At 52.5% G+C, this 230,686-nt stretch carries 208 protein-coding genes, 1 tRNA gene and 1 pseudogene (2 of these 210 only partly in view); 119 read left to right on the forward strand and 91 right to left on the reverse strand.

Annotated features, from left to right (window positions below):
- Window positions 1–1,473 carry the 5' portion of a nitrogen fixation negative regulator NifL gene (gene nifL / locus ACH5Y9_RS01780; RefSeq protein ID WP_445368299.1) on the reverse strand. Its footprint begins 165 nt before the window's first position, so only the first 1,473 of its 1,638 coding nucleotides appear in the window; the start codon lies at window positions 1,471–1,473; the stop codon falls past the left edge of the window.
- Between the two features lie 275 nt (window positions 1,474–1,748).
- On the opposite strand from nifL, the gene rsxA reads away from it, so the two are divergent.
- From rsxA to ACH5Y9_RS01835, 11 genes are all read left to right on the forward strand, one after another.
- Window positions 1,749–2,330: an electron transport complex subunit RsxA gene (rsxA, locus tag ACH5Y9_RS01785; protein WP_026147191.1), complete on the forward strand. Its 582-nt coding sequence runs from the start codon at window positions 1,749–1,751 to the stop codon at window positions 2,328–2,330.
- 10 nt (window positions 2,331–2,340) lie between these two features.
- Complete coding sequence (gene rsxB / locus ACH5Y9_RS01790; RefSeq protein ID WP_033155651.1) at window positions 2,341–2,874, forward strand: electron transport complex subunit RsxB; 534 nt, start codon at window positions 2,341–2,343, stop codon at window positions 2,872–2,874.
- Between the two features lie 13 nt (window positions 2,875–2,887).
- Window positions 2,888–4,390 (forward strand): electron transport complex subunit RsxC, encoded by a 1,503-nt coding sequence (rsxC, locus tag ACH5Y9_RS01795; RefSeq protein ID WP_445368300.1) that lies wholly within the window; start codon window positions 2,888–2,890, stop codon window positions 4,388–4,390.
- Complete coding sequence (locus tag ACH5Y9_RS01800) at window positions 4,387–5,448, forward strand: RnfABCDGE type electron transport complex subunit D (protein WP_033155649.1); 1,062 nt, start codon at window positions 4,387–4,389, stop codon at window positions 5,446–5,448. The genes rsxC and ACH5Y9_RS01800 overlap by 4 nt, the downstream gene beginning before the upstream one ends.
- An 8-nt stretch (window positions 5,449–5,456) precedes the next feature.
- Window positions 5,457–6,194 carry an electron transport complex subunit RsxG gene (gene rsxG, locus ACH5Y9_RS01805; protein WP_445368301.1) on the forward strand — a complete coding sequence of 246 codons (738 nt, stop codon included), beginning with the start codon at window positions 5,457–5,459 and terminating at the stop codon, window positions 6,192–6,194.
- 325 nt (window positions 6,195–6,519) lie between these two features.
- Window positions 6,520–7,230 (forward strand): electron transport complex subunit E, encoded by a 711-nt coding sequence (locus ACH5Y9_RS01810; RefSeq protein WP_033155646.1) that lies wholly within the window; start codon window positions 6,520–6,522, stop codon window positions 7,228–7,230.
- Window positions 7,231–7,233: 3 nt separating this feature from the next.
- Complete coding sequence (locus ACH5Y9_RS01815) at window positions 7,234–7,497, forward strand: RnfH family protein (RefSeq protein ID WP_033155645.1); 264 nt, start codon at window positions 7,234–7,236, stop codon at window positions 7,495–7,497.
- Window positions 7,498–7,500: 3 nt separating this feature from the next.
- Window positions 7,501–7,722 carry a (2Fe-2S)-binding protein gene (locus ACH5Y9_RS01820; protein WP_033155644.1) on the forward strand — a complete coding sequence of 74 codons (222 nt, stop codon included), beginning with the start codon at window positions 7,501–7,503 and terminating at the stop codon, window positions 7,720–7,722.
- 1 nt (window position 7,723) lies between these two features.
- Window positions 7,724–8,188: a bacterioferritin gene (gene bfr, locus ACH5Y9_RS01825; protein ID WP_033155643.1), complete on the forward strand. Its 465-nt coding sequence runs from the start codon at window positions 7,724–7,726 to the stop codon at window positions 8,186–8,188.
- A 468-nt stretch (window positions 8,189–8,656) separates the two neighbouring features.
- The gene (locus tag ACH5Y9_RS01830) at window positions 8,657–9,961 is read left to right on the forward strand and encodes a sigma-54 interaction domain-containing protein (protein WP_445368302.1); all 1,305 of its coding nucleotides are present in this window, start codon (window positions 8,657–8,659) and stop codon (window positions 9,959–9,961) included.
- Between the two features lie 11 nt (window positions 9,962–9,972).
- Window positions 9,973–10,902, forward strand: a complete 930-nt coding sequence (locus ACH5Y9_RS01835) for an HDOD domain-containing protein (protein ID WP_084153217.1) — start codon at window positions 9,973–9,975, stop codon at window positions 10,900–10,902.
- A 68-nt stretch (window positions 10,903–10,970) separates the two neighbouring features.
- On the opposite strand, the gene ACH5Y9_RS01840 is transcribed toward ACH5Y9_RS01835, so the two are convergent.
- The 5 genes from ACH5Y9_RS01840 to ACH5Y9_RS01860 form a co-directional block, all read right to left on the reverse strand.
- The gene (locus ACH5Y9_RS01840; RefSeq protein ID WP_445368303.1) at window positions 10,971–11,762 is read right to left on the reverse strand and encodes an elongation factor-1 alpha; all 792 of its coding nucleotides are present in this window, start codon (window positions 11,760–11,762) and stop codon (window positions 10,971–10,973) included.
- A gap of 90 nt (window positions 11,763–11,852) precedes the next feature.
- Window positions 11,853–12,500 (reverse strand): c-type cytochrome, encoded by a 648-nt coding sequence (locus ACH5Y9_RS01845; protein WP_445368304.1) that lies wholly within the window; start codon window positions 12,498–12,500, stop codon window positions 11,853–11,855.
- A gap of 2 nt (window positions 12,501–12,502) precedes the next feature.
- Window positions 12,503–14,122 carry a b(o/a)3-type cytochrome-c oxidase subunit 1 gene (locus ACH5Y9_RS01850; protein ID WP_445368305.1) on the reverse strand — a complete coding sequence of 540 codons (1,620 nt, stop codon included), beginning with the start codon at window positions 14,120–14,122 and terminating at the stop codon, window positions 12,503–12,505.
- Window positions 14,115–14,639 carry a cytochrome c oxidase subunit II gene (locus ACH5Y9_RS01855; RefSeq protein WP_033155639.1) on the reverse strand — a complete coding sequence of 175 codons (525 nt, stop codon included), beginning with the start codon at window positions 14,637–14,639 and terminating at the stop codon, window positions 14,115–14,117. The genes ACH5Y9_RS01850 and ACH5Y9_RS01855 overlap by 8 nt, the downstream gene beginning before the upstream one ends.
- A gap of 9 nt (window positions 14,640–14,648) precedes the next feature.
- Window positions 14,649–14,801: a hypothetical protein gene (locus ACH5Y9_RS01860; protein ID WP_051669688.1), complete on the reverse strand. Its 153-nt coding sequence runs from the start codon at window positions 14,799–14,801 to the stop codon at window positions 14,649–14,651.
- 440 nt (window positions 14,802–15,241) lie between these two features.
- On the opposite strand from ACH5Y9_RS01860, the gene ACH5Y9_RS01865 reads away from it, so the two are divergent.
- Both ACH5Y9_RS01865 and ACH5Y9_RS01870 read left to right on the forward strand, forming a co-directional pair.
- Entirely contained in the window at window positions 15,242–15,574 is a 333-nt protein-coding gene (locus ACH5Y9_RS01865) for a hypothetical protein (protein WP_445368306.1), read from the forward strand.
- 214 nt (window positions 15,575–15,788) lie between these two features.
- A complete protein-coding gene (locus tag ACH5Y9_RS01870) occupies window positions 15,789–16,343 on the forward strand; it encodes a copper resistance protein NlpE (protein WP_240348051.1) in 555 nt (184 codons plus the stop codon).
- 63 nt (window positions 16,344–16,406) lie between these two features.
- Here the strand turns inward: ACH5Y9_RS01870 and ACH5Y9_RS01875 are convergent, their stop codons facing one another.
- On the reverse strand, window positions 16,407–17,339 hold the full coding sequence (locus tag ACH5Y9_RS01875; protein WP_205451119.1) for a hypothetical protein: 933 nt from the start codon (window positions 17,337–17,339) through the stop codon (window positions 16,407–16,409).
- A 473-nt stretch (window positions 17,340–17,812) separates the two neighbouring features.
- Between ACH5Y9_RS01875 and ACH5Y9_RS01880 the strand changes: the two genes are divergently transcribed.
- The 3 genes from ACH5Y9_RS01880 to ACH5Y9_RS01890 all read left to right on the forward strand — a co-directional run bounded on the left by ACH5Y9_RS01880 (window position 17,813) and on the right by ACH5Y9_RS01890 (window position 21,742).
- Window positions 17,813–18,397, forward strand: coding sequence for a PAS domain-containing protein (locus tag ACH5Y9_RS01880; protein ID WP_205451118.1), 585 nt, complete (start codon window positions 17,813–17,815; stop codon window positions 18,395–18,397).
- A gap of 80 nt (window positions 18,398–18,477) precedes the next feature.
- Complete coding sequence (locus ACH5Y9_RS01885) at window positions 18,478–21,513, forward strand: chemotaxis protein CheB (RefSeq protein ID WP_445368307.1); 3,036 nt, start codon at window positions 18,478–18,480, stop codon at window positions 21,511–21,513.
- Entirely contained in the window at window positions 21,485–21,742 is a 258-nt protein-coding gene (locus ACH5Y9_RS01890; protein ID WP_445368308.1) for a PAS domain-containing protein, read from the forward strand. Before ACH5Y9_RS01885 ends, ACH5Y9_RS01890 begins: the two co-directional genes overlap by 29 nt.
- 18 nt (window positions 21,743–21,760) lie before the next feature.
- On the opposite strand, the gene mobA is transcribed toward ACH5Y9_RS01890, so the two are convergent.
- Window positions 21,761–22,369: a molybdenum cofactor guanylyltransferase MobA gene (mobA, locus tag ACH5Y9_RS01895; protein ID WP_445368309.1), complete on the reverse strand. Its 609-nt coding sequence runs from the start codon at window positions 22,367–22,369 to the stop codon at window positions 21,761–21,763.
- Window positions 22,370–22,386: 17 nt separating this feature from the next.
- Here mobA and ACH5Y9_RS01900 point away from each other — a divergent pair, with 17 nt between their 5' ends.
- From ACH5Y9_RS01900 to ACH5Y9_RS01915, 4 genes are all read left to right on the forward strand, one after another.
- Entirely contained in the window at window positions 22,387–22,845 is a 459-nt protein-coding gene (locus tag ACH5Y9_RS01900) for a DUF302 domain-containing protein (RefSeq protein ID WP_445368310.1), read from the forward strand.
- A gap of 32 nt (window positions 22,846–22,877) precedes the next feature.
- Window positions 22,878–23,273 (forward strand): hypothetical protein, encoded by a 396-nt coding sequence (locus tag ACH5Y9_RS01905; protein WP_445368311.1) that lies wholly within the window; start codon window positions 22,878–22,880, stop codon window positions 23,271–23,273.
- A 69-nt stretch (window positions 23,274–23,342) separates the two neighbouring features.
- Window positions 23,343–23,909, forward strand: a complete 567-nt coding sequence (locus ACH5Y9_RS01910; protein ID WP_445368312.1) for a hypothetical protein — start codon at window positions 23,343–23,345, stop codon at window positions 23,907–23,909.
- A 25-nt stretch (window positions 23,910–23,934) separates the two neighbouring features.
- Window positions 23,935–25,692 (forward strand): LTA synthase family protein, encoded by a 1,758-nt coding sequence (locus ACH5Y9_RS01915; RefSeq protein ID WP_445368313.1) that lies wholly within the window; start codon window positions 23,935–23,937, stop codon window positions 25,690–25,692.
- Here ACH5Y9_RS01915 and ACH5Y9_RS01920 read toward each other — a convergent pair.
- Complete coding sequence (locus ACH5Y9_RS01920; protein ID WP_445368314.1) at window positions 25,628–26,263, reverse strand: alpha-ketoglutarate-dependent dioxygenase AlkB family protein; 636 nt, start codon at window positions 26,261–26,263, stop codon at window positions 25,628–25,630. The genes ACH5Y9_RS01915 and ACH5Y9_RS01920 overlap by 65 nt on opposite strands.
- Window positions 26,264–26,332: 69 nt before the next feature.
- Window positions 26,333–27,994 (reverse strand): putative transporter, encoded by a 1,662-nt coding sequence (locus tag ACH5Y9_RS01925; protein ID WP_445368315.1) that lies wholly within the window; start codon window positions 27,992–27,994, stop codon window positions 26,333–26,335.
- A gap of 134 nt (window positions 27,995–28,128) precedes the next feature.
- Between ACH5Y9_RS01925 and ACH5Y9_RS01930 the strand changes: the two genes are divergently transcribed.
- Both ACH5Y9_RS01930 and ACH5Y9_RS01935 read left to right on the forward strand, forming a co-directional pair.
- Window positions 28,129–28,695: a c-type cytochrome gene (locus ACH5Y9_RS01930; RefSeq protein WP_033155627.1), complete on the forward strand. Its 567-nt coding sequence runs from the start codon at window positions 28,129–28,131 to the stop codon at window positions 28,693–28,695.
- A 124-nt stretch (window positions 28,696–28,819) separates the two neighbouring features.
- Window positions 28,820–31,588, forward strand: coding sequence for an autotransporter domain-containing protein (locus ACH5Y9_RS01935; protein WP_445368316.1), 2,769 nt, complete (start codon window positions 28,820–28,822; stop codon window positions 31,586–31,588).
- Window positions 31,589–31,610: 22 nt separating this feature from the next.
- Here ACH5Y9_RS01935 and ACH5Y9_RS01940 read toward each other — a convergent pair whose 3' ends face one another.
- From ACH5Y9_RS01940 to ACH5Y9_RS01955, 4 genes are read right to left on the reverse strand one after another with little or no spacing between them, the layout of a single operon-like run.
- Window positions 31,611–32,126: a hypothetical protein gene (locus tag ACH5Y9_RS01940; RefSeq protein WP_445368317.1), complete on the reverse strand. Its 516-nt coding sequence runs from the start codon at window positions 32,124–32,126 to the stop codon at window positions 31,611–31,613.
- 15 nt (window positions 32,127–32,141) lie between these two features.
- The gene (locus tag ACH5Y9_RS01945; protein WP_026603830.1) at window positions 32,142–32,537 is read right to left on the reverse strand and encodes a hypothetical protein; all 396 of its coding nucleotides are present in this window, start codon (window positions 32,535–32,537) and stop codon (window positions 32,142–32,144) included.
- 2 nt (window positions 32,538–32,539) lie between these two features.
- Entirely contained in the window at window positions 32,540–34,018 is a 1,479-nt protein-coding gene (locus tag ACH5Y9_RS01950) for an ATP-binding protein (RefSeq protein ID WP_445368318.1), read from the reverse strand.
- 1 nt (window position 34,019) lies between these two features.
- Window positions 34,020–34,703 carry a response regulator gene (locus ACH5Y9_RS01955; RefSeq protein WP_445368319.1) on the reverse strand — a complete coding sequence of 228 codons (684 nt, stop codon included), beginning with the start codon at window positions 34,701–34,703 and terminating at the stop codon, window positions 34,020–34,022.
- Between the two features lie 178 nt (window positions 34,704–34,881).
- Between ACH5Y9_RS01955 and ACH5Y9_RS01960 the strand changes: the two genes are divergently transcribed.
- The 4 genes from ACH5Y9_RS01960 to greA all read left to right on the forward strand — a co-directional run bounded on the left by ACH5Y9_RS01960 (window position 34,882) and on the right by greA (window position 40,443).
- Window positions 34,882–35,322, forward strand: coding sequence for a Spy/CpxP family protein refolding chaperone (locus ACH5Y9_RS01960; protein ID WP_033155621.1), 441 nt, complete (start codon window positions 34,882–34,884; stop codon window positions 35,320–35,322).
- Between the two features lie 244 nt (window positions 35,323–35,566).
- A complete protein-coding gene (gene carA, locus ACH5Y9_RS01965; RefSeq protein ID WP_445368320.1) occupies window positions 35,567–36,700 on the forward strand; it encodes a glutamine-hydrolyzing carbamoyl-phosphate synthase small subunit in 1,134 nt (377 codons plus the stop codon).
- 17 nt (window positions 36,701–36,717) lie between these two features.
- The gene (carB, locus tag ACH5Y9_RS01970) at window positions 36,718–39,933 is read left to right on the forward strand and encodes a carbamoyl-phosphate synthase large subunit (RefSeq protein ID WP_445368321.1); all 3,216 of its coding nucleotides are present in this window, start codon (window positions 36,718–36,720) and stop codon (window positions 39,931–39,933) included.
- A 33-nt stretch (window positions 39,934–39,966) separates the two neighbouring features.
- Window positions 39,967–40,443, forward strand: coding sequence for a transcription elongation factor GreA (gene greA, locus ACH5Y9_RS01975; protein ID WP_020485125.1), 477 nt, complete (start codon window positions 39,967–39,969; stop codon window positions 40,441–40,443).
- Window positions 40,444–40,484: 41 nt separating this feature from the next.
- Here greA and ACH5Y9_RS01980 read toward each other — a convergent pair whose 3' ends face one another.
- Window positions 40,485–40,622, reverse strand: a complete 138-nt coding sequence (locus ACH5Y9_RS01980; protein WP_445369867.1) for a YhbY family RNA-binding protein — start codon at window positions 40,620–40,622, stop codon at window positions 40,485–40,487.
- Window positions 40,573–40,752, reverse strand: coding sequence for a YhbY family RNA-binding protein (locus ACH5Y9_RS01985; RefSeq protein WP_445368322.1), 180 nt, complete (start codon window positions 40,750–40,752; stop codon window positions 40,573–40,575). The genes ACH5Y9_RS01980 and ACH5Y9_RS01985 overlap by 50 nt, the downstream gene beginning before the upstream one ends.
- 50 nt (window positions 40,753–40,802) lie before the next feature.
- On the opposite strand from ACH5Y9_RS01985, the gene rlmE reads away from it, so the two are divergent.
- From rlmE to ACH5Y9_RS02035, 10 genes and pseudogenes are all read left to right on the forward strand, one after another.
- The gene (gene rlmE, locus ACH5Y9_RS01990) at window positions 40,803–41,420 is read left to right on the forward strand and encodes a 23S rRNA (uridine(2552)-2'-O)-methyltransferase RlmE (RefSeq protein WP_319962871.1); all 618 of its coding nucleotides are present in this window, start codon (window positions 40,803–40,805) and stop codon (window positions 41,418–41,420) included.
- 120 nt (window positions 41,421–41,540) lie between these two features.
- Complete coding sequence (gene ftsH, locus ACH5Y9_RS01995; RefSeq protein WP_205451079.1) at window positions 41,541–43,460, forward strand: ATP-dependent zinc metalloprotease FtsH; 1,920 nt, start codon at window positions 41,541–41,543, stop codon at window positions 43,458–43,460.
- Between the two features lie 71 nt (window positions 43,461–43,531).
- On the forward strand, window positions 43,532–44,872 hold the full coding sequence (gene glmM, locus ACH5Y9_RS02000) for a phosphoglucosamine mutase (RefSeq protein ID WP_445368323.1): 1,341 nt from the start codon (window positions 43,532–43,534) through the stop codon (window positions 44,870–44,872).
- A gap of 54 nt (window positions 44,873–44,926) precedes the next feature.
- Window positions 44,927–45,673, forward strand: a complete 747-nt coding sequence (tpiA, locus tag ACH5Y9_RS02005; RefSeq protein ID WP_445368324.1) for a triose-phosphate isomerase — start codon at window positions 44,927–44,929, stop codon at window positions 45,671–45,673.
- A gap of 87 nt (window positions 45,674–45,760) precedes the next feature.
- Entirely contained in the window at window positions 45,761–46,096 is a 336-nt protein-coding gene (gene secG, locus ACH5Y9_RS02010; RefSeq protein ID WP_445368325.1) for a preprotein translocase subunit SecG, read from the forward strand.
- A 16-nt stretch (window positions 46,097–46,112) separates the two neighbouring features.
- A tRNA-Leu gene (locus ACH5Y9_RS02015) sits at window positions 46,113–46,197 on the forward strand.
- A 371-nt stretch (window positions 46,198–46,568) separates the two neighbouring features.
- Window positions 46,569–48,932, forward strand: a complete 2,364-nt coding sequence (gene hsdR, locus ACH5Y9_RS02020) for an EcoAI/FtnUII family type I restriction enzme subunit R (RefSeq protein ID WP_445368326.1) — start codon at window positions 46,569–46,571, stop codon at window positions 48,930–48,932.
- A 101-nt stretch (window positions 48,933–49,033) separates the two neighbouring features.
- On the forward strand, window positions 49,034–50,623 hold the full coding sequence (locus ACH5Y9_RS02025) for an N-6 DNA methylase (protein ID WP_445368327.1): 1,590 nt from the start codon (window positions 49,034–49,036) through the stop codon (window positions 50,621–50,623).
- A 60-nt stretch (window positions 50,624–50,683) separates the two neighbouring features.
- Window positions 50,684–51,159: pseudogene (locus tag ACH5Y9_RS02030) on the forward strand (endonuclease domain-containing protein).
- On the forward strand, window positions 51,156–51,656 hold the full coding sequence (locus tag ACH5Y9_RS02035; RefSeq protein ID WP_445368328.1) for a hypothetical protein: 501 nt from the start codon (window positions 51,156–51,158) through the stop codon (window positions 51,654–51,656). The pseudogene ACH5Y9_RS02030 and the gene ACH5Y9_RS02035 overlap by 4 nt, the downstream one beginning before the upstream one ends.
- Window positions 51,657–51,670: 14 nt before the next feature.
- Here the strand turns inward: ACH5Y9_RS02035 and ACH5Y9_RS02040 are convergent, their stop codons facing one another.
- A complete protein-coding gene (locus ACH5Y9_RS02040; protein ID WP_445366335.1) occupies window positions 51,671–52,420 on the reverse strand; it encodes an IS5 family transposase in 750 nt (249 codons plus the stop codon).
- A gap of 189 nt (window positions 52,421–52,609) precedes the next feature.
- Between ACH5Y9_RS02040 and ACH5Y9_RS02045 the strand changes: the two genes are divergently transcribed.
- The 3 genes from ACH5Y9_RS02045 to ACH5Y9_RS02055 all read left to right on the forward strand — a co-directional run bounded on the left by ACH5Y9_RS02045 (window position 52,610) and on the right by ACH5Y9_RS02055 (window position 55,924).
- The gene (locus tag ACH5Y9_RS02045) at window positions 52,610–53,848 is read left to right on the forward strand and encodes a restriction endonuclease subunit S (protein WP_445368329.1); all 1,239 of its coding nucleotides are present in this window, start codon (window positions 52,610–52,612) and stop codon (window positions 53,846–53,848) included.
- Window positions 53,849–53,928: 80 nt separating this feature from the next.
- Window positions 53,929–54,969 carry an IS481 family transposase gene (locus ACH5Y9_RS02050; protein WP_445367679.1) on the forward strand — a complete coding sequence of 347 codons (1,041 nt, stop codon included), beginning with the start codon at window positions 53,929–53,931 and terminating at the stop codon, window positions 54,967–54,969.
- A gap of 736 nt (window positions 54,970–55,705) precedes the next feature.
- Window positions 55,706–55,924: a ComC/BlpC family leader-containing pheromone/bacteriocin gene (locus tag ACH5Y9_RS02055; protein ID WP_445368330.1), complete on the forward strand. Its 219-nt coding sequence runs from the start codon at window positions 55,706–55,708 to the stop codon at window positions 55,922–55,924.
- A 154-nt stretch (window positions 55,925–56,078) separates the two neighbouring features.
- Here ACH5Y9_RS02055 and ACH5Y9_RS02060 read toward each other — a convergent pair whose 3' ends face one another.
- Window positions 56,079–56,921, reverse strand: a complete 843-nt coding sequence (locus ACH5Y9_RS02060) for a PEP-CTERM sorting domain-containing protein (RefSeq protein ID WP_445368331.1) — start codon at window positions 56,919–56,921, stop codon at window positions 56,079–56,081.
- Window positions 56,922–57,354: 433 nt separating this feature from the next.
- On the opposite strand from ACH5Y9_RS02060, the gene ACH5Y9_RS02065 reads away from it, so the two are divergent.
- The 10 genes from ACH5Y9_RS02065 (at window position 57,355) to ACH5Y9_RS02110 (ending at window position 69,185) form a co-directional block, all read left to right on the forward strand.
- The gene (locus ACH5Y9_RS02065; protein WP_445368332.1) at window positions 57,355–58,320 is read left to right on the forward strand and encodes a cytochrome-c peroxidase; all 966 of its coding nucleotides are present in this window, start codon (window positions 57,355–57,357) and stop codon (window positions 58,318–58,320) included.
- Window positions 58,317–60,386 (forward strand): DAHL domain-containing protein, encoded by a 2,070-nt coding sequence (locus ACH5Y9_RS02070; protein WP_445368333.1) that lies wholly within the window; start codon window positions 58,317–58,319, stop codon window positions 60,384–60,386. Before ACH5Y9_RS02065 ends, ACH5Y9_RS02070 begins: the two co-directional genes overlap by 4 nt.
- Window positions 60,376–61,800 (forward strand): sigma-54-dependent transcriptional regulator, encoded by a 1,425-nt coding sequence (locus tag ACH5Y9_RS02075; protein ID WP_445368334.1) that lies wholly within the window; start codon window positions 60,376–60,378, stop codon window positions 61,798–61,800. The genes ACH5Y9_RS02070 and ACH5Y9_RS02075 overlap by 11 nt, the downstream gene beginning before the upstream one ends.
- Window positions 61,801–61,874: 74 nt before the next feature.
- Window positions 61,875–62,885, forward strand: coding sequence for a class II fructose-bisphosphate aldolase (gene fba / locus ACH5Y9_RS02080; RefSeq protein ID WP_445368335.1), 1,011 nt, complete (start codon window positions 61,875–61,877; stop codon window positions 62,883–62,885).
- A 293-nt stretch (window positions 62,886–63,178) separates the two neighbouring features.
- Entirely contained in the window at window positions 63,179–63,613 is a 435-nt protein-coding gene (locus ACH5Y9_RS02085) for a hypothetical protein (RefSeq protein ID WP_445368336.1), read from the forward strand.
- A gap of 11 nt (window positions 63,614–63,624) precedes the next feature.
- Window positions 63,625–64,290: a response regulator transcription factor gene (locus ACH5Y9_RS02090; RefSeq protein ID WP_445368337.1), complete on the forward strand. Its 666-nt coding sequence runs from the start codon at window positions 63,625–63,627 to the stop codon at window positions 64,288–64,290.
- Window positions 64,290–65,612 carry a sensor histidine kinase gene (locus ACH5Y9_RS02095; RefSeq protein ID WP_445368338.1) on the forward strand — a complete coding sequence of 441 codons (1,323 nt, stop codon included), beginning with the start codon at window positions 64,290–64,292 and terminating at the stop codon, window positions 65,610–65,612. Before ACH5Y9_RS02090 ends, ACH5Y9_RS02095 begins: the two co-directional genes overlap by 1 nt.
- 131 nt (window positions 65,613–65,743) lie before the next feature.
- Complete coding sequence (locus ACH5Y9_RS02100) at window positions 65,744–68,023, forward strand: TonB-dependent receptor family protein (protein WP_445368339.1); 2,280 nt, start codon at window positions 65,744–65,746, stop codon at window positions 68,021–68,023.
- Between the two features lie 118 nt (window positions 68,024–68,141).
- The gene (locus ACH5Y9_RS02105; RefSeq protein WP_445368340.1) at window positions 68,142–68,693 is read left to right on the forward strand and encodes a HupE/UreJ family protein; all 552 of its coding nucleotides are present in this window, start codon (window positions 68,142–68,144) and stop codon (window positions 68,691–68,693) included.
- 123 nt (window positions 68,694–68,816) lie between these two features.
- Complete coding sequence (locus ACH5Y9_RS02110; RefSeq protein ID WP_445368341.1) at window positions 68,817–69,185, forward strand: hypothetical protein; 369 nt, start codon at window positions 68,817–68,819, stop codon at window positions 69,183–69,185.
- Between the two features lie 268 nt (window positions 69,186–69,453).
- On the opposite strand, the gene ACH5Y9_RS02115 is transcribed toward ACH5Y9_RS02110, so the two are convergent.
- The 5 genes from ACH5Y9_RS02115 to ACH5Y9_RS02135 form a co-directional block, all read right to left on the reverse strand.
- Window positions 69,454–69,933 carry a hypothetical protein gene (locus ACH5Y9_RS02115; protein ID WP_445368342.1) on the reverse strand — a complete coding sequence of 160 codons (480 nt, stop codon included), beginning with the start codon at window positions 69,931–69,933 and terminating at the stop codon, window positions 69,454–69,456.
- Window positions 69,934–70,077: 144 nt separating this feature from the next.
- On the reverse strand, window positions 70,078–70,704 hold the full coding sequence (locus ACH5Y9_RS02120) for a hypothetical protein (protein ID WP_445368343.1): 627 nt from the start codon (window positions 70,702–70,704) through the stop codon (window positions 70,078–70,080).
- Entirely contained in the window at window positions 70,701–71,090 is a 390-nt protein-coding gene (locus ACH5Y9_RS02125; RefSeq protein ID WP_445368344.1) for a copper resistance CopC family protein, read from the reverse strand. The genes ACH5Y9_RS02120 and ACH5Y9_RS02125 overlap by 4 nt, the downstream gene beginning before the upstream one ends.
- A gap of 9 nt (window positions 71,091–71,099) precedes the next feature.
- The gene (locus tag ACH5Y9_RS02130) at window positions 71,100–71,519 is read right to left on the reverse strand and encodes a hypothetical protein (protein WP_033155796.1); all 420 of its coding nucleotides are present in this window, start codon (window positions 71,517–71,519) and stop codon (window positions 71,100–71,102) included.
- A gap of 11 nt (window positions 71,520–71,530) precedes the next feature.
- Window positions 71,531–72,109 carry a hypothetical protein gene (locus ACH5Y9_RS02135; RefSeq protein ID WP_205451035.1) on the reverse strand — a complete coding sequence of 193 codons (579 nt, stop codon included), beginning with the start codon at window positions 72,107–72,109 and terminating at the stop codon, window positions 71,531–71,533.
- Between the two features lie 128 nt (window positions 72,110–72,237).
- Between ACH5Y9_RS02135 and nikR the strand changes: the two genes are divergently transcribed.
- The 19 genes from nikR to dapB all read left to right on the forward strand — a co-directional run bounded on the left by nikR (window position 72,238) and on the right by dapB (window position 94,053).
- Complete coding sequence (gene nikR, locus ACH5Y9_RS02140; RefSeq protein WP_171696129.1) at window positions 72,238–72,705, forward strand: nickel-responsive transcriptional regulator NikR; 468 nt, start codon at window positions 72,238–72,240, stop codon at window positions 72,703–72,705.
- A 165-nt stretch (window positions 72,706–72,870) separates the two neighbouring features.
- Entirely contained in the window at window positions 72,871–74,307 is a 1,437-nt protein-coding gene (locus ACH5Y9_RS02145) for a HupE/UreJ family protein (protein ID WP_445368345.1), read from the forward strand.
- Window position 74,308: 1 nt separating this feature from the next.
- Complete coding sequence (locus ACH5Y9_RS02150; RefSeq protein WP_445368346.1) at window positions 74,309–76,513, forward strand: TonB-dependent receptor; 2,205 nt, start codon at window positions 74,309–74,311, stop codon at window positions 76,511–76,513.
- Between the two features lie 10 nt (window positions 76,514–76,523).
- Window positions 76,524–77,633 (forward strand): HupE/UreJ family protein, encoded by a 1,110-nt coding sequence (locus tag ACH5Y9_RS02155; protein ID WP_445368347.1) that lies wholly within the window; start codon window positions 76,524–76,526, stop codon window positions 77,631–77,633.
- Window positions 77,634–77,648: 15 nt separating this feature from the next.
- Window positions 77,649–78,188, forward strand: coding sequence for a hypothetical protein (locus ACH5Y9_RS02160; protein ID WP_415880231.1), 540 nt, complete (start codon window positions 77,649–77,651; stop codon window positions 78,186–78,188).
- 213 nt (window positions 78,189–78,401) lie between these two features.
- Window positions 78,402–78,848, forward strand: a complete 447-nt coding sequence (locus ACH5Y9_RS02165) for a MotA/TolQ/ExbB proton channel family protein (RefSeq protein ID WP_205800433.1) — start codon at window positions 78,402–78,404, stop codon at window positions 78,846–78,848.
- Window positions 78,826–79,161, forward strand: coding sequence for a DUF2149 domain-containing protein (locus tag ACH5Y9_RS02170; RefSeq protein ID WP_026147208.1), 336 nt, complete (start codon window positions 78,826–78,828; stop codon window positions 79,159–79,161). Before ACH5Y9_RS02165 ends, ACH5Y9_RS02170 begins: the two co-directional genes overlap by 23 nt.
- Window positions 79,148–83,101 (forward strand): cobaltochelatase subunit CobN, encoded by a 3,954-nt coding sequence (locus ACH5Y9_RS02175; protein WP_445368348.1) that lies wholly within the window; start codon window positions 79,148–79,150, stop codon window positions 83,099–83,101. The genes ACH5Y9_RS02170 and ACH5Y9_RS02175 overlap by 14 nt, the downstream gene beginning before the upstream one ends.
- Window positions 83,102–83,363: 262 nt before the next feature.
- Window positions 83,364–85,823 (forward strand): TonB-dependent receptor, encoded by a 2,460-nt coding sequence (locus tag ACH5Y9_RS02180; protein WP_445368349.1) that lies wholly within the window; start codon window positions 83,364–83,366, stop codon window positions 85,821–85,823.
- Between the two features lie 235 nt (window positions 85,824–86,058).
- On the forward strand, window positions 86,059–86,388 hold the full coding sequence (locus ACH5Y9_RS02185) for a glycine zipper 2TM domain-containing protein (RefSeq protein ID WP_205451014.1): 330 nt from the start codon (window positions 86,059–86,061) through the stop codon (window positions 86,386–86,388).
- Between the two features lie 556 nt (window positions 86,389–86,944).
- Complete coding sequence (gene hrcA, locus ACH5Y9_RS02190) at window positions 86,945–87,985, forward strand: heat-inducible transcriptional repressor HrcA (protein ID WP_445368350.1); 1,041 nt, start codon at window positions 86,945–86,947, stop codon at window positions 87,983–87,985.
- A gap of 50 nt (window positions 87,986–88,035) precedes the next feature.
- Complete coding sequence (gene grpE / locus ACH5Y9_RS02195) at window positions 88,036–88,674, forward strand: nucleotide exchange factor GrpE (RefSeq protein WP_445368351.1); 639 nt, start codon at window positions 88,036–88,038, stop codon at window positions 88,672–88,674.
- Window positions 88,675–88,745: 71 nt separating this feature from the next.
- On the forward strand, window positions 88,746–90,680 hold the full coding sequence (dnaK, locus tag ACH5Y9_RS02200) for a molecular chaperone DnaK (protein WP_445368352.1): 1,935 nt from the start codon (window positions 88,746–88,748) through the stop codon (window positions 90,678–90,680).
- Window positions 90,681–90,837: 157 nt separating this feature from the next.
- A complete protein-coding gene (locus tag ACH5Y9_RS02205; RefSeq protein WP_445368353.1) occupies window positions 90,838–91,044 on the forward strand; it encodes a YodC family protein in 207 nt (68 codons plus the stop codon).
- A gap of 250 nt (window positions 91,045–91,294) precedes the next feature.
- The gene (locus tag ACH5Y9_RS02210; protein WP_064007603.1) at window positions 91,295–91,600 is read left to right on the forward strand and encodes a DUF4160 domain-containing protein; all 306 of its coding nucleotides are present in this window, start codon (window positions 91,295–91,297) and stop codon (window positions 91,598–91,600) included.
- Window positions 91,597–91,875, forward strand: a complete 279-nt coding sequence (locus tag ACH5Y9_RS02215) for a DUF2442 domain-containing protein (protein ID WP_319963104.1) — start codon at window positions 91,597–91,599, stop codon at window positions 91,873–91,875. The genes ACH5Y9_RS02210 and ACH5Y9_RS02215 overlap by 4 nt, the downstream gene beginning before the upstream one ends.
- A gap of 4 nt (window positions 91,876–91,879) precedes the next feature.
- Window positions 91,880–92,062: a hypothetical protein gene (locus ACH5Y9_RS02220; RefSeq protein ID WP_205451009.1), complete on the forward strand. Its 183-nt coding sequence runs from the start codon at window positions 91,880–91,882 to the stop codon at window positions 92,060–92,062.
- Window positions 92,063–92,103: 41 nt separating this feature from the next.
- Complete coding sequence (gene dnaJ, locus ACH5Y9_RS02225; protein ID WP_033155573.1) at window positions 92,104–93,243, forward strand: molecular chaperone DnaJ; 1,140 nt, start codon at window positions 92,104–92,106, stop codon at window positions 93,241–93,243.
- A 3-nt stretch (window positions 93,244–93,246) separates the two neighbouring features.
- On the forward strand, window positions 93,247–94,053 hold the full coding sequence (dapB, locus tag ACH5Y9_RS02230) for a 4-hydroxy-tetrahydrodipicolinate reductase (RefSeq protein ID WP_445368354.1): 807 nt from the start codon (window positions 93,247–93,249) through the stop codon (window positions 94,051–94,053).
- Window positions 94,054–94,097: 44 nt separating this feature from the next.
- Here dapB and ACH5Y9_RS02235 read toward each other — a convergent pair whose 3' ends face one another.
- Complete coding sequence (locus ACH5Y9_RS02235; protein ID WP_319963106.1) at window positions 94,098–94,535, reverse strand: NUDIX hydrolase; 438 nt, start codon at window positions 94,533–94,535, stop codon at window positions 94,098–94,100.
- Between the two features lie 198 nt (window positions 94,536–94,733).
- Between ACH5Y9_RS02235 and rapA the strand changes: the two genes are divergently transcribed.
- Window positions 94,734–97,496: an RNA polymerase-associated protein RapA gene (gene rapA, locus ACH5Y9_RS02240; RefSeq protein WP_445368355.1), complete on the forward strand. Its 2,763-nt coding sequence runs from the start codon at window positions 94,734–94,736 to the stop codon at window positions 97,494–97,496.
- 53 nt (window positions 97,497–97,549) lie between these two features.
- Here the strand turns inward: rapA and ACH5Y9_RS02245 are convergent, their stop codons facing one another.
- Window positions 97,550–97,912 (reverse strand): PilZ domain-containing protein, encoded by a 363-nt coding sequence (locus ACH5Y9_RS02245; protein ID WP_033155569.1) that lies wholly within the window; start codon window positions 97,910–97,912, stop codon window positions 97,550–97,552.
- Between the two features lie 150 nt (window positions 97,913–98,062).
- Between ACH5Y9_RS02245 and ACH5Y9_RS02250 the strand changes: the two genes are divergently transcribed.
- Window positions 98,063–99,349: a DEAD/DEAH box helicase gene (locus ACH5Y9_RS02250; protein ID WP_445368356.1), complete on the forward strand. Its 1,287-nt coding sequence runs from the start codon at window positions 98,063–98,065 to the stop codon at window positions 99,347–99,349.
- A gap of 60 nt (window positions 99,350–99,409) precedes the next feature.
- Here ACH5Y9_RS02250 and ACH5Y9_RS02255 read toward each other — a convergent pair whose 3' ends face one another.
- Entirely contained in the window at window positions 99,410–99,754 is a 345-nt protein-coding gene (locus tag ACH5Y9_RS02255) for a cupin domain-containing protein (RefSeq protein WP_445368357.1), read from the reverse strand.
- A 42-nt stretch (window positions 99,755–99,796) separates the two neighbouring features.
- Between ACH5Y9_RS02255 and ACH5Y9_RS02260 the strand changes: the two genes are divergently transcribed.
- Window positions 99,797–100,456, forward strand: a complete 660-nt coding sequence (locus tag ACH5Y9_RS02260) for an HvfX family Cu-binding RiPP maturation protein (protein ID WP_445368358.1) — start codon at window positions 99,797–99,799, stop codon at window positions 100,454–100,456.
- On the opposite strand, the gene ACH5Y9_RS02265 is transcribed toward ACH5Y9_RS02260, so the two are convergent.
- Complete coding sequence (locus ACH5Y9_RS02265; protein WP_445368359.1) at window positions 100,398–100,724, reverse strand: DUF2288 domain-containing protein; 327 nt, start codon at window positions 100,722–100,724, stop codon at window positions 100,398–100,400. The genes ACH5Y9_RS02260 and ACH5Y9_RS02265 overlap by 59 nt on opposite strands.
- An 83-nt stretch (window positions 100,725–100,807) precedes the next feature.
- On the opposite strand from ACH5Y9_RS02265, the gene ACH5Y9_RS02270 reads away from it, so the two are divergent.
- Window positions 100,808–101,509: a TPR end-of-group domain-containing protein gene (locus tag ACH5Y9_RS02270; RefSeq protein ID WP_205451005.1), complete on the forward strand. Its 702-nt coding sequence runs from the start codon at window positions 100,808–100,810 to the stop codon at window positions 101,507–101,509.
- 223 nt (window positions 101,510–101,732) lie between these two features.
- On the opposite strand, the gene ACH5Y9_RS02275 is transcribed toward ACH5Y9_RS02270, so the two are convergent.
- The 3 genes from ACH5Y9_RS02275 to ACH5Y9_RS02285 all read right to left on the reverse strand — a co-directional run bounded on the left by ACH5Y9_RS02275 (window position 101,733) and on the right by ACH5Y9_RS02285 (window position 107,752).
- Window positions 101,733–102,896 (reverse strand): response regulator, encoded by a 1,164-nt coding sequence (locus tag ACH5Y9_RS02275; protein ID WP_101054884.1) that lies wholly within the window; start codon window positions 102,894–102,896, stop codon window positions 101,733–101,735.
- Complete coding sequence (locus ACH5Y9_RS02280; protein WP_445368360.1) at window positions 102,889–106,962, reverse strand: response regulator; 4,074 nt, start codon at window positions 106,960–106,962, stop codon at window positions 102,889–102,891. The genes ACH5Y9_RS02275 and ACH5Y9_RS02280 overlap by 8 nt, the downstream gene beginning before the upstream one ends.
- Window positions 106,963–107,206: 244 nt before the next feature.
- Window positions 107,207–107,752, reverse strand: coding sequence for a DUF1415 domain-containing protein (locus tag ACH5Y9_RS02285; RefSeq protein ID WP_445368361.1), 546 nt, complete (start codon window positions 107,750–107,752; stop codon window positions 107,207–107,209).
- A gap of 14 nt (window positions 107,753–107,766) precedes the next feature.
- Between ACH5Y9_RS02285 and ACH5Y9_RS02290 the strand changes: the two genes are divergently transcribed.
- Window positions 107,767–108,588 carry a thermonuclease family protein gene (locus ACH5Y9_RS02290; protein WP_445368362.1) on the forward strand — a complete coding sequence of 274 codons (822 nt, stop codon included), beginning with the start codon at window positions 107,767–107,769 and terminating at the stop codon, window positions 108,586–108,588.
- A 16-nt stretch (window positions 108,589–108,604) separates the two neighbouring features.
- Here ACH5Y9_RS02290 and ACH5Y9_RS02295 read toward each other — a convergent pair whose 3' ends face one another.
- The 3 genes from ACH5Y9_RS02295 to ACH5Y9_RS02305 all read right to left on the reverse strand — a co-directional run bounded on the left by ACH5Y9_RS02295 (window position 108,605) and on the right by ACH5Y9_RS02305 (window position 113,878).
- Window positions 108,605–108,916 (reverse strand): hypothetical protein, encoded by a 312-nt coding sequence (locus ACH5Y9_RS02295; RefSeq protein WP_020485256.1) that lies wholly within the window; start codon window positions 108,914–108,916, stop codon window positions 108,605–108,607.
- 745 nt (window positions 108,917–109,661) lie between these two features.
- Entirely contained in the window at window positions 109,662–110,270 is a 609-nt protein-coding gene (locus ACH5Y9_RS02300; protein ID WP_445368363.1) for a response regulator transcription factor, read from the reverse strand.
- A complete protein-coding gene (locus ACH5Y9_RS02305; protein WP_445368364.1) occupies window positions 110,267–113,878 on the reverse strand; it encodes a PAS domain S-box protein in 3,612 nt (1,203 codons plus the stop codon). Before ACH5Y9_RS02305 ends, ACH5Y9_RS02300 begins: the two co-directional genes overlap by 4 nt.
- A gap of 389 nt (window positions 113,879–114,267) precedes the next feature.
- Between ACH5Y9_RS02305 and ACH5Y9_RS02310 the strand changes: the two genes are divergently transcribed.
- The 3 genes from ACH5Y9_RS02310 to ACH5Y9_RS02320 all read left to right on the forward strand — a co-directional run bounded on the left by ACH5Y9_RS02310 (window position 114,268) and on the right by ACH5Y9_RS02320 (window position 117,757).
- A complete protein-coding gene (locus ACH5Y9_RS02310; protein WP_033155560.1) occupies window positions 114,268–115,077 on the forward strand; it encodes a Crp/Fnr family transcriptional regulator in 810 nt (269 codons plus the stop codon).
- An 88-nt stretch (window positions 115,078–115,165) separates the two neighbouring features.
- Complete coding sequence (locus ACH5Y9_RS02315; RefSeq protein ID WP_445368365.1) at window positions 115,166–117,034, forward strand: diguanylate cyclase domain-containing protein; 1,869 nt, start codon at window positions 115,166–115,168, stop codon at window positions 117,032–117,034.
- A gap of 213 nt (window positions 117,035–117,247) precedes the next feature.
- Entirely contained in the window at window positions 117,248–117,757 is a 510-nt protein-coding gene (locus tag ACH5Y9_RS02320; RefSeq protein ID WP_445368366.1) for an aspartate carbamoyltransferase, read from the forward strand.
- A 189-nt stretch (window positions 117,758–117,946) separates the two neighbouring features.
- On the opposite strand, the gene ACH5Y9_RS02325 is transcribed toward ACH5Y9_RS02320, so the two are convergent.
- Window positions 117,947–118,450, reverse strand: a complete 504-nt coding sequence (locus ACH5Y9_RS02325) for a YkgJ family cysteine cluster protein (RefSeq protein WP_445368367.1) — start codon at window positions 118,448–118,450, stop codon at window positions 117,947–117,949.
- Between the two features lie 171 nt (window positions 118,451–118,621).
- Here ACH5Y9_RS02325 and ACH5Y9_RS02330 point away from each other — a divergent pair, with 171 nt between their 5' ends.
- From ACH5Y9_RS02330 to ACH5Y9_RS02340, 3 genes are all read left to right on the forward strand, one after another.
- Window positions 118,622–118,807: a hypothetical protein gene (locus tag ACH5Y9_RS02330; RefSeq protein ID WP_445368368.1), complete on the forward strand. Its 186-nt coding sequence runs from the start codon at window positions 118,622–118,624 to the stop codon at window positions 118,805–118,807.
- Window positions 118,808–118,907: 100 nt separating this feature from the next.
- On the forward strand, window positions 118,908–119,297 hold the full coding sequence (locus tag ACH5Y9_RS02335) for a glycine zipper family protein (protein ID WP_445368369.1): 390 nt from the start codon (window positions 118,908–118,910) through the stop codon (window positions 119,295–119,297).
- 151 nt (window positions 119,298–119,448) lie between these two features.
- Entirely contained in the window at window positions 119,449–120,003 is a 555-nt protein-coding gene (locus tag ACH5Y9_RS02340) for a hypothetical protein (protein ID WP_445368370.1), read from the forward strand.
- An 88-nt stretch (window positions 120,004–120,091) separates the two neighbouring features.
- Here ACH5Y9_RS02340 and tpx read toward each other — a convergent pair whose 3' ends face one another.
- The 13 genes from tpx to queF form a co-directional block, all read right to left on the reverse strand.
- Window positions 120,092–120,589 carry a thiol peroxidase gene (gene tpx, locus ACH5Y9_RS02345; RefSeq protein WP_445368371.1) on the reverse strand — a complete coding sequence of 166 codons (498 nt, stop codon included), beginning with the start codon at window positions 120,587–120,589 and terminating at the stop codon, window positions 120,092–120,094.
- A 20-nt stretch (window positions 120,590–120,609) separates the two neighbouring features.
- A complete protein-coding gene (gene der, locus ACH5Y9_RS02350) occupies window positions 120,610–122,001 on the reverse strand; it encodes a ribosome biogenesis GTPase Der (protein ID WP_445368372.1) in 1,392 nt (463 codons plus the stop codon).
- A 4-nt stretch (window positions 122,002–122,005) separates the two neighbouring features.
- Window positions 122,006–123,217, reverse strand: coding sequence for an outer membrane protein assembly factor BamB (gene bamB / locus ACH5Y9_RS02355; protein WP_033155552.1), 1,212 nt, complete (start codon window positions 123,215–123,217; stop codon window positions 122,006–122,008).
- Between the two features lie 28 nt (window positions 123,218–123,245).
- Window positions 123,246–123,902 carry a YfgM family protein gene (locus tag ACH5Y9_RS02360; RefSeq protein ID WP_445368373.1) on the reverse strand — a complete coding sequence of 219 codons (657 nt, stop codon included), beginning with the start codon at window positions 123,900–123,902 and terminating at the stop codon, window positions 123,246–123,248.
- Window positions 123,903–123,935: 33 nt separating this feature from the next.
- A complete protein-coding gene (hisS, locus tag ACH5Y9_RS02365; RefSeq protein ID WP_445368374.1) occupies window positions 123,936–125,222 on the reverse strand; it encodes a histidine--tRNA ligase in 1,287 nt (428 codons plus the stop codon).
- Window positions 125,223–125,241: 19 nt separating this feature from the next.
- Window positions 125,242–126,003, reverse strand: coding sequence for a type IV pilus biogenesis/stability protein PilW (pilW, locus tag ACH5Y9_RS02370; protein WP_445368375.1), 762 nt, complete (start codon window positions 126,001–126,003; stop codon window positions 125,242–125,244).
- Window positions 125,993–127,105 carry a 23S rRNA (adenine(2503)-C(2))-methyltransferase RlmN gene (gene rlmN, locus ACH5Y9_RS02375; RefSeq protein ID WP_445368376.1) on the reverse strand — a complete coding sequence of 371 codons (1,113 nt, stop codon included), beginning with the start codon at window positions 127,103–127,105 and terminating at the stop codon, window positions 125,993–125,995. Before rlmN ends, pilW begins: the two co-directional genes overlap by 11 nt.
- Window positions 127,080–127,511, reverse strand: coding sequence for a nucleoside-diphosphate kinase (gene ndk, locus ACH5Y9_RS02380; RefSeq protein ID WP_033155547.1), 432 nt, complete (start codon window positions 127,509–127,511; stop codon window positions 127,080–127,082). The genes rlmN and ndk overlap by 26 nt, the downstream gene beginning before the upstream one ends.
- A gap of 148 nt (window positions 127,512–127,659) precedes the next feature.
- A complete protein-coding gene (secD, locus tag ACH5Y9_RS02385) occupies window positions 127,660–129,507 on the reverse strand; it encodes a protein translocase subunit SecD (RefSeq protein ID WP_415880263.1) in 1,848 nt (615 codons plus the stop codon).
- A gap of 75 nt (window positions 129,508–129,582) precedes the next feature.
- Complete coding sequence (gene yajC, locus ACH5Y9_RS02390; RefSeq protein WP_084153212.1) at window positions 129,583–129,933, reverse strand: preprotein translocase subunit YajC; 351 nt, start codon at window positions 129,931–129,933, stop codon at window positions 129,583–129,585.
- 108 nt (window positions 129,934–130,041) lie between these two features.
- Window positions 130,042–130,902 (reverse strand): archaetidylserine decarboxylase, encoded by an 861-nt coding sequence (gene asd / locus ACH5Y9_RS02395; RefSeq protein ID WP_445368377.1) that lies wholly within the window; start codon window positions 130,900–130,902, stop codon window positions 130,042–130,044.
- The gene (locus tag ACH5Y9_RS02400; RefSeq protein WP_026603899.1) at window positions 130,899–131,183 is read right to left on the reverse strand and encodes an EscU/YscU/HrcU family type III secretion system export apparatus switch protein; all 285 of its coding nucleotides are present in this window, start codon (window positions 131,181–131,183) and stop codon (window positions 130,899–130,901) included. Before ACH5Y9_RS02400 ends, asd begins: the two co-directional genes overlap by 4 nt.
- 6 nt (window positions 131,184–131,189) lie before the next feature.
- The gene (gene queF / locus ACH5Y9_RS02405; RefSeq protein ID WP_171696088.1) at window positions 131,190–131,579 is read right to left on the reverse strand and encodes a preQ(1) synthase; all 390 of its coding nucleotides are present in this window, start codon (window positions 131,577–131,579) and stop codon (window positions 131,190–131,192) included.
- A gap of 295 nt (window positions 131,580–131,874) precedes the next feature.
- Between queF and ACH5Y9_RS02410 the strand changes: the two genes are divergently transcribed.
- A complete protein-coding gene (locus tag ACH5Y9_RS02410) occupies window positions 131,875–132,234 on the forward strand; it encodes a hypothetical protein (protein ID WP_445368378.1) in 360 nt (119 codons plus the stop codon).
- Between the two features lie 256 nt (window positions 132,235–132,490).
- Here the strand turns inward: ACH5Y9_RS02410 and ACH5Y9_RS02415 are convergent, their stop codons facing one another.
- The 3 genes from ACH5Y9_RS02415 to nhaD are packed head-to-tail and all read right to left on the reverse strand — an operon-like array spanning window position 132,491 to window position 136,209.
- Window positions 132,491–133,189, reverse strand: a complete 699-nt coding sequence (locus ACH5Y9_RS02415) for a response regulator (RefSeq protein ID WP_445368379.1) — start codon at window positions 133,187–133,189, stop codon at window positions 132,491–132,493.
- On the reverse strand, window positions 133,186–134,712 hold the full coding sequence (locus ACH5Y9_RS02420; protein WP_445368380.1) for a DUF4118 domain-containing protein: 1,527 nt from the start codon (window positions 134,710–134,712) through the stop codon (window positions 133,186–133,188). Before ACH5Y9_RS02420 ends, ACH5Y9_RS02415 begins: the two co-directional genes overlap by 4 nt.
- Before the next feature lie 48 nt (window positions 134,713–134,760).
- On the reverse strand, window positions 134,761–136,209 hold the full coding sequence (nhaD, locus tag ACH5Y9_RS02425) for a sodium:proton antiporter NhaD (protein ID WP_445368381.1): 1,449 nt from the start codon (window positions 136,207–136,209) through the stop codon (window positions 134,761–134,763).
- A gap of 380 nt (window positions 136,210–136,589) precedes the next feature.
- Between nhaD and smc the strand changes: the two genes are divergently transcribed.
- From smc to ACH5Y9_RS02475, 10 genes are all read left to right on the forward strand, one after another.
- Window positions 136,590–140,090, forward strand: a complete 3,501-nt coding sequence (gene smc, locus ACH5Y9_RS02430; RefSeq protein ID WP_445368382.1) for a chromosome segregation protein SMC — start codon at window positions 136,590–136,592, stop codon at window positions 140,088–140,090.
- On the forward strand, window positions 140,090–140,827 hold the full coding sequence (locus tag ACH5Y9_RS02435; RefSeq protein ID WP_445368383.1) for a cell division protein ZipA C-terminal FtsZ-binding domain-containing protein: 738 nt from the start codon (window positions 140,090–140,092) through the stop codon (window positions 140,825–140,827). The genes smc and ACH5Y9_RS02435 overlap by 1 nt, the downstream gene beginning before the upstream one ends.
- Window positions 140,828–140,898: 71 nt before the next feature.
- The gene (gene lepA, locus ACH5Y9_RS02440) at window positions 140,899–142,698 is read left to right on the forward strand and encodes a translation elongation factor 4 (RefSeq protein ID WP_445368384.1); all 1,800 of its coding nucleotides are present in this window, start codon (window positions 140,899–140,901) and stop codon (window positions 142,696–142,698) included.
- Window positions 142,699–142,710: 12 nt separating this feature from the next.
- On the forward strand, window positions 142,711–143,487 hold the full coding sequence (lepB, locus tag ACH5Y9_RS02445) for a signal peptidase I (RefSeq protein ID WP_033155536.1): 777 nt from the start codon (window positions 142,711–142,713) through the stop codon (window positions 143,485–143,487).
- Between the two features lie 96 nt (window positions 143,488–143,583).
- Window positions 143,584–143,961 (forward strand): DUF4845 domain-containing protein, encoded by a 378-nt coding sequence (locus tag ACH5Y9_RS02450; protein WP_033155535.1) that lies wholly within the window; start codon window positions 143,584–143,586, stop codon window positions 143,959–143,961.
- Window positions 143,958–144,641 (forward strand): ribonuclease III, encoded by a 684-nt coding sequence (gene rnc, locus ACH5Y9_RS02455; RefSeq protein ID WP_205450973.1) that lies wholly within the window; start codon window positions 143,958–143,960, stop codon window positions 144,639–144,641. Before ACH5Y9_RS02450 ends, rnc begins: the two co-directional genes overlap by 4 nt.
- Window positions 144,638–145,528 carry a GTPase Era gene (gene era, locus ACH5Y9_RS02460; protein WP_445368385.1) on the forward strand — a complete coding sequence of 297 codons (891 nt, stop codon included), beginning with the start codon at window positions 144,638–144,640 and terminating at the stop codon, window positions 145,526–145,528. Before rnc ends, era begins: the two co-directional genes overlap by 4 nt.
- Window positions 145,528–146,229, forward strand: a complete 702-nt coding sequence (recO, locus tag ACH5Y9_RS02465; protein WP_445368386.1) for a DNA repair protein RecO — start codon at window positions 145,528–145,530, stop codon at window positions 146,227–146,229. The genes era and recO overlap by 1 nt, the downstream gene beginning before the upstream one ends.
- A 73-nt stretch (window positions 146,230–146,302) precedes the next feature.
- A complete protein-coding gene (gene pdxJ / locus ACH5Y9_RS02470; protein ID WP_445368387.1) occupies window positions 146,303–147,046 on the forward strand; it encodes a pyridoxine 5'-phosphate synthase in 744 nt (247 codons plus the stop codon).
- A gap of 4 nt (window positions 147,047–147,050) precedes the next feature.
- Window positions 147,051–147,797, forward strand: coding sequence for a PP2C family protein-serine/threonine phosphatase (locus tag ACH5Y9_RS02475; RefSeq protein WP_445368388.1), 747 nt, complete (start codon window positions 147,051–147,053; stop codon window positions 147,795–147,797).
- 54 nt (window positions 147,798–147,851) lie between these two features.
- Here ACH5Y9_RS02475 and ACH5Y9_RS02480 read toward each other — a convergent pair whose 3' ends face one another.
- The 5 genes from ACH5Y9_RS02480 to epmB all read right to left on the reverse strand — a co-directional run bounded on the left by ACH5Y9_RS02480 (window position 147,852) and on the right by epmB (window position 155,644).
- A complete protein-coding gene (locus tag ACH5Y9_RS02480) occupies window positions 147,852–148,805 on the reverse strand; it encodes a sigma-54 interaction domain-containing protein (RefSeq protein ID WP_033155529.1) in 954 nt (317 codons plus the stop codon).
- Between the two features lie 11 nt (window positions 148,806–148,816).
- A complete protein-coding gene (locus tag ACH5Y9_RS02485; RefSeq protein WP_445368389.1) occupies window positions 148,817–149,542 on the reverse strand; it encodes a sulfite exporter TauE/SafE family protein in 726 nt (241 codons plus the stop codon).
- A gap of 89 nt (window positions 149,543–149,631) precedes the next feature.
- Window positions 149,632–150,555 (reverse strand): diguanylate cyclase domain-containing protein, encoded by a 924-nt coding sequence (locus ACH5Y9_RS02490; RefSeq protein WP_205450969.1) that lies wholly within the window; start codon window positions 150,553–150,555, stop codon window positions 149,632–149,634.
- A gap of 4 nt (window positions 150,556–150,559) precedes the next feature.
- Window positions 150,560–154,558, reverse strand: a complete 3,999-nt coding sequence (locus tag ACH5Y9_RS02495; protein WP_445368390.1) for a PAS domain-containing protein — start codon at window positions 154,556–154,558, stop codon at window positions 150,560–150,562.
- A 99-nt stretch (window positions 154,559–154,657) separates the two neighbouring features.
- Window positions 154,658–155,644 (reverse strand): EF-P beta-lysylation protein EpmB, encoded by a 987-nt coding sequence (gene epmB / locus ACH5Y9_RS02500; RefSeq protein ID WP_445368391.1) that lies wholly within the window; start codon window positions 155,642–155,644, stop codon window positions 154,658–154,660.
- Window positions 155,645–155,717: 73 nt separating this feature from the next.
- Here epmB and efp point away from each other — a divergent pair, with 73 nt between their 5' ends.
- On the forward strand, window positions 155,718–156,287 hold the full coding sequence (efp, locus tag ACH5Y9_RS02505) for an elongation factor P (protein WP_033155525.1): 570 nt from the start codon (window positions 155,718–155,720) through the stop codon (window positions 156,285–156,287).
- On the forward strand, window positions 156,284–157,261 hold the full coding sequence (gene epmA, locus ACH5Y9_RS02510) for an EF-P lysine aminoacylase EpmA (RefSeq protein WP_033155524.1): 978 nt from the start codon (window positions 156,284–156,286) through the stop codon (window positions 157,259–157,261). Before efp ends, epmA begins: the two co-directional genes overlap by 4 nt.
- Window positions 157,262–157,328: 67 nt before the next feature.
- Here the strand turns inward: epmA and ACH5Y9_RS02515 are convergent, their stop codons facing one another.
- From ACH5Y9_RS02515 to ACH5Y9_RS02525, 3 genes are all read right to left on the reverse strand, one after another.
- Window positions 157,329–157,628 carry a hypothetical protein gene (locus ACH5Y9_RS02515; RefSeq protein WP_445368392.1) on the reverse strand — a complete coding sequence of 100 codons (300 nt, stop codon included), beginning with the start codon at window positions 157,626–157,628 and terminating at the stop codon, window positions 157,329–157,331.
- Between the two features lie 247 nt (window positions 157,629–157,875).
- Window positions 157,876–159,666 carry an aspartate--tRNA ligase gene (aspS, locus tag ACH5Y9_RS02520; protein WP_445368393.1) on the reverse strand — a complete coding sequence of 597 codons (1,791 nt, stop codon included), beginning with the start codon at window positions 159,664–159,666 and terminating at the stop codon, window positions 157,876–157,878.
- Window positions 159,667–159,755: 89 nt separating this feature from the next.
- Window positions 159,756–160,019: an FmdB family zinc ribbon protein gene (locus ACH5Y9_RS02525; RefSeq protein WP_445368394.1), complete on the reverse strand. Its 264-nt coding sequence runs from the start codon at window positions 160,017–160,019 to the stop codon at window positions 159,756–159,758.
- Window positions 160,020–160,132: 113 nt separating this feature from the next.
- Here ACH5Y9_RS02525 and pyrC point away from each other — a divergent pair, with 113 nt between their 5' ends.
- The 6 genes from pyrC (at window position 160,133) to hemJ (ending at window position 165,195) form a co-directional block, all read left to right on the forward strand.
- Window positions 160,133–161,170 carry a dihydroorotase gene (pyrC, locus tag ACH5Y9_RS02530; RefSeq protein WP_445368395.1) on the forward strand — a complete coding sequence of 346 codons (1,038 nt, stop codon included), beginning with the start codon at window positions 160,133–160,135 and terminating at the stop codon, window positions 161,168–161,170.
- A gap of 203 nt (window positions 161,171–161,373) precedes the next feature.
- Window positions 161,374–162,951, forward strand: coding sequence for an ArnT family glycosyltransferase (locus tag ACH5Y9_RS02535; RefSeq protein WP_445368396.1), 1,578 nt, complete (start codon window positions 161,374–161,376; stop codon window positions 162,949–162,951).
- Window positions 162,952–163,027: 76 nt separating this feature from the next.
- On the forward strand, window positions 163,028–163,753 hold the full coding sequence (locus ACH5Y9_RS02540) for a glycosyltransferase family 2 protein (protein ID WP_033155519.1): 726 nt from the start codon (window positions 163,028–163,030) through the stop codon (window positions 163,751–163,753).
- Window positions 163,754–163,800: 47 nt separating this feature from the next.
- Window positions 163,801–164,172: a lipid-A-disaccharide synthase N-terminal domain-containing protein gene (locus ACH5Y9_RS02545; protein ID WP_445368397.1), complete on the forward strand. Its 372-nt coding sequence runs from the start codon at window positions 163,801–163,803 to the stop codon at window positions 164,170–164,172.
- 127 nt (window positions 164,173–164,299) lie between these two features.
- Window positions 164,300–164,752 carry a DUF4124 domain-containing protein gene (locus ACH5Y9_RS02550; RefSeq protein ID WP_205450955.1) on the forward strand — a complete coding sequence of 151 codons (453 nt, stop codon included), beginning with the start codon at window positions 164,300–164,302 and terminating at the stop codon, window positions 164,750–164,752.
- Between the two features lie 17 nt (window positions 164,753–164,769).
- Window positions 164,770–165,195, forward strand: coding sequence for a protoporphyrinogen oxidase HemJ (gene hemJ / locus ACH5Y9_RS02555; RefSeq protein WP_445368398.1), 426 nt, complete (start codon window positions 164,770–164,772; stop codon window positions 165,193–165,195).
- Here hemJ and murU read toward each other — a convergent pair.
- Both murU and ACH5Y9_RS02565 read right to left on the reverse strand, forming a co-directional pair.
- Complete coding sequence (murU, locus tag ACH5Y9_RS02560) at window positions 165,192–165,890, reverse strand: N-acetylmuramate alpha-1-phosphate uridylyltransferase MurU (protein ID WP_445368399.1); 699 nt, start codon at window positions 165,888–165,890, stop codon at window positions 165,192–165,194. The genes hemJ and murU overlap by 4 nt on opposite strands.
- Window positions 165,887–166,888, reverse strand: a complete 1,002-nt coding sequence (locus tag ACH5Y9_RS02565; RefSeq protein WP_445368400.1) for an aminoglycoside phosphotransferase family protein — start codon at window positions 166,886–166,888, stop codon at window positions 165,887–165,889. The genes murU and ACH5Y9_RS02565 overlap by 4 nt, the downstream gene beginning before the upstream one ends.
- Before the next feature lie 95 nt (window positions 166,889–166,983).
- Here ACH5Y9_RS02565 and lptD point away from each other — a divergent pair, with 95 nt between their 5' ends.
- Genes lptD through ACH5Y9_RS02580 form a run of 3 tightly spaced genes read left to right on the forward strand, consistent with a single transcriptional unit; the run spans window position 166,984 to window position 171,661 of the window.
- Window positions 166,984–169,809: an LPS assembly protein LptD gene (gene lptD, locus ACH5Y9_RS02570; protein ID WP_445368401.1), complete on the forward strand. Its 2,826-nt coding sequence runs from the start codon at window positions 166,984–166,986 to the stop codon at window positions 169,807–169,809.
- A gap of 7 nt (window positions 169,810–169,816) precedes the next feature.
- Window positions 169,817–171,103 (forward strand): peptidylprolyl isomerase, encoded by a 1,287-nt coding sequence (locus tag ACH5Y9_RS02575; RefSeq protein WP_319962199.1) that lies wholly within the window; start codon window positions 169,817–169,819, stop codon window positions 171,101–171,103.
- A gap of 6 nt (window positions 171,104–171,109) precedes the next feature.
- Window positions 171,110–171,661 carry a DbpA RNA binding domain-containing protein gene (locus ACH5Y9_RS02580; RefSeq protein WP_319962200.1) on the forward strand — a complete coding sequence of 184 codons (552 nt, stop codon included), beginning with the start codon at window positions 171,110–171,112 and terminating at the stop codon, window positions 171,659–171,661.
- A 31-nt stretch (window positions 171,662–171,692) separates the two neighbouring features.
- On the opposite strand, the gene ACH5Y9_RS02585 is transcribed toward ACH5Y9_RS02580, so the two are convergent.
- On the reverse strand, window positions 171,693–174,023 hold the full coding sequence (locus ACH5Y9_RS02585) for a TonB-dependent receptor (protein ID WP_445368402.1): 2,331 nt from the start codon (window positions 174,021–174,023) through the stop codon (window positions 171,693–171,695).
- Window positions 174,024–174,224: 201 nt separating this feature from the next.
- Between ACH5Y9_RS02585 and rnd the strand changes: the two genes are divergently transcribed.
- Window positions 174,225–175,373, forward strand: coding sequence for a ribonuclease D (gene rnd, locus ACH5Y9_RS02590; RefSeq protein WP_205450934.1), 1,149 nt, complete (start codon window positions 174,225–174,227; stop codon window positions 175,371–175,373).
- Window positions 175,374–175,559: 186 nt separating this feature from the next.
- Here rnd and ACH5Y9_RS02595 read toward each other — a convergent pair whose 3' ends face one another.
- The 3 genes from ACH5Y9_RS02595 to ACH5Y9_RS02605 all read right to left on the reverse strand — a co-directional run bounded on the left by ACH5Y9_RS02595 (window position 175,560) and on the right by ACH5Y9_RS02605 (window position 181,351).
- On the reverse strand, window positions 175,560–179,657 hold the full coding sequence (locus ACH5Y9_RS02595; protein ID WP_445368403.1) for an EAL domain-containing protein: 4,098 nt from the start codon (window positions 179,655–179,657) through the stop codon (window positions 175,560–175,562).
- 25 nt (window positions 179,658–179,682) lie between these two features.
- Window positions 179,683–180,339, reverse strand: coding sequence for a TMEM165/GDT1 family protein (locus tag ACH5Y9_RS02600; RefSeq protein WP_445368404.1), 657 nt, complete (start codon window positions 180,337–180,339; stop codon window positions 179,683–179,685).
- An 82-nt stretch (window positions 180,340–180,421) separates the two neighbouring features.
- Window positions 180,422–181,351 (reverse strand): ZIP family metal transporter, encoded by a 930-nt coding sequence (locus ACH5Y9_RS02605; RefSeq protein ID WP_033155506.1) that lies wholly within the window; start codon window positions 181,349–181,351, stop codon window positions 180,422–180,424.
- A 264-nt stretch (window positions 181,352–181,615) separates the two neighbouring features.
- On the opposite strand from ACH5Y9_RS02605, the gene ACH5Y9_RS02610 reads away from it, so the two are divergent.
- The 3 genes from ACH5Y9_RS02610 (at window position 181,616) to nadA (ending at window position 183,883) form a co-directional block, all read left to right on the forward strand.
- Complete coding sequence (locus ACH5Y9_RS02610; RefSeq protein ID WP_445368405.1) at window positions 181,616–182,164, forward strand: DUF2780 domain-containing protein; 549 nt, start codon at window positions 181,616–181,618, stop codon at window positions 182,162–182,164.
- Between the two features lie 157 nt (window positions 182,165–182,321).
- Window positions 182,322–182,717 (forward strand): hypothetical protein, encoded by a 396-nt coding sequence (locus ACH5Y9_RS02615; RefSeq protein WP_445368406.1) that lies wholly within the window; start codon window positions 182,322–182,324, stop codon window positions 182,715–182,717.
- 71 nt (window positions 182,718–182,788) lie between these two features.
- Window positions 182,789–183,883 carry a quinolinate synthase NadA gene (gene nadA, locus ACH5Y9_RS02620; protein ID WP_445368407.1) on the forward strand — a complete coding sequence of 365 codons (1,095 nt, stop codon included), beginning with the start codon at window positions 182,789–182,791 and terminating at the stop codon, window positions 183,881–183,883.
- Window positions 183,884–183,931: 48 nt separating this feature from the next.
- On the opposite strand, the gene ACH5Y9_RS02625 is transcribed toward nadA, so the two are convergent.
- The gene (locus ACH5Y9_RS02625; RefSeq protein ID WP_445368408.1) at window positions 183,932–184,954 is read right to left on the reverse strand and encodes an MDR/zinc-dependent alcohol dehydrogenase-like family protein; all 1,023 of its coding nucleotides are present in this window, start codon (window positions 184,952–184,954) and stop codon (window positions 183,932–183,934) included.
- A 54-nt stretch (window positions 184,955–185,008) separates the two neighbouring features.
- Here ACH5Y9_RS02625 and ACH5Y9_RS02630 point away from each other — a divergent pair, with 54 nt between their 5' ends.
- Window positions 185,009–186,514, forward strand: a complete 1,506-nt coding sequence (locus ACH5Y9_RS02630; protein ID WP_445368409.1) for a phenylacetate--CoA ligase family protein — start codon at window positions 185,009–185,011, stop codon at window positions 186,512–186,514.
- 94 nt (window positions 186,515–186,608) lie between these two features.
- Here the strand turns inward: ACH5Y9_RS02630 and ACH5Y9_RS02635 are convergent, their stop codons facing one another.
- The 14 genes from ACH5Y9_RS02635 to ACH5Y9_RS02700 all read right to left on the reverse strand — a co-directional run bounded on the left by ACH5Y9_RS02635 (window position 186,609) and on the right by ACH5Y9_RS02700 (window position 199,873).
- Window positions 186,609–187,340, reverse strand: coding sequence for a hypothetical protein (locus ACH5Y9_RS02635; RefSeq protein ID WP_445368410.1), 732 nt, complete (start codon window positions 187,338–187,340; stop codon window positions 186,609–186,611).
- Window positions 187,315–188,418 (reverse strand): hypothetical protein, encoded by a 1,104-nt coding sequence (locus ACH5Y9_RS02640; RefSeq protein WP_445368411.1) that lies wholly within the window; start codon window positions 188,416–188,418, stop codon window positions 187,315–187,317. The genes ACH5Y9_RS02635 and ACH5Y9_RS02640 overlap by 26 nt, the downstream gene beginning before the upstream one ends.
- Before the next feature lie 550 nt (window positions 188,419–188,968).
- Window positions 188,969–189,481: a PepSY domain-containing protein gene (locus ACH5Y9_RS02645; protein WP_445368412.1), complete on the reverse strand. Its 513-nt coding sequence runs from the start codon at window positions 189,479–189,481 to the stop codon at window positions 188,969–188,971.
- 55 nt (window positions 189,482–189,536) lie between these two features.
- Complete coding sequence (locus ACH5Y9_RS02650) at window positions 189,537–190,169, reverse strand: LuxR C-terminal-related transcriptional regulator (RefSeq protein ID WP_445368413.1); 633 nt, start codon at window positions 190,167–190,169, stop codon at window positions 189,537–189,539.
- A gap of 131 nt (window positions 190,170–190,300) precedes the next feature.
- On the reverse strand, window positions 190,301–191,050 hold the full coding sequence (locus tag ACH5Y9_RS02655; protein ID WP_445368414.1) for a flagellar brake protein: 750 nt from the start codon (window positions 191,048–191,050) through the stop codon (window positions 190,301–190,303).
- Window positions 191,051–191,391: 341 nt separating this feature from the next.
- Complete coding sequence (locus ACH5Y9_RS02660; protein WP_033155499.1) at window positions 191,392–191,754, reverse strand: roadblock/LC7 domain-containing protein; 363 nt, start codon at window positions 191,752–191,754, stop codon at window positions 191,392–191,394.
- A gap of 10 nt (window positions 191,755–191,764) precedes the next feature.
- Window positions 191,765–192,328 carry a protoglobin domain-containing protein gene (locus ACH5Y9_RS02665; RefSeq protein ID WP_205450894.1) on the reverse strand — a complete coding sequence of 188 codons (564 nt, stop codon included), beginning with the start codon at window positions 192,326–192,328 and terminating at the stop codon, window positions 191,765–191,767.
- 139 nt (window positions 192,329–192,467) lie between these two features.
- Window positions 192,468–192,689 carry a flagellar regulator YcgR PilZN domain-containing protein gene (locus tag ACH5Y9_RS02670; protein WP_445368415.1) on the reverse strand — a complete coding sequence of 74 codons (222 nt, stop codon included), beginning with the start codon at window positions 192,687–192,689 and terminating at the stop codon, window positions 192,468–192,470.
- A 270-nt stretch (window positions 192,690–192,959) separates the two neighbouring features.
- Window positions 192,960–194,876, reverse strand: coding sequence for a pentapeptide repeat-containing protein (locus tag ACH5Y9_RS02675; RefSeq protein WP_445368416.1), 1,917 nt, complete (start codon window positions 194,874–194,876; stop codon window positions 192,960–192,962).
- 118 nt (window positions 194,877–194,994) lie between these two features.
- On the reverse strand, window positions 194,995–196,425 hold the full coding sequence (creC, locus tag ACH5Y9_RS02680) for a two-component system sensor histidine kinase CreC (protein ID WP_445368417.1): 1,431 nt from the start codon (window positions 196,423–196,425) through the stop codon (window positions 194,995–194,997).
- Entirely contained in the window at window positions 196,422–197,114 is a 693-nt protein-coding gene (gene creB, locus ACH5Y9_RS02685) for a two-component system response regulator CreB (RefSeq protein WP_445368418.1), read from the reverse strand. Before creB ends, creC begins: the two co-directional genes overlap by 4 nt.
- A 4-nt stretch (window positions 197,115–197,118) precedes the next feature.
- Window positions 197,119–197,535: a DUF350 domain-containing protein gene (locus tag ACH5Y9_RS02690; protein WP_445368419.1), complete on the reverse strand. Its 417-nt coding sequence runs from the start codon at window positions 197,533–197,535 to the stop codon at window positions 197,119–197,121.
- 2 nt (window positions 197,536–197,537) lie between these two features.
- Window positions 197,538–198,668 carry a glutathionylspermidine synthase family protein gene (locus ACH5Y9_RS02695; protein ID WP_445368420.1) on the reverse strand — a complete coding sequence of 377 codons (1,131 nt, stop codon included), beginning with the start codon at window positions 198,666–198,668 and terminating at the stop codon, window positions 197,538–197,540.
- Window positions 198,669–198,670: 2 nt separating this feature from the next.
- Window positions 198,671–199,873 (reverse strand): hypothetical protein, encoded by a 1,203-nt coding sequence (locus tag ACH5Y9_RS02700; RefSeq protein ID WP_445368421.1) that lies wholly within the window; start codon window positions 199,871–199,873, stop codon window positions 198,671–198,673.
- A gap of 534 nt (window positions 199,874–200,407) precedes the next feature.
- On the opposite strand from ACH5Y9_RS02700, the gene ACH5Y9_RS02705 reads away from it, so the two are divergent.
- The 6 genes from ACH5Y9_RS02705 (at window position 200,408) to ACH5Y9_RS02730 (ending at window position 211,379) form a co-directional block, all read left to right on the forward strand.
- Window positions 200,408–201,220, forward strand: coding sequence for a formate/nitrite transporter family protein (locus tag ACH5Y9_RS02705; protein WP_445368422.1), 813 nt, complete (start codon window positions 200,408–200,410; stop codon window positions 201,218–201,220).
- A 76-nt stretch (window positions 201,221–201,296) separates the two neighbouring features.
- Complete coding sequence (gene cynS / locus ACH5Y9_RS02710; RefSeq protein ID WP_101054970.1) at window positions 201,297–201,740, forward strand: cyanase; 444 nt, start codon at window positions 201,297–201,299, stop codon at window positions 201,738–201,740.
- A 19-nt stretch (window positions 201,741–201,759) separates the two neighbouring features.
- Complete coding sequence (locus ACH5Y9_RS02715) at window positions 201,760–203,598, forward strand: protein kinase domain-containing protein (protein WP_445368423.1); 1,839 nt, start codon at window positions 201,760–201,762, stop codon at window positions 203,596–203,598.
- 205 nt (window positions 203,599–203,803) lie between these two features.
- The gene (locus ACH5Y9_RS02720) at window positions 203,804–205,954 is read left to right on the forward strand and encodes a TonB-dependent receptor plug domain-containing protein (protein WP_445368424.1); all 2,151 of its coding nucleotides are present in this window, start codon (window positions 203,804–203,806) and stop codon (window positions 205,952–205,954) included.
- 50 nt (window positions 205,955–206,004) lie between these two features.
- Window positions 206,005–206,949, forward strand: coding sequence for an ABC transporter substrate-binding protein (locus ACH5Y9_RS02725; RefSeq protein ID WP_033155487.1), 945 nt, complete (start codon window positions 206,005–206,007; stop codon window positions 206,947–206,949).
- A gap of 62 nt (window positions 206,950–207,011) precedes the next feature.
- Window positions 207,012–211,379 (forward strand): EAL domain-containing protein, encoded by a 4,368-nt coding sequence (locus ACH5Y9_RS02730; RefSeq protein ID WP_445368425.1) that lies wholly within the window; start codon window positions 207,012–207,014, stop codon window positions 211,377–211,379.
- A 52-nt stretch (window positions 211,380–211,431) separates the two neighbouring features.
- Here the strand turns inward: ACH5Y9_RS02730 and ACH5Y9_RS02735 are convergent, their stop codons facing one another.
- Window positions 211,432–212,685 carry a hypothetical protein gene (locus ACH5Y9_RS02735; RefSeq protein ID WP_445368426.1) on the reverse strand — a complete coding sequence of 418 codons (1,254 nt, stop codon included), beginning with the start codon at window positions 212,683–212,685 and terminating at the stop codon, window positions 211,432–211,434.
- Between the two features lie 74 nt (window positions 212,686–212,759).
- Entirely contained in the window at window positions 212,760–213,044 is a 285-nt protein-coding gene (locus tag ACH5Y9_RS02740; protein WP_445368427.1) for a type II toxin-antitoxin system HicA family toxin, read from the reverse strand.
- A 206-nt stretch (window positions 213,045–213,250) separates the two neighbouring features.
- On the opposite strand from ACH5Y9_RS02740, the gene ACH5Y9_RS02745 reads away from it, so the two are divergent.
- Entirely contained in the window at window positions 213,251–213,412 is a 162-nt protein-coding gene (locus ACH5Y9_RS02745) for a hypothetical protein (RefSeq protein ID WP_445368428.1), read from the forward strand.
- Window positions 213,413–213,509: 97 nt separating this feature from the next.
- On the opposite strand, the gene ACH5Y9_RS02750 is transcribed toward ACH5Y9_RS02745, so the two are convergent.
- Window positions 213,510–213,812 (reverse strand): hypothetical protein, encoded by a 303-nt coding sequence (locus ACH5Y9_RS02750; RefSeq protein ID WP_445368429.1) that lies wholly within the window; start codon window positions 213,810–213,812, stop codon window positions 213,510–213,512.
- Between the two features lie 9 nt (window positions 213,813–213,821).
- A complete protein-coding gene (locus tag ACH5Y9_RS02755) occupies window positions 213,822–214,511 on the reverse strand; it encodes a glutathione S-transferase (RefSeq protein WP_445368430.1) in 690 nt (229 codons plus the stop codon).
- 145 nt (window positions 214,512–214,656) lie between these two features.
- Between ACH5Y9_RS02755 and ACH5Y9_RS02760 the strand changes: the two genes are divergently transcribed.
- A complete protein-coding gene (locus ACH5Y9_RS02760) occupies window positions 214,657–216,249 on the forward strand; it encodes an ABC-F family ATPase (RefSeq protein WP_445368431.1) in 1,593 nt (530 codons plus the stop codon).
- Window positions 216,250–216,287: 38 nt separating this feature from the next.
- Here ACH5Y9_RS02760 and ACH5Y9_RS02765 read toward each other — a convergent pair whose 3' ends face one another.
- Window positions 216,288–217,127, reverse strand: coding sequence for a cupin domain-containing protein (locus ACH5Y9_RS02765; RefSeq protein ID WP_445368432.1), 840 nt, complete (start codon window positions 217,125–217,127; stop codon window positions 216,288–216,290).
- A gap of 5 nt (window positions 217,128–217,132) precedes the next feature.
- Complete coding sequence (locus ACH5Y9_RS02770; protein ID WP_445368433.1) at window positions 217,133–217,750, reverse strand: RNA polymerase sigma factor; 618 nt, start codon at window positions 217,748–217,750, stop codon at window positions 217,133–217,135.
- A gap of 270 nt (window positions 217,751–218,020) precedes the next feature.
- Here ACH5Y9_RS02770 and ACH5Y9_RS02775 point away from each other — a divergent pair, with 270 nt between their 5' ends.
- From ACH5Y9_RS02775 to ACH5Y9_RS02795, 5 genes are all read left to right on the forward strand, one after another.
- The gene (locus ACH5Y9_RS02775; protein WP_445368434.1) at window positions 218,021–218,197 is read left to right on the forward strand and encodes a hypothetical protein; all 177 of its coding nucleotides are present in this window, start codon (window positions 218,021–218,023) and stop codon (window positions 218,195–218,197) included.
- A 12-nt stretch (window positions 218,198–218,209) separates the two neighbouring features.
- Window positions 218,210–218,893 carry a DVUA0089 family protein gene (locus tag ACH5Y9_RS02780; RefSeq protein ID WP_445368435.1) on the forward strand — a complete coding sequence of 228 codons (684 nt, stop codon included), beginning with the start codon at window positions 218,210–218,212 and terminating at the stop codon, window positions 218,891–218,893.
- Window positions 218,894–218,986: 93 nt separating this feature from the next.
- On the forward strand, window positions 218,987–220,627 hold the full coding sequence (locus ACH5Y9_RS02785; RefSeq protein WP_445368436.1) for a DUF4331 domain-containing protein: 1,641 nt from the start codon (window positions 218,987–218,989) through the stop codon (window positions 220,625–220,627).
- 60 nt (window positions 220,628–220,687) lie between these two features.
- The gene (locus ACH5Y9_RS02790) at window positions 220,688–221,857 is read left to right on the forward strand and encodes a hypothetical protein (RefSeq protein WP_445368437.1); all 1,170 of its coding nucleotides are present in this window, start codon (window positions 220,688–220,690) and stop codon (window positions 221,855–221,857) included.
- 122 nt (window positions 221,858–221,979) lie between these two features.
- Complete coding sequence (locus ACH5Y9_RS02795; protein WP_445369868.1) at window positions 221,980–223,110, forward strand: HupE/UreJ family protein; 1,131 nt, start codon at window positions 221,980–221,982, stop codon at window positions 223,108–223,110.
- Between the two features lie 71 nt (window positions 223,111–223,181).
- Here ACH5Y9_RS02795 and ACH5Y9_RS02800 read toward each other — a convergent pair whose 3' ends face one another.
- The 6 genes from ACH5Y9_RS02800 to ftsH (ACH5Y9_RS02825) form a co-directional block, all read right to left on the reverse strand.
- On the reverse strand, window positions 223,182–225,455 hold the full coding sequence (locus ACH5Y9_RS02800; protein ID WP_445368438.1) for an FUSC family protein: 2,274 nt from the start codon (window positions 225,453–225,455) through the stop codon (window positions 223,182–223,184).
- Complete coding sequence (locus tag ACH5Y9_RS02805; protein ID WP_445368439.1) at window positions 225,452–226,609, reverse strand: efflux RND transporter periplasmic adaptor subunit; 1,158 nt, start codon at window positions 226,607–226,609, stop codon at window positions 225,452–225,454. Before ACH5Y9_RS02805 ends, ACH5Y9_RS02800 begins: the two co-directional genes overlap by 4 nt.
- A 15-nt stretch (window positions 226,610–226,624) precedes the next feature.
- Window positions 226,625–226,888 (reverse strand): YtcA family lipoprotein, encoded by a 264-nt coding sequence (locus tag ACH5Y9_RS02810; RefSeq protein ID WP_445368440.1) that lies wholly within the window; start codon window positions 226,886–226,888, stop codon window positions 226,625–226,627.
- A gap of 178 nt (window positions 226,889–227,066) precedes the next feature.
- Entirely contained in the window at window positions 227,067–227,507 is a 441-nt protein-coding gene (locus ACH5Y9_RS02815) for a MarR family winged helix-turn-helix transcriptional regulator (protein WP_445368441.1), read from the reverse strand.
- A gap of 149 nt (window positions 227,508–227,656) precedes the next feature.
- On the reverse strand, window positions 227,657–229,195 hold the full coding sequence (locus ACH5Y9_RS02820; RefSeq protein ID WP_445368442.1) for a TolC family protein: 1,539 nt from the start codon (window positions 229,193–229,195) through the stop codon (window positions 227,657–227,659).
- A gap of 219 nt (window positions 229,196–229,414) precedes the next feature.
- A protein-coding gene (ftsH, locus tag ACH5Y9_RS02825; protein WP_445368443.1) for an ATP-dependent zinc metalloprotease FtsH crosses the window boundary here: on the reverse strand, window positions 229,415–230,686 show its 3' portion. 624 nt of this gene lie beyond the right edge of the window; only the last 1,272 of its 1,896 coding nucleotides appear in the window; its start codon lies off the right edge, out of view — the gene reads right to left on this strand; it ends in the stop codon at window positions 229,415–229,417.

The raw sequence follows: 230,686 nt of genomic DNA on the forward strand, positions 1-230,686 counted from the left end.
TTGATTGGTGGTAAAAAACGGTTCGAATACTTTGCTCCGTTGGTTGGCAGGTATGCCGGGGCCGGAATCGGCTATCGACACGCAAACCCAATCATGCTCGATAGCCGTGCTAATTTTGATGATGCGTTCCTGGCTGCCAGCACGATTCATGGCATTGACCGCATTGTCGATCAATTGCTTGAACAACATGCGTAACTTGTTCTCCGCGCCGAGAATGTTCGGTAGCACAGGATTTGGCAGCCAGTCCACCACAATGCCGTTTGCCAAAAACTTGGTGCTATACAGCAGCATCACTTCGTGCAACAACTGATTCAAATTCACCGGCACCACCGCGGACTCCGGTATTTCCGGCACACAGCGCTGCAAGGTGGCAAGCGTTTCTTCCCCCATTTTTTGCACTTGGCCCAATAGGTCGCGGATCGGACTATTGTTGGCGTCGTTGCGTTGCGTCATGATTTGAATCGCCGCGTGAATCTGGTTCAAGGGCTGGCGAATCTGGTGCATAGCACCCAACAAAGTCTCGCGGATGCTGCGGATGTGTTCTTCTTCCGCCAACATAGTGCGCAAAGTCTGTATCTGTAGCTTTTCCTGCTGCCGGCGCAAGGGGCTGATGTCGTTAATGGTCAGCAACAAGTAATCCTTGGATTGTCTGGCAAAGAAGCTGTCGGCGCAGACGTCGTTTTCGATAAACCAATTGCCGGAGCAGGAAAACCAGCGCGTGCCCTTCAGCCCCGCACTTTCAATCCTCACCTCGCGATTGGCGAAGCCTTGCTGTCTGTCTATGTTGTCGCCCCACAAGTCGCCCATGTCTTGCTCCAGCGCTTCCAGAAAGAATAGCGCGGGCTCTTTTTTGTCGAGTTCGCTGATCAGCATCTTGTACATCTGATTATCGAGCACGACCCGTTTGTCCGAATCGAGCACCACCATCGCCACCGGCGAAGCGTTCAGTACCGATTCGATCAATTGCTTTTGGTTGTTAACTTGTTGTTCCGCGTAGTGTGCCTGGGTGACATCGCGGTGCATACCAATGTAATGACTGATGGCGCCGCGGTCGTCCAGCATCGGCGCGATGGTCAGATCAGCCAGATAGCGTTGCCCCATTTTTTGCCGATTGACCAATTGGCCGTGCCAAACCTGCTTACGGGAAATGGTGTGCCACAAATCATAATAAATCTGTCTGGGTGTGGACTTGTCGGACAGCGCTGATTCGTTTTGGCCCAAAATTTCAGCGGCGTTATAGCCGGTTACATCGGTGAAGGCCTGGTTGATGTAAAGGATATTGGCTTTTTTATCGGTGATCGAAATGGCCACCGGCGCTTGCTCTACGGCCTTAACAAACAAAGAGAAAGGCAGTGTTTTAGAGGTTTTGCCGCTTCTTGGCGATTGCCCGCTAGGGCCGATGGCTGGCGATAGTATATCGGCCGTTTCAATCTCAATCTGGCCTTGCAGGTAGTCAGGGGTGGATTTGGTCATGGCAAATGGTTCTCGCGTGTTTTTTCTGGGCTTAAGTTGGAAAAATACATGCAATTAGAGAGCCAAATGCGTTTTCGCTTAGCTGCTATTGGAAAATCCCGGCGATTTGTATGGTTTACGACAAATTTAACTGTACTTGTTCCGGCTCTGTGTTTTTTAGGACAGAGATGTTGGCGGCAAATCTTGCGGCTTTGCACTGAAATGGGGAGTTACGGCGTTTTTAAGGCGTTGGCATAAATGATGCTGTCTTGTTGCAAAACACCGGGTCGAAAACGATGAGCGAATACTTACTTCTGATATTGGGTACAGCCTTGGTCAACAATGTCGTGTTGGTCAAGTTCTTGGGGTTATGCCCATTCATGGGCGTTTCCAACAAGCTGGACACCGCATTGGGCATGGGTTTGGCGACAACGTTTGTATTGACACTGGCGTCCGCGGCCAGCTGGGTGCTGGAGCATCGTTTACTGATACCGTTCGATATCGGTTTTCTGCGCGTGCTGGGTTTTATCTTGGTGATCGCCGCGGTAGTGCAGTTTACCGAGATGGTGATACACAAAACCAGTCCGGTGATGTATCAGGTGTTGGGGATTTTTTTGCCGCTGATTACGACTAATTGCGCGGTTTTGGGTGTGGCGCTGCTTAATATCCAAGAGAAATACAATTTCGTGCAAAGCCTGCTGTTCGGCTTTGGTTCGGCAATGGGTTTTACCCTGGTGATGGTGCTCTTCGCCGGTCTACGTGAACGCTTAGCGCTCATGGCAGTACCGGCGCTTTTTTCCGGCACCCCCATCGCATTTATCACCGCCGGCATCCTGTCGCTGGCATTCATGGGATTCGCGGGGCTTTACAGCAAATAAGAGGCACATCATGTACGTTTTATCTGCCATCGTTATTTTGACATCGCTGGGATTGTTGCTGGGCGTGGCTTTGGGGATTGCCGCTAAATACTTGAAGGTGGAGTCCGATCCGTTGATCGAGAAAGTTGAAGCCTTAATGCCCGGTTCGCAATGCGGCCAATGCGGCTTCCCAGGTTGCCGGCCGGCTGCCGAGGCTGTGGTGTCCGGCGCCGCGCCGGTGACATTATGCCCGCCGGGCGGTACGTCGCTGGTGGAACAACTGGCCAAATTACTGGGTGTTGATGTCGATTTGAGCCAAACCCAAGACCAAGAAGCGATGGTGGCCAGAGTCAGTGAAGAAACCTGCACCGGTTGCACCCGCTGCTTCAAGGTTTGTCCTACAGACGCCATCGTCGGCGCACCCAAACAAATCCACGCGGTGGTGGCGGATGCCTGTATCGGTTGCAAGAAATGTGTGGAAGTCTGTCCTACCGAATGTCTGCAAATGCACCCTGTGGAAGTGACCTTGCGCAACTGGCGCTGGCCCAAACCGCTGGCCGCTTGAGACGGAGACACCTATGTTCGCCTTGTTCGAAAATCCCCGTTTGCGCGGCGGTATCCATGCTGAAGAGCACAAATCCGAAACCTCTCCGCTTAGCATTGTTACCGATTTTCCCATCCCCAAGAAATTGTACATTCCGGTGCAACAGCATGTCGGCAAGCCTGCCGAGCCGGTGGTGAAGGTCGGAGAGAAAGTACTGAAGGGCCAATTGCTGGCCTATAGCCAAGGCACCATTTCGGCGCCTGTGCATGCACCAACATCGGGCATTATCGCCGACGTCAAAGATTTTCCGGCACCGCATCCGTCAGCCTTGCCGATTCGCACCGTGGTGATTGAAAGCGACGGTAAGGAGCAATGGGCCGAGTTAATCGTTCCGGCAGACCCGTTTCAACTCGAACCGGAAGAAATATGCCAACGAGTCGGCGCCGCCGGTGTGGTGGGTTTAGGTGGTGCGGTATTCCCGTCGGCGGTCAAACTCAGTTTAGGTCGCAAAAACAAGATTCATACCTTGCTGATTAATGCCGGTGAATGCGAGCCTTATCTGACTTGCGATGACCGTTTGATGCAAGAGCGCGCGGAGCAAATCGTTGCCGGCATCCGGTTAATGTTGCGCGGCATGGATGCCCCGACGGCTATGGTGGGTATCGAAGATAATAAACCCGAAGCTTTCGCGGCCATGCAAACGGCCGCCCGGGATTTTCCCAATATCGTGGTGGCGCAAGTGCCGACCCGCTATCCGATGGGGTGGGATAGGCAAATGTTGCGTTATTTAACCGGCCAGGAAATTCCCGCCGACGGGCGAGCCACGGACATTGGGGTGGTGGTGCACAACGTCGCTACTGCCTTTGCCGTCTATCAATCCATTTGCTTGGGACAACCCTTGATTAGCCGGGTGGTTACGGTCTCCGGCGCGGCCGTTGCCAAACCCAGAAATGTGGAAGTGCCCATCGGCACCTTGATGTCGGAAGTATTGGCGTTTTGCGGATTGGAAAAGTCGAAAATGGCCCGCTTAGTGATGGGCGGACCGATGATGGGCGACGCTTTGCCAATTGCCGAAGTACCGGTGGTGAAAGCCTGCAACGGCATCCTAGCCTTATCGCATGCCGACATCGACGAGCCGGCTATACAGCCTTGTATTCGCTGTTCCAGTTGCGTGACCGCTTGCCCGGTGGGTTTGTTGCCCTTGGAAATGGCTAGCCGGATCAAAGCCAATCAGTTGGACTCAGCGGTTGATTTGGGCCTAAAAGATTGCATTAGCTGCGGCAGTTGTTCTTATGTCTGCCCGTCGAATATACCCTTGGTGCATTACTTTAAATTCGCTTCCGGCGAGTTAGTTAAACGCCAACAAGCCGAGCACAAGGCTGAACAAACCAAGCGTTTAGTCGAAGATAGAAATAATCGGATGGAACGAGCCAGATTGGAAGCCGAAGCGGAAGCTTTGCGTGCTCAGGAAGCCAGAGCCGCCCGTTTGGCTGCCGCACAACAGGCGCAAGCAGCGCCAGCAGAGGAAACCGTATGAGTAATAAACCGATTAGCGGGCCTCACGTGGCGGCCACCCGCCGCGTCGATCAAATCATGCGCTTGGTGATTATCGCCTTGGCGCCGGCTACGGCCTGCGGCGTGTTATTGTTCGGCTGGCCAGCGCTGTATTTGCTGGCGGTGACCGTGCTGTCGGCGATGGCTTTTGAAGGTTTGTGCCTGAAAATGAAAGGCGTGGCGGCAATGCCTTATCTGCGCGACGGCTCGGCGATAGTAACCGGCTTATTGGTGGCGATGACCTTGCCGCCTTGGGCGCCATGGTGGATTGGCGTAGTCGGCTCTGCACTGGCGATTGTGCTGGGCAAGCATGTTTACGGCGGCTTGGGGCAAAACCTGTTCAATCCGGCCATGCTGGCCAGGGTGGCGTTGCTGATTTCCTTTCCTATCGAGATGACTACCTGGGCCAACGTATCGCCTCTGTTCACCGGGCCCGGCGTGATCGATAGCTTAGCGATCACCTTTAGTGGTTTGGAAAACCCGGATGCGGTGACCGGCGCCACGACGTTGGGTTGGGTCAAGACTGAGTTTTCGCAAAACCGGCTGTTGCCCGGCAGTTTGATCGAATATTCGGGATTTTTAGCGTTTCTCGGTTGGGAGCGCGGCAGTTTGGGGGAAACCTCGTCTTTATTATTACTGGCCGGCGGCATTTGGCTGATGCGCCAAGGGGTCATCAAATGGCACATCCCTGTCTCGTTGCTGTTCAGTATCCTTCTGTTGTCGACGATTTTTCATGCTTGGGATAGTCAACATTACCTTGGACCCTGGGTGCATTTGAATTCCGGCGCGGTGATGTTGGTAGCGTTCTTTATCGCCACCGATTATGTCACGTCGCCTAACACACCTTTAGGCCAAGTGATTTTTGGGGCCGGCTGTGGTTTATTGATTTTCGTGATCCGCTCTTGGGGCGGCTATCCGGAAGGCACCGGTTTTGCGATTTTATTGATGAACTCGGTTACGCCGCTGATCGATCATTACATTCGTCCGAGAATTTATGGCCGCTACCGAAACGGCAAGCCGCTCGATATTTCCAATTCCTGAGACTGGTCATGAATTCCGAACCCGTTAAATTACCTCCTAAAGCCAACCAATATGTAGAGTACGCCTTGCGTATCTTGAGTAACTTTAGGCAAAAACTGGCCGTGTGGCTGGAGCCAGGAAATTTGGAACAACTGCGGCCGCTATTACAGTATCAGGCCGGCGTGTTGGGGGGATTTGCGTTGCTGGCGGCGATTTTATTGGGCGTTGCCGATCTGGCGACCCGTGGTGTGATCGAGTTGCGCTTGCAGGAAGATTTGCAAGCTAACCTGGAGCAAGTGGTTCCGGCTGAGCTGTACGATAACAACTTGCTGAAAGACAGTGTATTGCTGTCTTCCGCCGATGCTAATCTGGGCGCGGAGCAAACCGAAGTGTATCTGGCTAAAAAGGCAGGTTTGGTTAACGCAGTCTGTTTTAAATTCGTCGCACCTGATGGCTACGCCGGGCCGATCAGTTTGGTGATGGGTATTGACAGCAAAGGCGAAATCCTAGGAGTGCGGGTTATCGCTCATGTCGAAACACCGGGATTGGGCGATAAGATTGAAGTGACCAAGTCCAAGTGGGTGCTGTCTTTCAACGGCAAATCCTTAAATAACCTGACCGTCGAGCAATGGGCGGTAAAGAAAGACGGCGGGGTGTTCGATCAGTTTAGTGGGGCGACGATTACGCCGCGCAAGGTCGTACAGGCCATCAAGCGGGGGTTGGAGTTTTACAAGGTGCATCAGGCGGAGTTGTTGCAGCCTAGTTGATAGTGTTTTTGGTGTCGCTATCGCGACGCTTAGTTTGCATGTCGGTTCGCGGACCGACAGCCGCGATACTTTTCTTTGCTCCGCCAAAGAAAAGTATCCAAAAGAAAGGCGGCCCGAACGCCGCTTTGTTCCTGCGCTCCGAAGCGTTTGGCGAGGGTTTTCGAAAGGGGCTTCCCAGCCCCTCCGAAAACGAGCGGCATCCATGCCGCTCCCCTATCGGGCTGGTCTCGCCAAACGCTTCGGTGCTCGGCGCGGCATACGGGAAGAAAATCGTCGCGATCTTCTCAGGTATTAACACTTGCTCACGATTTTTGGAGAAACCAATATGAATCTTTCGATTCTGTTTTCAGAACAATACAGAAAAATCGCTCGCGACGGCCTATGGGACAACAACGTCGTGCTGACCCAAAATCTGGCGCTGTGTCCGTTGCTGGCAGTGACCGGGACGGCAACCAACGGCTTGGGCATGGGCTTGGCGACCATGGTGGTGATGGTCGCATCCAATGCCGCCGTGTCTGTGAGCCGGCATTTGATTCCGTCCGAGATCCGCATTCCGATTTTTGTATTGCTGATCGCCGCATTGGTGACCCTGGTGGATATTTTTCTAAACGCCTGGATGCACGAACTGCATAAGGTACTGGGCCTGTTTATCCCGTTGATTGTCACCAACTGCGTCATTCTCGGTCGAGCTGAAGCGTTTGCTTCCAAGCAACCGGTGATGCCGTCGATGTGGGATGGTTTGATGATGGGGGTGGGTTTTACTGCGGCGATGGTGGTACTGGGGGCGATGCGAGAGATTAGTTCCGCCGGCACTTTATTCGCCAACGCCTCTGTGCTGTTGGGGGAAAGTTTCCGGTTTCTGGAAACCACTTTGATTCCGGAATACAAAGGTTTTTTGCTGATGGCTTTGCCGCCGGGTGGCTTCATCATGCTGGGTTTCATGGTGGCATTGAAACGCTTGTTGGACCGGAAAGCGGCGGCCAAAATTACAGAACCGACCATTATTGATCCGGTTGTCTTGGAAGAAGGGGCGTAAACTATGAATGTGGGTGTATGTTATGCGCAGGCGGACAGGCAACTCTGGTTGCGGCTGGAAGTGCCGGAGGGCAGTACCATCGCCGAAGTGATTGAATTGTCCGGCGTGTTGACGCAGTATCCCGAGATCGATTTGGAGAACCAAAAGGTCGGGATTTTCGGTAAACTGGCTAAATTGGATGCGTCGGTTAAGGAAGGGGACCGCGTGGAGATTTATCGTAAAATCACCGCCGATCCCGCGCAAGTTCAGCGCAGGCGAGTAGCGTAGCCCATGTACGTGTGTCTCTGCAAAGCCGTCACCGACAGTCAGCTCGATGCTGCCATAGACAGCGGTTTATGCTCGCGGAAACAGTTGGTGCAATGTTTTGGTGTTGGTGGCGATTGCGGTAAATGTAACAAGGACATTGCGCAAATTTTGGATAGAAAAAATGCATGTCGGCTATTGCAGGCTGCGAATGACGCCCAACTAATCATAAAAACCCAGGAGATTTGACATGCAAGGCGATAAAAAAGTAATCGAATTTTTAAATAAGGCACTGGAAAACGAATTAACTGCCATCAATCAATATTTTTTGCATGCCCGGATGTTCAAAAATTGGGGCTTTCAAAAGCTGAATGAAAAGGAATATCACGAATCGATCGACGAAATGAAACACGCCGATAAGTTGATCGAAAGGATTTTGTTTCTGGAAGGATTGCCCAATCTGCAAAGTCTCGGCCGTTTGATGATAGGCGAGAACCCCAAGGAAATGCTGGAATGCGACCTTAAATTGGAACATCTGGCCTTGCCTTTGTTGAAAGAGGCGATAGCTTATTGTGAAAGCATCAACGACTACGTCAGCAGGGAATTGTTCGAACACATTCTGGAAAGCGAAGAAGAGCATGTCGATTGGTTGGAAACCCAGATGGACCTGATCGAAAAAGTCGGCATTCAAAACTATCTGCAATCGCAGATGTAAATAGGCGCTCAAGTCAAAAAAAACTTTACGGGGCCGATTGCCGGCCCCGTTTGTTAGTAAGCCCCGACGCTGCAGTATGCGCCAACGATTGTCATATCGTTGTTGTCCATCATCTTTTGCATTTTCCTGTAATTCTTAACCTCCCTTTTTTCACTGGATTGCGGTCATTCGCGGTGGCTCGCATACCGGCACACCTGATCGTTGAGGGATGAATGAGACACCTATTCCCGCCATTGCGGTTTTGATGGCCCACCCAGTAGGCGCATCTGAGTCTATAGTTATGCTGCTTCGCTTGCCCTAGGGTTAAAACATAGGCGTATTCATAACGGCAGTTGACCAACTTTGATAGATGTTCCCTGGTGATGAATGAGTTATCCTTAGCGGTATTGCGCAACATTGATGCCAAGGGCTGAAGGGTTTAAACGGCCTTTAACGCGCTAACAACACCGAAAACATTGATAGGAATTTATGCCGCACAGTGCCTTTACGCTGGAATCGTTGCTGGAAACTCATGATCTGCCGCTGATCATAATCGGCGCCGATTTACGCATCGTGGCAGTGAATCGCGCTTGGGAACAGAGTTTTGGCGTCATGCGGCAGAATTTGGTCGGCCAACCCTGCTGCGTCGATAACCGCAATTGCCGCCATCAGCGCTTATTTCAAACTCTGGAAGCCTACGCCGGTATTTTTGCCGACACCAACGATGCCAGTTCCCAGCGTTCTTTCAGTGCGCGCGGTTTTCCGTTGCTGGATGCCGATGCCACATTGTATTTAGGCGAAACGCTAACCGTGTTGAAAAGATCCGCGGCAAAAGGCAACGAGGCACCGGCCATGATCGGTAAGTCGACGGCGTTTGCACAATATAAAACCCGGCTGCAACAGGCGGCGGATACGCAAGCACCGGTATTATTGCTGGGTGAGACCGGCACCGGTAAGGAATTGGCGGCGGAATTTGTGCATAGCCATTCCCGGCAGGCGGATGGCAATTTTGTGATTGTCGATTGTACGATTCTGGGCGAAGAGTTATTTGAAAGCGAATTGTTCGGGCATGAAAAGGGTGCGTTTACCGGCGCGACATCTGCAAAAAAAGGTTTATTCGAATTAGCTAACAATGGCACCCTGTTCTTCGACGAGATTGGCGATTTGCCGCTGTCGCAACAGCCCAAACTGCTGCGCGCCCTGGAAAGCGGCCAATTTCGGCGGGTAGGCGGCACGGTGATGCAAAAAGCCAATGTCAGAGTGGTGTGTGCTACGCACAGAAATTTAGCGGACATGGTCAAAGCCGGTCGGTTTCGCGAAGATTTGTTCTACCGTTTATCGGTGTTTCCGGTCGAAGTGCCGCCACTGAGGCAGCGTAGACAGGACTTGCCCTTATTGATCGATCATTTTTTAGCGCAGTTAAACACCGAGGCCGATAGCGGCTATACAATGACGCAATCGGCCTTAATCAAGCTTATCCAATACGCTTGGCCCGGCAATATTCGCGAGCTGAGAAACTGTCTGCAATTGGCGGCTGGCTTGTGTCAGGATAAAAGCATTCAAGAAGCCGACATACATTTTATGCAGCGCCAAGCAGTAGGGGAGCCTGCCGCCGCCAGTGAGGCAAGTGGCGATGCATATTCCCCGCCAATTAACAGCATGGCGCAATTCGAGGCGGAGTTTATCAATAGTTTGATCAGCAAGTATCAGGGGAATCGCAAGTTGATAGCGGCGGAAATGAATATCAGTGAACGAACGCTGTACCGTAAACTTAACCGACTCAATCTAAATTAAGTGGCGGGGCAATGATGGAATCCAACCTGATAAACTGGACGCTTGATAACGTTGGCAGCCGGCAACGCAACGGTTTGACCCCGCCGCGCGACATGCGCGAGACTATCGCCCAGATTAAAGCGCTGCCGCCTTTGCCCGGCAGCGCGCTGCGCATATTGAATCTGATCGCCGATCCCAGCGCGGATGCGCGCAAATTAGCCGACATCATCGAACTCGACCCGTTATTAACAGCGCAAATTACCCGTTGGGCCAGTTCAGCGCTCTACGGTTATCGCGGCCAGATCACGACGGTACATGATGCGATTACTCGTGTGTTGGGGTTTGATTTTGTATTGGATTTGGCTTTGGGTTTGGCGGTGCTGGCACCGTTGAAATCGCCGAAGGAAGGGCAGATAGGTACGCGGATGTTCTGGACGCATGCCTTGGCCAGCACCCGCTTGATGGCGCAGTTGGCTGCCGTTATGCCGGCCGCTACGCGACCGGAGCCGCAAGCCTTGTTTTTATCAGGCTTGATGCACAATATTGGTTTCCCGTTACTGGGGCATCGTTTTCCTGACGAATTCAGTTATTTGAGTGGCTTGATCACCGCCAATCCCAGTCTGGCGATTTTCAATCTGGAAACTTTTGCCTTCGGGCTTAATCATGCCGAAATTGGGGCCTGGCTGATGAATGTGTGGTCGATGCCGCGCATGATTACCGATATTGTCTATCACCATCACAACCCCTTCTATCGCGGCGAAAACCACCAACTGAATCTGCTGACGTTTTACAGCGATTGCCTGTTGGGACGTTTAGGCATAGGCGACGCATCGAACCAGGTGTGTCCGGAGGAAGTGCCGGACTTGCTGGGGTTGGATGAGGCGGTTTGTCTGGAAATACTCGACAGCCAGAATGACGATTTAGCGAAAATTCTAGCCACTGCGGAACAACTTACCGATTAAATTCGCCGCCTGTTATCGCCAAGTGGGCGCCTAAAAGTTTTCCGGCGCCCTATCAAGCAACGCAGCAGTTAATCGCGCAATATTGCATTGCGGCGGTCCGATTGCTTCAGAATACCGCCCAGTACCCACATTTGATACATGGACACGGTCCACATAAACGCAAAGGAAACGCCCAAGCCGGCCCCGGCGACAATCACCAATAAGGCGAAGTGGGGATTGAGTTTAGTCAGCCACCACGAGGCGATGTCTATCAGTAGAAACAAATAAGGCATCACGATGGCGGGGTATTTGTATTTGCAAGGCACACCGGTACTAAAGCTGAAAATGATGCCGACAAACATAAAAATAAAACTGATCCCAAACAAATGGATATGCGACAGGCGGGTCAGTGATTGAAAGGTAGCGCCTTCGTTTGATTCGGTCAGCTTTTTTAAGTTTTCAAACTTGGTGAAATCCGGCAACGAACCGGCATTGGCGCTATGACAGCCTATGCAAAATTGCTCGACGATGGGTTTGATGTCCTTGTTATAAACCGCTTCGTCACCGCCATCCCTCACCCATTGAATGATTTTGAAACGCTCCTGTTCCGGTGCGTTGTATTTCATCGATCCATTCAATTTGGATTCCAACACCGAACCGGAGCGGTCGCCATAGTAGCTGTAAACAATATCGTCCATCGACAAACCGAATTTGCCGTCGGCCATGCCGTGGGTAAACAAAATCTGGATTAAGGCCATCAAATAACCGGCGGCTATCGTCGTTAGATAACCGGTGAACAGCAATTTGATCGAGAGGCCGAAGCTGATCAGATTGGCGCCTTTGTACGCATATTTAACAGGTGTTTGGTTGCGATCGGACATAGATGTTTTCCGGGTTATTGAGCAGGGTATCGCTTAGCGCAAGATTTAAAACGGGAGGCAAAAGCCTTGCCTCCCGTGCCAAGCATATTACTAGTTTTTGATATTTTGGTAGTAATAAGCCAGTTCGCTGATTTCTTCATCAGTCAGGGTTTGCGCGATGATGCGCATCCGGCTGTAGATGTCGTTGTGACGAGAGCCTTCCTTAAACGCATGCAGTGTGGCCGAGATGTAATCGGCATTTTGGCCGGAGATGGCCGGAATATCGACGGCTTGGCCCTTGCCGTCGCCGCCATGGCAGACTTCGCAAGGTGGTAACACCCGCTCACGGCTGCCGTTTTTAACCAAGGCTTCGGCTTTTTCATAGACCATTACTGTTTTCGATTGGAAGGCAGGCGGTTGCGAGCCGAACCATGCTGCCAAATCGGCGGCGTCCTGTTTACTCAGGGTTTTGGCCAAGCCCGACATCATCGCGTTATCCCGGCTACCGTCGGCATAATCCTGCAATTGCTTGTACAAATAGGTCGGCAATTGCCCGGCTAGCGACGGGAACGCCGCCGAGATACTGATGCCTTTTTCGCCGTGACAGGCGCTGCATGCCTTGGCCAGTTCTTCGCCTTTTTGCGGATTGCCGGCTTTCACGAAATTTAACTGTTCGGCAGTCCAGGCGACTTGTGAGGAAGGCTGGGCAAAAGCCGCGCTGGGCAACACTAATGCTGCGCTTAGAATGAGTTTTTTCATGATCAGACCCCCCATCTGCCTGAACCAAAGGTTTCCATCAAGAAGAATTGCAGGATCGGATAGCCGAAGGCAATCAGCATGAATACGCCGATCACGATATTCCATAAGGTGAAGCTGTTCAGATAGCTGGGCAAGTCCTTGACTGCATGTATTGGTTCCGCATATTCCACCTCGCCTTGATAACTTTCGCTGCCGAGATGGGTTTTATACAGGTTGTAAACCAGCATGCCGGCCGAAACGACCAGGATCAAACCGCCGAAAATCATCGTGACCTCGTAGGGTTCCCAGGAAATCGTCAACAGATTGTTGTAATTGACGCTATCGATGCGGCGTGGCTGGCCTAGCAAGCCCAAGATGTGCCAAGGTGTGGTCATGATAATCATGCCGATGAACCAGCTCCAAAGCTGGGCAATGGCCATGGACGGGCAGAACAGCGGCTTGCCAGTCAAAATCGGCCAGAAGTAATAGGCAATGCCAAAGTACATGATGATAGTGGTGCCGCCGAAGATCAGATGGAAGTGTCCGGAAATCCAGGCGGTGTTGTGCACCATCGCGTTCATCGCGTAGCTGGCATTAACCAAGCCGCCGAAGCCGCCGAAGATCAGCATCAACAAGCCCAGAATGATGGCCAATACCATGGGATTATTCCAGGGCAGGGCAGCAATCCAGCCGAACAGCCCTTTGCCGCCGTTCAAGCGGCCGGCGATTTCCAGAGAGGCAATCACGGTAAAACCGGTGATGAACGTAGGCAAGGTCACGACAAAGGTGCCGATCGCATGCAGGATTTTCCAGCCGTGGCCTTGTTCCGGGTCCATGTATAAATGATGAAAACCGATCGGCAAGCTGAATACCACCAATAAGATAAATGCGGCCCGGGCCATCTCATCGCTGAACAAAAAACCGCCAGCTTGTTTGGGCACCAAAGTATAAAACGCCGTGTAGGTGGGAATCAGCCAGAAATAAACGATAGGATGCAGGGTCCAGGCGAACAGCGTGCGCGCCAAGCCGGCATCGATGGTATCGATCCAGCCTAAAGCCCAGGGAATTAACTGGAACAACACTTCGGCAGCAACCCCGGCGCTGGTCCACAGCCATAGAATCGCATTCGCGGTGGTGGCGAACATCGCCAATGGTACGGGTTGCTCCGGATTGATCTTTTTCCACTGCATGTACATGACGATCATCGACACGCACCAAAACCAGGAGCCGACGACCAGCAGTGTGGCGCCGATGTAAAACAGCGGATGCGCCATTAATGGCGGATAAAAGGTAAACAGCACCGAAGCTTGGCCCAGCAGCAACGGTAATGCGGCCAAGACCACGCCGGTCAATGCCACGCCGAAGCCGGTCCAGGCGAAGGTTTTGTTCCAAACCGGCAATTTCAAGGTGGTGTTGGCCACATAATAGCCAAAGCCCATGATGAAAAATGTGGTGAGCACAAAGCCCATTAACACCCCGTGGGTACTGACCGAGGCGTAATACACTTCCCGCGATTCCAAAAAGCCGAAGAAGCCGCTACGCTCGATGACCTGATACAGGCCCATTACCGCCGCCAGCCCGAACGAGCCAAACGCCACCCAGAAATGGGTCAGCGCCAATTTTTTTTCCGCTGAGTTATCCATGATTTGCTCCCCCTTGTTTATTGAGCGCTTCCCATTGCGCCTTGCTCACCACTTTGATGTTGCTCCACATATGCGCGTGGCCCATGCCGCAATATTCGTTGCACAGCACTGGATACTCGCCGGCGTGATGAAAGGCGGTGCTTACCTGAGCAACGTAGCCGGGCACGATCATCGTGCTCATATTGGTCATCGGCATATGCACGCCGTGGATCACGTCCAGACTGACCCAGCGAAAGGTGATTTCGGTTTCGGCGGGCAGGGTGAGTTCTTTCGGATAAAAGCCGTAGCGGCCGGCTACCATGCGCACGGTGACGCTACCGTTAGCGTTATGTTGTACGCCGAGTTTATCTTCGGCAAATTCGGCCGAGAGATGCAGTTTGGCGGAGTCTATGGTTTCGACGTTACTCGGCGCGTGAATGCCGTGAAAAAACGCAGACCCCAGTATAACGGTGACGAACAATCCGGCTATCCCCAACGAGATACCGGCCCAGTTTTTTTCTAGTTTATCGATATGCATGTCTCCCCCTCAACCAATATGGCCGCGAGGCAAAAAGATGCCGTAATACATCAACAGCCAGGCTACGACCATGCCGCCGCCGACTATCAACATCAGCGCCCAAGTGCCCACCGGCGAGCTTTGCAAAATTTTTTGACGTTCTTCTTCTGAGAGATTGTTCATATCCTTCCTTCTTGTATGCGTTTTGATAGGAATTAGGTTGGCAACCAACGGTATGAACAGCAGGGGCTTTGTCATTCTTACTGATGACTTTACCATCTGATTGCTAGGGTAATCATACCTTTAGCGCCGGGCTAACCGAAAGCAATAAATCAGCGGTACTAATTGTTAGAGGAGAGTGGGCTGAAAGCGCGCCGAGAACGGCCTCGGTATTTACCGGAGCGGGGAAGACATGGAGAACGGGAAATTTAGAAACCCTGTGCGGTTGGAAATCTCTGATGTGAGCCAAAAAGCCAAAAAACTGGTAATGGCGAAGTCGTCGTGTCACTATTTGGTGCAAATCGATAGTTTGCCCCAAAAAAGTTAACGGGACCCGCTGGCATGAAACACCGAAACACTGCTTGCAAGCGTCCGTGTTGAATCACTAACCCGTGGTAGCCACAATGAATCAACCGATCAACGAATTTCAAGAAACGCAGCCCCGCCAAGTGAAATATCGATTACTCGGGTTTTCCAATGCGGCGTTGTTGCTGGCGGCTTGTAACTTTGTTATCTGGTTATTTATTTTATTTCCGATCTATGCCGCTACGGATGGCGTCTCCAACAGCGATGGCTTACGCTTCTTAGTGGTGGCTTTTATCGTGATGGATCTGGTTGGCTTAGCGTTGGCTGCCGTGGCGATGTTTAAGTCGAAACTCCGCAAAACCATGGCTAACTACGGATTTGTAATGAATGTCGCGATGATCGGTTTGAATTTATCGGTATTTCCGTTTTAAAGCTTTGTTGCTTCCGTTAAATATGTTTGTTGATTGAAATCAGTCAATCCTTTGCAGCTATGCCACAATAGGCAGTTGGAATCCTGAGGTTTTGTAAGCGGGGCTTTAATAGAGCAACTGTATGCGCTTAGGTCAATGAATAGAAATCAAAAGGTGGGCATGGGGTGTCTACTGCAGATTTTTCCTTAGCCAGGCTTTTCGTGAATGAACCCCGGTGTACAAAGGATTTCCAGCGTGGTACGTACTCAAAAAATTATTATTAGCGACGGTTTGCTCAGGAGCAAATATGCGAACAGTTAGATCAAAATTAAAAAAAAATCTGGTCATTTTTCTGGTGATGGCTGCTTTTTCTGCTTTTAATCCAGTGCTTGCCGAAACGGCGGGGACTGACGATAAGGATGCTCATCACGAACACAAGAGTATGGATTGGCCAGGGATTTATACTGGCTTAACCCCTTGTGCCGACTGCATCGGCGTGAAAACCACGCTGGCTTTGAACAAAAATGGCAGTTATCTGCTGATGACCCAATTTTTGGGGAAATCGGAACGGGAGTTTACTGAAAAGGGTAAGTTTGCCCCTGGCGAAAAAGCCAACACTCTGGTTTTGACGCCAAAGAATGGCGCAACTTCCCAGCAATATCTGGTTGAAAAAGATGCGTTGATTCAGTTGGATACTAGCGGCAACCGGTTCACCGGCAAACTTGCTGATCGCTACATTTTGCGTCGAACCAGCGTCACCGATAAGCAGCCTGAACATTCCGGGCATTGATTTAAACGTTAGGCCGGGTGGCCGCGCGCCCTGGCGGCCACCCGGAGATTACAACTGCTATATCTATTTCTGTTGGTTTTTGCGCCGAAAATAGACAATGGCTAAAAGTACCGTCAAGGCCAACGCGCCAAGCATGAAGCGCGGTTCCACGACCTTCACCGAATGATTGTCGTCTTTGAACTTGAACTTGGCGAGTACGCCCAAGGCGGGGTCGGTAATATCAATGGCAATCGACTTGGCGGCAAGATTTAAAAATTGCACTTCGCTGCCATCGAATGGCTTGTTGTTGCGGGTATCGTTGCTGACCATGCCAGGATAAAGCGGTGTTTCAGCAAGGTGAGAGACACTCAACTGTTTGGCGATTTCTTGCTCGAGTTCGCGAGTGGTTTTACCGTCGGTTTTGATATGAATCGGTTTTTGGTCGTCTATCTTAATCTCGATTTCGCCTTGTGAGGCGGTGAGGGCTTTTTTCGAGGAAAAGCCGTCCAGATATTCCACATCCGCGCTGAACACCAAATCAAAAGCCACTTGCACGCCGTCGGCGTTGAAGTGTTTATCAGCAAGATCGAAACGCAAGCCTTGGTTGCTGTAATCTCTAACCGTTACCGTGGTCAACGAATAGCCGGTTTTGTTGGCGATGATTAATTCTGCTTGTTCCGGCGGTTGGGTAATCGTGATGCCGCGCCAATTCGGATCGAGCTGAATCATGCCGTCTTTCATTGATGTAAGTAGTTTTTTGGTGACCGCGTGAGCCTGTGTCGGGTCATCAAACTTGTGTGCATTCAGAAAGCTCAAGCCGGTAGAACGATATAGCTCCCCATCGTCGATACGCCATTCCGCCGTGTATGAAAACAGCGAATCGCTGGTTCTTCGAGGCATGCTGGTATGAATGCGCAATTTATCCTGATCTGCCGGCGTAGTGATTGCAAAGGCTGATGGGACAAAAATACCCGACGAACAGCATGTCAGAATGATGGCAAGAGTGGATCGTTTCATCGTGGTTCCAAGCAAAAAAAAATTTACGTTAGCATAATGCGGCGTAAATGACACAACCTTTGATCGGACGGATATTAACGCCACTAATTGTAGTGTTTGCCAGTGCTGATATTTTGCGGAAAACTAGGCTGAGCTTGCTTGTGTTTGACCAGAAAAGGCGGTGGTTTATTTGCGCGGATATCTGTTTATTCGGGAACAAAAAAATTCACCGCTTGAAATAAATGTTCAAGTAAAAACTAGGGATATTAAGGCAGGCAAACACTACGCAGCAAACGCTCGAGTATCTGTTCTGTATTACAATCCCAGTGCTGGGCGCTGCGTCAGGTTTTAATTCAATAAGTTGCAGGTAAGGTATCGGTAAAATCCGAAGAGGATACAAGTGGACGAATCGATAGGGAGTAGAAATAGTGGGAACTAGAGTTTTCCACTAAGTTTTTCAAAAAATAAATATAAATTAATAAGGAAATACTGTTATGACATTAGATTCTCATGCTGCTAAATTAAAAGAAATGGCGGAGAAAATTATAGATTTCACGCCGCAAGAAATCAGTAGTATTACGCCGGAAGAAATTCAGCGTTTATTTTATGATTTACAAGTTTACCAAATTGAATTGCAAATGCAGAATGAAGAGCTGCAAAAAGCGCAATTTGAGTTATCCCGCCTAAATAATAAGTTAAATTTTACTTACCATTGCGTTCCGGTGGGTATTATCACCCTAGATTATCAAGGTTTTATAGAGCAAGCAAATCATACGTTTGCAGATATGTTGGGTTATAAAGCCAGTAAATTGCAGAAAACCCATTTTTCCAAGCTAATCTTCGAAGAAGATAAAAATATATTTATTCACCGTTTTGATGCTTTTTTCAAAGCGCCAGCCCATAAAAGTTTGCAGTTGCGTTTGCAAGGCGATAAGAACTTGGCTTTTCCTGCTTTGATTAAAGGTAATGCGGATGACGGTAGCGATACAGCAGGCGAATCGTTTGATTTGAAAGCGCGTAAATTAGTCGTGACTATCACAAATATTAGCGACGTGATCGCCGACGCAAATAAGGCTTGATTTTTTTATCGCCGCGTGAACGGTAATGTTGTCCAGAGGCTTTATTAATTTAAACGATTGATATTAAATAACATGGTTTTATGGATAATGAAAACACTGTAAAAGTGCCGCCGCAGTATATTGTCGGGATAGGTGCTTCGGCCGGAGGCTTGGAAGCTATTGAGGCATTTTTCAAGAATATGCCTGCGAATAGCGGTTTGTCGTTTGTGGTGATTCAGCATTTGTCACCACAGTATAAAAGTTTGATGGCTGAACTATTGTCCAAACATACCGCCATGCCGGTAAAGCGCATCGAGGACGGTATGAAAATCGAGCGCAACACCGTCTACTTGATTCCGCCCCGGAAAAACGTCACGGTGTTTCACAGCCAGCTATTGCTGGCCGAGCAAGATCCCAGCAAAGGGATTAATCTGCCGATCGATATATTTTTGCGCTCCTTGAGCGAAGACGCCAGAGAGCTGGCGGTAGGTATTATTTTGTCCGGCACCGGCAGTGATGGCACACGTGGTATTCGGGCCATCAAAGAATTCGGCGGCATGGTGATGGTGCAAGACGAAAATTCCGCCAAATTCGATGGTATGCCCAAGAATGCTTTTGCCACGGGTTTAGCGGATTTTAGCTTGCCGCCGGAGAAGATGCCGGGTCAGTTGTTGGCTTTTGTTAAGCATCCCTATGCCACCTTACAGGAAAAAAACATCGTCTCGTCTGACGACAGTGACATCACGCGGATTTTTTCAATCCTTAGAGAAAAGTGCAAAATCGATTTTACCTTTTATAAACCCAATACGGTAGTTAGACGCATTGAACGGCGTATATCGATCAATCACTTAAAAGATATATCCGAGTATTTAAACTTGTTGCAAACAAATCCTCATGAAGTTTTAGTGTTATTTCAGGAGTTGTTGATAGGGGTTACCAGTTTTTTTCGCGACGAGCACGTATTTGACGATATTCGTGAGCATTGGTTAAAAAAAGTTGTCAAGTTATTGCAAGAAGATGAGTTGCGAGTTTGGGTGACTGCATGTTCCACCGGGGAGGAAGCTTATTCCTTGGCGATGTTGTTATCGGAATATCGAGAGTATTCAGGACATTATTTTCGCGTGAAGATTTTTGCGACCGATGTCGATCTAACAGCCATTGAGAAAGCCAGTAACGGCAAATATCCGGAAAGTATTATTGCGGATATTCCGCCCAAGCTCCTGTCGAAATATTTTATTCGCCGGGAAGATTATTTTCAGGTCAGTCAAAAAGTTCGGGAAATGGTGGTGTTTGCTCAGCATAACCTGATTAAAGATCCGCCGTTTACCAATATTCATATTCTCAGCTGTCGAAACGTGTTGATTTACTTGCAACCTGTTTTACAGAAGAAAATATTGGAGTTATTCAACTTTTCTCTGGTAAAGGAAGGCTTGTTGGTGCTGGGTACCAGTGAAACGATAGGTGATATGGGTGAGTATTTTGATGTGGCAAGTGCTAAATCAAAACTATATCGCTCCAAAGGCAAATATAAATCTTTGGGTTTTACTGCGTCCCCCAGTGCTTTAATGACTTACGCGCCGTATCCGAGTTCGGTGCGCTCCTCGAATGCGCCTAGTGGTCAGGAAGAAAGAGTATTGGACCGATTCATCAGGGCAATATCCAATGATGTATTGCCGTTTACGATGATAATTAATGAAAATATGGAAATATCCCATATTTTCGGCGACTCTAAGGATTATTTGAGTTATCCCAGCGGCAAACTGGTGAGTAATGTCAGTAAAATTGTTAAAAAAGATTTATCCATACCCATTTCCACAGGTATCCAAAAGGCCTTAAAAGCGAATAACGAAATTGTGTTGTCCAATATTCGGGTCAGAGAGCAAGACAGTTTGCGGACGTTTAGACTGCAATTTAAACCTCTGCCGGGCAAGAAGGGCCAAGAAATCTTAGTGGCGGCGATGATCACGGAGACGGTGGATCCTTCTTGTTTTAGCGAGACGGAAACCTTGGTCTACGATGTCAATTTAGATGCTAAACAACGCATCATCGATCTGGAGCAAGAATTACAGTTTACCCGCGAAAACCTGCAAGCTACGGTGGAAGAGTTAGAAACCTCCAACGAGGAATTGCAAGCCACCAACGAAGAATTATTGGCAAGTAATGAGGAATTGCAGAGTACGAATGAGGAATTGCAATCGGTCAACGAAGAGCTTTATACCGTCAATGCCGAACACCAGGGCAAGATAGTCGAGTTGACCTTGCTGAATAACGATTTGGATAACTTATTCAATAGTACCAATATCGCTACGCTGTTTTTAGACGAGAATCTGGATATTAGGCGATTTACTCCGAAACTACAGTCGATATTCCATATTTTGGAAACCGATCTAGGTCGACCGTTTTATCACTTGACGCATACGATCAAAGACCTGGATGTTATCGCGGTCGTTAAAGGTGTTAACGATCAACACAACTGTTTCGATCAGGAAATTCAACTTGAAAACGGCACCTGGTATCTATTGCGGGTGATTCCCTACGTGGTTTCAGCCAAAGTCAATGCCGGCGTTATTTTGACTTTTGTGGACATCAATCAGCTGAAAAGCGCGCAATTGGAGTTGCATAAGCGTGAAGAGCAAGAAACACTGAGATTGGCCAAGTTTGTGCAGTTTTCCAACGATGCGATTACCTTGCTCGAACCGGACGGTACCATCGTGACGTGGAATCATGCCGCCGAGAAACTGTATGGCTGGTCGGCGCATGAAGCGCTGGGGATGAATTTTTACAATCTGATTCCGGACGACGAAAAGCATTTTGCCAAGCAAGGTTTAAGCAACCTGAAAGTGGGTAACACCTTGCCGTCGTTTCAGGCCAAGCGGCTGAGCAAATCCGGTAAGGTGGTGCACGTTTCGGCGTCGGCTTGTATGTTCCAGGCCGAGAACTCGGCTAGGGAGTTAATCGCGTTAACCGAGCGCGATTACGTTCACCAGCATCAAGTCGAAAAACAGGAGTGTTTAAATTGTTTGCAAAAGCTGGCCACGATAGTGATGGATACCGACGAAGCAATTATTCTGTTTGAAGTGTCAGGGAAGATTACCGCTTGGAATAAAGGTGCCGAAATCTTATACGGTCTGGGATAGCTTGGACGCCGCCAGTATGACGTTTGCCGAGATCGTCTCTGACGATGAAAGGGGCATTACCCAACAACTGATTCAGGAATTGATCCTTGCTGGCGGCGTGAAAAGTATTAAGACCAAACGTATCACCAAGGATCAGAAAATTATCCCGGTGCGTATGCATGCAACGGTTTTGGGTAATCGCTCGGGAGAAGCGCTGTTAATCGTCAGCAGTGAAAAAGCGGTGCACTGAGCGGCTAATATCAACTCGCTATTGAGGCAAGATTTCGGCTAACGATTGCTCCACCGCCGACAATTCCGCCGGCGTATTAATATTGACGAAGAGGTGCTGCGAGTCGCTGAAATCCACCTCGACCAGTGAATGCCGGTGAAACCAAGCTTGTAACTTGCGCTCACCACTATGCAGGTAGTTCTGTAAATCCGATTGCAAGCGGGTTTTCAGCGCGGCGAAAACCGGGTGTAAGCGTTCGCCGTCAAATGCCACGGCGATGTCAGCATCCTGGCTTATTAATGCGTCGAGCAAGCGTTGCAAATGCACGCTTGCAACCAACGGTGAATCGCACGGCGCTACCAGTAATATCGGATGCTGAGCGGTCTGCATCGCCGCCAATACGCCGGCCAGCGGTCCGTCAAAGCTGAGTTCGGCATCGCTGATGACCGGATAATTGAATTGCCGGTATTGGTCTTGATGGCGATTAGCACTGACGAATAACTCGTCGACCAATGGGTTCATGGCGGCCAGCGCATAACTCACCAAGGGCCGGTTATGGCATATCAACAAGCCCTTGTCCTGGCCCTGCATGCGCCGAGCCATACCGCCCGCCAGCACTACGCCGCTCACTTTGTTTTGCCCGTTCATGATGGTAAGCTTTGCCGATGTTTAAAAGAGTCGTCATTTTCGCAAGCCTGCCGTTGATTGCAAGTTGTGCCGCGCAGTCTGTGCATACCGAAGAAGTGACGTATTATCAGGTGGAAACCGGTAAACCCTACGACGAAGTATTGACCGAACTGGAAGTAGCGATTGCCGAACATAACTTTCGCATTACCGGCCACAGTCGGGTGGGGAAGGTCATCCGCGACAGAGGGGCCACAAATTTTCCAGAATACGATACGGTACAGTTTTGTAACCTGACGTTGGCAAAAGTAGTGCTGGAAATCACCCCGCACGCGATAGGCTATATGCCCTGCAATGTGGTGACCTATCAATTCGAAGGTAAAACCATCGTCAGGACGCATTTGTTACCGGAAGATACGGGCAACCCCGCCTTGAATAAATTCGCCAAGGAAATGAACCCGCAATTACGACAGATTGTCGACTTCGCCGCCGAGCAATAATTTAATATCCCTATAACGAAAAAACGAGCACCATGACAAAATCATTCTTCGCTACTCTCGCTGTTGTAACGCTGCTAAGCGGTTGCGCCGCTACCCAGGAAAATTCAAAACCGGACGCCGCTGCCGGCGACCCTGCGGTACTGGTCAATGATTATCCCACCCGCGACCGCGTCGAATACGTGCTGGAATGTGTGGCCAAACATGGCGGCCTAACCTATATCAGCCAATACGCTTGCGGTTGCAAAATCGACAAAATCGCCGAAAAACTCAGCTTCGAGGAATACGAATCGGCCAAAACCTTTACCCAGATGCAAAAAACCCCAGGCGAAGCCGGCGCGGCGTTTCGCGATCCTAAACAATCCAAGGATTTGCGCACTAAGCTGAAAGACGCGGACGCCGAGGCGGAAAAAGCCTGTTTCGTTAAATAATTCCTGTTGGTCATGACGGCGCCAGCCAGGTGTCGTCATGGTTCATGTCTTTTCCGTCAAACCTTTGCCATGAGTAGTTTGGCGTTCGACTCAATTAATCTTACCGTTATGCCCAACGCCGAGTTTTTTCTTACCTACCCCAAATACAAACTGGCGATACTGGCCTTGTTGACGTTGAATATCGGCATATACGCAGCGGTCGATACGCTGACGACGGCGGTTGATGCGCTGACCTGGGTGATATTGCTGGTGATGTTCGAGCTGGAAACCGTCAAGGCCGCGCCATTTACCGAGACTACCCTGCACGCAGTGCGGAATGTATTGATTGTGGTGATTGCGTTGGTATTTGGCAGCTACGTCCGCGATAACGAATGGCTGGATGTGGTCAACTCCGTGCTATGGTTTGGATTGATCGTGTTGCTCGAGTTGGAAGTGCGCTGGCCGGCTTTGGTGGAGCGGCACCGGCAGGCGTTTTGGGTGGTCACCGTGCTGGTATTTATTGGCTTGATCGGTATGGTCGTGGCTTGGCTGATGCGGTCAGAATGGCTGGATGCTTACGATGCGTTGCTGTGGATCACTGCATTCGGTGTGATTGAAGTTGATATCTTTCACTTCCTGAAGTTAACTCGCGATTAACCGCATTTTCAACTGCTTCCTCGGCATGGGTAAAACGGTTTTATGGCTTATTTTGGTTGTGCCCTTGCTGCTGAAAGGGTGGTATGTCGATAATTTTATTTATCACTATACCGGCACCCGTTTTCTGGGATTTACTCAGGTTTTATGTAATGACGCGCTGATTTATGGCGGTATTTTTATATTGCTGTATTTTTCGTTTCTGCCGACTATCATGCGTGGGCTGGCAGCAATATTACGTTTGGCGGCTTTGTTGTTGTTTGCGCTTTATATTATCGATTACGCCATTATCGTTAATTTTAATACCCATTTGGCTTTGGGTGACGCAATAAAATATGCGGATTATTCGTATAAATATATTCAGCAAATTTATGGATTAAGCGATTTTGGTATGCTTGGGCTTAGCGCATTAGTCTTGGCTGTGCCGTTATATTTTTCGTGGGTAAGGTTTAAATCCATAAATCCTTATATCAAAAAGTGGCCCATCTGCTTAATTCTTGGCTTACCGTTGGCCGCTGCGTTTGCCGATAATGAAAAATACGCCCATGCCTGGATTTATAAAAACGTCATTGACTATAACTTAACCATATTATCCGAGGCTGCGCCGTATAGCGCCGCCTATGTCGATAACTTTAGTTTTCAAGAGCATATAGATTGCCAAACTCAGCCGGTAGACACTAAGAATATTATTATTTTGATGGTGGAGTCGCTTTCCGCTTATCAAAGCCGGTATTTCTCCGGCATCCACGATTGGACGCCCAATCTGGATCAAATTGCTCGCCAACATCAAGCGTTCAAGAATTTTTACGCCAACGGTTTTATCACCGAAGACGGCGAAGTCGCGCTGCTGACGGGCTTGCAACCGCTCTATCCGCCCTCCAGTTATACCGACGATGGCGGTACGTCGTTTTATAGTTTTTATAATATAAAAGATTCCCTACCCAATATTCTTAAAAAGCACGGTTATAAAACCGAATTTTTAACGACTGCAGATTTGGAGTTTGGTAATACCGGAGTCTGGGCAAAAAGTGTGGGGTTTGATTATGTCGAAGGCCACAACCAGCCGGAGTATGATAAATGGGAACGGTTTCATTTTGAGGCCGCGCCGGATGAGGCCTTATATTTAAGAGCTTTGGACAGGATCGATAAAAATAAGAGAAATAATTTTTTGCTGTTTATCAAAACGGTTAGCAGTCATCATCCTTATATTAATCCGGAGACTAAGGAAAAATCCGAATCTGCGGCCATCACCTATACCGATAAGCAAATAGGCCGGTTTTATCAAGAACTAAAAAATAAGGGCTTTTTCAAGAATGGTCTCTTGATTATTGTCGGCGACCATCATTCGATGACACCCTTAAAAAAAGCCGAAGTCGAGTTATATGGCCAGTATAAAGCGTCGGCCAAAGTGCCTTTAGTGATTGCCGATGGTGATCAGTCGGCAAGCGTGGAAAACAATCAATATCAACAAATAGATGTTTTTAATACTTTGCAGGGCTTGGCGGCAGGCAAGCAATGTTATTCGGATTGGAACGGAATATTGTTCGGCGCCGCGAAAGCCTCACCCAAATACATCATTCATCGGCGCGGCGATAATCGGGATATGGTTAGTGTATTTGCCGAAAACGAAGAATATCTGGTGAAACTGGATGGCGATAATACTCGCGTAAATAGCAAGCTACCGGCTGAGCAGACTGTCCGGCAGCTGTTGGTCGAAAAGGTTAACGCGCTACGGATAGCGCGGGCGAAGTGGGCGTTGACACAATCCGCCGAAAAGTCAGATTGATACGCGCTTGTTTTAGTTGGCGAGTTTTGGGTAGTTCGTGGCGCCAATGGTGTTGCAACTCGCCGGCCATGATCAGCAAATCGCCGTGCCTTAGCTCGATATCCAGCACCGTGCGGCTGCGGGCGTGTCGAAAGCGCAGCAATCGCGTCTCGCCGAAACTCAGTGAAGCAATCAGCGGGTTCGCTCCCAGTTCTTTTTCATTATCGGCATGGCAACCCATCGAGTCCCGGCCGTCGCGATACATATTGGCCAATACGCTATTGAAAGACTGCTGGCAAACGGTTTCAACGTCGCTTCGTATGGATTGTAGCTCGCTGGTCCAGGGCAAGGGTTGGTGATCAACCCCGGAATAGCGGTAGTCGGCACCTGGGTCGCCGTACCAGGCCATCAAGCGCGGTACCGGCACCCAACGCCCGAAGATATGGATTTGCTCGGTTTGCCAGGCCAGGTTTTGCAATAAGCTGTGCAAATAACTGTCTGCAATGCCGGTTGGGTAAAAAGCTGGCAGTAGATATAACTCGCCATCACGGGTCGCCAGATTTTGGTAGTTGATGTTTAAGCTCGATGTCATCGCAGTACGCGCCTCAGTTGGCTCGGGGATTTAGCCGCCAAACCAGACAATCCGATGAATGAATCGGTTTTAATGCACCAACAATATAATCAGCTGCGCGGCAATGATCCGCAGAATCATGACTAACGGGTACACGGTCGCATAGGCCATGGACACCGCTGCCGCCGGGCTGAGGTTATTAGCGAACGCCAACGCGGGGGGGTCGGTCATGCTGCCGGCCAGCAAGCCGCAAAGCGTCAGGAAGTTGAGTTTATAGACTATCCGGCCCACGGCGGCGATGATCAGGAGCGGAAGTAAGGTGATCATCGCCGCGCAGGCCATCCAGTAAAAACCGTCGCCTTTTACCAACGTCTCGACGAATTGATCGCCGGAGTGTAAACCGACGCAGGCCAGGAACAACACAATGCCGATGTCTTTTAAAATGATGTTGGAGCTTTTCGGTAAATGCCAGGTCATCGTGCCCCAGTTGCCCACCCTGCTCAGCATAATCGCCACCAAGAGCGGTCCGCCGGCCATACCCAGCTTTACCGCGGAGGGAATGCCGGGTAAATACATCGGCAGACTGCCCAGCAACACTCCCAGCGAGATGCCGATAAAAATCGGCATGATCTGCGGATGGTTGAGTTCTTCCAGCGAGTTACCCAAGGCTTTTTCGATACTGTTTAACGCCTCCTGATGACCCACCACATTCAGCTCGTCACCGAAGTGGACATGCACATTGCTGGTGGGCGAGAACTCGACATCAGGCCGATGAATTCGGGAAATCGTGACGCCGTAAAGCATGCACAGATTGCCGACGGTTTGATTGATCGCGGGTTTGTTGGTGACTACCAGCCGTCTGCTTTGCAAATTGGTGGCAATTTGTTTTAGATCGATATCCGACTCCGGACCGATCAGAATTTTCAGTTGTTCCAAAGGTTCGCGTTCGCCCACCAGTCGGATTGTGTCGCCTATCGCTAAGCGGCTTTCCTGGCCGGCGACATCGACTGCACCGTTATGCAGAATCCGGGTCATGACGACGTTCATACCTTCGAAAAACGGAATTTGGCTCAGCGTTAAACCGTTCAGATTAGGGTTTTCCACCCGCAAATCCTTCCAGATCGGTACATGGGTGTCTTGCTGTTGTTGGTCGGCAAAGCTTTTGGCTTCGTCGGCTATATCGACTTTAAACAATCGTTTGTTTAGTAGCATGGCCAGAATGATGCCGGCGATACCAAATGGGTAGGCCACCGCATAGCCCAAGCCCGGCATTTTCAAGGTTTCGCTGTCGATGCCGGCAATCCCGCCCAGTACTTGCTGGGCGGCGGCCAGCGATGGGGTATTGGTGGTGGCGCCGGAAAACAGGCCCACCGCTACGGGCATCGGAATCTCGCCGACAATGCCTATTAATACCGTAATTAATGCGCCCAATAGCACAATCGCGGCGGCCATGCCGTTCAGCCGCAAGCCGTAACGAAAAAACGAGCTGACAAAGCTGGGGCCGACTTGCAAACCAATCGCGTAAACGAAGAGTACCAAGCCGAATTCTCGCAAGAAATGCATCACTTCCGGATTGATACTCAGTTGGAAATGCCCGAATAGCAGTCCGGAAAACAGCACGCCGGCGATGCCCAGTTGAATGCCGGCCAGCGCTACTCTGCCCAACACCAGGCCGCTTGCCACTACCAGGCTGATAATTAGTAGTGTGTGCGGCACGGAATCTTGATTAAAAAGCGATAGCAACCACGACATGGCCTATTCCTTTGGTTCGAGTGGGTTGAAGGGATTTAGGTTTGCTTAGTCAATGTCGCCTGACTATGATGCAGAAGCCTGATAGCGCATTATGTGGTCAGGATTGTACAACAAGGCAACCAAGGGTGATTCCGATGAATAATAAATATCATAAAATGAAATATATCGTCATGCTGGGGCTGTTTGCCGCCGGCGTCAATGCAGCGGATATCGAAGCAGGCAAGGCGAAAGCGGCTGCGTGCCAAGGTTGCCACGGTGCGGCCGGCGTCAGTAGCAGCCCGTTGTGGCCCAGTCTGGCGGGGCAGAGCGCGGTGTATATCGAGAGTCAGCTGAATAAATTCCGCAACGGTCAGCGTGATAACGAGGTGATGAAGCCCTTGGCTTCAGGCTTGAGCGACACCGACATTCAAAATATTTCTGCGTATTACGCCAGCTTGCACGGCAAATCGGCCGGTAGTAGCGACGCCAATTTGGTTAAGCAGGGTAAAGACAAAGCTGCTATGTGTCTGGGTTGCCACGGCAACAATGCGCAAGGTATGGGTATGGTGCCGAAACTGGCCGGACAGCATCCGCAATATTTAGCCAAACAGCTAACCGATTTCAAAAAAGGCGCGCGCAAGGCCCCGCAAATGAATGCTCTGGCGCAATCGCTTAGCGAAGACGACATCAAGGCGGTGGCCGCTTATTTGGGGTCCTTGTAAATTATTTGATATTCCGCATCGTTGAGAGTACCTAACGATGCGGTTGTTTTGTTGAATGATTCGGCTAACCTTATGTGCATAGTTCTTCAAATCCCGCGATCCAAGCGCGTAGCAAATTAACAGTGTGATAAAATTAAAGGCTCCGATACGGATTGGCTTGTTGGCTTGCGCCTCCGGGTCTGCGCTAGCCGATGCGTTGTCATCCGATGTGTCCTGGTCGGTGATTGGGCGTAATGTCACGATTACTCAGCCGTTCTTTGCCGGCGCAGACAGGGGGAGTTTTGCCGGAAACTCGGCAACGGTAGGTTCGGGGGCCACCGTTAATTTGGCGGGTGGTTACAGTATTCAGGAAGGCGACACCAGTTACTGCCCTGGCTGCATTATCCAGCTTTATACCGCTTGGATTGCCCCGGCACAGGCTGGCTCGGCCGGGTTTTACTCCGGCGGAATCGGTCCCGGTTTCGGTAGCCTGAGCGGATCGTTTTCCGGTCAACTCACGGCTCCTAAAACGCCGGGGACTTACTTTATCGGTCTTGGCGCAACGCTGGACTATGTTTACCAACCGAATACTGCCGGCGGGTTTGGGAAAGACCAGAATGGCATATCCGGTTTCGCGCCTTTTCAGGTCACTGTCACACCTATAGCCGTTAGTTCTATTAGTGCGAACGACAGTTTCAGCACTCTGCCCGGTTACTATTACAACACCGGCGGCGATTTCAACAACTATGGCACATTAGTCAATAACAGCGCCACGTTCAGTCATGGCTCAGGCGTTTTCGCCAATTTCGGCGCGATCAACAACCAAGGTGTAATCGAGAATGCCGGACAGATGGTCAATAGCGGCAGCATCGACAATGTAGCAGGCAATACCCTGACAAACGCCGGCGCACTGGTCAATCAGGGAAGTTTCAGCAACGCCGGGCAACTGAGTAACCAAGGTACTTTCAGCAATCACGGCGTGCTGAACAATACCGGCACTATAAGCAATACCGGCCAATTCAATCTGGCGCAAACCGGCCTAATTACCGGGACCGGCGATTTCTATAACAGCGGGCAAGGGCGCGTCGATATTTCCGGTAACAACACGCATCGGTTTGATGGCAATGTCAGTAACGACGGTGTTTTCAGAACGGTAAATACCTCGGTGGCGTTTACCGGTAACTTCACGAATAACGGCCGCTATGAGAGCGACCCGTCGATCAATCAATTCAACAATCTGTCCATAGGTGCCAGCGGTTATTTGGTGGGCGGTGCCGGCGATGTTTTCATCGTAACCGGCGACTTTATTAATGCCAGTACGCAAAATACGCTGTGGAATACCGCAAATGCCGATCTGGTTTTCAGCGGCCCGAGCGCGACGCAGCATGCGATGAGCTTGGTGGGTAGCGATCAGGGGCAGACCACTGCCGGTGCGGTCAATAATTTTGCCTGGGGTTCTGTAACGGTAGCGAGCGGCAACGGTTTGAGCTTGGTCGATGGCAATAGCACGCCGGGCGCCGCATTGTATGCCAGTCGACTGGTATTGGCGGATGGCGTGAACCAATTAAGCAGCATTAGCAGCGACTACAACATTTACATCGATCCCAATCTGCCGGAAAACCAATACTTATTGGGAGCGATACGCAGTTTCGGTGGCGGTCGAGGTCAATTGGCACCCTGGAGTCTGCAACCTTTTACGACCGAAACCAGCACCTCACCGGAATTAACCTTTAACCAGCAGACTTTCGCGCCCGCCTTGAACGAGGCTTGTGCTACGCCAAGCGGGATTTTGGCTACCCGGTGCCTGCAACTGCAAGCGCTCAGTCCGGAACAGCAAACCACCGCGGTTGCAGCATTAACCCCGGATCAGGTGCCGAGCCAGATGGCCGGGCCGGTGAAATTGGGCGCAACGCGCATGGATGGCCCGCTGACCCGATTGGCGAGCTTACGCGCTGGCGGCGGCGGTGCGCCTTTGTCGGTGAATTTTAACGGGATCCAATTATCCGCCAACCCTGTGGGCTCTCAGGGGCTAGGCGGCGCGGCGGGCGATGACGAGCTGTTCCGTGATTCACCGCTGGGTGTGTTTTTACAAACACGCTTTAATTTTGCCAATTTGCGCGGTGATGCTTGGGATCGTGGCTTTGATTCGCAAGCCCGCACCGTGACGGGCGGAGCGGATTATCGGCTTAACGACAAATTGGTGGTTGGTGCCGCGTTTAACTACACGCATTCTTCCACCCAATATGCCGATTCGGCCGGCAATATGAGCAGCGATACTTATCTGGGCGCGCTATACGGCAGCTATTATCTGCCCGAGGATATTTATCTGGATTGGGTGGGAAATTACGGCGGTAATGACTATGCCTTTAACCGCCAATACGCCTTTTCCGGATTCGCCGGCCAATCCGCATCGACAACCACCGGCAATCAATACGGTTTTGCATTAAGCAGCGGCAAAGACTTCAATTGGGACGAGTGGGCCATTGGCCCTTATCTGCGTTTAGAGTACCTGGGCATGAACATCGCCCAATACCAAGAGCACAGCGGCAACGGTTTCGACATCATCACCGGCGAGCAAATCAATCATTCTTTCGTCAGCAATCTCGGTACCCAAATCAGTTATGCGCTCAGCACGTCATGGGGCGTATTCACGCCGGCCGTGCGCGTGGAATGGGAGCATCAATACCTCAACGACAACCGGTTGATTCACATGCGCTTGGCTCAGGCCGAACCGGGCCAGGGTAATTTCACGATTCAGACCGGCGAACCCGACCGCGATTATGTCAATATCGGCGGTTCGCTTAGCGCTACTTTGCCCAATGGCGGCTCAGGGTTCGTGCGTTATGAAACTCGCTTGGGCCAAACCAATATTTCCGACCATATTCTGGAAGCGGGCTTGCGGATGACTTTTTAGTTACGCAAGCCCTTCCTGACTATCACCGATACGGTGGTGGTGGCGGTAATCCGGGCGGTGGTGGCGGGATGCTAGGCTGTGATGTTTTCGGCGCCGGCGATTGGTAAGAAAACTGTCCGGATACCGGCACCCGGTGGCCCTTGGCATACATACATTGCACATAAGCATTGTCGTAACCTTGTTGGGTGGCATACCCGGAGCGTCTTGATTCGCCGCTACCGACGATAGTGCCTGCAACCAAACCCGTGCCCGCGCCGATTGCCGCTCCGCCGCCACCACCAATAGCGGCACCGGCGGCCGCTCCCACTGCTGTGCCGACTGCGGCACTGCCGATTTGGCTATCGGCGCTGGCCTGGTTCGGCGTGGCGCCGACTTGCCCGGCCGCGTATTGCTGACATTGATAATCGTCCTGGCGGAATTGTTCGAACGATAGGCCAGTGCCGGGCAGCGCCATTACGCTGGGGCCGGAGGGCATATGGGCGCAGCCGCTGAAGGCCAGTGCCGCGCAGATTCCCGCCATTTGCTTTTTAGTGTTCATGTTTGCGGTCTCCCTTTAATTTTGCGGCGTGGGCTCGACTTGTTGCCAGCCATTCGCACACTCTTTTATGTAAGGATAGTAGCCGGCCGGATCGTTACAGTAATACCAGTAGCCTTCGGCTAAGGGACCGTTCTGGGGTTGACTGCGCTCGCGCTCGATATAGACCGGGGGTTGCACCGGTACGGTGATAATTTCCCGCGGGTAATACGGGTACGCCGGATAGTAAGGATAAGCCGGGTAAAATGGTCTGGGATAGAGTGGCGCACCAAAGTAAAAGCCAAAACCCGGACGGAAATGGCCGCCAAAATGCCGACCGCCGTGATGGTGAAACGGGTCGGCGTTCGCGCTTAGTGCCCATGCCGACAGTAAAGCGATCAGCGGGGCTGTCATCCACTTTTTGAATTTAAACATACTTACCTCTGGTTTACTTGCCGGGTTGGAAACGGGATCTCAATTAGCACGCTTAAACCGCCTTGCGGCCGGTTGCTGGCGCTGATGCTGCCGCCATGCGCTTCGACGGCGCGATGCGCGATGGTGAGTCCCAGGCCGGTGCTGTGCGGCTTTTGTGCTTGTCCGCTACGGAAAAACGGCTGAAAAATAGCCGTCAAATCCTGATCGGGTACCCCAGGGCCGTCATCGTCCACCCGAATTCTTAAGCGACGATTATCGCTATCAAAATCGGCGGTAATTAATACCGTGCCTTCGGCTTTACAGTGCTGCACCGCATTACGCAGCACGTTTTCGATAGCGCGATGCAATAGTTCGCTTTGGCATTCGACTATCACGTCAATATCACCGTGATAGCTCAGTGCGATACGCTTTGCTTCCGCCTCGAAACGCACGTCGGTGACAATGTCGGCCATTAGGTCGTCGAGATTGATTAGATCAAGTTTTCCTGGCGCAACGCCCGCTTCCAGTTTAGATAGCATCAATAGCTCGCCGACCAAATCGCTGATGCGTTGTGATTCCCGTTCGATACGTTCCAGCGTAGCCGGCAATTTTTCCGGTTGTTGTTGGGCCAGACCGATAGCCGCCTGAATCCGCGCCAACGGTGAGCGCAGTTCGTGAGACACATCGTGCAGCAGATGTTGCTGGGCACTGATTAGCGAGCAGATTTTTTGCACCATATGGTCAAAGTCGCGACCCAGGTCCGCCAATTCGTCGCTCCGTCTACCCATTGCATTACCGATTCGCGTATTCAGCCGGCCTTGAGCCACAGCGCTAAACGCATCGCGCAGGTTGCGAATGGGTTTGGCGAAATACCAGGCCAACAGTCCGCTGAACAGCAGACTGGCCAAACAGCCGGAGATTATCGGTAAAATCGGCGCGGGCGGTTCGCGGTGCGGGCGAGGGCTATGCTCCTCCGGGTTACCGCTCGGCGGGGGCGGCCGATCTCCAGGCATAGGGCCGTCGAAGCCAAAGGGAGATAGTCCGGGATGACCCGGAAATGACGGCCTGAACAGGTCGCCAAAGCCGTGCTCTGGCAAGGGTACAAAAAGCAGATAGCGGTGACCGTCGTCGGCCGAAATCATTTGGATGGCATCCGGGTAGGCGTTTTTTCGATGTAAGGCTCTGGCCTGTTGCAATACCTCTGCCGCTAAAGGCCTGCCCAATAATTCCCGGTCCGTATCGTCTACCGCGTATATCGGTGGGAAACGGGTGTTTTGCAAGGTCTGAATAAAGTCGTGTAAGCCCTTGACGCCGCCATGCGGCAGGGTGCTGGCGGCCAGCTTGACTAGCGAGGCGCGTCTGACATCGACGACATCGGCTGGCTTGGCCGACAGGTTTTGCTGCGCGGAGTGTCTGAGCCAGACGGCGGTACCCACACCGATGCCTGCGGTTAATAGAGCCAGCCAGAAAGCAAAGAAAAACTTCCAAAACAATCTGCCCATCTTATGCCTTGATCATCTGGTAGCCTTGGCCGCGCACGGTCTGAATGTAAGAGCGGCCGTCCGGCTGGTTGCCGAGTTTCTGGCGGATGCTGCTCATATGGACGTCAATGCTACGGTCGAAACGCGCCAGAGGCCTGCCCAGGGCTTTTTCGGAGAGCTCGTTTTTGCTGACGACCCGGCCCACCTGACTGGCCAAAGTTTCCAGCAAATTGAACTCGGTGCTGGTTAGGTCCAGGTCTTGTTCAAACCAGGCAGCTTTGCGTTTTTCCGGCCAAAGTTTCAGCGGGCCGGCCACAATCGGTCCGGGCGAGAGACTGGCGGCGGGCTGGGTTCGGCGCAAAATTGCCCGAATTCTGGCAACCAGTTCTCTGGGCGTGCAGGGCTTGGGGACGTAATCGTCGGCGCCGGATTCCAAGCCAATGATGCGGTCCACGTCATCGCCCTTGGCGGTAAACATCAGTATCGGCACCCGGCTTTCCAGGCGGATGCGCGTCAATATCTCGGTGCCTTTAATATCCGGCAGCATGATGTCCAAAATGACTAATTGATATTCGCCGGATAGGGCATGTTGCAGTCCGGAGGCGCCGGTATGGCTGACGTCCACATTAAAACCTTCCTGCGTTAGATACTCTCGGAATAATCCCGCCAGTTCGACATCGTCATCGATAATTAACACTTTGTGCATGGTTCTCGCTCGTTGGCTGTGTGTTCATCATCATAGCCGCGGCTTCCGTAGACAACCAGCAGGGTTTACCTGATTTTACACGGCACTAACAGCACTTAACCTCTGATTTGAAATACTGGCTACGACGAAATTGAACAAGTTTTGTCCTTGGATTTATCATCGTTTTGTGGAGAGTGTTATGAAAAAATTAGTGTTAGTGCTTGGCTTGTTACCCCTAACTGCAATGGCTGAGCCGCCGCACGGCGGGCACCACGGCGGCGGCAAACCGCCGATGCATAGGTTTGGCGAAGCGGACGGCGAGCAACATTTGCCGAGATTTTTAAAAAATCTTGATCTCAGCGAAAAGCAGGAAGCCGATATCAAGAATTTAATGAAAACCCGATTCGGTGACGGACAGGGTCGATTTAAACAGGAGCATGCGCTGCGAGCCGAATTGCACGCTTTGAGTTTTTCCGCTGATTACAATGAGGAACAGGCCAAAGCGTTGCTTGAGAAATCTGCAGCGATGCATCAGCAGATGGCCTTGGAAAAATCCAAGCTTGATCATGACGTGTTTATGCTGTTAACGGCCGCGCAGCAAGAAAAACTGCAAGCCGAAATCGGCAAATTCGAACATTGACTGAACCTGTTGTCCTTACACAGCCCGGTGCAGTGGCTGCTGGCGCCCGGCCAATCCGGATAAGGCGGAATTGGCAATAAATACAGTGTGTTTGTGAAACAGTGGAATCTCGGTGACGCACCAAGTTAGAAAATTGTTAATGACCAAACAGCCATAATTTCGTAAAATCACCTAAGTTTTTATCTATCAGGAACGGGATGAGTCGCAAGATTTATCCCGTTTTCTACATCTAAGGTGGCCAATCTTGAACAAACCTGCATTACTGGTACTAGAAGACGGGACGGCGTTTCACGGCATTTCGATAGGTGCCGACGGCTGTTCCGTGGGAGAAGTGGTTTTTAACACGGCATTGACCGGCTATCAGGAAATTCTCAGCGATCCGTCGTACGCACGGCAAATCGTCACATTGACGTATCCGCACATCGGTAATGTCGGTACTAATCCTGAAGACGACGAATCTGTCAAAGTGTTTGCCAGCGGCCTGGTGATACGGGATTTGCCTTTGCTGGCCAGCAGCTGGCGTAACGCGAAAACCCTTCCCGAATATCTGCGCGAGCACAACGTGGTGGCGATTGCCGACATCGACACCCGCAAATTAACCCGCTTGCTACGCGACAAAGGCGCGCAACGCGGTTGCATCATCGCCGGCGAGTCGGTTGATTTAGATGCTGCGAAACAGGCTATCGAAGGCTTTCCAGGCCTGAAAGGCATGGATCTGGCGAAGGAAGTGACTACCGCGCAAGCCTATGTCTGGACCGAAAACGTCTGGAAGCTGGGCGAAGGTCATCAACAAGCGCTTGATTTGACCAAGCATGTAGTGGCTTACGATTTCGGTATCAAGCGCAATATCCTGCGGTTGTTGGCCAACCGCGGTTGCAAGGTCACGGTGGTACCGGCCAAAACGCCCGCCGCCGAAGTGTTAGCAATGAATCCTGACGGTGTTTTCCTATCCAATGGCCCCGGCGATCCGGAGCCTTGCACGTATGCCATCGAAGCGATCAAAACCATCCTCGATAAAAAAGTGCCGGTATTTGGTATTTGTTTGGGCCATCAGTTATTGGCGTTAGCCAGCGGCGCAAAAACCGAGAAAATGAAATTCGGCCATCACGGCGCCAACCATCCGGTCCAAGAACTGGCAACCGGCCGGGTGATGATCAGCAGCCAAAACCACGGTTTTGCCGCCAGCCCGGATTCACTGCCCGCCAATCTGAAAGCAACCTACGTCTCGCTGTTCGACGGCAGTTTGCAGGGCATCGCCCGTACCGATGTACCGGCCTTCAGCTTTCAGGGGCATCCGGAAGCCAGCCCCGGTCCGCACGATGTCGAATCTTTGTTCGACGATTTCATCGATTTGATGAACCAGCCTCGTTCCGCTTAAGTTTTATACAGAGTGATATGCCAAAAAGAACCGACATAAAATCGATTTTATTACTGGGCGCCGGACCGATTGTCATCGGTCAGGCTTGCGAGTTTGATTATTCCGGCACCCAGGCTTGTAAAGCCTTACGGGAAGAAGGGTACCGGGTGATTCTGGTCAACTCCAATCCGGCGACGATCATGACCGACCCGGATATGGCCGACGCGATTTACATCGAGCCTATCGACTGGCAGACCGTCGAAAAAATCATTGAAAAAGAACGCCCCGACGCCATCCTGCCGACGATGGGGGGCCAGACCGCGCTGAACTGTGCGCTGGCGCTGGACAAACACGGCGTATTGGCAAAATACGGCGTGGAGATGATAGGCGCGACCAAGGAAGCCATCAACATGGCGGAAGATCGCGCGCTGTTTAACGAAGCAATGGCACGCATTGGTTTGGAAGTGTCCAGAGCCAAAGTCGCACACAGCATGGAAGAAGCCTTTGCCGCACAGGAAGAAGTGGGTTATCCCACCGTGATTCGGCCCTCGTTCACGATGGGCGGTAGCGGCGGCGGTATTGCCTATAACCGCGAAGAATTCATCGAAATTTGCGAGCGCGGCCTGTATCTGTCGCCGACCAGCGAATTGTTGATTGAAGAATCGATTTTGGGCTGGAAAGAATTTGAAATGGAAGTGGTGCGGGATTCAAAAGATAACTGCATCATTATCTGCTCGATCGAAAACTTCGACCCGATGGGCGTACACACCGGTGACTCGATTACCGTCGCCCCGGCGCAAACGTTGACCGACAAGGAATATCAAATCCTGCGGAATGCCTCGTTGGCGGTATTGCGGGAAATCGGCGTCGATACCGGCGGTTCCAATGTGCAGTTCGCCATCAACCCCGACACTGGCCGCTTGATCGTTATCGAAATGAACCCCAGGGTGTCGCGTTCATCGGCGCTGGCCTCTAAAGCCACTGGTTTTCCAATTGCCAAAGTCGCGGCCAAATTGGCGGTGGGCTACACGCTGGATGAATTGCGCAATGAAATCACCGGCGGTGCGACGCCGGCGTCGTTCGAGCCGTCCATCGATTACGTGGTTACCAAGGTGCCGCGCTTTGCCTTCGAAAAATTCCCGCAAGCTAATGACAGGCTGACCACGCAAATGAAGTCGGTCGGCGAGGTGATGGCGATTGGCCGCACCTTCCAGGAATCTTTGCAAAAAGCTTTGCGTGGCTTGGAAGTGGGTGTCGATGGTCTGGATGAAATTTCCGATTTGAACGATGCTAATAGCGAAGACACCATTCTGAAAGAATTACGCTATCCCGGCCCGCAACGTCTGTGGTATTTGGCGGATGCGTTCCGTAGCGGCTTGAGTTTTGCTGAGATTCATCAGGCGTCGAAAATAGATCCGTGGTTCTTGGCACAGGTCGAGGATCTGATTAATACTGAAAAAACCTTGTCCACCAAAACCCTGGCGACCCTGGAGCCGGGTGAGTTGTTGCGGCTGAAGCGTAAAGGTTTTTCCGACAGACGTCTGGCCAAATTACTGGAAACCAAGGAATCCGAAGTGCGCAGCGTCCGCCACAAAAAAGGCGTGCGCCCGGTTTACAAGCGCATCGATTCTTGCGCAGCGGAGTTTGCTTCCGATACCGCCTATCTGTATTCGACTTACGAACAGGAATGCGAGGCCAATCCGTCCGATAAGGAAAAAATCATCATCCTTGGCGGTGGCCCGAACCGGATCGGCCAAGGTATCGAATTTGATTATTGCTGCGTGCATGCCGCGTTGGCGCTGCGCGAAGATGGTTACGAAACCATCATGGTCAACTGTAACCCGGAAACCGTTTCTACCGACTTCGATACCTCCGACCGTCTGTATTTCGAGCCCTTGACGCTGGAAGATGTGTTGGAAATTATCGAATTGGAAAAACCCAAGGGTGTCATCGTCCAATACGGCGGGCAAACACCGTTGAAACTGGCCCGGGCCTTGGAAGCTGCTGGTGCGCCGATTATCGGCACTTCGCCCGATTCGATAGACTTGGCTGAAGACCGTGAGCGTTTCCAGAAATTGTTGGAGCGTTTGAATCTGTTGCAACCACCCAATGCCACTGCACGTTCGGTCGAGCAAGCCGTTAATTCGGCTCGCGAACTCGGTTATCCGTTGGTCGTGCGCCCATCCTATGTGTTGGGTGGTCGGGCGATGGAGATCGTGTTCAACGAAGAAGGCTTGCGCCGCTACATGAAAGAAGCGGTCAGTGTTTCCAACGATTCGCCCGTATTGCTGGATAGATTTCTGGACGATGCGGTGGAAATGGACGTCGATGCGATTTACGACGGCGAGACAGTGTTGATCGGCGGGTTGATGGAACATATCGAGCAAGCCGGCGTGCATTCCGGCGACTCGGCGTGTTCGTTGCCGCCTTATGACTTGCCGGCACATATGCAGGATCAGCTGCGTGCACAAGTCGCGAAAATGGCCGAAGCGCTGGGTGTACGCGGTCTGATGAATACTCAGTTTGCGATTCAAGGCGAAACCATCTATGTGCTGGAAGTCAATCCGCGCGCCTCGCGCACCGCGCCGTTTGTCTCCAAAGCCACCGGTTATCCGCTGGCGAAAATCGCTGCGCGGGTGATGGTCGGTAAATCCTTGCAAGAGCAGGGCATTACCGAAGAGCGTATTCCCGAATATTTCTCAGTGAAAGAGGCGGTATTCCCGTTCATTAAGTTCCCCGGCGTCGATCCTTTGCTGGGCCCGGAAATGAAGTCCACCGGCGAAGTGATGGGCGTCGGTAAGACCTTCGGCGAAGCGTTTGCCAAATCGCAGCGTGCGTGTGGTGTGGATTTGAGCCACAGCGGCAAGGTGTTGATCAGTATCCGTGATGCCGACAAACCTAAGCTGCCGGAACTGGCTAAAATGCTGATCGACAAAAATTACGAGATTGTGGCGACTCGCGGTACTGCCAAGGTATTGAAAGAAGCCGGTATTCCTTGCAAGGAAATCTTCAAGGTCAACGAAGGCCGGCCCAACACCGTGGATATGATTAAAAACGGCGAGGTGCAGTTGATCGTCAACACGACCGAAGGTGTTAAAGCCGTGGCTGATTCGTTTACCATGCGCCGCGAAGCCTTGCAGCGCAAAGTGACCTATTACACGACGATGGCGGGTGCGCGTGCCGCGTGTTATGCCTTGGGCGAACTCGATGCCGGCGACGTGAATTGCCTGCAAGACTTGCATAAAACATTTTAACGGATGAATTTGAATTCAAAAGGGGAGCAGTAAATGCAAAAATTTCCACTGACAGTGGTGGGTGCCAATAAATTGCGCGCCGAATTGGAAGAACTTAAAACTGTGGTTAGACCGCGCATCATTCAGGCCATCTCTGAGGCGCGCGCCCACGGCGATTTAAAAGAAAATGCCGAGTACCACGCGGCGCGCGAACAGCAAAGCTTTGCCGAAGGCCGCATCGCTGAAATCGAAGGCAAGTTATCCAACGCCAATATCATTGATGTGACAAAAACCGAAGCCAACGGCAAGGTCGTGTTCGGGGCGACAGTGGAAATCGAAGATCTCGATTCCGGCAAGACAGTGACCTATCAGATCGTCGGCGAAGACGAAGCCAACATCAAGGAAGGCCGCATTTCGGTGGGTTCGCCGATTGCCAGAGCATTAATAGGCAAGGAAGTTGAAGACGTGGTGACGGTAAAAGCGCCGGGCGGTAATATCGAATACGAGATTCTCTCGGTCCAATATATTTAAGTCGATTGGTAATGGGGAGGAGGCATGCCTCCCCATTGAGTTTATTTCTTGGGGTTCAAACGATAAATAACGGCTATTTGACCAATAGATTGCACCAGTTCCGCCTTGGTTTGCGCGCAGATTTGTTCTCTAATAGCCGCACGCTCGTCTCTTTCTGCGCGAATTTTGACTTTGATCAGCTTCGTGAGCGTCCAACGCTACATTAATTTCTTTGATAACTGCTTCGGTCAAGCCTGCCTGGCCGATAATCACCACCGGATTGAGCGGGTGAGCTTCAGCTTTCAGCTTTTTCTTTTGAATAGGATTCACTCTGTTTCCTTAAACTTTAAAAACCCAGCAATTTTACACGAATAGAAAATATGGCACGCAGCAAAAGTAGCCAGCAGTGGATGCAGGAACATTTCCAAGACGAGTATGTCAAGAAAGCGCAGGCCATGGGCTACCGCTCTCGTGCCGTGTTCAAGCTGATAGAAATCCAAGAAAAAGACAAAATCATAAAACCTGGTATTAATATAGTTGACCTGGGCGCTGCACCAGGTGGGTGGTCCGAATATGTCAGCAAAATCGTCGGTAAAAAAAATAAGGTGATTGCGCTGGATTTATTGCCTATCGATCCTATTGATGGCGTCGATTTTATTCAAGGCGATTTCCGGGAAGACGATGTGCTGGAGCAGCTATATAAAGTGCTTGATGGCGAACCGGTTCACTTGTTATTGTCGGATATGGCCCCCAATATGAGTGGTAGTCGGGAAATGGATCAGCCGCGGGCGATTTACTTGGGCGAATTGGCTCTGGATGCCGCGCAACATATATTGGCTAAGGGTGGGACGTTTTTGATCAAGATGTTTCAGGGCGCCGGATTTGATGAATACTATAATCAAGTGCGTCAGCAGTTCAGCAGTGTGGTGATTAGAAAGCCGAAAGCTTCGCGGCCCAGAAGTAACGAAGTGTATATTTTGGCGAAAGGTTTTAAATAAAACTGCGAAAGTCGCCGTTCATAGGGCTATGATGGCGGTGGGATGCGAGTAGTCCTGATACAATTACTCGGTTTTTAAATTTTGAGGCCATTCCAGGCCGGAGCGCGTAACTTGAGCGATATGATTAAAAATTTAATTTTGTGGGTGGTCATCGCCGTAGTGTTGATGGCTGTATTCAACAGTTTCGGGTCGCGGGCGATTCGTAGCGACGCGACTTTTTCGTACTCGCAATTGATCGACGCTGTCAAAGCTGGACAAGTTCAGCAGGTTGCGATCTCCGATAATACTGTCAAAGGCAAAATGGTCTCCGGCGATAAGTTTAAGACTTATATGCCTAACGATCCGCATTTGATCGACGATCTGTTGGCTAATGGTGTGGAAATATCCGTTCAGCCTCCCGAAGAGCCGTCTATGCTGATGCAAATCTTCGTGTCATTTGGTCCGATTTTGTTGCTGATTGCAGTTTGGGTATTCTTCATGCGCCAAATGCAAGGCGGCGGCGTCGGTGGTCGCGGCGGTGCGATGGGCTTTGGTAAAAGTAAGGCACGGATGCTGGATCAGGATCAAAACAAGGTGACGTTTGCCGACGTGGCAGGTTGCGACGAGGCTAAGGAAGAGGTCGAAGAAATGGTCGACTTCCTTAAAGACCCGTCAAAATACCAAAAACTGGGTGGTAAAGTACCGCGCGGTGCCTTGATGGTGGGGCCTCCGGGCACCGGTAAAACTTTGTTGGCCAGAGCGATTGCCGGCGAAGCCAAAGTGCCGTTCTTCACTATTTCCGGTTCGGACTTTGTGGAAATGTTCGTCGGTGTTGGTGCCTCCAGGGTGCGCGACATGTTCGAACAAGCTAAAAAACACGCACCGTGCATTATCTTCATCGACGAGATCGATGCGGTTGGTCGTTCACGTGGTGCCGGTTTGGGCGGTGGCAACGACGAGCGCGAACAAACCTTGAACCAATTGCTGGTTGAAATGGACGGCTTCGAAGGTCACGAAGGTATTATCGTTATCGCCGCAACCAACCGTTCCGACGTGTTGGATAAAGCGTTGTTGCGTCCAGGTCGTTTTGACCGTCAAGTGGTAGTCGGGTTGCCTGACGTGAGGGGCCGGGAACAAATCCTTAATGTGCATTTGAAAAAAGTCCCTGCGGCGGATGACGTTAAAATCAAATATATTGCACAAGGTACGCCAGGATTTTCCGGAGCTGACTTAGCTAACTTGGTTAACGAAGCGGCCTTGTTCGCCGCGCGCTACAACAAGCGCTTGGTCAGCATGGTGGACTTGGAAAAAGCCAAGGACAAACTGATTATGGGTGCGGAAAGACGCTCCATGGTGATGGACGAGAAAGAAAAGAAAATGACCGCGTATCACGAAGCCGGTCACGCTATCGTCGGTCGCTTGGTGCCTGAACACGATCCTGTCTACAAAGTCAGCATCATGCCGCGTGGCCGTGCGTTGGGTGTAACCATGTTCTTGCCTGAGCGCGATCAATATAGCGCTAGCAAACGTAAACTCGATAGCATGATTTCCAGCTTGTACGGTGGCCGGATTGCCGAGGAATTGATTTTTGGCTGGGAACAAGTGTCCACCGGTGCTTCCAACGACATCGAACGTGCCACCGAGTTGGCCAGAAACATGGTCACAAAATGGGGCTTGTCACAACGTCTTGGGCCATTGGCGTACAGCGAAGAAGAAGGCGAAATTTTCTTGGGCCGCTCTGTCACTCAGCATAAATCTGTGGCCGAAGAAACTTCTCACACTATCGACGAAGAAATCCGGTCTATCATTGACAGAAATTACGAAAGAGCGGAAACGATTCTGAAGGAAAATGAAGATATTCTGCATGCAATGGCAGACGCTTTGATGAAATACGAAACCATCGACAAATATCAGATCGATGATTTGATGGAAAGAAAACCGGTAAGAGAGCCAAAAGGTTGGGAGGACGATACGCCGTCTTCCAGTGGTGGCATCAAAAATGATCATTGGGATCAAAAAGATACCGACCCATCAATCGGAGGCGCAGCCGAGCAAGGCTGATGCTGTAACGGCAAAAGCGAGAGAGGCTCCGGCCTCTCTTTTTTTTGGGATTTAGTTAAGAGAATTTGAGTATGGCAAAAAAATATTTTGGCACTGACGGTATCCGCGGCAAAGTCGGTGAGTACCCCATTACTGCCGACTTCATGCTAAAGCTGGGCTGGGCGACAGGCAGAGTCTTTGCCAAGGAAGGCAGTGGTTTCGTGTTGGTGGGCAAGGACACGCGCATTTCCGGCTATATGTTCGAATCAGCGTTGGAAGCGGGGTTGTCGGCGGCGGGTGTGGATACCCGTTTATTGGGGCCTATGCCCACGCCTGGTATTGCCTACTTGACTCGTACTTTAAGAGCAAAAGCCGGCATTGTCATCAGTGCTTCTCACAATCCGTACTATGACAACGGTATCAAGTTTTTCTCGGTGGACGGCGCCAAATTGCCGGATGACGTAGAGCATCAGATCGAACAATATTTGGATGCGCCGATGACTACGGTGGAATCGGCAAAACTGGGTAAAGCCAAACGGGTCAGCGATGCGGCCGGGCGTTATATTGAGTTTTGCAAAGCAACCGTGCCGCCGCATTTGGATTTTAAAGGCATGCGGATTGTTATCGATTGTGCCAACGGTGCGACGTACCACATCGCACCTCATGTATTTAGTGAAGTGGGCGCCGAAGTTGTCACCATCGGTGCCGACCCGGACGGTTTGAACATTAACGACGAATGCGGTGCTACCAAGCCGGAAAATCTGGCTGCCAAAGTGCTGGAATTCCGCGCCGATCTGGGAATAGCGCTGGATGGCGACGGCGACCGGATTATCATGGTCGATCACAAAGGTGAAATTGTCGATGGCGACGAGTTGATTTACATCATTGCCAAATCACGTTTGGAAGAAGGCAAATTGTTCGGGCCCGTGATTGGTACACTGATGTCAAACCTTGGCATGGAGCATGCGCTGAAAGCCGTCGGCGTGGCTCTGCTGCGCGCCAAAGTAGGCGACCGCTATGTGATGGAAATGTTATCTGAGCACAAAGGTATGCTCGGTGGCGAAGGCTCCGGACATATTATCTGTCTGGATAAAACCACCACGGGCGACGGTATTGTTTCCGCCTTGCAAGTGTTGGCGGAAATGCAACGTACTGGCAAAAGCCTGAATGAGCTTAAATCCGGTATGAGCAAATACCCGCAAGTGCTGATTAACGTCAAAACCGATAAAAAAGTCAAAATCGAAGAGATCGACAGCATCAAAAAAGCCGTGGACGCAGTAGAGAAAAAACTGGGTGAACGAGGTAGAGTGTTGCTGCGATCCTCCGGCACCGAGCCATTGATCCGAGTGATGGTGGAAGGTGTAGATCAAGACGAGGTGGTCAAGTTTGCCAACCAACTGGCCGCCGATGTCAAGAAAGCGATTCCGGCTTGAACTAAAAGGCTTAACTCGATATTATATGCGGTCTTATTTAGCTCGGAGGATGTAATGCGTCGGTCTTTGATTATGGGTAACTGGAAAATGAACGGCTCGCTGGAAGATGGGCAAAAACTTGCTCAAGCTTTGGCTGATGGTCTAGGTGACGTTCAGCAGGAAGTCGCGGTTTGCGTTCCTTTCGTCTATTTGTCAGATATTCGTAGCGTATTGGCGGCATCCCCCATCGCATTGGGCGCACAAAACGTCGCCGACCAAGCATCCGGTGCTTATACCGGCGAAGTATCAGCAGCAATGCTGAGCGAAGTCGGCTGCAAATATGCATTGGTTGGTCACTCCGAGCGCCGCAGCTACTACGGCGACACCAACGAGTCGGTTGCCAAACGTTTTTGCCAAGCCTTGAGCAAAGGCGTAGTGCCTGTGCTGTGCGTTGGCGAAACACTGGAAGAGCGCGAGCAAGACAGAACCTTCCAAGTGGTTGACGAGCAACTGGACGCAGTCATTGCCGCCGCAGGCATCGAAGCGTTCGAAACCGCTGTGATTGCCTACGAACCTGTTTGGGCTATCGGCACCGGCAAAGTGGCTACCGACGAGCAGGCGCAAGAAGTACACAAGTACATTCGCCAACGGATTGCCGATAGAAATCCGGTAATCGCGGAAAAAGTACAAATTTTATACGGCGGTAGCGTCAAGCCAGATAACGCAAAAGGCTTGTTTGCGATGCCGGACATTGATGGTGGTTTGGTTGGGGGCGCATCGCTGGATGCAAAAGGCTTCCTGCAGATTTGCCATTCGGTTTAGTCTCATCCGATTAAGGTCTTTATGTTGTACCAAATTATAATAATTATTCACATCTTCCTGGGTATAGGCATCGTTGGCTTGGTCCTGATGCAACAAGGAAAAGGCGCGGATGCCGGCGCGACTTTTGGCGGTGGCGCATCCGGTTCAGTATTCGGCGCTCAAGGTTCTGCTTCATTTTTGTCCAGAACCACGGCTATTTTCGCCACCTTGTTTTTTATTACCAGCTTAGGCTTGGCCGTCTTAAGCGGCTATCAAGGTAAAAAAACCGACGTCATATTGGATTCGACACCTGCTGCTGAACCCGTTAAGTCTGATGTACCGTTAACGCAAGGCATGCCGGCAGACGGCAGCTTGCCGATCCAGGATGCGACTTTGCCTGCAGCGCCGGCTATCAAAGAAGTCGAAAAGCCAGCGGCAAAATAAGTTAGCAACAAATAAAGCCGACGTGGTGAAATTGGTAGACACGCCATCTTGAGGGGGTGGTGACGCAAGTCGTGGCGGTTCAAGTCCGCCCGTCGGTACCAAACAAGGATTTTAAGAAATCCAAAGAAATACAAAAACCCGCAAGTTATCTGGCTTAGCGGGTTTTTTTACGTCCGCAGTCGGCCTTTGCGATGTGCTGGTTGAGGCGCGGTGGCCTAATATCAACAAAACCGACGTTCATCAGATTGTTCGATTTAGCTGCTAAGCTGTTGGTAGCTTCAATGATCAACACGAAACCACGCAGCGTTTCGTTGGGCTTTTAAGATAATATTCAGAGCTTCAGAGCTTCAGAGCTTCAGAGCTTCAGAGCTTCAAACCCAGCCAAACTTGAGATTTCAGTTTAGTTACAGGGATGTTTTCATCGGCGGCGAGTCAGGACTTATTCAAAGGTTTACAAGGATTTTTCCCGGAAATGAATAACAAAAAAAACCTCAGCGAACGTGACATCTGCACCAAATTTATCACGCCGGCCCTAACGGCCGCCGGCTGGGATTTGCTCAGCCAGATTCGGGAAGAAGTCGGTTTCACCAAAGGCCGCATCATCGTGCGCGGCAAACTGCATACGCGCGGCGAACAAAAACGCGCGGATTACATCCTCTACCATCAAGCAAATATGCCACTGGCCGTCATCGAGGCCAAGGTCAACAGCCTCAGCGTGGGTGCGGGTATGCAGCAAGCGCTGCACTATGCCGAAACCCTCAGCGTGCCGTTCGTATTCAGTTCCAATGGCGACGGCTTTCTGATGCATGATCGCACCGGACGGTCCGATAAAACTGAACAACTGCTGGCGCTGGACGCCTTCCCGTCGCCGGCCGAACTGTGGCAGCGTTATTGCCAATGGAAAGGTTTGGAGACAGACGCCGCTCGCCATACTGTAGAAATGCCGTATTACGATGACGGCACCGGCCGCTCGCCGCGTTATTATCAAGCCAATGCCATCAACCGCACGGTTGAAGCGGTAGCAAAACAACAGCAGCGCATTTTGCTGGTGATGGCGACCGGCACCGGCAAAACCTACACCGCATTCCAGATCATCTGGCGCCTATGGAAGTCCGGCGCGAAAAAACGCATCCTGTTTTTAGCCGACCGTAATATCTTGGTGGATCAAACCAAAAACAACGACTTCAAACCGTTTGCCGCGGCGATGACCAAAATCAGCAAGCGGCAGGTCGATAAAAGTTACGAGATTTACCTGTCTTTATATCAAGCTGTCACCGGCAGGGAAGAAGAGCAAAACATCTACAAACAATTCTCTCCCGACTTTTTTGATTTGATTGTCATCGACGAATGCCATCGGGGCAGTGCCGCAGAAGACTCGGCCTGGCGCGAAATTCTGGCCTATTTTTCCTCGGCTACCCATATCGGCTTAACCGCCACGCCCAAAGAAACCAAAGACGTATCCAGTAGTTATTACTTCGGTGAACCGGTCTATACCTACAGCCTCAAACAAGGTATCGAAGATGGCTTTTTGGCCCCCTACAAAGTGGTGCGCATCGACATCGACAAAGACCTGCAAGGTTGGCGACCCCGCAAAGGTCAAACCGACAAAAATGGCCAACTGATAGAAGACCGGGTTTACAACCAGATTGATATGGATCGCATCCTGGTACTGGAAAAACGCACCGAACTGGTCGCCAAGAAAATCACCGAATTTCTGACTGCCACCGATCCTTACGCCAAAACCATCGTGTTTTGCGATGACATCGACCACGCCGAACGTATGCGCCAAGCCTTGGTTAACCTGAACCCGGAGCGCGTCAAGGAAAGCCGCAAATACGTCATGCGCATTACCGGCGATGAACTCGAAGGCAAGGCCGAACTGGATAACTTCATCAACCCCGAACAGCGTTACCCGGTCATCGCCACCACCTCCAAACTGATGACGACCGGCGTCGATGCGCAAACCTGCAAGCTGGTGGTGCTGGATCAGCATATTAAATCGATGACCGAGTTCAAGCAGATCATCGGTCGCGGCACCCGCATCAACGAGGATTACGACAAATACTGGTTCACCATCATGGACTTCAAAAAAGCCACCGAGCTGTTTGCCGACCAGGATTTCGACGGCGAGCCGGTGATGATTTACCAGCCCGAAGGCGGCGCATCCCCCGTGCCGCCGGACGATAATCCCGGCGCTGAAACCGATCATCCCAATTCAGAAACTACCGGAAATACCGGCGATACCTCAGCAGGCGAAGGCGACGATGAACCACACCGTCGAGTAAAATACGTGCTCGGCGATGTCAGCGTCTATGTGATTGCCGAACGGGTGCAGTATTACGGCCCGGAAGGCAAACTGATCACCGAATCGCTCAAGGACTACACGCGCTCCACCGTGCGCAAGGATTATGCCTCGCTCGATGACTTCCTGCGCCGCTGGACCAAAGCCGAACGCAAAGCCGCCATCCTGCAAGAACTGGAACAACACGGCCTGTTGCTGGAGCCGCTGGCTGACGAAGTGGGTAAGGATTTCGATGCCTTCGATCTCATCTGCCACGTCGCCTTTGACCAACCCCCGCTCACTCGTCGCGAGCGCGCCGAGCAGGTTAAAAAGCGCAACTACTTTGCCAAATACGGCGGGCAGGCCCGTCAGGTACTGGAAACCCTGCTGGAAAAATACGCCGACACCGGCATAGAAAACATTGAAGACATCAAAATCCTCACCCTGGACCCGTTCAAAAACATGGGTTCCGCCAGTGAACTGGTCTCGGCCTTTGGCGGCAAGCCCGCCTACCTGGCCGCGCTGCAAGAATTAGAAGCCCATCTGTATGCGTAAATTCCGGTTTTTATAATTTTTGTAGTCGATTCGCGTGGGCAGCAAAACTTGCCCACCTACCTTTGCATATCCCTCTTAACAAACATGATACACCCCCATTTATGAGCATTTCCGCCACCATTAAATCCATCCAAGACATCATGCGCAAAGATGTGGGTGTCGATGGCGACGCCCAGCGCCTCAGTCAATTGGTGTGGATGTTGTTTTTAAAAATCTTTGACGACCGCGAAACCGAATGGGAGATATTGCAAGACGACTATCAATCGCCGTTGCCGGAGCCTTATCGTTGGCGTAACTGGGCGGCCAATGCCGAAGGCATGACCGGCGATGCGCTGAAATCGTTCCTGGATAACGAGCTGTTTCCCTCCTTGCAGCAACTGCCGGCCAAGGGCGGCGACCAGCGCGCCTACGTCATCCGTTCGGTGTTTGAAGACGCCTACAACTACATGAAATCCGGCCAGTTGATCCGGCAAGTCATCAACAAAATTCAGGAAGGCGTCGATTTCAACAAAGCCCAGGAACGGCATTTGTTCGGCGATATGTACGAGCAATTGCTGCGCGATTTGCAGTCCGCGGGCAATGCCGGCGAATTTTACACCCCGCGCGCCGTCACCGAATTCATGGTGCGAATGGTCAACCCGCGCCTGGGGGAAAAAGTCATGGACCCGGCCTGTGGCACCGGCGGGTTTCTGTCCTGCGCCATCGAACACATTCGCAAACAAGATGTAAAAACCGTCGATGACGAAGCCCAACTGCAAGCCAGCATCTTCGGTATCGAGAAAAAGCCGCTGCCGCATTTACTCTGCACCACCAACATGATCCTGCACGGCATGGATGTCCCCAGCAATATCCGCCACGACAACACCCTGGCCAGGCCGCTGATCAGCTGGACGCCCAAAGACCGCGTCGATGTCATCGTCACCAATCCGCCGTTTGGCGGCATGGAAGAAGATGGTATCGAAACCAATTTTCCGGCCAGCTTCCGCACTCGCGAAACCGCCGACCTGTTTTTAGTGCTGATCATGCAACTGCTTAAACCCGGTGGCCGCGCCGCGCTGGTATTGCCGGACGGATTTCTGTTTGGCGAAGGCATCAAAACCCGTATCAAGGAAAAACTGCTGGCAGAATGCAACCTGCACACCATCGTCCGCCTGCCCAACGGCGTCTTTGCCCCCTACACCGGCATTAAGACCAATTTGCTGTTTTTCAGCAAAGGCACGCCCACCCAACAGATCTGGTTTTACGAACACCCCTATCCGCCCGGTGTCAAAAGCTACAACAAAACCAAACCGATGAAGATCGAAGAGTTTGCGGCGGAGGCCGTCTGGTGGGGCAGCGAAGCGGATGGTTTCAGTCAGCGCGTGGAAAACCCGCAGGCCTGGCAAGTCAGCCTGGCAGACATCCAAGCCCGCAACTACAACCTGGATTGCAAAAACCCGCACGTCGGCGAGCAGGAAATCCACGACCCCGAACAGCTGCTGGCCCAATACCAGGCCATGCAAGCCGACATTGCTGCCTTGCGCGGGCAATTGAAAGGTATTTTGGATGCAGCTTTAAATCCCCCCCAGCCCCCCTTTTTCAAAGGGGGGAGCAAGAACCCAACTTCTAACAAAATGGTGGAAAACCAAAAGTTCCCAGCTTTGAACGAAGGAGAGAACCCAAAGTCCGCTGCTTTGAAAAATGAGGGCTAGGGGATTATGAAATCATACAATCCAAACTTAAAACCATTTTCCCGCAACTTGCGCAGCAACATGACCGATGCTGAACAGTTGCTGTGGTCAAAATTACGGCGCAAGCAAATATTGGGCTTGCCGTTTTATCGCCAAAAACCTTTGGCAAATTACATCGTCGATTTTTATTGTGCAGCCGCTAATCTCGTATTGAATTGGATGGTTCGCAGCATTTCCAAGCGGAGCACCAAGTTAAGGATGCAGAAAGGGATCGGGTGTTGGAATCAATGGGTATCGTCGTGTTGCGGTTTGATAACCGCCAGGTATTGACGGAATTGGATGCTGTGATGAGCGTTGTTTTTAGTACCGTTCAAAAGCAAATCCCCCCCAGCCCCCCTTTTGCAAAGGAAGGAGTTATAGAGTCATCATCAACGTCTGTTTTTGACAAAGAGCAGCCGGATGCCGAAGCAGCACAGGCACAGATGACACCACGGACAACACCCCCCTTTGAAAAAGGGGGGCTGGGGGGATTTTCAAAAAAGGGTACTTCAACATGAGCGCCATTCACGAATTACTGACCGAACACCTGGACCTCTGGACCGCTGCCGACACCGCGAAAAAGTCAGGCCGGGGCCGCGGTGCCGGCACGGCGGCCAGTGTCTATGGCATCAAGAAACTGCGCGAGCTGATTTTGGAACTGGCCGTGCGCGGCAAACTGGTGCCGCAAGATGCTAACGACGAGCCGGCCAGTGAATTGCTGAAACGGATACAGGCGGAAAAGGCCAAGTTGATTGCGGAAGGCAAGATCAAGAACAGCAAATCCCCCCTAACCCCCCTTTTGCAAAGGGGGGGATCAAATTCAACGGCAGTCACAGCAACGACATCAACGTCAACTTCAAATCCTCCCCCCTTTGCAAAAGGGGGGCCGGGGGGGATTTCTGATGAACAGCAGCCGTTTGAATTGCCGCATGGGTGGGAGTGGGTGAGGCTTGGTGAAGTTTGTTCTTACATTCAACGCGGCAAAGGTCCTGTTTATACCGGTAAATCTGACTAGGGGCTGTTGCCGTTTTACATGGGTAACCAAATAAAAGCGCAGGCCAAAGCGACAACGCCTTCAAAATTGCGTTTCAATTTGTCATATCGCGTCGCGATGGCTCTGAAATGTTTCAATCGCGCAAAGACATTTTCAACGAGGTGGCGATATTGGTAGAGGCACCAATCCATTCCGTCATTCCCGACGATTGAATTTTGTTTTCTAGGAATGATAGGGACACTCCCTTTCTCTCGAATTTGAATCCGTAGAGGTTCACTGTCATAGCCTTTGTCAGCGACCGTGTAGTCAGCCAAAGGCAGTTTAGCCACTAATTCCGGCGCTTCTTTGCAGTCATGGACTTCACCACCGGTGATCGAGAAATGAATAGGCAGCCCACAGGCATCAACGGCCATATGGATTTTCGTGGTGTGACCCGCAACGGATTTCCCAATCGCGGCATCCTGTTCATGAGCCGCACCACTACTATGCTGATGCGCTTTCACGATACTGCCGTCAATAAAGGTCCATTCCAAATCCGGTGCCACAACCAGGCCTCGAAAGATGCCCATCAGTTTTTCTTGCAGTGACCACGCATTAAACCGTTTGTAGACTGCATTCCACTTACCAAACGTGGCAGGCAGGTCTCGCCAGGGGCAGCCGACTCGCATGCGATAAAAAATCCCTTCTACCGTTTGCCTGAGCGAAGGCTTGTCATAAATCCCCAGGCTTAACAGGATGGCTTTGAATTTATTCCAGTATGCATCCGTAAACATTTGTCGCGGCATAGCTCACTTGTCTTCTGATTGAAAAATCAATCAATGAGGCAGAGCCGTTCGATTTCAAGGCTATCGTTTCAAAATGGCAACAGCCCCTATTCGGTTATATCCCAAAAATGCGTTAGGTGGACTGGGCTTGATCTTTCCCAAGCACGATTTATCGATTCAGACTCGATACATAAATACGAAGCTATAAGGATGCTTTGCGAGGGAGATGTTTTATGGAATTCCACCGGAACAGGCACTATCGGGCGCGCATGTGTTATCCCTGAGTTGGAACATAAGCCAATTCTCGTTGCAGACTCTCATGTGACGGTAATCAGACCGATCGCCTTTTTGAGTGTTTTTTTATGGCGATGGATTCAAAGTCCTTCCGTCCAGTCCAAGATAGAAAGTGCCGCTTCGGGAACGACCAATCAAATTGAATTAAATACCTCTACAGTCATTTCACATCCATTTCCACTACCACCCCTCGCCGAACAACACCGCATCGTCGCTAAAGTCGATGAGCTAATGGCGCTTTGTGACCAACTGGAAGCCCAGCATATCAATGCTGCCGAAGCCCACGAAAAGCTGGTCAGCCACTTGCTCGGCACGCTCACTTCCACAACCGTCAGTCCTGAGCTTGTCGAAGGACCATTAGCAAAAGATGCCGCTCATGCTTCGATCATTCGACAGGCTCATGACTCAGTACGAACGGAATCTTTTGCCGAAAACTGGCAGCGCATCGCCGCGCATTTCGACACCTTGTTCACCACCGAAGCCAGCATCGACGCCCTCAAGCAAACCCTGTTGCAACTGGCGGTAATGGGCAAACTGGTGCCGCAAGACCCAAACGACGAACCGGCCAGCGAATTGCTCAAGCGCATCCAGGCTGAAAAAGCCAAGTTGATTGCGGAAGGGAAGATCAAAAAAGATAAACCGCTGCCGGCGATTGCTGTGGATGAAAAACCGTTTGAATTGCCCAAGGAATGGGAGTGGGTAATGCTAGGCACAATAACAGAGATCAAGGGGGGGAAACGAGTGCCAAACGGTTATCATCTTCTAACAGAGCCAACACCCTATATCTATATTCGTGTTAGCGACATGAAAGATGGCTCAATTGATTGCACTGATTTACGTTACATCGATAGTGAAATTCGTGAAAAAATCAGTCGTTACATTATTACTAAAGATGATATTTACATGACGATTGTCGGCGCTACCATTGGCAAATGTGGAATTATTCCAGAAAAGTTTGACCAGATGAATTTAACAGAAAACGCTGCAAGGATAAGTCCGTGGGAAGGTGTGGAAAAACTTTTTCTGTATATGTGTTTGAATAGTTCACTTTGCCAAAATCAGTTTTTTGATAAAACCAAACAAGTTGGAGTCCAGAAAATGGCTTTGAATAGATTAGCTAGTACTCTAATTTGTATTAGTCACGACTTGATCTGACACATCGACTTGAAAAGATGAGAGTTACCGGTTTTGATAGGGGTGTCGAATCCTTACACAAAACACAAAAGGTAACTCTCATGATCCATACAAACAATCCGATCATTAAACACAAAGCGGGGCTGTTAAATTTAGCCCAAGAACTGAATAACGTCTCCAGAGCCTGCAAGGTGATGGGTGTCTCGCGCGATACGTTTTATCGTTATCAAGAGCTGGTAGCCGAAGGTGGCATTGATGCCTTAATCGACAAAAACCGCCGGTCTCCGAATCTGAAGAATCGCGTCGATGAAAGCATTGAGCTGGCAGTGAAAGCCTATGCGGTTGAGTGGCCAGCGCATGGACAGCATCGAACCAGTAATGAACTGCGTAAACAAGGGGTATTCGTATCCGGCAGCGGCGTTCGCTCCATCTGGTTACGGCATGACCTGGAGAACTTTAAAAAGAGGCTTAAAGCACTGGAAGCCAAGGTAGCCGCCGAAGGGTTAATGCTGAGCGATGCGCAGATTGCGGCGTTGGAGAAAAAGCAGCAGGATGATCAAGCCTGCGGCGAAATCGAAACAGCCCATCCCGGTTACCTGGGTTCGCAGGATACCTTTTACGTTGGCAACCTCAAAGGGGTTGGGCGGATTTACCAGCAGACTTACGTGGACACCTACAGCAAAGTCGCTCACTGCAAACTGTACACCACCAAAACGCCGATTACTGCCGCGGACATCCTGAATGACAAAGTATTGCCGTTCTATGAAGCCAACGCATTACCCGTTCTACGCATTCTGACGGATCGCGGCACAGAATATTGTGGCAAGGTCGAACAGCATGATTATCAGCTATACCTGGCGATCAACGACATCGACCATACCAAAACCAAGGCCATGTCGCCGCAAACCAATGGGATTTGCGAACGCTTCCACAAGACCATCTTGCAGGAGTTCTATCAGGTCACGTTCCGCAAAAAGCTCTATAGCGACCTGGATGAACTCCAAAAAGATCTGGACGAATGGCTGGTTTATTACAACAATGACCGAACTCATCAGGGCAAAATGTGCAACGGCAGAACGCCGATGGATACCTTGCTGGATGGAAAACAGATTTGGGCTCAAAAAAATCTGAACCAAATCTAATCTGACAGACACCCCGCAAAAACGGTAACTGTCAGATCAGGTCTGAGCTAATACATCTAATTCCATTTCCTCCACTCGCCGAACAACACCGCATAGTCGCCAAAGTCGAAGAACTAATGGCTCTCTGCGACCAGCTAAAAGCCCGCCTCGCCGCCGCTAATCAATTACAGCAAAAGCTGGCGGATGGAATGGTTGAGCGGGCCATGATGTCTTGATGTATTGTTCACCGCCTGAATAGAAAGCCGCCTTCAATTATTTTTCAGACGGTTTATGCCCATGGGCCGTCGCTATATCGTCCGCTGAGCCGGCCTGTGCTGGGCGCAGCCGATGTGGCCGGTGTACAAGACACCCGGCGCGCTGCTCATGAACCATGCCGTAATCCCCAACAAAACCTAAAGGCGCGTCATTGCGGATGCTGTGGATTATTGCGTCCGGCTGTCGGTAATTTGCCACAGATGTAAGGGCGGGCGGCTTGTAAAGTGCTTATGCCGGCAAACAGCAAGGGTTTGCGACCCGACCGATCAGTGGTCGCCGCCGGTCAGATTGCAATAGGCATTGCTTTTTGGCTCCGGCCAGCACAGGGAGGGGGGCTGGCCAAGAGCATCTGCGATTTGAATGGGTGTGCCCAAAACGGCATGCGGATGAACGCTTTGTTTAAACACGGATCGGTTCAAGTCGCGGTTTGGAACCACCTTTTAGCGGTGGGATTTTTTGATATTTCAAAGGAGCCAGTCAAATGAACACACAATTAACGCAAAATTTCAGGGTTCTGAATACGGAAGAACTGCAACAGGTAGCCGGTGGTTGGTGCGGAACGCCTTATCCCGGTTTCTGGAAAGGGCCAAAACCCGGTCCGCTGCCCGACTTGTTTAGTGGCGCGGTCAGCAAGCTATCCATGGTCAGTTTGAACCCGCAACCGTTACCACCCGCTGAAATCGGCTTTTTCGCGCAGTAAGCGCTTAAGCTTAGAAGAGCCGGCCCCGTGCCGGCTTTTTTACGTGGTGGCAAGTAAATAAAGGCTGAGTTACCGGCCTAGAAAAAAACCATGCCGCCAACAACTTGCTTGTTAACAGCATGGCAGGTAGGAGAGGAGTGCAGTGCAGGACGATTTAAACGTTGGCTTGTTTGCGTTTACCCAAGCCCATAACGCCCAGGATGCCGCTTAGAAACAGCCAGGTGGCAGCCGGCAGCGGTACGGCGGCAACGCCGGATACCGAGAAGGCTTGGTTAAAGGTGGTGCCGCCGACGATGTCGGTGCCGATTCTCAGCCAGTCCGGGTCCAGGTTGCCGTCGCGTATCCAGGATTGCAAATCCGGCGTGAACGGGCCGCTGCCGCCGACTATTGGTTTAGCAGCCGACAACCAGAGGAAATTCCCGTTTTTCAATTCCACCTGCGGCACGAAAAAGTAATGGTCGGCTGCCAAGGAGATGGCGTCGTTAAAATTAATGTCAAATCTGACTTCCTGCCCGGAAACAGCGCCTTCGCCGCCGGTGGTTTGGTTGGGCAGCGGATGAATGCCGTTGATTACCGAGTTGCCGGCCAAGGCGTTGCTGTTTAGTAATGTGACGCTGTAGCTCAAGGAGTTGTCAGCCGATTCGCGGCCCAAAAACGCCACATCCGAAGGCGAGTTGACGCGGGTAGGCACGCGGCCGGAGGGCGGGTTTACGGAATCCTTACCAAATACCCGGTAGATTTCCACATTCACATTGGCGATGTCACTCAGCGTGGCGCCGTTGGCGAGCAAACCGGTGAACGTGGCTTGGTTTAGCTGGGTATGTTGCGTTAACACAAAGTCGTCCGCTGATTCTATTTCCCGGCTGGTGCCGCCGGCTTGCGCGCCGGTGGCGATTCGGTAATCCGGGCCGCCGGTGCTGAACGAGAAGGCTGCGGCGTCGGCGTTGGCGGCGAACAAGGTGGAAACGGCTAAAAGTGGGATTAATTTGCTTTGCATGTCGGTACTCCTAAAAGGGTTAAAGTGCTGAGAATTGGTCTCGGATAAAGAAACTGCTGGCAGCTTCTGTCTCTAACAATGCGAGTAGCGTGCCAAGAAAGTTTTTTATAAATAGATGTTTAAAATCATTTATTTAGGATTTTGTTTTCCGTGTTTGTGCCGGTGAGTGGGTGCGACGAAAGTTGCAGCAAAGGTGCTGGAAAGCGCTGCGATGCCGGTCATTAAGCGGCGCAGGGCGGTTGCCAGAGTGACTTATTCAGCAACTTTTGTCTCAGGGTGGGTTAACGGAAGGCTTACATGTAGCGCGACGGCCGCAGCAAAAAGCCGTTGATCCAGCGTGAAATTTAGGCTTACCGCGATTTCAATCGAGGATAGAATGAAGACCGGATTCGTAAACCACGCTTTGACACACGTAAACATGACGCAAAAAAGTATGTTTGGGCTTTTTTTAGCGGTTGGCATGGGAATGGCCTTAACGATGGCCGCGCGGGCGCAAACCCCGGAACCGCTGGCGCCCTTGCCGCTCACGGTGGCTTTAGATGCCCCGCGCGTGGTGTTGGGCCAACGCTTATTTCACGATCCCAAACTCTCCGACCAAGGCCAGCGCTCTTGCGCCAGTTGTCATCCGCTGGACAGCGGCGGCATGGACGGCAAGGTCCGCGCCGCAGCGGCGGACGGAGTTTCGCGGCTGCGCAATACCCCCAGTTTGTTCAATGTCTCGTTCAATTACTTTTTTAATTGGGATGGGGTAGTCACCACGCTGGAAGCCCACACCGAAAAAGTCATGCTTAATCCGAAAATCATGAACGCCAAATGGCCGGAGTTGATCGAGCGTTTGCGCGCGGTGCCGGATTATGTCGATGCGTTTAGCCGCATCTACCCGGACGGATTGACCAAAGCCAACGTCGTCGATGCCTTGAGCCATTTTGAGCGCAGTTTGATCACGCCCAATGCCCGCTTCGACCGCTTTCTACGCGGTGAAACCGCGGCGCTTGATGCAGACGAACAGCAAGGTTTTCATTTGTTCAAGGCCCTGGGCTGCGTGGCCTGCCATCAGGGCGTCAATATCGGCGGCAATCTATTTCAGAAGTTCGGGGTATTCGGCGCACCGCAAGGGCCGCAAGAGCCGGTGGACGAGGGCCGTTACAGCGTCACCGGCAACGCCAGAGACCGCGGCGTGTTTCGGGTGCCAAGCTTGCGTAACGTTGCTGTCACCGCGCCGTATTTTCACGATGGCCGCGCCGCTACCCTGGAAGCGGCGGTGGATACGATGGCCGAGCATCAATTGGGCAAGCGGCTGGCGGCGAAGCAGCGCGATGCTATCGTTAAATTTCTAAAGACATTGACCGGGGAATACGCCGGCAAGGCTTTGGTCGCCAGCCAATCAGCCAAGCCATGACCGCGATTTCCTGGCGGCCCAGGTTGATCGTCGCCGGTCTGTTACTGGCCTTGACCTATCTCTGGCTGCAAAGCGCCAGCCCGGAACTGGAGCGGCGTAACCGCCTGCAAAGCACGCTGCGCATCATCGAACTGCGCGATGCGGAATTGATGCGCGATATTTTGCTGGCCCGCGCCGGCTTGCTGGCCAACTACGATGCCCTCACCAAAGCAGGCCAGGAGCTGCTGCGCTTGTCGCAGAGTTTGCAAACCGAATTGCAAGCGGTGGAAGGGGCGGAGCAATTGCTTGGCAATTTAGCGGACCAGTTAACCGCAACAGTCCAGGAACGCTTAGGGCAGATCGAATACCTCAAATCCGATAATGCCTTGCTGCGCAATTCGGTGATGTCCTTCGACGAAATCGGTAAAACCTTGCGGGCCGCGGCAAAGCCCGGTGATGCCGCCAAGCTGGGCAATTTATGGCGCTTGATGTTCAGTTTCATGGACAGCCCGCAGCCGGAACTGGCCGCGGAAATTAAGCAGGAGCTTGATCGGCTGGCCGGACTGGCCGCGCAGTCGGATGACTATCGGGTGCTGATCGCCCACGGCCGGCTGATTATCGAGGTGTCGCCGAAGGTGGATACGCTGCTGCGGCAGATCATCGCTCAGCCTATCGTCAGCCGAGTCGATGATTTGCAACAAGCCCTGCGCCAGTACAGCGGCAGCGTGGAGCAACAAGCCGAGGCCTATCGTTTGGCGTTGTATTTAGTCGCCGTCGTCCTCCTGGCGTATTTGCTGTATCAATTTGTCCTGCTAAGGGCGAATACGCTGGCGTTACGAAAGGCCCACGCCAATTTGCAACAAGAAACCAACGAGCGCTTGCAAGCCGAATCCTGGTTGCGGGAAAGCGAAGCCCGGCTGCGCGCCATCACCGACTCGGCGCATGAAGCGATTGTCTCCGTGGACATGCAAGGCAATATCGTGTCCTGGAACCAGGGCGCACAGCTGATGTTTGGCTTTCCGGCAGACCAGGTGCTGGGTCAGCCGTTTCAGCAGTTGCTGGCAAACCCGGCGCCGGATTTTTTTGCACAAATCCAGGAAGTACAAGGCGCAAATCGACTTAGTAGCCCAATGCGGGAATTGAAAGCGTTAAGGCGGAACAGCAGCGTGTTTCCGGTCGAATTGTCGCTATCCCGTTGGACGCGCGGCACCGAGCGCTATTTGACCGCGATCATCCGTGACATTAGCGTGCGCAAGCAACTGGAACAGGTCGCCCGCCAGCAAGAACTGCAACTGATTCAAGCCAACAAGATGACTGCCTTGGGTACTTTGGTATCCGGCGTCGCGCATGAAATCAATAACCCCAATCAACTGATTTTGTTCAACTCCGGTTTACTTGCCGATATTTGGAGCGATGCGCTGGAGGTGTTGGAAGAGCATTATCAAGCGGCCGGTGAGTTTTCCTTGGGCGGCTTGCCTTACAGCGAAATGCGCAACAGCGCCGCGGTGCTGATTCACGATGTCAGGGATGGCGCCAAACGCATCGAACGCATCGTCGCGGAACTGAAAAACTATGCCCGCCCGCCCAGCAGCGAGGCTCCGGTATCTTTTGCGATTAACGAGGTGGTGGAGCGGGCGTTAGGTTTACTGAAGCATCTGATAGACCAAAAAACCCGGCATTTCAAAACCGATTTTGCCGAGGGCTTGCCGGAGCTGCGCGGCAATCCGCAGCAAGTGGAACAGGTGCTGGTCAATCTGTTGATTAATGCCCTGGAAGCACTTCCGGACCCGGAAAAATCTGTTAGCGTTACCACCAAATTACTGAATGACGGCCGACAGTTGGGTGTGGAAGTTTGGGACGAAGGTGTCGGCATCGCCGCCGAACATATCCAGCAACTGTGCGACCCGTTCTTTACTACGAAACAGGCTAATGGCGGCACCGGTTTGGGTTTGGCTATCAGCGCTTCATTGCTGCGCGCCCAAGGCGGCAGCTTAAGTTTTTCATCCGAGCCGGGGCAAGGCACCTGCGCACGGGTTATTTTTCAGGTCAATCCGGGGCCGGCGATGGCAGACAATCATGCAATGTAAAGATCTGGGCAAGCTGCCTATCTTGTTGGTGGACGATGAAGCGCAGTTGTTGCACAGCGCCAGTTTGGTGTTGCGGAGTGCCGGTTTTACCGAGGTACTGACGCTGGACGACAGCCGGGCGGTATTGCCATTGCTGGCAAGCCGGCCCATCGGCGTAATAGTGCTGGATTTGACCATGCCGCATCTGTCCGGCAGGGCCTTATTGGACCAGATCGCTGCTGAGTATCCGGAAATTCCGGTGATCATGATGACCGCCACCAACGATTTGCAGATTGCTGTAGAGTGCATGCGCAGCGGCGCCAGCGATTATTTACTCAAGCCGGTGGAGCAAAACTGTCTGGTGGCGGCGGTAAGGCGGGCGGTAGAAAGTCGGGTGCTGCGCGCGGAATTTTTGTCGCTGAAAGAGCGGATGCTCACCAACAGCCCGCACGAACCCAGCGCATTCGCCGAGATCGTCACGCAAAGCCCGGCCATGTTTGCCATCTTCCGCTACATCGAAGCCATTGCCGCCTCGCCGCAGCCGGTGTTGATTACCGGTGAAACCGGAGCCGGCAAGGAGCTTATTGCCCGCGCCTTGCATCGCTTGTCCGGGCGCGCGGGTGATTTGGTGGCAGTCAACGTCGCCGGCCTGGACGACACGCTGTTTTCCGATACATTGTTCGGTCATGCCAAAGGCTCGTTCACCGGCGCCGAGCGAGCGCGCGACGGATTGCTGGCCAGCACTGGCGAGGGAACGCTGTTTCTGGATGAAATCGGCGACCTGAGTATCGCTTCGCAGGTCAAGCTGTTGCGTTTATTGCAGGATGGTTCGTTTTACCCGATAGGTGCGGATCGGCCCCGGCAAAGTAGGGCGCGCATCATTGTAGCCACCCATTGCGATGTCAGACGGCAAGTTGAACTCGGCACCTTTCGCAAGGATTTATACTTTCGCTTGCGGACCCATCATATCCAGCTGCCGCCGCTCCGCGAACGCCGGGAAGACCTGCCGCAACTGACGCTGCATTTTGTGGAAAAAGCCGCCGACAGCCTGGGCAAGCCCGCGCCCAGCGTGCCGCCGGCGTTGTTTCAGTGGTTGCATAATTACCCGTTCCCCGGCAATATCCGCGAGCTGGAAGGCATGGCCTTCGATGCGGTCGCCCGTAGCCAGGGTGGGGTACTGTCCTTGCAGAGTTTCAAGGAAGCCATTGCCGAGCAAATGCCGATGCCCGGCGATGGTAGTGTCATGGACGGGATGTCTGCCTCGTCCGGCAGTTTTCCGGAGCGCTTGCCGACGCTGAAGGAAGCCGAAGAGTCACTGATTGCCGAAGCTCTACAACGCGCCCAAGGCAATCAAGGCGTCGCCGCGGGTTTGCTGGGCATTAGCCGGCAGGCTTTAAACAAGCGGCTGATTCGCCGCGACGCGGAGAGCTTCTGAGTCCAAGAACTATTTGTCCGGGCCGGCGTATCAGCCGATAAAACTTAATAAAACAACGCCAAGGAGAGCCAAGCGTGGCTTTAATATCTTTACGACAACTTTTGGATTACGCGGCGGAACACAGCTTTGCCGTGCCGGCTTTCAACATCAGCAACATGGAACAAGTGCAGGCCATTATGCAGGCGGCCGATGCTTGTGACAGCCCGGTAATCATGCAAGGTTCTGCCGGCGCTAATCGCTATGCCGGCGAGGTGTTTCTGCGGCATTTGATCTTGGCTGCCGTCGAGCAATATCCGCATATTCCGGTGGTGATGCACCGCGATCACGCGCCATCGCCGGACATTTGCGCCCAGGCTATTCAATCAGGATTTAGCTCGGTGATGATGGATGGCTCTTTACTGGAGGACATGAAGACGCCTGCGTCGTTTGAGTATAACGTCGAGGTGACCCGCCGCGTTGTGAGCATGGCGCATGCCTGCGGCGTGTCGGTGGAAGGCGAAATCGGTTGCCTGGGTTCGCTGGAAAATCAGCAGGATGCGGATCACAGCCGCTTGCTGACCGATCCCGATGAAGCGGTGGAGTTTGTCAAGCAAACCCAAATCGATGCCTTGGCGGTGGCCATAGGCACCAGTCATGGCGCGTATAAATTCAGCAAGCCGCCGACAGGCGAAGTGTTGGTGATCAGCCGCTTAAAAACCTTGCAACAGCGTCTGCCGAATATGCATTTTGTGATGCACGGCTCCAGCTCGGTGCCGCAAGACTGGCTGCAAGTCATCAACGAATACGGCGGAGATATTGCACAAACCTATGGCGTACCGGTGGCGGAAATTGTGGAAGGCATTAAATACGGCGTTCGCAAAGTCAATATCGATACCGACTTGCGCATGGCGTCCACCGGCGCGATTCGCCGCTTTGTCGCCCAACCGGAACATGTCGCGGAATTGGATGCCCGCAAGATTTACCAAGCCGCCAGAGACGCCATGCAGGCGCTTTGCCAGGCACGTTACGAAGCATTCGGTTCGGCTGGACATGCCGGCAAGATTAAAGTGGTGCCATTAAGCCGGATGGCGAAAAGCTATTGTTGAGATAGGCAACGCCGAGCGGATTTTTCGCAAAGTTGCCTATGATTTTCTGACCCTTGAGCGTCATGCTTACCTATCCTGCGGGCTTGTCGTTGGCAATCCCGTAAAGCTCGACTGGGCAGTTCCGACAGAAATCCCGCCTTAACCCCCGCTATTGTCAGTCAATGTAAGACTAAAAAAATAATTATCTTAATAATGCTACAATTCGCGGCCGATTAGGTTTGTCCGAAAGTGAGTCCTTTATTTTTTATCCGTGATAACGGGAACGGGCTACAGCGTAGTCATTAGGAGGAAATGTGAGAGTTTTGGCTATTGTGTTAATTGCATCGCTGGTATGCGTGATGGGTGCTTGCAGCAAGGCGAATCAGATCAATGCCCGGAGTTTACAGACTGCGCAGAAGTCGGTTTTTTACATCAAAGAACATTTACCGGAAGCCGAACGTATGCCGTTTGAGGTTTCCTATTGGTTATTGCGCGAGCAAATCAAGAATAACGATGAGTTTTTGCAACTCATCGACGGTAAGACATCAAAAGAGTTGATCGATCTGGGCAAGGAAAATTTTACGAAGCGTAAAGCGGCCGGCGACAAGGAATATGCCCGTTACGAGAATTGGGAGCAGATGATTGCTAAGTCTGCGCAACAACGCAACGATCAAGAAACCGCCGACAGCGCCGATCCGCGCGACAAAAAGGATTACCCCCGCGTCGACTACAAAATGCACGCGATGTAACTCGCGCATTTATGCGTCTGCTACTGGTCGAGGACGATCCGGCCTTTGCTTTGCCGCTGGCGGCTGATTTGCGCGGCGCCGGCTACGTCGTCGATACCGCAATCGACGGTGCGCAGGGCGAGTTCCTGGGGGCGACTGAGCCCTACGATGCCGCGATTCTCGACTTGGGCTTGCCCAAGCTGGCCGGCCTGGAAGTACTGAAATGCTGGCGCGACGCGGGCAACCACATGCCGGTGATTGTTCTGACCGCCCGCGATGCCTGGTACGAAAAAGTCGACGGCTTCAAGGCCGGCGCCGACGACTATGTCTGCAAGCCCTTCCACCCCCAAGAATTGCTGGCCCGCTTGCAGGCGGTGTTGAAGCGGGTGCACCATTTCAACCAAGCCAAACTAAAACTGTTCGGCGTCGAACTGGACGAAGACGAACAAACCGCCATGGTCGCCGGTGGCGAGGCTCAGCCGCTGACCGCTATCGAATTCAGGCTATTGCGCTACTTCATGCTGAATGCCGGCAAGGTGTTAAGCAAGGGTCAACTAGGTGAACATGTCTACAGCGAATCCACAGAACCCGACAGCAACGTGCTGGAAGTCTACGTCAAACGTCTGCGCAAAATCGTCGGCACCGATTTGATTCATACTCGGCGCGGCCAAGGTTATCTGTTCGGTCTCAAGCCGTGATGTCCTTACGCAAGCGCCTGGGCCGCGGCCTGATCGCGGTGCTGGGGGCGATTTTTATCCTACATTGGCTGGCCTCCGACTGGATCATCCGCAGCGCCGCCGAAAAGCAAATGGCCAACCGCCTGGCCGACGACGGCTATTCGCTGTTGGAGTCTCTGGCCTACAGCGACGCCGACCAAGTCGTTTTCAATAGTTTCCATATCAGTTCGGTTTACAACCGCCGGTTGTCCGGCCATTATTATCTGGTCAAGGTCGATGCCCAGGGCTACCCATCGCCATCTTTGCTGGATTTTCCGTTGGCGGTCGAGGCCGTCGGGCCTGAGCAGTCGATGCTGTACCATGCGGCCGGACCCGAGCAAACGCCGCTGCTGGTATTGACCTTGGGCGCGGTCCGTTTCGGCCATCGCATCAACATCAGCGTGGCCGAAGACCTGTCGGCAGTCGACCATGACATCACCGCCATTCGCGTGGCCTATTTGGGTTTGACCTTGCTGATATTGTTCAGCGCCATCGGTCTGCTGCGCTGGAACATCCAGCGTGCACTGCATCCGCTGGCCACGGTGCGCGCCGAACTGGAGCAGGTGGCCGGCGGCGGCAGGCAACATATCGGCAGCGAGGTGCCGGCCGAAGTTCAGCCGCTGGTCGAGGAAATCAACCATTTGCTGGAATTGGTGGTGCGCCGCTTGCAACAGTCGCGCACCGCGATGGGTAATTTGGCGCACGCGCTGAAATCGCCGATGGCGCTATTGTTAAGAACCGGCGAAGACCCGCATTTCGATAGTCGGCCGGACCTGCGGTCGCGCTTGGATGAGCAAAGCCAAGCCATCCGTCATTGCATCGAACGCGAGTTAAAACGGGCGCGGATCGCCGGCGACCAGCAGGCGGCGCCGGCCTTCAACCCGCATGGCGAAATCATCGCCTTGAAAAAGACCCTGCGCGCCATTTACGCCGACAAGCCGCTGGACATTCAAGTCACCGCACCCAAACAACTGCTGCATTTCGACCGGGAAGACTTGATGGAAGTCCTCGGCAATCTGCTGGATAACGCCTGCAAATGGGCGAAGCAGCGGATTGATGTCGAATTGGCGCTGGAAGGCGGGGTGGTGATTCGGGTCGCCGACGACGGCCCCGGTTGCCAAAACGAAGATCTGGCCTACCTGACCCAACGCGGCCGGCGCTTAGATGAGTCGGTGCAGGGCCATGGCCTGGGTCTTGGTATCGTGTCGGACATCGTCAACACCTACCATGGCGCAATATATTTTGGCCGCAGTAAGGTTCTGGGCGGCTTTTTGGTAACGGTGAGTTTGCCGTTGCATCGCTAAAACCGGATTAAAAGCGCCGGGATTTTCAGTTTCGATTCAGTTGGCTTGGTTACATTGCGCCCCGGTATTCAGTTTCGGCCTGCCGGGGCTTGGATGCGTTGTTAATCAATATTCAATCCGAAGTGAATCATATGCCCAAACAACATGGATTATTGCCGGCTTTGCTAGCGGGTCTGATGGCCGGGAGCGTGGCGGCGGCCGAACCCGAAGTTCATTCGCCTTCAGCCGAGAATGCCGTCGACACGCTGACTGGCGTCGAAGTCGTGGAAAGCGTCGAGAAAGCCGCGACCTTTTCCGGCTCCACGGCGGTGATCAGCAAAGACACTTTGGAACGCGACCAGGTGTTCACCGTCAACGAAGCCTTGCGCAAGGCGCCCGGCGTGTATGTGCGCGATGAGGAAGGCTTTGGCCTGCGGCCGAATATCGCCTTTCGCGGACAGAACCCGTTCCGCTCCACCAAAGTGTTGTTTCTGGAGGACGGCATCCCGTTCAACTTCGCGCCCTACGGCGACAACGACATTTACTACCATCCGCCGATCGAACGCTACGACGGCATCGAAATCTACAAAGGCGCCGACTTGACCCAATTCGGCCCGCAAACTATTAACGGCGCAATCAATTATCTGACTCCCAAAGTACCGACTAAGCCCGGAGGTTTCGTCAGTTTTACCGGCGGTAACCGCGATTATCTGAACGGCCACGCCCGTTACGGTGGCATAGCCAAGAACGTGCAAGGCCTGGATGCGGTCGGCGGCGTGGTCGATTACATTCACAAGGAAGGCATGGAAAATCGCGACAATACCTTTGCCGTGGTCGACGACGCTAACTTAAAAAGCATTATCGATTTCGACGCCCGTAACCGTTTGACCCTGCGCGGCGACTTTTACCACCAGGACGAGCAAGGCGCGGCCTTTGGCTTGACCGATGCCGAATACCGCAAACTGGGCGCACGTTACAATCCGGACAAAAACGCCAATTTTACCAACGACCGCTGGTCCACCTCGGCCACCTACGAGCACAGTTTTAATAACGACGTGACGCTGGAAACCAGTTTTTACTGGTCGGCGTACGAGCGCAACTGGTGGCGACAGCAGAATGAATTTCCGACCGAGAACCAGTGCGTTGGGCGAGGCATCCCCACTTATGTGCAAGACCGGGAGAACGGCATTCCGGTCGATATGGATTTGTGCAATTACAACTCCGGCCGGTTGCGTAACTACGAAACCTGGGGCGTGGCGCCGACCTTGCATGCCAAACACGATTTGTTCGGCATCGAAAGCCAATTGGACGCGGGTTTTCGGGCGCATTTCGAGAATCAGTATCGGCGCATGATTCGCGGCAGTACCGCGGACGCACGCGACGCCAGCAATCCCAACGGCGGCAATTACGGTCAACTGACCGAGAATAACGAACGCTTTGCCGACGCCTATTCCGGATTTGTGCAGAACAAATTCATCTGGAACGATTGGACCTTCACGCCGGGCGTGCGCGTCGAATCGGTCAGCTATGAGCGCAGAAATTTACTGAACGGCGCGCAAGGCCAAAGCAGCCTGACCGAAATTCTGCCGTCGTTCGCGATGACGTATGCGCCCATCGATAGCGCCGAGCTGTTTTTCGGCATTCACCGCGGGTTCGCGCCACCCCGAGTGGAGGACGCGGTTTACAACGATACCGGCGGCTCGGCCGAAGTCGGCGCCGAGATCAGTTGGAATACCGAGTTTGGCGTTCGGGCCAGGCCGTTGCGCGGCGTCAAGACCGAGCTGACCTATTTCCACAACGACTTCGATTCCCTAACCGTATTGGGCACAGTCGGCGGCGGCAGCGTGCCGGTGGCGCAAGGCAAGGCCTTGTATGAAGGCATCGAATTGATGGCGCGGGCCGACTTCGGCGATGTGTTCAACTGGACTCACAACCCGTATGCGCAGATTGCTTACATGTGGCTGCCAACCGCCGAGACCACGGCGGCCTTCCGTTGCGTGCCGCTGTCCAGCGGCGCCTATCCGGCGAGTTGCCCCGGCGGCAATGTATTCGGTTCCGCGCCCGGCAAGCGCGCGCCGTATGCGCCGGAAAGCCTGTTGACCGCGACCTTGGGCTACTCGCATCCGACCGGTTTCGATGCCCACTTGGAAGCGGCCTTCGTCAGCGAGCAATACGCCGATTTTCTGAATCTGGACAGTGGCGCCGACCATCCCAACGGCCCGACCAGCAGCGCGGCTTTGGGCGGCAGCTACGGCAAAATCAACGACTATGTGGTGGTCAACTTCGCCAGCTTGTACAAGGTGCGCAAGGACTTGACCCTGTTCGTGTCGCTGAAAAACCTGCTGGACAACACCTACATCACCGACCGGGTGCGCGGGATCCAGTCGGGCATGCCGCGTCTGGTGCAGGCGGGGTTTAAGTACGAGTTTTGATAGGCAGGGTTTTTTGTTTTAATTTTGTTATGAAATATTTTTAATTCATCTTATTTCTGCTACGATGGCGGCGATTCTATAAAAATTCCTCAACCTTGCCGCTATCGGAGACAGAAGCATGACGCAACAATTATTACGACAGTTTTTAGTTGTGATGCTGGCGTCTGTGTCAGCTGTGCAGGCGCATCCGTTGCATTGGGCCGAAGAATCGGTCGGTTTTGGCAGCGGTTTGCTCCATCCTTTTTCCAGTTCCGATCACATCTTGACGATGCTCGCGGTAGGCATGTGGATTTGCCGGACAGGTAGCGGCAAATCGTTTGTTTGGCAGGTGTTATTGTTCTTGTGCATGTTGTTGCTGGGCGGCGGCTTGACCCTGATCCCGTTGCAGATTGCCCACGCTGAAACGCTGATGTATGCGAGCGTGCTGGTTTTGGGTTTGCTGTTGGCGTCGGGACGCAAATTGCACTGGGTTTTTTCGTTGCTGCTGATTGCTGCCGTCGCGGTGTTTCACGGTTATGTGCACGCTTTGGCTATTTGGCTGGATGTTGAAGCGCTTGGCTATACGGCCGGCTTTGCTTTGGCGACTTCAAGTCTATTGGCAATCGGCGTTGCCGTAAACCTGGGTATCTTGATGTCACTGGCTAAGCTGGCCGGCCGGATGCCCCAATAAATAGCCATTCCAAGCACTCGAAAATACTTTCAACCAAAGGAGTCGCCCGCTCAGTAGCGTTTAATCTCAGATCAGGACAATTTGCTTTACCCGTTACATTTCATTTTAACTAAGAGGAAACACATGACATTAAAGAAAATTTTTATCGCATCAACTCTGCTGGTTTCGATTCTGGGCTTTTCCGGTGCAACGTACGCAAAAGAAGCCCATAAATCCGTACCAGAGGTGTTGAAAGAAGTGGATGCTCATATGCAAGCCGCTTTGGATGCGATTCCGTCCGCTGATTCGACAAAAATAGCCACGTTGATCAAGGAAGCGTCACAAAGCGCCAGCGAACTTAGCGCCAACTATAAATTCGAATTCGAACGCGATAAAGTGGTTTTGAAATTGAAAAAAGCCAGAGAATTGGCTAAAAAGTCCGATTTTGCTGCGGCAGAACAAGAACTTAAAGAAGCCAGAGAAGGCTTTGCCGGTCTGACAAAATTCCAGTAATGGCATTTTGACAACACAAATACTTCATGTATGCAGTTTGGGCAGCTTAGGCTGCCCTTTTTTTTGCGCGGAAGAAAATACCGGAAGTCGCCGCCGACTGGGTCGGCGTGGACAATTTAAGATGCCGGAAAAAATAGCGCGATGAAGAAATAACGGGTCGTTTTACACAGGGATAGGCAAGAAAATGAACGTCAAAAACGCCGATACCTCCCACTGTTATTCGAGTGTGCCAACTCCGGCGACGGCAGAAGTTGGCTTTTACTGTTGGTTAGAAAGCCTGGTTGGCAAAGGGGTTGAAACTGGGGCGTTGAACCACGTTAAAGCCAAATTCGGTGGCTTGGTGGCAGGCGTTGCAACCAGCGGTGAGCTTATCGTAATTTGCAATAAACTCAGCTTTGTTTTTGGCGTTTATCGCTTGTTCCAGCGCTGTGAGTGGCTGGTCGACATATTGGGCGATCAATTCCGGAATCGCTTGTTTGATCTGCTTATGCGTGGGGTGGTACTTACCGGCATCTTCCATCCCTTCGTGCAGTTCGTCGATTTCATAGGCCGCCAGTGCCCAGTTTTCGGCCTGACCGGCAAACCATAATTTGGCGTGGCGAGTGGCGGTTTGCGCCATGATTTCACCCAGGCCTGGTACGAAACCGGCGTCGGCGTGCTGTTCATCGTGGTGGTGACGGGAGGCGCAGGCGGTTAGCGATAACACGCAAGCGGCCAGTATGGTCGATTTAAATCGGATCGGTGTCATAGGGGGTTCCTTTGCAAGACAGAGTGAAAGCAGGCTATTGACTACCGACGGTCGCGACATACGGCGGCGCGCCGGTATCTTTTCGTTCGGTCCGTAGCATGGGGTTACGGCAGGACGGTTGTGGCCGGAGCGATGAAATCGGAATTAATGCGGTGTATGAGCTGCATTGGGCTTTAGCCAGCGCGGCACTAAATAGGCCGCCAGCGCTATCAATCCGCCCAGCAACCCCACCACAATCCATAGGCTATTGCCGCTAGTGGCCGTTGGTTCCACAAGCAAACCAACGGTCAGAGGCATGTGTAGCGCGCTGATCTCCGGTGGCGTATGCAAGTCGTTGTCCTCTACGAACAACACTGCTTGGTATTTACCCGGCGTTTTAAAATCCACTGTCGTCGTCAATACGCCTTGCTTAACCACGGCCATCGGTAATTCGGCGATGGATTGGCCGTCTTCGCGTAGTATTTTCAATGCCACCGGCTTCTTGCGTACATCCAGATCCAGCAAATCGATAGCAATCTGGGTTTTGCCGACGCGCGGCAGATCGACGCATTCGGCCTGAGGTACGGATTTGTCGTCCTTGGCACGATTAGGATCGATCTGGTAGGCGGCAAAATTGACGACGTAATAGTCATTGGTCAGCATGCAACCGTACAGATCGTAGCTGCCGTTGGCGCCTTTGCGGTTGCCACCCAGCGGCACCGATGCCATAGCCAGTTGCAAGCCGGTCGCGAACAACAATAAAGCAGCGGAAAGTCGGCTGATACGAATCATGGTTTGGCCTCCCCGGGCGCCGATTCGGCGACGATGGAAAATTTGGAAACCCCGCTGACGATTAGCCCGTCTTCGGTAATCACCCGGTAGCGGGTGGCGTAAGCGCCGGGCGGCAATGTTTGGGTGGTGGCGGTTAGCCGATGACGTTCGCCGAGGACAAGGCGGGCATCGCCGTTGTCGACCCGCTTGCCTTGGGCATCGACAACCACGACCGAAGGTGAACGCTCGCCTACGTTACCACTGAACCAGAATTTCACCGTGCCGTCGAAACCGGTCACTTCGGCGTTATTTTTGGGGTCGGACTTTAACAGCACGCCTTCGGCAAGGCTAATTGGGCTGACCAATGCCAGCAACACCGGGATGAATGGATTTAAAAGCTTACGCATGGAGTTTCCTTAGGGCAGGCCGAAGAAGCCGGCGATGAACAGTACCAGCGGATCGGATAAGGGGTGAAAGAAGCCCAAGGTTATCGCCGCCAGACTAATGACGAAAACTCGGGTCCAAGTCGTCAGATCCAAATCCTGTTTGCGCCAGAGCAAATGAAATGCCAGCCAACTTAATAACCAGACGCCGATAGCCAGGGTTTCCTTGCCCGTATACGAGCCTATGCTGCCGTCCGGGCCTTTGCCTTGCGACCCCGGAATCCAGTAGCCGAAGCTATGCACTAACTTGTCCAGGCCGGGCGACAATCGCGAAATATGGTGGCTGACCATCAAGGTCAAAAATGCCAATAAAAGGGCTAGGCTGGCCGCTACCACCGGCCCGGAATAGAGGGGCTCGTTATTGGAATCGGTTTGGTTTTGATTATGTATCACGCGGGTCACCGTCAAACAAAGCGCAGTTTGGCCAGTACCAAGCCAACCACGAAGCCGATCATCAGAAAACTCCATGACACCAGGATTGTGATGCCGACGAAGCGGGTCAGGTCGCGGCGCATTTGGATCGATAGGCCGTAGTAGTACAGTGTCGCGGTTGCCAATAGCATCAGCGGAAACGGGAACAGCGAGACGAATTCCTTGAATTCCATCAGCACGTTATGAATTGCTGGCACATGCGCCAATATCCAGTCGCGCGGACCGTCTTGACCGCGGTAGCGCATATAAATCCAGTTGCCGCTAATCGCGCCGGCCAGATTTAGCAGGGTGGCGGCCAGCAGCCAATGGCGCAACGATTCAAGTCTGACGTGCATGCCTTTTATCAACGGAATGGCGCGATGGGTAAGATAGGTGCCGACCACGACAGCGAGGATCGCGCTCACGCCATGCACGCCGGCCTTCAGGCTATACTCGCTCGGATACCAAAAGTCTGACGCCGTTAATATCAACAGCAGTGTTAAGGCAATACCGACTTGGCTGCGAATGACGAGTTTGCTGAAGTTGTCGTGTATGTAATGTCCGGTGGACATGAAAAATGCCTCTTGTTGTTTTAATCGCGCCGGCAGTGCGGCGGGTATCTATATCGGCGTAAACGCCAGCGAATCAGGGCTTTGCGTTATAATCGGCGATCCAATAACAATAACGACAGGAGCCGACTTTGGAACGTTTTACCATCTCTCTCAACGACGATTTGGCCGCCGAATTCGATCAATGGATTGCAGCGCGCGGCTACTCCAACCGTTCCGAAGCCGTACGCGATTTATTGCGCAAGGAAATCGAAACCAAGCGTCTCAGCAAGGATGAGGCCATCTACAGCATCGCCACGCTTTCCTATGTCTACAATCATCACGAACGCAATTTAGCCGAACGCCTAACTAGCCTGCAACACGACGCCCATGACCTGGTCGTGTCGTCCATGCATGTGCATCTCGATCACGACGACTGCATGGAAACCTTGTTTCTGCGCGGCATGACTCAACGAATTCGGTCGCTGGCAGACAAAATGTCCGCCGAAACCGGTGTGCGCCACGCATCGCTAAACTTGGTGCCGGTGAAAATGGCAATGTCGCATCACCAGCATGGTCACCACGATCATGCTCACAGCCACTTTCATCCGCGTACTTGAAGGCCCGAGTTAGCGGCACGAGCAGTTTATTGGCGAGGATAATAAGATATTTTGTTAAATCTTCATAATTTTAAAAAATGTGACTTCTATCGTATGATGGTTTTCCGTTTTGTCCTACATGGCGCATAGATCGAGCTTTAAGACCGATAAACCCAGATAAATCTCATGCAATTTCAGTTTCAAATCAAGCTAACAGAGTCAGCCCGCAGCCGTTTATGGCTCGCGTCGTGCCTGGCTTTAGCGTTTGGGTTGATATTTCCGTTGCTCAATATTTCTGGTGGTTTGGACAATATCGGTTGGAATAATGGCTTTAGTCATCCCTTGGGGGGCTGGGATCACCTGCTGACCATGTTGGCGGTGGGGATCTGGGCCGCGCAATTACGCGGTCAAGCGATCTGGATGTTGCCGTTGGCCTTTGTCGGCGTGATGAGCTTGGGCGGATTGGCCGGCGCGGCCGGGCTGACGATTCCCAGTGTCGAAGGCATCATCCTATTGTCTTGCGCGGTGTTTGCCGTACTGATTACCCGCAAGATTCGTTTCAGCGCCAAGCTCAACGTCTTTATCGTCGCCTTTTTCGCGTTTTTCCACGGCTTTGCCCACGGCCAGGAAATTTCCACATCGGCTAGTTTGTTGTCTTACACGCTGGGCTTTATGCTGGCGACGCTGTTGCTGCACGGCGCCGGGATACTGGTCGCTAAGCTGGTGGTGTTGACCGCTACCTGCTTGCTGACTTTGTTGTTCTCGCAAGCGGCGTTGGCCAAAGCCGCTGACGCCATGGTCAGCGACACCGGCAACATTACAACGCTAAATCAGAATACCAGTTCAACAGCGTTGAACAACTGGACGGACTTATTCAATACCGGAGAGTTTGCCGAGCGGTCTGTTTTTGAGCGGCAAGTAGCTGCGATGGGGCTGGATGATGTGGTTTCGGGCGGTCAAGCGTTGGGTAGTCCGGCCGGATATTCGGCGGTAAAGGCTTGCGCTACGGACGGTCAAACCCATGGGCTTAGTGCTTCATTGAACGCTTATTTGCAGAATCTGTCGGTGCTATTAAAGGCTATCGTCGATTTCGATGGTCTGGCAGCACTGGGCAACTTACACTTCAGGCAGCTGTTTCCGGACATCAATCATACGCCGGGTACGCAATTGCGCAGCAGTGGCGTCGGTCGCACATCGCCGCCTGCCTATTCAAATGTTTTTGTTGTAAGCACCTCTTTCACTCTTCGCACGTCCCCGGTTTCCACTGTTGAAGTGCCCCGTCTTCAACTGACTTTCGCCAGCAATCTCCTCGGCGATTTTACTACCCAATCATTTAACGAGTTACTGCCGAACGCTTTAGCGGCTGCGGTTTCCAGCAAGCAGTTTTCGCTCCCCGAGCCAGCGCTTTGCTCGGCACGTTTATTCCTCCCGTTTCATTCTCGCGCTGTCGGCGTTCAACGGCTCATAGCGCGCGGTTTAGAAAATTCGACCGATTTCGGTCCTGGCAATACCCCCAAAACAATAACAACTAAAACAATAACGCACATCGAGGAAGACCTTATGCAACACCCTGCCGGCGCTCCGCGTCACCCATCGCCTTTACTAAATACCTCCCGGAGCTGAGATGAAATCCTGCAATCCCTATTTCAAAAAGAAGCACCTGGTCATCGGCCTGGAAATTATTTTAGGTCTGGCCTGTGCGGATTTGAACGCCGCACCTAATGCCGACGCTGAATCTGTCGAACAAACGGCGCAAGAGACCTCGCAACAGAGCACAAAGAAAGCCAAAACCGCTAAGTCAGAAGAACTGGAAGCGGTGCAAGTGGAAGAAGACGGCCGCGGCAAAAACCTGATCGGCATTGCACCGTCGGCCTCGCAAGGTGAAGTCAGTCAGAAGCAATTCGAATACCGGCCGTTTTCGCGTAATGGCGAGTTGGTCGAAGTGGTGCCCGGCGCCATCGCCACCCAGCATAGCGGCTCCGGCAAGGCCAACCAATACTTCCTGCGTGGCTTTAACCTGGACCACGGTACCGATTTCACGACTTATGTCGACGGCATCCCGATGAACATGACTACCCACGCCCATGGTCAAGGTTACATGGACATCAATAGCATCATTCCGGAGCTGGTGAAAAAAGTGGAATACGGCAAGGGCCCGTATTACGCGGAAGTGGGGGACTTCTCGGCCGCCGGTTACGCCAAAATGTTCAGTATGGACAAGTTGGATAAAGGCATCGCCAAATTTACCGCTGGTTCGTTTGATTACTACCGAACGCTGGTGGCCAATTCCAACAAGCTCGGCGATGGCGATTTGCTGTATGCCGGCGAATTCAATCTCTACAACGGCGTCTGGGAAGTGCCGGAAGATTCGAAAAAATTCAACGGCCAGTTACGCTACACATTGGATCGCGGCGATTGGGGGATGGCAATTAACGGCAAGGCTTACACCAATAGCTGGACCGCCACCAATCAGATTCCGCAGGCGGCTATTGATAGCGGTGCCATCGGTCTGTACGGCAGCATGGACCCTACCGACGGCGGCGAGAGCAATCGTTATAGCGCTTCGGCCAGCTTCTGGAACCAGGGCGGTAATTGGAAAAACGACGCGAATATCTACGCGGTCTACACCGATTTGAATTTGTTCTCCAATTTCAGCGGCTTTACCCGCGGCGACGGCGGCGACCAGATTTTGCAAACCGAACGCCGCGTGCAAACCGGCGGTCATTTCGAACACACCCGCTATAACAAGCTGTTCGGCTTTGAAATGGACAACAGCATTGGCCTGCAATTTCGTAATGACCAGATCATGGATTTGGGTCTATACGAAACTACAGCCCGGCAGGTCGTCAATACCGTCAGCAAGAGCAATGTTGGTGTGACCACCGTGGGTACTTATTTCAAAAATACTACCCACTGGCACGATAAAGTCCGCACCATCGCCGGTTTGCGCGGCGATTTCATTAATAATGACGTCGAAGTGCTGGCCAGCGGCAGCGGCACGGCCGAGACCAACGCCGCTAACTCCGGCAGTCGCGGCAAAGCCATGATCAGTCCGAAATTGAGTCTGGTGGTCGGCCCCTGGTACAACACCGAATACTTCGCGAATATCGGTTACGGCTATCACTCCAACGATGCGCGCGGCACCACGCTGCAAGTGCATCCGGTCACCGGCACCGAGTTTGACCCAGATGGCAATGCGGTTAGTCCGCGCATCCGCCCGGCGGCCTGGTCGCGCGGCGGCGAAGTGGGCGCGCGTACCAATATCATCCCCGGTTTGAACAGCACCTTTGCCTTGTGGTGGTTGCAATCCAGTGAGGAGCTGGTGTTCGTCGGCGATGCCGGAACGACCGAAGTGAATGGTAAATCGCAACGCTACGGTATCGAGTTTACCAACTACTACAAACCCACCGAATGGCTGACACTGGATGCCGACTATGCTTTGACCACGGCACAATTCAACAAAGCCCCGGATGGTGCGACCAATAAGTACATCCCGAATTCCGTGGGCCGGGTAATTAGCGCCGGTGCCCTGATCGAAGCTCCCAATGGCTTGTTCGGCACCTTGCGTTTCCGCCACTTCGGCAGCGTGCCGCTGGATGAATCCGGCGCGGTTTGGGCCGGCGATACCAACATCGTCAACTTGGGCGCGGGCTATAAACAAAAGCAATACAAATTCGAGGTCGACATCTTCAATATTCTCGGTTCGCAAAGCAACGATATTGCCTACAACTATGAATATAACTATCCAAACGGCGTTTCTGGCGCCGGCCTGATGAAACATCCGGTCGAGCCACGTATGGTGCGCGGCACCATCACGGTCAATTTTTGAGGATAGCCTGATGAAATTTGCTTCAACCCACTGGGCTATCAGCTTGATTGCAGTGTTGTTAACGCTGCAATCCGCCAGGGTTTATGCGCATCCACCCGGTCTAAGTTCGCTGGATGTAACGATCAAACCCGCGCAACTCGACGCCAAGGCGACCTTCGCCTTACAAGACATCGAAGCCTTTACGCCGATGGATGCCGATTTGGACGCGGAGGTGACCGATGCCGAGCGTGAAGCGGCCAAGCCGGCTATTGCCAAACTATTGGCCGAGCAACTGCGCGTGAATATCGATAGCCATGATGCTCTGCCCAGCGAACCAGGACAGGTCAGCTTTGATGATCAAAACAATGCCCGGGTGGAACTGCACTATGCGGGGCCGGTGCAAACCGCTTTGTTGGTGCAGTCGAAGTTTTTGGCTTTGCTGCCCGACGGCCATCAGCAGTATTTGACGGTCAGGGAAGCCAACGGCAAAGCGCTCAGCGAAAAAATGCTGGGCAAACACGACGATCAGATCAGTTTACCAATCGCCAACGCCGCGGTCGCGGAGTCCCCCCAAGCTCCGTTTGCGGCGTTCGGCGATTTTTTTAAACTGGGCATCGAGCACATCCTCACCGGTTACGATCATTTGCTGTTTTTGTTCGCATTGCTGACGGTGACGCACAGCTTTTGGCCGGCCCTGAAAATCATCACGTTCTTTACCGTCGCCCATTCCATCACGCTGGCTTGCGCCGGGCTTAATCTGATCGAGCTACCCAGTAGTTTCGTCGAGCCGTTCATTGCCGCGACGATTATCTACGTGGGCGTGGAAAACATCATCCGCGGCGACCATCCCAAAGGGCGGCATTGGCTGACTTTCGGATTTGGCTTGATCCACGGTTTTGGGTTTGCCGGGGTGTTGCAGGAAATGGATATTTCGTCCGGCGATACCGGGATTTTGTTGCCTTTATTGTCGTTCAACTTGGGCATAGAAACCGGGCAAATCGCCGTCGCGGCTATCGTGTTGCCGATGATCTGGTGGCTGAACAATAAGATCGAGACTGCCGAGAAGTTTTTGAAAGCCGGCTCGATTGCGGTCAGTTTGATGGGGATTTTTTGGTTACTGGAACGCACCGTTCTCCAATAAGAAAAGGAATACAACATGAAAAGGACAAGGTTTTTTTATCTGGGATGGCTGTTGGTTCTGATCCAGTCGCCAGCATTCGCCGCAGGCAAATATCACTTTGAACCGGGCGACGCGGTTTTAACCAACTGCCGTGAAATTTACACCAAAGGCGTGGTCAAGGCCAAAGTTGATGACGGCTATACCGTGCATTTTCCTAAAGGTAGCGGTCCCATCCAGTGCCCGCCGTTTCGTTGGCATGCCGAGTTCGTTCTACCTTATCAATCGGTAGCGGAATATCGGCTGAAATTTTTGGGCGGTTTGAAGAACGATTTGCTATTCAAAGTCGGCGAGCCGGTTAGTTTTCGTTTCGATACCGACAGGCGCGTTGTGAACAACCAAGCCACGATTGATATAGACGCGCAAATCACCGACATCAGCAGCAATGGCGCCATTGCCGTTAAATTGCTGAGCACCAGCCCGGAAGCGGCCGCCACCTTTTGGCAATGGGTGGGCGGGAACTATGTCGATCTGCGTCATAAATCGCTTGAACCAGAAAGAGCCAAGCGGTCCCGATAAAATTTCAATAAAAACATAACTATAAGAAAGCATTAACTAGGAGAGGAACAGTGGAACTTACGCACGCACTTGAAAAAATTCTGTACATGATCTCGTCATCGCTTTACCTGCCGGTATTGCTGATTGTCACGTTGCTGGCCGCCTATTCGGTTTACACCTGCGGCCGATTAGCTCAGGAATGGCTGGAGCGGCGCAAAGCCGGTCTCGCGTACCGTGCGCCTTTTCAATCTCGATCTGGCTGTCGCGCTAGGTCGCCAGCAACGCGCCAACGCTGCGCCGCTGGATGTCGAGCTGGAATTATTGCTGCAAACCCATGAACATCGGCAATTGATCAAGCTCGATCAGGTGCGTTTCGTCATCAAGCTCGGCCCGGCGCTGGGTTTGATGGGCACCTTGATTCCGATGGGTATTTCGCTGGCTGCATTGGCGCAAGGCAATATTCCCAGCATGGCGGGCAGCATGGTCACCGCGTTTACCGCCACCGTGACCGGTTTGGGCTGCGGCGTGATCACCTATCTGGTGGCACTGGTGCGCGAACAATGGCTGCGCGCTGATTTTGCGGCGATGCGCCATCAAGCCGAGCTGGCCGCCAGCCGGACTCTGGACGCGCCGGATTTGACAATCGAGGAGGACGGCCATGCGCTATCTGAGACGCTCTAGTCTGCATCGCAACAGCGAGCCGCTGGAAGATCCGATTGCCGGCGTCGCCAATCTGTTCGACGCCAGCGTGGTGTTCATCGTCAGCATGATGGTGGCCTTGTTCATGGCCTACAACATGTTGGATTTGATGAACCCGGAGTCGACCGTGACGATGACCAAGGAAAACGCCGACGGCACCATGGAAATCGTCAGCAAGAAAGGCTCGCAAATCAAGGTCTCCAAAGTCACCGACCGCAAACTTAGCGGTTCCGGCGAACGATTAGGTACTGCGTACCGCTTGAACGACGGTAAGGTGGTTTATGTACCGGAATAAATGCTGGCTTTGGCTGCCGGCTCTGCTGCTATGGCTGGCCGCAAGCAGCGCTTTCGCCGAAACGCCGCTCAACCTTAGCCTGATTCTCGGCGATCTGGATTCGCAAACGGCTGTCGCCGCCACCGCTAAACTGCAAAATGATCCGCTGTTGCAAGGCGTCAAGTTGCGGGTGTATTCCAGCTCCAAATTGGCGCAAGCCGATCAGGCCGAACTGCAACAATCCAATCTGGTGCTGGCGCAAATCACCGGCCGCGGCATTTTGCGAGAGTGCGGCGAGGTGTTTAAACAGATCGCCGCGCATGGGGGCAAGCTGTACGCGGTGGGTTTGAGTTACGACGCCGATTTCGCCGACTACGGCCTGCAACTGGATAAAGACCTGCAAGCCTATATGTCGGCCGGCGGCGCGGACAATGCCGCCAACATGATCCGGCTAGCCTTGGCTAAATTCAAAAACGTCCAGGCCGACATTGCACCACCGCAAGCCCAGCCGGAAATCGGCGCCTTCGACGTGCGCAGCAAACAATTGTTCGCAGACTTCGACGGCTACCAAAAAGCTTACGCCGGCTACAAAGCCGACCGGCCCTGGATCGCGATTTTGTTCTACCGTTCCTCGGCCCTGTCCGGCCAGACCGACACGGTCAAAATGCTGGCCGAACAATTGGAAGCCAAGGGTTACAACGTGCTGCCGATATTCGGCTATCCCTACGACAAGACGCTGGAAAAAATGTTGGTGGACGCCAACGGCAAATCCCGTGTCGAAGCCATCGCCGCGTTGGCTCTTAAAATCGGTGCCAGCCCGGACAAAACCGTGCCGACCTTGACCCGCTTGGGCGTACCGGTGCTAAACGGCATTGCCTTGAACAGCCAAAGCCAGGCCCAATGGACCGAGTCCGCGACCGGCCTGGATGTAATGGAACGGGCCTGGCAAGTGGCCTTGCCGGAATTCGCCGGCGAAATCGCCCCGACCGTGGTGGCCAGCAAGGAAAGCGTGCACGACCAGGCCACCGGCCAGGATTTCGTCCGTGAAACGCCGATCCCGGAGCGCGTCGCCCGTTACGCCGACCGGCTCGACAAGTGGGCTAAATTGCGCAGTACCGTCAATGCCGACAAGAAAGTCGCCTTGCTGTATTACAACTATCCGCCCGGCAAGGAAAACATCGGTGCGTCGTATTTGAACGTATTGCCGGAATCGCTGCTGCTGATCATGCAGCGCATGCGCCAGGAGGGCTATCAATTGGGCAATGCGCCTTCGGACGGCGAAACGTTGAAAGCGGCCGTCAAGAACCACGGCATCAATCTGGGTAACTGGGAACCGGGCGCCATTGCCGAAGCCGCTGCTAGCGGCAGGGCGGTGTTGTTGCCGATTGCCGATTACCAAAAATGGTTCGATGCCTTGCCGGAAACCTTCAAGACGGCGATGCTGAAAGCCTGGGGCAAACCGGAAGACAGCAAAATCGGGGCATGGACCGACAGCAAAGGTCAACGCTTCTTGATCCTGCCGGCCCTGCAATACGGCAATCTGTTGTTGGCGCCGCAACCGTCGCGCGGCTGGGAGCAGGACGTCAAAAAGCTCTATCACGACGTGAGCATGCCGCCGCATCATCAATACGTAGCGTTTTATCTGTGGCTGCAAAAAGGCTACCGCGCCGACGCGATGATTCATCTCGGCACCCACGCCACCCACGAATGGCTGTCCGGCAAGGAAGTCGGTTTCACCGCCGCCGATCCCGGCGAAATTTTGATGGCCGACGTGCCGCAGATTTATCCCTACATCATGGACGACGTCGGCGAAGCCTTGCAGGCCAAGCGCCGGGCGATGGCGACCATCATTTCGCATATGACGCCGCCGCTGGACAAGGCCGACTTGAATCCGGAGCTGGCCAAACTGGCCGGCTTATTGGACGACTACAATGTCGCCGCGCAAAAAAGCGAGCAACTGGCGAAGATTAGGTTGGACGAGATCAATCAAATCGCCGCCAAGGCCGGCTTGTTGAAGGACCTGAAAATGGAACGGGCCGAAACCGGCGACCAGTTGGAAGAACTGGAGCATTACCTAAAGGAAATCCGCGAGAAAAAGGTGCCGATGGGTTTGCATACCTTTGGTAAGGCGCCGGACGAAGCGGCCAGACAGCGCTTCGCCGAAGCCATCGTTGCCCGCGATCCCAAGCTGAAAGGCGAGGCGTTGAAACAAAAAGTCCAGGCCACGGCCAAACTGATTGCCGATAGTGCCAACGCCGAAATGAACGCGCTGATGGATGCGTTGGCCGGCCGCTATATTCCGGCCGGCAGTGGCGGCGACCCATTGCGCAACCCGGATGCCTTGCCGACCGGCAAGGATTTGTACGGCTTCGATCCGTCGCGGATTCCCAGCGAGGCGGTTTACAACGAAGGCGCACGGCTGGCCGAGCAAGTGGTCGCCGACTTTAAAAAGCAGCACGGCCATTACCCGGAACGCCTGGTGTTCAATTTGTGGGGCGTGGAAAGCTCGCGCCACGAGGGCGTGATGGAAGCGCAAATCATGCACCTGCTCGGCGTCAAACCGCATTGGGACGAGCGCGGCCGCACCCAGGGCGTGGACGTGATCAGCCGCGATAAGTTGGGCCGGCCGCGTGTCGACGTCACCATCATTCCGTCCGGCTTATACCGGGATTTGTTCGCGTCGGTGATCAAGTTACTGGATCAAGCCGAAACCAAGGCTCAGGAACAGGACGAGCCGGACAATCCGTTGCGCCGGCATATCAAGGAAACCCAGGCCGAATTGGTCAAGCGCGGCTTGAAACCGGAGGAAGCGTTGGACATGGCTTCGGCGCGCTTGTTCAGCGTGCCGTCCGGCGCCTACGGCACCAATCTGGACCGGGCCATTCCGCTGTCCAACACCTGGACCGACGAAAAACAACTGGCGGACGTGTTCTTCAACCGCATGCACCACGTCTACGGCCGCGGTCATTGGGGCGAAGCAGCCAGCAAGGACGCGACGCTGGCGGTGGACTTGTTCAAATTGTCTTTGAAAGACACCGATGCGGTGATCCACAGCCGCTCGAGCAACGTCTACGCCACGCTGGACGGTGACGACTTCTTCCAATATCTGGGCGGCACGGCAATGGCGGCGCGGCAAGTCAACGGCAAAACCCCGGAAGTACTGGTCGCCGACTTGGCCGACCCGACCGCCGCCAAGACCATGAGTCTGGAGCTCTATCAAGGCCGGGAAATGCAAAGCCGCTACCTGAACCCGAAATGGATCGAGTCGATGTTGAAGGAAGGCTACTCAGGCGCGCGCTTCATCAATATGGTCGCCGAAAACCTGTGGGGCTGGCAGGTGACCGTGCCGGAAGCGGTTGGCGCCGAGAAGTGGCAGGCGATGTACGAGACCTACGTCGAGGACAAATACCAGTTGGACATCCAGAAAAAGTTCGAGCAAGCCGACAACCTGCTGGCCTATCAGGCCATGGTGGATCGGATGCTGGTGGCGATCAACAAAGGTTACTGGCAAGCTGATCCAGCTGTGAAAGCCAAGCTGGAGCAGGTTAACAAGGAAGTCATCGCCAAGGCCGGCGTGGCCTGCAACAAGGATACCTGCAGCAGCCCGGAAATCACCAAGCTGGCTGAGCAACAGGATGCGGCAAAAGCTGCCAAGGCTGCCGCGCCGGGTGCGCAAGCGCAGCCACCGGCACCCGCAGCGGCTCAAACGCCACCGCAGCCCACTCAATCTCAACAGCCGGCAGCCGCTCAGCAACCGCAGGCTCAAGCACAAGCCGCGCCGGATGCCGCCAAGCCTTTGGAAGGCTATGAGATAGAAGAGAAAAATGCCGCCAGCGAAAGCACTGAACAGCAACAAACCTTGAGTTCGGCGCAGAGCTGGTGGTTGAGTTTTGCGATCTTGCTGTTGTTTGTCGCCGGTTATTGGCACGGCAGTTGGGAACAGCGGAAGGACAAAGCCTAGCGCTTGGCTGGAAAAACCCTGGCCTCCTTGTTACAGCGAGGGCGGTAACCCTGGAAATTCGGCAGCCATCATTCCCGCTTTAGTGGGGATGATAGCTGCACGTAATTTAGGGAGCTCACTTAGTCCCGATATGAATAACAGCGTGGCGCCTCAGGGGGAAATTCAAGTAGGGGCCTGCTCTTGATGTAAGAAGAATTAAAAATAAATCTAACATGACCATGAAGCGCCGTTTTTTAAAGGTGCATTACCGGAGGAATCAACTTTGTCTCGTTTACACGTAATAACGCTGTTGGCCCTGACCAATTTGGCTTACAGCAATCAAATCCTGGCAGAAGATAGCGATCAAAGCGTCGTGGGGCCAGCCGAAACCGCTAACACCGACAATCCGGCCAGCAACGATGAGTCGCTGGGCACGATGGTGGTGACCGCCACGCGCTCGGAAATCAGTGCATCGATGGCGCCGGCCAATGTCAGTGTCATCACCACCGAAAATACCGAAAACCGCCTGACCCAACGGATTGGTGATGCGTTGAAGGACGTGCCGGGGATATATTTGCGGGGTAGTGCTTATGGTACGAGTATGCCAGGCTCCAGCTTAAGTTCCTCAGCATTTCATGGTGTCAGTGGTACCAATCGATCACTGTTCCTGGTTGACGGCTTGCCGGTGAATCTGCCCAATAATGGCAGCGTCGATTGGAACATTCTGAATATGGACGACGCTCAGCAAGTGGAATATGTCCCTGGACCCTTTTCAGCGCTGTACGGTAGTGGCGCGATGGGCGGTGTACTGAATGTGATCTCCAAAGTCCCCACTAAGCGCGAAGGGCGTCTGTCCTTTGGTGCCGGTGGCGCGGCTGTTGATCAATGGGGCATCAAAGGCCGTTACCGGGATCGTTTTGAAAACGGCGTGGGGATTTCCGTGACCTTCAACCACATGGATAGCGATAACTGGGCGGTGTCGGATTACGTGACGGCTTCGCCGGCCAGCTTTACGCCATCGGCTACAGCGATACCGAATGCGGTAGTCAGAGCGAACACGGCTACCGCGTTAAGAAACGCCTCGACACCGGTATTCGGCGCCATTCCGACCGCAACCACCCAAGGTGGCTCGTCCTACATCATAGGCGACAAAGGGGATCGCCCTTGGGAGCAGAACACCGCTTCCTTGCATCTCTATTACGATTTGACTGATAGCACCGAGATTGATGGCGGGATGAGCTGGAGCCGCAGCGAAACCAGCGCAGGGACGTTTAACAGTTATTTGACCACTGCCGGAGGCTCGCCAATAGCAATCGCTACCGGAAACCCCACTGTCAATTCAGTCGCCAGCGTGGCCGGCCTGGCACAAAGCAACAACCTTAATCTAAATGGGCAGCGACTGAATGTCTACGAGCAGCAATTTCTGCATTTTTTGCCGTCAGTAGAAGACACTCGCCGCTATTTTGCCCACCTGAAACATGATTTTGGGCATGACGTGAAATTGAATGTCGATTTTCAATACATGGATCACGAGACTTATTCGCCTAGCCCAAACAGTGCGGCGTTCGACGATACCTTAAGCGGTGGCAGAGGCCAATTGACCGTCACGCCTAGCCAACGGATTGACGGTAACGTGGCATTGCGCTTCCCGTTTTTGTGGGATCAGCGTAATTTTGTCACCGTCGGTTTTGGCGCAAACCATAACAATTTGGAAGGTCAAAAACGTTTGGCCTTGAGTAATTGGCAAGATTGGTCCTCAGTGACGAATACTGTTTACGATGGCAAGGGCGAGTCGAGTATTTACTCCGCCTTTATTCAGGACGAAATTTGGTTGCGTAAAAACTTGATTGCTCATCTTGGCGTGCGTTATGACGACTGGTCAACTTCCGGTTCCATCGTACAAAAGGCTACTGTCACTTCCACGGGTACCACCACTAACCTGACGCAAACATACAGCGAACGTTCCGTGTCGCAATTTAATCCCAAATTCAGTTTGACCTGGTTGCCGGCGGATGGCTACAAGTTGTTTGCTTCAACCGGTTGGGCATTCCGTCCACCCACCAACTCGGATTTGTATTCGACATCGCAAACGGCTAGCGGCAGTGTTTTTACCTTGACGCAAGCCGGGCCGAATCTGAAACCGGAAACCATGTATTCATGGGAAGTAGGAGGAGAGGCAACACCGATTGAGGGTACAACGATTGCAGCCTCGTATTTTCACCATTACATTTCTGATTTGATTTACCGTAAAGATACGACATTAAGCGCAACCAATCGGCTTCAGGAGCGGCAAAATGCGGGTGAAGCGGAGGTTGAAGGCGTGGAGGCCAAATTAAGGCAGAAATTGTATTGGGACTGGCTGCATTTTACGGGAACCTACACCTTAAACGACTCGATAATTACCAAGAACGAGGCGAATCCGCTGTCGGTTGGCAAACAGATGGTGTTGTTGCCGGAGACCATGTTCAGTGGCGGCTTGGATGTCAAATATGAGCATTGGAGCGGTGGCATTATTGGGCGCTATGTCAGCCAGCAGTATACGAACGACCAAAATCTGGATCAAAGGGCCGGCGTCCCAGGGAGTTACGACCCTTATTTTCTGGTCGATACCCGTATTGCTTATCAAGCGACGAAAAATATCGATCTGTCGTTTTCGGCGAATAATCTGTTGGATCGGGAATATTCCTCTTTTTACCAACAAGCCGGCCGCACCGTTTACGGGGAAGTGTCTTACAGCTTTTAATGTGCGTGACTGTCGCCTCCGGCGCAATCTGCTCCGGATATTCGGTTTGCGAGTATCCGGAGTAATGGCTATTGGTAGTTTATAGTCCTCGCTTAGCGTGCACAGTTCACAAAAATTGGCAATGTAAGCGCCGGCTTTGCTGTCTTCATCTGTTCTTAATCTTTTCCTAATCAAGACTTAAACATTGCTCTCTAGAATCAACTCATAGATGAATTATTCTCGATCAAGGGGATTTATGTTTAGAGTGGCAAGTGTCGTTGTAATCAGTTTGTTGGTTTCGCCAATAGCCATCGCTGACGGGCATGGGCGAGGTCATCACAAACATCACCACCATGACCGGTACGTCGAGGTCGAGCGGGTGTATGTACCGGGGAGGGTTACGCAGTACGTCCCGGCACCGCCGCCCGCGCCGCGCTACGACCGATACGACCAACGCTCCACTCAGGGCTTGGTAGGTGGCGCGTTAGGCAGTGCGGCGGGTTACGAGATGAGTAGAGGCGATCCGTTGGGAGCCGGCATCGGTGCCGCCGCCGGCGCCTGGCTCGGCAACAGCATGAGCCGTTAATCAGCTACCGCCAATCAATTAACCGGTTTTGAATTTTTGGATGACTCATGCGACAGGAGGACAAAATGAGAATAAAAAATGGTAAAAAATATCAACAAGAACAGTACAGTAGAGTAGAAAAGTTTTTGAATGTATTGTTGTTTTTTGTCGTTGCCTACTATAGCTACTATGTGTTGTCTTTCTCCCAAATGGGGGCTTGAGACCACTGACGGTTGCGGTTTATTGGCCGTTTGCGTTCCTGCCATACAGTCCAGATAAGCAAACGCTAGATCGAATCAGAACCCTGCCAAGTCGTAAGACTTGCAGGGTTTTTTTATTGCCGGTTGTTGGGCAATATCGAAGATACATCTAAAAATCGTAATTCCGGAACAAACTGTCCATTGATCCGTTCTCCACGACACGGGGGCTTCGGATATTCAATCCCAGCCCTTGATTGTGCTGGCAGCGCTTAGTTTATTCATAACCTGTTCAAGCCGTTGACAAGGCCGGACCCAGCTGATAGCTTTGCTGTCTGGCACTCACCAATATCGAGTGCTAACGGAATTTGGGGGATGACGTGGCTGGCGGACAAGATTTAAACGAAAGATCGCTGTATTTATTAAAAACCTTGGTTGAGCGTTATATCCAGGACGGCCAGCCTGTTGGTTCGCGTTTGTTATCTAAAGATCCGCAGTTAAAGCTGAGCCCCGCCAGCATTCGCAATGTGATGGCGGATCTGGAAGAGATGGGTTTGATCCATTCCCCGCACACATCCGCCGGCCGAGTCCCGACCGTGAGCGGCTATCGTTTATTTGTCGACAGTTTGTTAACCGTCAAGCCTTTGGCATCCAGCGAATTGGACCAACTGCAACATGGCCTGAAAGGGGAGGCGGATAAAGCGAGTGACGTGTTGAACAAGGCTTCCAAATTATTGTCGGACGTAACGCGGATGGCCGGCGTGGTGACTTTGCCGCGCAGAGAAAGCGTCACCTTGCGGCACATCGAATTTCTGCCTATGTCCAATACTCGGGTGTTGGTGATTTTCGTCACCGACGACCAGGAAGTGCACAACAAAATTATTCACACCCACAAGCAATTCAGTCCTGCGGAATTACAACAGGCTGCCAACTATTTGAATTCGGTTTATTCCGGCCGCAGCTTGGCGAAAATTCGCGATTTGGTGGTGCGGGAGATGGAGTTCGATCAGCGGCAGGTCAATCAAGGCATGATGGACGCGGTGAACATGGCACAGCTGACCTTCAGCGAACAACCCAACGATGATTATGTGTTGAGCGGCGAAACCAATCTAATGGGCTTTTCCGAGTTGTCGGATATGGAGCGCTTGAAGCAGCTGTTCGAAGCGTTCAGCCAAAAGCGCGGCGTCATTCATTTATTGGATCAGTGTCTACAGGCCGAAGGCGTGCAGATTTTTATCGGTGAAGAGTCCGGCTATAGCGCATTCGATCATTGCAGCCTGGTGACGGCGCCTTATTCAGTGAATGACGAAGTGGTGGGGGTGTTGGGCGTGATCGGCCCCACCCGAATGGCGTATGAAAAAGTGATTCCGTTCGTGGATGTGACGGCAAAATTATTGGGCGCGGCCTTGAATCCCAAATAAATGGCCCTATCGTTAGGCCAACCAAAAAATTTAGAACCATGGAGTAAGTAATGAGTCATCAGCAATCGAGCCACGAACCCCAATCGGATAGCGATTTGATCGCCGAAGTTTTGGAACAGACCAAGCCAATCGACGCCGACGAACAGCCAACCGAAGCATCTGGCGCCGCCCCAGTCACTGTGGAAGCCTTACAGGAACAATTGGAGCAAGCTCAGCAACAGGCTGCTGCCAACCTGGATAAAGCCATCCGCACGATGGCCGAGATGGAAAATTTAAAAAAGCGCGTGCAAAAAGACTTGGACGACGAACGCAAATACGGTCTGGCCAAATTTGCGAAAGAATTGCTGAGTGTTCTAGATAGTTTGGAATTAGGCCTGCAAGCGGCAACCGGCGATAGCCCGGAGATAGTGAAACTACGCGAAGGCAGTGAATTGACCATCAAGCAATTCGAGTCGGTATTTGCCAAGTTTAATATCGAAACTGTCGACCCCATCGGTCAAGCATTCAATCCGGAATTGCACCAGGCGATGCTCATGCAGCCAAGTGCCACCGCCCAACCCAATACCGTGTTAAACGTCTTCCAAAAAGGCTATGTGTTGAACGGCCGTTTATTGCGCCCTGCCATGGTGGTGGTGGCGAAAGCCGAGGACAAACCTGCCGATAGCGCAAAAATCGATGAGCAGGCTTGAAATTAAGACGATCAACCGCATATCGCTAACAACTTTTTAATTTATTACCAATTCAAGTCTGGAGAATATCAATGGGCAAAATGATCGGCATCGATTTAGGAACCACCAACTCCTGCGTCGCAGTCCTGGAAAACGGCACCGCGCGGGTTATCGAAAACAGCGAAGGCGCGCGCACCACGCCTTCCATCATCGCTTTTACCGGCGACAACGAAGTATTGGTCGGCCAGTCCGCCAAACGGCAGGCGGTGACCAACCCTGAAAACACTTTGTTTGCGATCAAACGCTTGATCGGCCGTCGCTTTAAAGAAGATGCAGTACAAAAAGACATCAAAATGGTGCCTTACAAAATTATGGAAGCCAACAATGGTGACGCTTGGGTGGAATGCCACGGTAAAAAAATGGCGCCGCCCGAAGTATCGTCACGGGTGTTGATGAAACTGAAAAAAGACGCTGAAGCCTTCTTGGGTGAAGAAGTGACCGAAGCGGTCATCACCGTGCCGGCTTACTTTAACGACTCGCAACGTCAAGCGACCAAAGACGCCGGCCGTATCGCCGGTCTGGACGTCAAACGCATCATCAACGAGCCGACCGCGGCGGCGTTGGCGTTTGGTATGGACAAACCCAAAGGCGACACCACTATCGCGGTCTACGACCTGGGTGGCGGTACTTTCGATATTTCCATCATCGAAATCGCTGAAATCGAAGGCGAACACCAGTTCGAAGTATTGGCCACCAACGGCGACACCTTCCTGGGCGGTGAAGACTTTGACTTACGCATCATCGACTTCCTGGCCGGCGAATTTAAAAAAGACAGTGGCATCGACCTGCACAACGACCCATTGGCCTTACAACGTCTGAAAGAAGCGGCAGAAAAAGCCAAAATTGAATTGTCGTCAGCTGAGCAAACCGACATCAATCTGCCGTACATCACAGCCGATGCATCGGGTCCGAAACATTTGAATGTCAAACTGACCCGCGCCAAATTGGAGTCGCTGGTTGACGAGTTGATCGAAAGAACCAAAGGCCCTTGCTTGCAAGCGATTAAGGACGCCGGTATTTCGACTTCTAAGATCAACGACGTAATTCTGGTGGGCGGTCAAACCCGCATGCCGAAAGTCCAAGCGTTCGTTAAAGAGCTGTTCGGCAAAGAGCCACGCAAAGACGTTAACCCTGATGAAGCGGTAGCCTTGGGTGCGGCGATTCAAGCCGGCGTATTGGGCGGCGACGTTAAAGACGTATTGTTGTTGGACGTCACTCCGCTGTCTTTGGGTATCGAAACCTTGGGCGGCGTGATGACGAAGTTGATCGAGAAAAACACCACGATCCCAACCAACGCCTCGCAAACCTTCTCGACTGCGGACGACAATCAAACTGCGGTAACCGTGCACGTGCTGCAGGGTGAGCGGGAAGTCGCTGCCGGTAATAAATCATTGGGTCGTTTTGATTTGCAGGACATTCCGCCGGCACCACGCGGTATTCCGCAAATCGAAGTGTCATTTGACATCGACGCAAACGGTATCTTGAACGTATCGGCGAAAGACAAAGCCACCGGCAAGAAACAATCCATCGTGATTAAAGCCTCCAGCGGTTTGTCGGACGACGAAGTCGAACGCATGATCAAGGATGCCGAAGCACACGCCGACGAAGACCGGAAATTAAAAGAACTGGTGTCCGCGCGTAACTCAGCGGAAGGTATGATCCATGCCACCGAAAAATCGCTGAAAGAACTGAGCGATCAAGTAGCTAGCGACGAAAAATCGGCCATCGAATCGGCGATCAAAGACCTGCAAGCAGTGCTCAAATCCGACGACAAAGACGCGATTGAAGCGAAAATCCACGCTTTAACCGAATTGTCCGGTAAATTGGCCGAGCGCGTTTACGCACAGAAAGGTGCGGAAGGCGGTGCCGAGGGCGGTCATGCCGCAGGCGCGTCTGAAGCGGCTGCAGAGCATGATCACAATGTGGTCGACGCGGAGTTTGAAGAAGTTAAGGACGATAAAAAATAATTAGCAGCGTAAAGGGCGGATGGCGAAAGCCGATCCGCCCTTTGCTTTTGATTTGGCGGAACGCCTAGCGTATTCTCATTTGGTGGGGCTGAGCAATGTTTAACCCAGCCTATAAACTAATAAGCATTATTAGGCTTAGTTTTTAAAGAGGAAGTGTATGGATTTCAATAAAGGCGATGTTGTTGCGCTTAAAAGTGGTGGGCCGAAAATGACTGTTACTGGAGTCGTGGGCGGGGATGCCATTTTAAATGTGACAAAAGTTCAAGGATATAGTGATGGAGATGTCTCTGTAGAATATTTTCATCAAGATAAGCTGGAAAAAGCAATGTTTAAGAAGACATCCTTAGTACTTGCGAAGGATTGATTATAGTAACGTAGGGTACGCATCGCGTACCTTTTTGTTTGTGTGAAGATCGGGTATGCAAACCGCTGTTTCGGAAGTCCGGTAGGGCGCAATAACCAACGGGCATTGCGCCGTATTAAGCCCTCTTAGGTCAGATTAGTCATGTAGGGTACTCACACCGCGGACCTTTTGCAAACGATGGGCTTCCTGGTGTCAGCCCATCCTACATTGAATAAACCGAATTCGGCAGAAATACAGGCAAGAACCGGCAATGCCAAAACTCTACGAATATTTCGGTTTAATTGTGATGTTTTATGCCAATGAACACGAACCCGTTCATGTTCACGGCAAATGCCAGGGGCGGGAAGCGAAGGCCGAAATTATTCTGGTAGATGGGCGAGTTGATAGTGTTCGTTATATTACAGTCTCCGGTCGTGAAATGTTATCCGAGCGTGAGATGCAATATTTCCGCGAAATTGTCACGGCTCGTGTTAATGACATTGTGCAAAAATGGATCGATTATTTTGTTTGGCATAAATCGATTCGACCAGAACGCATTTGTACGAGGTTGAAATGAATCAAGTTGTTAATATTTGTAGCGCCGAGCAGATCGATTCGTATCTTTTGCGCTTAAAATTTGATGATGGCAAGGAGCAGATTATCGACTTCAAGGGATTTTTGATGCGTTCCCCGCACCCTGATATTCGAGCTTACCTCGATTCGGCGAAATTTTCCGATTATCGTATCGAGTACGGGGAATTGGTGTGGGGCGATTATGAATTATGTTTTCCGATGATCGATTTGTATATGAATCGTTTGGAACACGGTACTTATATTGAATCGGCAGCGTAGATTTATGAATAATTGGTTAGACTTGGCGGAAACCAGAGCAGAAGAGATCGATGCCGGCATCGTTGAATTGATACCTTCCGAAATAATGTCGCTCAAAGCAAGTGAGTTGTTGAGTTTTCAGCGAGATCAACAGGCATTATTGCCGCCAAAGTTTAGCGAGCCAATAAAGGCCGAATATAGAAAGTAAAAATAAATAGATAAATTAATCAAGTGACTCAAGACATTTAAATGGCCGCAAAAGAAGATTTTTACAAACTGCTGGAACTGGATCGCAACGCCAGCGAAGCCGAGATTAAGAAGAGCTATCGCAAGATGGCGATGAAATTTCATCCCGACAGAAACAAGGATAATCCGGAAGAAGCGGAGAAGAAATTCAAGCTGGTCAAGGAAGCATACGAGATTTTATCCGACCCAAAAAAACGCGCGGCTTACGATCAATTCGGTCATGCCGGCGTCGATTCGTCTATGGGCGGCGGTCGTGGCGGCTTTAGCGGGGCGGAGAATTTTAGCGATATTTTCGGTGATGTGTTCGGCGATATTTTCGGTGGTGGTCGGCAGCAACGCAGCAGCGTGCAACGCGGTGCTGATTTACGCTACAACCTGGAATTAACCCTGGAAGAAGCCGTTGGTGGCACCGAAGCGACAGTCAAGGTGCCGGTTCTGGTGGCTTGCGTTGAGTGTAACGGCAGCGGCGCCAAAAAAGGCAGCAGCCCGGTCACCTGTAATACCTGTCATGGGCACGGCCAGGTCAGGATGCAGCAAGGCTTCTTCTCTGTGCAACAAACCTGTCCCACCTGTCGCGGCACGGGCAAGCAGATCAAAGATCCTTGTCCGAAGTGCTACGGTCAAGGCCGCGTGCAGGAAACCAAAACCCTCAACGTCAAAGTGCCGGCCGGCGTGGATACTGGCGATCGGATTCGTTTGGCCGGCGAAGGCGAAGCCGGTGCGAACGGCGGTCCGGCTGGGGACTTATATGTACAAGTGCAGGTCAAGGATCATCCGATCTTTACCCGTGATGGTGCCAATTTGTATTGCGAAGTGCCGATCAGTTTCCCCATGGCCTGCTTGGGCGGCGAACTGGAGGTACCTACGCTGGACGGCAAGGTCATGTTGAAAATCCCGCCGGAAACCCAAACCGGACGCATGTTCCGTTTGCGCGGCAAAGGTGTGAAACCGGTCCGGGGCGGTGCAGTCGGCGATCTGTTGTGCAAGGTGCAATTGGAAACCCCGGTACATCTGACCAAAGATCAAAAAGCCATGATCGAGAAGTTGGGCGAATCCTTGTCCGGCGGCGGCAAACATCACAGCCCGCAAGAGCATGGCTGGATGGATGGCGTTAAAAACTTCTTCGATAAATTAACAGGATAAGACATGGTACGGATCGCGGTAGTAGGCGCTTCCGGGCGCATGGGTCTGTGCTTGCTCAAAGCCGCGCTGGCGGCGGAAAATGCTGAGTTGACGGTAGCGGTATCCCGCCCCGATAGCTTGGCACTGGGCAAGGATGCCGGCGAACTGGCCGGTGTGTCAGTGGCAGGTATTAAAGTCTGCGACGACTTGGCTGCTCTGACTAATAAATTTGACGTATTGATCGACTTCACCCGGCCCGATGCGTCGATGGATTACGTCGAAATCTGTCGGCAGGCCGGCAAAAAAATAGTGATAGGGACGACCGGCTATAGCGAGGCGCAAAAAGCCGCGATTGCTGAGGCTGCCCAGGATGTGGCAATAGTCATCGCACCCAATTTCAGTGTCGGCGTCAATCTGTCCTTAAAGTTGCTGGAAATGACCGCCAAGGTGATGGGTGATTACACCGACATCGAAGTAATTGAGGCACATCACCGCCACAAGGTCGATGCGCCATCCGGTACCGCGTTGCGGATGGGCGAGGTAGTTGCCGCAGCCTTGGGGCGCGATTTGAAAGACTGTGCCATCTATGGCCGCGAAGGCGATACCGGCGCTCGCGACCGCAAAACCATCGGCTTTTCCACTATCCGGGCCGGCGATATAGTCGGTGAGCATACCGTGATGTTTGCCGATGAAGGTGAACGAGTGGAAATTACCCATAAAGCCGCCAGCCGTATGACCTTCGCCAATGGCGCGGTAAGAGCCGCGGCTTGGTTGGCGGACAAACAAAGCGGCCTGTTCGATATGCAGGATGTGTTGGGTCTGAAAGGCTGACCAGGTCTTAAACCTTGTCTGCACGCCGCTGAATCAGCTAAGACTTATATTCGTAGAGGCGTTACCTCGCCAGTCAGTTTATAATGCCGGTAATCCGCGATAACCTGAGCGTGATCGAAAGCCAACAGGCTGGGCAGATTGTCGAAGTTGAATAAACCAAAGTTTTTAGCATCGTCGGCCGCCATCGGTGTGCCATGCGCTTGCGCCAGGTAGACAGCGGTGACGGTGTGGTTGCGTGGGTCGCGTTGCGGATTGGAGTAAAGGCCCAGCAGTACGGTTAGTTGTACATCCAGACAGGTTTCTTCCTTAGCTTCGCGGATGGCCGCGTGCTCAATCGTTTCGCCGACATCGACAAACCCGCCGGGTACTGCCCAGCCATAGGGCGGATATTTCCGCTCTATCAACACGAAAGGACGCTGGGGGTGGTCGATCAGTTCGATCAAAATATCGGCGGCTAACAAGGGGGTGACGGGCTTTGCCATGGCATTCCTGAAAATGATGAGTTTTAGTGCATTGAAAATAGGCGTGTTCTGCTAAATTTAACCATGTTTTCAAGCCTTGCTGAAATTCTCGATGCTTTTTCCTCGACCAATTAATCATGAATTAATCGGCTTTTCATATCATCCCAGCCGCTTTACACGGCGCTTTTAAAGTCGAATCAAATTTCCAAGAATCAAAACATGAATGAGTTTATTCCCGGCCAACGCTGGATTAGTAATACCGAATCGGAACTCGGTTTGGGTATGGTCATAGACACCGAGTTTAACCGCGTCACCGTGCTATTTTTAGCGACCGGCGACCGCCGGGTTTACGCCAGAGATAATGCGCCGTTGACCCGGGTGCAATTCAACGAAGGCGACGTGATCGAATCGGCGGATTACGCCAAGATCAGCGTGCAACAGGTGCAACAACATAATGGCTTGTTGACTTACATTGGTATCGATGAAGACGGTCAGCTGCAACAAATTGATGAGATGGAGCTTAACCATCATATTCAATTTAACAAACCGCAAGATCGTTTATTTACCGGCCAGTTCGACCCGACGGCCTGGTTTTTATTACGCTATGAAACCTGGCGGCGCCAGCAACAGCACCAACAAGCCGCGACCAAAGGTTTGCAGGGTGCACGGGCTTCGCTGATTCCGCATCAGCTGTATATCGCCCATCAAGCCGCCAGTCGCGCCTTGCCGCGGATTATGCTGGCCGATGAAGTGGGTTTGGGTAAAACCATCGAAGCCGGTTTAATCATCCAGCATCGCTTGATTAACGGCTTAAGCAAGCGGGTGTTGATTTTGGTACCGGAAAGCCTGTTGCATCAATGGTTGGTGGAGATGCTGCGCCGCTTCAATCTGCGCTTCAGCATTTTCGACGAAAGCCGTTGCTTTGCCAGTCCCGACGAGAACCCGTTTCTCAGCGAACAATTAGTGCTGTGCAGCCAGCGCTTCTTTGCCGATTCTCCGCATCGCCAGCAACAAGCTTTGGATGCAGGTTGGGATCTGGTGGTAGTTGACGAAGCACATCATCTTGAATGGAGCGAAGACGCACCCAGTGCCGATTATCTATTTGTCGAGCAATTAGCCTTGGCGTCACCCGGTCTGATTCTGTTGACCGCTACCCCCGAGCAGTTGGGTAAGGAAAGTCATTTTGCGCGTCTGCGCTTGCTCGATCCTGACCGCTTTTACCGTTTTGAACAATTCCTGCGCGAAGAAAGTCAGTTTGAGCCGGTAGCTAGACTCGCCAATTTGCTGATTTCCGGCGAAGCGCTGGATGCCGAACAGCAGGAGCAATTGAAAGTTTTATTAAAACAGGACAATGTCGACAAACTGCTGCAACAGGTTAACGACAGCGAAGCGAATGCACGGGAAGAGTTGATCAAGTTGTTGCTCGATCATCATGGCACCGGCCGGATTTTGTTCAGAAACTCTCGACAAACCGTGCAGGGTTTTCCGGATCGTCAGCGCCATGCTTATCCGCTGCAAGGTGAGGACACGGCGGACTTAGCCAACAGCCCTTATCTGCATTGGCTGGTTGCGCAGTTGAAGGCCTTGGGCGACGAAAAGGCCTTATTAATCTGCAAACGCGCGGAAACCGCGATCCAGCTGGAGCAATTGTTACGGCAGCACGTCGGCCATACGGCAGCGGTGTTTCATGAAGGCATGAGTATCGTCGAGCGGGATAGGGCGGCGGCATTTTTCGCCGACGAAGAGAGCCGCGCGCAAGTGTTGATTTGCTCCGAGATCGGCAGTGAAGGGCGCAATTTTCAATTCGTGCGGCATCTGTTTTTGTTCGATCTGCCGGAAAATCCGGATTTGTTGCAGCAGCGTATCGGTCGTTTGGATCGAATCGGCCAAAAGCATGTGATTCAAATTCATATCCCTTATCTGCTAGATAGTACTCAGCACGTATTATTCCGTTGGTACGACGAGGGCCTGGACGCATTCCGGCATAATTGTTCGGGTGCCGCACAAGTCTTGAAGTTGCTCGGTGATGCTCGTGACAGCGCATTGCTTAGCCGCGATGCGGCGGCAGTAGAAGCCTTGATCGCCAATACGAAGGCTCTGAACAGCCAAGTTGAAGAGGAATTGCACAAAGGCCGCGATTTACTGCTGGAACTGAATTCTTGCCGCCCGCAAGAAGCCGCGCGCTTGGTGGAAGAGATCAGCGCCGGCGAACGCGACGGTAGTTTGTGGCCGTTTATGGAAGCGATGTTCGATTGTTATGGGGTCGATGTTGAAGACCATTCGCGCGATTGCCATATCCTCTGGCCCAGCGAAAATCTGCGCATCGCCCATTTTCCGATGCTGCAAGACGACGGCCTGACGGTAACCATCAACCGAGACATCGCGCTGGCCAGGGAAGACATGCAATTTTTGACCGCCGAACATCCTATGGTGTTGTCGGCCATGGATTTGGTGCTATCCAGCGAGACCGGCAATGCCGCGGTCAGCGTGGTCAAACATCCACAACTGAAAGCCGGCCAATTCCTGCTGGAGCTGTTGTTTGTTGCCGAATGCAGCGCGCCCGCCGAATTGCAAATCGGCCGATTTTTACCGCACACGCCGCTGCGCGTTTTGGTCGATCAAAATAAAAAGGATCTAACGGCTGTTATTAGCCACGACAGCTTGGTCGAGACCGGCGATAGCTTTGATAAGGCGCAAATCAGCCAGTTTTTGAACAGCCAACGCCAGCATATTCAGGATATGATCAAAGTCGCGGAGCAGTTGGCGGGTGCGCAAATGCAGAAGTTGATAGCGGAAAGCAGTAATCTGATGATAGTTACGCTAACCGGTGAAATCAAACGTCTGGTGCGGCTGAAAAAGATCAATCCCGGCATCAAGGAGCAGGAAATAGAGCAACTCAAGGAAATGACCATGCTCTCGCACGAAAGCATACAGGAAACTCAGTTGCGGCTGGATGCGGTGCGGTTTGTGATTACCAGCTAACTTGCCGACAGCGATTTACGGCGAGCAGGTGCCGTTTTGTGCCGGGATGACGATTAAGCGGTTTTGATCAGCACGGTGGTGTCGTCCAGTTCCACGCATTCAAACATCAGATCGTCGATAGAACCTTCCACGTGGTCTACGTAGTGTAAGCCGCATTCCGAATCGACATGTTGATGTTTCAGAATGCCGTGTACACTGAACGGCGTTCCGGATTCAGGCAATACCATGGTGATTTTAACTTTGCCGGCAACATCGGGACTGATGGGGTCTTGAAGTTTAACTCGGATGCCGCTATAGCTGATGTCCAGGATTTCCGCATTCAGCGAAATTTCCCGGGGTGTTCTGCTATTGAAAATAATGCCGGCCTGCAGGCCTCTAGGTTTTACTCTACGGTGAATTCGTTTTTCGAAACTCATGTGTTGTGGCCTCTGCTGAAGAATTGCGGTAATGCTATTGAGGATTTAGTGTAGGTGCAAAGTCAGTTTTTGCTACTGTGGCGTGCCCATCATGCCATATCTTTTCTATTCATACACCCGTTAATTGCGGGCATAAAATAAGGTTTTTGCATGTTATTTTCAGAATTGGGTTTGTCCGAGCAGCTTCTTAAAGCGGTTGCCGAGCAAGGCTATGAAACCCCCACACCGATTCAGGCGCAGGCTATTCCGGTCATTTTGCAAGGCCGCGATGTGCTGGCCGGCGCGCAAACCGGCACAGGTAAAACCGCCGGGTTTACCTTGCCTTTGCTACAGTTGTTGCAAGGACAACCGGTTCCGCAAAAGCCGCGGCCGGTTCGGGTATTGATTTTGACACCGACCCGCGAATTGGCGATGCAGGTTTATGAAAGCGTCAGAACCTACGGCAAGCATTTACCGTTTTTTGCGGAAGCAATATACGGCGGCGTCAGTATTAATCCGCAGATTCAAAAGATACAACGCGGCACCGATATTGTGGTCGCGACGCCCGGTCGTTTATTGGACTTGATTCAGCAACAGCATCTGGATTTATCCAAGGTTGAACATTTCGTACTCGACGAAGCCGACCGGATGCTGGACATGGGCTTTATCCGCGATATTCGTCGAATCATCGCCTTGTTGCCGAGTAAACGTCAGAACCTACTGTTTTCGGCGACCTATGCCCCGGAAATTAGTGCGCTGGCGGAACAAATACTCACTGATCCAGTTGAAATCGCCGTCGCCAAGCGCAATGCCGCCGCCGATACCGTTTCGCAACTGGTGTATGGCATTAACCGTGAGTACAAACGCGAATTGCTGTCCTACCTGATTGGCAATGGCCATTGGCAGCAAGTGTTGGTGTTCGTCCGCACCAAGCATGGCGCGGATCGTTTGGCCAAGCAGTTGATCAAGGATGGCATCCGTTGCGCGGCCTTGCACGGTGATAAAAGCCAGGGGGCCAGGGTGAGGGCGCTTGAAGATTTTAAAAGCGGTTCGATTACCGCGTTGATTGCCACCGACATTGCCGCGCGCGGCCTGGACATCGACCAATTGCCGCATGTGGTGAATTTCGATTTGCCGCAAGTAGCGGAAGATTATGTGCATCGTATCGGCCGTACCGGCCGAGCTGGGGCCGAAGGCCTGGCAATTTCGCTGGTTGATCCGGAAGAGGCGTACTTGTTGGCTGCCATCGAAAAACTGTTGAAAAGGCAGATTCCGCGAGTCGACGATACCGGCTATCCGAGGGTATCTTTGGCTGTGACCAATAGCAAGCCGCAGCCGAAACCGGCTCAGCCGAACAAGCCGGCGGCCAGACGGCCGCATAATGGCCGGGCAGGGGAGTCGGCTAAACGAGCGCCGAATTCGCGCAAACCGCGTGCGCAAACGGCCAAGCCCCGCTAATCAATTTGATTTGTCGTGCCCGGTCATGGGCACGGCATTCGTCTCTCCCCGAATGCCGGTTTATTCCGCAACCGGCTCTGCGAACATATGGATTGCCAGCCATATCGACTCAATGTCCGGATGAGTCCAATCCACCCTATGCCGACAATGCGCCGGAATCAGCAGATAGTCGCCGGGCTTAAGATCGACAGGTGCGGATTGAGCAAATGCCAGTCGTGCTGCGCCTTGTAACAACATCACCCATTCGTCCTGATTTTGATCGTACCACTCGTTTTCGTGGCTGCAATGGCCCTTGGAAACGATGCGCTCGATGCGAATAGTAGGCTTGCTAAACAAGGTTTGGCATAATTCTATTGGCAACTGAGCTGGAATGTCTGTAAAAATGCACGAACTGCTGATGTTCATAAAAGCGGGTACATAATAAAAAATTGGGGGAGGGGAATGAATATGAATAATACGTCTTTTACTGCGTTAATGGCGGTGGTTATCGATAAACTACCGGGGATTATGCAACTGTCGCAACGCAGTTGCGATACGGCTAAATGCGTGGACTTTTTGGCGCCGCTGTTGCTGCGGCTGTATTTGGCACCGGTATTTTGGATGGCGGGGACCAAAAAATTTGCCAATTTTTCCGACACGGCCGAGTGGTTTGGTAATGCTGAATGGGGTTTGGGTTTGCCGGCGCCGTATGTGTTGGTGTTTCTGGTCGCGCTATTTGAAATCGTCGGCGCCTTGTTTTTACTGTTAGGTTTTGCCACCCGGCCTATCACTTTGCCATTGATGATCATCATGGTGGTCGCAGCGGTCAGCGCGCATCTCCAAAACGGCTGGTTGGCCATTGCGGCCGGTAGCGGCATTTTTGCCACCGATCGCACGATAGGCGCGATAGAGCGACTGGAGCGGGCCAAGGAAATTTTACAAGTGCAGGGCGACTATCAATGGCTGACCGAGAACGGCGCCTTGGTGATACTGAATAACGGGATAGAGTTTGCCGCCACCTATTTCGTCATGTTGTTGGCTTTGTTTTTCCTGGGCGGCGGCCGGTTTGTCAGTGTGGATTACTGGCTGGCGCGCAAGTATTTGCCTGAACTAACACCCAGGGCCTGACCACCACAGCCCACACCGAACTGTTGGCACTGATCCATTCGCCGGCCTGTCGATCCGAAACATGACCGATTAGGCCGGCTTCCAGCCATTGCTCAACTTGCGCCTTGTTGTCGCGCGAGAACTGATAAGCCACTTCTACCAGATCCAGATCCTTTGCAACCGAGATTGCCAGGCCGGCCGCGAAAAATCGTTGCAACTCGGCCCAGGGAATGGACGAGGTTTCCAAATTCACCTTGGCTTTTTCCAGATCGGGGAGAGAGTCGTTCATTAACATTTTCCGGTTGGGATGTTGTAGTATGCCCAGCTATTTTATCGTAACCCGGTTTATAAAACAGAAGTGAGGATTCATCAATGTCGCTATTGAGTTCATTTAAAAAGCGTTCCACCCTGGACGCGGCGATTAAGCAAGTTGCCCAGGCCCGTAAAAGCGAAGGCAGCAAAGCCGAGCAACTATACAAGGGTGCGTATCAAGGCTTTGCTAATGTCATTGCCGACCATTTGATCGTCTCAGAAGCGCTGTATCACTGGGGATTTGGGCTATTACACGAAGCCCGGACTCAAGAACCGAAAGCCGCTATTGAAATTTACGAAGATGCCATTTCCAAGTTTTCTTTTTGCTTATTGATTTCGCCTAACTATTTGGGGGCGGCGATAGACGGCGGCGTAGCATTTATGGAATTGGCCCGCATCAGTGCCGAGGCGGCGAAGCCCGACCTTTACGATTTGGCGGAAGATTTTTTCGAGAAGGCCTGCGCCATTCAAAAAGGCAGCGCGGCTTACAATCTGGCCTGCGTTTATGCGTTGCGCGGCGATAACGACGCCTGCTTGGCCGCACTGCAAACCGCCAGGGAATTTGGTAGTTTGCCCGACGAACAAAATATATTGCAAGACGACGATATGGCCGGCGTGATTAATGCCCCTTGGTTCAAGGCGTTTATGGAGGAGGTACGCGCTACGCCGGCCCCGGAAAAAACCAAACTCAAGGATATTGAAATCAATGTCGAGCCGGGCTTCAAGATAGAGAAAAAAGAGGATTTTGATTACTACTCATAAGTTATTAGGCCATTCAAACTTGAATACCCTTGCGCGCCAAGGCTTAGCGGGGTTTTAGGTCTGAATGAGCCAGATTGACCATCTGCGCGGTTTTCCATATAGCCAATCCGTTTTTGTCCGCGGATAGGGGATGAAAGCAAGCTATTTGATGCACGTTGGCATTAATCGGGTTTTTCCGTCCAGGTTGTTTGTTGTACCGGCAAGATGAACCTTGCTATGTCTTTCAGGATTTAGCTGATAGCGAATGCGCTTTGGTTTCCATGGCAGGCTTGGCGTCGCCGACATCCTGGTAGCGCTGAGCGGTTTCATCGAATGCCTCGGCGATAGCCAAAAAGGCATCGGTGACATCCGGATCGAAGTGCGTTCCCCGGCCTTTAGCGATCAGCCGCACCGCTTCTTCGTGGGGATACGCTTCTTTATAAACCCGTTTGCTGATCAGTGCGTCGTAAACGTCGGCGACTGCCATCAAACGGGCGCTCAGCGGGATTTGCTCTCCGGAAAGCCCTTGCGGATAACCGGCGCCATCCCATCTTTCATGGTGGCAATAAGCGATCTCCACCGCGTAATTTAAAAACGACCAGTCACTGTCGCCAAAATCCCGGGCCGCCGACAAGATGGCAGACCTTCCCTCCGCGCAGTGCGTTTTCATAATCGTCCATTCATCCGGCGATAGTTTTCCCGGCTTAAGCAGTATCGCATCGGGAATGGCAACCTTGCCGATGTCGTGCAGAGGCGCGGATTTAAACAACAGTTCGATGTCGCCATCGGTGAGACTATAGCGAGCATTGGTGCGCAACCGTTCGGCCAACAGCTGCACGTATCGTTGGGTACGGCGTATATGGTTGCCGGTCTCGTTGTCCCTGACTTCTGCCAAGGCACAAAAAGCGGCGATGATGGAGCTTTGCGCGGCGATTAGCTGCCGATCTTTGCGGAACAACTCTGCCGTGCGCTCGGCCACCAATTGCTCAAGATTGTCGTTATGCTGTTTCAGCTCGCGCCTGGTGGTGGCCAGGGCCAGATGATTACGGACCCGGGCCAACACCACCGGCGCGGATGCCGGTTTGTGAATAAAATCCTCGGCGCCCAGTGACAGACCGCACTCCTCGTCCACGGCGCTATCCAAGCTGGTCAGAAAAATCACCGGAATATCACGAGTCGCGAGGTTGGCTTTAAGTTGCTTACAAACCTCGAAGCCGTCGATGCCCGGCATGACGACATCCAGTAATATCAGGTCCGGCGCGTCGCGGCCGATCAGCGCCAAAGCCTCGGAGCCATCGCTGGCAAAGCGGGTGCTGTATCCCTTGCCCAAGATGTTGCTCAACACCTCGATGTTATTTAAGGAGTCGTCTACGATCAGTATTTTCGGTCGTTTATCTTGGCTATTCATGGTCTGTCCAGCTATTGCCCTCTAAGAGTTTCTCTAATGCAATCAATGCTGCATCGTAGCGCAATTCTTGTGTCGCTTGCGCAATTTCCGCAAATTCCAAGGCGAGTTCATGATCGCCTATCTTGTCGGCGAGATCGGTGACCGAATACCGGGCATCCAGATTCTTAGTTTTCAATTGGCGAAGCAATTTCTGTAGGTCGGGCAGCAGATTGGCATGTTTAAACAGTTTTTCTGAATTAACCGATAAGGCAAGCCGCCTATCGTCAGCATCTTCTAATGACTGACTCAATAACAGGAGTGCCGCCTCGCATTCCTGTGTAAGTAGTTCCATTTGCGCCGTCAAATTCCTCTCCTCTCCGCCTTTGAGCATCCGGCACAGTCGGTCGGCTGAGGCTTGAAGCGCGCCGAGGCCTAAATTGCCGGCCTCGCCTTTCAGGCTGTGAGCGAGTAAAAACAGTTGCTCCGAATCGCCATCGGCAAGCCGTTGGTGCAATAGCGTTGCAGCGTTCCGATACTGTTCGGCAAACGCCAGCAATAGGCGCCGGTAAAGGGCGATGTTGCCTCCCAGCCGGGCCAAAGCCGCTTGCACCGCCACGCCTGGCAGATGGCTCTCGAGTTGGGCAATCGCCTTGGTATCCGGGCGAATGTCGGCAGCTTTTTCCTGCTGCGCCGTAGCGGGTTTGGGCTTGATCCACCTCGCCAGCGCATTGGCGAGTTCTTCCGGTTCGACCGGCTTGGCGATGTGGTCATTCATGCCGGCCGCTACGCAGGCCTCTTTATCCTGATTCATCGCCGCCGCAGTCATGGCAATGATGGGCAATTCCTTTAACGCCGGCAATTGGCGAATCTTGCGGGTGGCCTCCAGACCATCCAGCACCGGCATATGCAGGTCCATCAACACCGCATCGAAATGGGATTTCTCCAGGCATGCCAAGGCCTCCAGGCCATTGTTGGCAGTCGTGACCGCCAAGCCGCCTTTAATCAGAAATTCCTGTGCCACCTGTTGATTGAGTTGATTATCCTCGACCAGCAAAATCCGCGCGCCGCGGATAGCTGCCAGCGTGGTTCGGGTGGCGTTGAATACTTCGGCGGCGGGTACAGGTTGGCTGGTTTCGTTTCGTTGTAGTTGGATCAGGGTGTTGAGCAGGCTGGAGGGCGTGACCGGCTTGGCGATGATCGCGTCCACTGGAATGTTGCCGGCCGACTTGGCCAGCGCCTCGCGCTCATACGCCGTGATCATGATGGATATTGGCGGCCGGCTGTTATGCTCGTCATGGGCTATGGTCTCGGCTAGTTCCAGACCGTTCATGCCGGGCATTTTCCAATCCAATAACAACAGCTCAAAGGGTTTGCCGCATCGCGCCGCTTCGGCGAACAAGCGTAAACCTGTTTCGCCCGAATCAGCCGTCGCCACTTCGAATTGCCAACTTTCCAAAATCGAGCGCAGTATCGTCAGTGAAGTTTCCTGATCGTCGACCACCAGGGTGCGCATGGGGCATAAACCCTGCAAACGCCAGCCCTGTGTCTGCTCGCTGGACGAAACGCCGGCCGGCAGGCCTAGTCTAACCGTAAAGGCAAAGGTACTGCCGGATTCGGGTTCGCTCTCCAGGGTGATTTCTCCCGCCATCAATTCCACCAGGCGTTTCGAGATCGTTAGCCCCAAGCCGGTGCCGCCGAATTTGCGGGTGATGCCGGCGTCGGCCTGCGCGAAAGGCTGAAACAGTTGGCTGGCTTGTTCGGCCGTGATGCCGATGCCGGTATCTCTTACCGCAAAACGCAGGCGTATGGCATTGTCCGTTCTTTCCTGAGTCTCGACGCGAAGGTGGACTTCGCCTTGATGGGTGAATTTAATGGCGTTGCCGACCAGGTTGTTAATGATTTGGCTGAGGCGGAGCGGATCACCCTGCAATTGATCGGGCACATCCTGTGCTATTTCGATGAACAGCTCTAGGCCTTTTTCATCGGCACGGATGGAGAACAAGTCTGCCGTCGCCCGCAGTATGTCTTCCAAGCTGAATTCGATGGCCTCAATGTCTATGCGCCCGGCTTCGATTTTTGAGTAATCGAGAATGTCATTCAGAATACCCAGTAAGGCTCGCGATGAATTCAATACCTTGCTGAGGTAATCGTGTTGCTTCCGGTTCAGCTCGGTATCCAGTGCCAGTTGCGTCAGGCCGATGATGGCGTTCATCGGGGTACGTATCTCGTGGCTCATGTTCGCCAAGAAATCGGATTTGGCCAGGTTGGCACTTTCGGCTTGTTTCCTGGCGTCCAACAACTCCGTCGTGCGCTCGTTTACCAGGTGTTCGAGATGATTTTTGTAGTGCTCCAATTCGACTTCGTAGCGTTTGCGGTCGGTGATGTCCATACGTATGCCCAGGATACGGCTAACCATGCCGTCTTCGCCGCGCTGCACGCAGAATGCTTTAACACTGATCCAGCGATAGCTGCCGTTGGCATGGCGCATCCTGGCTTCGTAACTGTAGGCATTGGCGCGTTTCGACAATACGGCCGCAATTTTTTCGGCGATGCCGGCTCTGTCGTCGGGATGGAGGCGCTCCAGCCATTCGTTACGATCACCGGGGCCGGGTTTTGCTTGATAGCCCAGCATGGTGAAATAAATCGGTGACATCTCGAAACTGTCCTTTTTGACGTCCCAATCGAAAATGCCGATTTGCGCCACATCCATCGTCAAGCGCAGACGCTCTTCCGATGTTTTGAGCTGCTCTTCGACTTGCTTACGTTCGGTAATGTCAAGCGTAAAACCGTTGATCTGTCCGTTTTCTTCATCCAGATAAGCGGACATCGAGAACCATTTAGTTTGCCCGGTTACGAGCACCGCTTGCGCTTCAAAGCCGCGTACCTCTTTATTTGTCTGCAGCAACTGATAAAACAACTTCAATTGATCGAGATCGGCCCACAGCTTCTCGGCCGGCACATAATGTTGCAGAAAGGTATCGACGGAGTCGCAATCCAATTGGCGTGCCAAAGTGAGATTCAGAAAGCTAAACTGACCTGCAAAGTTTCTCTGAAAAATGCCGACCGGTGCATTCTCGATAATGTAGCGGTAATTTCTTTCGTCGTTCTGCCATTTCAAACGGCTGTGCCGCGCAACCAAGGCTAATACTAACGAAGCGATCAAAATGACGAGTCCGGCCATGCCGTACCAGGCCAAATGTTTCCGCCATTCGGCCAGATAGTCCTGTTCGGCGATGGCCGCCAGCACGTACAAAGGATAATCGCCGACCCGCCGAAAGCTATAGAGGCGTTTAACGCCATCGCCCGGGCCGGGCTGTAGATAGGAGCCGTGGGTTATGCCCTGGGCGATGTATTGGTGCAGGGGGTGGTTAGGCATGGTTTTGCCTAGATTGGCTTCCAGATGCGGATGGCGAGCCCAAAGCCGCATCTGTTCGTCGCGGAGTAAAACCGCGCCGTGCTCGCCAAGGTTCAACGTCGCGTAAAAACTTTCGAACGAACTCAATTGCACGATGACGTTAACGTATCCGGCAAAGCCGCCGTCGGGAAAATCGATACGCCGGGTCAGGGAGATATGCCAGATGCCCAGAGTACGTGATATTTCCGGCGGGGAAATGTGTAAGCCAGTCTGGCGATGATCCCTATGAAATTGAAAGCTTTCTTTGTCGGCGACATTGATGGCTGGCTGAGCATCGATAGAACTGTAGATACAATCGCCGTTGGTATTGAATATCTGGATTCCGCCGATCTCGATCACCGCCGCTTGCTGAATATCGTTGGCCTTTTCCTGCAGCAAGGCTTGCATAGCATGGTTTTCAACGGCGTTATCGAATTGGCTGCTGCGCATGTCCTCGGGTCGAATATGCCCCTGAAGATTTTTCAGAATCAGATCGATTTTTTGTAGGGTGGCCAGCGCATGCCCCTCCAGAACCAGAGCGATATTTGCTGTTTCGATACGCGCGTGTTCTATGTGGTTATCGCGCTCTTGCTGCAGGCTCAAGCCCATCAGCGCCACAAATCCCAAGATACCGACCAAGCCAGCGGCGATTGCCAACCCAAATGCCGATATTCTTGGAAAACGTTGTTTCATGTGCCCACTCCCGGCTATAAATTATCACCTAAATTCGGCAATTGCTAAAAAGCCGAGGACTCAAAGTGAGCCGCTGAGATGGCCGCGCATAAACCGGCGCGAGTCGAGTTATCTCGTGAACGGCTCTATGCAATCCTAACGTAACAACAATTCGAAAGACTTATTTTGCGCCGCCGCTTTGCCGTATCAGAACTCGGCTAATCTTGAAACGAGAAAACCGAACGCATACGGGTAAAGGTTTTCGCTACTTTTGGTAGCAGGCATTGACAATCGCCCGCAATTTTTCCAGACCCAATTCGCGGGTCAGCGCAATATTTCGGTCTGGAATACCCTCCGGGTCGGGATGACTGGCGACGGCTTTTTCGATGCTTTCTTCGCGAATCAGATGCAGCATGGGGTAGGGGGAACGGTTGGTGTAATTGCTGGGATCGTTTGTCGGCGTTTGCGCAAAGCAATAGTCCGGGTGAAAACTAGCCAATTGGTAGATGCCTTCGTAGCCTTGATCAATCAGCAATTGCTCGGCGATAGCCAGCAAATCCAGGAAATCTTCGAAGTCGGCAAACGCCTCATTAAATATCAGTAAGGTGGTTTCGGTGTCGGGCTCGGAATCGAGATGCACGCACTCGGCAATGACCGCTTCCAGGCTATCCTCAATGCTGTTGCTCGACACGACCTGATAGCGAATACTGCCTTTCTCCTGCTCGCGGCGGGCAAACGGGCAAATATTGTATTCAATAACAAAAGTTTTTAGCCAGGCCTGCGTAGCGGCGATAATCTGTTGGTTAGTCATGGTGATCGAAAAAAATGAAGAAAAGCACTAAACACTGTCTCTGGCTGTTGGCGATATTGCCGGCTTTAGTAAACGCTGAAGTCTATCAATGGACCGATCCGCAAGGTCGTCGCCATTATGCCGACCATGGCAATGAAAACGCCAAAGTCTTAAGCATCGATCCCGGCGTCGCCTTTTATCGGGTAGAAAAGGTGTTCGATGGCGATACTATCTTATTAAGCGATGGCCAGAAAGTCCGTTTTTTGGGGATCAATACCCCGGAGGTTGCCGGCCGTAACAAGTCAGCGGAAGCCGGCGGCGAGCAGGCCAAGGCCTGGTTGAAGCAAAAGTTGGAGCATCAGAAGGTATTCCTGCAAGGCGATGTGGAAAAACAGGACAAATATCAGCGCACTTTGGCCTACGTGTTTACCGAGGACAAGGAGCATATCAATCTGGAACTGGTGAAACGCGGATTGGCCACGGTTAACATTTTTCCGCCGAATTTCAAATATCTCGACAGCTTGCTGTCGGCTCAGCGCAGTGCCGAGCAAGCCAAATTAGGGATTTGGGGGGACCAAGCCTACGCGCCGCTGGCTGCGGAACTGCTAGATGAGGGGAATTACCAGGGTTGGAAACGCTTAACAGGACGCATCCGCGCGCTCAAAAACACAGCGAAACACAGCTACCTGCAATTCTCCGATGCGGTATCCATCAGTGTCGAGCCAATATCGGCGGGGTTGTTTCCGCCGCTGGAAACCTATGTAGGCAAAGACGTGGAAGTGAGGGGCTGGGTGAGACGCTCGAAACAGCGTTTTGCCTTGCAGGTCAGGCATCCGGCGGACATCGTGCTGCGCTGATGCGGCCCGTGTCAGGCTAGTCTTCTTCCGCAAATAAAGCCTGAATCATCAGCTTTTCTTCGTCGTTGAGGATATGCTCAGCCGAAAACCAGCGGGTGCGTTGAAACGGGATTTCCCGCTCCGCGTCGCGCATTCCAGCGCGACGATCAATCTCGCGGCGCTCGGCGCGCCGGCGATCTAATACCCGTCGGTCTTGTTTTGGCCACAGCACATATTGCTGTTGCACAAATGCGATCCACTCTGCGGAGTTGAAGGCGAACGGATTAGTCCGACGTTCTTGCTGACGGCGCGCCCCTCGGCGGCGCGCCGAATCATCGCTAGTCATCATAGTGGCTACCACTGACCTATGCCGCCGCATACACGAATGCTGTAGAGGACAACCGGCGAATTGATGTTGAAAAAATAGTTCCTAAATAACATTCGACCAAAATAATAAACTTCCCAAGAAAATCTGAGTATCTAGGTAGGGATTTTAAATGTACCGGCCCAAATGCTCAATCAAACTTAGTTTTCGGATGTCATTTTACTGGACAAAGTTCCCGCTAACCGCGGCAGTTGATCAGTCATCACCAGCAATTTGGATGGCGATCCAAAAATCCGGGAGACATTTTTGGCTATGTCTTATTCCGCCGAACAACCCAGGCCTGCAAGCGCTTTTTATTGTTTTGGCGGCTATGGCGCTATGCGCCATTCGCACCTGGACAGCTCCGGGAACAATGTATTGATTAATAGCCGCGAATCGACCAAGCCTTTTTTCATGAGCGCAATCAATGTTTTATTAGTGGATCCAACCGGTACGACAGCCCATTCCTTAGGGCATTTATTCAGCAGATTTATTTGAGCAGTAGTCAGTTTTTCTCTAGCCATCGTTACACCTATTTTCGGATTTGGTATTGCTAACGGGTCTTGTATATGGGGTTTTACTTGACGCCGGCATACGGTAAGTCAAAAAACAGGATTTGTTAAATTAGTAATATTCATCAGCTCTATTAATAACGTGCATTTGGGGCTATCGGCCTTCCGCCGGCATAGGAACAAGGGTAGCGAAGGGCAGGGTAACGGGATAGAGACACTCAAAGCCGGCAGGCCGCATAGATGCGGGCGAGCTCCAGCAGATTCGGCGCGCCGGTTTTCTCCATCACCTTGGCGCGGTGGATTTCAACGGTGCGGTGACTAATCCCCAAACGCCTGGCTATTTCTTTGTTGGTTAGACCAGCCACCACCATCCCCATAATCTCAAGTTCGCGTGACGTCAGCCCGCTTAGCCGATTACACAGCGCTTGCCCTTTATTGGCCTGTGCGTGAGTGTTGACTTCAAGCTGTAGCGCGGCCTGTACTCTGTCGAGCAATAGTTCGGTGCTGACCGGTTTGGTCAGAAAATCAACAGCTCCCGCCTTCATCGCGCGCACTGTCATCGGTATGTCGCCATAGGCGGTCAGGAAAATAATGGGAAGCTGGATGTGGCGGCGGATAAGTTCGGCTTGCAACTCGTGACCATCCAGACCCGGCATGTTGACATCCAGCACCAGGCAGCCTGGCTGCTCCGGAGAATAGCTTTCCAGAAAGCACTCGGCACTGGCAAATGTTTGATACGGGAGGCCCGCGGTTTCAAATACCAAACCCAAGCTGTCGCGGACCGCATCATCGTCGTCCACCACGAATACGCAGGGCTGAGTATTCATTTCGCAAACGGTAAGGTAAAGAACAGGCTTAGGCCGTCGCCGACATTCCGCTCCGCCCACATATTCCCGCCGTGGGCCTGAATTAGGGCTCGGCTGATGGCCAAACCCATTCCCAGTCCCGCGGGTTTAGTCGAGTAAAAGGGTTGAAACAGCATTTTCAGGGCAGTGGCGTCCGTCAGGCCTTTGCCGCTGTCACAAACACAGACTACCGCCATATCAGGATCGTCGGCGTATCGGCCGGTGGTAATGCGCAATACCTCGGCGAGCTTACCGTGTTCCTGCATCGCTTCCAGACCATTAATGATCAGATTGACCAGCACCTTTTGAATTTGCAGTGCATTGACCGTGGTCTGCGGTAAGTCGGCGGCAAGGTTCAGTTCTATGTTTAAAGTGTCTAGGGTTTTGTCGTTTTTTATAAACGCGCAGGCTTCTGTCACGAGAAAGTTAATATCGACCCGTTCACCGACGGCCTCGGTTTTATTCAAATGGCTAAATAATTGTCTGATGACTTCGCCGGCACGCTGAGCTTGTTGCACACAGGCTTCCAGTACGTGGTTGAGTTTTTGGGAATCCGGTTTTTCCGATTGGTAGAGGCGCAACGCCACGTCGGCATAAGAGGAAATAGCGGCCAGGGGTTGGTTTAATTCGTGGGCAATCGCCGCTATCGTCTGCGTCGCCAACGATACTCGAAATGACTGTTCCATCCGATTTCGGCGTTCGCTCAATTCCCGGGTCAGTTTATAGTCGGTGATGTCGAAATTGATGCCCAGCAATCGATAAGGCCGATTATTTTTATCATTCAATAAGCTGCCGCGCGAATGGATCCAGCGGTAGGAGCCATTCTTGTGGCGTAAGCGGAATTCCAGTTCGTAAGCGGATACATGCCCGGACAGGTAGTCTTTGGTGCTTGCCAGGACCCATGCCCGATCATCCGGATGCAAGCGAGATTCCCATTCCTCCCAGCGGTTCTGCATCTCATGGTCGTCAAAACCGATTTGCCGTTTCCATTCCGGCGAGAGAAATAAGGTTTGCGAGACCAAATCCCAGTCCCAATACCCGGCATTCACTTCGTCGATGATCAGTGCCAGGCGGGTCTCGGTATGCCGCAATTCCGCGTGGGTGCGTTTCAGTTCGGTAATGTCTACATGGGTGATAATCATACCCTGGAAACCTTGGGTAATGCGTTTGGCGTGCATCATAAACCAAAGCTCGCCCAGCGCGGTTCGACAGGGATATTCCATCATAAATTCCTGTTGATGGCCCGCTATCAGGCTTTCAAGGCCGGTCAAAGCCTTTTGTGCGTCCCGGTCGCCTGCCGCCGACGAGCGGCGGCAAACTTCAAGGTAATTGGCGCCTTCCGACAATTGACTGGACGAACCGCCGTTCTCGATAGCAAAGCAATCCCAGGGCGCGTTGACCGTCGTCACCAAGCCGCTATCATCCAGTACTGCCACATGTGCGGGCAGCGAATTCAGAACGCAGCGTACGAAAGCCTCGTTACGGCGCAGGGCGTCATCAGCGACTTTCAGCGGTGTAATATCCAAAAATGCGCCAACGGCCCCGCGCGGCTGCCCATTATTGTCCAGCAAGGGCGATGCATTGGATACCACGGTAATCACTTTGCCGTCCGGGCGGACTATATCCAGCGTCTCGTCGCTCACCACTTCTCCCCGGCAAGCACGCTGAATCGGCAGATCTTCAGCGGCCAGCGGGTAGCCGTTTTGCAATACTGTGATGGCCGGCGGGGTTGGGCTCGATAGTGAAAGTTCCGAGGTGGGGGGCACGCCCAGCATCTTCTCATTCGCCCGATTTCCGCGGATATGTTGCCCGCTATTGTCGTTGGCGATGGCGAGTCCAATGGGTACCGTGTTGTAAATAACCTGCATTTCCTCCAGACGGCGTTCCAAGCGTTGGTTCAATAAGGCAATTTTCTGCTCTGACAGTTTGCGCTCTTCGATGTCGATCACATGCACCACAATACCTTTCAACCTGCCGGCTTCATCGGCATTGGGAATATAGGTCGCATGCACCCAGCGGGGTTTGCCGTTGCCATAAGGAATTTGCTGGTCAAAACTAACCGGCTCGCCCGCCAAAGCCCGCTCCAGATACGGGCGGACTATGTCCCAGGCCGCGCCACCCAGAATTTCCGGCACGGTGCGGCCGATAACCTGTTCCGGAGAGATGCCGAACCAGTGTTCATATGTCGCATTTACCCGTACATAGCGAAAATCGACATCCAAATAGGCGATCAGCGCCGGCGTGGCATCCATGATCAGTTGTAGTTCCCTATCCTGGTCGCGATAGACCGATTCAGCCTGCTTTCGCGCGGTAATATCTTGGAGATAGCCATGCCACAAAATGCTGCCGCCCTGTTCCCGCATCGGCATGGAATGACCTTCAATCCAGATTTCGCCTTTACTAGGGTGTTGGTAGCGAAAGGTGTCGCGCCAAGGCGTCAGGCTGCGCGCCGATTCGCTGATGGTTTCGTTGATCAGTTTGATGTCGTCGGGATGCACCCTGGCAAATACCGGACTAAAGTCCTCGGCCACCGCTTCGGGCGGCAGTCCGTACAAAGATTCAAGCGCCTGACTGGCATAAGGCATGCTGGCTGAGCCATCCGCAGCCAAACGAAAAGAACAAATAACGCCGGGTACGGAAGCCGCCACTTTGGACAGCTGATCCTGTAAATGATGTTCGGCTGGTAGTGGGCTGCGTCCGTCTGCATTGCGCAGGACAAGGCAATACAAGGTTTGCTGGTTAGTGTCGATCTCGGAAATCACGGCTTCTATAAGAAACTCTTCGCCGTTAGCGCGCAAACCGGTTACTGTGCGAAGTTCTTTAGACTGATGATCGCTATCGCCTGTTGGTGCTATATAAATGGCCGGAAAACCAGCCGGAATAAAGCATTCGATCGCGTTACCAATGGCTTGATCTGCGCGGCAGCCGAACAACTTGCCGGCTGCGGGATTGCATAATACGACACGGTGTTTTGCGTCGATGCAGACAATGGCATCCCGCGCGGCTTGTATAAGTGCCGCGCACAGTGCCGGGCTTTGCGCATGCACCGAGGATTCTGTTTGTGATTGTCGACTGAGATCGGTGAGGTTAATACGCAGTTCCGGCTGGTCGGCGAGACCGGTGAGCATCAGGCAGTCGAGTCTGGCAGGAAATACAGCGTTATCGCCACGCAGCATTGGCACTTCGCAAGGCTGATTTTCGCTAAGTTGCTGAATCTGCAATAAATGCCGTTGCCAAAAGTCGCGGCTTTGATCGGCAATCAAGCTTGAAAAATGACGGCCAATTAAGTGTTGACGCTCACCACCCAACAAGGCGGCGGCCGCAAAGTTGATGGTGGATATTCGCTGGTCCGGGCTGAGTGTGAGGCAGGCGTGCGGGGCGAAATCGTAAAGATGCTGGAAGCGGTCTCGCGCCTGAATCAGCGATTGATTTTGGGTTTCTAATTCAAGCAGTCGTACTTGCAGCTCATTTAAAATTTTCTCCGGAGCATCCAGGGAACAGTTGGTTTTGCTTGAGTTTGGGTGTCTGTTCTGAGCTTTTTGTCGAACAGTATTGTCAGGGTGTGCAGACTTACAGCGCTCGTCAGTCATGAGACATCTTCTATTTTGGACAGAATTTAGACCGCTTCAGGCATTCTTTCGATGGTTGTAACACAAGCCCTGTTATACGGATGTGGCTAGCCGAGAAGCCCTGTTTCGGCAACAGCGGGAGGCGACAACCGGATCTTAACCCGGGCATAAGCCGAAATAGCCGGCCTTAGTTTGTGAAAATCTATGCCTAGAGTTGGCTTCTTACCCCAGTTCGCGCGGAAGTATGCTGGCGAAAAATTAGCCCTGTCAATCTTATCTTCAATCTAAGTAGCAGTACGTATTTTTAGCGGATAGCGGCTGTGTTAAAACGCGCTATGTTGGTATGGATTTACCGTTTCAGCAATATGAATACTTGATTTACCCCTCACCAAACAATCCGGAAATAACTGATGAGTGAATTGGACCATCCAAGACAAAACCAGCTTCTCGCTATGCTGCCTGAACCCGAGTATGCCCGTGTTTCAAGTTTACTGGAACGGGTTGAAATGGAGTGTGGCGACGCGCTTTGTGAACCGGATGAGTCTTTGCGTTATGTCTACTTCCCTGTGACCGGTGTGATAGCGGAGCTTTACTTTACTGAGAATGGAGCCTCCCGCGAACTGGCTTTGATTGGCAACGAAGGCATGCTGGGTATATCGCTGTTCATGGGCGGTGAATCCATACCGTATCAAGCCTTAGTAGTGATGCCGGGCTACGCCTATCGTTTGCGCAGGAGTTTGGTTGATGAGGAAATTGGGCGGATAGGCGGACAGCACAGTGGGCTGCAAGGTGTGTTACTCCGCTATACCCAGGCACTACTGACGCATATGACGCAAATAGCGGCTTGCAAGCGGCATCATTCCATTGAACAACAATTCTCGCGTTGGCTGTTGATGATCCTGGACCGGCAGAGCGGGAGCGAGATAGCAATAACGCAGCAATCCATCGCCAGTCTGTTGGGCGTGCGCCGCGAAGGCATCACAGAGGTCGCCGGGAAATTACAGCAAGCCGGGGTAATTCGGTATTGCCGTGGTCAAATCAGCGTGCTGGAGCGCGCCGGCCTGGAAGCGCAAAGTTGCGAGTGTTACCCGATCATCAAAAACGAGTTTGCTCGGCTGCTTGCTGTCAGTGCCAATCCGTCGCCGCTGTCCAAACCTATTACTGCCATTACCACTTATGGACATGCCAAAGATCTCAGGAGACGCTACGCATTTGGCTGATCAAGTCTACCGGCGCTGAAATATCGCCCCGTGGTTTTATCTGGTCAGTCCGGCTATTGAAACCCAGTCACCGATAGGGGGCGATTTTATGAACACTGCATCAGCCAAAGCCCATAGCTGCTCACTTGTTATAGACCACGATCCAGCCAGCCGGATGGCGAACAAACACTCCCTGGCGGCGTTTCGGGATCATGATGCGGCGTTTTGCGAGGGAGAACCCAGTCATCACGGTCTTAAACTCGCCGAAGACCGCCAGCCCGAACAAGTGCGCGGGGATTGGCAATCACCGGATATGCTGGATGCCGGCTACATCGCCAATCAAGTGGAAACGGTCAAACAGGCGAATGTCTCCATCCTGATGCCGATAGAATGCGATGATGCGGCCTTTGTCACGGTCCACTCTAACAACTGCGCCAGCAACGCGGACGCCGCATCGCCCACTGAAGTTAGCCGAGAGTTGCAGGGACAGCACCTGCTGGCGGAGAAAACCGAAACCCTGGCGCAATTGCGTGAGGCGGAAGCTAAGTACCGGGCCTTGGTGGAACAAATGCCGGTGATCACTTATATCGCATCGTTGGAAACGCCGGTAAAGCTGTTATATGTCAGTCCGCAAATTGCTCAATTGGGTTTGCCCGAGCAAGATTGGCTTGATGACCCGCAAGGTATACTGAAGCGGGTGCACCCGGACGATCTGGCAGTGGCGGTAGAAGCCTATGCCTATACCTATAAACATCATGCGCCGCTGAGGTGCGAATACCGATTACGTAAACAGGATGGAAGCCATCGCTGGTTTCTCGACGAAGCCAACGTAGTGCGGAATGAAGCCGGCGAAAGTTTGTTTTTGCAAGGGGTCCTGATTGATATTACCAAAGACAAAGAAACCGAACAGGAGCTGAGCTATTACCGGCAACGTTTGGAGGAGTTGGTGTTTAAGCGTACGGAACAACTGGAAAAACAATGCGCCATCCTCAAGTCTGCCAATGCCAGTCTTGATACCACTTTGGTGAAGCTCAAACACGCCAATACCGAGGCGCGCAACAGCGAGAGGCGCTTTCGCTTACTGCTGGATTCTGCCGGCGAAGGTATTGTCGGTCTTGATGTGGATGGCCGTTGCAGCTTCGTTAACCGGGCCGCGTTGCAGGTTTTGGGTTACGCCGAGATAGACGTGCTGGGACAGGACATCGTTGCCATGATAGCCGGGGATTTGATCTTAGCGCTGGAAGCGCTCAAGTTGCCTGATATGGCCCGCGACATCATCGCTCAGCGTAGTACCGCTAATTTTAAACGCAAGGATGGCCGGTCATTTCCGGTCGAATATTCGTTTTATCCGGTCGCGTTGGATGGATTTGTCGATAGCTTGGTACTGGTGTTTTGGGATATGTCGGCATCTCAAACCAAACGGCAGAGTTTGGCCTATCAGGCCAGCCACGACCCCTTGACCGGGCTGGTTAATCGGACAGCTTTTGAACAACGGGTGGCAAGGGTATTGGCTAGCACCCGCCCCGGCTATTTTCACCATGCGCTTTGTTATCTCGATCTGGATCATTTTAAGCAGGTCAACGATACCTGTGGACAAGCGGCAGGGGATGAATTACTGCGCAGAATCAGTAGCGTTTTGTCCTCCAAACTGCGGCAACGTGACACGCTGGCCCGATTGGGCGGTGACGAGTTCGCGTTGTTGCTGGAACACACCACACTTGATCAAGCGCGCAATATCGCCCATGAACTATGTAATAGTCTACGCAATTTCAAATTTAACTGGGGTGATGCTGAATTTACCGTGAGCGCCAGCATTGGAGTGGCTGCGGTGACGTGCACCGTTCGGGATGTCGGGGAGTTTTTAAGTAACGCCGATAGCGCGTGTTACAGAGCCAAGGAAAAAGGCCGGAATCAGGTGCATGTGTTTTTACCTGATAACGTCGAGCGCCTCGATCAATTCCTGCAATGGAAAGCTTGAGGATTTGCTAAAACGTATTTTGTGTATGAAGAACGGAGCCAGCGAATCACTGAGTGGCAAATCCGGCTCTATTGATTACCGGCATCCCGATCCGGCTATGTTTGTCCAAGCCAATTAGGGTGCTTCTCCAATAGGTCCGGAGCGAAAGGTATTAATCGACCGGATAAAAAACTCAGTCTTCAGGATGAATGTCAATCTACTCGGAGTATCGCCATGAAACACTACCTATTGATAATACTGGGTATTTTACAATGCCTGATCGTCGTGCAAGCTATTGAGCATGCGCCTGCCAAACCCATCAATCAAGAACAGTTACAGACAATAGTGCCTTACGCGGTGCAGGGGACGGTACAAACCTTTACCAAAACGGTGCACGGCGGTGTCCAGCATGTGGTGATCAAATCCGCGGACAATGCCTCGCAAATCAAATTAATTCAGGGGCATTTGCAAAAAAGGGCGGAACAATACCAGGCGGGCAATTATGCGGCGACGGAACGTTTGCATGGTGCGGAAATGCCGGGGCTGGCGCAGTTAAAAAAGGCAAAAGTCGATGATATTAAAGTTCAATATCAAGCTTTGGATAACGGCGGACAGATTCATTTTTCTACCGAATACCCCCAATTCGTTCAGGCCCTGCACGAATGGTTCGATGCCCAAGCCGAGGACCACGGCAATCCAGGCATACCTGATCACGATAGCCATCATTCGCCGGCTGCTGAATGATGGCAGAGGCGTGTCTGTTCCGGGCATCCCTGGCGCGCTATAGGGCTTACTGAGTCGGCGCTGTTCGTTGAGCGGTATGAGTCGCGGAGCCTCCGCTCTGCGGACTGGCGACAGCTACTCTTTGAGCGGCGTGTTAGGTCTTTTTACTATCAAAAACAAACCTCTGCGTGTCGGGGCTATAGCCTCGATTCAATCATCATCCCGCTGCCAATCCGCAAACCACTCCGGCAATTCGCGCGACTCGCCTAGAGCAAGTAACCGATGATCAATGCCGTCATGGTTGCCCCACACCACTTCGCTCAGCGCGCCATCACTTACGCGCGCTTCGATGTCTTTACAGTACAGCCCCTGATCGCGCTGAACATAAAAACCGTAAGTTCGGCAAGCGATAGGGCGGTGTGCATAGACCAGGCAAGCGCCATTGGCTTTGTCCAGCAGCGGGCAGATGACCGGGCGCGCTATTTGGCCGGCCAGCGCGGCTATCTCCCCACTGATTTGCTGAAATCGTTCCGGCGTTAAGGCCATCAGGCCTTGTTGCAGACAATGCCATTCGTCCGCGGTGATCTTAGGTACTGCGGCAAGCTTGCGGCAACAGCCGTCGCAACCCTGGCGGCATAGCCAATCGGGTTGGTTGTCGCGGATGATTTTTACCCGCGTGTCGATATCTGCATGGAGTTGGGTGAGGGTTTTCATTGGAACATACTGCCTGTTTAAGCGGGGTTTGCAAAGCCTTTCCGAACATGACGCCGATTCCTGTGTGCTGAGCAGCCGGCGGCGTTTTAACCGGATTCTAATCAAAGCTTAAGTAGATTTTAAGTCGCCAAACTTAGAATTTTTCGCAAGTGAACAACTGACGGAGTGATTATGCGCGACTTGAATACTGCTATAAATCAACAGCTTGGCGAAAAACACATCGGCGGCGGCATCTATGTTGCCATTGACGGTCTTTTAAAACACTGCATCACCGCGCCCCTACTCGAGCTGCCGATAGATTTTAAGGAATGGTACATACCCGTCGGCAGCAATATCTCGCAACTTTATCCACTCTAATGCGTGCCGGAGCAATCCTCCGCAGCACCAGTCGCTCAATATCTCAACCAGCAATGATGAGATTTTAGCTAACAATTTAAACATGCCTTTTGGAGGAAAAATGACACAAAAATATTTCGGCAGTATGTTGCTACTTGCCACATTAACCAGCGGCTGCGCATCCATGACTGGCTGGCATCCGATCATCGACCCGCGCTTGGACCAACAGCCGCAAACCACGCAACGTGACATGGTCGAGTGTAAGTCTCTTGCGGAACAAGCGTCGGATATTACCAAGGAAATCGGCATGGGTGCCGGTGTCGGCGCGGTTACCGGTGCCGCGGGCGGCGCGGCAGTCGGTGCGATAGCCGGCAGCGCCGCCACCGGCGCAGCTGGTGGTGCAATATTGGCTATCCCCGCGGGGTTGTGGGAAGGCTATAAAGCGAACGAAAGCTTTAAACGGGCATTTAAAACCTGCATGCGTCAACGCGGCCATACCCTGGTTAACTGAAGAAAATTTCTGAAAATGCCTGATTTTCACCATGGAAGGCGAGGATATTTAAAGGCCGGTTCAATGGGCCATATACTATAAATATCCTTTATCAGGCATGGGCTTGATAATATATCGCCTGGATATTTATCGAACTTAGTTAGAACCGACGATGCGTGAATTAACCGACCGAGAGCTGTATCAGGCCCTGCAATACGCCAAAAGCCAGGATGAAAATGCCGGCCGCAGCATACTTCAGCAATTCCAAGCCGAGCAGGGCGCGTTGGCGCAAACGATCTTTGGCGTGTTTTCGGCTTTGATTGCCGACAAGGATAAAGATTTGGCAAATCTGTTCATGGATCTTTGTTTCGATGTGATTTGTGTATTCCGGCATGCCTTCGGCGATTTGCCGGACCAAAGGGTATTGAACATGGAATGGTTACAGAATACGGCCGCCTTACTCGATGCGGAATTGCAGGCATTCATGCCTGGCAACAAGATGGATACGAAATTTCGCGACAAATTTCAGAATCGATTTACCGAGCGCCTGACCGAGAGCGATTCGCAAGCCGGCTTGGTTAAATTCATGGATGATGCCATCAGCGCCTATGTTGCCGACAGCCCGGCGGAGCCTGATGCGGTTCGTGTTGCCAGAACCATGATTTATGTCGTTATTCAGCTATTTGGCGCGATGTACGATCAGGCGGAACGCCAAGCGACGGCTTGATGATTCCGGGGATTTAGAAAAATCTTAGACTTTAGCTTGTGGCTTCGCGCCGAGTTGAAAAATCTGAACTCGGCGCTCTGTGTCACGGTTAATGCAGGGCGGCCAAGGCGCTGACGTAGTCAGGCTCGTCCGCAATTTCGCTGACCAACTGGGTGTAGATCACTTTATCGTTTTCGTCGATGATGACGATAGCGCGGGCGGTCAAGCCTGCCAGGATGCTGTCCAACAGCTCGACGCCGTAATCGTGGGCGAAGCTGGAACGGAAGGTCGAGAGCGGCACGACGTGTTTGATGCCTTCGACTTCGCAAAACCGCACTTGCGCGAAGGGTAGGTCAGCCGATACCACCAACACCACGGTATTATGCAAATGCGCGGCTTTTTCGTTGAATTTGCGGGTCGAGGTAGCGCAGGTCGGCGTATCCAGGCTGGGGACTATGTTCAACACTTTACGTTTGCCGGCAAATTCAGCCAAACCCACGTCCTGCATTTTACGATTGGTTAATTGAAAATCCGGCGCTTGCGTACCTACCGCCGGTAAATCGCCGATAGTGTTGATCGGTTTGCCTTGGAAAGTGATGGTTGCCATGTGTTGCTCCCTGGGTGTTTTTATTTTTTGCGTTTGCTGAAATCGATCAGGCGCTTGCGTTTTTTCATCTGGCGGTCGCTTAGCGGGTTTTTCTGGCCTTGAAACGGGTTCTCCGGCGATTTGAATACCAAGCGTATCGGCGTGCCGGTCAGCCGCAACTGATCGCGGAAATAATTCATCAAATAGCGTTTGTATGCACCGGGCAGGGCATCGGTCTGGGTGCCGTGGATCACGACAACCGGTGGATTGCGGCCGCCCTGGTGCGCGTACTTCAATTTGATGCGGCGACCACCGACCAGCGGCGGCTGATGCGCGGCTAGGGCATCGGTCAAAATCCGGGTCAGCAAGGGCGTCGACATATCAGTCATCGCCGAGTCGTACAAGGTATGCACCACGTCGAACAACTTGCCGACGCCGCTGCCGTGTAGCGCCGAGATCGGATGCTTTTCGGCAAAGTCCAAAAACGACAATTTGATCTCGATCTGCTTTTTCACGAAATCGCGGTGTTCGGCGTTCAGGCCGTCCCATTTGTTCAAACCAATGATCAAGGCTCGGCCGGCTTCCAACACCAAGCCCAAAATGTGCGCATCCTGATCGGTCACGCCTTCACGGGCGTCGATCAAATAAATCACCACATGGGCTTTTTCGATGGCTTGCAGCGATTTAATGATGCTGAATTTTTCCACGGTCAGCGATACCCGGGAGCGGCGGCGCATGCCGGCGGTATCGATTAAGGTAAATTTCTGGCCGTTGCGTTCGAACGGAATATAGATACTGTCGCGGGTCGTGCCGGCTTCGTCGAACACCACCACGCGCTCTTCGCCGAGCAGCCGATTCACTAAGGTCGATTTGCCGACGTTAGGACGGCCGACGATGGCAATGGCGATACCCGGATCCTGCTCTTCCAATTCGTCCTCGACTACCGGCAATAACTCGTCAATACGATCCAGTAAGTCGTGGACATTGCGGCCGTGGGTAGCGGCAATCCCGATGGGTTCGCCGAGTGCCAGGCTATAAAAATCGTTGGTCACGGTATTGCTGTCGATGCCGTCGACTTTATTCACCACCAGCACCACCGGTTTGCCCAGCTTGCGCAGCATATCGGCAATCGCTTCGTCGGTGGCGTTCAAACCGTCGCGGGCGTCGACCAGGAAGAACACCACGTCGGCTTCCTGCAGCGCAATTTCCACCTGCTTTTTGGCGAAGACGTCTATGCCTTCCTGTTCGTCAGTGATACCGCCGGTATCGACTACCAGACAGTCGCGCTCGCCGCGTTTGACCCGACCGTACTGGCGGTCGCGGGTCAGGCCGGGATAATCGGCAACTAATGCTTCGCGACTGCGCGTCAAGTAATTAAATAGCGTAGATTTGCCCACATTGGGGCGGCCCACCAGGGCGATAACAGGTAACATGAATTTATTTTGCTCTCAAAGCGGCCAGGGTGCCGTCTTTGGCGTAAATGAAAACCGTATCGTCCACGACTACCGGCTTGGCTTCTATCGCCGCTTTACTGACCTGAATCCGGCCCAATTGGCGGCCGTCGCTATTGGACAGCCAATGTACATAGCCTTCGAAATCGCCGACTACGACATAATTTTGATAAACCACCGCCGCCGTCAATTGGCGGTTGTGTAAGTCTTTTTGTTTCCAAAGTGAGGCGCCGCTGCGTTGATCGAGTTGCCAGACATGGCTTTGGGTATCGCTGACATAAAGGTAACGGTAATCCAGACTCAGGCCGGTGTAGGAAGACACCGCTTCGTTGCGCCACAGCACATCGCCGTCCACTTCGGAGACCGAAGACGCGCCGCCGGTGAAGCCGGCAATATAAATGGCGCCGCGTGCCGCGACCGGATCGACATCGAGATCGACCAAGCGTTCGACTTCGGACCGACCGCTGGGTATCGCGATAGTGGCTTCCCAGATGGATTTGCCGTCTTTCAATTGTAGGGCTTCCAGCTTGCCATTGGCCGAGCCGGCGATCACGTTGTCGTCGACAATGATGGGCGCGCCGGTGCCGCGGATGCTCAGGGCCGGTACGCTGTGTTCGAAGGTCCAGAGTTGGGCGCCGTTATCTTCTTTTAGGCCGATGATTTTGCCGTCGGTGGTACGGACGATGACAATACCGTGACTCACCACCGGAGCCGCCAATACTTCGCTGGGTACATCGATTTTCCAGCGCTGTTCGCCGTTGGCTTTGTCAAAACCTATGACTTCGCCGGTGCTGGTACCCATTACCACGGTATGCACGCCCAGACCGGGACCGGCTGAGAAGCTGTAATCGGTGTTGTTTTCCCAGCTCAGACTACCGTTGCCGGCGCCACGCGCCTGCAAATGGCCTTTGTTGTCGCCGACGTATACAGTGCCTTCGGCGACTGCCGGTATCAGTTTCAGATATTTTTCATCCGCGCCATTACCGATTGATTCCTTCCACAGCACCTCGACTTGCACTTCCGGGGTATATTCCTGCAAGGCGGCCGGCGGATCGGCGTTGTCGTCGTCGCCAGTGATATATTCCGTTAAGCCCGAGATAAAGTCGCGTCCGGCATCCAAGCCCGCGCAGCCGGCTAGCATCGGCAGGCAGGCAAGCAGCGGGAGAAGTGAGCGGTATCTGATGTTCCTGATTAACATGCTAAAGCGTGTATCCGTTGGCGTGTGCTTAATTGGCAGTCGCCGTGGCAGGGTTGCCAGGCGTTGCGACGTCGTCCAGCTTGAACTGCGTCAGGGGGGTGGCTTGACCGGTTCTGATCGCGCTTTGGTACGCGCTACGGGCTTCGTCCAAGCGGTCCAGTGCGACGTACAGGTCGCCCTGCAATTCGTCGTAACTGGCGGAAAAGCCTTCCGATTTGGCCGGATCGACCGCAGCGATCAGTTGCAAACCTTGTTCGTATTGGCCGGTAGCTAGCATTAACTGAATCAGGCGCAGACGGGCGACATGTATTAATTCATCGCTGTCGGCTTCCTTGATGGATTTTTCCAGAATCGCTTTAGCGCCTTCCAGATCGCCTTTTTGCACTTTGCTTTTGGCCAATTGCAGGCCGGCATAGTGGGCGTAAGCGGTGCCCGGAAATTCGATAGGCAGGCGTTCCGCCAGTTTTTCGGCGGATTCGCTGTTGTCCTTGGCCGCACTATCCAACAATTGTTGGTACATCTGCGAGGCTTGGGCGCGTTTTTCCAGTTGGTGGTTTTGCCAGAGATTCCAGCCGCTCACCAATACTATTGCGGTGACAACACCGGCGATCAATGAAGTCTGATTGGCTTCCCACCACTTTTTCAACTGTTCCAGTTGTTCTTCTTCGGTATCGTAAATTGCCACGGTAGTTCTCTTCTATTATCAGGTTACAAGGGATTATTGGCTGTGCCAGTCTTGCAGGGTTTGCAGGAGTTGGTCGTGATTGTGTGTGCTTTGCTCAGCGTCGATGCGCAAGGGTTTCAAGGCCACTTCGCCGCGTTGGGCTTCGTCGTCGCCGATGATGATGGCGTACTCGGCACCGGACTTATCGGCTTTTTTAAACTGGCTTTTGAAGCTGCCGCCGCCGCAATTGACTTGCAATTTCAAGCCGGGAAGCGCATCGCGAATGCGTTCCGCCAAGCGCATGCCGGCTGCTTCGGCATTGGTGCCGACGCGAATCATGTAGACATCGGTGCTAGCCGCGATTGGGACATTATCCAGTAATTCAAGCAAGGCCAGGATGCGCTCCATGCCCATCGCAAAGCCGATGGCGTGATTCGCCTTGCCGCCCAGCTGTTCGATCAATCCGTCGTAGCGGCCGCCAGCGCAGATGGTGCCTTGCGAGCCTAAGTGCTCGGTGACCCATTCGAATACTGTTTTGCCGTAATAATCCAGGCCACGCACCAAGCGAGTATTCAATTGGTAGGTAATACCCAGATCGTCCAGCGTGGCTTTCAGGCTATTGAAATGTGCCAGACTTTCTTCTCCAAGATGCTCAAGTAGTACCGGGGCCTGTTGCAACATAGCCTGCATATCCGGATTTTTACTATCCAGGATGCGTAGCGGATTGGTTTCCAGGCGGCGCAAGCTGTCTTCGTCTAAAACTGCCAGATGTTGTTGGAAATATTCGACCAGTTTGCCGCGATAAGCCAGACGTTCTTCGCTGGTACCCAGGGAATTGATTTGCAGCTCGACTTTATCGCGGATGCCCAGTTGCTTCCAGAACCGGTCGGTCAGCGCGATGATTTCCGCGTCGATGTCCGGGCCGGGCATGCCGTAGGTTTCCACACCTAATTGATAAAATTGGCGGTAACGGCCTTTTTGTGGGCGTTCGTGGCGGAACATGGGGCCGTAGTACCACAGACGGTGGCTTTGGTTGTGCAATAAACCGTGTTCCAGGCAGGCGCGCAAACAGCCGGCGGTACCTTCGGGGCGGAGGGTTAACGAATCGCCGTTGCGGTCGTCGAAGGTATACATTTCTTTTTCGACGATGTCGGTGACTTCACCAATAGAGCGTTTGAACAGCTCGGTTTTTTCAACGATAGGCAATCTGATTTCCTGATAGCCGTAGGCGCTCAACACCTGTTTGGCCTGGCTTTCCAGCCATTGCCATAGAGGCGATTGTTCAGGAAGGATGTCGTGCATGCCGCGGATGGCTTGGATAGCCTGTTGTTGTTTTGCCATGATCTTATTTGTTGCCGGATTATTTGCTGATCGCGGTTTTGACTTGTTGTGCTTCTTTGGAAGCCGGAAAAGAGCTAATCAATTGCTCGCGGTATTCTTCGGATATTTTGCTGTTACCCAGCGCCCGTTCGGTTTGAAACGCGATCCACAGCGTTTCCGGGGTATGTTTGGCGACGCCCAGGTAGCGCTCCAGAAACGCCCTGGCCGACATGAATTGGCCATTCTGATAACTGATGCGTTGCATCTCCTGCAAGGCCGGCGAGTAATCGGGCTGAGATTGCAAGGCTTGGCGAAAATACTCTTCGGCGCGCTGCATGTCGTTCTGCTTAACGTAACAAACGCCCAGATTGGTTAATGCAAACCAGGGCCGGTTGTTCATTGGCGATGCCATCGAATCTTGCAGCAAGGCTATGCCTTTGTCGAATTTGCCTTGCTCGCACAAGAAGCGGCCGTAGTTGTTCTTGATGCTGAAGTTATCCGAGTCTTTATTTAGCGCAGTTTGATAGCTGTCGCTGGCCGCTTCGGTTTGTTTGATGCGCTCATAGAAGACGGCCAGGGCGTTATGGGTTTCCGGGTTGCTGGAATCCAACCGTACCGCAGTTTCCAGTTTTTCCTTGGCGACGTCGAGCATGCCCATGTCCAGATAACGCGCGCCCATTTGTAGATTGAGCTTGGCTTTTTCGGCATTGCTCATCGTCTCGCGGGTGTCCGGCAGCAGGCCGCAAGCGCCTAGCAATAGGCTCATTAGCACTAATCCGCGAGCGGCTTGCCTATTGGTCATGCGAGAGTCCTTGTGCTTGCAGTTTTAAATGTCTGCGGCTTTTATCTTGTACTTGACCGACCAATTGCCCGCAGGCTGCATCGATGTCCTCGCCGCGGGTCTTGCGAACGGTAGTGACGATGCCGGCATTATGCAGAATATCCCGAAATTTCAGGATGGCGGCGTTACTGGAGCAACGGTAATGCGATTGCGGAAACGGATTGAATGGAATCAAATTCAGTTTGGACGGCACGGTTTTCAATAGCTTGACTAAGGTGCGGGCGTCTTCCGGGCTGTCGTTGATGCCGTCCAGCATCACGTATTCAAACGTAATATGCTTGCGCGGGCCGGTCTTGGCGTATTCGCGGCAGGCTTCCATCAATTCCTTCAGCGGATATTTGACGTTGATCGGTACGATTTGGTCGCGCAAGGCGTCGTTGGGGGCGTGCAGCGAGACGGCCACGCTGACGTCGCAGACTTCGTTCAGGCGCTTCATTGCCGGGACAATCCCCGAGGTGCTGATGGTGACGCGGCGTTTGGACAGGCCGTAACAAAAATCATCCATCATTAAATTCATGGCTGCCACGACATTGTCGAAATTCAATAGCGGCTCGCCCATGCCCATCATCACCACGTTGGTGATGCGGCGTTCCGGTCCCAGCCGTTGTTGAGCCAGATACAGCTGGCCGATGATTTCGGCGGTGGACAGGTTGCGGTTAAAGCCTTGTTTGGCGGTCGAGCAAAAGGTGCAGGCCAACGCGCAGCCCACTTGCGAGGAGATGCACAAGGTGGCGCGGCGTTCTTCCGGGATGTAAACGGTCTCCACCCGATTGCCGCAGTGCATCTGCACCGCCCATTTGCAAGTGCCGTCGGACGCCAATTGTTCGGCGACGATTTCCGGGACTTTTATCTGGCAGTGTTCTTTTAAATAATTGCGTAGCGATTTGCTCAGGTTGGTCATCTCGTCAAAATCTGAGATGCCTTCCTGATAAATCCATTTCAGCACCTGGGTAGCGCGAAACGGCTTTTCGCCGAGCTCGACAAAAAAGGCCTGCAAGCCTTTTCTGTCGAAATCCAGCAGATTAATCAATGCTGGCTTAGCGGATACGGTCGCAGAGTTCATTAGCAGAGAAGAAGTAAGCGATTTCTCTCGCGGCAGATTCTGGTGCATCGGAACCGTGTACAGCGTTTTCGTCGATGCTGACTGCGAAGTCGGCGCGAATAGTGCCGGCCGCCGCTTCTTTAGGATTAGTGGCGCCCATCAGTTCGCGGTTTTTCAGGACTGCGTTTTCGCCTTCCAATACTTGGACAACGACTGGACCAGAAGTCATGAAGCTAACCAAGTCTTTGAAAAAACCGCGTTCTTTGTGCTCGGCATAAAAGCCTTCGGCTTGCTCTTGGGTCAGTTGCAGCATTTTGGATGCGACGATGCGCAGGCCGTTTTTTTCAAAGCGGCTGACAATTTCCCCAATCACATTTTTAGCGACTGCATCAGGCTTGATGATTGAGAAAGTACGTTCGATTGCCATTGTGTAACTCCAGTGAGGATGTTGATTGAAAAATTAATTGCGCATTATAGCGTGTCAGGCAGAGTGTTGAAAAACGCCCTGCCGAATAGTGTGTTTCCGAAATCGCGGAAGCGGTCCGGTTTATGCTAAGCCGAGACCAGATTTTTGGCTAGATGGAAATTTTATCGCTGCGGTGATCGTTGCCGTAAAACCAGTTAACCAACATCCGGGTGCCGGTGACCGCGGTAAATACCGAAGTGGCAATCCCAATCATCAAGACCAGCGCGAAACCCTTAACCGGGCCCGTGCCAAAGCCGAACAACAATACGGCGACGATAAAGTGGGTAACGTTGGAGTCGAGAATGGTCGCAAAGGCCTTTTCGTAACCTACGTAAATGCTGGCCTGCCGGCTCAAGCCATTACGCAGTTCCTCGCGGATCCGTTCGTTGATCAGTACGTTGGCGTCCACCGCCATACCCACAGTCAAGACGATACCGGCCATGCCTGGCAGGGTCAGGGTGGCTTGCAACACGGACATAATGGAGATCAGCAGCACGACGTTAAACAACAAAGCAAAGTTGGCGATCAAGCCGAAAGCGCGGTAATAAGCAACCATGAAAAATACCACCAGCAGGAAGCCGGCGGTAATCGACATCATGCCTTGATCGATATTTTCCTGACCCAAGCTGGGGCCGACGGTGCGTTCTTCGACGATTTCAACCGGAGCAGCCAAGGCGCCGGCTCTGAGTAATAAGGCCAAGGTGCGGGCTTCTTCAGGGCTGTCCAGGCCGGTGGTTTGGAAGCGTTTGCTGAAACTGTCGCGAATGGTGGCGACGCTGATGACTTTTTCGACTTTTTCTTTATGTTGAACTTTCTCGCCGTTAACGACCCGGGTTTCGGATTTGTATTCGATGAACACCACAGCCATCGGTTTGCCGATATTTTCCTGGGTCATCTTGCCCATTTTCTTGGCACCGACACCATCCAATGTGATGAATACGGCAGGTGAACCGTCTTGATCCAAGCCTGATGACGCATCGGTGATCTGGTCGCCCGTAACGATAACCGCACGTTTCAACAGCACCGGGGCGCCGTTTTTGTCTTTATATAAGCGGCTGCCGATAGGTTCGTGGCCGCCCAAGGCCGATTGCACATCGTGCTCCACATCTACCAAACGGTATTCCAGTGTGGCGGTGGTGCCTAACAATTCTTTGGCGCGGGTAGTGTCTTGCACGCCGGGCAGTTGCACGACGATGCGGCTGTCGCCTTGTTGCTGAATGATAGGCTCGGCGACACCCAGTTCGTTGACCCGGTTGCGCAGCGTGGTAATGTTTTGGCCCAGCGCCGATTTCTTGATTTCGCGCAGGTTGCGTTCGGGGATGTTTAATGTGAATTCATTCGGACCGCTTTCCACTAAATCCAGACCGCGGAAGTCTTTATTGAGTACTTCTGTGGCGGCAACTCTGGATTCTTCGTTAGGCAGCACGACTTTGATGCCGCCCGCTTCCTTCGAAACGGATTGATACCGAACTTTCGCATCGCGGAAGGCCGAGCGAATGTCGTTGGTGTAGCGTTCTTCGGCTTGTTTCAGCGCGGAGTCCATGTCAACTTCCAACAGAAAGTGCACCCCCCCTCGCAAGTCTAAGCCCAGATGCATAGGGTTTGCACCGAAAGCGCGCAGCCAAGCCGGGGTGGCAGGCGCTAAATTCAAGGCGACTGTGGCTTTACCGGCCATTTGTTCACGCAATAGGTCTGCCGCTTTCATTTGCTCGTCGGTATTATTGAATCGCGCCAGGATTTTGCCGTCGGCAAATTCAAAGCTTTTCAACGTGAAACCAGCGTTTTTGATGCTGGCGGCGACTGCGTCAGCCTGAGACTGCTGCAATGGCGTCGGGCTAGACGAGGCCAATTGCACTGCCGGGTCGTTGCCATAAAGATTAGGCAGCGCGTAAATCGTACCGACTAACAGCACGAAAATTACTAGGATGTTTTTCCAGACAGGGAAATGATTTTGCATGGTTATTCCATTAAAAGCAGTGACAGCCAGGCTGTTGCGAATAAAAGCGGGGTATATCGCAGGGTTAAAGCAAACTTATTCTTTGGTTTTTTTGCTGTTCAAGGTTTTGTAAGTACCTTTAGGCATCATGTTGGCGATGGCGTGACGTTGGACCTGAATAAAGCTGTTGTCAGAGACTTCCAGTTTGACGAAGTTGTCGTCCAGTTCCGCCACTTTACCTAGAATACCGCCGGTGGTGACCACTTCGGCGCCTTTACCCAACGCAGCCAGCATTTGTTTTTGTTCTTTGTTGCGCTTGGATTGTGGGCGGATGAACAGGAAATAGAAAAATATCAGAATACCCAATGGAAACAGCATACCTTCAAAGCCGGGTTGTACGGCGGAGGGCGCTGTTTGGGCCAGCGCATCGGAAATCAAGAAACTCATGGTAATCCTCTTATTGTTATCGTCGTTTTAATGGTCCGGCCGGGCGGACAGGCGCGCATTATGCCACACTAGCAGTGCTTATCACATTACGCTGTCAATTTGTCCGGTTTATGCTAGCGTTCGGCCAATCGCCTCGCCCAGTTGTACCGCTCTGCCGCTGGAGAAGTCGTCGTTCCAAGCTATTTTTTCTTTACCGAACAGGACGATAATTGTCGAGCCCATATTGAATCTGCCCATTTCCATGCCTTTTTCAATAATCGGCGCGTCTTTTTCATAAGGCCAGGTCCTGGGAGCGCTTATGCTCGGTGGCGTGACGACGCCGTGCCAGACAGTTTCGACGCTGGACACGAAAATCGCACCCACCAAAATTAACGCCATCGGACCGGCGGCCGTGTCAAAAATACAGGCTACGCGCTCGTTGCGCGCGAATAGATTCGGCACGGCGCCAACGGTAGTGTTATTCACGCTAAACAGGCGGCCGGGAATATGTACCATTTCTTGCAAAGTGCCGGTCAGCGGCATATGCAGACGGTGGTAATCCTTGGGTGATAAGTAAATAGTGGCGAAAGAGCCATCTTCAAAGGCCTGCGCCCGTTCGGCGTCACCGCCCAGTAATTCCAAGGCGCTGTAGTCGTGGCCCTTGGCTTGGAAAATTCGACCGTTGCTGATCGATCCGGCTTGGCTGACCGCGCCGTCCGCCGGACAGGCTATGGCGTCGGCGGCGGAGTCAATCTGTCTGGCGCCGTCTTTTAATTCGCGGGTAAAAAAATCATTGAAACTAGCGTAGTGATCTAGGTCTTGAAACTTGGCTTCCTGCATATTTACCCCGTACAGTTGCACGATGGATTTGATAAACAGGTTTTTCCAGGCTTTGTTTTGGCAGTGAGTCAGTTTGGACATCACGCCGGAGAGTGCGTGATGCGGCAATGCGTATTGCGGCAACACGGTAAACGTTTCTTTTAAATTCATGATTCGGAATCAGGGGTTTTGCCGCTGATGAAATACGCAAAGGCGATGACTTCGGCAACGGCAATATAGAGTTGTTGGGGGATTTCCTCACCGAGTGGGACTTGCGCCAAAATTCGCGCCAGCTCCGGCTCGTTTTGCAGCGGTACGCCGTGTTTTTCGGCGATGGCCAGAATTTGCTGAGCGGTAAAACCTTCGCCTTTGGCGGTTACTTTCGGCGCATTTTTGCCGTCGTATTGCAGGGCGACAGCAATATCGCTGTTATAGAAGGTTCTGCCGCTCACGTTGCTTTATGGCAAATTGACCAGCTCAGGCGCTTGCCAACTTGGGTCGCGATGTTCGGCAATTACCGTGGTGTAAATGCCGCCACGCACATTGAATTCGGCGCGCAGGCGCATGAAATTGGGCGAAATTGCCGCGACGATATGATCCAAAATTTCGTTGGTTACAGCCTCATGAAACGCGCCACGCTCGCGGAAAGTCCACATATACAGCTTCAAAGACTTGAGTTCCACGCATAATTTATTGGGTACATATTCCAGAACCAGTTTGGCGAAGTCGGGCTGGCCGGTCATCGGGCACAAACAGGTGAATTCCGGGATGTCGATGCGAATCGTAAAGTCGCGCGCCGGCCTGGGGTTTTCGAAAGTGGTGAGGTCTGCGCTGGGTTTTGTAGTCATTGCTTGATTTGGGTTGTTAGGGATTCCGGAGTGGCGAATGGGATGTCCGCCGGTTAAGTCTGGCAATATTTTACCAGCTAAGATGCGATAACGTATTAAGCATTTAAACTCAATGAGTTATCTTGTTATTTTTGCGTTGGCGGTTGTGTGTGGTTTCGGTTTTGGTTCTCCTGAATCGGCCGAAACAATTAACGGGTGGAATTGTCAACAACTTACGGCGAATGATGTAAACTAGTCGTTAAGGCGAATCGTAAAAACCGTTAAGATGTAAGTCCAACTTGCAGGGGAGTCGACGATGGAAATCAACACTACATACCCAAACCCAAATTCCTTGGCTAGCCAAGGTGTATCCAAAGATCAAAAAGCCGGCGGGATTGAAGCGTTAGCCGAACGCAGAAAGGCGGCCAATTCGCAAAATCAGGCTGAGAGACCCGAGCCCAGCCCAAGTGACACGGTTAGTTTGTCACAGGAGTCTTTGAAATTGGCGCAGGCTGCCAGCGGACAAAATAGTGACAGTCAGGCCAGAATCAATAGCCCTGAGCAGGCGCAACAGGTGCTTGGAAGGTTAATCTCGGATATCCAAAACAATCCCGGTCAAGCGCAATCCGCTGTCGCCAATCGGCGGCCTAACAACTTAGGCGCATTGTTGAATTAGCTACGGTCCTTTTTAGGCCTGGGCATAGACGACTAGAGCCAGTCTTGATGGATTGGCTCGCTTCTTCCTAATCCGTTAAAACCACGCGGTTTTCCAGAACCAAATACCTGACACGGCCATTTCGAAAGGAATTCACCGTAACAGGCTTCTCGATTAGTTTTTAGATTCCTAGAATCTTGGACTCCCACCTCGACAGGCCAGCACCGGGTGCAGTCAACAGTTTAGAGAGAACCGCTGTTACAGGCTGGGTCAAACTCTAATCGTCATCGTTAACCGCCATGCGATACCCCACCCCCACTTCAGTCAGCAAATAACGCGGCCGCGCCGGATTGACTTCCAGTTTGTGGCGCAACTGGCCCATGTAAATACGTAGATAATGTTGATCGTGTATGTGCTCCACACCCCAGACCTCTTGCAGTAACTGGCGATGGGTGACGACCACCCCGGCATGACGGATTAGAATGCCGAGTAGCCGAAATTCGATAGGGGTGATGCGCACTTCGTGATCGGCAACAAATACTTTGCGCCGCGTCAGATCGACTTTTAACTGGCCGCTTTCGAAAGTCTCTTGATTGCTCAGGCTGCGTGTAACCCTGCGCATTAAAGCTTGTAGCCTAGCATGCAATTCGCCGCTGCCAAAAGGCTTGGTCAAGTAATCGTCGGCCCCGGCATCCAGCGCCATGATCTTGTTTTGCTCCTGGCTGCGCGCCGACAATATCAGGATGGGCAGGTCAGACAATTGCCGCAAGCGTCGGGTTACAGCGATCCCGTCCATGTCAGGTAAGCCCAGATCCAAGATCACCAAGTCGGGATTGGCATTGCTCAGCATCGCCAGGCCGGATTTGCCGCAGTCAGTTTCGATCATGGACCAGCCGCGAAGGCTGAGGCTGGTTTTTAGAAAACGTCGGGTTTGCGCGTCGTCTTCTATTAGTAAAATTAAAGGCGCAGTAGTCATGCCAGGCCTCCAAGCGCTTCCGATTCGGCCAGCGGTGGTGGTTCGTGCAGCGGCAGTTCGATAAGAAACTCCGCTCCCTTCCCGATGCGGTTTTTCACATAAATCATCCCGCCATGTGCCTCGACAATAGCCTTGCACAATGCGAGTCCCAGGCCAACCCCGTTTTGCTCGGTTTCGGTGGTGCCCCGATAAAACTTTTCGAAAATCCGAATTTGTTGGTTCTTGGCGATGCCCGGACCGTAATCCGCTACGGTTAAGCGGAATTGATCGCGCAGCGATACGGCCTCGATGTCAATCGGGCTGCCTGGCGACGTGTACTTAACCGCGTTTTCGATCAGATTGACCAGCACCTGTTCTATCAGCACGGCATCTATCCAAAGTAGCGGCAAGCTATCAGGCAGCAGGGTGCGGACCGGTCTGTTCTGTAACTGCCTATCCATACGGTTCAGGGCACTGCCGACGATTTCCTCAATGGTATTCCAGCTTCTGTGCAAAATGATTTGACCGCTACTCAAGCGGGCCATATCCAGAATTTTGCCGGTCAACTCCGACATGCGTTGCGCTTCTTCCAATACCGATTGACTCAGCTCTTGGCGTTCCGAGGCTGATAATCCGGCATCATTCTCGATAGCGGTGCCGACCGCGGTAATGATGCGGGTCAAGGGCGTGCGCAAGTCATGGGAGATGGAGCTTAATAGGGCATTGCGCAAGGCTTCGGTTTCGGCTTGCAGATTAGCCTCGCGGGCTTGAGCGGCTAGCTGAAATCGCTCCAAGGTTTGCGCGATTAAATGGCAGAAGGTGTTTACTTCCGGCGTTTGTCTGGCCAATGCTTCGGTTTGTAGGACGGCTAGAACGCCTTGCGCAGCGCTAGATCCTTGCAGTGGGTAATAGCTTAATAGGGGCTGAAGTCTGGCTTCACCTGTCTCGAAGGCTTGCTGTGCCAGGGTATGGTCGAGGCTTTGCAATGAAATGGGCAATGCTTGATTCGTTTGAATTTGCAGGCCGTTTTCGGTATTGGCAATCAGTAGAACCGAATCGGTACCAAATTCATTATCGATATGTTCGGCCGCGATACGTGCGACGGCGTTATGATCCTGTGCTGCCGACAGGTCGCGACTCAATCGATAGAGCGCATTGGTATGCGATTCACGCTGTTCGGCTAACTCGGCTTGCAGGCGTGATTTTTCAAGCAGACTGCCCGTGACATTCGCGACGATGATCATCACCGCCAAGCCGACGATATTTTCCAAGTCGCTGATCGCAAAGGAGAATATGGGGCGGGCAAAATAAAAGGCAAAGGTTGGTGCACTGAGTAGCGAGGCGACGATGGATGGGCTGCGGCCGTAGCGGCTGGCGACCAGAAATACGCCCAGTAAATAAGTCATCAGGATGCTGGCCGGTCCCAGCAGGTCACGCAAAGGCCAATCGATTAGCGTGCAAATGAAGGGGGCGGCGATGCCCCAGGCATGGCCGAGGAAGCGCTCGCGCTTTTGCGGGGATAGCCAAGCTTCGGATAGTGTCATTGGGGCGTCGATATTAGCGCGTGGTGCGGTTGTTAGCCATTCGACCGGTCAGAAAGACCCGGCATTGAACAGCATATGCGTACCGATACTGGCGAAGTAAGCCAACAGGATGACCGGGCACCATTTCATGTGGCTAGCAAAGGTGTATTGCCCCTTGGCTTGTCCCATCAAACCGATGCCCGGGGCCGAGCCGATGGCCAGCAGGCTGCCGCCGACACCGAGGGTCAAGGTCAGCAACAACCATTGGCCTTGCGGAATATCCGGGTGCATGGTTAGCACGGCAAACATCAGCGTACCGTTGTCGACGAATGCCGACGATAAACCGATCATCACATTCGCCAGAGTTGGGCTGAATTGTCCATATAACACCTGAGAAATGGCATCAAGATAGCCGATAAAGCCCAAGCCGCCAATTCCCATCATCGCGCCGTAGAAAAACAGTAAGGTATCCCATTCCATTCGGCCCACTTTATCGAAAATATCCAGGCGCTTGGCTTCGTTAGTCATCAAACTCACGTCGCCGCCGCCGAAAAATAGGGAAAACTCCGACTGTTGCGGACTGCTCGGTTTATCGGATTTTTGGAGATAGAAATAAAAGAATTGCAACAAGGATAGGCCTGCCATCATGCCGGCCGCCGCCGGTAATCCCAAGGCCATGTCAAAACCAACCGCCAAGCTGATGGTGACGCCGAACAAGAACAGGATGCGCTTGGCGCCGCGCGGTAACAAGATTTCCTCGGCATCAACGATGGGTTTGTCTTTAGGCAAGGCAAAATGCATGGCTGTCGCCGGCACTAGAAAATTTACCAGGCAAGGTACGAATAATTTAAAAAACTCGGTAAAACCCAGCATGCCATGCTGCCAAACAAACAGTGTCGATATGCCGCCCAGTGGGCTAAATGTGCCGCCGGCATTGGTGGCAATCACGATGTTCAAGCAGCCCAGTGAGACAAAACGCGCACTGTTTTTGCCAACAGCTACCACAACAGCGCCCATCAACAAGCCGGCGGTCAAGCCGTTGACGATACAGGAAATGAGAAAAACTAAAAATCCCGTTATCCAAAATAGTCTGCGATAGCTGAGGTCTTTACTGACCAGCCAGATCTTCAGCGCATTAAAAATACCCATGTCCTCCATCGCATTCAAGTAGGTCATCGAAACCATGATGAACAAGAGTAATTCGATATACGCCTGCAAGTTACTCTTGAAGGCTGTGGTTGCCGGTAAGCTGTGGCCGTGCTGTTGATATGCCAGGACGATGACGAACCAGATCAACGCCGCGGCCAGCAGCATCGGTTTGGATTTGCGAAGATGGGTTACGTCTTCGAGCATTGCCGAGATATAGGCAACGATCATCACGACCAGCGAAAAGTAGCCAACCCAATGTTGGGTAAGGTCAAGATGAAAGGTCGGTGGCACTGCTGGCGTCGAATCGGCAGATACGAGGCCCGGAAAAATCAGTGATACCAATCCAAACAGATAAATGATCCGCAGCATGCGTTCTCCGGCTAACGAGATTAATTAAATGCCGCAAAATTGCTTGGTTTTCGGCAACTTTTGGCTATCTGCGGATTTTATTTTTAGCCGTGTAAAAAAGGCGTAAAGAGCGGATGTTTGCGGGCAATGCCGAGGTGCGCACTAAGCTGAAGTAGGCTGGAATATCGAGCGGTTTTCGGTTGCGGGAGTTTGCAGTCTGACTTGTCCATAGGCTTGATCAAGCGATGCCCGCAATCTGTTTACGTATTGATTTTCGAGACGAAATGTTGGGCTCGGTTTAAGGCTTGGTGGTAAACCGAGTTAAATTCCATTCGAATCGAAACGGCATTTCGACGATAATAGCCGGCTTTGTAAACGGTCTTGAACGTCATAAATCAGGCATGAAGCTGGAAAAAATCAAACTTTCGGGTTTCAAATCCTTTGTCGATCCCACCACGATACCGATCAATGGCAATCTGACCGCGATCGTCGGGCCGAACGGTTGCGGCAAATCCAATATCATCGACGCGGTGCGCTGGGTGATGGGCGAGAGCTCGGCCAAGCATTTGCGCGGCGGCAATATGGCGGACGTGATTTTTAACGGTTCGTCGGGCCGTAAACCTGTCAGCATGGCGTCGGTGGAACTGGTATTCGACAACAGCGAAGGCAAGGCCGGCGGGGAATATTCACAGTACGCCACCATTTCCATCAAGCGCCAGGTCAGCCGCGACGGCCAATCGCTGTTCATGCTCAACGGCTCCAAATGTCGGCGTAAAGATATTACCGATCTGTTCTTGGGCACCGGTCTCGGTTCGCGCAGCTATGCGATCATCGAGCAGGGCACGATTTCCCGAATGGTCGAAGCCAAGCCCGAAGACTTGCGGGTGCATATCGAGGAAGCGGCGGGTGTTTCCAAATATAAAGAGCGGCGTTCGGAAACCGAAACCCGCATGCGCCATACCCGCGAAAATCTGGAGCGGCTGAACGACTTGCGCGACGAAGTCGAAAAGCAAATCAAGAATTTGGCCAAGCAGGCCGAGAAGGCCGAGAAGTACACCGAACTGAAAAAGCAGGAGCGCCAGTACAAGCAAGAGTTGCTGGCGATGCGCTGGCAAAATTTTCAGCGTTCGGCGCAGAAGCTGGAAGAAAAACTGCAAAGTATCGCCGCCGAGCACAATCGTTTGTTCGTGTTGCTGCGCGATACCGAAAAAGCCATGGAGCTTAAACGCGGCGAACAAAAAGCCCAGCAGCAGCATTTGGATAGTACCCAAGCCGAATATTATGCGGTGGTCGCCGAAGTTAGTCGGCTGGAGCAGGCCATCAAGCACAACCAAAAAAGCCACGAAGAAACCCTGGTCGAAATCAATCGCTTGAAACTGCAAGCTGAGCAGGCGCAATCCGAATGCGAGCAGGATCGGCAGCAATTGGAGGAAATCCGTCAGACCTTGCTGGAAGCTGAAGAAACCATGATCGTTGCCCGCGAGCGTGAGGAAGACTTGCTGGGCATTCAGCAAGACGCGCATCTGCAAAAGCAGCAATGGCAGCAGCAGTGGGAAGCTTTTTTGGCGGAAAACGCCGGCTACCGCGAACAAGCCGAAGTACAGCGGACCAAGCTGGTGCAGCTGGAAAATCAAAACCGGCAGTTGCAGACGCGCTTAGACAAATTAAATGGCGAACGCGGTGGCCTGGCAGACACCCAATTGCAACTGGAATTGGAAACCCTGGATAGCAGTATCGAATTGATCGAAGCCGAACGCGAGCAATTGCAGCAGCAACTGGAAGTCGTGCTGCAACGCATCGCGGAACTGCGGCCGGCCATCAAGCAACTTCACGACAGCCTGCACGCCAGCCGAGCCGAGTTGCAAAAGGTCAACGGCAAGATCAGTTCCTTGGAGTTATTGCAGCAGCATGCGATGGGCAAGGATAAAAAAGAGCTGAGCGCCTGGCTGGAACAGGTGGGTTTGGAGCAACAGCCACGATTGGCCGAGTTCCTGGATGCTGAAGAAGGTTGGGAAACCGCGGTGGAAACGGTGTTGGGCAGTTACCTGGAAGCGATCTGTGTGGATAGCGCCGATTCTATACTGGGCGAGTTGCAGGATTTGACCAAGCAATCGTTGGTGGTGTTCGAAACGCATGCTAGCCCATCTAGTGTTAGTCCCGATTCGGTGGCTTTGGCGAGTAAGCTGCGCAGTCGCTGGGATTTATCCAGTTTGTTGAGCGGCATTTACTGCGCGGAGACCCTGCAACAAGCCCGGCAAATGCATCTGCAGGCGCACGAGTCGGTGGTATTGGCCGACGGCACTTGGTTGGGCAAGGACTGGATCAAAATCAGCCGTGGTAGCGACAGCAAGGCCGGGGTACTGCATAGGGAAAAGGAATTACGCGAACTGAAGCAGCGGCAAAGCGAATTGCAGATGATGATAGCCGAGGACGAAGAGCAATTAGCCAACTCCGAACACGAATTGAAGGCCGCCGAAAACAATCGAGAGCAATATCAACAAAAGGAAAAGCTGCTCAGCGCCGAGTTTTCCGCAAAAAGCGCCGAATATAGTGCGCAATCGGCCCGTTTCGAACAGCAAAAGCGCCGCCTGGAGCAACTCGATCACGAAATCGAAGAAATCAGCCAGCATCTTGCCGAAAACGCCGAAAGCATCTCCGAAGCGGAGATGATCAAGCAAGATGCCGAGCAAGCTTTAGGCGATCTGGGCGAAAAAAAAACCGAATTGGAACAACTGAATCAGCAAATTCAAGCCCAGCAGCAAAACACCGATGCCTCGGTCGATGAAGCGCGTCGACATTTGCACAGGTTGCATGCGCAAATCGAATCGCTGAAGTCCTCGGAAATACTGACTGCCAAACAGATCGAGCGTTTGCAATTGCAACATCAGCAATCCGCTGATCGAATCGCTGAATTGGAAAACAAGTTGCATTTTTCATTAGCGCCGCTCGACGATGAGAAAATGCAGTTGGAAGAGTTGTTGGAAAGAAAAGCCGAATTCGAGGATAACTTGCAGTCCGAGCGCCAGGCGCAACAAGCCAGCGAACAGACGGTCAGTCAGTTAGCCGAGCAATATTCGCAAACGCAGCGCTCCTTGGAAAAACAAAAAGAAGCTTTGGATCAGGTGCGTTTTGAGCAACAAGACAGCCGGGTACGACAGCAAACGATTGCCGAACAGCTCACCGAGGTCGACGCCGACCCGGAGGTGATATTGACCAATCTAACCGAAGGCGCGAGCGAAACGAAATGGAAAAATGCCGTCGACGAGCTGACTGATCAAATAGAAAAGTTGGGCTCCATCAATCTGACTGCCATCGAAGAGTTCAAAACCCAGTCCGAACGGATGAAATTTTTAAACGAGCAGCATGACGACTTGGTTGATGCATTGAATACGTTGGATCAGGCCATCAGCAAGATCGACAAGGAAAGTCGCCAACGCTTTAAAGAGACTTTCGACAAGATCAATAACGGTTTGAAAGAAAAGTTTCCGCGTTTGTTCGGTGGCGGTCAGGCTTATCTGGAGCTCACCGAAGACGATTTGCTGGAAGCCGGCGTCAACATCATCGCCCGGCCACCCGGCAAGCGCAACAGCTCTATTCATTTGTTGTCCGGCGGCGAAAAGGCCTTGACGGCGGTGGCCTTGGTTTTTTCTATTTTTGAACTGAATCCGGCGCCATTCTGTTTGCTGGATGAAGTGGACGCGCCGCTCGACGATGCTAATGTCGTGCGCTTTTCGCAGATGGTGGAAGACATGTCGGCAACCGTACAGTTTTTGTATATTTCGCACAACAAAGTCACAATGGAAATTGCAAAACATCTGGCAGGTGTTACCATGAAGGAGCCTGGAGTATCCAGAATGGTGGCGGTTGATATTGATGAAGCAGTGAGCATGGCAGAAAGCTAATGGATAAAGAATTATTAAGAGTCGTGATTATTTTGATCGGCGTGCTGGTGATGATCGGCATGGTGTTGTGGCATTTCGTCAAGTCGTTGCGAGAAAGACGCACCCCTGACGATTATTACGACGAGGACTCTTACGACGACCGAGTGGTTGACGAGTTTTCGGTCGAGGAAGACGACGACGAGATGGATGTATTTGCGTTAGGCAACGAGTTGGTTGATGGAGATGCTCTGTTAGACGATCAAGCCATCAAGCCCAGCCCAAAACCTTCTGCCGATGCTGTGCGCAAGGATGTCGAGAAAAAACAAGCCGCGACCTTGGCTAATTCGCGGCGTTTGGAATTGCCGGCTTTGATCGAGTTCAGCATCGTTGCCCGTGCCGACCAAGGCTTTAATGGCGAAGATCTGTTCGAGGCTTTCGAACGTGTGGGCTTGCGCTATGGCAGTGTGCGGGTATTCGAGCGGGTGGATGCCAATCGCATGGTCGATTTCGCAGTCGCCAGCATGGTTGACCCCGGTACTTTCCCGGACACCGGGCTACAAGATTTTTATTGCCCCGGCATCGTGTTTTTTATGCAACCGCGCGAAGTCGATGCGCCGTTGGCGGTATTCGATGATTTCATGGAAACCATCGATACGTTGGCCGACGAACTTGACGGCGTGGTCTGGGACAACCAGCGGCAGCCGTTGACTGCCGAAACCGTCGCGCAATTCAGACAAATACTGGCTAAGGCCGCCTAAAGCAGTACCTCGCGGGGGCAGGGCAGCTACCGCATTTATTCTGTAAACCTAACGAATTAACTAGAAGCTAAGTGGATCAAAAAAATATCAGAAATTTCTCCATCATTGCCCATATCGATCACGGGAAATCGACATTGGCAGACCGATTTATTCAAATTTGTGGCGGCTTAAGCGACCGGGAAATGGAGGCGCAGGTACTCGATTCCATGGATCTGGAGCGGGAGCGTGGTATTACCATCAAGGCGCAAAGCGTCACCCTGGATTACAAGGCCAGTGACGGCGTCACCTATCAGCTGAACTTTATCGACACGCCGGGCCACGTGGACTTTTCCTATGAAGTTTCGCGTTCGCTGGCGGCTTGCGAGGGTGCCTTGCTGGTCGTCGATGCGGCTCAAGGCGTCGAAGCGCAAAGCGTCGCTAACTGCTACACCGCCATCGAACAAGGTTTGGAAGTCGTGCCGGTCTTGAATAAGATCGATTTGCCGTCAGCTGAGCCCGAGCGGGTGATGGAAGAAATCGAGAATGTGATCGGCATTCCGGCCGATGAAGCTTTGAAGATCAGCGCGAAGACCGGCATTGGTGTCGAAGCCGTGCTGGATCAACTGATTCAAAAGATTCCACCGCCGGCCGGCGATGAAAATGCGCCGTTACAGGCTTTAATCATCGATTCCTGGTTCGACAACTATCTGGGCGTGGTGTCCTTGGTGCGCATCGTCAACGGTAGTTTGCGGAAAAAGCAAAAAATTACCGTGATGTCGACCGGAAAGTCATTTCTGGTTGATAAATTGGGCGTTTATACCCCCAAACAATTGGAAAAGCAGCAACTCAACACCGGTGAGGTGGGATTCATTGTTGCCGGCATCAAGGACATTTTCGGCGCGCCGGTCGGCGACACCATTACGGCTACCGACAATCCAGCCAGTGAAGTACTGCCGGGGTTTGAAAAAGTCCAGCCGCGGGTGTTTGCTGGTTTGTATCCGGTCAGTTCCGATGATTTCGGCGCCATGCGCGAAGCCTTGGATAAATTGCGTCTGAATGACTCGGCACTCAATTACGAACCGGAAACCTCGCAAGCGCTGGGTTTTGGCTTTCGTTGCGGCTTCCTCGGCATGCTACATATGGAGATCGTCCAGGAACGGCTGGAGCGCGAATACAACATCGATCTGATTACCACCGCGCCGACTGTTATTTACGAAGTGGAAACCCATGGCGGCGAGGTCGTTATGGTCGACAATCCGGCTAAGCTGCCGGATGTCGGCACCATTGTCGAGATTCGCGAACCGATTATTCAGGCCAATATTCTGGTGCCGCAGGCCTACTTGGGTAACGTGATCAATCTGTGTATCGAAAAACGCGGCATCCAAAAAAACATGCAGTATGCCGGTAGCCAAGTATCGCTTAGCTACGAACTACCGATGAGTGAAGTAGTGCTGGATTTCTTTGATCGTTTGAAATCCTGTAGCCGCGGCTATGCGTCTTTCGATTACGAATTTTTGCGCTTCGAACCTGCGCCGCTGGTTAAGCTGGACGTCTTGATCAATGGCGACAAAGTCGATGCCTTGTCTATTATTGTGCATCGGGATTTGAGTCAGAACCGTGGTCGAGATTTAGTCGAAAAGATGAAAGATCTGATTCCGCGGCAGATGTACGAAGTGGCGATTCAGGCGGCTATTGGTGCCAAGGTCATCGCCCGCTCTACCGTAAAAGCCATGCGCAAAAATGTCACAGCCAAATGTTATGGTGGCGACATTACCCGTAAGAAAAAGCTGCTGGAAAAACAGAAAGCCGGTAAGAAACGCATGAAGCAGGTGGGTAGTATCGAGATTCCACAGGAAGCCTTCCTGGCGGTGTTGCAGGTCAATAAAGAGTAATAACGATCAATTATGGATTACGATTTTTCATTTTTTCTGGTGGTAGCCAGTTTTGTCACCGGCGTTGTCTGGGGTGGCTATAGCTTATATCTGAAGCGGGCCAATCTGCCTTATCCTACTGAGAACGAGCCGTTACTGGTCGAATATGCCCGTTCGTTTTTTCCGGTGGTGTTGATCGTATTGTTGCTGCGCTCGTTTCTGTTCGAACCCTTCCGGATTCCCTCGGGATCGATGATGCCGACATTGTTGGTCGGTGATTTTATTTTGGTGAATAAATTCAGTTATGGAGTGCGCTTACCTGTGCTGAACACCAAGGTTATCGAAATGGGTGAGCCCAAGCGCGGCGATATCGTGGTGTTCAGGTTTCCGAAACAGCCGGAAGTCGATTACATCAAACGAGTGATAGGTTTGCCGGGTGACCGCGTCGCTTACTTTGATAAAAAGCTTTACGTCAACGGCGTACCCGCCAAGCAAGTGTCTTTGGGACGTTATCAAGGCGTCGGGCAGGGCAGCAATATGAGCGGTGCCGAGCGGCTGGAAGAGGATTTGTTGGGGGTTGAGCATTCCATCCTGGTAAGTCACGGGGCTTCGTCTGTAGAGGATGTGTTCGTCGTGCCGCAGGGTCAGTATTTCGTCATGGGCGATAACCGCGATAACAGTAATGACAGTCGTTATTGGGGTACGGTACCGGAAGCTAATCTGGTGGGTAGAGCCTTTTTTATCTGGATGAATTGGGACTGGCAAAATAACGGTATTGCTTTCGACCGGCTAGGCACAGTGCTGCGTTGAGAGGTTTGCTGTTAGATAATCCGAAAAAACAATGCTTAATGCGGTGGACTCTCAACAGTCGTCGGTTTATTTCTAATTTTTCTTGGGGGTAGTGTTATGCCGTCATCATTAAAAAAACAACGCGGTTTAACCTTTCTGTCCATTGCCTTTATTTTGGCGTTAATTGGTTTTTTTACCTTATTGATTCTAAAAATTGCGCCGATTTATATCAATCATAGCCGGGTGGTAAACGCCTTGAAAGCGGTGGAAAACACTACCGATATAGTGACTAAAACTAAGTCTGATATAAAGGGTAGCTTGGAAAAACGCTTTGATATGAATTATGTAGAGCACGTCACCAATGACAATATCAAAATTGTCGCGCAACCCGGCTATGTACGGGTTGACATCGACTACGAGCGAGTGGAGCCCATTATGGGTAATTTGAGTGTGTTGGTTGAATTCCACGAGGGATTCGAAGCTGGCAATAAGTGATTAAAAAGCCTGAAACTCTAGCCGGTAAGTTGGGTTTAACCTTTAACGATCCCAGCTTATTTACGATGGCTTTGACTCATCGCAGCATGGGGGCCAGAAACAACGAGCGCCTGGAATATCTGGGCGATTCCGTGTTGGGCTTCGTGATCGCCCAAAAACTATACGAACTGTTCCCCGAGGCGGGAGAGGGCGCCTTAAGTCGGCTGCGGGCCAGTTTGGTCAACCAGAATTCGCTGGCGGAAGTGGCCAGGCAGCACAATATCGGTGATTATCTAATTCTAGGTTCCGGCGAACTGAAAAGCGGCGGTTTCCGTAGAGATTCGATTTTGTCGGATGCGTTGGAAGCCATCATGGGGGCCTTGCTGAAAGACCAAGGCGTTGAGGTTTGTCAGCAGTGGATATTGCGATTATTCGATGACAAGCTGGCCGCGCTGAAAGTAGACGATTGGACCAAAGACCCGAAAACCCGTTTGCAGGAGTTGATGCAAGCCAGCCGTAAACCCTTGCCGATTTACGAATTGGTCAGCATGTCCGGCGCGGATCATGCCCAAACCTTTGAAGTGAAATGCACCATCGCATTAACACCGGAAACCCGAAATGGCGTAGGTATTTCCAGAAAAAAGGCCGAGCAGGCTGCTGCCGAAAATATGTTAAATTTTTTACAATCCAGGGATAAATGAACTGCGGATATGTTGCTTTAATCGGTAGGCCCAATGTCGGCAAATCGACGCTGATGAATCACTTGCTGGGTCAGAAGCTCAGTATCACCTCAAGAAAACCGCAAACTACCCGGCACCGAATTCTGGGTATCAAGACGACAGCCGCTGGTCAAGCCATCTTCATGGACACACCGGGCATGCACAGCGACGAAAAAAAGGTATTGAACCGTTATCTGAATAAGACTGCGGACAGCACCTTGCTGGGAGTCGATGTCGTGATTTGGTTGCTGGACGGCCTGTATTGGCACGACTACGACGAGAAGATTTTCAAGAAACTCGAGCAAGCCGGACTGCCGGTTATCTTGGCAATCAACAAGGTCGATAAAATCAAGGATAAGGATGCGGTGTTGAAGTTTTTCGCCGAGGCCCAGCAAAAATATCCCTTTCAGCATATCGTGCCGGTTTCGGCCTTGAAGAATACCAATCTTGATGTATTGGAGCAGCATATCATGGCCTTGCTGCCCAAGGCCGAGCTGATTTATCCGGAAGATCAAATCACTGACCGGCCGGAGCGCTTTTTTGCCGCCGAAATTATTCGCGAAAAACTAACCCGGCGTTTGGGTGACGAATTACCTTATGCGCTGACTGTCGAAATCGAACGCTACGAGGAGTTTCCGGAGCTTTGCAAAATATACGCGGCGATTTTGGTCGAGCGAGATAGCCAGAAAAGTATCGTCATCGGTAAGCAAGGCGAAATGCTGAAAAAAGTCGGTAGCGAGGCGCGGGTTGATATTGAAAAATTGATCGGCCAAAAAGTCTATCTGGAATTGTGGGTCAAAGTGAAAAAGGGTTGGTCGGATAACGAGCGCGCCTTACAGAGTTTAGGTTTTAGCGATTTTGGCCATTAATGAGCGGCTTGGCCGTTTATTTACAGCCGGCGTTTGTTCTGCAGCATCGGCCATACCGGGAAACCAGTGTATTGTTAGAGGTTTTCACGCGGGATTTTGGCGTGATGTCCATGCTTGCCAAGGGTGTGCGTAAGGAAAAGTCGAAAATTGCCGGGTTGTTATTGCCTTTCAGTGCATTGCGGCTGTCATTTATCGATAAAAACGAACTAAAAATTCTGTCTCAGGTGGAATACGTCGACAGCTACCCTTTAGAGCGCTTGGCGCTTTACTGCGGATTTTATGTGAACGAGTTGGTGCAACTATTCGTGCACAAAGACGATCCCCAGCCCGAGATATTTAGCTGCTACGAGCGCTGCTTGAGTGGTTTATTGCTTGGTGAATGTATCGAGCAGACTCTGCGTTATTTTGAACTGGATTTGTTGCAAGAAGCTGGCTACGCCGTTGCGATGGATTCGGAAGCTAACGGTAATCCCATCAAGATAGGTCAGCGCTACAATTTTTTAGCTGATTTCGGCATGGTCGCGGATAACGAAGGTTTGGTCGCTGGTGAAACCTTGTCAATATTGGCCGCAAGGGCTTCGTTGGAAGGCCGCGCTCTGCTCGAAGCCAAACTGCTCTTCAGAAAAATGCTGGATGGACATTTGCAAGGCAGACAGTTGAAAAGTAGGGATGTCCTGGCAAAAATTATTAAGTATTTATAGGCGAAAGACAAAGATCAGGATAGGTTGACCGTCTTTCATCCCTCTTTCTCATCCGCTTGCGGACCAATATTCAATGGAAAAACAAATCATCTTATTAGGTGTCAACATCGACCATGTTGCGACCTTGCGTCAGGCGAGAGGTACTCGTTATCCCGAGCCGGTGCAGGCTGCGCTGATCGCCGAGCAAGCCGGTGCCGACGGCATTACCGCGCATTTGCGCGAAGACAGACGGCATATTCAGGACAGAGATATTTATTTGTTAAAGAATATGTTGCACACCCGGTTGAATCTGGAAATGGCAGTGACGGATGCCATGTTGGCGTTTGCGGTTAAAGTTGAGCCGCAAGCTTGTTGTTTGGTACCGGAGCGCCGAGAAGAATTGACGACCGAAGGCGGTCTGGATGTGGCAGGCGCCGCGGAAAAGATGCGTTCTGCCTGCCAACAATTGGCGGATGCGAATATAGAAGTCTCCTTGTTTATCGATCCGGATTGTCGGCAAATCGATGCGGCGGTCCAGGCGGGGGCGCCGGTGGTGGAGTTACATACCGGCCGCTATGCCGATGCTGCAAGTAAACCAGAGCGGGAGCAAGAATTGCAACGAATCCGCACGGCTGCGGCTTACGCGCACCAAGCAGGATTACAAGTCAATGCCGGCCACGGCTTGAATATCGCCAATGTGGAGGCTATTTGCCGGATTGATCAGATTGTCGAGCTAAATATTGGTCATTCTTTGATTGCACAGGCTTTGTTTTCCGGCTTGGATAGTGCGGTCAGGGATATGAAGCGCGTCATGCGGGAGTCGCGTTTACACGGTTGATGTAATGCAGAAAGAACTCGAGTTTTATCAATTAACTTCGATAGGCAATCGCGAGGTCAATCAGGATTGCATGGCGCACCGGGTGTGCTCTGATTACGCATTATTTGTGGTCGCTGACGGATTAGGCGGACATTACTCCGGCGAAAAAGCTTCACAATTTTTTTGCCGTAGCTTGATTGCTCTGGCGGAAAAATATCATGGTCATATAGCCTCAGTGAAGGCAGAAACGGTCATGGCTGCTTGGATTGCGGAAGCTGTTAGGAATATGAGTGAACTATTTGCCGACGATCCGTTTGCAAGCGATGCCCACACCACCTGTGCAATCCTGTATCTGGACCAGGAACGAGCGATAGTGGCGCATTGCGGAGATTCGCGAGTTTATCGGATCAATTCCGAGCAAGTTCTATGGCGTACAAAAGATCATTCTGTGCCCCAACAACTGTTTAACGAGGGAAAAATCAGCGAATGGGAGATGGGTGTTCATCCCGATCAGCATAAGCTGACCCGAAGTATCAATGTGTTGACTGCGCCTGCGGTGGATATTGCCTGTTTCCCACCGATGAAATGCGGCGAAACCTTTCTGCTCTGTAGCGACGGTTTTTGGGAGTTTGTAAAGGAACAGGAATTGTTGGCGTTATCGCAAGAGGGTAGCGGAAAGCCGGAGTTGCAGAAGATGGCAAAAATGGCAGTGTTACGAGCCCAAGGTAAAAGCGATAATGTTACTGTGCAGTGGGTCAGGCGGCGGCGTTAGCTGTTTAAGTGGAGGCTGGGGCTGAACCATGCAGCCCCCGGTAAACCGTATGGCTTAGTGTGTTGCCAAGCCGTGCTTTTGAATCCGGTAAAGCAAGGTGTCTCTGGAAATGCCCAATAAGCGCGCCGATTTGCTGCGATTGCCTTTGGTTCTGTTCAAAGCTTGCAGAATCATATCTGCTTCCAGTGCATCTAGTTGTAGACCCAACTCCGGCAAAGTAAAGTCCGAGCTGACTGTTATTGCGCTGCGGTTGAATTCGTGGGGCAGATTTTCCGGCTCGATTACTTTGCCCGCCAGCAGAATGCTTAGTCTTTCGCAAAGATTGCGCAATTCACGTACATTGCCCGGCCATTTGTAGCTGCGCAGCGTTTTTATGGCTTGTCTGCTGAAAGTAGGCGGTTCCAGGGAATGTGCGGCCGAGAAGTGTGTGAAAAAGTGTTTCGCCAGTATTTCTATATCTTCGGTGCGCTGATGTAATGCCGGCAATTCCAGCGGCACTACATTTAAGCGAAAATACAAGTCCTGACGAAATTGACCGTTTTCTATCAGTTTGGTGAGGTCGGCATTGGAGGCAGCAATCACGCGCACATTCACCATGTAGGGTTTGGTGCCGCCAACGGGTAAACATTCTCCCGACTCCAGAAAGCGCAAAAGTTTTGCCTGGATTCCCAAGGGTAAGGAATTGATTTCGTCCAGAAACAAAGTGCCGCCATCGGCTGCCTGAAACAAACCTTGCTTGTCCGATACTGCGCCGGTAAAAGCGCCTTTCTTATGGCCGAATATTTCTGATTCAACCAGACCCTCAGGGAGTGCTGCGCAATTTAAGGCGATGAAAGGTTTATTTGCGCGCGGGCTATCCTTTTGAATGGCCGTTGCCAGTACTTCTTTTCCCGTGCCGGTTTCGCCTTTGATCAGCACGGTAACGTCGGTCGCCGCAACGATACGAGCGCTGCGAATCAATGCTTCGATTGCGGGAGATTGTCCAATAATAGGATCGAAGTTATCCACTGTAAAACCTCTCAAAACGTCATGATGTGTTCAACGCGCATCGGATAGAGCCATGGGAAGGCTGCCAATAGCGCAAAGATAATAAACAAGGCTGCCACCGCGTGTTTAAAGTGCCGGATTTTCGAAAGCCTCGCCAGTAATGAGGTCATTATACCGACACCCATTACGGCAGGTAAAGTGCCCAATCCAAATGCTAACATCGTGAGCGCGCTGTGGGTAATGCTCCCCGTGGTAACTGCTAGTGCCAATGCCGTATAAATCAGGCCACAGGGTAGCCAGCCCCACACCATACCAAACAACAAAGCTTGGGTGCGGTTTTGTACCGGAATCAATCGGCGGCCGAATGGTTCGATCAGTTTCCAGAAGCGTGCGCCCATTTTTTCTATATAGGCAAAATACGGAAACCAGCCGCCAAGGTAAAGCCCTGCACCCGCCATCACCACGGCGGAGAGGAGTTGCAAAAATCTGTGCGCTTGGCCTTGAGCAAAAGGTAAAGTTAAGAAGGCCTCCAGCACGCCAACCAAGGCACCGGCCATCGCGTAGCTGAGAACCCGACCGATGTTGTAATTCAGCACGATGCCGAACAGACGGCGCTTGTCGTTACGAAGTTCGGGTTTCAGACTGTAAGTTAGGGTGCCGATAATGGAGCCGCACATGCCTATGCAATGCAGGCTGCCGAATAAACCCATTACAAACGCGGCAAGATAGGAAGCATTAAAGTCGAGGTAAAGATGCATAAACAAAAAGCCGAGGTAATAAGGTATCGAGTGGATTAGCGGGGATTATAGACGCTTTCCGAAACGGGAACGACGCGCAGATCTCTAAACTACCTGCCGTTGGACAAGTTATTCGCGCAGATACGATTCCGCCCTTGATGCTTGGCCTGATATAACGCATCGTCCGCTGCTTTCAATAAACTGGCAACGTCGTCGAACGTGTGGGCCTGTAGCGTCGCAACGCCGAGGGATATGGTCACGAAATTGTTGGGATTGTTCTGCGTATGCCGTATTTTCAGGTTCTCTATGGTTTCGCGGTATTGCTCGGCACGCATTAGGGCGCCTATGCTGTCGGTGTTGGGAAGCAGGATGGCGAACTCTTCACCGCCCAATCTTGCTACCAAGTCTTCGGGTCTGTGGGTAATTGTTTGTAAGGCACGCGCCACCCGTTTCAGGCACTCGTCGCCCATAGGGTGGCCAAAGTAGTCGTTAAATTGTTTGAAATTGTCAATATCGGCAATTAACAACGAGAGCGGCATGCCGGTGCGTTTGGACTGGTTCCATTGGCGTTCCAGGGCGGCGTCAAACGCTCTGCGGTTGGGTATCTCGGTCAGTCCATCCAGCGATGCCAGTTTTTCCAATAAATCGGATTTGGTTTTTAGCTGTATTTGAGTGCGTACTCTTGCTAAAACAATCGACGGCGAAAACGGTTTGGTGATGTAGTCGCTACCGCCGATTCGAAAACCGTGCACCTCATCTTCTTCCGAATGTTTGGCGGTCAGAAAAATAATCGGAATATTGCGGGTTTTATCCGATGACTTGAGCTGATGGCATATTTCATAACCATCCATGTCGTCCAGCATGATGTCCAGTAGGATCAGATCGGGAAGCTGGCTGGTGGCGATATGTAACGCCAGTTCGCTATGCACGGCTACTTTTACCGTGTAATGGGGTTCGAGAATATTCTTGATAAGATCCAGATTTTCCGGGCTATCGTCCACGGCCAGAATGGTATGCGTGTTTCTACTTTCCATTTTCCTATATCCGATGTTCCAGTATGTGGTTGAGAGCTTGCGCGGCATCTACAAACTGGTAATTGGCAATTTGTTTTTTGATGGGCAATAAGATTTGCAGCAGAGCTTTATCATCGATATGGCGCATAATCCGCTCAAGTTGCTGGTCCGAGTCGGAATCGAAGGTTTGCAGTTTATCAATCAATATGGCCAGCTGTTGCCGAGTTTCCAGTGTCGAGTAGCGCAGTTCACCGTCGCTGTGGCTTTCGCTGTTGGCCAAATTACTGTTGATACTGCTGATAACCTTGCTCATCTCCAGTGTTGTGGCGGCAATATTACTATCGATATACGGTACGTCGGCAATATTGGCGCGGAAATCGATTAGCGACTCTTCCAGCCGTACTAAGTGGCTTTGCAAGTGTAACGCTCCGAGGGAGCCGACTAAGCCTTTCAAAGTATGGACTAATTGATAGGCCTTGTCGTGCTGGTTATGTATGAAGGCTTGGCCGATTTCGTTCATGGTATCCGCATGGTTTTCAGCAAATTTTAGTAACACTTTTCGATAGACGGCAAGATTCCCGGCCGTATGTTGTAAGCCGGCCGAGGTGTCTATGCCATACAGATAAGGAAGCGGATTGCTTTCCAACTGTTCGCTGTTGGGATCGGTCTGGGGTATCCCGTCGGCTCGCGGTTTAATCCATTTTGCCAGCGTGGCGTAAAGCGTTTCCGGTAATATCGGTTTGCTGATGAAATCGTCCATATCGGCTTGAAAGCATTTGTTGCGATCATTACTCATTGCGTTAGCGGTCATCGCTATGACCGGCAAGGTTTGACAGCCGGGGAGTGTTCGTAGTTGTTTGGTGGTTTGATAGCCATCCATCACCGGCATTTGCACATCCATTAGCACGCAGTCGTAAGTGGTTTGTTGCAGTTTGCCCAAGGCGATTTCGCCGTTTTCGGCCACGTCGACTTGCAAATGTGCTTGTTCCAGCAACTCGATGGCCACAATTCGATTCACTTCGTTGTCTTCAACCAGCAATACTCGGGCGCCGCTGATATGTTGCAATTTCCCCGTATCGAGGGGGAGCTTTTGTTGGTATTGCGCATTGCGTATCGAAGCAAGGCTGGTAATGCCCAGTTTGACGCTAAAGGTAAATGTAGAGCCCAGGTTTTCTTGGCTGGTGACGCTTATCGTTCCGCCCATTTGTTCTACCAATTGTTTGGAAATGATCAGGCCCAAGCCCGTGCCGCCGTAATGACGTGTGACGCTACTGTCCCCTTGGCTGAACGCCTGGAATAGTTTGGCTTGTTTTTCTGCATTCATGCCGATGCCGGTATCGCTGATACTAAACTGCAAACAAGTCTGTTGCGCAGAGCGCTTAAGTTCGGTGAGCGTGACTCTTACCTCTCCATGTTCGGTAAATTTGATCGCATTCCCGATCAGATTGATAAAAATTTGCCTTAGCCGTTGCGGGTCGCCGATCACCGGGAGAAAAGTTAGCGTCTTAGGTGGGCGAATCAAGGCTATGCCTTTGCTGGCGCAAAGTTCCGACATCGTGGAAAACACCTTGTCCAGCATTTCTTCCAATAGAAAGGGTACGGATTCCAGTTGCATTTTTCCGGCTTCCATTTTGGAAAAGTCCAGAATGTCGTCAATGATGGTCATCAACGAGCGTGACGCGGTTTCCACTCTTTCCAGGTAGTCGCGCTGTTTGGCGGAGATGCTGCTGTTCAGACATAATTCAACCAAGCCGATAATGGCATTCATCGGCGTGCGGATTTCGTGGCTCATATTGGCGAGAAATTCCGATTTTACCCGTGTTGCCTGTTCTGCCTGCTGCTTGGCTTCCAAAAGCCGTTGCTCGGTTTGCAGCCGGTCGGTGATGTCTTGCATGGTGCCTTGAACGCCAGTGGGTTTGTCATTAACGTCGCGAATAACTTGTCCGCGTTGGTGGACATGACGAATTTGGTCGTTACCGAGCACTATCCGATGTCTGAAATCGAGACTGCCGCTACTGATCGCGTTTTGCATCGATGTTTTGAAAAAGCTTTGGTCGTCCGGATGAATCAGCGTGCTTAAAATGCTGGAAAAGTTGGGGGTAAAAACCGCTTTAATGGTTGCGGTGATCCGATACATTTCGTCCGACCAGCTAAAGTGATTGCCCGGCAAATGCCAATGCCAATCGCCGATATGGGAAATACTTTGCGCATCCAGTAAGCGCTGTTTTTGGTCTTGCAGTGCATTGATGGCACGGCTGCGTTCCAGTTCGGCGGTAATTTGCAACGCGAATAATTTCAGGGTGTCTGTGGCAAAGGTAGTATCGGGAATCGGCCGACAGTAGGATACCGAGATAAATCCGAAACTATTTTGTTGTTTGTCGTGTAATGGAATGCCCAGATAACCTTGAATTTGTTGGCGTCGCAGCCAGTCGGCGTCGGGGAATCGTTCCGCTGCGTCGTGTTCGACACAACAAATAGTGTCGGCGGCCACCTCGCGGCAAGGCGAATTATCTAGGCTGAATTCGCGGTTACCGACAATTTTGCCTTTTGCGCAAAGCGATAGGCTACGGGCACGCCCATTGCCCGTTGTTTCGGCAATTAATGCAAAATCGGCTCCCAGGGTTTCCACGGTCAATAGCGTCAGATTATCCAGCAGCGACGTGGCACTTTGCGGCAGGTTGCTGGAGACGATATTCCTAATCACACTGGATTGCTGACGCTGCTGAGTGATGTCACTCACCAGACCCTGATAGTCGATAATCTTGCCTTGCTCGTTGCGCACCACCATCTTGCGGTCTTGCACCCATTTTATGCCGCCGTTTTGGGCGACGATGCGATAGGGTTGATGCGCTATTTCGGAACAGTCCGGATCGTTGCGGCAGGTGGCTATCTCGCGAAGGAAAACCCCGACATCGTCAGGATGGATCAGGTTTAGATAAAACAGATTGCCGGTAATCAATTGTTCGACACTGTAGCCGAATAGCTGGCGGGCGTTCTCAGTGGCGAACTCTATCGGTAATCCTTCGGAATTATTCCATTTCAATACCACTGCCGCGCTCTGGCTGATAATTTGATAGGCGCGTTGCAGATTATGCTCCGACTGCTTACGCACGCTGATGTCTTGGTGCGTGCCGCATAGCCGGCTTGGAGCGCCGCTGACCGGATCGTACGCGACAACGGCGCCGGAACCTTGTATCCATACCCAATGGCCGAGTTTATGGCGCATGCGAAATTCCACGACATAGGGGCGGTCGGAGGCTATATGTTTGGCAACGAATTGTTTCACTCGTTGTCTGTCGTCCGGATGCAGGCGTTTGTCCCAGTCGCTGACATAGTTATCCAGCTCGTCATGGCTGAGGCCCAACATGTCCAGCCAACGTTGATTCACGGAATGTTCGCCGCTTAGATAATTCCAATCCCAGTAGCCTAGCTGGGCGCCGTCTATGACCAGGGCCAATTGTTCTTCAACTTGTTTTCGCGGCGTGATGTCGATATGGAACTGAATTAATTCGCTGTTGTTCTGCGTGGACAGACGGGTAAGCGAGATTTGCTGCCATGTTTGATTTGGAAAGGCAAAGTCGCTGGCCTGCATAGCCTTGCCGGCCATGATATGTTGGCATAAGGGGCACTCTGTTTCGGCATGGTGGGTCGGGTGAAACCAGGCGTGTATGGTTTGTCCGACTAATTCCGCCGGGGACTTGCCCACCGACAAAGCGGCTGCCTGGTTGGCATGGCGAATAATCCCCTGATTATCGACCACGATGGCGGATTGGGCGAGATGGTCGTAAAAGTCGCCGATGGGTGTCAGTCCGGAGGATAAAATTTGCCGATTTGACAGCAGTTCGCTAAAAATCAACAAGACAGCCAGTCCGGGCAGCAAAACTATCAATATTTTGGTCAGCTCACTCGTGCCGTTTGTGTTTTGATAGAGCACAACGGTAATCTCACCTATCAACAGTAAACACACTGCGACCAGCACGAACCGGCGTATCTGATTGGCAGTATTGGCAAGTTTATCTGTCATAGTTTGCTGATGTCGGGGATCTGGCCGGGAGGGACGGGAAAAATCTTAGACCGGGTATCGGTAAATGTGAATCCATGTCGCCGGAAAACTGTCCGGTGCTCAGCAAATTGGGATTTTATAGGCTGCTCCGGCCTGTTCTTTAACCAGCTTGGGAACCAGATAACCGGGTAGATGGCTTTGCATATCTTCGAGCAATTGCCGGGCGGTGGTTTCGGAGACTTCAAAATGACCGGTGCCGCTGGCGTGATCCAGTACATGCAGGTAGTAAGGCAAAATACCTAGTTCAAACAGCTTTTCGCTCAGTTCGCAGAGAGTGCGGCCGGCATCGTTAACTCCCTTTAGCAGAACGCTTTGGTTCAATAAAGTGATGCCGTGGCGGCGTAAATCGCCGCAAATAGCTCCAACGGCAACACTCAGCTCATTCGCATGATTGGCGTGAAATACCATCACAACTTGTTGCGACAGGCTGGAGAAAGAGTTGAGCAGTGGTTGGGTGATGCGCATTGGTAGCACGATGGGCACTCGGCTATGAATGCGAATACGTTTGATATGTTCAATCTCACCTAACCGTGCCAACAGCTGGCCGAGTTTTTCGTCATTTAGCAGCAAGGGGTCGCCGCCACTGAGGATGACTTCGCTGATTTCCGGATGGCTAATGATGTAGCTAAGCGCTTGTTGAACTTTTTGCGTCGACAACTGCAACTCCGTATACGGGAAATTGCGTCGAAAACAGTACCGGCAGTGCACCGCGCAAGCGCCGGTGCTGATCAACAATACCCGGCCATGATACTTATGAATGATACCTGCTTCGGCGACCGCGCCGAGGTCGCCTACCGGATCATGGCTGTAGCCGGGATAGTCGATCAGTTCGTTCTGAGTCGGCAGCACTTGTCTCAGCAAGGGGTCATTTGGATCGCCGCGGCGCATGCAATCAGCAAAGCCGCGCGGCACACGGAGCGGAAAGGCTTTGAAATCCGGCAGCATTGCCACGCTGCCTGTTGAAATATTCAAATAGTCACAAAGGGCCTCGACGCTGGTAAATGCGTCGGCCAGCGCCTGTTGCCAGCCGGCGGTTTGGGTGTTCAATGCTGCTCCGGTTTCCGATTAAAAATCTTATCCATTATAATCGTCCGACTATTATTTGTTTCACGAGGAAAAAATGGCGACTTTTAGCACCAACGAGTTCAAGGGCGGTTTGAAAATCATGCTGGACAACGACCCTTGTTCGATTATCGAAAACGAGTTTGTTAAGCCGGGTAAGGGGCAGGCGTTCAATCGGGTCAGGATCAGAAATCTGAAAACCGGCCGCGTCATCGAGCGTACCTTCAAATCCGGCGATACCGTCGAAGGTGCGGACGTCGTTGATAAAGAAATGCAGTATCTGTATAGCGATGGCGAATTCTGGCATTTCATGGTGCCCGATACTTTTGAACAGTATCAAGCCGATAAAAATGCGGTGTCCGATGCGATCAAATGGCTGAAAGAGCAAGACATCTGCACGATGACCTTGTGGAACGACTCACCACTGTCCGTAACACCTCCCAACTTCGTGGAATTGGCAATTACCGAAACCGATCCTGGTTTGAAAGGCGATACTTCTGGCGGTGGCGGCAAACCGGCTACGCTGGAATCCGGTGCCGTGGTGCGCGTACCCTTGTTTGTACAAATCGGCGAAGTCATTAAAGTCGATACTCGCACCGGCGAGTACGTGTCCCGCGTCAAAGAGTGACGGTAAGCTGGCAGCCGAGCTGCCCACTCGAGCATTTGCGCACTCGCGCGCAAATGCTGGCGGCGACACGGCGTTTTTTCGAGGCACGGGATGTGCTGGAAGTCGAGACGCCGCTATTGTGCCCAGCCACCGGTACCGACCCGCAGCTGGATTTTTTCAGCAGTCAGTTTAACTTCCCCCCCACCCGACCCACTCTGTTTCTGCAAACCTCGCCTGAGTTCGCGATGAAACGGTTGTTGGCCGACGGCAGCGGCAGTATTTATCAGATCTGCAAGGCGTTTAGGAACGGCGAAGCCGGGCGCTATCACAATCCGGAATTCACGATTTTGGAATGGTATCGGGTCGGCTACGATTTGCGGCAATTGATGGCGGAAGTCGCCGAATTATTGTTGCAGTTGTTGCAACCTTTTCATGCCGCATTGCCAACCAAACAAATCAGCTACCAACAATTATTTTTGGACGCCACCGGCTTGGATCCCTTGGTATTTTGCAACAGCGATTATCAAGCTTATGCGGCTGCGAATGAGCTTCCGGAGGCTGTCGACCTATGCGGCGACGATCATGCCTTGTGGCTGGATTTTATTTTTAGCCATTGTGTCCAGCGGACGATGGATAAAGATACGATTTATTTGCTGCATAGCTATCCGGCGATACAGTCTTCGCTGGCGCGCCTGCATGTTGATGATTCAAGGGTCAGTGAGCGTTTTGAGGTATTCATCAATGGTGTGGAACTGGGTAATGGTTTTTATGAGCTTGCGGATCCGCAAGAGCAGGAGGCGCGTTTTGATAAGGAAATTGCTTATCGGCTAAGCCACGACTTGCCGGTAGTTAGCAAAGATGAAGCATTTTTGCAGGCATTGAAATTCGGTTTGCCGGATTGCAGCGGGGTAGCAATTGGTTTGGATCGGCTGCTGATGATTGCTCTGGGCAGCGAGTCTATCAGTGATGTGCTGGCTTTTCCGGTCCGCGTTTGAGGCTCAATGTTGAAAGGCTTGAAAAAACTCCCCCTTCGCCGAAGGGGGATGTAGTCGGTAGGTGTCCCTAAAAACGATTAATCGATTTGTTTAGTAGGGCCAGTCTGAGCGAGCTTTTTTGCTGGTCCGGGTGGTCTGCGGCATCTAGCGCTGTTTGTATGTCGTCTACGAAAAAACGTCTAAGGCCGCGGCCAAGGCGATGCGCCAGCACCGCTAGAGCGTGATCTTTGTCTAGGTAGGCCACGGGTTCGCGACCCTTGCGGTAACTGTGTAGCGCTCTTCTGACTGTGCCGCACAGATAGCACTCTGCACCCTCAGGAAGAGTGGCGTTCAAATCGCGAAGTAGATGTGGAGTTATTTTATTCATAGCATCCCCCTCCTCATTCGGAGTGTTGGGCGGTAATCCCTATGCCATGCGAAGATCCGCAACCGGGATCTGTTATTTAATAAAAATAGCGTGATTAACTTATCAATTTGGCAAAAAAAGTCAACGAGTATTTGGTGGGCTTTTTTGACGTATATCAAGACCTTGGTTCACTGCTTGCTAAGGTATCGCAGGTGGCAAGCTTAACAAGAACAAAGGGCGGACAAGTTAGCCCGCCCTCAGATTTATTTTAATCCTGCTTTTCGGTTTTGCCGGCAGGGTTACGCAACCTGATGCCCAATTCTTTCAATTGTTCTTCGCTGACCAATGCCGGTGCATTGAATAACGGGCATGCGGCAGTTTGGGTTTTCGGGAACGCGATCACATCGCGGATCGAGCTGGCTCCGGTCATCAACATGACCAAGCGGTCCAAACCAAAGGCGATACCGCCGTGGGGCGGTGCACCGTATTTCAAGGCATCCAAAAGGAAGCCGAATTTTTCGCGGGCTTCTTCGTGGCCAATACCCAGAATGTCGAATACGGTTTGCTGCATCGCGGTGCGGTTGATCCGGATCGAGCCGCCGCCGACTTCGGTGCCGTTCAGCACCAAATCGTAAGCGCGCGACAATGCCGTACCAGGATTAGCGACCAAATCTTCCACCGAGCAGCTCGGCGCGGTGAACGGGTGATGGATAGCTGTAAAGCGTTGGGCTTTTTCGTCCCAGGCAAACATTGGGAAATCCACGACCCACAAGGGTTTCCAAGGTCCGGTCAACAGGTTGCGGTCCAATCCCAATTTAACCCGCAAGGCGCCCATCGCTTCGTTGACGATGCCGGTTTTGTCGGCACCGAAGAAAATCAAATCGCCATTGTGCGCACCGACTTTTTCCATTACCTTGGCCCAGACCTCAGCCGGAGCGAATTTGACGATAGGCGATTGCAAGCCTTCGACGCCGGCCGCCAAGTCGTTGACTTTGATATAAGCCAAGCCTTTAGCACCGTAGATGCCGACGAACTTGGTGAGTTCGTCGATCACGCTACGGCTCAAGTCGCCGCCTTCAGGCAATTTCATTGCCACGACGCGGCCGTTTGGATCGTTGGCGGGGCCGGAGAAGACTTTGAAATCCACGCCTTTCATTTCCTCTGCGATATCTACCAGTTCCAGCGGGATACGCAGGTCCGGACGGTCCGAACCGTAACGATTCATGGCTTCGGCATAACTCATGACCGGGAATTTGTCGCCCAAATCCACGTCGATAATATCCTTGAACAAGCGACGAATCATTTCTTCCATCACCGCCATGATCTCTTGTTCATTCATGAACGAAGTTTCGATATCCAGCTGGGTAAATTCCGGCTGGCGATCAGCACGCAAATCTTCGTCGCGGAAGCAACGTACTACCTGGTAGTAACGGTCCATGCCGGCAATCATCAGCAATTGTTTGTAAAGTTGAGGCGATTGCGGCAAGGCGAAGAATGAGTTCTGGTGGGTCCTGCTTGGGACGATGTAATCGCGCGCACCTTCCGGGGTTGCCTTGGTCAAATAAGGGGTTTCGATTTCGAAAAACTCGTGATCGTCCAGATATTGACGTAGGTTGCGGGTGACGTCGCGGCGCACTTTCATTTTTTGCTGCATCGCGGTGCGGCGCAGATCGATGTAACGGAAACGCAGGCGGGTCTCTTCGTTGACTTCGATATCGCTCTCCAACGGGAACGGCGGGGTTTCCGACTCGTTCAATACTTCGATATGCTTACCCAGTACTTCGATTTGGCCGGTGGACATGTTCGGGTTATGCGTGCCTTCAGGGCGGTCGCGGACGATGCCTTCGATACGCAGTACATATTCACTGCGCACGTGTTCGGCAATCGCAAAGCTTTCGGCCATATCGGGATCGAACACCACTTGCACCAGGCCGGCGCGGTCTCTCAAGTCGATAAAAATAACGCCGCCGTGGTCGCGGCGACGATGGACCCAGCCGCACAGGGCAACGGTTTGACCTAAATGTTGGGTGTTCAATTCTCCACACTTGTGGCTACGCATAGTTGTTCTCGGGTTAATCAAAATACGGGGATAGGTAAAAATTAGGAAGTGCCAGTCGTTTCGGAAAACTGGCAGTTACCATGAGATTCCTAATGGTTATGGTTGGGGCAGCCGCTGCAACTGCTGGCTTTTTCGGGGGCTTTGTTTTCGCCGGCGACGTTTTTCTTGGTGCCACTTTTAAAATCGGTTTCGTACCAGCCGCCGCCTTTCAAACGAAATCCCGCTGCGGAAATTTTCTTTTTTAATTCCGCTTCATTGCAGGCCGGGCAAACGATTAAGGGCTCGGCACCCAGTTTTTGCAGGGCTTCGTGTTCATGTCCGCAAGCATTGCATTGGTATTCGTAAATAGGCATCTGCTTCTCCAGTTGAAAGTGTTTAAATCGGCTTACTAAGGGCGGGGTTTTAATTTTTCAAGGCCCTTAATGTTAGAATAACTGGCTATTTTAAATGAAAACGCCCGGAGATTATGGATAAATTGACCATCCGCCAACCCGACGATTGGCATTTGCACGTCAGGACCGGCAGTATTTTAAAAACCGTGATAGGTCATACGGCTAGGCAGTTCGGTCGCGCTATTATCATGCCGAATCTGAAACCTCCAGTCACAACGGTCGCTCAGGCTTTGCTTTACAGGCAGGAAATTTTGGCAGCTTTGCCGCGAGAGTCCACGTTTCAGCCTTTGATGACTTTGTATCTAACGGCAAGTACCTCCGTTGAGGAAATCAAAAAGGTGGCCGATGCCGAGCATGTTCATGCCTTCAAGCTATATCCGGCCGGAGCAACCACCAATTCCGATGCCGGAGTCGCCGACATTGAAGCGGCTTATCCTTTATTTACGGCGATGGAGCAATACGGCGTACCACTATTACTCCACGGCGAAGTGACGGATGCGGAATACGATATTTTTGACCGCGAAAAACTGTTTATCGATAACAAGCTAAGCAAGATTACCCGGCAATTTCCGGCACTACGCATCGTTGTAGAGCATTTGACGACCCAGGAAGCGGTACAATTTGTCGAAGCTGCATCCGAGAATATCGCCGCGACTATTACCCCGCAGCATTTGCTCTATAACCGCAATGCCATTTTGGCGGGCGGTATTCGTCCGCATTTCTATTGTTTGCCTATCTTAAAGCGCGAGCATCATCGCCAAGCCCTGATAAATGCGGCTACCAGCGCTAATCCCAAATTTTTCCTTGGTACCGATAGTGCGCCGCATTTAACTGGGTTGAAGGAAAATAGCTGCGGTTGCGCCGGTTGTTACAGCGCGCATGCGGCATTGGAATTGTATGCCGAAGCCTTCGAGCAGGTTGGCGCACTGGACAAGCTGGAAGGCTTCGCCAGTTTTTATGGTGCGGATTTTTACGGTTTGCCGCACAATTCCGCGAGCGTTACTTTAGAAAAGCAAGCCTGGATGGTACCGGAAGCGTATGCCGATACGGGTGGCACTATTACACCGTTACGGGCTGGCGAGAGTTTGTCGTGGCGCTTAGTCGTCGCCTGATTCCTTATGATTAATGGGGCAATTCAACCCGCTTAGTGGTTTGTTTCAACCGATCCTCTTGCTTTTTTATATCATCTTGAGGTGTGTCGGGCGTTGCCGACTGAAATAGTGTTGGCATGAAATTGGCTTAATCTTGTGTCATAACGCTGGCGTGATTCTGGTCGCTTGGATGTCCAGTGCCCGGATCAATATTTTCTCGAAAAATGACCATACCCGATAAACTGATTTACCGCTGGGGCATTGTGCCGCTTTGGCTGCTGTTGTCCACAAGCGTTTATTTTCGCTCGACCATTCCCATCGATGAAACGCGCTATCTCAGTGTGGCTTGGGAGATGTGGCTGCGCGGCGACTTCCTGGTGCCGTATTTGAATGGCGAAACCTACAGCCATAAACCGCCTTTATTATTTTGGCTGATTCAGGCCGGGTGGTGGGTATTCGGCGTTAATCAGTGGTGGCCGAGTTTGGTCGGGCCGTTGGCTGCTTTGGCAAATCTGTTGCTGACGCGAAAATTGGCGGAAAAACTTTGGCCGGAGCAAACTGCGGTAGCAATGGCTGCGCCGTGGGTCTTGATTGCAACCTTGCTGTGGACCTTATTCGCCACGTCTATCATGTTTGATATTCTGCTGACTAGCTGGGTGCTGTTGGGAATGCTCGGCTTGCTGGAGGTTGTGCAAGGCGATGAGCGCAAGGGTTGGGTACTGGTTGCGGCAGCAGTGGGGTTCGGTATTCTAAGTAAAGGGCCTGTGGTTTTTTTGCATCTAATCCCTACCGCAATTTTGGTTGTTGTTTGGGCTCCGCGTTCGATTGTGTTCAGTCGCTGGTTTGCTGGCTTGTTGATCGCGGCCTTGATTGGAGTCGCGATAGCCCTGGTTTGGGCGATTCCGGCTGCCATTGCCGGTGGCGAGCAATACGCCAACGCGATATTGTGGCATCAGACCGCTGATCGCGCAGTCAGCACCAAAATCCATACCCGTTCGCTGTTTTGGTATCTGCCTTTTTTACCGATGTTTTTGTTCCCCTGGTTGTTCTGGCCGCATTTCTGGGGCAGTTTGCGCGGCAGCCGATTTTTTAATGATAACGGTCTGCGCTTTTGTCTGGTTTGGCTGGTATCAACCTTTGTGGCGTTTTCGTTATTGCCCAGCAAGCAAATTCATTATTTGATTCCGATGTTACCGGCGTTTGCGTTGTTGGTAGCCAGGGTGGTGGCGAATACCCAAAAGCCGAGATTGGGCGGCGAGTGGTTGCTGCCATTGCTGTTCGGCGCAATCGGGGTGTTTTTAGTTTATCTGCCCAAGGTACCGGGTTTGTCGAAATTGAACTGGGTCCAGACTGTGCAGCCGGCATGGGGTTTGAGTGTGTTGGCTATTGCCATGATGTTGGCGCTATTGGTTTGGATTAAGCGCAAGTTGTCGGTTGCGGCAGTCTCGACTGCATTGGTGGCGGCAATTTTTGTCGGATTTATATTTTTCTTTCGTTATGCCGGCCCGGCATACGACCTGCAACCCGCTGCGTTAAAAGTGAAAAGCTTTAACGATCAGCATATTCCTTATGTCTACGTTGGCAATTACCAAGGGCAATTCAATTTCCTGGGGCGATTAACCCAGCCGCTGCCGGTTTTACCTGCTGAACGGCTTGCCGATTGGGCGGCACAGCATGCTGACGGTTACCTGATTTCCCTGGAAAAAAACCAGCCTAGCGATGCCGTATACCTACAGCCGCATCGGGAATATTGGGTGGTATTTCGGCGCGCGGGGCAGGCTGCTGACGTCAAGCCCCTATAACTTAAACCTGTACAAAATTCTTATCCGTGTATAAGCGTTTGATACAATTCACAACTTTTTCAACTTTTACCTAGATATGAAGATTTCTGTAGTAGTCCCCGTTCACAATGAAACGGACAATGTCGAATTGCTGATCGAGGAAATCCATCGTGCGCTGGGCGATGGGGAAACCTATGAAATGATTTTTGTGGACGACGGTAGTACCGATGACACTGGCCTAAAACTGCAAGGTGCAATGCAGCAATATCCGACTCTGCGCGTGCTGACACATCAACGCAGTTGCGGACAAAGCCGTGCCGTGCATACCGGCGTTTCGGCAGCGCGCTACCCATGGATTGCCACCTTGGACGGCGACGGCCAGAACGATCCGGCCGATATACCCCATCTGGTCGCGGCCTGGCGCGAGCAAAACGACAGCCAATTGTGGATGCTGGCCGGCTTTCGGCATAAGCGCAACGATACCGGTTGGCGCAAGTTTTCCTCTAAGTTTGCCAACGCGGTGCGGCAGTCAATTTTGCATGACGCCACGCCGGATACCGGTTGCGGCTTGAAGTTATTCCTGCGCGATAAGTTTTTGGCCTTACCGTATTTTGATCATATTCACCGTTTCTTGCCGGCGTTGATCAGAATGGCCGGGGGAAATGTCATTTCCGTAAAAGTCAATCATAGGCCGAGAAATTTCGGCACGTCGAAGTATGGAACCTTGGATCGGGCGCTGGTTGGTATCGTCGACTTGCTGGGCGTGGTTTGGTTGAAAAAACGCCATAGCCTGCCGATTGTCAGCGAGATTCAGCGTGGCTAGTTGCTGGTTCAACCCGTTTGTTCCGGCGTATTTTAGGAGTCGTTAACATGGAAAATGGAATCGTTTATTTTTTTACGCATTTGGCGGATAAATGGCAGCACCATTTATCTATCATGGACTCGAATGACATCATTTGGCTTAGCATCGGTTTGGTGGGTCAGACCTTGTTCATGATGCGTTTTATCGTGCAATGGATACACAGCGAGCGGCACCAGAAGAGCATGATCCCGGTGAGTTTTTGGTATTTCAGTTTATCGGGTGGGGTCATTGTGTTGGCTTACGGTATTCACCGTGTGGATCCCGTGATTATCCTGGGTCAATTACCCGGTACTTTTGTGTATGCCAGAAACCTAATGTTAATTCGCCGCGAACATCGCGATGCGTTGGCGGAGATGACCGAGCAAGATCTGGGGACCTAATCGATTTGACTAGCCGGAAAACGACATAAGCTATTTTGGCACAAGGATTTTTCCTAACTATTGAAAACAGACTGAATTTTTACCCTAAACTATGGCCCGAGCAAATGGCGTTTTGGCGAGGTGTGCGATGAGGGTGTTAATTTTGCTGGCGATGGTTCTGAGTTATCACTCGGCAAGCGCGGAGGTATTTAAATGTATCGGCAAGGACGGCAAAACCATTTATCAGGCCAAACCTTGCCAAACCAGCGATAAAACTGTGCAGTTGGATATTCAAGCCAATGAAGCACAAGAGGCAGCGGCCAAAGCCAAGCTGGAAGCCCTGCAAAACGAACAGGAAGCTGCCAAAGCTGCCAAGCTGGAAGCTGAAAGACGCGATGCGATACTGAAAAACCAAACCGAATCGACAAATGCCCTAAAGCAAAGTGCGATTGCTCAGCAGCAGCAAGTTGAAGCGGAACAACGCCAGGCGGCAGCTTTGGAAAGACAAGCGCAACAAAACAGTAATCGGGTGTTGATTGTCGCGCCTCCCACCGCGTTACCGGGCATGCCCGCGCCGGTGACCACCGAAATTTTACGTTAGTCAGTCTCGGGAACCTCATGCTCTGGTTAAAAGCCTTACATTTGATTTTTATGGTGACCTGGTTTGCCGGCTTGTTTTATTTGCCCAGGTTATTTGTTTATCACGCAATGAGCGACGACAGTATCAGCAACGAGCGCTTCAAAGTCATGGAACGCAAACTGTACTATGGTATCATGACGCCCGGCATGATTTGTACCTTTATCTTTGGTGTGTGGATGTTGGGCGATTATGCCTGGATGCTATATGCCGGCAGCGGTTGGCTACATCTAAAGTTGGGTTTGTTGGGCTTGCTGGTGGTTTACCATGTGTTTTGCGGCAAGTGGCTGCTGGATTTCAAGCATGATCGCAACCGGCATTCGCATGTGTATTTCCGCTGGATCAACGAGATTCCGGTATTGTTCTTAGTCGCCATAGTCTTGCTGGCCGTCGTCAAACCGTTCTAATACATGCCATCCTCGGCATGTCTGCCGCTGAGGCGCGCATGTTGTTCACCCAGCGCTGCTAAGCGTTCCGGTGTGCCTATGTCCATCCACAGGCCGGAAAATTTCTCGCCGCTAATCCGCTGTTGTTGCATGGCTTGGTTTAACACCGGTCTCAGTTTTAACGGCGCGACCGGGATGTTGGCAAACAGCTTGGGGTGATAAACGCCGATACCGCTGAAGGTGAGTTTGTTCAAGCCTTGTTCCGACAATACACCGTCGGCATTCAGCGAAAAGTCACCTTCCGGATGATGCGGCGGATTATTGATCATCACCAGGTGAGCCAGATCAATGGCTTGGGTTCGCAAGTTGACCAAGGGATAATCGCAAATAATGTCGGCGTTAAGCACCAGGAACGGCTCATTGCTCAGCAAAGGCAGGGCCTTGGCAATGCCTCCGGCGGTTTCCAGCGCGGTTTCGCCTTCATCTGAATACTCAATCGAAACATTCCAGCGCTTACCGCTTTCGCAATAGTCTTTAATCTGCCCGCCTAGATGGGCGATGTTGATGACGATTTCGGTAAAGCCGGCGTGTGCCAGGTTTTCCAGGGTGTATTCAATCAGCGCCTTACCGGCGGCTTTCAATAAGGGTTTGGGGGTGTGGTCGGTCAAAGGCCGCATTCTTTCGCCGCGCCCGGCCGCTAAAATCATTGCCTTCATGCAGATGCCTCGACACGCGGCAGCATCTGTTCTTGCAGAAACCTCTTCATCTCGGTTAACTCGGGATAGAGCTCGCAAACCCTGGTGATATAAGCCAGGGTGCGCGGAATGTCGGCCAAATAATCGGATTTTCCATCGCGCAGATGCAGTCTGGCGAAAATGCCGACGGCTTTCAGGTGACGCTGCATGCCCATCAGATCGAACCAGCGTTTGAATTGATTGAAATCGGCTTTCAGCAGTCCGGCTGACAACAGGCGTTGATGATATTGCTGGGCCCAGCTGATGACTTGCTGTTCGGGCCAAGCGATGTAACAGTCGCGCAGCAGCGACACCAAATCGTAGCTGATAGGGCCGACGACGGCGTCTTGAAAGTCGATAACGCCCGGTGAGTTGTGTTCCAGCACCATCAGGTTGCGCGAATGGAAGTCGCGGTGCACGCAGACTTGCGGCTGTTCAAGTGCCGAATCGATCAAGATAGCGTTGAGAGATGTCGCGAGCGTATGGGGAATCGTAATGCCCAGTAGATTTTCCAAAAACCATTCGTAAAAAATACCGAGTTCCCGCAGTAGCAGAGCGCTGTCGTAAACCGGCAAGCCGCAATCGAGCGGATTTACGCCGGTTTGTAGTTTGAACAAGCTGTCCATGGCTTGTCGATACAACAGTTCTGCATCGCCTGTTTGTAAGCGGTCAAGAAAGCTTGTGGAGCCTAAGTCTTCCAGCAACAGAAAACCTTGTCGGCTATTCTGTTGATAGATATTCGGGATATGAATATCGCTCGGTTTCAGCAATCCGGCGATGCGTACGAATGGTTCGGTATTTTCCTTGTCCGGTGGTGCATCCATGGCAATGTGGCAGCCGTCCCGGTGCTCAACTCGGAAATATCGCCTAAAGCTAGCGTCGCTGGAAGCAGGGGTGATTTGTTGTATATCAAGCGCGACGTCGTTATTGAGCCAATCGACAAGCTCCGCCAAGCGGCGGTCTGAGCTGGAAACGTACATTTTTATTAATTGCGGGTCAACCTAAGGTAAAATGATGACGAGCATTTTATTCGATTTCCATTCCGCTAAGTCAATTTAGCCGCATTCGCCAAGACATGAATTATCGGTTTTATACAATTTCTTCAGCATTATTGTTTTTTACGGGCGTCGCCTCTGCTGCCAATAATGCGGCGTGGAATTGTGAGCAAACCAAAAATGGCGAATGGACTTGTCTAAATCAAACACCTGCTGGCAACGAGCCAACCGCTCAGCCGCAAGTGATTAAACCCACCCCGCCCGCCCAAACCAAGCCTGCCCAGCCGGAAACAGTCGCGCAGCCGCCTGTTCCCGTCGTGCCCGCGCCGGTTCAGCAAGCGGTCAAACCGGAACCCGAGCCGGAAAAAGTTAAGGTGGTCGAAAAGGCGGTGGAAAAAGCTGTTGCCGAGCCGCAAAAGTTACGGGTTAAAGTGACTGAAAATCAAAAACCGGTGCTGGAAAAAGTCGAGCCCAAAACCGAGACAGCCAATGCCAATACCGGCAAAGTGCCCGGTTGGACTTGCAAAACCGGTGATGATAAGAGCGGTTGGAACTGTAATCTGGTGGGTGCCGATCCGAAAGGCGAGGCCCATGTCGTAGCCGAAGGCGGCGGCAGTGAAGAGTCCGGTTCGTCTTGGCTTACGCCGACCTTTGATCGCAAACAAGAGCGGGATTTTCAAACCTTACGGGCCGAGTTTGATAAAGATCCTTGGCAAAGCTGCGAAGTGTGGGGTTCTAAAAAACGCAAAATCAGAGCCACCTCCGCCGAAGTCCGCGATGCAGCAACTACCGATATTAATGCCGATTTTTCGGAAGTGTTCGACGGCGAAGTGCTTAATTTTGCCGGTAATGTGGATATGGTGCGCGCGGATCAGCATTTGGTTGCCGACAAGGCCAGCTATGATACGGTTGCAGAGACCTTGGACGCACAAGGTAGCGTGTTATACAGCGAAGACCAGCTGGCTTTTTCCAGCGAGACCGCCTCGTTGAGCCTGGGTAAAGACGAAGCACGCTTGCGCAAGGCGCAATTTATCGTCGCGGAGGCGCCGTTTCGCGGCAACGCCGGGGTGGTTTATCGCGAGAGTAAAGGCTTGTCGCGTTATAACGATGCCGCGTTTACCAGTTGTGCGCCGGGCAATCAGGACTGGATTGTGCATGCTTCGCGGATGAAAATTAACCGGGACAGCGGACAAGGTTCAGCGAAAAACGCCTGGCTGGAATTTAAAGGCGTACCGGTGTTGTACACGCCTTATATTTCCTTCCCTACCGACAATCGCCGCCTGTCGGGCCTGTTGGCGCCAACTTGGGGTAGTACGCAACGGAACGGTTTTGACGTTTCCGTGCCGTTTTATTGGAATATCGCCCCCAACTTCGACGATATTGTCACGCCGCGTTACATGAGTAAGCGTGGTGAGCAGTTACGCAATAAATTCCGCTATCTGACCGATATATCCAGAGGTACGTTTTCTGCGGAATATATGCCCAACGATCAATTGGTCAACAAGGCCCGTTACTCGGCAAGCTGGAAGGATCAATCTACCTTGTTGCCGGGTTTAAATTCCTTGTTGGATTTGAACTACGTGTCCGACAAAACCTATTTCAACGACTTGAATAATGCCTTGGGTTTCCAAAATACCAGTTATTTGCCCAGTACCGCATTACTGAGTTACGGCGGGGCTGTTGCCGGCACCGCTCTAGGTTTGTCGGTAGGGGCATATCATTATCAATCGGTGGATAAAACCATTCCCGATGCCGCGATGCCCTACGATATGCTGCCTCGCGTCAATTTCAATGTGGCGCATGCGTTTGAAGGTTTGCCGGTTACGCTGGCGATGAATAACGAGTTTACCCATTTCTATCACACTGATCTGGTTAACGGTCAGCGGATTAATATTGCCCCGTCACTCAGCTTGCCATTGGAAAGTAGCGCCGGGTATTTCATCCCGAAAATCACCGGCCAATACACGCAGTATCAATTGAGCAACCAAACCTTAGCCGGGCAGCCCAGTACTATTAGCCGGACCTTGCCGATCTTCTCGGTTAGCAGCGGCATGAATTTCGAAAAAGACCTTAATTTCGGTGGTTCGCAGTATCTGCACACCTTGGAGCCGCAGGCCTTCTACCTGTACATCCCACGCAAGGATCAAAGCAATATTCCGGTCTTCGATACCGCTCTGTACGATACCAATTTTTACAGCTTGTTCCGGGAAAACCGTTTCGCCGGTGGGGACAGGATACAGGACGCCAATCAGATCACGCTGGCCACCGTTTCGCGGTTTATCGATTCCAATACCGGTTTGGAGCCTTTAAAAGTCAGTCTGGGGCAGATTATGTATTTCCAGGACAGAACCGTGACGATGCCTGGGCAGCCGATTGAGACCAGTAATACCTCCAATTTCGTCGGAGAACTGAGCGGCCAATTCAGCAAACATTGGTCGTATATGACCGGTACCCAATGGGATCCGGAAGCCAACGGCTTCGCGCGTGGCCAGGTGGCGTTAAAATACAATATGCAACCGAACCAGATTGTGAACCTTGGCTATCGGTACCGTCGTAACCCCTTGGACAGCTTACAAACCATCTCGCAAACCGACGTATCGTTCCGCTTACCTTTGTTTGGCGAATGGTACGGCTTCGGTCGCTGGCAGTACTCTTTGAATTTCGATAAAACCACGGAAAGTTTCATTGGCGTGGAGCGGGAAAACTGTTGCTGGCGCTTCCGTATTCTGGGCAGGCGCTTTATCAACGGTGCCAATACCATCGCCTTTATCGATCCTAGCACCAAACCGGAAACGGCGTTTTTCGTACAGTTGGAACTGAAAGGTCTGTCCAGCTTCGGTGACAATGTCGATACCTTCCTGCAAACCAACCTGAAAGGCTATCGCAAAGCCAGCTATTTTGAGTAAGCAACGCATGATTAAAAAAGGGATAGTGATTTTCTGTTTGCTCCTGGGTGCTTATATGGCTCCGGGTCAAGCCCAAGTATTGGACCGGATAGTGGCGGTGGTGGAAGAAGATGTGATTCTGGAACGCGAACTGAATAACGAAGTCGGGGCCATCGTCAGTAAATTGCGGAGTAACAACGTAACGATGCCACCCGAATATGTGCTGCGCAAACAGGTGTTGGAACGCATGGTGGTTGACAAGTTGCAACGGCAACTGGCGGCTAAATCGGGCGTACAGGTCAGCGATGAAATGCTCAGTACTTCAGTTGCTGATATAGCCAGCCGGAACGGCCTGTCTGTTGAAAGTTTTCGTAACGAGTTGGCCAAGCAAGGCATGGACTACAAAGCGTTCGAAGATAATCTGCGCAACGAAATTATCATCAACCAGCTACGTGGCCGGGAAATCGGTTCGCGGGTCAAAGTTACCGATGCCGAAGTGTTGCATTACATGGAAACGCAGAGCAAAGCCGGCCAGAGCAATTCCCAGTATCATTTAGGGCATATTCTGATCGCGGTGTCGGAAGCGGCTTCGGCCTCCGCGATTCAAAAAGCCAAGGACAAGGCCGATCAAGTCATCGCCGAATTACGCGGCGGCAAGGATTTCAAACAAGTTGCGGTTAGTGTCTCCGACGACGATAACGCCTTGAAGGGCGGCGATCTGGGTTGGCGCAGCATCGGCCAGATTCCATCCCTGTTTACGGAAGTCGTGACGACGATGAACCAGGGCGATGTCTCGGAAGCGATCCGCAGTCCCAGCGGTTTTCATATCATTAAAATGCTGGAAACTGAGGGTGCCGGACAGCATATCGTTACCAAAACCAAGGTCAGGCACATTCTGATCAAGACCAATGAATTGGTGGACGACGCCGAAGCGCAGAAGCGTTTGATAGCGCTGAGAGAACGGATTAATGACGGTGACGATTTTGCCAATTTGGCGCGCGCGCATTCCGACGACAAAGGCTCGGCGATTAACGGCGGTTCGCTGGATTGGGTGGGTCCGGGCGCATTAGTGCCGCCTTTTGAGGAAGCGATGAACAAGTTGGCGATTAACGAGATTAGCCAGCCGGTGCAAACCCAGTTCGGTTGGCACATGATTCAGGTCTTGGGGCGCGAAAATCAGGACAACAGCGAGCAATTCAAAAAAGACAAGATTCGCGAGGAAATCCGTAAGCGTAAAATCGAGGAAGAAACCGAATTATGGTTGCGGCGCTTGCGCGACGAGGCTTTTGTGGAAATCGATCTGGATAGATTGTAAGGCACTATGAACGCTTTCTCTGCCGAAAGTCGTAAGGAAGATAAGTTTAAAAGGCGCTTGCAGCGCATAGTCAGCGAAGAAGACCTGACCCAGCAACGGGAGCTGATTCAGCGTACAGCGGCCGAATTGGATATAGACCTATTGACTTGCGCCGCGGCCTTGGTTTACCTAAGCCAACCAAACCTGTATCCCGCGCATACTCATACTCAGCAGCCCAGGTTGTTGGTCCCTCTACCGCAACCTCACAGTCGCGGTCCGCATGCAAACGGCAAAATGGTGCGTTATCGCCTGGCCGTCGGCAGCCAGCACCAAGTTAGCCGCGACGATATTCAGGCGGTATTGGTCGAAGAGTCCGGCGTAGATAAAAAACGCATTGGCAGGATCGACATTCGCGATACGTATACGTTGGTGGAGTTACCGGACGGCATGCCGGCGGATATTTTTCAGTTATTGACCGAAGCGTCCATAGGACCGCATCGCCTCAACATCAAACGCATCAAACCGAATAAATTCAGGCAAACCCGTAACAACAATCAGCTGGACGAGGAAAACGGCTAATTTCAGCCGTTTTCCTGCGGCCAGGTTTGGACTACATCGTCAGGCGAATGCCTATCCAAGCGGCGCGCGGTGCGCCGACCCCAACGAAGCGGCTTTGTTGGTCGCCTGGCAATCCCACGCCGTCAAGTACATCCCCGGTATTGCCCCAGGTGCCGAAATTGGCATATTGGCGGTCGAACAAATTGCTCACTTTACCGAACAGCGCGACGTTTTTGTTGAAGCGGTATTCGCTACGCAAATTAAATACGACGAATCCCGGCAGCTTGGCCGTCAAATTGGCTTCGTCGCCGCGCAGATATTGCGAGCTGTTGTAATTCATATCCATTCCCAGAGTCCAGGCGGAGACGATGTCGAAGTCGGTGCTGAACTTGAACTGATGGGCTGGGATGCCGGGTAGCTTGTCGCCGGCCTGTACCTGGATATTGCCGTCGCCATCCGCCAGCGGATTGTTGGGGCTGCTGCCCAGAAACGGCGTTTCGAAGCTGGCATCGATATAGGTGTAATGGCTAGACCAGCGCCAGCGCTCGTAAAAATTACCCGCCAATCCCACTTCTACACCTTGGCGTAAGGTAGAGCCGACATTGTCGAAATAACCGACATTGCTGCCGACACCGCCGGTGCTCTTGAAGATGATGTCGTTATTGTTGATGGTGCGGAATAAAGCCAAATTCCAGTCCATGTAGCCCGGCAGCAAGTTTTTCAACCGGCCGCGCACCCCGGTTTCGAAGGTATTGGCGACTACTTGCTTGAGAGGCGGATCGGATACGAAAGCATTCGGCAAACGGCAAGGGTCGTCCGGGTTGGCGCAGCTTAACTCCATCGGTGTCGGCACCCGCGACGATTCGCTGTAGTTACCGAAAAAGGTCAATTCCGGCATGAAGGCGTAGGTCAGACCCGCCGCCGGATTGAAGCGGTCGAATGAGTGCGAGCCATTCAGGTCGTCGCCGACATGGTCGCGCAGTTTAATATGGGATTGGTTGTAACGGCCGGAGACGGTCAGATCCAGTTTGTCGGTCAAGGAATAGGTGTCGGTTAAAAATACGCCGTAATGATCGGTCTCCGTAGTCAGGCGGACATGGGCGTCTTGCAGCAATACCCCGCCCCCTGACACCCCGCGATCAGCGGTTAACGAACCCAGCTGGGTGTCGGCGTGATAGCGGGCGTTGCCGTGGTCGAAACTGGCCCCGCCTACCAGATGGTTGTTGCGGCCGAATATTTTGTGGTCGAAAGCATTTTGCAAGGCAAAGCCGAACGATTGCTGTAGCGTGCTGGAAGTGTTGATGGTGCCGCCCTCGACCGCTGGTGAGGCAGCTATATTACTGCCGCCTAGATCGAACAAGCCCTCATCGTCCAACTCGCCACCGGATTCGGCGCACAAAAAGTTGTCCTCGCCAGCGCCTTCATCAATACATTCGCCAAATTCGCTCCCGTCGCCATTATAGGTGCCGATCTTATTCCGGCGGTAATACATCGTGCCGGATAATTGATTGTGGTCGTTCAGCCAGGTATCGCCGGCCAGCGACACCAGCATCATCCGGTTGCGGGTAATGTCGGGATGCGTAAATACTTGATCACGGCCGAATGCCAGCATTTCCTGGGGAAGGGCGCCGTTGCCGCGCAAGGTGTTGTCGCTGCCGGCGATGCTTAAGTCCAGGCTGGATTTGACGCCGCGCCAACTCAGGGTGCCGAAGCCTTGTTTGGCTTCGCTCGGGGAGTGGGCGCGCCAGCCTTTTTCGTTGAAATATTTGGCATCCAGGAAATAACCCCAGGTGCCGTTGTTCCAACCGCTGGTGAGTTCTTCGGAATGGCGGTCCCAGGAGCCGCCTTGGGCTTCGAAACTGTGGCCGGGCGCCGAGAAACCGGTCTTGGTGTTGATGTTGATCGAGCCGCCCAGCGCATTCAAACCAAACGCCGGGTTCGATGCCGGTTGCAGGCTCATATTCTGTATAGCGCCGTTAGGGATTAAGTCCCAGTTGATCATATCGCCGAACGGTTCATTGAAACGAATACCGTTGACATACGTTGCCAGGCCTTGCGGCAAGCCCATCAGCGGGGACGCGCTGAAGCCACGGTATTGCACATCAGGTTGCAAGGGGTTGTTTTGCGCATCGTTGATGTTGACGCTGCCGAGATAGCGGTTCATGTAGTCCGCCAAAGACAGGGCTTGGGCTTCCTGCAATTTTTCGGCTGACACTGTTTGCACATTCGCCGGAATTTTATTGATATCGACGCCGCCGAATTGTAAAGGCGTTACCGCCACAACTTCCACTTCCTCCAGATTGGTCGCAACTTCCGCGGCTATGGCTTCGGCTAAGGGCAGCATGCTGAGCAATGGCAGCACGCCGAGCGCAACTTTTTTCATAAATTTACCTGAGAATACAAAACAAAAGCGGCATGGTAAACAAGCAGGGCCGGGGGTTCCATTGTCGGCAATAAAAAGGAAAAATTCCTGATTTGCATCGCGTCGGCCAATGCCGGAATATTTCAGTCAATAAGGCCCCGACGGGTTAAAATACGCAGTCACGCCGTTTTTCGGCAAGCCCTGTTAATTGCCATAGCGACTATGACTATTCAATATATCAACCGCCCGGATCAACTCGATAGCCTTTGCCAACTGATCAGCCAGGAGCCCTGGATCGCCCTGGATACCGAATTTCTTCGCGAGAAAACCTATTACCCCAAGTTTTGTTTACTGCAAATAGCCGCGCCGGGCTGGGTGGCTTGTGTCGATCCGTTAGCGATTGCCGATTTAACGCCGCTGTTAGAGGCGATTTACAATCCCAATATTGTCAAAGTGTTGCATTCCTGCCGGCAGGATCTGGAAATTTTTTACCAGATTACCGGCAAAATCCCGGGCCCGATTTTCGATACGCAGATTGCCGCGCCGCTGCTGGGTTTTCAGGAAAATCCGGGTTATGCGATGCTGGTATCCAGCTTTTTAAACGTCAATCTCAGCAAGGCGCATACTCGTACCGACTGGTCGGAGCGGCCCTTGAGCCAGGATCAAATTCAGTATGCCGCCGACGATGTGATTTACCTGTGCAAGATTTACAAAATCATGTGTGAGCAACTGGATAAGTTAGGGCGTGCAAATTGGCTGGAAAGTGATTTTGCGCTGTTGAACGATCCGGAGCTGTACCAACTCTCGCCGGAAAATGCCTGGTTGAAGATTCGCGGCAAAAACAAGCTGACCGGCAAGCAATTATCCATCATGCAAAGTCTCACCGAATGGCGCGAACGTACTGCTCAGCAAGAAAACAAACCGCGCAGTTGGTTGTTGCAGGACGATTTGCTGCTGGAACTGGGCAAATTACAACCCGTGACCTTGGCCGATCTAGCCAAGATCCGCAACATCAACGACCGTACCGTCAATCGTTACGGCAAAACGATTTGCGAATTGATCGACAGTGCCAAACAACGTCCGCCCAAACCCTTGGCCGAAAAGGATCAAGCCGGCAAGAAAACCCAACAGCACGAAGCGATACTGGATGTACTCAGCGCGGTGGTCAGAATCCGTGCTGAGGAAAACTCGCTGAATCCCATCATCTTGGCTACCCGCAAGGATCTGGAGCAATTACTGTCCGGCGATGAGGATTGCTTGTTGTTGCACGGCTGGCGTTACAACATGGCCGGCCGGGAGTTGCAGGGCTTATTGCGCGGTGACTTAACCTTGAGCTTGAAGCCGGATGGCGTGGTGATTAGTGCGGTTTAGCATGCGGCGGCCTGCAATAGCCATAATGCTGAATTATTAATCCCCCCAATGTATCGGTGGCCGGCATTTCCGTATAAGCCGGTCTATCGAATAGCAGCGTTTTTATTGACCGGGCTCCCGCCTGCCCGTTAGCGAGTGTGATAACAAAAATAACGGGATTGGCAGCGGGGAACGGCTGAGAATCCGCTATGCTGATTTACCGAATTGCTGTGCGAACAATGCCGCCGGTAGCGGTTTGGCAAACAGATAACCCTGACCGTAATCGCAGCCGATAGCGGTCAGCAAATCGCGTTGCTGCTCGGTTTCCACACCTTCCGCGATGACTTTCAAGCCCAATTTATGCGCCATCACGATGATGGCTTCGCAAAGTACGAAGTCGTTCGAATCCTCCGTTAAATTGCGCACGAACGACTGGTCTATTTTCAAATAATCAATGTCGAATTTTTTCAGATAAGACAATGCGGAATACCCGGTGCCGAAGTCATCTATAGCGACTTGCATGCCGGCGTCGCGGAACGCCATCAAATGATTGTGTACAGACAGATTGGCGTCCAACAGCAAGCCTTCGGTGATTTCCACCACAATACTTTGGCCAGACAATCCCAGTCGATTCAAATAGTTGAACCAGTCTTGAGGGGCATGCTCGGGGCTTTGAAATTGTACCGGCGATTTGTTGACGCTGATTTGAAATTCGGGATGGATAGTGGTTCGCCAGGTTTGTACTTGCCGTGCCGCGGTTTCGAATACCCAATCGCCGATTTCTCTGATTAGACCGGTTTCTTCCGCCAGCGGTATAAATTCTGCCGGGTTAATCAAGCCACGCTTTGGATGATGCCAGCGTAGCAAGGCTTCCGCTTTATGCACTTCGCCGCTCAGCAAGTCGACGATGGGTTGATAGCACAGCAAAAATTGCGTATTGGCCAGCGCGGTACGTAAGTCGCCGAGCATTGCGGCGCGGGCTTCCAGCGCGTCCTGTAAGGCTTGGGTAAAGAAATGGTAGTTGTTACGGCCCTGGTTTTTAGCAGCGTACATGGCCTGATCGGCATTCTTTTGTAATTGGCTTAAGTCGGTGCTGTCGTTTGGATAAAACGTGATGCCGATACTCGCAGAGACATAAGCCAGTTCGCCGTCCAAGCTAAACGGTGCACTGAGTTTTTGCAGCAGGTTTTTAGCTATCGGTTCGGACACTTCGATACAGTCCAACTCGCTCAAGATAATCGTGAATTCGTCGCCCCCCAAGCGCGCCACGGTATCGGACTCCCGCACGCAGGTCTGTAAACGCCGCGCGGTTTCCTTCAGTAAGTTGTCGCCCATATCGTGGCCCAGCGTATCGTTGATTTCCTTGAAGCGGTCCAGGTCGATAAACAACAGTGCAAACAATTGGCCCATGCGGTGGGCTTTTTTGATTTCCAGTTCCAGGCGGTCACGGAACATCCGCCGATTAGGCAGGCCGGTGAGCGGGTCGAAGTTGGCTTGTCGCCAAATTTGTTCCTCGGACTGTTTACGCTGAGTGATGTCGGAAAACAGGGCGACCCGGCGTAGCGGCTTGCCTTCCGCATCATAAATGGTGTTGATGGCTAGCTCTTCGACAAACAAGTGACCATCCTTACAGCGATTTTTTATTTCTCCGCGCCACGCACCGGTCGTTTGCAGCGTGGTCCATAATTCTCGGTAAAACCCCGTATCATGTTCGCCGGAACTGAGAATATGGGGATTTTTACCGACAACTTCAGCCTCCGTATACCCAGTCATCTTGGTAAATGCGGGGTTGACGCTGAGGATGGTGTTATCGCTATCCACCACTATCATCGCTTCACTGCTGTTGTGATAAACCAGGGCCGCCAGCCTCAGGTTCTCTTCGGTTTTGCGCAACTCGCTGATGTCGCGGGCAAAACCAACCGTACCCAGTAACTGACCTTGTTCATCCATTACAGGCGCTTTATAGGTCTCGAACCATTTGCGCACGCCGCGATCGACAATTTCCTCTTCGACAATCAATTTGTCTCGCAAAGCCATCACGCGCCGGTCATCGGCGACGTAGCTTTCGGCCAGTTCCGGCGGGGCAATGTCGAAATCGTTTTTGCCCGCCAGCGCCTCCGGGTTGACGGCGGAAAATACGTTGGCGAACTCCTGGTTGACGGCCAGCAGGCGGCTATCGGTATCTTTTAGCCAAATCGCATGCGGAATGTTATCCAGCAATGCGCGTTGATAGTATTCTTTCTTTTGCAGCGCTTGTTCCGTACGATGTTGATTACTGATGTCGCGAAAACTCCAGACGCGGCCGACAATTTTGTCGGCGATACTTTGTGGCTTGGAATAGCGTTCAAAAATCCGGCCATCGGTAAACTCGATCAGATCGTAACTTTCTGCCGCGGGGTGATTGTAAAGAGCCTGAACTTTGTCGAAAAACGCATCGGGATTTTTTAGCTGCTTAACGGCTAAATGCAAAAGTTTTATATCGTCTTTATCTTCTCCAACAGCCGTGCTGGGCAACTGCCACAGTTCAAAAAAACGCTGATTGTAAGTAACGATCTGACCTTGCAGGCTGACCACCAAAATGCCGTCGGCCGTGGCTTCCAGCGTAGCCTTTAGCAAGGAAACCGATTGGGCTAAAGCGTCTTCGCGAACTTTGTTTTCGGTAATGTCTTCGTAGATCCCCAAAATGCCGATCATTGCATGATCGGAATTGCGCAAGGGTATTTTCGAGGTGCGTAGCCAAATGGTATTGCCGGCAGGTGTGGTTTGGGGTTCTTCATACGCCAGTTTGCCTACCCCCGATGTTATCACCTGGCGATCATCCGCTTGGTAACTTGCGGCTTGATCTCGCCAATTCAGTTGACTGTCGTCCTTGCCGATTAAATCGCTGGAACTGGATTGTCCGGCATCCCCCGCAAATAGCGCGTTACAGCCCAAATAGCGAGAATTCAGGTCTTTCCAGAATACACGGATTGGTAAGGTTTCCAGGATGGTCTGCAACAGTAAATGGGATTCGGTCAGCGCTTTTTCGGATTTTAGTTGCTCGGTAATATCGAACAAAATGGCCAGATTGTCTCCGACATACGATTCGCCCAGGGATACCGAACCGGCGAGCACCGTGCGCCGTTCGCCGTGTTTGCAATGAATTTCCGCTTGGAGGGTTTCGAAACTTTGCACGCGACGGGATTTATCAGTCAACTCCAGCCAGGTTTCCATAATGTTCTGGCGGTAGGCGGGGTCGGGATAGGCTTTGGGCCACCATTCGTCAAGCGTTTTAATGTCTTCCAAGGTGTAACCGAAAGCTTTGCTGAAAGCCGGATTTAGCAATGTGAACTTGCCTTCGGCGTTGTAAATGGCCTGGGGTACTGGCGAGTAGTCGATGATAGCCTTCAAACGTTTTTCGCTATCGCTCAGTCCTGAGGTAATCAGCGGTTGCTTGTGCAGAGTAAGTGCCAAAGTGGTGCCGGTCCAGGACAGTACCAATATATAAAACCAAAGATTCAGCAATTCGCTTTTCTCAAAATCGTCGCCGAAAAAGCCTAGATGATGTGCGGCACCGAATAGCGCTTGGATGGTAATCAAGCCGGAAATCAGGGTCACGCCATGGAGATAGAAACGGAGTGCGGCCCAAATGGCAAACAGAAACATCCAGTAACCGCGGGCGATTTTGCCAAAGACAGGCTGGAAAGCTTCGAGGAATACTACTTGGCCGGCGAACAAGGCAACAATGATCAGCAGCAACGCTTCCAGGCCGCGCTTTTCAGCAAACCATTGCTTTGGCCAATTTCGCCAAACCAATAATATCGGGGTGGTCGTGACAATACCGAAAGCATCCGCCATCCACCAATGTAAAATCGCTTGCGGCATAGCCGCTAGCGGTATGAAGCCGGCCTGATGTAAAGCCAAAGGGCCAATGCCTGCACTGATCAACGAGCAAGCGGCGCCGGTCAGGGTTAGCCAGATAAAGTGGCCTGGCTCGGTTAAGTCTAAAGAAAAACGCTGTTGGTGTTTTAGCAGGTAGGCGGCTGTCACCGATTCCAGTGTGTTGCCCGTTGCAATGGCAAAAGACAGTGGGAGCGAGTCGTCTACCATCAAGCCGGCGGCGAACGCGCCCAGAAATATGCCTGGCCAATAGCAAAGGCCTTGCAGCAATAAGGCGGCCAATCCCAATCCGCCGGAAAACCACACCAGGGTGATGTTACCGGTCTCTGAGAAATAAGACAGTACAATTTTGGCTAACAGGCAATACAGCCCCGCCAAGCCGAGTATTGCCGCAACGTCTAGCCAGCGGTAATTGGGAAATGCCATGAATCGCTGCAAGTCTGGAATTTGGCTAAAGTTGGGGGAGCAAACCGGCAGCCAGCAAGCTTTCGTAGGCTTTATAGGCCGCAACTGCCGACAAAATCAGGAAAAACACGCCGCTGGCTTTATGCAGCAAGGACAGGGGGATTTTTTGCAACACGGTGCGGCCAGCCAGCACGCCCAGTGCGGACGTAAACGCCAGCGCCAGCGTCGAGCCCAGCCAAACTGCAATCGGTTGCGCGGTACTGCTGAATGCCACGACAGCCAATTGAGTTTTATCGCCAAATTCGGCGACGGTGATCAATAAAAAGGTCGTAAAGAAAATGCCGTGGCCACTTTTCTCGACGATTTCTTCGTTGTCATCGTCTTCGTCGTGGTTGAGCAAAGCATGCAGACCGAATGCGGCAAACAGCAGGGCGACGGTGGCTGCGACCAGATATTCCGGTAACCATGTCGCAATCGCCGCACCAAAAACCACCGCCAAAGTGTTCAGCAACGCGAACGCGGCAATCGCTCCTAATAACACCGGAGTCGGTCTGTGCTTGGAGGCCAGGGTCATGCATACCAGTTGGCTTTTATCGCCAATTTCTGCGGCGGCTATCAGTGCAAAGCTGGTGCCGCCGGTCGCGAGCAATTCCGTAAAGTTTAAGGTGCTTATTTGGGTGATGAATGCGGTTAGGTATTCCATTCGGCACTGAGGAGTTTGATCGGAAGATAAAACACCCAAAAAGCTGCTGCTTTTTGGGTGGCGCACTTGGTTTAGGCTGTGTTTATGTCAGTATTTTGTCCAGGATCATCATGATGATGAAACCGGCCATTAATGAAAATGTAGCGATGCGCGAGCGACCTTTGGCGTGCGTCTCCGGGATGATTTCTTCGCTGATGACGAACAACATCGCACCGGCTGCAAACCCCATTGCAATCGGCAATATCGACGAAAACACCGTGACCATGGTAATGCCCAACAGGCCGCCCACCGGTTCCACCAAGCCTGTCAACGTGGCGATGGCGACGGCTTTCCATTTGTTGTAACCCAAGCCGACTAGGGGCAGGGCGACTGCCAGGCCTTCCGGCAAATTTTGCAAGGCAATGGCAATAGACAACACCAAGCCATTGTTCATATCGCCGGAGCCAAAGCTGACGCCGACCGACATGCCTTCCGGGAAGTTATGGATGGTGATGGCGATGATGAATAAAGAGATTTTTTGCAGCGAATCCAGGGAATGATCGCTGACTGAATCAAAATGCAGATGCGGCAATCGGCTGTCGGCAAAATGTAAAAACAGCGCGCCGATCAGCATGCCGGCCGATACTATCCATAAGCCTTTGCCGGGCCAGATTTGCTCACCGTAATCCAAGCCGGGCACCAGTAGCGAAAACGCGGTGGCCGCCAGCATTACGCCCGCTGCGGCGCCCAGCAAGCCGTTGAATAGCCGGTCGGAAATATTTTTAAAGAACAAGGCCGGCAAGGCGCCGATGCCGGTAGCCAGTCCAGCCAGGACGCTGGCCAGAAAGCCGATCACCACGACTTTGTCAAAAATAAGGTACAGGCTGCCGAATACCAGGATTTGCGAGAGCAAAAACAAGCCGATAAACACGCCCCAGCGTTGCATCAGCGGCAAGGTCATCACATGCAGGTATTTAGGATGGGCTTGCAAGCGAAGATAGTAATCTTCGAGCGTTTTTTGAATATTCAGCATATTTTTACCTTTATTGTTCTTGTGGCTAAAGCCAGGATTATACTGAATTCATGCGAATTGCCGATTTTTACCCACAATGTTTGCGGGGAGTTTCTCGGTTATCGGTAGATAACACGCCGTCTTTGCACAGGACGCCGCGGCTGTCCGCCTGCGGCGATAAAAGAGCCCAGGTTGTATCCTGGGCAGGTTTCGATTTACAGTGCCGGTTTTGGCGGCCATGATGTGGCTTGCCGGTATTTCGGCGTTTTTCAGGAGTTCGACAGAATGAAGGTTTTGCAAGGTTTTACAGCAGTCGGTGTTCTCGCGGTCATCAGCGCTTGCGCACCGGTTCAACAGCAGGTTTCAGATCAGACTTTTGCCTTGGGCGGGTCGCCAGCCGTCTATGGTGCAGCAGGTTCTATCGCCGGTGCGGTGGGGCAGGCCAACCAACTAGGGTTAATCGATATTCTGGTTGGGCAATTGGGCATCAGCCCGCAGCAAGCGCTGGGTGGCGTGGGGTCAATTTTTTCAGTGGCGCAGCAACGCATGAATCCCGGTGACTTTTCGCAATTGAGCAATGCCCTACCGGATATGGACCGCTATTTGTCCTCGGTACCGCAACAGGTTTCCACTTCCGGCTCGCAATCTTTGCTGGGCGCTGCGAGCGGGTTAATGGGCGGGCAACTCGGCAGTCTGGCGAATTTAGCCGGATCGTTTCAATCTTTGGGTATGAATCCGTCCATGGTCAGCCAGTTTGTGCCGGTGGTTTTACAATATGTACAAAACCAAAGCGGTGCTGGGGCTATGAGTTTGCTTCAGCACGCTTTATATTGAACTGCGCGCCCACTTTTCCGGTTTGAGTCCCGCTTCTCTGCCCGGAATATCGTCGTTTGCGCTCAGGCGGGAATGACGACACCAGAAGATATAAGGGCCTGGTGAATGAAATGGCGTGGACCTCAATCTAATTTTTACAATCACAGACTAAAAAATCATGGAAATATTATTGATAGGCGCCGTTTTGATGATCTTCGCCATTTTGTTATCCGCATGGCTGATGACTTTTGCCAAATGGTTTCCGATCAAAGGCATAGACGGCGAGTTTTTAAAAGACTACAAAACCCTGATTCGGGCGCATGTGGACTTTGCGTTGATGGCGCTGTTTTGCCTGGGCTTTTACGGCGCCAAAGTGCCGCTGCCGGTCACCGCTTGTTGGTTGGTCGTGATCGGCGGCTTGACCAATCCCGGCGTGTTTGTGGTGGCGGCATTCGATCCGGATTTTTGGTCCAAGCCGATATGGCGGATCTATTCCGCTTTGAGTTTTGTCGTCACCACCCTTGGTTTTGGCTGGATTGGCCTCACTTTACTGAATCATGCTTTGTCGGCATGACCCATGGAACCGGCTGTAAAAAGCCGGGCCTAAGTTTTCGAAATTCTCGCTTTTTGTTTTCAGGTTAAAAAATGACTGCAGCCTTACCCATACATGATTACGCCCTGCTCGATGATGCCGAATGTGCCGCGCGCATAGAAGCCGCCAAAGCCAAACTCGGCAAACGCTGCATTATTCTGGGCCATCATTACCAACGCGACGAAGTATTCAAACATGCGGATATATTCGGCGACTCATTGAAATTATCGCGGGAAGCGGCGCAATCGGAAGCCGAATACATCGTCTTTTGTGGCGTGCATTTCATGGCGGAAGTGGCGGATATTTTGTCGCGGCCGGAGCAAATCGCGATTTTGCCGGATTTGGCGGCTGGTTGTTCCATGGCCGACATGGCCAATAAGGTCAAAGTCCAACAATGCTGGGACGAGTTGGCGAAAGTGATTGACGTGGAAAACACCGTCACCCCGGTGACTTACATCAATTCCGCCGCCGATTTAAAAGCGTTTTGCGGCCAGCATGACGGTATTGTCTGTACCTCTTCCAACGCCGAAAAAATCCTCAACTGGAGCTTTGCCAAACGCGAAAAAGTTTTGTTTTTCCCCGATCAGCACTTGGGTCGCAACACCGGCTACCGGATGGGCATCCCGCTGGAACACATGGTGACCTGGGATTTCAACAAACCGCAGGGCGGTTTGACCGAACAGCAAATCCGCGATGCCAAGATTATTCTTTGGAAGGGTCATTGTTCCGTGCATCAGGCCTTCCAGCCGGAGCAAATCGACAATTTTAAGGAAAAATACCCGGAAACCATCGTCATATCTCACCCGGAAGCCTGTTTTGAAGTCTGCGAAAAATCCGATTACATTGGTTCCACTGAAATGATTTTGAAAATCGTCCGCGAAGCCGAAGCCAATACCCGTTGGTTGGTAGCGACCGAGCTGAATCTAGTCAACCGCCTGAATCAGGAATGCAAGGCACAAGGCAAAAGCGTGCATTTCATGGCGCCCACTTTAAGTATGTGCTCGACGATGTTCCGCACTGACCCGCAGCATTTGTGTTGGGTGCTGGAAAATCTGGCGGCCGGGCATGTGGTCAACCAAGTCTCCGTGCCTGCCGAGCAAGCGGCGCTGGCGAAAAAGACTTTGGATAATATGCTGCTGGCGTCTTAAGGATTTCTAAGCTTGCGCTCGCTGGCGGTGCTGGCGAGTTCAAGCAGGTTAATAATCTGAATGCAGTGCAGGCTGTAACAGAATTTTTCTGACGCCGGCTTGGGCTGCGTGATTGAATGCGGCAAGTCCATCGCTCAGTGGGTATTGGCCGTCTATCATCGTTTCTACGGGTAGCTTGTTTTCTGTCAGCAGCGCTAATGCGTCCGCGAACGGGCCGCAGCGGGAGCCGATGATGTTGATTTCGTAAACCACCACTTTGCTTAAATCCAGCGCTGCGTTGGCTGCAAAGGTGCTTTTCAACACCAAGGTGCCGCGCGGTTTGACGATGCGTAAGGCCTGCGCAAAGCCTGAGGCCTGACCGCTGGCGTCGACGACGCAATCGAAACGATTATCCGCAACCTCGGTAGTCAAGCCGGTCGCCAGTTGCCATTGCTTAGGTAATGCTAAAGAGGCCGCTGATCGGCCCAACACCGTGACTTGGTAGCCGACCAGATTCAACACCTTGGCGATCAACAAACCCAAGCGCCCAGGGCCGACCACCGCGACGTCGGTGATGGGCAGTGCGGCTATTTGTTTTACTACGCGCAAAGCAGCGGCCAGCGGCTCGGTAAACACGGCGGCTTGGTCCGGCACTGCGTCGGGGACGGCGTACAAGTTGGCAACCGGCAGACAGAAATAATCGGCAAATACCCCGTCTTTGCCGCGTATTCCCAGCACTTTACGATTCAGGCAATGCTCGGGGCCGTCGCGTCGGCACGCCTCGCAGGCGTTGCAGCCGATGTTGATGGAACCCACCACGCGCCGGTTTAGCCAGTCGCGGTGTTTGTCGTCGGCAACGGCGCTTACCGTGCCGACAAATTCGTGGCCGAGGATGCCGGAAAATCCGGCATAACCCTTCACCAGTTCCAGGTCGGTGGCGCAGATGCCGGCCAGGCGCAGTTCAATCAAAGCTTCGCCGGCAGCTAATTCGGGTATCGGCATATCGTTGCGGTAGGATAATGATTTGTCTAATCTCAATGCTTGCATCGGTATGGGCAGGGTGTTGTGCAGAGTTAACTTTTTACCAGACATTCAGCCCAAGAATATATCTTTAGGGTTTTTCCAGCATTTTTCAGGTGGTTTGCGATGAGCTATTTACCGACGACGTCTTCCGCGGCAGCATTTCAACATTTTCTGGCCACGCCATTGGATACCTTGCTTACCAAGCATCAAGCGCTTAATCCGCAGCAAAAAATGCTGGCTTTATTTCAGCGTTGTGCGGCTGAGGTTCCCGCTTATCGGCAGTTTTTGCAAGCCCAGCAAATCGATCCAGGGCAGATTAATACTTACGCGGATTTTCAAAAGCTGCCGTTAATCAACAAGGTTAATTACATGCAAACTTATTCTTTGCCGGCGCGTTGTTTCGGCGGCAGTTTGAGTGGGGCGGACCGGGTAGCGGTGTCGTCCGGCTCCACCGGCGTGCCGACTTTCTGGCCGCGTTCGGCGGCATATGAGTTGGATGTGGCGGTGCGCTTCGAGCAGGTGTTCAAGGACAGTTTTCAGGCCGATAAACGCAGTACGCTGGCGGTGGTGTGTTTTGCCTTGGGTAATTGGGTGGGCGGCTTGTTTACCACATCCTGCTGCTGGCATCTGGCGCAGAAGGGCTATCCCTTGCTGGTGGCGACGCCGGGTAATAACAAAGCCGAAATTTTTCGAGTGGTGCGCGAATTGGCGCCGCACTTTGAGCAAACCGTGTTGCTAGGGTATCCGCCGTTTGTGAAAGATGTGATCGATGCCGGTGCCGCCGAAGGCATAGACTGGGCGCAATTCAAACCCAAACTGGTGTTTGCCGGCGAGGTGTTTAGCGAGGAATGGCGCAGCTTGCTGTCCGAGCGTATCGGCTCGCAGTCGGTTTGTTTCGATTCCGCATCGTTATACGGTACCGCCGACGGCGGCGTGCTGGGTAACGAAACGCCGCTTAGCATCGCCATTCGCCGCTGGCTGGCGCAACGACCGGAAGCGGCCCGAGCGTTGTTCGGCGAATCGCGCTTGCCCACCCTGGTGCAATACGATCCGCATAGCCGTTTCTTCGAAGAACACGAGGGGACTTTGGTGGTCTCCGGTGAGAACAGTGTGCCTTTGCTGCGCTATCACATCGCCGACAAGGGCGGGGTGCTTAGCTACACACAAATTTGGGATTTTTTGCGCGAACACGGCGTGCGTGGAGTCGAGGATTTAGGCCTGGATGCTAGTTATCAAGCCCGCCATTTACCTTTTGTGTATGTGTTCGGCCGCGCCGATTTTACCGTGTCCTACTACGGCGCTAATATTTATCCGGAAAACGTCACGGTGGGCCTGGAGCAGCCGGAGATCTTGGCTTGGGTGACCGGTAAATTTGTTCTGCAAACCCAGGAAAATGCGGAGGGCGACAAATATCTGCAGATTGCCGTGGAATTATTGCCGGGTGTGGTGGCGGAACCGGCGATGGCGCCGAGGATAGCCGCCTCCATTCGTACGCAGTTGTTGCGGCTGAACAGCGAATTTGCCCATTACACCCCAGCCGAAAAACAACTGCCGATAATTAGCTTACATAGCTTTGCGGATGCCGAATATTTTCCCGCCGGGGTAAAACATCGCTATACCCGACGTTAAAGGAACTCCGCGAAGACTGGGTTGGATTAATAGGCTTGAGGCGAGAGGTGCATTAATATCCGTAGCACCCGCACGCCCCATCGTTTCCGAAAACCTAAACCGTTACCTTGCTGCCATCGAATTTGGTAAATGTGTAGCCAGCAAAAGGCTCGTTGTAGGTGTAACGCTGATCTCTAAGCAGGCTGATTGCCAGCGCTTCGCCCAGGCTATGCGAAGCGGAAATATCCGCGCGAATATGGAAATTGTTAAAGTTGCGGCCGAAACCAATGTTGTTGACCAGTTTGTTCAACTCGCCGCCCACGGTCAATTTTTCCGAGCCGGTGTAAGGTCTGAGTTTGCTTGGATCGTTGGGGTCGACCTCGACCGGATTCGGTATCACATAGTTTTCGTCGAAGAATGTTTTCAACAGGGTAATAGGCGTCGCCGCGCTGATGGTCGCGCCGCTTGGATAACCAGGATGGGTGGGGGCGCCGACATTGCTGGCGCTGTCCAGCAAATAACTACCGTATTGCTTGTAAATCCGCGCCACGGTCTCCGAATTTAGAATATCGGGATGGATAGGGTAATTAGCGCCATCGGCCAGAATTTTGTGGACCAGACCACCGTAGTCTTCCGGTCTCAAGCGGCGATTGACGTACCAGTTTTGATAGTAAGACACCCGGTTGGTATAAGCGCCGGCCAGTGCCAGCAAGCCCTGGATGAACGCGGTGCTGAAGGACGAAGCGGTAGCATCTTGAGTGGTTGAGTTTTTGTAAGGATTCGCCGGATTCAATGGTGCGCCCACGCCGCCCAGTAACGGGTTACTGACATTGGGTGCGGAGGTCAATATTTGCAGGACGTGCAAATAAGTTGGGCCGCTGCCGCGTGCCAAGGTCGCCAAATCGCGGCCATTGATGATATGGCGGCGCCCCGCTTCCAGGGTAATGTTTTCTGCCTATGCTTTGGCCGTTACGCAGCGCCAGCCATTCTTCATAGGTGGCGCCGAATGTCTCGCCGGCTTTTTGAATGGGGCGGGTTTGCGCCTGGCTGGCGATGGTGCCCCAGGCTGGAATAGGGCGCAATAAAAATTGTGAAATGTAAGGACCATCCAAGCTGCCGTCGGGCACGACATATTTGCCTTTTTTACCGGACGGGTCGGCCTGGTAATCGACATAGGACGCGGTGCCGCGGAACAAGGTTTCCGGGGTGACTTTGCCATCGATTTTAGGTCCATTGAAGGCTTTTAAACTGTTCAACTCGGCGACCGCGGCCAACACCAACTCGTTATTGGTGTCGTTGCGATATTCGCTGAAAGGCACATCGCGCAGCAATGCCTGCCAATACACTTCGATGTGGTGCGCGGCCAGTTCGGCGCTGTCGAGCGGGGCGGCTTCCGGAATGGCCAACTGGCTATTGGCGATGCCTTCCAGACTGGCCGTCAAAGGCCCCTGGATACCGGCCAATTTAGTGGTGCCGCCCAGTTTGATTTTTTCAAAATCCTTGTGTTTGCCGGTTTTTAGCGCTTTTAAAAACGATTCGTAGGAATCCGGCAGCACGTGGCCGTTGGCATCGTGTTGCAAGCCTTTTGTAGAAATCGCGATTTTGTTCGGATAGCGCAGTTCGTCGCCATTATTGGGTTGCGGTGGAATATCGATCCGGTATTCGGCTTCGGCGGATTTTAGCCGCGCTTTAAAGGCTTTTTTTCGCAAATCCTTGCTATGCAGCGTATCGAAAACATCGCGCTGATATTTTCTTGAGAAGTCTTGGCCGAGCGATTCGGGGACTGAGTCGTCATCGTCAAAATGACCCCGGCCGACAGCCGCTTGAACCGATGCCGGTAAGCTTGGTGCCAACACGCCTGCAGCGGAAATTACGGCTGCCCGGCCGATAAATGAGCGTCGGTCTGATGTTGCTTGCGCCCGCATCCGAGGTGTCCGCGGCGCTTTGGCCGTCGTCCGATGCGGATAAGTTGGATACAGAGTTTTGTGCGGAAAACGATTTGGTTGGCATAGGATTTTGCTCCGTAAAATCTTTTAATGTGACATGGCAATTAAAGTGTCCTGAGAATCGAGGTTTTCTGAGCCTCAATGTAGTCACCTCGAATTCCATGCCAACTAAAAAACGGCGAATCCTCTGGTCTGGCGCGGGTCAATATGCTGCGGATGGAGCAGCATTTGGTTTATCGCTGTTGCTAAGGTGATACCCTGGCAAGATTAATTCTTAAGTTTTGTGAAGATAAACGTCTTCATTTGGTGTTCCGTATTTCGGCCCGAGTAGGTATGCAACTGGATAACACCTGGGAGAAACACCGGCAGGCGATTGGTTTGGACGTCAATACCTGAGCAGCATTGGCGGATTGACGGAACATCGGATGGGTAACTGGCCGCATCGCGGTGTGCGGCGGACTGCTTGGTTATTCTTGGGACTCTACATGGGAGAGTCCCAAGGGTTAGCCGTTAATCAGTTAAGCCCTGATTAACGTTTTTCGTCAGCCTCTTCGCCGATTTCCCATTCCTCGGTGGCGGTTTCGATGATTTTGCCGCTGGCGGCATCCACTTCGATTTTGGTTTCTAAGCCTTTGTCATTCACGATGTCGAATTCGTAAGACGAGCCGCCGTTTTCCTCCACTTCGTATTCGACTTCCTCAATCTTGCCGGGGTTGGCTTTTAACGCAATTGCCGCGGCATCTTCCTCGGTGATTTTGACATTCTTTTTGAATGCCTGGCTATTGGGGTCGGCTACTTCCGATTCTTTTTCAGTCAGCTTGCCGCTGTCGGCATCGCACATGTATTCCCATTCCTGGCGGTTGTTGTCGCGCAGTTCCAGTTCATAGGCGCCCTTACCGGCAACGTTGAGCTTTTCCAGTTTGACCAGCTCACCCGCTTTTTCTTTTTTGACGGCTTGGATGCAATTTTCCAAGCCTTGATCGGCTGCCAAAGCATTAGCGGACAACATGCCCAAACCGGCTAATACAGATAATGCTAACACTGACTTTTTCATAAACCACCTCGCAAAAATAGGAAAAATTCCCGAATATCGGGAATCATACGCCTTTATGCATAATCAAGCCATGGCTATTGGCAAATTTTGTCAGTGTGTCCCGACTGTCGATAGCCAGTTTCAGCTTGATTTGAGTTTGGCAATTGGAGACCGTTTTACTGCTGATACCGAGTTGCGCGGCTACCGTTTGCAACGAACAGCCTTCGGCTAACAGGCAAAACACATCAAACTCGCGGGAGCTGAGAGAAACAAAGGGTTCTAACTGTTGTTTGATTTGCCGCATGGCCAGCAATTGGGCAATCTCTTGGTCCAGGTAATATTCACCCTGCACAATCGTGCGGATGATCTCAGCCAACTTGGCCGCGTCGGGAAACCATCTCAACAACCCGGTCACTCCGACCTGCAAATAGGTCAGGGCATGGGCGCTGGAATGGCTAAGCAAGGCTACAAACTTACTGTTAGGGGCAATGCTTTTTACTTGATCGATCAGATCCAGATTGTCTGGCAACGCCGCGTCACCGTCGATCAGGACGACGTCTAAAGCTAACAAATTCATCGGTTCCGTAGTGTTTGGCTCGATTGTGATGACGGCAATGCCTTGGTTTTCCAATTCTTTAGGATTAAGGCTAATTTCTGCAAACCCTTGCGCGGGTAGCAATAACCTGATGACTGACACGATATATAGCCTATTGTCTAAACGGGTGGAATGGCAAACCTAGGACCTTTTGGTAAATAAGGTATTGCCGTTTTTGGTTTGAGCCTAGCTAAACTTGGAGATTAACGGAAACCGGGCGGTTTAGCGCCGATTCAATGACTCTCGATGTTTTTCAGCATCCGTTCGATAGATTGCATGTAGATCTGCACACTGCTCTCAAAAGTCGGCGAAATGGCGGTAAATTGAAAACCTATGCGATGCGCGGTGCTTATCGTATTGGTTTTGACGTCGATACTGTATTTGGCGTGCATCCCAACGTCGGCGTGGTGGTGTTCGTGGTCTTGCAGAAATAAGGTGCAACTGACGACTTCAACACTAAGCAATTCCTGTTGCAAATCATGGTCTGGATTCAATAAAGCCAGTCCGCACAAGCCAATATCGATCAGTTTTAAGGTTTTAACGACAGATATTTGTTCGCCATCCGCACCGCTTAGCTTAAAACCGAATTGGCAATACGTGCCGGCATGCGATTGCGGCACTTTCACCCGGTAATAATTGCGCCGTTGCCGCCAGTACAGTCTATCGGGCAAGGGCATGATTAGTACCGCACCATGCGTGCTTTGCGCCAGTTTGATGTTCACCCCCTGAAAAGCCGCATCAATCCCATCCACCTGCGTAAAGAAATGCGCGCGCTTGCTCAGTAACAAACGGTCCGTCAATTCCTGGGTGGGCGCAATGTCTATCGCCAAGGTATTGTGTTTAGGGTCGATTTGCACAATCGCAGTTAAAAACGCCTGATTATCCGCGCCATAGCGAGCCGACAAAATGCAATTACGCTGCTGGATCTCCGTTAAATAATTGACAATCTGTTTCGGGCTAAAAATCGCGTAGTCGTTTTCCATTGCTAGTGATCATCGGTTTTGCAAATATGCGGAAAATATACGTTAAAAACCGGATTGTTGCCTTGTTGGAAATAAGGAGGGGCTTAAGCTTTTTAGGGCGGGGACGTTTAGGTCTAGTGGGTGCAACGCTGGAGCAATGAGTGAGTGACTATGTGACAAAACCAGGCTAAGTTGTCAGGGAAGCATAGCGCGCACCTTGATCTATCTAGCTTTGGTATTGACATCTGCCGGGGAGCGGTAAAGGTATTTGAAGGCGGGGATCGACTGCCTGATGCGGAAAACAGTCTGACCGGTGGTAAGATCGAGGTGACGGGTGTAATCCCGTCACTCCAATTCAATCTTTACAGCATCTCCGCGATCTGAACCGCCGCTCGCTTAACATCAAGAAATATCAAGCCCAATTTGGCCGATGACTTGGTTAAAACGGTGAGAACACCCTCAGAGCCGGCATAGGTCATTAACACATAGCCAGCCTTACCTTTGATCAGCACTTGCTCCAACTCGCCTCTCGCCAGCTCTTGCGCAGTCCGGTCACCTAATGACAACATCGCGGCGCTCATCGCGCCTACCCGGTCTTCGTCCATGGAAGCCGGTAATACCGAGGCCATCATTAAACCATCAGTCGATATCACGCCACTGGCTTCGATGTCGGCCGATGAACCATTCAATTCCGTCAAAACAGATATTAATAAATCCGCGCGCATAGTGATCTCCTTATTTGTCTCTGTAGGCCAAGGCCAGATTGGTGAATAACGTGCGGCTCATGCCGGAAATTTTCAAAAACTTTTCCAGTTCTTCCGCCAGGCTCGAGGCTTGATAGGATTGCTGCATCACCAGCAATGAAAAGCCGGTTACCGAGTTAACCGCGGCAATCGTCCGAGCGCAATATTGCTTATCGTCACCAAAGGTTTCAACTATCAGCGTGAAAAGACGGTTATTGATCAAAGTCATCGCTCCGGCCATGAATTCGACAGGCAATTTAACCTTGACATGCACATCACCGACCTTGAACATCTGTGCGGTAAAGTCTTTATCATAGGGGCCTGTGAACAGCCCTTCCATCCATAGGCGGTGGGTTTTTTTCAGACCCTCGACTCGTCCTTCCAGAAACGAAGCCGTTTCCGGTATGGTGGCCAACTGTTGATAAAATTCGTCGGTTACCGCCGCCAGATACGGCTTAATTTGCGACCCAACCTCTAGCAACAAAGCTTCCTTATCGGGGGTAAACCCGCTAAACGATTTGCCGTATACGGTCAGCTTTTCGAAATCCAGTGACATTAAACAATCTCCTCGTGAACTTAAAAAAATGCAACCGACTTTGTGGGGGGTGTTTTTAGTGCGGCCGCATGGTCTTGCTAGTTAGACTCAGCGAGGAAAGCATATACCAGGTTTTTTTTTGGGTATTTTTCTGCGTTGCTTATTTGCGGTTTATGAGAATTGGCTCGCAAACCATAATGTTATTAATTTTTCGAGCGTCTATCCCCAAAGCATTGTGCTTAAGGTCAATTTGTACCATTGCGGTTAAAACCGCTTGATCATTAAAGGCATAGCGAGCGGACAAAATGCAATGACGCCGCGGGATTCCCGTTAGGTAATTGATAATGTGTTTTGGGCTGGAAATCGCGTAATTGTCTTCCATCGATAGTGATCATCGTTTTTGAAAATATGCGGAAAAAATACGTTAAAGACCGGATTGTTGCTGGCTGGAAACAAGTGATGTCTAGGGCGGGTTGGCGATAGTGGTTGCGTGACAAATCGAAGCTAAATTGTTAGGGAACACAATCGCGCACTCTGGCCTAAAGGGCTGTGAGGGGACATAAGCAGGGATCGTGTGTGCGTTTGTTTGATGAATTGGATTTGTTGGGGGCGTTAACTGCATGGCTTTTGCTCAGATGTGGGTCACGGCAGCTTATTCGCACAACTTAGCGCCAGCGGCAAGTGGATCGAATCCTTCCGGCCATTTGCTCTTAACGTCGAAACACAGGCCTGTAAGCTTCGCTTCTTCCAGATTCGCCGAGGAAAAATCCACCTCTCTCAGCTTTGCGTTGGATAAATCGGCATGGGCAAATGAAGCTTCGGTAAAATTCACTGCCGTAAAATGGGCATTGGTGAGATTGGTGTACTCGAAGTTAGCCTTATTGTAGCTGCCACCTTGAATATCCAAGCCGATCAGCGTGGCATGAGAAAAATCACTGTTATCGAAATTGGAGTGCTGAAATCTAAATCTCGACAAGTCTCCGTCAACATAGTAGGAATTCGAAGCATCTATACCTTGCAGTACTATTCCCCATGGAAAGCGATACGTAGTTGGTGGAGCGGTTCGCGGGGGATTTTCCTTGCAACCAGTCCATATAGGAAAGACCAGTAATTTTGCTATTTCCAAGTTATACGGCAACTTAGTATGGCAGTCGACAATAACGGGACCCCAATCAACATCGGTGAGATTGGCCTTGGACAAGTCAGAGTCTTGTAGATTAGTAATTTTCCCTTCTGCTACGCCAAAAATAGCTCCCTTAAGATTCGTGGATTGAAAGATCGTGCCGCGTAAATCGGCACCTCGAAAGTCCGCGCCAGATAAATCCTGATCAACGAATTTCAAACCGCGTAGATTGGCTGAAACCATACGTTTGCCGTGCAATTTAGTGTTGTTGATCGAAGCTCCCTCAAAGGAAGCGAGCCTCATGTCGGCTCTAGAAAAATCGGCATCATCGAGTATCGCGTTGTCGAAGTTTGTGGCAAACAAAACGGTGTCACCAAAGTCGGCGTGTCGAAGATCAGCGTGATTGAATTGTGTTTCGGATGCGCTTTTTAGATTACGAAATTTCGCATGACTGAGTTTCGCTCCCTTGAAATTAGAGCTATGTATATCGGATTCAGAGAAATCGGCATTACTCAAATCGGCTCCGGAGAAATCCGTATTGCTAAGTTTGGCGCCCCGGAAATTGGCACCAGCCAAATTCAGGCCGGCGAAAGACGAATGATCCAAATCATTTTCGTAACCGCTAAAGTCTCTGTCGTCCCCAAGTTCTTGAATTCTGCCAAGTTTTAACAAAGCAAAAGTTTTTCCATGTCTAGCAGTACTATTCTGTATATCCAGTTTTTGGATAGCCTGATAGTCTGCCAAAGCAAGTTCATAGGCGCCTTGTTTGTATCGGGCGTCGGCCCGGCCTACCAAGGCTGATAGGTCTTTGGGTCGTAGTTTAAGTATTTGGTTAAACGCCAGTTCTGCCGCAGGATAGTCCTGATTTCGAACGAAAAAGGTGGCTTGTTCTCGTAATAACACTTGGTTTTTACGTGTATTTCGTAACAGGGAGAATAAGGAATTCCGTTTTTTTCGGTAAGCATCAATGGCTTTTTTATATCGATTATCGCCGTGCTCAATAGAATATGCATAAGGGAACATCATGCACATGCTAGTTTTGAAACCATTCCGAGCATTGCCGTCAGCAAACACGGTTACCTCCTTGCCAACCGAAAAATCCCATCCGCAACTCGCGCTATTGTTATGAAATTCGATATCGATCTCTTTGGATTCCGGTCCTTTATAGGAGGTTGTCAGTTTAAATTTAGCGCGGCTTGATCCGAGTTCATCGGGTATTGTGGCAATGCTATATTTGTCCGCTACGGATGTCGGCACAATTTTTTCAACCGATTCAACAATACCTTTGAAAATCAATGTGCTGGCTTGAAGATACTCTTCCGGCTCTGGATCCCAACAACTGCAAGCAAATACCTGTATCGGCAATACAGCCAAGCAGAAAACTATGACTCTAAAGATCATATTTGCCAGCTTGCCACGCTTGGCTGGTTTTGAGAATATGGACATTGAAATTGACGACTGCAATTATCGATGTTTTCATTTTTCTTCCTTATGATTAGTCAGAATTCAGGAGTTTGGAATGATGATCAGACAAAGGTAAATTGATCGTCGATTACACTGTTTCTCAATCACTTGCCGACAAATTCAACACTGCCATCGCCCCGCCGCCCTCTGCATTGCCGACCTTGATCTCGCCGCCATGTAGCGCAGCCATTTCTCGAACGAAAGCCAGTCCCAGGCCGGTGCTCTTACGGCCATTGTTGGGGCGGGGCAGGGAGTAGAAGCGTTCGAACACTCGCGCCAGCGCGTAGTCAGGAATGCCGGGGCCGTGGTCGCGGAAGCGCAAGATGATTTGCTTGCCGTCGCGGCGGCCGTCGATTTCGATTGTGGACTTGGCAGGGGCAAAGGCCAAGGCGTTATCCAAAAGATTGGAGATGGCCTGCCGTAATAAAAACTCTTCCGCCAACACGGGTAGCGGTTCGTCTACCGACACTGCGGTTTGCAAATTGAGTTGCAGCAGTTGCGGGGCTTTTTCGGCCAGGACGCTATTAAGCAATTCGCCTAAATCCAATAGCTGTGGATCGGATAGCTGCTGGCGCTGCTCCAATTCCGCCAGTCCCAGTAGTCGTTCGATTAATTGGTCCAGGCGTTCGGCTTGTTCGCGGGCATTGCCGGCGAAGCGACGGCGGTCGGCATCGGGTAACGGATCTTCCAGCAATTCCGCCGCGCCGCGAATCGCTGCCAACGGGCTTTTCATCTCGTGGGTCAGGGTTTGTACGTAACGCTCGACGTATTGTTTGCCTTCCAATTCCTGGCGCATGGTTTCCAAAGCGTGCGCCAGCGTGGACAGTTCGACGCTGCGCAATTTGGGCGGGCTGGCTTTGCCGCCGGAGGTAACGGTACGAGCATAAATGACCAACAATTCTACAGCGCGGGTCAAGCGCCAGTTGAATATCGCGCCGAATAGTAAAGCGCCGCCGAACAACCAGAAGGCCCCGCGTTGTATGGCATGCTTGCTGGCGTCGACAATGGGTTGCAGCAGGGCGGTGGGGTAGGCGACGGTGACCACGCCGATCAATTTATCGCCGTCGCGCACTGGCGCCGCGACATGCATCGTCGAACTAGTCTTGTCGCCGGGATGGGTTTGCGAGGAACGCGCGCCGTATTGGCCTTGCAGGGTTAGATACACATCGTTCCAGCGAGAGTAGTTTTCGCCGATTGCCGTTCCCGCCGAATCAAATTGGACGATGCCGGCCGCGTCGGTGACGTAAACCCGGTAATCCAGCGTTTGTTTCGGAAAGCCGAAGATGGTCGCGGATACCGGCCGTGTGCTATAGCGCTTGACCGCTTGAGCGAAATGGCCGTCGGCGATGCTGCCTTGCCGCAGATCCGGTGCGGCCAGTTCGGCCAGCAGGTTGGCGGTATCCACCAAACTGGCTTCCAGCGCGGTACGCACGCCGGGGCCGATCTGCTTCACCACCAGCATTAACACCAGTTGCCCGGTCACGGCCACCAGCAGGAAATAGCCTAAAAACAGCCGTACCGATAACTTCATCGGCTTTGCAAGCTATAACCCAAGCCGCGATGCGTGCGTATCGGATCTTGATCGGCGGCGGCCAAGCGCAGTTTGGCGCGCAGGGTTTTGATGTGGGTATCGACGGTGCGGTCGAACACATCGCCGGGGTCTTGCCAGATTCTTTCCAACAGTTGTTCGCGGGAGAAAATCCGCTCGGGGTGTTCGATGAATAGTTTCAGCAACAAAAATTCGTAACGGGTCAAATCCAGTAAGTGTCCGTAAAAACGGATGCGGCCAGCTTGACTATCCAGTTCGAATTGTCCGGCAAGCGTAGGCAATTGATCGGTGGCGATGGCCGCATTTAGCCGGCGCAGGATCACTCCGACTCTGGCCGCCACTTCGCGCGGGCTGAACGGCTTGGTGACGTAGTCGTCGGCGCCGATTTCCAAACCAACGATGCGGTCGATTTCGTCGCCGTGCGCGGTCAGAAAAATCACCGGAATATCCGAAAATCGACGCAACTGCCGGCACAAGTCAAAACCGTTACCGTCCGGCAGGCCGACGTCGAGGATGACAAGGTCGAAAGCTTCGGCCCTTAGTCGGCTCAAGGCGGTTTGCAGCAAGCCGACATGTTCGGTTTGATAACCGCTGCTGTTCAGCACGTAAATCAAGGTGTCGGCAATCGCCGGTTCGTCTTCGACGATTAAGATGCGTTTGCTGGCATTCACGGCGTTAATAAGTCATGCAGGCCGCGCTTAATAAGCCCGCCGCCAGCGCAAAGCCGGCCAGCATGATGGCTGGCCCCAGTTCGTCGTCGGCAATGCGCTTACACAGATCGGCAAAGGCCAGCCGCAGCCCGACAAACACCAGCACTTGCAAAAATAAAGCAATGCCTGCCCAAATCAACATATCGATAAACGACATGCTGTTGGCGATAGCCCCGGACAGCGCCAACACAAAGCCCAGCAGCGCAGCGCTAAACGCCACGGCCGGGGCGGTTTTGCCCTCGCGGATCAGTTTGAATTCGGCGTAGGGCGTAATCCACAGATAGCAGAAAGCAAACGCGCCAGTTAGCGCGGCGGCCGCGACGAAGTGCAGAAAAAAGCCGTTGGCGCCGGCCAGGATGTTAGAGAGGTCTAGCGATTCCATAGTCAATTCTCGACGAAATAATGCGGGATGAAGCGGCTATTGTTGCCGGTGATTTCGGTTTTGTCTTCCCGGATGCCGATGCCGGCGGGTTGATCGGCGACGATCCAGGAGCCGATCACCGGGAAATTGCCGGCAAACTCGGGCAGCGGCGTATAGCGTTGATAAATGCAGGCCGCGCCGCCGTAACTGCCGCCGGTTTCGACGAGGCTGGCACCCCGGCGAATCTGGATATTGGCGCCTTCGCGTGAATACAGCGGCTTGCGTACATAATTGCCCAACAAGGGTTTATCGGGGAAGCTGGCCTCCAGCAAATTGGGGTGGCCGGGAAACAGCTCCCACAAAATCGGCAGTATGCCTTTGTTACTGAGCAGCAGTTTCCAGGGCGGTTCCAGCATCGCCGGTTGGGCTTGCGGCAAGTAAGGGCCAAATTCTTCTTGCAACAGCCATTCCCAGGGATACAGTTTGAACAGCGCATCAATGGGGTTATTGCGCAGATCGACAAAGCGTTGCCGGTCGGCGTCCCAGCCGATTTGTTCGATAGCCAGACGTTGGGTTTGCAGCCCGGCTTGCACGGCGGTATCGCGCAGATATTCCAGATTGCCGCTGTCTTCGTCGCTGCTATCAACGCCGGCAAAATGCAGGTTGGGCTGGCGCTGCCGGTAATCTTGCCAAAAGACCAGCAATTTTTCGTGTATTGAATTGAATTGATCGGCGTCCGGATAGCAATCCCGCAACCAGAACCATTGCACCACGCCGGCTTCCAGCAATGCGGTGGGCGTGTCGGCGTTGTATTCCAGTAATTTGGGTTGGCCGCTGCCGTCCCAGGCCAGATCGAAGCGGCCGTAAACGCTGGGTTCGCGGCGTTCCCAGGAGTCGACGATATAGGGCACAGCCCAGTCCGGAATTAACAGTTTGTTGAACAGATTGCTGTCGATGATGGCTTGTACGGCTTGTAGACACAGCGTATGCAATTCGGCGGTGACATCGTCGAGAGTATCGATCTGACTGGCCGTGAAGAGATAGCAGGCAGATTCATCCCAATAAACATCGCCGTCCAGGGTGTGATAATTCATCCCCACGGCTTCCACCCGCTGCTGCCAATCGGCGCGGGGCCTTAGTTCGACCCTTTGCATATTTAGCCGCCGAAGGAACTGTGCGAACCACCGAAGAAACCAAAGCCGCCGCGCCTGACCGAACTATGGCTGTCCGGGCTGCCGTTGCCGCTATAACGGGAGCTCGAGCCGCCGCCGTGACCACCGCTGCTTCGGCATTCAATCGGGTTGCCCTGGTCGTCTACGCAATCTTGTTGGCGGATCCGAAAATCGTCCGGGTTGGCGTGATAATTGGCTAGCGATAAGCCGCCCAATAACGCCAGCGACACCTGCATGGAACGCCGAGGGACTGTCGCTTGCACCGGCCAAGTTTCCGGTGCGGCTTGCAACACGCTTTCCCAGGTGGATAGCCGGGGATAGAAGTCGTAGTGATAAAGCGCGCCTATCGACAACAGCAGATAAAAGTCCAGCCTGTTTCCGCACAGCAGAAACAGCGGTAAGCCCAACCAGGCCACGCCATTGGCGATCAATGCGGAACGGAGGGCCCGTTGCTGGGCCTGTGCTATGCGCACCGTATAGTTCGAAACGCCGATGGGTGGCTTGGCCAGCGTTTGCATTAGCGGATAGGCCGCCAATGCAATCGCAACAAACAACAAGCGCATCGGCCAGGTCGGCAATTGAGGAGCGTAACCGGCAAATAACGGATATTGCCAGTACAGCATCGTCGCATAGATCACATACACCAGCAGATAGACGGCGGTCAGCACGGCCATGAAACGAAAGGACGACACGGCTTTATCGAACTCCACGCAGACAGCGCTGTTGCTACTCAGCGGGCTGCTGGAAAAGCTGCCGAGCCGATAGATGTTACGTCGATACGAATCCACCCATAGTCGCAGCTCCGCCGACAAAAAATTGCCTGCTATTTGAATAGACTCACGTTGGTTTTTGTTGGAGCCGTGAAAAAAGCGCCAGGATTTCGCATTTCCTTGATCTTGGCTATCAGCCACCAGCAAGGCATGGGTTGGAATAGTAGTTTGGCCGAGCCAGCTGTGTTTGACGATTTTGTCGGGATACAGCGTAATCGATTGAGTCGAGATGATGCCAAGCAGCGCCCAAGCAGCATACGCGCCGAATAAAATAAAACTAACTTCGACGATGAAAAAGTTACTTAGAAATCCCGCCCAAGCCATTAGGAAGGCCAGCGCTAATCCCAGTAGCGCAAGTAGTTGTCTCCAAGCGCTGTAAGTAAGAACCAGTTTTTTATTAAGCGACGACGATGGCATAGGCTCGGCTACATAGGGCGATGAGGTTGGGATCGATTGTGAACAATTGTCGGCGAAGCATAGCCGTTACTTGGTGCTTTTGCTGAAAATAGCCGCGAGTGGCCGGTTGCGGGAAGTGGATTGCTGATACTGGCTTCGCATCTGTCTCCGGACTTGTCTCAGATTGGTGTTTTCCTGTTTTGGTGCGGTGGCAGTCCGTTTTGGTGCGCGATGCTGATTTAGCTTGCTGAGGTTGGCAGCGCAAAGCTTAGTTAGGCTGGATTCAAAGCGCTGGCACAATCCGTGCTGCAAGTTCACCGGTGCAATGGCGCACCCTCGGTTCCCTTCAACAACGGCGTTGAAACGTTGCTGGTTTTATAACCCGCAATACTGTTTGCTCGGCCGTTGTCCCGCTTTTCCCTTTCGGACTTTCGCTGACCCCAAACACGCCGTTTCCAAGGGAGCTTTAGCTTGCGCATACAGGCTTAATCAAACGAATGTCGGTGCTTGATAACCACCGACATTCAAGTCCTTCCCACAATTTAAAGGTGAGTTATGTCCTATCTGATCCCTTCGGAATTCGTCACAAAGATGGTCGATGCCGGTGAATCCAAAATCTTCATGTCTACCCGCGACACGTTAATTCGCGCTTACATGGCCGGCGCGATCCTGGCGTTGGCGGCGGTATTTGCGGTGTCGATTACCGTGCAAACCAACTCGCCGATCTTTGGCGCGATTTTGTTCCCGGTCGGTTTTTGCATGTTGTATTTATTGGGTTTCGATTTGCTGACCGGCGTGTTCGTATTAACGCCGCTGGCCTGGTTGGACAAGCGCGCCGGGGTGACGTTGAGCGGCGTGCTCAGAAACTGGGGCTTGGTGTTTTTAGGCAATTTTCTCGGTGCGTTGACAGTGGCGGTGATGATGTCGGTGGTCTTTACTTACGGCTTCTCCGTGGAACCGGACGCCGTCGGCAAAAAACTCGCCGGCATCGGCGAAGCTCGGACGCTGGGCTATGCCAAATACGGCATAGCCGGCTGGCTGACCATTTTTATCCGTGGCATGCTCTGCAACTGGATGGTGTCCACCGGCGTGGTCGGGGCGATGATTTCCACCTCGGTCAGCGGCAAGGTGATTGCGATGTGGATGCCTATCATGCTGTTCTTCGGCATGACCTTCGAGCATTCGGTGGTGAACATGTTTTTGTTCCCGTCCGGTTTGATCATGGGCGGCAATTTCTCGATTATGGATTATTTTGTCTGGAACGAGATTCCCACCGTGTTGGGTAATCTGGTCGGCGGCTTGGCGTTTACCGGTTTGACCTTGTATTCCACACATGTCAGAACCGCACCGAAACGCTCGTTCAACTGATCACAATTCAATCCGGCCTCGACGCTATTTGGCCAGAGGCCTTTTTCTCACTGTGCAATAGGCTAAGGAGTTAAACATGACACGCAACGAAGTGACCGAATTGGTCGTTACGCAAAAACTGGCCAAGCAATTGAGCTGGGCACAACTGGCTGAAGCGATTGGTTTGAGTAAGGAATGGACCACCGCCGCATTGCTGGGGCAGATGACCTTGAATGCCGAACAAGCCGCGATCATTGGTGCGTTGCTGGAGCTGCCGCCCGCGGCTATCGCCCAACTGCAAGTGGTGCCTTACAAGGGCTCACTGCCCAGCGCCGTGCCGACCGATCCATTGATTTACCGTTTCTACGAGCTGGTGAATGTCTACGGCACCACGTTTAAGGCCTTGATCCATGAAGAGTTTGGCGACGGCATCATGAGCGCCATCGATTTTAGTATGGATTTGCAGCGTGAACCCGATCCGAAAGGCGACCGCGTCAAGATCGTCATGAGCGGGAAATTTCTGCCTTACAAGAGTTATTGAGGCTGTTTTGCTGTAAGCCATGTCCGGGAAATTAAGCATCACCGTCGGCCAATATTCCGACAAGGGCCGCAAGCCGCTAAATCAGGATTTTCATGGCGTGTATATCGCCAAGGAGCCACAGTTAAGCGCCAAAGGCATTGCCATAGCCTTGGCCGACGGTATCAGCAGTAGCGAGGTCAGTCATATCGCCAGCCAGGCGGCGGTGACCGGATTTTTGGCGGATTATTTTTGCACCTCAGAAGCTTGGTCGGTGAAGAAGTCGGTGCAACGGGTGCTGACGGCCACCAACTCCTGGCTGTATGCGCAAACCCGGCAAAGCCGCGATTGCTACGACATGGATCGCGGCTATGTCTGCACCTTGAGTGCGCTGGTGATCAAATCCACCACCGCGCATCTGTTTTCTGTGGGCGACACGCGGATTTATCGGGTAAGCGGCGACGAACTGGAACAGCTGACCCACGACCACCGTTTGTGGCTGTCTCAGGAAAAAAGCTATCTGAGCCGAGCCATGGGCATGGACTCGCATCTGGAAATCGACTATCAAACGCTGACTGTCAGCTTGGGCGACATCTTTGTGTTGGCGACCGACGGCGTCTACGAATACGTCAGCCCGCGCTTCGTTACCCAAACTATCCTGCAAGCCGCCGACGATCTGGACGTTGCGGCGAAAGCCATCGTCGAGGCGGCCCACGCAAATGGCAGCAGCGATAATCTGACCGTGCAGATTGTGCGTATCGACCAACTGCCGCTACCCAGCGCCAACGAGTTGTATCATTCCTTAACCGACTTGCCGTTCCCGCCGCCGTTGGACGCCAGGATGGAATTCGATGGTTACACCTTCGTCCGGCAATTGCATGCCAGCAGCCGCAGCCATATCTACTTAGCTGTGGACAACGACACCCAAGCCCAAGTGGTGCTTAAAACTCCATCCATCGATTTGCGCGGCGATCCGGCGTATTTGGAACGCTTTCTGATGGAAGACTGGATTGCACGGCGCATTAATAACGCCCATGTGTTACAGCCGTGCGCCCAGACGCGCAAACGCAATTTTCTCTATGTGGCGACGGAATTTATCGACGGCCAGACCCTGAAACAGTGGATGATCGATCATCCGCAACCTGATCTGGAAACCGTGCGCGGCATTGTCGAACAAATCGCCAAGGGCTTGCGCGGCTTTCATCGTCTGGAAATGCTGCATCAGGATTTGCGGCCGGACAACATCATGATCGACAGCACCGGCACCGTTAAAATCATCGACTTTGGTTCGACGCGGGTGGCAGGCGTGCTGGAAATGGGGACTCCTATCGGCCATCAGCATATGCTCGGTACCGCGCAATATACCGCGCCGGAGTATTTCCTCGGCGAGCCGGGCACGGTGCGCTCGGAGCAGTTTTCCTTAGCAGTGATTACCTATCAAATGCTCACCGGCAAACTGCCTTACGGGGCGGAAGTGGCCAAATGCAAATCAAGGGCGGCGCAAAACAAACTCAATTACGACGCTACTTTGTATCGCAACCGGGATATTCCTAGCTGGGTGGACGATGCGATCCGCAAGGCCGCGCATCCCGATCCGTATAAGCGCTACGAAGATTTATCTGAATTCATTTTTGATTTACGCCATCCCAATCCGGCGTTTTTGACCAAAACCGGTCCGGCATTGCTGGAACGCAATCCGGCAGTGTTCTGGAAAGGCGTGTCCGGCATTTTGGCGGGGATTATCGCGGCCTTGTTAATCGGGCAATCCGCAAATACCGATCAAGCCGAGTCTGTTACCTGCGCCCGGAACAGCCGGGTGGAAGAGGGTGGCCGGTCCCCCGCGCCTGCGGCAAACAGGGCCGGGTCACCCCACAATCGCTAGCCTGCCCATCGGTATCGCCGGCCCGAATTTGCTTGTCTCTGCTATCCTTTCGGCTGTGCCGGAAAACCTGGAAGAATTGATCTGAGTTAATCGATAGGCTGAAAATTAACAAACATCGCCCGCTCCTTGGTATCCTTCGGCAAAATTAGCCCCAGTGTTAATGCATAACTTCCGAAATAACTAGAATTCCAAACTGGAGTTAGCCATGTTGGTCCGCCCGCTGTTTGTCACTTGTTGCGCTTGCCTGATCAGTGCGTCCGCGCATGCGCAACCGGTTTCCACGGAAGAGGAAGAAAGAGCTTTGTCGCAAATCTACGGCACCGAGGATATGGTCAGTATCGCCAGCGGTTACAAACAACCGATTTCCAAAGCCCCGTCGATTGCCACCGTTATCACGGCCGACGACATCAAACAAATAGGCGCCACCGACATAGACGAAGCGTTGGAAAGCGTGCCCGGCCTGCACGTCGAACGCAACACGATAGGCTATAACCCGATTTACACGTTTCGCGGCATTTATTCGCAGTTCAATCAGCAAGTGCTGATGATGATTAACGGCATCCCGATCACCAATTCCTATACCGGTAGCCGCAGCGAGGTGTGGGGCGGCATGCCGATCCGCGACATCGCCCGTATCGAAATTGTGCGCGGGCCGGGATCGGCGGTATACGGTGCCGATGCCTTCGCCGGGGTAATCAACGTCATCACCAAAACTAAACAGGACATCGAAGGTACTGAGGTCGGTGGCCGGGTCGGCAGCTTCGATACCTATGACGGCTGGGCCTTGCATGGCGGCGAATGGGCCGGCTTTGACGTTGCCTTGGCTTTCGAATACCACAAGACTGCCGGGCAGAACGCCATCGTCGATGCCGACCTGCAAAGCCAGTTCGATAGCTTGTTGGGGACCCGCGCTTCGCTGGCGCCGGGGCCGCTGAACATGTCGCGCGACAATCTCGACGCCCGATTGGATTTGTCGCGCGGCCATTGGCGGTTTCGCGGCGGGCTGCAACACCGCAGCGATTTGGGTAACGCCTCGGGTATCGCGCAAGCCCTCGACCCGGTCAACCGTTATGCCAGCGACCGTTGGAACGCCGACGTCACTTACCATAACGCCGACATTGAAAACTGGGATTTGACGACGCAAGCCAGCTATTTCGAAACCAGTCAGGAAATCGAGCGCAATCTGACGCTATTTCCGGCCGGCACTACCTTGCCTATCGGCGCCAACGGCCAGATCGGCGCCGGCGCGCCGGTCACCTTTCCGAACGGTTACATCGGCAATCCCGAGGTGTGGGAACGCCATGTCCGTATCAGCCAGACCTTTGCTTACGGCGGCTTTCAGGGGCATCAGTTACGCAGCGGCATCGGTTTTAATTACGACAGCCTGTTCAAGGCACGGGTCAGTCAGAATTTTGGTATCGATCCTGCTACCGGCACACCGATACCGTCGCTGCCGGGGATTCCGCTGACCGACGTCTCCGGCACCTCCGCGACCTTCATTCCGGAAGTGGACCGGAAAGTGGCATACCTGTTTTTACAAGACCAATGGAATTTTGCCAATGACTGGAGTTTGACCGCAGGTGCTCGTTACGACCGCTATTCGGACTTCGGCAATACCTTCAATCCGCGCGCGGCCTTGATCTGGGAAGCCCGCTACGATTTAACGGCAAAGCTGATGTACGGTTCGGCGTTTCGGGCGCCGTCGTTTCAAGAAATGTATATCATCAACAACCCGGCGCAGCTCGGTAATGCCGCCTTACGCCCGGAAACCATGGAAAACGTCGAATTGGGTTTCGACTATCGGCCGACGGATAGTCTGCGCCTGGGTTTGAATTTCTTTAACTTCTGGTGGAAGGACATCATCCGTTTTGTACCGGATGCCAATGCCACCACTTCGACGGCGCAAAATACCGGTGTCCAGCAAGGCTACGGCACCGAACTGGAGGCGGAATGGCAGGCCGCCGACACTTTGAAAATTATCGGCAACTACGCCTATCAACGTAGCCGCGACCAGGCTCTGGACCGTGATAGCGGGTATGCGCCGCACCATCAGGTCTATCTGCGTCTGAATTGGGAATTTTTGCCCGATTGGCAACTCAGTCCGCAAGCCAAATGGATAGTGGGGCGCGACCGTAGTTTCGGCGATACGCGCAAACCGGTCGCGGATTATACTTGGGTGGATGTGACGCTACGCCGGCAGAATTTGGCCAAGCATCTGGAAGTGGCGTTTTCGGTGCGTAATCTGTTTGATGTCAGTGCCCGGGAACCCAGTCTGGCCGGCAATCCGGCCGCCATTCCTAACGATTTACCATTGGCGCCGCGCAGTTTTTACGGCGAAATCAGTCTTCATTTTTAGCCGAGGCGCCGTTGGTCGGGTCTTGCTTACACCGTAGTTCGGGAGTCATTTTGTTCTATAGACTATTTTTTCAGCTCGGATTGGCCTTATGTCTGCTGTGGCCTTTTTGCGGTGGCGCCTGGGCGCAAGCGCCGACCGTTGCCATCGTTTATCCCGATGTGCGCGAGCCCTACCGCTCGGTGTTCATGGAGATCGCGCGCGGTATGGAACAGGAGCTGGGTAAGCCGGTTGGGCATTACCTGCTGAGTGAGCGCGACAAGTCCGTCGAAAAATTGATTCAGGACCTGAAAAACGACAGGATCGATGTGGTAGTGACTTTGGGCCGCGCCGGCTTGGCGGTCGCCAAATCGGTATCTTCCCAATTTCCGGTGGTGATCGGCGCGACCATGATCCGCCCGGATGAGGTGCAAGGCTTGGCCGGTATCAGTCTGACGCCGGCCCCGGAAGCGATGTTCGACCATTTGAAAAAATTGGTGCCGGAGGTGAAAAAAATTACCGTGATCTACGATCCTCGGCAAACTGCCTGGGAGATCGAGCGTGCCGGACGGGCGGCTCTGGAACGTGGCTTGACGCTGGTGGCGCAACCGACCGGCAATTTACACGATTCCTCGGATCAGTTCCGGCAGATTTTGCTGGAGATTAAAGACAACTCCATTGCCCTCTGGCTGCCGCGCGAAAACGCCGCCATGGACGAGCAATCCTTGTTACCGGAAGTACTGCGCGAAGCCTGGGAGAAAAATTTCGTGGTGTTTTCCAGCAATCTCGACCATGTGCGCAAAGGGGCATTATTTTCCTTATACCCGGACAATTTCAGCATGGGCCGCAGTTTGGCCGGTCTGGCCGTCCAGCAAGTACAGGCGGGCGGCAAGTTTGAATCGGTCGAATTGCTGCGGGATTTGCTGGTGGCCGTTAATTTACGCACCGCGGAACATCTGGGTTTGCGTTTTTCCAGTCAGACACGCCGCGAATTCGCGATGGTTTTCCCGGTCCCTTAAACGCAATGAAGCGTTTGCGATGGCCCAGGTTCAAGCGGGCGAGCTTCCTGCAACAGCTGGCCGTGACCTTTTGTTTCGGTCTGGTAGTGATCTCGATACTGTCGGCATTCGGCATTTCCACGCTGTCTTACTACATCGTCCGCGATAAATGGGTCGCCCAAGGCCTGCAATCCACGGAAGCCTTTGCGGCACAGAGCACGCTGGCTTTGCTGTATGCCAGCCGGGAGAACGCCGAGGAGCCGGCCCGACGCTTCCTGGCGTTTCCCGATGTGCACGGCGTAGCCATTTACAACAACGCCCTGGAGCCCTTATTCGAACGCGGCGAACCTGCCATGCCCGCTGCCGACGCGGCGCGCTGGCCGGAATCCCTGGCCTTGGTGCATGAGAACGAACAAGCCTGGTATTTTGCCGCGCCGGTATACGCGCGTAACACCGCGGAGCAAGAGGCGTCACCGTTCGAGGCGCAAACGCCGACGCCGGAATTGGTCGGCTATGTGCGCTTGGTGATGGGCAAGCAATCGCTGAATGTCATGAAAGAAAAAATTCGCTGGACCACTTTGATGGCGTCCAGCGGCTCGGCCACGGTGTTTCTGCTGTTTTTATTGGCGATGTCGCGGCGCTTGACTTTGCCGATTCAACAACTGGCGCTGAGAATGCGCAAGGCCTCAGCCGGTGCGAAAAACGTGCGGGCCCGCTTGAGCGGGTCGCGCGACATCATCGAAATGGGTGAAGCCTTCAATACCATGATGGCGGTGTTGGAAACCCGGGAAAAGCAGTTGGAGCGAGCTCGTGACACCGCGCTGGAATCGGCGCGCCTGAAGGGCGAGTTTGCCGCCAATGTCAGCCACGAACTGCGCACGCCGCTGAATGCGGTACTGGGTATGCTGGAGTTGCTGCAGGACATGGGGTTGACGCCCAAGCAGCTGGAATACTCGATGGTAGCCCGCAACGCCGGCGAAGCACTGTTGAAGTTAATCGAAGATATTCTGGATTTTTCGCGCATTGAATCCGGCATGATGAAGCGGCAGCCGGTCGACTTCGTGCTTTACGAAACCTTGGACGAAGTCGTGGAATTGATGTCTGCGCAGGCGCACCGAAAAAATCTGCAGCTCACCTACTCGCTAGCCGACGATATACCGCTGGTGTTGAACGGCGAAGCGTCCAGGGTGCGGCAGGTGCTGATTAATTTGGTCGGCAACGCGCTGAAGTTTACCGAACAAGGCGGCATCACCATTGATGTGCACACCGAAGCGGCAGAAAGCGATACCATCCCGGTGCGGTTTTGCGTGACCGACACCGGGATGGGCATACCCGAGGCAGCGCAAACCAATATTTTTGATGCCTTTGTGCAGGCCGACGGGTCCAGGACCCGGCATTACGAAGGCGCCGGCCTGGGATTGGCGATTTGCCGGCAATTGGTGCAACTGATGGGGGGGCAAATCGGCGTCCAAAGCCGGGAAGGGCAAGGTAGTTCGTTCTGGTTTACCGTACCCTTCAATCCGCCGCGCGGTACCGAGGGCATCTCTGAGGCTCGGCAAGCCTATTTCGCCAATCTGCGGATATTGGTTGTGACCGAGAACGACAAAATGCGCCAGTTTTTGGCGCAAAGTCTGGCGCGTTGGAAAATTCACTACCGGCATAGCGGCTACGGCATCAAAGCCGTGGATATGTTGCGTTCCGCCAATGATCAGGACCAGGCGTATCATTTTGTCATCATCGATCTGAGAGATGCCGGCGATGCCACTTGGGTAGATATGATCGTTGACGATCCGGCGCTGGCCGATGTCAAAATCGTGTTGCTGTCCGACCCCGTTAATGCCGTCAATCTGCCGCGCTTGCCAAACGTGGCCGCGCAGTTGGCGAAACCGGTACAGGTTTCCAAGCTATACGATTTCATATTAACCGCCGGTCAGGATTATCAAGAGCCCGCGTCCGACTTGGCGCCCGAGGTCGAGCAAAGCGTCGTGCTCGGGCGGCGCATATTGATCGTCGAAGACAACCGTGCCAGTCAAATGGTGGCCGCGGGCATGCTGGAGCGGCTGGGTTGCCGCTACGAAATCGCCGGTTCCGGCGTCGAGGCCTTGTCCTGGCTGGAGCATCAGGCTTTCGATTTGATCCTGATGGACTGCCACATGCCGACTATGGACGGCTTTGAGGCGACTCGACGCATCAGGCTGCTGCCTGAACCCGTGGGCCGGCTGCCCATCGTGGCGATGACCGCCAACGCTCAGCAAGGCGATAGCGATTTGTGTCTGGCGGCCGGGATGGACGATTATCTGGCCAAACCGATCAAGCTGAAGCCGTTGCGGGAAAAACTGCTGAGTTGGTTCGAGGACAGGCCGTGCCTGACCGCCGAGCCGCTCTCGCCGGAGCCGTCGCTGGAGGCGCTGGATCACGCGGTTTTACGCCAATTGCGCGAGGAAATCGGCCAGGGTTTTGTGAAGATGGTGGGCTATTATCTGGAAGACGCGCCGGCGCAAATCGAGCAAATCGCCCAGGCGCTGGCGACGGACAATCACGCGCAATTACGCGAATCGGCCCATGGCCTGAAGGGTGCCAGCCGCAACCTGGGCGCAGAAAAGCTGGCGCTGATCGCCCGGCAACTGGAAGAGCAGGCGGCTGAAGCGCAGATTGAAAACGGCGAGGCCTTGCTGCAGCAATTGCGCGACGAATACCGGTTCATCGAACAACTGTTGAGTTTGGAAATAGGCGCGGAAACGGCTGCTGACCCGGTCCCTCAGGCCGGCCCCAGAATTCTGGTGGCGGACGACGACAGAGCCATGCGGTTTGCCTTGCAAGATGTTTTGGAGAAGGACGGCTACCGGGTGGAGTTGGCCGGCACCGGCCGGCAGGCGCTGGCGTTGTGCCAGCGGCAAATGGCGGATTTGATCTTGATGGACGCGATGATGCCGGAAATGGACGGTTTCGAGGCCTGCCGAAAAATTCGCGCGCTGCCCCATGGGGCGGAGGTGCCGATACTGATGATTACCGCTTTGGAAAACGACCATTCGGTGGAATTGGCTTTTTCGATAGGGGCTAACGATTACATTCCCAAACCGATTCATTTCGCGGTGCTGCGCAAGCGTATCGCGCATTTGTTGGAAGCCAGCCTGACCCAGCGGACCTTGAATCGCCTGGCTTACCACGATCCCTTGACCAATCTGGCCAATCGCACGCAATTCATCGACCGGCTGAACTCGGTGATCGCCGTCAGCGCTGATCAAAATCAGCTGCATGCCGTGCTGTTCCTGGATTTGGATAGGTTCAAGCTGACTAACGACACCTTGGGGCACGATGTCGGCGACCAGTTATTGAAAGCCGCGGCAGAGCGGATTCAAGGCTGTGTGCGGCGGGAAGACATGGTGTCCCGGTTTGGCGGCGACGAATTTACGCTGCTGTTGGAAAATATCAGCAATCCGCAAGTCGCCGCTGCTGTCGCCGACAAGATCCGTATCGCCATTGCCCAGCCATTCGCGTTAATGGAGCAAGAGTTTTACGTCAGCTCCAGTATCGGCATTTCGCTGTATCCCGCCGACGGCGCCGATAGCGGTTTGCTGATCAAACACGCCGATACCGCGATGTACCGCGCCAAGGAGCAGGGCAATACCTATTGTTTTTATGAAGATAATATGGAATTTGTCGTGTCGACCAAGCTGCGTCTGGAAAGCGACTTACGCCGGGCGCTGCAACGCGACGAATTTTTTCTTCACTACCAGCCGCAAATCGATCTGGATTCCGGGCGGATCGTCGGCGCCGAGGCGCTGATCCGTTGGCGACATCCCGAGCTGGGCTTGATTCCGCCCGATCAATTCATTCCGGTCGCCGAAGAAATCGGCCTGATCGAGGCGATAGGTGCGTGGGTGTTGGGCGAGGCGTGCCGGCAGAGCCAAATTTGGCGGCAAAGCGGCTATCCGGCGTTCACGATGGCGGTCAATGTCTCGGCGCGGCAATTGGATCAGGAAGACTTTGTCGCGCAAGTTATCGACATCGTCAATGAAACCGGCTTGCCCGCCGAATACCTGGAATTGGAGTTGACGGAAAGTTTGTTCATCCGCAATCCGGGACGGAAGCGGGCTATATTGGCCAAGCTCAGGGAAGCCGGCTTGCAAATTTCGATAGACGATTTCGGCACCGGTTATTCCAGTTTGAACCAACTCAAGCAGTTTGCCTTCGACAAGCTGAAAATCGACCGCTCATTTGTGGCGAACATACCCGACGACGCAGACGCCGCCGCGATTGTGATGGTGATTATTTCCATCGCCAAGATTCTGAAATTCAAGGTGATAGCGGAAGGCGTGGAGACTGAGCAGCAGGCGCAATACTTGTTAAGAAACGACTGCGACGAGGCGCAGGGTTATCTGTTTGGCAAGCCGATGGCCGCCGACGAGTTTACGGCCTTGTTGGCGCGAGCAAAAGTGGCCGTGGGTTAGTCACCAACCGTTTGCGGTGGCTTCGCCGGCCAGCCAGATTTTCGCTCACCCATCATTCCCGATTCACCGGCAAGGCCGCGATACGCCGTTCTATGTCTTGCATCAGTTGTTTGTAGGTTTCGCCATTGGTGCCGCCAAAACGGCGGATAAACTCGGCTTCGCTTAGTGATTCCGGTAAATCGGCGGTAGCCGGCATCATTTGATTTTCATCGGCGTTGGCTAATATTGATTGGATTTTCCGTGCCAGCGCCGGACTGGCGACAGCTTGTTCGCCCATGCGCGTCCCGGCCCGGTCGGCGGCGAGGTCGTTAAACGAAAAACCGCTGCCGCCGCGCGAATCTTCTATTTCCTTAAACAAACCCACCGCATCGGCCAACGGGGTGCCGGAATAGGCCGCCAGCATCGCCGAAACCAGGTAATGTTTCGCTAGGTCGTCGCGGCCGTTCAGCGTTATTTGGCGCCAAATCGGGCGGGGCCAAAGTCTGGATTCCGGGAGAATTTTCGTCAGGCGCTGTTGATTGGCATAAAGTGTCAATATCAGAATCAATGCCCGGTTTTCCTGAATCGGGTCGTTGCTGGCGCTTCGTTGTGCGGCCAGCTGAAACAGCGGCTTGCTGAAATCAGTGAGACTGAGGCTTTTGTTATCTGTCCGGCTTAGTTCCGCTAAATGTCGCTGATAAGCCTGCAGACGCTGCTGATCATCAGGCGTTAGCAAGGCGCCGCGCAATTTGCCGGGCAAGTCAGCTTGCCAACGATAGGTTACCGTCAGGCGCTGGGGTTGAAACAGCACATGCTTGACAATATCGGCGAAGGCTTGCCGATCCGCTGCCGGTTGCAAAGTGTTGAGTGCCCATTTCACCAAGGGTTTGGCTAGCATGCCGGGCAGCCGGAGTTGTCCCAAAGACAGGTGGTCTACTTCCGGTAAGTCGCTGGTTTGCTTCAGCGCCAACGTCAAATTCAGATATTGGCCTACAGGATTTCGTGGTAAAGGCAAGCTGGCGTCGATGTGGGCGCGGCCTTGATAGAGCCGTAAACCCGCTACGCCGTTAGCGTATTGATTGGCAAGATAATTGATCGCCAGGTCCAATTCCTGTTGATCCAGTGCCACTTGGGCGATCGCGCCGGATTTTAGACGGCGCGGATCGTTTTGCCGAAAAATCAATTTGCCGCGGGCAATTTGTTCCGGTGTCAGGTCGGCTCGGGTTTGTAATTTTGGCTTGACATCAATTGCCAGCCATAGCGCCAGTCCAAACAATACAGGCAATAGCAACAACGCCAGCAATATGCTTTTTGTAATCCATTTCATCGGGCGTTCTGTTCAATCCTTCCGGTGGACCATGGTCGTGTTAAATGCTTAAAAACCTTAGGGCAGGCGTTGGGCTAATGTGGTTTGTTGCGCTGTTCTTCATACGCGGAAGGACTGATGCCCGCGCTTGCCAGATATTCGCGCAGATGTTTGATTTCCTGTTTAGTACATATGCCGCTGTGGTGCGGATGATGCAACACGCCTTCGATATTATTCAGTATCACGCGAAAGCGCGCACCATGGCTGGGTTGCAGGTTGGCGCCCAGGTGATGCAACAGCGATTCTATTTCCCGCCAATGGATGTTACCGCTAAGCGGATCCTGGAATATGGCGCGCAGTAGATTTAAATGGTGGCTCATGACTACATCCTCCTGCATCAATATCGGTAGCTTAAGTTTGAACCGAGTTGAGGTTCAATTTGGCTGGTGAAGGGTGGTGTGCAACTAAACTTGTTTCAAAATAAGAAACAAATCATACAATAAACGCCTTATTGTAAATAAACAGCAAAGGTTTATAGTTAAACCGTCTTCAATGAATCGACTGAAACCCAGTCAAGGTGGAAAAAATGAACCAGTCAAGCAATCTGTATAAAGACATCGTCACCGGATTGTTTTTTGCAACCGGTATGTTCAGCTTCCTGTCCGGTCAGTTTGTTCTTTCCACTCTGTTTTTTGGCGCTGCTTCGCTGTTTAGCAATATCGAAGTGGCCAAACCTGTCAGGTTCTGAGTTTTTTCGTAGTACCTCCTCGTTGTAAAGCTTCACATTCCACAGCCTCCACTCTGCTCAAGGTGGGGGCTTTTTTTGTTGTCAAGCAGGCGATTTCTCAGTCTGACTTCGTGGATTTTGTCGGGTCTGAAACCACGGTATATTCAGCTTCCAGACTTTGACCTTCAACCTGGGCATTTTTGAGTTTTCGCAGCAACCACCAGCCTCTGATGCCGATTATCGCTACCGGAATCAACAGTAAGGCAAAAAACGCCGAAAACACCACGGTGCCCAATATCGCGCCGGCGATCATTGCCGGAATGCTCAGCAGATTGTATAGCTTGCTCTGCGGCGGTGACTCGAGGCGGGGATGTGCGCCGGAGCCGTCGATGCGGATGGTTTTTCTGTAAATTTTTAACATGTCGGGCACCTATTGAAATGGGCCGAGGCCGGCCTCGTACCCGAAAAGGACTAACGGGTCGTCAGTTTTCCAGGGCGGGTATTTTCGCATAACCGCTGCAAACAGATTGGACCTTAAAAAAGTGTCCAGCCATTGTTGCAGGGTTGGATACGGCGAACTTTCAAACCACGCATTATCCACTGCAGCAAACTGGCGGATAAATGGTAGCGTGGCGGCATCCGCTAGGCTGAAAGACTCGCCGCATAAGAATTTGTGCCGCTGCAAGCGCCTTTCCAGCTCGGCTAAAAACACCTCGCCTTGTTGACGATAATCGGCTGGTGTTTGTTCCGGATAGCGGTCTGCGTATTTGTAACGGTCTAAATAGTATTTGAAATCGCCGTCGTTCCAGTCGATTAATCGCTGCGTATCTTCCGGCGCTTGGTTTAGCCAGTCATGCGGATCGTGTTGCGCCAAGGCCCACAGCATAATATCCAGACTTTGTTCGATGACTCGGCCGTCGGGCAAAAACAGCACCGGCACCGTGCCTTTCGGCGAAATAGCTAACATTGCTTCAGGTTTATTGCTGAGTTCGATTTCTCTGAGCGCGACGCTTACTCCCGATACGGCAATGGCCAAACGTGCCCGCATCGCATAGGGACAGCGGCGGAAACTATACAAGATGGGGTAAATTTGTTCTGTGGTGGCGGGCGGTGTGTTCATGTGGGGATAGTCAGTGACACATTACTGTAAATGATCGTCGATTAAAGTCTGGTAAAATAACCGATTTTCGCGCCAACTCATTTATTTCGTCACAAGCTTCAAGCGGCGGCGACGCTCTTTTTACTCTTAATCTTCGGACACTCTCTTGATTTCTACCGCCAATATCACCATGCAATTCGGGGCTAAGCCCCTGTTTGAAAACGTTTCCGTCAAATTCGGCAACGGCAACCGTTACGGCTTGATCGGCGCCAACGGCTGCGGCAAGTCTACCTTCATGAAAATCCTTAGCGGCGACTTGGAACCCACCTCGGGCAACGTCAGCATCGACGCCAACGAGCGCGTGGGTATCTTGCGCCAAAACCAATTTGCCTACGAAGAGCAAAGAGTGCTGGACGTGGTGATGATGGGCCACGCCGAAATGTGGGCGGCGATGTCGGAGCGCGATGCGATCTACGCCAATATGGAAGCCAGCGAAGACGATTATATGCGCGCCGCCGATCTGGAAACGGTATTCGCCGAATTCGGCGGTTACACTGCCGAAGCTCGGGCTGGCGAGTTATTGCTGGGTTTGGACATCCCGCTGGAACAACACAACGGCCCAATGAGCGCGGTGGCACCGGGCTGGAAACTGCGGGTGCTGTTGGCGCAAGCTTTGTTCTCCAACCCCGACATCATGCTGCTCGACGAGCCCACCAACAACTTGGACATCAACACCATCCGCTGGCTGGAAAATGTTCTTAACGAGCGCAACTCGACGATGGTAATCATCTCGCATGACCGGCATTTCCTGAACAGCGTTTGCACTCACATGGCCGATCTGGATTACGGCGAATTGCGCGTGTATCCGGGCAATTACGACGATTACATGACCGCCGTGACCCAGGTACGCGAACAATTACTGGCCGGCAACGCCAAGAAAAAAGCCCAGATCGCGGAACTGCAAACCTTCGTGGCGCGCTTTTCCGCGAACGCTTCCAAAGCCAAACAGGCTACATCGCGGGCGCGGCAGTTGGAGAAAATCAAGCTCGACGAAGTCAAACCGTCCAGCCGGGTCAATCCGTTTATTCGCTTCGATCAAGCTAAAAAATTGTACCGTTTGGCGGTGGAAGCTAAAGACTTGGCCAAAGGCTACGGTGCGGAACCCTTGTTCAAAAACTTGAACATGATGATCGCGGTTGGTGAGCGGGTGGCGGTGATCGGCCCGAACGGTATCGGTAAATCGACTTTATTAAAAACCCTGGTCGGCGATTTGACGCCGGACAGCGGCGAAGTGAAATGGGCGGAAAACGCAGACGTTGGTTATTTTGCCCAGGATCACGCCGAAGATTTTGCGGAAGACATGTCGCTGATCGAATGGATGGGCCAATGGCGCAAAGAATCGGACGACGATCAAACCATTCGTGGCACGTTGGGGCGTTTGTTATTTTCCAATGACGAAATCAACAAATCCGTCAAAGTCATTTCCGGTGGCGAGCAAGGCCGGATGTTGTTCGGCAAATTGATTCTGCAAAAAAACAACGTGATGGTGTTGGACGAGCCGACCAACCATTTGGATATGGAATCGATTGAATCGTTGAACGCGGCTTTGGAAAATTATCCCGGTACGCTGATTTTCGTCAGCCACGACCGCGAGTTTGTGTCCTCGCTGGCGACTCGTATTATTGAGCTGACGCCAAACGGCATCGTCGATTTCAGCGGTAATTACGAAGACTATTTAAACAGTCAAGACATCAACTAAGGCTAAGCCGCCAGGGCATTCCGGCGCGGATAAACCGGTCAGTAACCTCTGCCGCCGCGCACGAACAGCGTCGCACCAACGTCGGTATAGACCTCGTGGTGCGCGCTGCCGGCCGGCGCCAGTTGGTAGTCACCGGCGCGTAGCAAGACGTCGTCGATAAACAAGTCGCCGTCCAGCATCATGCATTCTTCTTCCAGGCGATGGCCGTGTGCCGGGCATTTGGCGCCGGCTTCCAGGCGATAAAAACTGGATTCGCGCTCCCCGTCCTGCCACAGCGGTTTTTTCCAGACGCCGGGGGCTATTTCCTGCCAGTCGTCTATTTGCTCGGCAAACACGCTAAACGACTCATCCTTGCCAAACGGTAGCAGACCACCCAACACTTCCCGCAATACCTCGCGGCTATCGCCCAGTGATGTACCGCGCAAATAGGCCAGCGCGCCATTCGTCGAACTTATCCCGCCGTGCCGGCTGCCGGCTGGCGAGGCGTGGTAATCCAAGGGGCCGAGCCGCAAGTCGTCCATTTGCAAATCGCCGTGCAGCACGATGCCTTCTTCCAGACAGTTGTGCCGATGCGCTATCAGGCTAGCGCCGGGAGCGAATTCGATCAATACCGAATGGCCTTGCCGGCCGCCGTCCCAGAGTGGTTTGACGCGGATGCCGGTTTTCAGGGCTTGCCAGACGCCGTGTCTGGCGCGCACGGTGAGTATGCCGGCTTGTTTGGCAAGGCTGGCCGTGACTTGCGTCATCAGGCCTTTGCGTAACGAATTGCGGCGTGCGCCGGCAACCGGAATCGGCGCCAAACCGTCAGCCAGCAGCGTTTCGAGTTGCTGCAAGTCGGTGGCGTCTGCACTATCCAAAGGCGGGAATTTGTCAGTCATATTGTTTAGTTAACCTCGCCGGTATCGGCTGTCAAAAATTGCTGCATCGTCTGTAGGGCCCGACGGATATGGGATTTCACTGTACCCAGGGGCAAACCGCTGCAAACGGCGATTTCGTCGTGACTCAAACCCCGGAAAAACGCCAACGACAGCAATTGCCGGGGCAAGGGGTCCAAAGCCGCCAGGGCTATTTGTAGGCGATGGCCTTGCTGCACTGCTGATAGTAAATCCGGCGGCATTTGGTCGGCTGGGGCTTCAATCAACACCAGAGCCTCCGGTTCCAGCTCGCTTAGATTGCCGTCCAACTGCCGCAAGGCGTCCAGTGCGCGGCTGCGAGCCATCGTCATCACCCAGGCTTTTACCGAACCGCGTTCGGCATCGAAGCGCGGCGCCTGCCGCCAGATCTGCCAGAACGTATCTTGCACCACTTCCTCAGCACACTGCGCCCGCCGGGTGATCCGCAACGCCAAACCGTAGACCTGATCCACCAAGGTGTCGTACAACTTACCCAACGCGGCTTGATCCTGGTCCACGACGCGGCCAAGCCATTCCCGCAATAAGGCTTCGTCGGCAGGTGTTGTTGGTTGTAGGTTCTCGTCATCGTTCAAATCGCTATCCGCCATCGCTCTCGTGTCCCTTTAGAAAGCTATACGATGCATCGGCTGGTTTGGATGCACGGCAATGTGGGGATAACGCTTAAACTGTGAATCAAGCGACATAAGGCATAGGGACTTTTCTTGGTTTGCCGAGATTTGGTAGCTGCATTCAAGAGGATAGAGACTAAGAGTTGGGGGTTGAACCACTATAAAACAGCCTTTTGCACGTGGCAAATAGTCAAGCGGCCGATTTTGTCCGGGGTTAATAACCGTGTGGTTCGCTATCGAAAGATGCTGATGTGCCAAGTACGAACCAAGCCCGTTGTACAAACACTGCCACCAATATTTTTTACCTGTTTTGCATCTACTGTCGAGTTTGCCGCGTATCAGTCATCGCAAGTCGGCGCGAATGCCGAGTATCGCCATCCGCATCTGGAATCCGTCGCCGACTTGCCATTTCTAACCACAGACTGAGAGGAAACCACGATGAAAAAGCTATTTCCGGTTGCGTTGTTGGGCGCCTGCCTGACCGTAGCGACGGCGGTTGAGGCCGCTGACTTTGATTTTAACGGCAACTTTGCCAACGATAACGATAAGCTGAGCTTTGCCTTTTCGCTCGGTTCGCCCGGCACGGTGACCTTGTTTACCTCGTCCTGGCTGGGCGGCGGTTTCGATCCGATTTTGACGCTGTGGGACGGCTTAGGCAACCAACTGGCCGAGCAGGATGACGGCGTCTTGGGTGGTAACCAATTGTCGAACGGGATTAATTTCAATTACGGCGAATTCGATAGTTATTTAGCTATCAATCTGGTCGCCGGGAATTATCTGGCAACCTTGACCCAATACGACAACTTTTCGGTTAGCACGTCGCTGGCTGACGGCTTCTTACGGGATACCGATCCGCAATTTACCGCCGCCTTCGGTTGTTCGAACGGCCGGTTTTGCGAAGGTTCGTTAACCGATAGCCATGGCGATCCGGTGGAACCAAATCGCACGGCGGCTTGGGATCTACACATTCTCAACGTCGCCAATGCCCAGATCGCCAGCGTGCCGGAACCGCCCACCCTGATGCTGCTGAGTTTGTCCGGCTTGTTTTTGCTTGGCGGCCGGCTGGGCAAGGCTAGATCCAAAGCGCGAGCCGACGCGGCAAGCACGGTCCGCTTGGCATAAATTCCATTTACCCGCATCCGTTTGCCGATTTCCCGCGTATTCCCTAACGCAGACTGCTTGAAGCTGCGGCTTTAATTAATGAGGAATTAGACTATGAAAGACTTACACCACTACAGCCGTTGGCCGCTGACCATGTTCGCCAGCGCTTTATTGTTGATGGGCGGCCTACAGCCCGTTGATGCTGCCAATCACCGCGAAGCACCTTTAACCGCATTGGATACCAAGGCCGACATCACCGATTGGTACGCTTTCGTCAGCTATAACGATCCCAGCAAGGTAACGATGATATTGAATGTCGATCCCTTGCTGGAGCCCAGCAATGGCCCGAATTATTTTCCGTTCGATCCGGAAGTTCTGTATGAAATGAAGGTGGATAACAATTTCGACGCCGACGAAGACATTACCCTGCAGTTCAGGTTTAAAACCGAAACCCGCTTGCCCAGCGTGTTTACCAGCTTTGTCGGCGCCGGCACCGGCATTGTCGCCCCGGCCAATTCGCCGAGTCCGGTTGCGGCCGGCAGCTTGATCGTGCCGCCGGCGATTACCGCATTGGATGGCCCCGGCTCGGAAGGCTTGGGTTTGCGGCAAAGTTATACGGTGACGCTGATTAAAGGGAAGGGCGCCAACCGCCAAGTTATCGATCTGACCAATCAGCAAAAGCTCTATGCGGTGCCATCCAACGTCGGTCCGCGCACCATGCCCAACTATCAAAATCTGGCCAGCCAAGGGATTTACGATTTAGGCGGAGGGGTTAGCGTGTTTGCCGGTACCGTCGACGATCCGTTTTACATCGATTTGGGCGCGACTTTCGATACCTTTAATTTCCGGTCCGGCGCGTCCGGCGCCGGTGTGCCGGGGGTGTTTGCCGAGAACCAAAATGATGCGGAAAACCAAAACTTCGCGTCGGACGATGTGGCCGGTTACAACGTTAATTCCATCGCTATCGAATTGCCTATCGCCATGCTCACCCAAGACGGCAAGCAACATAGCGCCGGCGAGGCCTTGGCGGTGATCGGCACTTATGCCACTACTTCGCGGCCTCGCACCAAAGCGTATGCCGACAGACCAGGCGGCAAGCCTAAACTCGCCAATGCCTATGTGCAGATTCAGCGCATGGGTAATCCCTTGGTCAATGAGGTGTTAATCGGTACCGGCGACAAAGACCGGTTCAGTATGAGCGAACCCAAGGACGACGCTAGTTTTGCCGGTTATGTGTTGGATCCGTTATTGGCCAGAGTCGTCAACGCCGCATACGGCGGTGCGGTGCCGATTCCGGCGCCGCCCAGGGTAAATCCGGCCAACCCTAGTTTTGACCTTGGCCCCTTGGTGTTTTATGCGGCGCCCATTTGCCCTGGTTGTTCGCCCACGCAACGTGGACCGGTGGCGGATTTGCTGCGCTTGAATACCGGCATCGGCCCCGCGCCTGTCAGCGCCCGCAAACGCATGGCATTTCTGGCGGGCGATAGCGCCGGCTTTCCGAACGGGCGGCGCGTGTCCGATGATGTGACCGATATTGCCGCGCAAGCGGTGGTTGGGGTGTTGAATCCGGCATTCAACAGCTTCCCGAATAACCGGGTCGCCGATGGCGTTAACAGCAACGACAGAAGCTATCAGGAAGTATTTCCGTACGTGGCCTTTGCCAATAGCGGCCGGCAAAGCCGCCATGTCGATCCAGGCGAATCCGGTTGTTTCGATGCCGTTTCCTTGGCTATGGGTAGTTGTCCAAATAACTAGAAGAGGGCAGGGGGCGGCTGTGCTCGCCTCCTGTCCACTAAGCATCCGAAGGAGGAGCCGATGAAACACTGGCTTACATTAGGTTTATTGATGTCTGTTGCTATGTTCAGTGACGCCGGGGCACAAGCTTATTTACCCAAAACCGATGACGAAATCGTTGAAGTCTTGCCGGCCAGGGGCGACAGTTGGCTGGAAATTCGTGACTTGCGCAAACAAGTCGCGGCTCAGCCTAATGACTTGGAACCGGCTTTAGCTTTAGTCCAGCGCTATATAGAACTGGGCCGTGCTGAATCGGATCCGCGCTATTTCGGTTACGCGGAAGCCGCATTGACGCCTTGGCTGGCGGTCGCGCAGCCGACAGCCGAAGTGCTGACGTTGCGAGCGACCTTGTTTCAAAATCGCCACGAATTTCCGGCGGCCCTGGACTATTTGCATCGGGCTTTGGCGCGTCAGCCGCGCTTGGCGCAAGCCTGGTTGACGCGGGCGGCCATTTTGGAAGTGCAAGGCCAACACGCCGAAGCGCTGAACAGTTGTATACCCTTACTAAAATTAGCCGAGCCGCTGATTGGCCAAGTTTGCCTGAATTCCATTCTGAGTGTTTCCGGCCAGCTCGACGCTGCTTATCACCAGTTGGCGCACGCAGTAAGCACTGCGCACAGTCCCGCACCGGCAGATCAACAATGGGCCTTGACCACGCTGGCGGAAATGGCCGAGCGCATGGGTAATAACGATGCGGCCGACGGTTATTACCGGCAGGCGCTGCAAATGCCGCGCCGCAATGGTTATCTGTTGGCTACCTATGCCGATTATCTATTGGACCGGAATCGTTTCCAAGACGTGGTGGAATTATTAGCCAACGATACGCGCGCCGATGGCTTATTACTGCGCCTGACTTTTGCCGAAATAGCACTGCGGCTGCCGACTGCCGCTGTGCATATAGATGCGCTGACTGCTCGCTTTGCCGCCAGCCGCATGCGCGGCGATACCAGTCATCAAGGCGATGAGGCGCGCTTTTTATTGCATGTGCTTAATCAGCCTGAATCGGCGCTGGCGCTGGCGCAAAAAAATTGGGACGTGCAGCGCGAGCCGCGCGATGCGCGCATTTTCTTGGAAGCGGCGCTGGCGGCCGGCAAAAATCCGCAGCCGCTGCTGGCTTTTTTAACCGAGTCCAAATTGCAAGATGCGCGACTGCAAACGCTGCTCGCGCAAATTGGCGGGGGCAGCATATGAACGGGCCAGCGAAATTCATCGCCCTCTTAGATACTTTTTGCCCTGAATCTCCAGGCTGCACTCAAGGCAGGCTTGTCGAAGGTTCGGCCCCGCCAAGCTTTGAAAGATTAAGCTCGAACGTGATGATTTGGGCCGGTTTGATCATGGTCTTGCTGCTGACAGCAAGTTTTAGCGCTTTTGCCCATAAGGCCAGCGATAGTTACATGATGGTGCAGGTTGACGGGCAGCAAATCTCCGGGCAATGGGATATTGCCTTGCGCGACCTGGATTATGCCTTGGGCTTGGATGGCAACGACGACGGTAATATTACCTGGGCCGAGTTGCGAAATAGTCGGGATGTTGTGTATGCCTATGCGCTGAGTCGTTTGCAAATGACGACGGCTAAGCAAGTCTGTTCGCTGCATGCAGGAGATTTACGAGTGGACGAACACAGCGATGGTCATTATGCCGTATTAAATTTCCAGGCGATTTGTCCGTCTGCGTCCGCGCCGTTGTCCATAGACTATCGCTTGCTTTTCGATCTCGACCCGCAGCATCGCGGGCTGATAAGCGTCAAGCATGCCGCTAAAACCGACACTGCAATCTTTAGTCCTGACCTGCAACGTAGCGAATTTGTGCGGGACGCAAATTATGCCGGGTGGCGGACCGTGGCGCGATTCGGCTACGCCGGGCTATGGCATATCTGGATCGGCTTTGACCATATTCTATTTTTGTTAAGTCTGTTGCTGCCGGCAGCTTTGGCGTGGGAGCAGGGAGCTTGGCAGCCAAAACCAGGCTTTAGACCGGTATTTTTCGACGTGCTGGGCGTGGTCACCGCATTCACGTTGGCGCATTCCTTAACCTTGAGCCTGACCGTGTTGCAATACATCTGTTTGCCGTCCCGTTGGGTAGAATCGGCGATTGCCGCGTCGGTGGCGTTGGCGGCGCTGAATAATATTTATCCGCTGTTGGTAAAACGACGTACCTGGTTTGCCTTTGCTTTCGGCTTGATCCACGGCATGGGCATCGCCAGCGTGTTGTTGGATATGGGCTTGTCGGATACGCAGCGGTTGTTACCGCTATTGGGTTTTAATTTGGGTGTGGAAGCCGGGCAGTTGGTGATTGTCGGCGCCGTTTTGCCTCTGATAGTGGGCTTTAGCCGCTATCGCTATTATCCGCTGCTGGTCATGAAAACCGGTTCCGCTTCCATCGTCACCGTGGCATTGGTTTGGCTAGCGGAACGGAGTCTGGATTTTCAGATGAACATATTTTGAGCAACTTGGCGTATATCGTCGCTCCAGCCAGGGCGGGAGACCAGCGGCTATAGTGGATTCGTAGCGCGGCCTTATTGCAAATCAAGGTTCGGTGCGGACTTTTGCGTATATGAGTTGGCGGCCAGCACTGCTGTTTCGATGCGAGCTATCAGCGCCACAATTTGCTCGTCCAGCATAAAGCGTAGCTCCCATTCCACCGCCAAATCGTCGGCCAGATTGTCGATACCATGATGATCGGTATAACTTTGCTTTAGACGCGCTTGATGCTCGGCAAGCTCGACCGGTTTACCAGCTGGTTCGCCTTGCAGGAGGCTGGCGGCATATTCCAGGGCGGTTGTCAGCGCGGCATCGAAGGCCCGGCTGAGTTGTTGCAATTCGTCGGGAAAATGACTGAAGCGCTGGCCGCTGAGTAAGCGATAGCGTTTGCGGACTTGTAACAAGCCGGATAAATGGCCGGTGTCCCTGACAATAGTCCGTAGCGCCGCTCGTTCATGTACTTTTTCGGCTAAGCGCGCATCCGGTTCCAATACAGCATGCGCCAATAAGTCTTGAGCGGCGGCCAGCTGTTTTTCCGCCGCTAGCCGTAAGGGTAAGGTGTAAGTAAACAGCAGGCTGACATCGGGTAAGCGGCTGGTGAAATTGGCAAGGGTGCGTAACGCCGCAATGCTGTGATGGCGGGCCAGCACTGTCGAGCGCCGCGGCCACAGCGCGTAATCGATAACGCCCATCACGATCAGTCCAAGCAAAATGCCAATGACCCGGTCGCGCGGCAGATACAGATCGGTGACTTGACCGAAATCGTGCAGCACAAACAACGCAAACGAAAACCCCAGCTGCCGGCCCAGGTAGGCGATGCGTTCGCTGCCTGCGGTAATCCAGGCCGCCAAGGCCCAGAACGGCGCTGTGGCGAAGGCAAAGCCGACCACGGTATCGAGCTGAGATTGAAAGACCAATACGTAAAAATAGGCGCAGATACCGCCGACAGCAGCGCCCGTCACCCGCAACAGCGAGAGCCGGTAGTCGGCGCCGAGACTGGTTTGCGCCGCGACCAGACAGGTGGGAATCGCGGTGTTGATGTCGGGCCAGTCCAGGCTTTCCACGATCAGCATGCACAGGATCGCGCCCAACGAGAATTTAATCCCAAATTGTACGCTGTCGGCATGGCTAGCCCAAAACTCGTAACCCAACCAGGCCGGCAGCCAGCTATGTTCAGGCTTATCGTCGGATTCCTGGTCGATGTCTTTACTGTCCGCAGCATCTAAAGGTTGATGTAAGGCCTGCGTCAAACCGGCAATGCGTTGCAAGGCTCGCCACAAGGCGGTTAATAGCGAAGGATTCGATTCTCGGGCATAAGCTTGCAACACTTCCTCGTTTAACAAGCCCGTGACGTCTGCGGATACATCGCGCGATTCCGCCAGGCCTTGCCGCAACTTGGCGCAGGCGCTTTGTAAGGCCTGATAAACATTTAATTTTTCCGGCGTCAGCGGTTGGGCTCGATATTCCGCGGCCAACACCTGATTCAGCCAATCGGCCAACTGCCGCAGACCGTCGATTTCCAACAGCAGTGCCCGGTAAGTCGGGTGGCGTTCGTGCAAACCGGGATGGATCAATTCGGCGTTGGCTAACAAACCCAGCAGTTTGCCGAGGCTGCCGGCAGCGGCATGCATGCTGGCGTCAGGTCTGGGGCTATACGCGCCGGCATCGGCCAGACGGGCGCTGAAGATGTATTCCACCGCTGTCAACTGCGTGGCAATCTCGGCTTTTAACAGCTTAAGAGGATCTTGCGGTTTGATGGTCAGGTGCACGACCGTCCAGGTTCCTAGCGCCAATACGCCAATGATCGGGATGTTACATAAGGCATGGTAGATATTTTCATCGGGCGTGCTGGGGCTGTACAGCACCGCCACCGAATACCATAACGCGATGCCCGTGGGCCAAGCGACCAGCCGGGCGTGGAACAGCGACAAGGCCAAGATGACGAACGACAGCGGCAACAATAACCAAGGGTCGTTGCCGGCCAGCATCAGGGTCAATACCGATACCAGGGTCGTGACCATCAGGTAACCGAGCTGGCGTATGCCAAATGCCAGGGATTGGCCGGCATTGGCGTAAGCGTCGTAGCTTAGGCAAATCAAGATGGAAATTGCCCCCAGCGGCGGGATGTGCAAGGTTTGGCTGACGAGTGCGATTGTCAGGGTGACGACGAATAAACGCAGGGCGGCGACGCGCCGTGCCGGTGTATCTTTGAGTTCGGCGGTGAGAAAATGCCGCAGGCTGGTGCCAAACCAAAGCCGGTTGGGTTTTGACTGCGTGCTTGAACCAGTCCGGCTGTCGCCTCGGGTCATGACGGCGGCAGGGCTGTAACGGCTGCGTCGGTAGTGGCTTTCAGTACCGTCACAAACGCGGTCATGCCCATACGGAGCGGATGCGCGGGGTCGTGCTCTTTAATCTCGATTCTGACCGGAAAACGCGAAGCCAGAATGACCCAGTTCAGCGTGCGATCCACTTCCGGTAACACGCCATGCTGTTTGATATTGTCGGGCGAATTGGCCCAGCCGATCCCGGTCACCACCCCGCGAAAGCGCTTGCCCGGATAAGCAACCAGAAACACCTCGGCATCCTGGCCGGGTTTGATCGACTGCAAATAAGTTTCCTTGAAATCGGCGATCACATACCACTGGCGGTCATCGACCAAAGCGAACATTTGCGCACCGGCCTTGGCGTATTCGCCTTCGCGGGTATTCAAATTGGTGACGTAGGCATTGAAAGGCGCTCGCACGTAACAGTATTCCAAATCGAGCTCGGCGGCGGTCACCAGGGCTCTGGCGGCTTCGATGCGGGCATTGACGTCGCCGACCTGGGCGACTAACGATACCGCTCGCCGGCTATCGCTCTTGGCTTCCTCGATGGCACTGCGAGCCGACAGTTCTTTAGCTTTCGCATCCGCCAATTCGGCGCGCGAAGCCGCATAACGCGAGCGCGCCTGTTTGATCTGGTCGGTGGTGACATATTGCTTATCCGCCAAGGGTTCCAGGCGTTCCAGATAGTTATGCAGATATTCGTCTTCCGCCTCGATTTTTTTGACTTCGGCATTGGCGGCAGCGCGTTGGTGTTCCAGGCGTTCGATGGCCATTTCGGCCGAACCGCTGGAGGCACGCCGGGAATCCACGTCTTTTTCCGCCAGCAGCAATTCGGCCTTGGCTTTGTCCAGCTTGGCCTGATAAGGCTGCGGGTTAATCACATACAGCAAGTCGCCTTGTTTGACGTACTGATTGTCTTGTACATGCAGTTCCACGATGCGGCCGCTGACTTCCGGGGCGATGCCGACGATGTTGGCCCGCACCATCGCATCGTTGGTGCGCGGATTTTGATAGTTGATATGCCAAACCAGCGCGCCGCTTGCCACCGCGCCCAGCACGATGGCTATGCCAATGATGCGGCCGAGCAATATGCGGTTTTTCAGGCTTAACCCTGGGCTATCGTTTTGACTGTTTTCCATCAGGCTTCGCCGTTTTCATGCTGCATAAAACACCAACCAGATGACAAAGGTGCATAAGGCCCAAAGGCTGGGTGCGATCAGCAGCGGCGGTCCCAAATGGGGCGCCAGGCGATAGTGTACCAATTGCCACATCAGCAGCATGCTGGTTGCCAGTCCGCCGAGGATGCAGATGATCCAGGCCGGCCAGAACGAACCTTGCAGGCTTAGCATAGGATCGCAAGCGGTCAGGAAAATCGGGAGACTCGCCGGGAAAAACGTTTTAAGGGAACCTCTAAACATTCCCTCGCCCTCAGGGAGAGGGCTAGGGTGAGGGGGGTAAGTAATTGATTTTAATTCCCTCATCCCAACCTTCTCCCGTGGGGAGAAGGAGGTGCTTTTATTTTTAGAGGCCCACTTAAGTAATCGCCCGGAGATCATTGTGCGCTTCACCTCAAACGTATAAAAATTTCGGTACTCGTTAGAATTCATCATCGACTTGTTCGATATGATTGCCGCGAGCGGCGATGACCGCCTCATGCAGCCTCTGTAAATCCGCCTCCAGTCTTTCGATGTCCTCGGCCGTGTAATCGTCGAACAGGCGGCCGATATGGGCCAAATGCTCGGGAAAAGTTTGTTCGTAGACGGCGCGGCCCGCATCGGTCAGGCGGATGATCTGGCTGCGGCCGTCTTTTTTCGAGGCCGACCTTTCCACCAGGCCCTTGTCCTCTAAGCGGCTGACCACGCCGGTGAGCGTGCCTTTGGTAATCAAGGTTTCTTCGCCAAGTTTCTTGGGCTGCATGCCGGCGGTTTTGCCTAGGGTGATGATGACATCGTATTGCGGCAGGGTTAATTCAAGCCGGTGAACGTGTCTTGCGGCATAAGACAAAAAGGCTTGATGGGTGCGGAGTAACTGGCGCAAAACGCTTGGAAAGGTAGAGTCGGAGGACATAATGTGAAAATAATTGTTCTAATTAGGATTCGATGATAACCGTAAGCGCATTCACGCTCAAGACCATCCCGGAGCATGGGTTTGCCGTTATCGGCTATGTTGTCATGAAAGACGGCCGTTTAAGGCTCATTTGACACGTCCTGGTTTTGCTTGCCTGACACATAAACCAGCGTCGCGGCGGCACGCAATAAGCCCGCCCGACTGTCGATTTCGGTAAAGCGGGCGCGCGCCAGATCTTTTTGCGCCGACAACAGTTCGATTACCGTCGAAAAGCCGTGTGTATAGGATTCCTGGGTGGCGGCATAGGACTCTTCGGCGGCTTTCAACAGCGCCAAGGCAAACTCGCGTTTTTCCAGCGCGGTTTTGGTGTCGGCGTAGGCTTTCCAGATGTCGCGCATGATTTCCAGACGTAAGGCCTCCAACTGGGCTTGGGATGCCGACCGTTTGGCCTCGGCTTCCCGTATCGCATTGCTGCGTTCAAAACCGTCGAACAAGGTCCATTCCACATTCAACATGGCCGTATCGACCATGGCGTTGGCGGAATAATTCTCTCCGCCGCTCGGCTTAGTATGTACGTCGCCCCAGTATTGATTACCGACCATGCCGCGTAGCGATATTTTCGGCCAGAATTCCGCTCTGGCTTTTTTAACTTCCGCTTCGCGGGCGCGCAATTCGGCGAGGCGCGCCAGCAAATCGGGTCGCTGTTCCAAGGCCTGATCGACGATTTTTTCCACCGATTGCGCCAGTTCGGCGGGTAAGGGCAGCTGGCTGAGGTCAACCAGCTGCAGGCTATATGCCGGCGAAATACCCAAATTATTGGTCAAATCGGCCCTTGCCTGAGTCACCGAGCCGCGCGCATCTTGCAAGTCATAACTGGATTTTGCCTGCTCTTGCAAGGCCAGCAACAAGTCGGGCTTGGTGGCTAGGCCTTGTTTGAGTTTGGCTTGTACCGAGTCGGCGTTGGTTTTGGCCGACTCGAACGTTTGCTGCGCCGCCGTCACCTTGGCCAAGGCGGCCTGATAAACAAAAAAACTGCTGGCCACCCGATAGGCAATTTCCTGGTGTTTACGGTCGAAGGCAAAATTCGCCGCGCTCAGACGCTCCGTACCGGCATCGACCAGTGCCTCCCGGCGCCCGAAATCGAATAAGGTCCATGCCAAATCCAGACTGGCGAACGCCGCGTAACCGTTGCTGACCAGCGCGCTGCCGGGGATGGGAAAGCTGCTGGTAAAATGTTGGCCAAAGGCCATTGCCGTTAGCGTTGGATACCAGGTACTGCGATTTCTTTCCAGACGCGCGGCGGCGGCTTTCGCTTCCTCCCAGCTAATCTGGGTTTCCGGATGGGTGCGTAAGGCCAAATCCACCAACGCCGGCAAATCGTAGGTTTGTTGGGTATCGATTCCGGCGTCCACAGCGCTGGGGCTGGATGTATCGGGTGCTGGCGGCCGGTTTTGGGCTTGATAAGCGCGCCAAGACACAGCCGACTGGGCGGGGACTGGCGGAGTGTTTTCTGCATGCGGTAGCGGCGTCGGCACGCTGCAGGCTGTCAACACTGTCAATGCTGCAATCGCCGCGTTGCGATAGCTTGGCGCTAAGTACGCCAATAGTGCCGAACTGGAAACGAATTTTTTCAAGCGTTTATTGGGTTGTCGAATCACTCTAATTTGGAAAAAATCCCCTGGCCATTGCTGTATCCTTTAAACCCGACTCTATCATTTATTGGGTGCCGGCGAGAAACAGTTCATTTGTTTAGTTAAGTTTTATAAAGTCGTCGCACGTCAAATTTCGGCTTTTTAATCCCTCGCTCACCCCCTGCCGGCGGGGAGGGAGAGAATCTGCCGAAATTTGCTGTGCGAAGGGTATGTCAGATCTTGAGATCACGACAAAGCCGGTATTTTGCCGATAGGAGCTACCGTTTCAGTCGTCGGCCTGGGCAATTTGCCGTTGTCGGAGTGCCGTTTTGCCGGCTGGGTTGCCTTGGGCGGTGCGATCTTGCGGCCCTGCATTAATTCGTCGATCTGATATTTGTCCAGCGTCTCCCAATCCAGCAAGGCTTGCGCCATATTGTGCAGAATATCCATATGCGATTTCAGGATGGCTTCGGCGCGTCTGTAGTTATTCGCCAGGGTTTGTCTGATTTCATGATCGATCAGGCGGGCCATTTGCTCGGACATCGGTTTGGTTGAACCCATAAATCCGCTGTCGTTGTCGCCGCAATCCATGGGGCCCAGGCGATCAGATAAGCCCCACTTGGTCACCATATTCCGGGCCAATTGAGTAGCACGCTGAATGTCGTTGGAGGCGCCGGTGGTGACTTTGTTTTTGCCGTAAATTAAAGCCTCGGCAATCCGACCGCCGAACAGGCTGGAAATTTGGCCCTCCAGTTTATCTTTGCAGGCACTGTATTGGTCGTGTTCCGGCAGAAACATGGTAATGCCCAGCGCGCCGCCGCGCGGCATGATACTGACTTTATAAACCGGGTCGTGTTCCGGCATCAAACGGCCGACGATGGCGTGGCCGGCTTCATGGTAAGCCGTCATCAGCAAATCCTCGCGACTCATGATCATGGTGCGTTTCTCGGCACCCATGATGGCTTTGTCGCGGGCGCTGTCCAGGTTGTGCATCGTCACTTCCCGCTGGTTGTTACGGGCAGCGAACAAGGCGCCTTCGTTAATTAGATTGGCCAGTTCGGCGCCCGAAAAACCCGGTGTGCCGCGCGCTAGGTCGGTGATATTCACATCGTCCGCCAAGGGAACGCGGGTGGCGTGGACTTTGAGAATTTGTTCGCGGCCTTTGATGTCGGGCAAGCCGATTTGCACTTGGCGATCAAAACGGCCCGGCCTCAGCAAAGCCTTGTCCAGCACATCGACACGGTTGGTTGCTGCAATGACGATGATGCCTTCGTTGCCGCTGAAGCCGTCCATTTCCACTAATAACTGGTTAAGAGTTTGTTCGCGTTCTTCGCCGCCGCCGATATTACCGCCGCTACTGCGCTGGCGACCGACGGCGTCGATTTCATCGATAAAGATAATGCAGGGCGCGCGCTTTTTAGCTTGCTCAAACATATCTCTTACCCGGGAGGCGCCGACACCGACGAACATTTCCACGAAGTCGGAACCCGAGATGGAAAAGAACGGTACGCCAGCCTC

This window comes from Methylomonas sp. BW4-1 (assembly GCF_052474385.1).

Excerpts from the sequence above, each read along its gene's own strand:
- rsxA (WP_026147191.1), top strand. The coding sequence starts at position 1,749 with ATGAGCGAATACTTACTTCTGATATTGGGTACAGCCTTGGTCAACAAT.
- rsxB (WP_033155651.1), top strand. The coding sequence starts at position 2,341 with ATGTACGTTTTATCTGCCATCGTTATTTTGACATCGCTGGGATTGTTG.
- rsxC (WP_445368300.1), top strand. The coding sequence starts at position 2,888 with ATGTTCGCCTTGTTCGAAAATCCCCGTTTGCGCGGCGGTATCCATGCT.
- ACH5Y9_RS01800 (WP_033155649.1), top strand. The coding sequence starts at position 4,387 with ATGAGTAATAAACCGATTAGCGGGCCTCACGTGGCGGCCACCCGCCGC.
- rsxG (WP_445368301.1), top strand. The coding sequence starts at position 5,457 with ATGAATTCCGAACCCGTTAAATTACCTCCTAAAGCCAACCAATATGTA.
- ACH5Y9_RS01810 (WP_033155646.1), top strand. The coding sequence starts at position 6,520 with ATGAATCTTTCGATTCTGTTTTCAGAACAATACAGAAAAATCGCTCGC.
- ACH5Y9_RS01815 (WP_033155645.1), top strand. The coding sequence starts at position 7,234 with ATGAATGTGGGTGTATGTTATGCGCAGGCGGACAGGCAACTCTGGTTG.
- ACH5Y9_RS01820 (WP_033155644.1), top strand. The coding sequence starts at position 7,501 with ATGTACGTGTGTCTCTGCAAAGCCGTCACCGACAGTCAGCTCGATGCT.
- bfr (WP_033155643.1), top strand. The coding sequence starts at position 7,724 with ATGCAAGGCGATAAAAAAGTAATCGAATTTTTAAATAAGGCACTGGAA.
- ACH5Y9_RS01830 (WP_445368302.1), top strand. The coding sequence starts at position 8,657 with ATGCCGCACAGTGCCTTTACGCTGGAATCGTTGCTGGAAACTCATGAT.
- ACH5Y9_RS01835 (WP_084153217.1), top strand. The coding sequence starts at position 9,973 with ATGATGGAATCCAACCTGATAAACTGGACGCTTGATAACGTTGGCAGC.
- ACH5Y9_RS01840 (WP_445368303.1), bottom strand. The coding sequence starts at position 11,762 with ATGTCCGATCGCAACCAAACACCTGTTAAATATGCGTACAAAGGCGCC.
- ACH5Y9_RS01845 (WP_445368304.1), bottom strand. The coding sequence starts at position 12,500 with ATGAAAAAACTCATTCTAAGCGCAGCATTAGTGTTGCCCAGCGCGGCT.
- ACH5Y9_RS01850 (WP_445368305.1), bottom strand. The coding sequence starts at position 14,122 with ATGGATAACTCAGCGGAAAAAAAATTGGCGCTGACCCATTTCTGGGTG.
- ACH5Y9_RS01855 (WP_033155639.1), bottom strand. The coding sequence starts at position 14,639 with ATGCATATCGATAAACTAGAAAAAAACTGGGCCGGTATCTCGTTGGGG.
- ACH5Y9_RS01860 (WP_051669688.1), bottom strand. The coding sequence starts at position 14,801 with ATGAACAATCTCTCAGAAGAAGAACGTCAAAAAATTTTGCAAAGCTCG.
- ACH5Y9_RS01865 (WP_445368306.1), top strand. The coding sequence starts at position 15,242 with ATGAATCAACCGATCAACGAATTTCAAGAAACGCAGCCCCGCCAAGTG.
- ACH5Y9_RS01875 (WP_205451119.1), bottom strand. The coding sequence starts at position 17,339 with ATGAAACGATCCACTCTTGCCATCATTCTGACATGCTGTTCGTCGGGT.
- ACH5Y9_RS01880 (WP_205451118.1), top strand. The coding sequence starts at position 17,813 with ATGACATTAGATTCTCATGCTGCTAAATTAAAAGAAATGGCGGAGAAA.
- ACH5Y9_RS01885 (WP_445368307.1), top strand. The coding sequence starts at position 18,478 with ATGGATAATGAAAACACTGTAAAAGTGCCGCCGCAGTATATTGTCGGG.
- mobA (WP_445368309.1), bottom strand. The coding sequence starts at position 22,369 with ATGAACGGGCAAAACAAAGTGAGCGGCGTAGTGCTGGCGGGCGGTATG.
- ACH5Y9_RS01900 (WP_445368310.1), top strand. The coding sequence starts at position 22,387 with ATGTTTAAAAGAGTCGTCATTTTCGCAAGCCTGCCGTTGATTGCAAGT.
- ACH5Y9_RS01905 (WP_445368311.1), top strand. The coding sequence starts at position 22,878 with ATGACAAAATCATTCTTCGCTACTCTCGCTGTTGTAACGCTGCTAAGC.
- ACH5Y9_RS01910 (WP_445368312.1), top strand. The coding sequence starts at position 23,343 with ATGAGTAGTTTGGCGTTCGACTCAATTAATCTTACCGTTATGCCCAAC.
- ACH5Y9_RS01915 (WP_445368313.1), top strand. The coding sequence starts at position 23,935 with ATGGGTAAAACGGTTTTATGGCTTATTTTGGTTGTGCCCTTGCTGCTG.
- ACH5Y9_RS01920 (WP_445368314.1), bottom strand. The coding sequence starts at position 26,263 with ATGACATCGAGCTTAAACATCAACTACCAAAATCTGGCGACCCGTGAT.
- ACH5Y9_RS01925 (WP_445368315.1), bottom strand. The coding sequence starts at position 27,994 with ATGTCGTGGTTGCTATCGCTTTTTAATCAAGATTCCGTGCCGCACACA.
- ACH5Y9_RS01930 (WP_033155627.1), top strand. The coding sequence starts at position 28,129 with ATGAATAATAAATATCATAAAATGAAATATATCGTCATGCTGGGGCTG.
- ACH5Y9_RS01940 (WP_445368317.1), bottom strand. The coding sequence starts at position 32,126 with ATGAACACTAAAAAGCAAATGGCGGGAATCTGCGCGGCACTGGCCTTC.
- ACH5Y9_RS01945 (WP_026603830.1), bottom strand. The coding sequence starts at position 32,537 with ATGTTTAAATTCAAAAAGTGGATGACAGCCCCGCTGATCGCTTTACTG.
- ACH5Y9_RS01950 (WP_445368318.1), bottom strand. The coding sequence starts at position 34,018 with ATGGGCAGATTGTTTTGGAAGTTTTTCTTTGCTTTCTGGCTGGCTCTA.
- ACH5Y9_RS01955 (WP_445368319.1), bottom strand. The coding sequence starts at position 34,703 with ATGCACAAAGTGTTAATTATCGATGACGATGTCGAACTGGCGGGATTA.
- ACH5Y9_RS01960 (WP_033155621.1), top strand. The coding sequence starts at position 34,882 with ATGAAAAAATTAGTGTTAGTGCTTGGCTTGTTACCCCTAACTGCAATG.
- carB (WP_445368321.1), top strand. The coding sequence starts at position 36,718 with ATGCCAAAAAGAACCGACATAAAATCGATTTTATTACTGGGCGCCGGA.
- greA (WP_020485125.1), top strand. The coding sequence starts at position 39,967 with ATGCAAAAATTTCCACTGACAGTGGTGGGTGCCAATAAATTGCGCGCC.
- rlmE (WP_319962871.1), top strand. The coding sequence starts at position 40,803 with ATGGCACGCAGCAAAAGTAGCCAGCAGTGGATGCAGGAACATTTCCAA.
- ftsH (WP_205451079.1), top strand. The coding sequence starts at position 41,541 with ATGATTAAAAATTTAATTTTGTGGGTGGTCATCGCCGTAGTGTTGATG.
- glmM (WP_445368323.1), top strand. The coding sequence starts at position 43,532 with ATGGCAAAAAAATATTTTGGCACTGACGGTATCCGCGGCAAAGTCGGT.
- tpiA (WP_445368324.1), top strand. The coding sequence starts at position 44,927 with ATGCGTCGGTCTTTGATTATGGGTAACTGGAAAATGAACGGCTCGCTG.
- secG (WP_445368325.1), top strand. The coding sequence starts at position 45,761 with ATGCAACAAGGAAAAGGCGCGGATGCCGGCGCGACTTTTGGCGGTGGC.
- hsdR (WP_445368326.1), top strand. The coding sequence starts at position 46,569 with ATGAATAACAAAAAAAACCTCAGCGAACGTGACATCTGCACCAAATTT.
- ACH5Y9_RS02025 (WP_445368327.1), top strand. The coding sequence starts at position 49,034 with ATGAGCATTTCCGCCACCATTAAATCCATCCAAGACATCATGCGCAAA.
- ACH5Y9_RS02035 (WP_445368328.1), top strand. The coding sequence starts at position 51,156 with ATGAGCGCCATTCACGAATTACTGACCGAACACCTGGACCTCTGGACC.
- ACH5Y9_RS02040 (WP_445366335.1), bottom strand. The coding sequence starts at position 52,420 with ATGCCGCGACAAATGTTTACGGATGCATACTGGAATAAATTCAAAGCC.
- ACH5Y9_RS02045 (WP_445368329.1), top strand. The coding sequence starts at position 52,610 with ATGCTTTGCGAGGGAGATGTTTTATGGAATTCCACCGGAACAGGCACT.
- ACH5Y9_RS02050 (WP_445367679.1), top strand. The coding sequence starts at position 53,929 with ATGATCCATACAAACAATCCGATCATTAAACACAAAGCGGGGCTGTTA.
- ACH5Y9_RS02055 (WP_445368330.1), top strand. The coding sequence starts at position 55,706 with ATGAACACACAATTAACGCAAAATTTCAGGGTTCTGAATACGGAAGAA.
- ACH5Y9_RS02060 (WP_445368331.1), bottom strand. The coding sequence starts at position 56,921 with ATGCAAAGCAAATTAATCCCACTTTTAGCCGTTTCCACCTTGTTCGCC.
- ACH5Y9_RS02065 (WP_445368332.1), top strand. The coding sequence starts at position 57,355 with ATGTTTGGGCTTTTTTTAGCGGTTGGCATGGGAATGGCCTTAACGATG.
- ACH5Y9_RS02070 (WP_445368333.1), top strand. The coding sequence starts at position 58,317 with ATGACCGCGATTTCCTGGCGGCCCAGGTTGATCGTCGCCGGTCTGTTA.
- ACH5Y9_RS02075 (WP_445368334.1), top strand. The coding sequence starts at position 60,376 with ATGCAATGTAAAGATCTGGGCAAGCTGCCTATCTTGTTGGTGGACGAT.
- ACH5Y9_RS02090 (WP_445368337.1), top strand. The coding sequence starts at position 63,625 with ATGCGTCTGCTACTGGTCGAGGACGATCCGGCCTTTGCTTTGCCGCTG.
- ACH5Y9_RS02095 (WP_445368338.1), top strand. The coding sequence starts at position 64,290 with ATGTCCTTACGCAAGCGCCTGGGCCGCGGCCTGATCGCGGTGCTGGGG.
- ACH5Y9_RS02100 (WP_445368339.1), top strand. The coding sequence starts at position 65,744 with ATGCCCAAACAACATGGATTATTGCCGGCTTTGCTAGCGGGTCTGATG.
- ACH5Y9_RS02105 (WP_445368340.1), top strand. The coding sequence starts at position 68,142 with ATGACGCAACAATTATTACGACAGTTTTTAGTTGTGATGCTGGCGTCT.
- ACH5Y9_RS02110 (WP_445368341.1), top strand. The coding sequence starts at position 68,817 with ATGACATTAAAGAAAATTTTTATCGCATCAACTCTGCTGGTTTCGATT.
- ACH5Y9_RS02115 (WP_445368342.1), bottom strand. The coding sequence starts at position 69,933 with ATGACACCGATCCGATTTAAATCGACCATACTGGCCGCTTGCGTGTTA.
- ACH5Y9_RS02120 (WP_445368343.1), bottom strand. The coding sequence starts at position 70,704 with ATGATTCGTATCAGCCGACTTTCCGCTGCTTTATTGTTGTTCGCGACC.
- ACH5Y9_RS02125 (WP_445368344.1), bottom strand. The coding sequence starts at position 71,090 with ATGCGTAAGCTTTTAAATCCATTCATCCCGGTGTTGCTGGCATTGGTC.
- ACH5Y9_RS02135 (WP_205451035.1), bottom strand. The coding sequence starts at position 72,109 with ATGTCCACCGGACATTACATACACGACAACTTCAGCAAACTCGTCATT.
- ACH5Y9_RS02145 (WP_445368345.1), top strand. The coding sequence starts at position 72,871 with ATGCAATTTCAGTTTCAAATCAAGCTAACAGAGTCAGCCCGCAGCCGT.
- ACH5Y9_RS02150 (WP_445368346.1), top strand. The coding sequence starts at position 74,309 with ATGAAATCCTGCAATCCCTATTTCAAAAAGAAGCACCTGGTCATCGGC.
- ACH5Y9_RS02155 (WP_445368347.1), top strand. The coding sequence starts at position 76,524 with ATGAAATTTGCTTCAACCCACTGGGCTATCAGCTTGATTGCAGTGTTG.
- ACH5Y9_RS02160 (WP_415880231.1), top strand. The coding sequence starts at position 77,649 with ATGAAAAGGACAAGGTTTTTTTATCTGGGATGGCTGTTGGTTCTGATC.
- ACH5Y9_RS02170 (WP_026147208.1), top strand. The coding sequence starts at position 78,826 with ATGCGCTATCTGAGACGCTCTAGTCTGCATCGCAACAGCGAGCCGCTG.
- ACH5Y9_RS02175 (WP_445368348.1), top strand. The coding sequence starts at position 79,148 with ATGTACCGGAATAAATGCTGGCTTTGGCTGCCGGCTCTGCTGCTATGG.
- ACH5Y9_RS02185 (WP_205451014.1), top strand. The coding sequence starts at position 86,059 with ATGTTTAGAGTGGCAAGTGTCGTTGTAATCAGTTTGTTGGTTTCGCCA.
- grpE (WP_445368351.1), top strand. The coding sequence starts at position 88,036 with ATGAGTCATCAGCAATCGAGCCACGAACCCCAATCGGATAGCGATTTG.
- dnaK (WP_445368352.1), top strand. The coding sequence starts at position 88,746 with ATGGGCAAAATGATCGGCATCGATTTAGGAACCACCAACTCCTGCGTC.
- ACH5Y9_RS02205 (WP_445368353.1), top strand. The coding sequence starts at position 90,838 with ATGGATTTCAATAAAGGCGATGTTGTTGCGCTTAAAAGTGGTGGGCCG.
- ACH5Y9_RS02210 (WP_064007603.1), top strand. The coding sequence starts at position 91,295 with ATGCCAAAACTCTACGAATATTTCGGTTTAATTGTGATGTTTTATGCC.
- ACH5Y9_RS02215 (WP_319963104.1), top strand. The coding sequence starts at position 91,597 with ATGAATCAAGTTGTTAATATTTGTAGCGCCGAGCAGATCGATTCGTAT.
- ACH5Y9_RS02220 (WP_205451009.1), top strand. The coding sequence starts at position 91,880 with ATGAATAATTGGTTAGACTTGGCGGAAACCAGAGCAGAAGAGATCGAT.
- dnaJ (WP_033155573.1), top strand. The coding sequence starts at position 92,104 with ATGGCCGCAAAAGAAGATTTTTACAAACTGCTGGAACTGGATCGCAAC.
- dapB (WP_445368354.1), top strand. The coding sequence starts at position 93,247 with ATGGTACGGATCGCGGTAGTAGGCGCTTCCGGGCGCATGGGTCTGTGC.
- ACH5Y9_RS02235 (WP_319963106.1), bottom strand. The coding sequence starts at position 94,535 with ATGGCAAAGCCCGTCACCCCCTTGTTAGCCGCCGATATTTTGATCGAA.
- rapA (WP_445368355.1), top strand. The coding sequence starts at position 94,734 with ATGAATGAGTTTATTCCCGGCCAACGCTGGATTAGTAATACCGAATCG.
- ACH5Y9_RS02245 (WP_033155569.1), bottom strand. The coding sequence starts at position 97,912 with ATGAGTTTCGAAAAACGAATTCACCGTAGAGTAAAACCTAGAGGCCTG.
- ACH5Y9_RS02250 (WP_445368356.1), top strand. The coding sequence starts at position 98,063 with ATGTTATTTTCAGAATTGGGTTTGTCCGAGCAGCTTCTTAAAGCGGTT.
- ACH5Y9_RS02255 (WP_445368357.1), bottom strand. The coding sequence starts at position 99,754 with ATGAACATCAGCAGTTCGTGCATTTTTACAGACATTCCAGCTCAGTTG.
- ACH5Y9_RS02260 (WP_445368358.1), top strand. The coding sequence starts at position 99,797 with ATGAATAATACGTCTTTTACTGCGTTAATGGCGGTGGTTATCGATAAA.
- ACH5Y9_RS02265 (WP_445368359.1), bottom strand. The coding sequence starts at position 100,724 with ATGAACGACTCTCTCCCCGATCTGGAAAAAGCCAAGGTGAATTTGGAA.
- ACH5Y9_RS02270 (WP_205451005.1), top strand. The coding sequence starts at position 100,808 with ATGTCGCTATTGAGTTCATTTAAAAAGCGTTCCACCCTGGACGCGGCG.
- ACH5Y9_RS02275 (WP_101054884.1), bottom strand. The coding sequence starts at position 102,896 with ATGAATAGCCAAGATAAACGACCGAAAATACTGATCGTAGACGACTCC.
- ACH5Y9_RS02280 (WP_445368360.1), bottom strand. The coding sequence starts at position 106,962 with ATGAAACAACGTTTTCCAAGAATATCGGCATTTGGGTTGGCAATCGCC.
- ACH5Y9_RS02285 (WP_445368361.1), bottom strand. The coding sequence starts at position 107,752 with ATGACTAACCAACAGATTATCGCCGCTACGCAGGCCTGGCTAAAAACT.
- ACH5Y9_RS02290 (WP_445368362.1), top strand. The coding sequence starts at position 107,767 with ATGAAGAAAAGCACTAAACACTGTCTCTGGCTGTTGGCGATATTGCCG.
- ACH5Y9_RS02295 (WP_020485256.1), bottom strand. The coding sequence starts at position 108,916 with ATGATGACTAGCGATGATTCGGCGCGCCGCCGAGGGGCGCGCCGTCAG.
- ACH5Y9_RS02300 (WP_445368363.1), bottom strand. The coding sequence starts at position 110,270 with ATGAATACTCAGCCCTGCGTATTCGTGGTGGACGACGATGATGCGGTC.
- ACH5Y9_RS02305 (WP_445368364.1), bottom strand. The coding sequence starts at position 113,878 with ATGACTGACGAGCGCTGTAAGTCTGCACACCCTGACAATACTGTTCGA.
- ACH5Y9_RS02310 (WP_033155560.1), top strand. The coding sequence starts at position 114,268 with ATGAGTGAATTGGACCATCCAAGACAAAACCAGCTTCTCGCTATGCTG.
- ACH5Y9_RS02315 (WP_445368365.1), top strand. The coding sequence starts at position 115,166 with ATGAACACTGCATCAGCCAAAGCCCATAGCTGCTCACTTGTTATAGAC.
- ACH5Y9_RS02320 (WP_445368366.1), top strand. The coding sequence starts at position 117,248 with ATGAAACACTACCTATTGATAATACTGGGTATTTTACAATGCCTGATC.
- ACH5Y9_RS02325 (WP_445368367.1), bottom strand. The coding sequence starts at position 118,450 with ATGAAAACCCTCACCCAACTCCATGCAGATATCGACACGCGGGTAAAA.
- ACH5Y9_RS02330 (WP_445368368.1), top strand. The coding sequence starts at position 118,622 with ATGCGCGACTTGAATACTGCTATAAATCAACAGCTTGGCGAAAAACAC.
- ACH5Y9_RS02335 (WP_445368369.1), top strand. The coding sequence starts at position 118,908 with ATGACACAAAAATATTTCGGCAGTATGTTGCTACTTGCCACATTAACC.
- ACH5Y9_RS02340 (WP_445368370.1), top strand. The coding sequence starts at position 119,449 with ATGCGTGAATTAACCGACCGAGAGCTGTATCAGGCCCTGCAATACGCC.
- tpx (WP_445368371.1), bottom strand. The coding sequence starts at position 120,589 with ATGGCAACCATCACTTTCCAAGGCAAACCGATCAACACTATCGGCGAT.
- der (WP_445368372.1), bottom strand. The coding sequence starts at position 122,001 with ATGTTACCTGTTATCGCCCTGGTGGGCCGCCCCAATGTGGGCAAATCT.
- bamB (WP_033155552.1), bottom strand. The coding sequence starts at position 123,217 with ATGTTAATCAGGAACATCAGATACCGCTCACTTCTCCCGCTGCTTGCC.
- hisS (WP_445368374.1), bottom strand. The coding sequence starts at position 125,222 with ATGGCAAAACAACAACAGGCTATCCAAGCCATCCGCGGCATGCACGAC.
- pilW (WP_445368375.1), bottom strand. The coding sequence starts at position 126,003 with ATGACCAATAGGCAAGCCGCTCGCGGATTAGTGCTAATGAGCCTATTG.
- rlmN (WP_445368376.1), bottom strand. The coding sequence starts at position 127,105 with ATGAACTCTGCGACCGTATCCGCTAAGCCAGCATTGATTAATCTGCTG.
- ndk (WP_033155547.1), bottom strand. The coding sequence starts at position 127,511 with ATGGCAATCGAACGTACTTTCTCAATCATCAAGCCTGATGCAGTCGCT.
- secD (WP_415880263.1), bottom strand. The coding sequence starts at position 129,507 with ATGCAAAATCATTTCCCTGTCTGGAAAAACATCCTAGTAATTTTCGTG.
- yajC (WP_084153212.1), bottom strand. The coding sequence starts at position 129,933 with ATGAGTTTCTTGATTTCCGATGCGCTGGCCCAAACAGCGCCCTCCGCC.
- asd (WP_445368377.1), bottom strand. The coding sequence starts at position 130,902 with ATGAATTTAAAAGAAACGTTTACCGTGTTGCCGCAATACGCATTGCCG.
- queF (WP_171696088.1), bottom strand. The coding sequence starts at position 131,579 with ATGACTACAAAACCCAGCGCAGACCTCACCACTTTCGAAAACCCCAGG.
- ACH5Y9_RS02410 (WP_445368378.1), top strand. The coding sequence starts at position 131,875 with ATGGAAATCAACACTACATACCCAAACCCAAATTCCTTGGCTAGCCAA.
- ACH5Y9_RS02415 (WP_445368379.1), bottom strand. The coding sequence starts at position 133,189 with ATGACTACTGCGCCTTTAATTTTACTAATAGAAGACGACGCGCAAACC.
- ACH5Y9_RS02420 (WP_445368380.1), bottom strand. The coding sequence starts at position 134,712 with ATGACACTATCCGAAGCTTGGCTATCCCCGCAAAAGCGCGAGCGCTTC.
- nhaD (WP_445368381.1), bottom strand. The coding sequence starts at position 136,209 with ATGCTGCGGATCATTTATCTGTTTGGATTGGTATCACTGATTTTTCCG.
- smc (WP_445368382.1), top strand. The coding sequence starts at position 136,590 with ATGAAGCTGGAAAAAATCAAACTTTCGGGTTTCAAATCCTTTGTCGAT.
- ACH5Y9_RS02435 (WP_445368383.1), top strand. The coding sequence starts at position 140,090 with ATGGATAAAGAATTATTAAGAGTCGTGATTATTTTGATCGGCGTGCTG.
- lepB (WP_033155536.1), top strand. The coding sequence starts at position 142,711 with ATGGATTACGATTTTTCATTTTTTCTGGTGGTAGCCAGTTTTGTCACC.
- ACH5Y9_RS02450 (WP_033155535.1), top strand. The coding sequence starts at position 143,584 with ATGCCGTCATCATTAAAAAAACAACGCGGTTTAACCTTTCTGTCCATT.
- era (WP_445368385.1), top strand. The coding sequence starts at position 144,638 with ATGAACTGCGGATATGTTGCTTTAATCGGTAGGCCCAATGTCGGCAAA.
- recO (WP_445368386.1), top strand. The coding sequence starts at position 145,528 with ATGAGCGGCTTGGCCGTTTATTTACAGCCGGCGTTTGTTCTGCAGCAT.
- pdxJ (WP_445368387.1), top strand. The coding sequence starts at position 146,303 with ATGGAAAAACAAATCATCTTATTAGGTGTCAACATCGACCATGTTGCG.
- ACH5Y9_RS02475 (WP_445368388.1), top strand. The coding sequence starts at position 147,051 with ATGCAGAAAGAACTCGAGTTTTATCAATTAACTTCGATAGGCAATCGC.
- ACH5Y9_RS02485 (WP_445368389.1), bottom strand. The coding sequence starts at position 149,542 with ATGCATCTTTACCTCGACTTTAATGCTTCCTATCTTGCCGCGTTTGTA.
- ACH5Y9_RS02490 (WP_205450969.1), bottom strand. The coding sequence starts at position 150,555 with ATGGAAAGTAGAAACACGCATACCATTCTGGCCGTGGACGATAGCCCG.
- ACH5Y9_RS02495 (WP_445368390.1), bottom strand. The coding sequence starts at position 154,558 with ATGACAGATAAACTTGCCAATACTGCCAATCAGATACGCCGGTTCGTG.
- efp (WP_033155525.1), top strand. The coding sequence starts at position 155,718 with ATGGCGACTTTTAGCACCAACGAGTTCAAGGGCGGTTTGAAAATCATG.
- ACH5Y9_RS02515 (WP_445368392.1), bottom strand. The coding sequence starts at position 157,628 with ATGAATAAAATAACTCCACATCTACTTCGCGATTTGAACGCCACTCTT.
- aspS (WP_445368393.1), bottom strand. The coding sequence starts at position 159,666 with ATGCGTAGCCACAAGTGTGGAGAATTGAACACCCAACATTTAGGTCAA.
- ACH5Y9_RS02525 (WP_445368394.1), bottom strand. The coding sequence starts at position 160,019 with ATGCCTATTTACGAATACCAATGCAATGCTTGCGGACATGAACACGAA.
- pyrC (WP_445368395.1), top strand. The coding sequence starts at position 160,133 with ATGGATAAATTGACCATCCGCCAACCCGACGATTGGCATTTGCACGTC.
- ACH5Y9_RS02535 (WP_445368396.1), top strand. The coding sequence starts at position 161,374 with ATGACCATACCCGATAAACTGATTTACCGCTGGGGCATTGTGCCGCTT.
- ACH5Y9_RS02540 (WP_033155519.1), top strand. The coding sequence starts at position 163,028 with ATGAAGATTTCTGTAGTAGTCCCCGTTCACAATGAAACGGACAATGTC.
- ACH5Y9_RS02545 (WP_445368397.1), top strand. The coding sequence starts at position 163,801 with ATGGAAAATGGAATCGTTTATTTTTTTACGCATTTGGCGGATAAATGG.
- ACH5Y9_RS02550 (WP_205450955.1), top strand. The coding sequence starts at position 164,300 with ATGAGGGTGTTAATTTTGCTGGCGATGGTTCTGAGTTATCACTCGGCA.
- hemJ (WP_445368398.1), top strand. The coding sequence starts at position 164,770 with ATGCTCTGGTTAAAAGCCTTACATTTGATTTTTATGGTGACCTGGTTT.
- murU (WP_445368399.1), bottom strand. The coding sequence starts at position 165,890 with ATGAAGGCAATGATTTTAGCGGCCGGGCGCGGCGAAAGAATGCGGCCT.
- ACH5Y9_RS02565 (WP_445368400.1), bottom strand. The coding sequence starts at position 166,888 with ATGTACGTTTCCAGCTCAGACCGCCGCTTGGCGGAGCTTGTCGATTGG.
- lptD (WP_445368401.1), top strand. The coding sequence starts at position 166,984 with ATGAATTATCGGTTTTATACAATTTCTTCAGCATTATTGTTTTTTACG.
- ACH5Y9_RS02575 (WP_319962199.1), top strand. The coding sequence starts at position 169,817 with ATGATTAAAAAAGGGATAGTGATTTTCTGTTTGCTCCTGGGTGCTTAT.
- ACH5Y9_RS02580 (WP_319962200.1), top strand. The coding sequence starts at position 171,110 with ATGAACGCTTTCTCTGCCGAAAGTCGTAAGGAAGATAAGTTTAAAAGG.
- ACH5Y9_RS02585 (WP_445368402.1), bottom strand. The coding sequence starts at position 174,023 with ATGAAAAAAGTTGCGCTCGGCGTGCTGCCATTGCTCAGCATGCTGCCC.
- rnd (WP_205450934.1), top strand. The coding sequence starts at position 174,225 with ATGACTATTCAATATATCAACCGCCCGGATCAACTCGATAGCCTTTGC.
- ACH5Y9_RS02595 (WP_445368403.1), bottom strand. The coding sequence starts at position 179,657 with ATGGCATTTCCCAATTACCGCTGGCTAGACGTTGCGGCAATACTCGGC.
- ACH5Y9_RS02600 (WP_445368404.1), bottom strand. The coding sequence starts at position 180,339 with ATGGAATACCTAACCGCATTCATCACCCAAATAAGCACCTTAAACTTT.
- ACH5Y9_RS02605 (WP_033155506.1), bottom strand. The coding sequence starts at position 181,351 with ATGCTGAATATTCAAAAAACGCTCGAAGATTACTATCTTCGCTTGCAA.
- ACH5Y9_RS02610 (WP_445368405.1), top strand. The coding sequence starts at position 181,616 with ATGAAGGTTTTGCAAGGTTTTACAGCAGTCGGTGTTCTCGCGGTCATC.
- ACH5Y9_RS02615 (WP_445368406.1), top strand. The coding sequence starts at position 182,322 with ATGGAAATATTATTGATAGGCGCCGTTTTGATGATCTTCGCCATTTTG.
- nadA (WP_445368407.1), top strand. The coding sequence starts at position 182,789 with ATGACTGCAGCCTTACCCATACATGATTACGCCCTGCTCGATGATGCC.
- ACH5Y9_RS02625 (WP_445368408.1), bottom strand. The coding sequence starts at position 184,954 with ATGTCTGGTAAAAAGTTAACTCTGCACAACACCCTGCCCATACCGATG.
- ACH5Y9_RS02630 (WP_445368409.1), top strand. The coding sequence starts at position 185,009 with ATGAGCTATTTACCGACGACGTCTTCCGCGGCAGCATTTCAACATTTT.
- ACH5Y9_RS02640 (WP_445368411.1), bottom strand. The coding sequence starts at position 188,418 with ATGCGGGCGCAAGCAACATCAGACCGACGCTCATTTATCGGCCGGGCA.
- ACH5Y9_RS02655 (WP_445368414.1), bottom strand. The coding sequence starts at position 191,050 with ATGGAAAACGACTACGCGATTTTTAGCCCGAAACAGATTGTCAATTAT.
- ACH5Y9_RS02660 (WP_033155499.1), bottom strand. The coding sequence starts at position 191,754 with ATGCGCGCGGATTTATTAATATCTGTTTTGACGGAATTGAATGGTTCA.
- ACH5Y9_RS02665 (WP_205450894.1), bottom strand. The coding sequence starts at position 192,328 with ATGTCACTGGATTTCGAAAAGCTGACCGTATACGGCAAATCGTTTAGC.
- ACH5Y9_RS02670 (WP_445368415.1), bottom strand. The coding sequence starts at position 192,689 with ATGGAAGACAATTACGCGATTTCCAGCCCAAAACACATTATCAATTAC.
- ACH5Y9_RS02675 (WP_445368416.1), bottom strand. The coding sequence starts at position 194,876 with ATGTCCATATTCTCAAAACCAGCCAAGCGTGGCAAGCTGGCAAATATG.
- creC (WP_445368417.1), bottom strand. The coding sequence starts at position 196,425 with ATGAAGTTATCGGTACGGCTGTTTTTAGGCTATTTCCTGCTGGTGGCC.
- ACH5Y9_RS02690 (WP_445368419.1), bottom strand. The coding sequence starts at position 197,535 with ATGGAATCGCTAGACCTCTCTAACATCCTGGCCGGCGCCAACGGCTTT.
- ACH5Y9_RS02695 (WP_445368420.1), bottom strand. The coding sequence starts at position 198,668 with ATGCAAAGGGTCGAACTAAGGCCCCGCGCCGATTGGCAGCAGCGGGTG.
- ACH5Y9_RS02700 (WP_445368421.1), bottom strand. The coding sequence starts at position 199,873 with ATGCCATCGTCGTCGCTTAATAAAAAACTGGTTCTTACTTACAGCGCT.
- ACH5Y9_RS02705 (WP_445368422.1), top strand. The coding sequence starts at position 200,408 with ATGTCCTATCTGATCCCTTCGGAATTCGTCACAAAGATGGTCGATGCC.
- cynS (WP_101054970.1), top strand. The coding sequence starts at position 201,297 with ATGACACGCAACGAAGTGACCGAATTGGTCGTTACGCAAAAACTGGCC.
- ACH5Y9_RS02715 (WP_445368423.1), top strand. The coding sequence starts at position 201,760 with ATGTCCGGGAAATTAAGCATCACCGTCGGCCAATATTCCGACAAGGGC.
- ACH5Y9_RS02720 (WP_445368424.1), top strand. The coding sequence starts at position 203,804 with ATGTTGGTCCGCCCGCTGTTTGTCACTTGTTGCGCTTGCCTGATCAGT.
- ACH5Y9_RS02735 (WP_445368426.1), bottom strand. The coding sequence starts at position 212,685 with ATGAAATGGATTACAAAAAGCATATTGCTGGCGTTGTTGCTATTGCCT.
- ACH5Y9_RS02740 (WP_445368427.1), bottom strand. The coding sequence starts at position 213,044 with ATGAGCCACCATTTAAATCTACTGCGCGCCATATTCCAGGATCCGCTT.
- ACH5Y9_RS02745 (WP_445368428.1), top strand. The coding sequence starts at position 213,251 with ATGAACCAGTCAAGCAATCTGTATAAAGACATCGTCACCGGATTGTTT.
- ACH5Y9_RS02750 (WP_445368429.1), bottom strand. The coding sequence starts at position 213,812 with ATGTTAAAAATTTACAGAAAAACCATCCGCATCGACGGCTCCGGCGCA.
- ACH5Y9_RS02755 (WP_445368430.1), bottom strand. The coding sequence starts at position 214,511 with ATGAACACACCGCCCGCCACCACAGAACAAATTTACCCCATCTTGTAT.
- ACH5Y9_RS02765 (WP_445368432.1), bottom strand. The coding sequence starts at position 217,127 with ATGACTGACAAATTCCCGCCTTTGGATAGTGCAGACGCCACCGACTTG.
- ACH5Y9_RS02770 (WP_445368433.1), bottom strand. The coding sequence starts at position 217,750 with ATGGCGGATAGCGATTTGAACGATGACGAGAACCTACAACCAACAACA.
- ACH5Y9_RS02775 (WP_445368434.1), top strand. The coding sequence starts at position 218,021 with ATGTGCCAAGTACGAACCAAGCCCGTTGTACAAACACTGCCACCAATA.
- ACH5Y9_RS02780 (WP_445368435.1), top strand. The coding sequence starts at position 218,210 with ATGAAAAAGCTATTTCCGGTTGCGTTGTTGGGCGCCTGCCTGACCGTA.
- ACH5Y9_RS02785 (WP_445368436.1), top strand. The coding sequence starts at position 218,987 with ATGAAAGACTTACACCACTACAGCCGTTGGCCGCTGACCATGTTCGCC.
- ACH5Y9_RS02790 (WP_445368437.1), top strand. The coding sequence starts at position 220,688 with ATGAAACACTGGCTTACATTAGGTTTATTGATGTCTGTTGCTATGTTC.
- ACH5Y9_RS02795 (WP_445369868.1), top strand. The coding sequence starts at position 221,980 with ATGATTTGGGCCGGTTTGATCATGGTCTTGCTGCTGACAGCAAGTTTT.
- ACH5Y9_RS02800 (WP_445368438.1), bottom strand. The coding sequence starts at position 225,455 with ATGACCCGAGGCGACAGCCGGACTGGTTCAAGCACGCAGTCAAAACCC.
- ACH5Y9_RS02805 (WP_445368439.1), bottom strand. The coding sequence starts at position 226,609 with ATGGAAAACAGTCAAAACGATAGCCCAGGGTTAAGCCTGAAAAACCGC.
- ACH5Y9_RS02810 (WP_445368440.1), bottom strand. The coding sequence starts at position 226,888 with ATGTTTAGAGGTTCCCTTAAAACGTTTTTCCCGGCGAGTCTCCCGATT.